The organism is Listeria weihenstephanensis (assembly GCF_003534205.1).
In the GTDB taxonomy this organism is placed as follows: Bacteria; Bacillota; Bacilli; order Lactobacillales; family Listeriaceae; genus Listeria_A; species Listeria_A weihenstephanensis.
This window is the reverse complement of the sequence record NZ_CP011102.1, coordinates 57,672-288,357: the sequence shown is the minus strand read 5'-3', so window position 1 is coordinate 288,357 and position 230,686 is coordinate 57,672. Positions and strand designations below refer to the sequence as shown.

The following is a 230,686-nucleotide window of genomic DNA, read 5'->3' as shown; positions in this document are numbered from 1 at the left end:
CGACGCAACTTCTTGGACAACCGGAAACGCCCATTTTAAATTTATGCGGTGTATCGACAAATTCGAATTGGCGTTCTAAGGCTTCGCCAAGTGCGAGTGCGTCTTGGGTTCCAAAACGGCAGAATTTCGAGCCGACGCAGGATTTAACGGTACGCAATGTTTTTCCGTATGCAAAACCGGAGCGCATGTCGAGTTCTTCCCAGATTTTCGGGAGGTCTTCTTTTTTGACGCCGTATAGGCCGATGCGTTGTCCGCCTGTTAATTTTAGCAGTGGAACGTTATATTTTTCGGCAACTTTGGCGATTTTGATGAGTTGTTGTGGGTCTGTTTGGCCTGCGTACATGCGCGGAATGACCGAATAGGTGCCGTCATTTTGGATGTTAGCATGTAGTCTTTCGTTGACGTAGCGGCTTTCTGGTTCGTCGGCGTGTGTTTGCGGCCAGATCATATTGAGATAGTAATTGAGTGCTGGGCGGCATTTCGAGCAGCCTTCTGGGTTGCGGAACGCTAGGACGTGACGGACTTCTTTTGCGGTTTGTAGTTGTTTCGCGCGGATTTGGATGATGAGTTGATCGCGCGTTAGGTCGGTACATCCGCAAATTCCTGCTGGTGCAGCGCTTACGAAGTCATCGCCAAGTGTGTGTTCAAGAATATCCCCGATAATTGGTTTACATTTCCCACAAGATCCGCCGGCTTTGGTGTGCGCAGTAACTTCGCCGATTGTGGTCAGACCTTTGTCAGTGATGGCGCGCGTGATATCGCCTTTTGTGACGCCATTACAGCCACATACGGATTCGTCGTCTGGCATTTCTGCGACGCTCACGTTTTCTGATTCGCCTGATTTATGGAGCAGTGAAACGAGCGTGAAGTCGGTTAGTTCTTCTTCTTTTTTGAGTAGATTATAAAGACGGTTGCCTTCTGTTGTATCACCGTAAAGCACGACGCCGACTAGTTTTTCATCGCGCATAAAGATTTTTTTATATTTGTTTTCGATGCTATTGAAAATGGTGACGCCTTTGATGTCTGCTGTTTCTTTGATATCGCCAGCTGAGAAAAGGTCGCAACCAGAAACTTTAAGTTGGGTGAACATTTTACTGCCACGGTAGCCTTTGTTTTCAATGCCGCAAAGATGATCGGCGAGTACTTTTCCTTGTTCGTAAAGTGGGGCTACAAGACCATACGCGATACCATTATGTTCCGCGCATTCTCCAACGGCAAAAATATCTGGATCGGCGGTGTTCAGGAAGTCGTCAACTACGATGCCGCGCCCTGTCGGTAGATTGGCATGTTGGGCTAGTTCAATTTCTGGTTTGATACCAATTGCCATGACTACGAGGTCCGTCTCGATTTGTGTGCCATCTTTAAATGCCAAACCTGTGACGCGCGATTTCCCAATGATTTTCGCGGTCGCTTTTTGCATGAGAAATTTCATGCCTTGTTTTTCTAGATCTGCTTTTAAAAGTTCACCTGCTTTGGCGTCGAGTTGGGTTTCCATCAGCCAGTCTGCGAGATGGATAACGGTGACATCCATACCTTGATCAAGAAGGCCACGTGCTGCTTCTAAGCCAAGTAGACCACCGCCAATGACGGTAGCTCGTTCATATTTTTTAGAGGTTTCTATCATTTTTTCAGTGTCGGCGATTGTTCGGAATCCGAGAACACCTTCTAAATCGGCGCCTGGAATTGGGAGGATAAATGCTCTTGATCCAGTCGCTAAAATAAGTTTATCGTAGCTAATATTTCGTTTTGTTGTGGTGACTGTATTTGTGTGGCGATCGATTAATATCGCTTTTTCGTCTGTATGTAGCGTGATGTTATTGGATGCGTACCATGTTTCGTCGTTCAGGATAATTTCGGATGGCGTCATTTTGTTCTGTAGAATATTAGATAGCATGATGCGATTGTAGTTTGGATGTGGCTCGTCGCCGATGATTGTAATGTCGTATTTTTCTGGGTCGCGGTCTAGTATTTCTTCGATCGTTCGTACGCCAGCCATTCCGTTGCCGATCATGAGTAGTTTTTGTTTGGGCATGTTTTTTCCTCCTGTTTTTTGTGAATTAATGCACAAATGATTGCGAATTTAGATGTCTTAATTATACAGGAGTTCGGTAAGATACCATATTAGGGAAAACACTGAAAAAGCGCTTAAAAATCAGCGCTCCGTTCGATTATTCTGCGGATTTCCTTGGATCTAGTTGGGTTACTGCCGTGTGTGGAAATCGCGATCAGATGGTCTTCTTTTTGGACGGTTGCCATGTTGAAAAAGTCGGATCTGGATTTATCTGTGCAATCGTTGACTAGTTGGTGTGGTAATGCGTCATGCGTGATCTGCGCGTTTACTTTTGGATCGTTTGTGCAGCAGAAAATGAGGAGCGCGTCTTTTATGTGCGATGCTTCGTAATTTCCAGTGATTCGCTGGACGGGCATTTGTTGTAGTTCTTCGGTAAACGTTGGTGCTATAACTGTTATCGTAGCGCCAGTTGGAAGCAAATTATGTGCTTTTTTGGTTGCGATTTTGCCGCCGCCGATGATCGCGACTTTTTTGTTTGTGAGTTGGAGGAGGACTGGATAGCCAACGTTTGTCATGGACTCACTTCCTCGATTTTGCGGAGGACTGCGTTTGCGAGCTCTGGATCTAGATTGAGACAGTCTGTTTCGCGCCACGCCTCGCTTACTTCGGTGATTCCTGCGCGGATTTTATCGACGAGCTGGCCCTTGAAAAGGAAATATGGCATCCAGTAAATGTTTTGGTTTGTAGCGGCCAGTTCCGTGGCGACTTGTTTGTAATTCGGCTCGCCGTGAAGCATGCCTAGCGAAACATTATTGCCGAGTTGCGCGACAACCGATTCCATCTGCTTTCGTGGTTCAGCGTAGGAGGCACTTCCATGAGCGATAACGAGGATTTTCGCGTCTGGGCCTGGATCGGCGGCGCGGATTCGTGATGCTGCGACGGCGATTGTTTCTGGTTCAGCACCAAATGTGTCGGCGATTCGGAAAGCCACGTCTGGATGCTTTGCGCGCAGATTTGCAACGTGTTCTGGAATGTCTTTTGTAGCGTGCATCGCTGGGAATAGGAGCATTGGCACGACTGTAATCTCCGTTGCTCCTGCTCTGATCATCGCTCCCCCAACGAGCACCATGGTTTCGTCTTCTTTTTCTAGAAAAGCGATTTTTTGGCATGATTCTAGTCTTTTCTGCATGATTTTTTCTACAAAAACTCGGAATTCGCGGTTTTTTTCGGGTAGGCGGCTTCCGTGAGCAACGTACATGATGGCTTTCATTGGTTTTCCTCCTCAAAATGTGAAAAAAGAGCTTGAAACCATCGTGCGTCTCAAACTCGATTCCCTATTTATTCTTCGTCTTTGCGTTCTTCTTTTAAAATCGTGTACATTTCTGTCGCGACTTCTTTGCGTGCGTTTTCTTCTAAGCGATCAATTTGAGCAGTGACTGTTTTTTGTCCAAATTTGATGACAAGTTCGTCGCCTGCTTTGACGTTCGTTCCTGGTTTTGCAACGGTGCCATTAACGGAAATGCGGCCTTTTTCGGCAACTTCTTTCGCTACGGTACGCCGTTTAATTAATCGTGATACTTTTAAAAACTTATCTAAACGCATTGAATCTGCCATAAGTGCATCCATCCTTTGTCAGTGAAATTTATCTTTATCTTCGCATGATTGGTAAGGAATTGCAACTATCTTTTATGAATTTTGTTGGCGAGCCATAGCAGTTTCGAGCCAAATGGCATGAATACTAGATCGCGTGTTGTGAGTAACTTGAATTTGATGAGGCAATAGAAAAAGATGACGCCTCCGATGAGCGCTCCGAGTAAGGCTTGGATTGCGCTGCCGATGCGGCTTGTGAATGGCCAGAATGCTTCCCAGAAAACGGGGAGGACGATCATCGCTGCAAAAGCTAGTAATGCCCAGCCGATCATGTTTTTACGGATGAACGGGATTGGGAGTTGGCGCTTTAGCAGTATGTAGCAGATGATAAGTGTCGCGCCGAGCCCAATGACGGTTGACCATGATGCGCCGTATGTGGCAAATCGCGGAACGAGCATGGCGTTTGTTGCGAGTTTGACGGCAAGTCCGACGCAAACGGCGACGGCGGGCCCGGCCATATTTCCGAATCCTTGCAAAATGCTACTCATGGTGACGATTAGCGAGCTTAGAAACAGCGATAAAATGAATACTTGTAAAACGCCAGTTCCAGAGGCTGTTTCAAAGAGCATCTGATTTGTCGGACGCATAATCGCGATTAGGCCGAGTGTGGCGGCACCTGAAAGCAGGATTGTTAGCTTGATGATTAAGAGTACGGAACGGCGTAATTCTTTCGTTTCGCCACGCGCTTTTGCCGCTGTGATCATTGGTACGATTGCTAATGCGAGCCCCATACATAATACTAAACCTAGTTGTAGCAACGGCTGACCGCGATCGTAAATTCCTTTTAGTGACTTCGCTGTTGCTGCGTCGATTCCAGATGAACGCATAAGACGGTAAACTTGGAAGGAATCGAGGAGCTGAAATAAGATTAACATCGCACTAGTCGTACAAACCGCGATACTCTGTGCCAGAAATTGCTTCACAAACGCAGGACTGGCCCATTTTTTAGTAAACTTAATTTTCTCAGGTTTGTTACGTACGTAGAAATATAGCAAAGTTCCGAACGCGCCTAAGCCACCAACCACTGCTCCGCTCATCGCTACGGCACCAGTCATGTAGAGGTTCCATCCAAGTGCTACGGCTCCTGTCGCGCCACCGATAATAATAACAACGCGCACGAGCTGCTCAATTGTCTGGGATATCGCGGTTGGCATCATTTGTTCATGCCCTTGGAAAAAGCCGCGTAAACTTGCTAAAAACGGCATGAGTAGAAAGGCAAAGCTAATGACGCGAATCAATACGCTCAGATGAACGTCTCCCATGACGCGGGCAATAAACTCGGCACCGAAGAAAATCGCGATAAAAAACACGAGTCCAACACCAATCATAACTTGTAACGCTGATTGAAAAATTGTTTCTCGTTTTTCGGGATCATTTTCTTCCGCTATCATCCGCGAGACAATAATCGGAAACCCAGCAAGCGCCAGCGTCATCGCAATCCCATAAATCGGATACACTTGTTGAAAAATATAAAAACCGATATCCCCAACCATGTTCTGGAAAGGGATTCGGTAAACAGCGCTTAGTATTTTAGAAAGCAGTGACGCAAGTGTTAACCAAACAGCGCCCTTCATTAAGTTCTGCATTGTTTTTTGAGCCATTTGTACGTCACCGCCTCTATCAATAAATTTCGTATCACATTACTCTGTTTTTAATTCTGCTATTTCTTTTTTCGCTTCCGACAGTTTATCCGTCAACGTTTTTAGCTCGAATAGCCATTCTTGAAGTGGTTTCGCGCCCACATTAACCGTGATTCTCAGCTGCTGACCGTCCATACCCACGCCAATCTGACGACCATATTCACCGATGACTTGCATCACCATATCACCGCGCATATTTTGCGTGCCCTCTTCTGAGAATTGAATCGTAACTTTCGTCGCCTCTTGCTTGATCGACTCAATCCCAACCCGCATCGCATATACTTTCAGCTCGGTAATCGTGAATAGATATTCGACTTGCTCGGGATATTCGCCGAAGCGATCCGTCATATCTGAACGCAATTCTTCTAGATCCTCCATATCAAGAACCGTTCGGAAACGCTTGTACATCTCAATTTTTTGGCGACCATCTTGAATATAATGCTCTGGAATATAGGCATCCACCGTAATATCGATTTCAACAGGAACAATTTTCTCATGTTCATCCTTAGGTTGACGCGCTGCAATAGCTTCTTGCAACATTTGCGAGTATAAATCAAAACCAACCGAGTCAATAAAGCCATGCTGTTGAGATCCTAAAATGTTACCTGCTCCACGAATCGACAAATCGCGCATCGCAATTTTGAATCCGGAACCAAGCTCCGTAAATTCTTTAATGGCCTGCAACCTTTTCTCAGCCTCTTCCCGCAAAATTTTATCCTTCTGGTACATGAAATACGCATAGGCAATCCGGTTCCAACGACCGACACGACCACGTAATTGATACAGTTGGGAAAGTCCCATATGATCTGCGTTTTGAACAAATAATGTATTTACATTCGGGATATCCACACCCGTTTCGATGATCGTCGTTGTGACCAATACATCATATTCGCCCTCAAGGAAACTCAAAATGACAGACTCAAGCTCCGTTTCCGACATCTGACCATGCGCTACAGCAACACGTGCATCGGGAACCAACATCTTGATCTCATCTGCTTTTTGAAGAATCGAATCCACACGATTATGCAGGAAGAAAACTTGACCGTCACGCGCGAGCTCTCGTTCAATCGCCTCACGTATCAGCACATTATTCTGCTCCACAACGTATGTCTGAACTGGGAATCTGTTGGCCGGCGGTGTCTCAATAACAGACAAATCACGAACACCGAGCATCGACATGTGTAGCGTCCGCGGAATTGGCGTCGCAGTAAGCGTCAACACATCTACTTTCGTCTTTATATGCTTGATTTTTTCCTTATGCGTCACGCCGAATCGCTGTTCTTCATCAATAACTAGGAACCCTAAATCATGATATTCCACGTCTTTTGAAAGCAGGCGATGCGTTCCAACTACTATATCCACGTGTCCAGACTTCAAACCTTTTAGCGTCTCATTTTGTTGTTTGCGCGTTCGGAATCGGCTTAGCAACCCAACCTCGATGGGGAAACCTTGGAATCGTTCTTTCATTGTTTCATAATGTTGCTGCGCCAGAATCGTTGTCGGCACTAAGAATGCCACTTGCTTCCCGTCCATCATCGCCTTAAACGCCGCACGTAGCGCGACTTCCGTTTTCCCGTAACCAACGTCCCCGACAAGCAAGCGATCCATCGGCCGTTCGCGTTCCATATCTTTCTTAATTTCCATGATCGAACGCAGCTGATCCTCCGTCGCTTGATATGGAAAAGCATCCTCAAATTCACGCATCATTTCGCCGTCAGGACTATAGCCATAACCGCGCTCCGCCTCACGTTCCGCGTACAACTTAATCAAATCATCCGCAATATCTTGCACAGAAGCCTGAACCCGCGTTTTCACACGTTTCCACTCCGCGCCACCAAGCTTATTCAACTTCGGCGCCTTACCTTCCGAACCAACATATTTTTGCACGAGCTCCAGCTGCTCTACAGGGATAAATAATTTGTCCTCACCTTGATACATAAGCAGCAAATAATCTTTATGCACGCCTTTAATATCGAGCGTCTCCATCCCTACATAGCGCGCAATCCCGTGATTCACGTGAACGACATAATCGCCAACCTTCAGCTCCGAATAACTCTGAATACGCTCCGCATTCGACAACTTTTGGCGTTTCTTCGGCTTCTGCTGTTTCTTATTAAAAAGCTCTGTCTCACTGATAAAAACAACTTTTGCAAGCGGTAATTCGAATCCATTCTGAAGACTTCCCAACACAAATTGCGTCTGGCCAAACTTCGGAACCTCTGACTCATCTTTTAAAATAACGCTTTCCATCTCGTAATCTTCAAGTGTTTGCTTCATTTTCTTCGCACGTTCCATCGACGGCGCCAAAATTACGACTGCATAGTTATTTTTCGCCCAGCTATCCATCTCTGTCTTCAAAACACTCATCTGACCATGGAATTGTTGCATTTGTTTATAAACAATATTCGTCATCTTCGCAATCCGCACACTGTTCGGCGTTTTTTGGAATAACGATAAATAAACACGCGACAACCGATCCGTCTCCAAAAGCGCTCGGAAATTATGACTCATCTTCGTATCACGAACCGTCTCCAAACGTTCTAGCGTCTCCGTTTGCCACTCTGCTTCTTCTTTTTCTAGTCGCTCATCCGTTTCTTGAATCCGCGCAAACTCATCAAATAACAAAATCGAATTTTGCGGGACATAATCAAGCAATGAGGCTGGATCAGGATAGCATAATCCGATGTACTTGAAAAACATGTCTGGTTTTTGCCCGTCACGAAGCAATTCCAAATCCTCTTCCAAGTTCTCCACGAGTTGTTGTTTTTCCTTCTCGCCCGCCATCTGCTTCAGCGTCGCCGCCAATTTCTTCTCCACCCGCTTCACCAAATCAGGGAAAAATGCCGGTTCCAGCAAAATCTCCGTCGCAGGAACCAATCTAAACTCTTCCACCGACTGGATCGAACGCTGCGAATCCACATCAAAAAAGCGTAACGATTCCACTTCCGTATCAAATAATTCCATCCGAATCGGGTGTTCCTCCGTAATCGGATAAATATCGATGATCCCACCACGCACACTGAATTCACCGGGCGTATTAACCATGTCACTTCTCGAATATCCCATCGTTACAAGCTGGCTCTGCAACGCTTCTGGATCAATTTCCGAGCCTTGAACAAGCGAAATATTATACTTTTCCCAAATCGAAACCGGCGGCAAAATTTTGCGCATCCCAGACACTGGCACAATCACGATTCCCGGTTTTCTAGACAGCAAAAATTGTAGTACCTCCACACGTTGCCCCCGAAGTTCTGGGCTTGAGATACTAAGTTCCGACGAAATCAACTCATCGGCTGGATATAAGTAAAGACGATCCGCGTCAACAAGTGTCGATAAATCATCATATAATTTCTGAGCATGATATAAATTATGTGTCACAAAAATAACTGGCCGCTGCGTCCCGCCCTCAATAACACTGGCAAATAACGCTCGACTCGAACCCGAAAGCCCCGTTACTAATTGTGATTTCCCCTTCTCTTCTAATTCCTTAATAACGCCACGAATATCTTTTTGTTCATAGACAAGCTGTTGCAATCCTTTCACACTAAAAGGCCTCCTTTTTTCTGAATTTTCCATCTAAATTACACGCCGAAAAAGTCCGGCGATTATCTCCTAATTAAATTGGTTCATAACCTCAGTAAAACTCTTATTTGACCAAGCTTCGACGGCATCCGCACTCTTCTGAATTGCCTCGATAATATCTGCCTGTTCCGATTTCGGAAAATCGCCGAGCACATAATTAATAATATCCCCGTTCACAGGACGATCCACGCCTACACGAATCCGATTAAATTCCTGCGTTTTCAGGTGTTGAATCAATGACTTCATCCCATTATGCCCACCAGCGCTGCCTTTTTGTCTCAATCTAATTTTCCCAGTTGGCAAGTCCAGATCATCATAAACAATCAGCACATCCTCCACAGGAATATCGTAGTAATCCATCAACGGACGCACACATTCCCCCGAAAGATTCATAAAAGTTAACGGTTTCACGAGCAACATTTTCTCACCATTCACAACAATACTACTCGTCATGCCATTAAATTTCGACTTCTTCCAAGGCGTTTGGTATCTAAAACTAAGCTCATCAACGACCATAAAACCGACATTGTGCCTAGTGCGATCATATTTTTTACCCGGATTTCCGAGTCCAACAATCATTTTCATAACGTCTCTCCTCAACCAATTAAACCACTTCACTAATGAAATGGTTGTTTACGACTATGCGTTTCGTTTGATTATACCATGATTTGACGTTGTAAGAAAGTGATGTCTGCTGTTAAAAAAGACAATTTTTAGAGAATCGTATAAAAAATGATCGGAAAATTTGGCAGATATACAAAAAGCTCCCTTTCACACTAGGAGCTCTAAGATTTCTTTCTATCAACCATCAGAATACTGTATAAATATCCCCATGTCGAATATTTCTGCGCATTCATCCACACTCAAAAGTTTCTTCGACTTAATGATCTCTCCGTCTTTGAGCGTAATAGGTAAAGCCTTCGTACCGTCCTTCTTCAATAAGCCTATGACCGCCTCATTTTCGAGGAATGGTTCTAGCGAGTCTTCTAAATAAAACACGTCCAAAACGATTTGTTCCTCCATTACGAAATGGTAACTCTCTAGAAATTCCTTATCAAAAAGGGAGTGGAAGATCTCTAGCTCTATTTCATCCGACTGCTTTAAACTTTCCCGCGAATCCAAAAGAAAAGTAAACTCTATCATTCTACCGCCATTGAAGCCATCTCCACTTCCCACTCCTTCAAATTCTTAACCCGAGGAACCAATTCAACCGCTTGATTCAATTGCTTCACCGAGACCTCATCCGTTTCAAAAATTCCATAAGTCGCATGTTCACCATTTGGCGCAACGTAAAACATTTGAATTTCAGCTTTCCCCAGCATTTCAATATCCGCTAAATGCAACTCCGTATTCATAAAAGCAAGCGAACTCTTATCTCCAAAATCCGCAAATAATATCGGCAACTTCACCGCTCTCAATTGCGCCTTCAAGCTTTCCTGATCTGCGTCATTGATATAATCTTTCGTAACCAAAATCGCATCAAAATTTCTAGAAGACAGGCCATTCTCCTCAATTCTATGCATCTCAAAAAGCTTTGGATCCAGCGCATACGAACCAAGAACGCCAATATTTAGTTTTGTCGTTTCATCATCCGCTTTTGTCCTATCAGAAAAAAGAACTAAGCACCCCACAAAAATAATACCTACAACAGCGGTAATCCATTTTTTCATATGACATTCTCCCTCTTAAAACAAGAAAAATCGTTTTTGCGATGGCATCGAGTAATCTTCCGCTACAATCAAATCATTTTTAAGTACATTGGCGCCATTTCCTTTTAAGTATTCCACATATTCCGAGCCAATCTTCCTCACCAATCGCTCCTCAATTCCCTGATGCAACAACGGCCGCCTAACCGTATCATGCGCATCCGTTGCCAAAAAATGAACCAGCTGATTTTCAAGCAGTATCTCACTCGATTTTTTCGATTTTTTCCCGAACTTGCCGTCCAAACTCCCCCATGTCAACTGCGCCAAAGCACCGTGCGACACAAAATCATACAAACGCTCAGGATTATCCATAATCTCAAAATTTCGCTCAGGATGGGCAATCACCGGCACATATCCAGCCATCTGCAAATCATAAAATAATTGCTCCGTAAAAACAGGAATGCTCTGCGTTGGAAACTCAATCAGCACGTAACGACTCCCCGCAAGCGAGGCTAAATCGCCATTTTTCAAACCTTCAATAATTTCGCCGTGCAGTCTCACTTCCTGCCCAACATGCACCGTCAGCTCCATACCATTGTCTTTAATGGCTTCATTCAACTCCGCCACATGCTCCGCCACAGAAGGGCGTAGATTAAAATAATCACCTTTCAAATGATGCGGTGTTGCAATGATATCCGTGAAACCCTCTGCTATTGCTTGTTGTGCCATGGCAAGACTGCCCGTTTCTGTTTTCGGTCCGTCATCCAACTGATTCAAGATGTGGCAATGTATATCGATCATACGTCTCATTCCTTCTATTAGGTTATTTTTGTAGGCTCGAACTGTCGATTTCCGCGTATTGCCCGAAGAAATCTTGCAACATCACCTTCATTTTTTCCACTCCGCCCACGTCATCACTCTCTAAGTTTACTGGCATTACCGGCTCATGTAAACTCATACGTAACAAGAACCAGCCATTTCCCAGCGCGCCACTCGTGTTCACCCTTACGCCTTCCTTGTTTACAGGCTCCAATTCCAAATCGTCCGTTTTAGCAACAAACGCCTTAAAATCTTCTAAAACTTCCAGCCCATACCCCTTAAAATTGCTTGCCAAAATCGATAAACGGACCTCATCATTATCCGCAGGAACCTTCAAATCTCGCGTCAAATCCGCCAAATCTTTCCCGTCTTTACGCAGTTTCGCATAACGCATCAGGATTTTCGCGATTAAATAAGCGCCATCATCCAAGAAATAGTTCTCCTTCAAAGCCGCATGACCACTAACCTCGATCGCAATCTCACTAGGTGTTCCCGCTTCATTCAAGCGAATCGCCTCATTAATCACGTTTCGATAACCACGCTTAAATCGGTGCTGTTTTCCGCCAAGCCCTTCGATGAATTTTTCCAGATGCGTCGAAGTTGTTGAGTCCGTCACGATCGTCGTTCCTGGATATTCCTCCAAAACAATCGCCGAAATCACTGCAATCAGCGGATTTCGATTCAGACTCTCCCCGTCACGATCTACAATCGCAGCCCGATCCACATCCGTATCAAAAATAACACCCAAATCAGCCTTATTTGACATCACAGCGCCCCGCAAACTTGCCATTGCTTCATTGTTATCCGGATTCGGAATATGATTCGGAAATCTGCCATCAGGATCCAAGAACTGGCTTCCCGTAATGTCCGCGCCCAACTTCGCCAAAACTTCCGTCGCAAAAAATCCACCCGCGCCATTTCCCGCGTCCACAACAATATGACTCCCAGCAAGCGGTTTCTCAAAATCCGCCCGATCATCAATTCCATTTCGAATTTTGCTAACTAAATCTGCCGCATACACTTCCAATAACGGCTTATTTATGACCTTCCCAGTCGCACTCGCAACGTGAACCTTATCCACATTTGCCATTATAAAATCAATATCCTCGTGCTCCGCGCCACCATCACGCGTGAACAATTTCAATCCATTGTAGAAATAAGGAAGATGGCTCGCCGTAATCATAATCGCCGCATCACATTGGTAATCCTCATATTGCGTCGCCATAAACATCGCCGGCGTCGTTGCCAAACCAACATCAACAACATCGATCCCAGCTTCCGTCAAACCCGCCGTAAGCGCCGTCTTAATACGCGTCGCAGACAACCTGCTATCATGTCCAATCGCCACACTCGCATGCTCTTTCGCGCCCTTCACATCACGCAACCAAGCCGCGAAACCAATCGCAATTTTGCCAACCCGTTCATCCGTCAAGGTCACTTCCTGTTTATCCGTTTCAATCGCGATTCCTCTAATATCCGAGCCATTCTGCAAATCCTTCAAAGCCATAATCCCATTCCTCCAATTTCTATGTATATTCTTTCGTTCATTGTACCAAAAAACAAGCCCGATAGCGACGCATGTTCCTCCCCATTTTTGTTTTACAATTGTAGTTGCCGTTCAAGCCTCCGCTTCACTTCCCCAACAACACTCGCCGGTTCCAGCACCTGCATCATCGGACCAAATGACAAAATTTGAATCACAAGTTCCGTCAAATCCCCTCGCGTACAATAAATCACGAGCTCAAACACATTCTCGCGCTCCGTCCGAAACGCCTTTTTCTTATAATCCGCAAAATGAATCAGCGCCCGATCGACCGCATTCCGGTGGTCCACAACCAAACATGTCACCATCACCAGCTCCGCCTTATGCTCTGGCAATACCACATCCATCCGCGTCCCAACCCGCACGTCCACAACCTTCGCCAAATTCAGCGTAAACGGCTTCAAATCTCCCTTTCGAAAACAAAGCAACCGAAACTTATCATTCTTCTGCGAAAACTCCAATCGAAACGGCAAAAAAGTCCCCGTCATCCGTTCTCCGTCCCTCACCTGATACTCCAATTCCAGCTCCCGCTTCTCCTCCAATCCCTGCAAAACAAGTCCAAATCGCGCCCTGTATCCCGGTTCCAAATAAGCATCCCCATCCCGAAACTGGTCAAAACACCAAATCGTATCCACATCAAATAACACATCATATGCGCCCAGATCCCGCTCGAACCCTGCGATCTCATCATCCGTCAAAAACAACCCCATCCGCGGATCACGCAATACCGTCTTCAACCACCGCTTCTCCAAAATCCCCTGCACCGGCATCCAATCCCGTTTCAGAATCCCCGCATAAACTCCTGCATCCTGCTCCACCATCAAATGCCACTGATCCATCAACTGCGGTAACAAATGAAGCCCACTCTCATCGAACCCCCGCTCCCGCACAATCTCCGTCATTTCCTGCCGCGTCAATCCCCGTTTCTGCGCCAAAATCTCCTGAACAACGCGGTAATACGTTCCGTAAATCTCATTAAATATCTCCAACCGTCGTCCCCTCCTCAAAATAAAGCCGATACATATCCGCAATCTCCGCATAAAACTGCCGTTCCCAAGCCGGATCTCCCGAATCCAAACTCTCAATCCGCCCCACAAGCGTCCGTAAAAATGGTTTCATCCCATTCAAATCATACGTCGCAATCTCAAATACAAACCGCTTCGAAGTCAAACGCACCAACGTCCCATGTCGCCCTTCCATCCGAATCCGATCCAACATATACGCCTCGCGAATCTCATCAATCACAAGCGTCACGCGCAACTGATGCACCACTCGCCGATCAAATCCCGCGCTCCACATAAATTTTCGAACCTCATCAAAATGCTCCTTTTCCATCACGAAATCCGTCGCAACCTCCGCCATCTCCACCCGCTCAATCTGATCCAGCCGATGAAACGCAAAAAACTGTCCCGCCTTCGATTTTCCAACAACATAACGCCGTCCCGATTGCCCGCTCACGAGCACCTTCACCGGCATAAATCGCATCGCCCGCTCTCGCCCGAACCGCGTCAACATCACCCAGCGCTCCTCCCTCATCGCCAGCAATAAATCCAAGCACACCTGCTCCTCCAACGTATGCATCACAAAATAGTGCTTGTAACTAAACACCGCATCCATCGCGTCCTCCTGCTGCAACAAATAATGCCCCAACACACCAAGCGGCGCCATCTCCTTAAAAAATTGCACCGCTCGCAACGCCCGGCCCGACAACCTCACACTCGCCACCCGCGAAAAATAAATCTCCCGTCCACGCGTTTCCCGTCGCAACACAGCAAGCTCCACATACTCCGCCAATTTTTTCCGTAACGTCAGCGCCTCCACCATAAATCCGTCCTGAAAATACACCAAATAATCCGCATCAATCCGCGCCAGCACCTGGTTCACCGAATACGCCTCGCCTTCCTTGAAAATATCCATCAACACAAAATGCAGAAAAATATCATTCTTCGTAAAACTCTTCGCCTGCCAGACCGCAAACATCGGATTCTCCGTCACCTCATTCGGATCAATAAACAACCGCAACGCCTTCCCATTCCTCTGCTGCTCAACCTCCACATACTCCCGCAAATAACTCTCAATCCGGCGCCGCTCATTATCATAACTCCGACCACTTTTCGCCGTGAAATCCTCCCGTTGCTTAAACCCATACACATAAAATTCCCGCACATAATTCCTAATCACTGCGAAATTTTTAATCAACTCATTAAACGATTTTGCCATTTTGTCCCCCGTTCGCACCTTTTTTTATAAGATAAACCCGCGCAAATTCTCTATACTAAAACCATAAACCAGAAATGAGGAAATGACAATGTTTACTTACTACGAAAAAAATGAAACCAAGAAACCAATCAAAATATGGCTGTCAGACCAATCGGCAATCGAGGATGGATGCTTCGAGCAAGCAAAGCAAATCGCGAACCTTCCATTCGTCTACAAATGGCTCGCCCTCATGCCTGACACCCATCTCGGCGCAGGTATGCCAATCGGCGGTGTTCTGGCCACAGAAAACACGATCGTTCCGTACGCAGTTGGCATGGATATCGGATGCGGCATGTGTTACGTCCAAACCGATATCCACGAAAGCGAACTCACCAAGAATTTCATCCAAAGCGTCGTGAACGAAACACTATTCACCATTCCAGTAGGCAAAGCACGTCACCGCGAAGCCCAAAAATCCGCCGTCATCGACATGGCATTCGCACAAAAAGACCATTACGAACTCCTGCCAAACGCAGCGGAACTACTCGAAAACGCCTACTATCAAGTTGGCACACTCGGCGGCGGAAACCATTTCATCGAATTCCAAAAAGACGAAAACGGCTATCTCGGCATCATGCTCCACTCTGGAAGCCGCCATCTCGGCGCCCAAATTTGCCAACACTTTCAAAAACTCGCCGTAAAACTTAACAACCAATGGCTCAGCGAAACACCTGAAGGAAGCCGACTTGCCTTCCTACCAACCGATTCACAAGAAGGAAAGGCCTACATCGAATGGATGAATCTCGCGCTTGACTACGCATTCGAAAACCGCGAAGCCATGCTCCAAGCGACAATGGAAATTTTCACAAAACAGGCCAAGAAAAAGCTCAAAAAAACACCTGCGTTTACCGATAAAATCAACTGCCATCATAACTACGCCTCTCTCGAAAACCATTACGGCAAAAACGTCTGGGTTCATCGCAAAGGCGCAACACGAGCAAGAATTGGTGAACTCGGCATCATTCCAGGCGCGATGGGCGCAACAAGCTATCTTGTTCGTGGCCTTGGCAACCCAGAAAGCTTCCACTCCTCCTCGCACGGTGCTGGACGAAATTTCTCCAGAACCCGCGCTAAAAGCAATTTCCCGATGGAAGACGTGTTGCAAGATCTAAACGATCAAAACATCGCAATCGGCAAGAAAAATCTCCTAGACGTCGCCGAAGAAAGCCGTTTTGCCTATAAAAATATCGATGAAGTCATGCAAAACCAGACTGATCTCGTCGAAATAACCAAAACTCTACAAACACTCGGCGTCGTAAAAGGCTAAAGAAGAGGTTCATAGCATCAACGCCATGAACCTCTTTCACTTTTTAACTCACAATCCATAATTTTTCACTTCCAGATATTGCTTTTATCATGTGATACTGTATACTTACATATAAAGGGAGGAATACAAAAATGATAGAATTAGCTTTAATTTTCGTTTTTATTGGCTTGCTAACACTTTTCACTAAGAAGAAAAGCTTCAAAAAAGGGATGTCACTATTTTTAGCCGTTGGTATGGTCGCCATTATTTTAGCTGGATGTGGAACCAGTGACGAGCTCACCAAAGAGGAGCCAGCCAAGCAACAAGAGAAAACGCCTACATTAAAAGTCACTACCGCGGACACGTTTGAATCCGATGAAAATGGGACCGTTACGATCTCTGGGAAAACAGAACCTGACGCTGAATTAACACTCACAGTAGACGGCCAATCAGACCAAACGGCAACATCCGATGCAGACGGTAAGTTCTCATTCGCGATTAACGAAGTACCCGCCGATGGTAGCGCCGTACTTACAACGACCTGGAAAGGCCAAGACAAATCTCAAAACATTACATACCAAGCCAATCCCACTTATAAAACAAAACTAGCTAAAATCGAGCAGGACAAAAAAGACGCAGAAGCAAAAGTCGCTGCCGAACAGAAAAAAGAACAAGAACGACTCGCCGCAGTTGCAGCGGAGGAACAACGGGTGGAAGCTGCTCGTGTCGCGGAAGAAGCCCGCAAAGTAGAGGAAAAACGTGTAGCTGACGCAAAAGCGGCAGAAGATGCGAAAAATCGTGCCAACGCTCGCGCTGCTGCTGAAGCAAAAGAAGCCGAGCAAAAACGCCAAGCTTCCGAACAACAACCTCAAGGCGAAATGGTTTACATCACAGCAACTGGCAAACGATATCACTACACTCAAAGCTGTCGTGGCCTCAACAATTCCAATGGTGAAACACAAGTCACTTTATCAGATGCACAATCACGCGGACTCACCAAATGTAAATTCGAATAAAAAATAAACGCTAGTTCGGCAATTTTCGCGAACTAGCGTTTTTATTATACATTCAACTTCTCTTTCAAACTCTCTTGCAACGTCTGTGAAAAATTAATATTCTCTTTCTCAGCTAAACTGTTCAACCAAGATGGAATCGTTAGCGTCTTTTTAACCGCCTGACTTCCATTTTTAACTTTATACGCCAAATAATCAAAATCAATCAGCGCAATAAACGCGCCTTCTTCCTCTACAGAAACATATCCTGGGTTTGACACCGTTGGAAGAGACTCCCCATTCTCCTCCAGATCATACAAATAAATACCTAACGCGTCCTCCGCCATTTCTGTTGCTGTAGCAATATCCTTGCCCCCAGATAGTACTTCTGGAATATCAGGAAACGAGACCCAGTAACCGCCATCTTCTTCAGGATGATAAATCGCTGGATAATATACCTTTTTCGGGAATTCCATCATACACTCCTCCTCTCAAATTGGATATTACTTCAAACCAGCTTGCTGTAAAATTGCTTGTTCTAATCCTCTACCTAATGTTTTGCTATGGTATGGTATGGTATGGTATGGTATGGTATGGTATGGTATGGTATGGTATGGTACCGTAGTCGCCCTGTTTGTTACTGGATTCTTGAAGAACATATGGGAACCTTGTGTCCTAACGTGCTGGAACCCATTCTTCTTCAATAACCTCGCCATTTTTCTAGGAGTTATCGGCATACTCATACCTCCATTTCTCTATACCATTATATTAGCACGTATTAACACGTATGCAAAGTGTTAAAAAAACAGATCGCCCAAAGCAATCTGTTTTCCCTCTATATTAACCTGCATAATGATTAAACTGCGGGTCCTTTAACTCGAACTCATAAGTGAAGCCATCCACGATCCCAAGCACTTTCTCACTATCATAGAGATCCAGCAAAAACCCTGCCATCTCTTTAGCCGTATGGAATTTTGCGACTCTACCCTCATATTCGAATTCATTTTCATCACGCGCACGCTTCGCAAATTCGGTTTCTGTCGCAGCTGGTGCTAAAACTTTAGCTTTCATTTTAGCATTGTTCGCTTTTAATTCATGTGACAACCCCTCCGTAAATGCACTAACATAAAATTTAGTAGCGCAATAAGTAACGGCATTAGGAACAATCGTATAACCGCCGCCAGATGATATATTAATCAACTGCGTACCTGCAATTTCCGCATAATCTCGAACAAAAAGAGAAGAAAGAATTGTTAACGCCTCAATATTGAGCTGTAACATCGATTCAATTTTAGAAAGTCTTTGTTCGCCAACTGTATCAAAATTACCGAATCCAGCGTTATTTATCCACGTTTCTAGCTCTAAATCTTTCAAACTTTCATATAATCCATACACATTTTCTGCTATCGTTAAATCAGAAACTCGCAATTGAACATCCACATCTGCATTTATTTTCGCAACTTCCGCTCTTAATTTCTCCAACTCTTCTTCACGGCGCGCCACAATGACAAGATTTTTTCCTCTCGTTGCAAATGCCAATGCAGTTTCATAACCAATTCCTGAACTTGCTCCCGTAATCACCGTATATTTCATGTTCATTCCTCCAATGGCTTTCGCCGTATTTTTATGGTATAGTCGCAGTATAAGCCTTATAGTAAACTCTAAGTCAAGCGTCAGGAGGAATTATATGTATTCCATTGGAGAAACCGCAAAAATGGTCGGTCTAAGCGCCTATACATTGCGTTATTATGAAAAAGAGAAGATTATCTCACCATCACGAAATGCAAACGGAGAGCGGGCTTTTGATGACCAGCATATTAAGTGGCTTCAATTCGTCATTCGATTGAAAGCTACACAAATGCCTATCGCTCAAATCAGAGAATATACCGAATTATTTTTAGAAGGCGAGCATACCGCGCGGCAAAGACTCGAACTCTTGCAAGCTCACCAGCTATTTATTCAAGAACAGCTCCAAAACCTGACTAGCGTCGAAAGCGAATTACAATACAAAATTGAAAACTACGAGCGCATCATTGCTTCTCCGATGAAATAAAAAAAGAGTCTGGGACATAACCCAGATAAATCGGCGACAAGCGCTCGCATTCAGGGAGTTTGGCGGACTTCCGGTACTCATGTACAGTCGTACACTCCGCTTCCGGCTTCCACCAAACTCCCTGAATACAAACGCTTTCACTCGATTTGTGTAAAGCAAAATCTTTCGTCCTACCCGAAGTAAATGAATAGGCGATTTTGCTTTATCTAGAGTTTTGTCCCAATCTCTTTTTATTATTTTCCTAATGGATCTGCGCCAAAACGGTTCGTGCCTTTGTCTCCCGCTGTACAATAGAAGACAAGCATGATGATCCAACCAACTAGCGGAATAAGTGCCATTAAAATGAACCACCCACTCTTGTTTGTATCATGTAAACGACGAACCCCAAGGCTGATCATTGGGAGAAACACGATTAACGCTAATATCCCATCCACATAATAAATAAATTCACTAACATAACTAAGAATACCAAGAACAAAGAATATCAACCAAATCGCAAGCCATGCAAACCAGTACTCAGAACGGCTAGCTCTTCCGCTAAAATTCACATAGTTCCCCCAAAAAGCTTTAAATGCTTCTGAAAATCCCATTTTTAAAACAGCTCCCTTTAATATATTAAGTATTAATTTTACCATAGATTAACTCATTTTTGGGACTATTTTTATATTCCTTATAAAATTTAATCCAACTACATCAAGTTCGTTTTTGATATTTCGATATGAGCATCGCACAAAGCCAGATAACCAGGAAAGAAATCATCAGCGTAATCCCAAAACCATTAAAATCAATTCCCTCGATAAAATGGCTCACCGTCGTATTCAGTTTTGTATAACTAAGTAAGAATTGCAGCAGGATCGTACTACCAACAATCACTGCTGAAACAACGGAAATCACTGTCACAATAACATTATAGCGATACCGCCGTTTATGATTATCGTAAGCCCAGCCGTATGTTTGACTCATAATAATGCTATCCAACGTATCAAATAAACACATACCTGCTAAAAATGATAGTGGTAAACATAACAAACCCAGCGCCGAAACCGTCGTACTCGATTGCACACTAATCGTAATCAGCCCGATTTCCGTAGCGGTATCAAAGCCCAAACCAAATAAAAAACCGATTGGGTAAATATGCCAGCTTTTTGTAACGAACTTATTTAGCGGTTCTACAAGGCGTACAATAAAGCCGCGCGATGCCAAAGCCTCGTCCATCCCAACTCCAGCCCGTTCCGCTCGTATCAATTTTCGCAACGAAATAATATTCGAAATCGCAATTAAAATTAGAAACGTTCCCGCTACAATCGTGCCAATTGCAGGACCATAATCCGTAATAAATGCCCATTTACCAGATAATTTCCCAGTAACCCAAATGAGGACAAAAATCATTAAAATAACTACCGTCGAATGCCCCATTGAGAAGAAAAATCCAACGCCGTTTCCATCTGTTTTCTTACTTACTAACTTGCGAACCGTGTTGTCTATCGCAACGATATGATCCGCATCAAAGGCATGTCTAGCCCCATAAGTATACGCAAGAATGGCACTTGCAAGTAAAGCCGGTGTTGTTCTCACATAGATCAATAATAGTGTAATCGCAACTATGTGAATCATAACAATAAGTAACGCATAAAGTGGAATTGAAGCTGTTTTTCGCATCCCGTGTTCGCTTCCTTTCATTGGAGAAATTCATGATTGTTAAGCGTCCAGCAAATATATACATTGGTAACATTTGCTCCATCTTAAGCTATCATCATATCACCAATTTTCGAAAGCGTCACACCATAACCTATTTTTTGGCTAAAAAACTTACTTCAAGTCATCCAGTTCTCTGTAAGCTTCCATGTATTTCCCACTATCAGCCACCTCTGCGTGATATAGAGCCTTCAGCGCATAACCTTTCTCCAAATCATGTTCTTCCATCAGTTGCTTCAACTTTTGTTGCAATCTCGCATCTTCTCTAACTAACTGTTTCATTTGTGATTTTATATATCTCATTCTTCTCCACCTCCACTCTAAAAAAACGCCCGCCATAAAATAAGCAAGCGCCTCTCCCATTTTGCAAATTAAAGCTTCTTAACAAACTCTGACTTTAATTTCATTGGTCCAAAACCATCAATTTTGCAGTCGATATCGTGATCGCCGTCTACTAAACGAATGTTTTTTACTTTAGTTCCGATTTTGACCACGGATGAACTTCCTTTTACTTTCAAGTCCTTAATCACCGTGATAGAATCGCCATCTGTTAAAACATTACCATTAGAATCGCGGACAACCTTCACGTCATCACTTGCTTCGGCCGCATCGAGAGACCATTCATGACCACACTCTGGACAAATAAATAGACCTCTATCTTCGTACGTATATTCTGAATTACATTCTGGGCATTTTGGCAAATCAGCCATATTTTAGTTCCTCCATTTCGATTTTATACTTCTATTATAGTACATTATCGCGTGGAACTCCATGCCGCGGCGATTTCTTTCTTCAACTCGTTCAAAGCCATCTGGAAAACAACATCGTCTTCTCGCTTGGCAATCGTTAAAATCGTGATAATAATTGTGCCATTGTCGATCGTGTAAATCAGGCGCAAACCGTCCGCGCGAAACTTTAGTTCCCGGCATCCTGCAAGCTCTCCGCCTAGTGGTTTACCAATCGTATCTCCACGCTCAGCCAATCGTTTGATACCTTTTAAAAGCATTTGTTTCACCGAGCCATCCATTTTCTTAAGTTGTTTCGCCGCCAAGTTGGTTAATTCGATGTCGTAACTCATTCAAAAAGCTCCGCATCGGGCGTTCCATCATCCTCTATTCCAGATAAATCTAAAGCAACTGTGGCACTTGTCCCACTCTGAATCGCACGCAATTCGGCTTCCGCTTGCTTGTAGTATTCCATCTCTTGTGCCTCCAATGCTAGATTATACATTGCTAGGTAATCATCATAACTTAAGATAACCGTATCGATCTGGTTCTTATTCGATACAAAAATTGGATTATTTCGCGCTTGCTTCTTAATCTTGCTAAATTCCTTGTTGACTTCACTTGTACTCACAAGCTGGCTTGGTTTTAATGACGGTTCTGTAAACATCATTTTAATCACACCCCTTATATAGATAGTATACCACGACCGAGTTTAAAATCATAGTTACATCCTATTTTAAAATCAATCAATACATCGATTCTTAAATATACAAATAAAATGCGCCCACTATGATCGTGAGACGCATTCTCAAATTATTTTCTGTGTAACCTGAACCATCCTGCAAGCAATACCGCGCCCATCATAACAAACAATACAGGCTCTGTTTGACTATCTCCGGTTGCTGGTAATTTGTCGCTTTTCAGTGGTTTTACCGAGCTTACTTCGGATTTATCTTGTGGTTTATTCGGTTTTGGCTTATGCTCTTGGACTACCAAACCTTTATCCGGCTTCGGTTGCTTATCTACCGGAACTATTTTTGTAGGTATTCTGTTATTCGTAAATTGTAACTGGACAGCTTCTGGTTTATCCTTTGCCTTTGCACCAATTTGGAATGGAATCGGCGTTTCATCTTTTTCGTAACCAGCTGGTGCTTCTACTTCTATAAAATGATATTTCCCTGGTACGAGTTGTTCGACTCTCACTTCCCCATTTTCATCTGACACTAGATTCTCCGCTACGATTTTGCCCTGATCATCCATCAAGTTGAATACGGCGCCTGCCAACACGTTTTCCATACTATCGATTTTTGTTAAAATGGCAGATCCTTGATAGTTTACAAAATCCGCTAATTCAATCACTTCTGGTGCTCCAAATATTTCATTTTTGACTGTAAATTTCAGCGGGGTTGTATTTAAAATATAATCTTGCGGTGCCTTGGTTTCCATAATTTCATACTCGCCAGGCTGTAAACCTGTAAGCGTCACAGTGCCATCTTCGCCAGACATAATATCATTTTGCAATACTTGTCCCGTTTGTTGGTTTACGAGCTGGAATGTAGCACCCGCTAAGCCATGATGCATCTCATCCGTTTTCTTAAATGTCACTTTCGCTTGGTAATTAATAATGCGGCCAACGTCAACCGAATCAAGCTTGCCCGAATATTTATCTAAAATAGTAAAATACATCGGATTCGTGTTGATAATATAACCATTTGGCGCTTTCGTTTCAACGATTTTGTAATAACCTGGAGCTAAATTACCATAATCAATACGGCCATTTGACGCGGCTATCGTTGTGTCGACCACTTTTCCATCGGTATCATAAATGGTAAATTCAGCGCCCTCGAGTGCGTCACCGCTCTCGCCTTCTTTCACCAACGCCACTTTCCCTTTAAAATTGGTGAACTCTCCTAAATCGACAGTTTCTGGTACGCCTGGTGCTGATTCAGGAATGTTGAGTTCTAATGGATAGCTATTTAAAACATATCCCGTTGGCGCCTTCACTTCCACGACCGTATATTTCCCTGGCGCGATGTTTGATGCCTCCACACGTCCGTCGTTTCCTGATGTGATCGTCTTTATAACATTTCCATCCACATCTCGAAGTTCAAATACAGCTCCAGCCAATGGTTCATGCTCCGTATTTTCTTTTTGCAATTTAAAACTTCCTTGGTGATCTGTGAACGTCGTCTGAACTTCTGCTGGTTTGCCCTCTGATTTATCTGTAATTGTGAATTCTACCGGCGTCTCGTTGATTAAATAACCTTGCGGCGCGGCAACCTCAACAAAACGATACGTTCCTGGTGCCAATCCTGTTACATCGACTTTGCCAGCTTCGTTTGTCTGTAAATCAGTTCGAACCGTGGTACCATCTTGATCCACAATTTTGAAAGTAGCTCCCGACAAAAGGTCACCGTTCTCGTTATTTTTCACAAGCGAAACGCTACCTTTATAGTTGATAAAATTGTCTAGTTTTTGCACATTAGGTTTGCCATCAACCTCCGCAGCAATTGTAAAATGGAGTTGCTTCGTATTAATCGCGAATCCCACTGGCGCCTTGGTTTCCGTGATAGTGTACGAGCCTGGCGCCAAATTTTTAGCACTTACTTTTCCAGTTTCGTCTGTCGTTAGCGTTCTGATCACAGTATCATCCTGATCTTGAAGAGCAAATTCGGCGTTTGTTAATGGATTTCCAGCCTCGTCTTGCTTCATGAACTCGATGCTACCTTGATAATTGGTGAATGGGCCTACTGACACATCAGGAATTTTTCCGTTCTCATCTTGCGTCACCACAAAAGGAATAGCCTTTGGATTAACGATAAACCCTTGTGGGGCAGTTGTTTCAATCAAACGATAATTGGCTGGTAATAAACCTTCAATCACGAGCCTGCCATCCGCGTTTGTCTTAAATACCTCATCCACGCGAATGTCTAACCAATCCGCTCCAACTTGCCACTGTAACTTAAATACGGCTCCTGCCAACGCCTGATTTTCCTCATCCTGTTTCGTAAGCGTCACTTTATTTTGTGTATTCACGATCTTTTCTATATTTTTAGCATCACTACTCGACTTCGAAATGGTGAACTGCTTGCCACGAATTAACTCGTCCGACACCGTATAACCTTCTGGTGCCTTCACTTCTTTCAAAATATAGTTACCGTACGGCAAACTTCCAAAAGTGATTTTCCCGTTTTGATCCATCGTGCCTTCACGCACAGCAACACGATTCGTTTTATCCCATAATTGGAATTTAGCACCTTGTAGCGCCTCGTCATTCGCGTTCACTTTTTGGAAAGAAATACTGCCTTTTATGCCAACTGCCGTCCCACCACCGCTTGAAACAACGACATCCAGTTCAGTAGTTTCTCCACCAGTTACTTTTTCTTCATGGTTACCGTTGATTTTGACATTGTTAAAAACTTTATCCGTGTTGCCAGTCATCATCACCATCGTGCGATATTCGATAACATAGGCCTCATTTAATTCGTTTTTAAAAGCAATTTTCAACTCTTGTTGGCCCGTTGCATTATCTGTCGTCAAATTGAGCGTGTAGTCTTCACCTAGAATCAGCTTAGTGCTTCGATTGACCGAAAGCGAACCATCTTCACTGACAACCGTCCCATAAATCACGAGTGAATCCATGTCTATCGATTGATTTGGAGATGGGCGATCCGTCACAACAACGTCCTCTATTTGCGAGAGGCTCGGATTGACCGTAACCGACCAGTTCACAAAACCATCATCGTCCTGCATCCCCGATTTAAGCGCAAATCTATCGCCATATTTCACAGATACATCCGCACTGAGCGTCTGATCTGGATACGTATCATTTTTGAAAACAGCATGATTTTGATAATTTGCGGACACGATTTGCCCCTTCACACTTGTATCAAATTCCACGAGGTACATCGAGGCTTTACCGTCTGGAAATTCGACTGTTAACGTATTCTTGTTCTTTTCCGAAGGCTCCGTAATGGTAAATTTCGAATAATCAGCGGCCTCCGCACCTTTTTGAATAGATCCATTCGCATTTACAGCATAACTATAGATTTTTACAGATTTCGGCACAAACTGCTGATTTCCAAGAATCGGATCCACTAGTTTGGCATTTCCAAGATCGGTACCATCATAGTTAACACCTGTCGCCCAAGTGATGTGGCCCGTTTTAGCGTTATAACTTCCTTGTTTAAAACCGTTATTTTTCGCAGCATGATTTGGATCGAAAACTGCCTCAGAACTACTTCCAAACGGTTTTCCATTCGCATCTAACCAAGTGGACGACGCACTATTTTTGAAATTCCGATCATCCGTATCCCAAACTTGGCTCATATCAAACGCCGTCTTATAAGAAATCTTAAATTGACGCTCCGTTTCCGCTTTATAATCATTTAAAAATTCAATAGTAAAAACGTTCGTTTGCAGATCATAGACAAGTTCATAGTCCTTGCCTTTCTTTAAGTTAGATTTGCCGTTCACATCGTAAACTTGAACCGAATCAGTATCTAGCGTCAAACCTTTACTTAGTGTGTCGGTTAGCTTCCAATTCTTCATCACGTAATGGTTTTTATTCACATCGATCGTCCACGCTACTGTCTTTTTTTTATAATCCACAGCGCCTAATTTCTTCACTAAGTTTTGCTGATATATCGTCCCAGAACCGCTGCCTCTTTGTCCTGAATCAACGCTCACCTCATTGGACACACCAATATTCCCGTCCACCGTTCCAGTGATCCCAGTCTTATATTGCATAACAACCGCGCCACTTATATCATGTAAAAAGTGAGTATCAAAACCAGTCGCAGTTTTCACGATTTCATAGTCTGTACCAGCTACGAGCGGCGCACCGAGTATTTCCTTGCCACTTGAATCAAAAGTAACATTATACAATTCCATGGAACCATCTACTAAAGTCATCCGATCTGAACCAAATGTATCTTTGATAATAGCATTCACTTGATCGATATGTTTCTCGCCGTAGTTGTATTTTACAGTCCAATCATAGGTTTGTTTAGCCGAATCATAGCCTGTTGCAGCTTTCGCAAGTATTTTACCATATGTAGCATTCACGGTAGCCGATGTACTTATTCCTTTTGTATCGTCATCGCTGAATAATTTTGCATTGTTTATAAACTTAATCTCACCACCATCTAGCGGCTTTTTATCATTGTTTATCGAGGTATTATACACAAGACGGTAGGCACTATTAATCGGATTCGTAAACGTCACATTCCCATTTTCGTCAACCGTATAACCAGTCGTCACAAGCTTTTCACTACCTGCAACCACATTCCCTTTTAAATCAACATCTATTGTATATAATTTCACAAATTCATACGTCAAACCGCTTGGAATTTCTTCCACGACTCTAGCATTGACTAATTTATCTAGCCCTTTATTAATTTCAACATTCCAAATCACATTATCCGGATTTTGAACCTTATCAAAATGACCGCTTTTATCAATCATCGCGCCACCGATCGGCTTAATCGTAACTTCCATCGTTGGCAATTGAGATTCATTCGGAATTTTTATCGTCGTATCGCCAGGCCCGTCAATGCCATTTCCGTTAAAACCAGCCCCAAAATGAAGTGTCCCATGCACATCTGAACTGCCTTTCACTTCATCCGTAAACGTAAATGTCACCTTGCCACTTGTATTTACCGTCGCCGTTCCATACTCGCCTAAATCAATCGTCATATTTTTCGGAACTTTTATATTATCTGGCAATTCAAACGAATAATAATCCCCAGCATTGATTAGCGCACCCAGTTCATCCGAAATTTGCCAATCAAACGCAAAACGAATCGAATCTTCCACAGTCGGTTCTGTCACTACTTGACCGTCTTTATCCGTATACGTTACAGACATATCTGACAAAACCGACTGCTTTTTTGAGTAACCCAGTAACATCATAATGTCCTTTATGTCTCGCGGTCCTTCACTCGCAGCGTTTGGGCCCGGCGCAGCCAATGCTTTCTCGTCCGGCTGTTCTGCTTGCTTCGTATCTGCTTTTGCAGCCTCTTTTTTCCCAACATCTTTTGAAATCATCCCAACACCATCAGAAAAAGTCACCGTATCCTGCGCAAGATCTCCGTTGTACTCACCAGCAACTAGAAAATGAAAATCCGTATCTGTTCCACTAGGAATTAAGAATTGAATAGTATTATTTTTTACATCAAAATCACCCAAAATATTCTGTTCTGCATCTAAAATATGTTTTTCATTGAGCAATTTCATTCGCACATTATCGGAAACCTTTATTTCTGCTTCCTTTGCTTCGTTTGAATGATTAACCATATGCCCACTGAGCCTATAATTATCTGTACTATCTGCGCCCTTTTCCATAACAATATCTAACAATGTAACGCCCTCAACATCTTTTGTATCTGTAGTTGTTTGTGCTGTAACCAATTGCGGTAAAATCATTTGTAGTACCAAAAGAAGAGCCGCCAAAAGACTAAAAAACCTTTTCACTATTGTTCTCCTCCAATTGAACAAGGATCCCCTTCCAAACACGAACACGCAGAAATACTGTCATAAAGCCCGTATAGAGAGAAATCATTGCCTATTTGTTATTCATACTAAGATCATTTTACACATATTTTCATTTTAAACTAGAGCTAATTTACAAAATGATAATTTAGTAACATTTTTTACATAAAAATTACTAAATGGGTTTTTCGTCACATTTTAGACACATTCCAGCCGTAATACGACCTTTTTTCTATCCATAAGTGACACTTTTGATTCTTATCGAATTATTCCGCATCCACAAATAAGCATTTATACCTACATTAGATATCACTATTTCTGAAGCGGTAAAATCAGCTTTTACAATTAATTCTGCATCGCACTTAACAAATCCGCCCAATACATTTATAATAGAACAGAGCAAATGAAACTCCTAATCAGAAAGAGAGTGGTAATATGGGCCGTAAATGGGCAAATATTAAAGAAAAGAAAGCATCAAAAGACGCAAATAATAGTCGTATCTACGCAAAATTCGGGGTTGAAATCTATGTAGCCGCAAAACAAGGCGATCCAGATCCCCATTCCAATCAAAAACTGCGCTTCGTTATTGAACGCGCCAAAACATACAACGTTCCTAAACACATCATCGACCGCGCTATCGAAAAAGCAAAAGGTACAGGCGATGATAACTATTCGGAGCTACGTTACGAAGGTTTCGGTCCCAATGGCTCAATGGTGATTGTGGATGCGTTAACAAACAACGTAAACCGCACAGCATCAGACGTTCGCGCTGCTTATAGTAAGAACGGTGGAAACATGGGCGTGAGTGGTTCCGTTGCTTATATGTTTGATAATACCGCGATTTTTGGAATTGCAGATAAAGATGCGGATGAATTGTTGGAGTCATTGATGGAAGCGGATATCGATGTACGTGACGTCGTCGATGAAGATGGTCAAGCGATTGTTTATGCCGAACCAGAAGATTTCCATAGCGTGCAAGAAGCGCTGAAAGCCACTGGAATTGAAGAGTTTACGGTAGCTGAGATCGAAATGATAGCGCAAAATGAAGTAACGCTCGAAGAAGAAGATTTGGTAAAATTCGAGAAGATGCTAGATGCGTTGGAAGATTTAGAAGACGTGCAGAAGGTATATCATAATGTGGATTTGGGAGAGTAATCTCTGAAATTGTAATAAACGCTATGTCTCATATCTGAGACATAGCGTTTATTTATTATAAAAAAACAACTCTTTTCGAGTTGTTTTTGCGCAGGATATAATGTAGAATAGAGTCTAACAAGTAAATGTTATGAGTAGTTGGCTAAATCCTAGTGCGATTGCGGGGTGATGCCTATGATTGTTTGTACCTTCATTCGATTCGAAATGAGTGGAGGTGATAAAGTGGACGTTGGTACGGCAATAGAGTTGATGCTATTTTTTGTTGGGGCTGTTCGAATTGTAAATGAGTTACAGCTCCAATATAAGCGCGAACAAAGTGAGCTGTTAGTCCTTCGTGTACAGCCTTGTTAACCTACATGAAAAATGATCGAAAAAAATAAACTACTCACATGCTTAGGAGGCTATTGAATAGTTTATTATGACAAAAATGGCCAATCATTCTTAATATGACCTTGTTAGGAGAGTTATGTTAGTCGCATAGCTCTCTTTTCAATATTATTATACCAATTCATCATTCTTTTTGCAACACTAAAACATATTCCATTCAAATTGAATCTCTCTATCCCTCCTGCAATTCCAACCCCTTACGATCTATCTGAATCCAATACTCCACAATCTTCCCATTCTCTACTAAATAAACCGCGCTGGCAATCTCGATAATCTCTTTTCCCTTCTGATTCTCTCCAATTTGCCGCCACCTCACATACACCTTCGCCCCATCAGCCAGCACCTCTTGAATCTCCAACGAAAAATCACCGTACTCATCCAACATTTCCTGCACATGATCCGAGTAATCTTGCGGTGAACGCGTCACACTATATTCCTTTTCAGCCTGAACTTGGTGTGCAATGACCCTATCTACCATAAACTCCGATGCACGCTCAATTTCTTTCCCAGATCGCACAATCTTGAAAAATTCGCTTACAATCTCTTTTTCACTTTTTATCATGTCGAAATTCCTCTCTCAGATTGGATTTTGTATCGATTATAGCATATACTTTCGAATAGGCGTTTAGGATTTGGCTTGGGGGAAATAGACTAATTAAACGAGGGGGTTCGAAAATGGAGAAAACAGATAGACGAAGAATGTTGGCACTGGTTTCTATCATGCTGGGTGCTTTTATATCATTACTCGATACAACGATTGTCAATGTTGCGCTACCAGACATCACAACCGCGCTTCATGCAACAAGTGAATCGATTGAGTGGATTATTTCAGGATATGCATTGGCGTTTGGGGTTGTCCTTATTTTAGCGGGACGGCTAGGCGATCGCTTCGGTCGGAAAAATATTTATATCTTTGGGATTTTGCTATTTTTAATTATGAGTATCACGGCTGGTTTCGCGCAAACTGAGGAAAGCTTAATTATTTCCCGGGTAATACAGGGGCTTGCGGCGGGATTATTCTTCCCACAAATCAATGCTGTTATTATGGATATGTACCACGGTAAACAGCTCGGAAAAATCTTCGGAATACTTGGCTCGGTAATAGGTGTCGCAACGGCGATTGGGCCACTTGCAGGCGGATTGTTGATTGAGTTATTTGGGCCTGATAACGGTTGGCGCGCAGTGTTTTTCGTCAATGTACCGATTGTTTTGGTGACGCTAGTTCTGGCGATGCTTTACTTGCCGAAACATCAAGCGCCGAAAGAGAAGGTGCGATTCGATATTCCTGGTGTGCTGGGATTGACGCTTGCTTTGATGTTACTGCTGTATCCTGTTATTTCACGAGGCTCCAACGGGTTCCGATTCGTCGATTATATGTGGATGGCGTCCTCGATACCATTCTTCCTGTTATTGTATTGGTGGAGTGTACGGCAGGCAAAACGCGGAAATCAGCCTTTAATTTCACCTAACTTGCTTAAAAATCAACCATTTGTATCAGGAATGCTACTTTCGCTAGTTTATTTTGCGGCATTTACGAGTATTTTCTTCATTTTGTCGGTTACATGGCAAACTGGTTTTGGGCAGTCGGCGATTTCGTCTGGGCTTGCTATTACGCCATTTGCAATTGGGAGCGTAGTTGCAGCAGCGAACAGTAATCGGTTTATTATGAAGATTGGACGGAAGCTTCTGCATATTGGGGTGGCTTTGGTGATAATCGGATTATCTGCGGTTTCTGTGGTTTTTCAGATGCATGATGGTGTTTTTTCGGCATGGTGGATTGCGTTACCGTTGTTGATCGCAGGACTTGGAAGTGGTTTGATTATTGCACCGCTGAATAGTTTTACGCTTTCGACGGTGGTTGGGCCTGAGCGCGGTGGTGCAAGCGGGATGTTTAATACGGCGCAACGTGTTGGTTCCTCTTTCGGGATTGCGGTTGTTGGTTCGGTATTTTTCAGGACGCTTGGGGACGCTACCGGGGGTTCACAAGCACAGGCATTTTCGGACGGCTTGCAGACGAGTATGTATGTGAATATCGCGCTGTTGCTGGTTTGTTTTGTGTTGGTGTTTAGATTGCCGAAGAAGATATGAACAAAAAAAACGGCTCATTCCATGATGCGAATGAGCCGTTTTATTTTATAACTCTGTGTACTTTTTACTACTTCCCTTACTGCTTGCTATGGGGTATTTCAAACTGTTCTTATGCAGCTTTTCCTCAATTATCTCACTGACGTCCATGTTCAAATCTGACGCAAGCATCAACGAGTATATCAAAACATCCGCAATCTCTTCTTTCACATTCTCCATATCCCCATTTAGGACTTCTTCACTTGTTTTCCATTGAAAATTTTCTAGTAATTCCGCTGCTTCCAATGAAATCGAAATAGATAAGTCTTTCGGATTATGAAATTGCCGCCAATCACGTTCTTCTCTGAAACCATTTATTTTAGCCAGTATATCGTCCACCTCAAGTACCTCCTAAAAATTAATTGGTTAATGACTCTAGTTTCAGACGCAGTTTTGAATCCGAGGCATAAATATATAAGCCATGAATTCCTCGTTTCATCAGGACATTGATAGAATTTAAAATAATCTGTGTCTTTACTTCTTCTACTCGATCTGCAGGAATATCCTCCCTCGCCTTGAATGCCTCTGAATCCTTATAATTGGTAGTTATAATCTCCAGTTCGTCTTTTTCAAAATTGTAGGATACAGACGGTCCCAGAATGATTCCCACGTAATTCAAATCAAACCCTTGAATCGTATAAATAGAGCCGACTTCATTAATCGTTTCGTCAACCTCTGCCCATGTTGTTTTATAGTCGGTACGGTTCCATGGTAGTTTAAAATTGGGTTCCTCTATAAAGTAGTCTTTCTTGTCTTTTTTGTGCAGATAATCAAACGTGGATACTAATCTGGACAGACCGTACTTCTTATTCTTCTGCTGAATTTTCTTGTACATTTCACCTGCATCTGAAAAAATTTCAAGTTCAAAGCTATCTTTTCTCGCGTTCGTGACCGATTTTGGTAGCGGTAGGACCTTTTTATTTGTAAATGCGTCCATCCAATTTAGAATTTCTTCTTCTGCTCGAATCCTAAATTGATTTGTTAGCATAAGTACCTCACTATGAATACCGCGTTTGACATGATTAATTAGATTGTCATCCCAATAACTCTTGAACTTTAGTACCTGCTTTCGATCGTATACGACAATTGTAATCTTGCTCTGCTTGATGATTTCCTCCAAATGATTGTCTTGATTGAAATTATTATAACTATCTTTTTTGGAAAGTAGTAAATGTGCCTCGTCGACAAATACTATATCAGCTACTGCCTTCTCTGGCCTTGTTTTTCTATTGATAAAACTGGTTGGCTTCATGAAATTCTTTTTCTTTAGATTTGGTAATGTTTCTGAAATTTCTTTGTAAGTTTTCAGCATTTCCTGATGGTTTACAAGTAAATAATTTTCCGTATCGTATAATTTCGAGGCTTTATCCTGTGAAAGATCTTGTATGGTATTGAAAGTCGAACTTAGAACCACACTTTTCCCCGTACCAGCGTCACCCTCAATGAAGAATATACTGTGCTTGTCATCGTCAATATGCCTTTTACAATAATCGATAATGTGATGCTTCAAATCCATCTGTTCTGCGGATAATTCTTTATATGGTGACAATTTGAAAACGTCTTTATTCCTCAGATCGTCGAGAGTCTCCCTGACAATATTCTGCTCGCGAAGTTCATCCCAGATAGAATCGAAAAACGTCTGATCGTAATACTCTTTGTTGTAATAATCATGTATTTTATTATCCAAAGTTTGGCTGACATTTTGAAGCTTATATCTTTTCTCGGCAATAAAAAAGTTGATCAGATTCGTTTCTACATTGTAGGTGGCCGACTGATTGAATTTTTCGTTACCAATGAATAGAGCGGTTTTTAATGATTTCCGTTTTGTATCGCTTAGATGTTGTTTCATTCGTCGTTGCAAATGAACAGTTTGCCCAATGTATGCAGCCGGTCTTTTGGTATCGTTGTAGAGAATGTAGACGATTGGGTAGTTATTGAAGTACGCTGAATCGATTTCTTGGATTGGTTCTTTTTCGAATTTTTTAATCTGGATTAGTTTTGAATTCATGTTCATTTCCCCTTTAGCATCGAACAGATCATTATGATATTCTCCTATTATACCAAACAAAGAAATATTATCCTCCTATTATTATCGATTTCTACTAAATTTCTCCTAACACTTTGTAAACTCCCTCACAATAATGCTATAATAACCCCATCACAACCAAAAAAGGAGTTGACCACCCATCCATGTTTAACAAATACAAACCACTAAACCTCTATACCAATTTCGCGGAAGCTGCGGAGCGTTTTCCAGGCCAGGCGATTTACTTCGACGAGCCGCTGACTGCTTTTCCTGAACTTCAATTGCAAACTACATACGCGGATTCAAAAAATGCCCTCATCACGAAGGCGACGCAATTGTACAAAATCGGTGTCAAAAAGGGCGAGAAGGTCATCGTTTATAAATCAGCCAAATTCGACACGTACCTTTTAGCTGTTGCGGTCTCTTATCTCGGTGCGGTGCCAATCATGATTTCGGCGCATCTTCCTGCTGAAACGATGGACATTCTGGTCGCGAGGCTGGACGATCCTTGGATGATTTTTGACGGGGATACGGCGGCAAAAGCGCAAAGTCTGAAAAACCTGCCTGCCTCGAAATTAATCGCGGTTGAGGAAATTCTCGCAACGACTTTTGGCAAGCTTTGTGAGCAGGATTTCCTTACGCCTGACACGATTTCCTACATGACTCATACTTCTGGTACGACTGGGGTTCCGAAGCTCATCGCGCATTCGGCGAACTCAATGGGATGGCGGACGAAATGGCAAAAGAATATTTTGAGTCTCATCCGCAAGCGTGGTTTGGTCGCTTTTCATATTTCGCCGGTGCATTCGCGTTTTAATATCGGGATTTCGTCGCTTATGGCGAAGGGATTCCCGCTACTTCCAATTGCGAATCCGAGTCGCGCCAACATTACGCGCGTTTTGACGGATTATGCGCCGATGGTTTTGGAAACGCATCCGAATCATTTTGTGCAGTGGGCGTCGCTTGCTCGGGAGGAGCCTGACGTTTTTCAGAGTGTGAAGTATTATCATTCCACGTTTGACGCGATTAACAAGGAGACGATGGCGACTTTTTTGCGGTGCTCGGAGTATCGCTTGCCGGTGTTTTTGCAGGTGTATGGGCAGAGTGAATGTGGTCCGATGATTATGCGGTTCCATACGAAGTCTACGCTTAAACGGACGAATGCGCGTGCGATGGGTATTGGAATGCCTGGTTTGACGAAGGCGCGGATTGTAAATCAAGACGGGAAACCGGTTGCTGCTGGCGTAAGCGGGAATATCCAGATGTTCTCGAAAGGTCGGGCGCTGACGTACTACAAAGAGACGCCGCGCTTTGAGGAAAATGTTTATGGAGCTTGGTGGGACAGTGGCGATTACGGTGTCAAAAGTCGACTCGGAGGTCTTTCCTTGCTTGACCGCCAAGTCGATCTTGTTGATAAAATTGATAGTACGCTCGCGATTGAGGATGCCCTGCTTGATGAACTGACTTTTCTGGATGAGGTCGTGATTATTCGGGGGAAAAATGGGAGTCCGCAGCCGATTGTTGCGGTGAATGAGAGCGCGGAAATGAATTGGGATTTGTGGTGGAAAAAAGTATCTGACTTGCCGCATCTCAACGAACCGATTCTCATGAAATATGATGAAATGCCAAGGACGGCGACAATGAAAATTCAGCGTTTGGAATTGGAACGTTCGCTTCAAAATAGCGAAAATTAGACGCAAAAAAGGATAACCACCGCCTCACTGGGATGGTTATCCTTTTTCACTATTCAGTTTTCCGTTTGTAAATCTGCATCGAGGCTACCATCGCGACAATGAAAATCCCTCCGCACCAAGCGATTGCCGTCCAAACTTCGCCGGTGTTTACGTTGCCCACGAGAAGTGATCGCACACTCTCGATAATCGGCGTCATTGGTTGATTTTCTGCAAATGCCCGAACGATTTTTGTCATCGAATCTGTCGGTGTGAACGCGGAGCTGACGAATAGTAGCAGTAGGATGAGGTAGCTGAACGAGCCTGAACCTTCTGCGCTTTTTGCGAGCAATCCGGATATCACCGCAATCCATGTCATCGCTAGCGTGAACAATAGTAAAATCAAAATAACGACGAGCCAGCCAATGAATCCTGCTTCTGGCCTGAATCCCAATAGGAATGCTACCAAGACAACGACCAGCGTCGAAATTAAATTGAATACGACCGAAGTCACCACATGCCCTGTCAAAATGGATGATTTGGCGATTGGCATCGAGTGGAAACGGTCAATAATCCCCGTCGTCACATCATGATTTAGCCTTACTGCCGTATACGTTGACCCCATCGCGATACATAAAAACATGATCCCTGGAACAACATAATTAATATAATTTTCTGAACCTGTATCAATCGAACCTCCAAAAACATAAACAAACATCAACATAATCATCAGTGGCATCGCAATGGTTGTGATAATCGTATCCGCACTTCGAAAGGCATGCTTCATGTTGCGTCCAACCATTACTTGCATATCATTCCAATTATTCCGCATCATGCTCACCCTTTCTATCAATAATTGTGAGGAATACGTCCTCCAGCGTCGGCGATTTTTGCGAGAATTCCAGTACCGCTATATTCGCCGCTTCCAGTTTCCCAAGAATCGCCATTAACTGCGCTGTACTGCCATCAATTGTCACCACTACCAACTGCTCTTCCGCATTCAAAACTGGCTCAAATTCTGCGAGCGCCGCGTTTGCCGCTGCAACCTCATGTTCCTCCGCAAATCGCAATTCCAAATGTCCGTTCGGCAACATCCGCTTCAACTCAGCGACCGTGCCATTCGCGACAATTTTACCATCATTCAAAATCGCAATCTGGTTCGCCAACTGTTCCGCTTCCTCCAAATATTGCGTTGTCAAAAATACCGTCGTGCCGTTGCTTGCGAGCTCCCGAATAATTTTCCACATTGCCAAACGACTCTGTGGATCAAGCCCTGTCGTAGGCTCATCCAAAAAGATAACTTTCGGATTCCCGACCAAGCTCATCGCGAGATCAAGTCTGCGTCTCATCCCGCCAGAATACGTCGAAAGCGCCCGATCTGCCGCATCCGTCAAGCCAAACCGTGCCAGCAATTCATCCGCAATCCCCGCTGCATCTGGCAAATGCCGTAATTTCGCAATCAATCGCAAATTCTCGCGCCCCGTCAAAATTTCATCAACCGCTGCATTTTGCCCAGTTAAACTAATGGCCGCGCGCACCAAATTTCCCTGCTTCACAACGTCCGCATCACAAATCTGCGCATCGCCACCATCTGGCTTCAACAGTGTCGCTAGAATCCGAATTGTGGTTGTTTTTCCAGCACCATTTGACCCTAATAACGCGAATACTGTGCCTTTTTCAACGGTGAAACTGATTTTTTTCAACACTTCTACATTTTTATAAGACTTCTCCAAATTATGGACCGAAATCGTATTTTGTACCATTTTACACGCTTCCTTTACATTAGAATTATACCGCTAAGATCCGCTTTCCGATTCGTTTTCAAGCTTTCATAAGACGCCATATCCATTACTGCACCAGTGAAATCCGCCCGTTTTACATAACTTCCCTTGAAAGAAACATTCTCAAAAGTCGCATCTCGGAAAGTCGCGCCAACAAGCCCCGTGCTTCTGAAAATAGTACCTTTAAACGTTTCGCCATCAAAGTTCATTTTTGATAAATCAGAATAGCTGAAATCCGTTTGGTCAAATATCGCATTGTCAAATTTCGACTTGCTTATACTGGACTGTTTCAATTCAGCAAACGTCAAATCCGCGCCTTCAAATGAGGTGTAAGAGAGCTCGGAAGCATTAAATTTCGAGTTGGCCAAATTCGCATAGCTAAAATCTGCGCCTTTTAACATCGCAACCGAAACGTTAACACCTTGCATAAAAGCACCTCTAAAGCTCGGCGATCCCTCACCTTTTTTAGCGTACACACCTTTTAAAGAACCGATATGAAATTCCGCCTGTTCAAAAGAAGCGCCCGTTAGATTCACGTAATCCAGCCTAGCATCTATAAACACCCGATGATCGAAATTAACCCCGGATAAGTTGGAATGCTTAAAATTCACGCCGCGAAATTCGCCCTCATCAAAGCGGCTGTGTCTCAAGTCAGAGTTACTGAAATTAAAGCCTTCTGTCACTTTTCTTCTGATTGTTCCGTCATTATTCGCCGCACGCGCTTTCGCTTCTTCAATTTCCTGCCAAGCTGGGTTATCTTCCAGCGACATTTTCCGTTTCACACCAATGCTTTCAATGACCTCAGAAATATCGCCTAGTGAATGAATCGTCAGCTCGTATGCTTCTTCGGTATCATAACCTTGCGCTTCTAGCTCACCGTATTTCTCCTGTAAATCATGTACCAGCTCTTCTTTTAGCTCGCTAATTTCCGCCGTATCCTCGTATGCGCTGAACTGCCCATCAATGTACCCAATTAATTTCTCATTCATTTTTCCTAACCTCTTTCCTCATAATAGTTGTTCGAGAATGCGTTTTGCTGATTCCCACTGCCGTTTATTTTCTGCGTATAGCTCCTCGCCTTTTTCGGTCAATGTATAATATTTTCGCCGTCCGCCCTTGGTAGCATCGTCGCCCCAGTAAGAAGCAATACACTCCTCTTTCTCCAAACGCTTCAAACTGGAATACATCGTGGCTTCTTTCAGTTCATATTCCCCGTCTGAATTCAAATGAATCAACTTCAAAATGTCATATCCATATTTATCGCCGCTCATCAGTAACTTCAAAATAATCGTATCCGTGTGTCCTCTCAGTAAATCAGAGGAAAGTTTCTTATCAGCCATGTGATCGCCTCCATGAGTATAATATACACCATATTACTATGACAGTCAAGGTAATAGATTCAACAAGTTACTGTTACACATCAAAAAACGCATACCAATCAAGGTATACGCTCAAAAACATTAAATTTCTTTCCACAAAGCCACCATCTCATAAGCAATATCTCGAAGTAAATACGTCGTCATGAACTGATCTTCGGCATGTATGAACAACATCGACATCGGGATTTTCTGACCTTCTGCTTCTTTTTGGATAAGGCTTACGTGATTTTTATGACCTTCGCTTAAATAATGGTTCGCTTCATCGATTTTTCGGTATGCTTCTGTGAATTTTCGCTGTCTCGCGAGTTGTAAAGCCTCTGTTATCTTGCTTCGCGCACCGCCGACAGCCCCGATAATTTGAAAAGAAGCCAATTCCATTCCTTCCATTTACCTCACCCCGTTTGTTATCTCGATCACTGTCTCAAGCGCCGTTACGGAACTTCCACCTACAAAAATTCGCACGGTACCTGTTTCTAATTCCCATCGATTTTGATTCGACCAGATTTGTAGTTCGGCAAGCCCGATTTCGAGCGTCACTTCTACCGTTTCACTAGCTCCAATTTCGACTTTTCGGAAAGCTTTTAGTTCTTTTTTGCGTCGCGTAATGCTCGCTTCTTGGTCGTGGATGTAGAGTTGCACGACTTCGGAACCTGTACGATTGGCGCGGTTTTGAATGGTTACTTTGAATTGGAACTTACCCCCCGCTTCTAACTCGGCAACGGACCTGCTTTGATGGATCGCGTGGATTTCTTGATACGCGAAGTCGCTGTAGCTCAAGCCATGCCCGAATGGATATAGCGCTGCGCCTCGTTCGTCAAAGTAATCTTCTTTGTATTCGCCCGCCTTTTGGTTGTAGTAAACCGGAAGTTGACCGGATGAGCGCGGGATGCTGACTGGCAGTTTTCCTGATGGATTCACGATTCCGAACAACGTTTCTGCGACCGCGATTCCGCCTTGTGCACCGGGATACCACGCCGTGAGTAGCGCATCGGCCTGTTCGCTTATCTCTGGAATCGCATTCGGACGCCCTTGCACGAGTACAACCACGACTGGCTTCCCTTGTTTTTTCAACGCTCGGAAAAGTTCCAACTGAACGGCTGGCAGTGCTAAATCCGCCAAGTCCACGTTCTCCCCAGCATCCATGTTCGGCCCCTTAGAGCTCACCGCCCCATTATTCAAAAATTCCATATCAAAATTCCGCGCGCTCGAGCCGCCTAAAACAAGGATGACAGTATCGGCTGATTTCGCGAGTTCTGATGCACGTTCGATGCCACCTGCTATTTTTTCACGGATATCGCAGCCTTTTTCATAGCTGATTCGCGTATTTTCAGGCGCGATTTGCTTGATTCCTTGTAAAATAGTAACGCCATCCGCCAAATTTTGCGGGGCTGTGTAGTCGCCGAGTTGATTGTATAAAGCATCCGCATTTGGCCCAATAACCGCGATACGTTGCGCATTTTCAAGCGGTAGAATTTCACGGCGATTTTCCAGTAGACAGATCGATTCGCGTGCGGCTTTTAGATTCAAGGCACGCCACGATTCTGCGCGTTCTGGCACGTTTTCCGGCGCGTATGGATTTTCGAATAAGCCGAGTTGGAATTTCAATCGTAATATCCGACTCGTTGCGACATCCAATACGGCCTCATCCAGATCGCCTGAAACAACTGCCGACGCCAAATTTGGGAATACTTCGTCCCATAAACTCAAGTCAACGCCCGCCGCGAGCGCCATGGCACCCACTTTTCGCACGTCTGGATTCATCGCCAGCAAACGATCGAGTGCGCAACCATCCGCCATCACAATGCCATCAAATCCCAACTCTTCTCGCAAAATTCCTGTCAACAACGCCCCATTCGAGTGGCACGGTATGCCGTCGATTTCATTGTACGCTGCCATCACGCCAAGCGCGCCCGCCTCAGCCGCTGCAACCATCGGCGGTAAGAAAATTTCGCGTAGTTCGCGCATCCCGATAGAAACCGGACCTGAATTATGTCCACCAACTGGTTCACCTTGCGCGGCAAAATGCTTCAAAATCACCGCAACCTGGCCACTCGCTTGGAAACCCGTCGTGATTGCCTTCGTGAATTCCGCTGCTAAAAACGGATCCTCACTAAAACACTCCTCTGCGCGGCCCCATCTCGGATCTCGCAAAATATCAAGCGCAGAGGCCAACGCAAGATGTACTCCTTTATCGCTGATTTCCGCGGCAATCGCCTCCGCAATTTCCTGTTGCAACGCCGTATTGAACGATGCACCGCGAGCCAAGTTCACCGGATACGATTCACTATCTAGCGCCTGATGTCCATGTGGAACCTCCTCCGAAAACAGCATCGGAATACCGAGTCGCGAGTTTTCAATCACGTATTTTTGCAACTGATTCGCAACCCGAGCCGAATTCGCCCGACTAATCCCATTTTCCTGATTCATTCCTGACCAAGGATCGGCCCGAAAAAGACCGTACAACGCGCCGATCCCGCCAAATTTTGCGACTTCCTCTTGGAATTTCGGCGTCACTTCAAACGATTCGCCAACACGCTCAAACGTTTGCCAGCCGTAGAGTCGCTGATTCAACTGTCCGCATTTTTCCTCCAACGTCATCTGTGCCAAAAGGTCCGCCACACGTTCCTCAGTGTCCAATTTATAGTCTAAATATCGCGACATCTTAATCCTCCTCCAACAACGCTAAGCCTTGCGCTAAAACTTTTTCGCCATCCATCCGACCGTAATCCACAATCGCAATCACGCCCACTGGAATCGCACCGCCGACCGCCTCGCTCACCTTGCCCTCCATATAGCTCACCTGTGGCCCCAGCAAAATCGCATCCGCCATGCGCCAATTCTTCTCAAAATCGATCTCGGAAATCGCCCAAATATCAATCGCAATTCCCTTCTCATTCGCTATATTTTGCATTTTTCGAACGAGTACGCTTGTAGACATGCCAGCATTACACATCAACATTAGTTTTTTCATTTCAAACGCTCCTTATACTTTGATTCGGTCATTTACTTTCAAGAATGGTAGGTATAGCAAGACGCAAACGCCCACTAAGAAAATTTGGAAAACTGCTGCTCGCCAATCTCCACCTGTCGCCAGGAACCCTGACGCAACAACAGGTGTCGTCCACGGAACCATCACGACAACCTCAGAAATCATGTTTATTTTTGTCGCAATATAAGCAAGCAATAAACAAAGCGGCGTCGAAATAATAAACGGAATCATCAAGCTCAAATTATACACAATCGGCAATCCAAAAACGACCGGCTCATTGATGTTGAAAAGTCCTGGTGCAGAAGAAAGCGCCGCGATTTCGCGATAATCTTTCCGCTTACTCCAAATGAAAATTGCAATCAGTAACGCAATCGTATTTCCGCCTCCACCCATAACACCAAAAATATCACGGAAAGTCGTATTAATAATGTGCGGAATCGCCGCATGACTTGCATAAGCTGTCATATTATCTTGCATATTCGCGAGCAAAACTGGATCCATAATCGGCCCCAAAATCCCACTTCCTGCGATACCAATCGAATAAAGCATTTGTGAAATCGTCATTAGCGCTAGGAACCCTGGAACACTCGTCACCAAAAACGTCAACGGTTTTTGAATAATCGCGCCAATCAGTGCATAAATATTAAGCGTAAATAATTGCGTCAACAAGAAGGATACAAAGGCAAACACAAGCACCGTCAACATTGTTGGAATCAATACGTTAAACGATTTAATAACAGCAGGCGGTACACTTTCGCCCGAAATCTTGATTTTCAACTTCTCGCTCTTCGAAAAATAAATAAATAGTTCTGTCGACAAAAGCGCCGTCACAATTCCCACGAACATCCCCGCTGAGCCAGTTAACGCCGTCGGAATAACGCCCGCGACCTCCACAGTTTTCGTCGCGCCAAGCGGAATCACTTCCGTCGCCAAAGGAATAAAAATAATAATCAGCGCAATCGTTTGCAAAGCTGGCGCAAAAGGATTCTCAAATCTCCGGTTTTGCGCTAAAAAATAAGAAACCGATGCCCCAATCAAAATCGTAATAATTCCCAGCGTCCCATTCACAATACTATTCCCCAACTCCTGCCACGTAGTCAACGTCTCCGAACTAATGACATTCGACATAAAGCCATCCGGTTTAATAATGACGTTATTGATCAACACCATAAAACCAGCGAGCATAATAAACGGTAAAATCGTGGCAAACGCGTCACGCATCGATTTCAGGTGAATTTGATTTCCTAGCTTTTGCGAAATCCAGCCTAATTTTTCAACAAATTTTTTCATGTTGCAAACCTCCTCTTAATTATAGCTTAAGTGTAGCGCTTTCTTTTGTTGAAATAAAGCCAGTCTTTTTCCGCAAGATTCGCTTCACAAAGGAAATCCACAAAAAAGGGCTGGGACATAACCCGGATAAATCGGCGGCAAGCGTTCGCATTCAGAGAGTTTGGCGGACTTCCGGTTCTCACATACACCAGTATGCTCCGCTTCCGGCTTCCACCAAACTCTCTGAATACAAACGCTTTCGCTCGATTTGTGTAAAGCAAAATTTTTTGTCCTACCCGAAGTAAAGAGAAGGCGTTTTTGCTTTATCTCGCGTTTTGTCCCAGACTCTTCAAAATCTCCATAAATCCGTCAAAATCCCGAATTGCCTTCAATTGGCGCATCACTTTCGGATTTTCAACGATGTCGCTAATTAACTCATACGTATCCGTAAGTTGCGACTGTTCTTTGTTTTTCACGGCCAGCATGAATACGACTTGCGCGTAATCTTCCTCGTTCCACAACACCGAAGTCTCACAAATGCAGACCGCAATCGCCGTCCGTGCTACATCAGCTTGAATCGGATGTGGCGTCGCCAATCCGTTTCCCAAAAACGTCGGAACAACCAATTCCCGCTCAAAAATCGACGGCAAATAATCTTCCCCAACGCAACCTTGTTTCTCTAAAAGCCCCGCTAACGTCCGCAAAACCCGCTCCTTATCCCAACCTTTTTCCGAGATAACGAACAGCGATTCTGAAAATACGCTTTCCACCTGAAACAGAGGACTATTTCCCAACATCGCTTCAATCGCCCGCATATCAGCTTTCATCAGAAACGGCGAAACCTGCACGTACGGATGCCTTTGATGGCGCAATGGCACCGTCGCGATGACGAAATCACAAGCTATCGGCCGACTCTCGTATTCATGAAACGAGTACACGCCGATAATCTCCAATTCCTCAGCAAATGCCTTCCTCACCTTCGACTGCAAAAGTTGCGATGTACCCAATCCCGATGCACACACAATCAAAACCCGTTTTTTGACGCTTTCTTGCGCTTTATCCATCGCATACAGCAAATGAATCGCTAAATACCCAGCCTCCGCCTCATTCACCTTCGTTCCCAGTTCTTCCTCCAGCACATCTTTCGCCGTCAAACCTAACTCAAACGCCAGCGGATGATTCTGCTTCAAATTTGGCAAATACGGATTTTGGATATTCATTTGAAATTTTATGCGGTTAATCGCAGGTTTTAAATGTAATATCAAATTAGAAACGAGCGCCTGATCACCAAGTAGCGCATAACCATAACGCTTTTGAATCTGCTCAAGCATTTTATTCACTAGCATAAATTCCCGGTAATCGTCGTAATCCGTCGCGATATGCTTCGCGCTGATGTGTAACAACAAATAAGATAGCTCGGTTTCCGGAAACACGACCTCTTCCTGCGCCTCAATTTCCCGAATCATCGTCTGAGATGCACGTAACTCCTGCATGTTAAATTCAATATTTAGTAGCTCATCCGCCGCAACATAACAATCATCACGAATCCTACAAATCGCGATGGCAATATGAATAATCAGGTTTTTAAGCGCGATATCCGTCATATGAATCTCATATTTAGACACCGTTTTCGCGACAATACGCTGAATTCCCTCCAAGTCGACCTCTTTGAAAAAGCCCTGTTCTGCTTCACTTATAAGTAAACTCCGAGATTTCGTCAACAAATAATGCGAAAAGCAAAAACGAACATGAAGCTCTGTTCCGAGTATTTTAACCCCATATCCAGCCTTTTTGCTCAGCTTTAAATCAAATTCCGCTAGTTTTCGTTTTACTTCAGGAATACCAGCATTGATAGTTGACTTACTGACATAAAGCTCATCCGCGATATCATCCAATTTCACGTATTCATTTTTCAGAAGGAGGTAGCGAATGATGTAGTCCGTACGATCTTCGGCGAGCATCGGAGTGATGTGGAGATTAGAACGTTCGCTAGTGTCGACGAGAAGTAAGTTTCGCAGTGCCGTTTCGTCCTCTACAACCAACTTATAGCCAACGCCGCGGACAGAAGTTATCTCATTTTTAGACGATGCTAAAATATCGTGAAGCGCTTTTATATCATTTCGAATCGTGCGCGGATCAACATGCAGTTCTTCACCAAGCTCTTTTCCGCTGACAAAATCCATTTTTACGTACAATAGCTGGAGTAAATCGCGCCATCTCGGCACAGAAATCTTTGGTTCGCTCATCAGTACCTCCTCCTTTCTATCCTTATTCGGTTATTTCAAGGCCAAAATAGTAAGTCACATAATATCCGTCATCATCGTAGCTTTCTTTAAGAATATACATGTATTTACCTACATCTGCTGGGACATTATACTGCCACGTTCCAGATTCTAATTCTTTTACGTCGATTGGTAGAAAATCTTCGCCAGATTTAGGTACCATTTCTAGTGTGATTGCCATCAAATGTGTGGTGTTTATTATGCCAGTTCTCACTTTCGGCTGAATCGTGATCTGTACTTTATCAGTGTTATTCGTCTGAACTAGCTTTTTGCCATTCAAAAAACCCTGTGGGGCGGGAAAATAGGCCTTTGTTTGCGCCCCATTCCAGCTAAAATCTGTTCTTGAAGGCTTGATTTTTGTGCTCGGTGATGATTTTAATGTAATTTTTGGCGTTGTTTGTTCGATTTGATTTTCGACACTCGACATCGAGCCACATCCCGTAAGTAGAAATACACTCAGAATGATTATTGCTATTTTTTTCATTTCTTAAATCCTCGTTTCCAACTACTAAACACGAGTAATCGATATTCTTTTCTACACATTATTAGGATAAAAAGTCCGATATTGCCGATTAATGCGATAATCGTAAGTAACGGCACAAAAATAACGGCTGTGACGGAAATCCAGATTCCCCAAATGATCATCGTAATTATTAGCACAATGGAGAACTTTTTTTGTTTTAGAATCAGAATAGCCGTGATAATCCGGATAATGCTGAACAGTAGGAATATTTCCGTTGTGAACACGAATGAGTCGAGAATCAGGTTAATTGTCCACGAGCTCGCGAATTTGGACACTTGCTCATGGAAGGCGAAATCGATGTAGTTGGTCGCGAGCTGGTCAATGAATCCGCTTAAATATTTACCTGCAATTTTGCTCAAAATGAAGAATATGAGGTAAATGATGATCTCGATAATGGAGTAAACGATGAGTAGCCAACTGCTTACTTTGATGATAGGATCTTTAGTTTTGGTTGGTTGCATTGGATTTTCTCCTTTTCTTGATTATACGTTTAACTTTACTTCATCTTGTATTTCATTCCATTTCTTCATAAACGCCTTCTGTCGCGGATAACTTAAAAGGCTCGATATTCCACGTGATCACGATTTCTTTTGCCAGCCTAATTTCAACTTTTTCAACAAAGTGCGGAATAGATGTGATGCTTGCCGATTGATCCGTCAAATCAATTAAAAGTGGTGCTGGATCGCCGTATTCCTTAACATCCAGAAAAATTGCGAGATTGCTATCTTGCTCTTGATATATGCGCACCCGATTATCAGAGTACACCTGCCAACCTTGGCCCACCGTTATTTTTATCATATTGTCCTCCTTTTTTTAGCGCTTACGAAACTCATCTTGCCGTTCATGAAAAAAGCGCTCTAACAATCGTACATTCTCAAGTTCCGTCCAATCGCATGTTTGTAGCCCCTCCCGATCTAGATTATAAACCGTTCCAGCCAATGCACCCAATAAAAATGGGGAATGCGTTGCGATCACAAACTGACAATCTAAAAATCGCGCTGCCTGATTGATAATTTCAGCTAACTTCCATTGGTTTTCTGGCGATAACGAACTTTCTGGTTCATCCAATAAATAAAACCCGTCCGGCAAAATATAATCCTCAAAAATCTGCATCGCCGTTTCGCCGTTAGAATACTTCTCCTGCGCAAACTGAAGGCGCTTAATTTCTTTCTTCATCGCGTAGGAACCTTGATGCTCGGCGATCTCCTCTTTTGTTTGTCCCAGTCGACCACGCTCATATATGTAACCCTCACGCAAAATCGCCTCTTGCTGGATTTTCTTCACTTCATATAAAATATCTTCACTCTTAATATACCGACTATTCTCTGGGATAGCAAGATCATAAGTGCCACTTTCAGCCGTCCCATAACTCACTTTACTTTCAGACACATATTTAGAAAAATAGTCTTTGATGCCCCACGTTTTATTTTGCTCAGCGCCTTTTACATCCAATTTTGTCGCCAAAATATTGAGCAAAGTAGATTTTCCAGACCCATTATTTCCGTATAAAATGGTGATCGTATCAAAAATAAATACTTCGCCAGATTTCCCTTGCAAAACATTGTATGGATAAATATTCGGATTGTTAACAGAGCGGTTAGATAGCTCAAAACATCTGACATATTGCATAGCGGGCACTCCTTTTTCAGCTTTATATTCATTATATCATTTCGCGGAGCGCGCACGCCAAAAAACCACCCAACTATCGAGTGGCTTATTTTATCTATTCGTGATGGCATTTAACTAAATTTGCAACAATTCAAAGACTCGATCTAGTTGTTCGGCAGGAATTTCTGCCACCGCATCTCCAACTGACAGCTCAAATCCACACGTGTCGCTAGGTTTGGACTGTAAATATCCAGAACAGCCAACACCCGTTTCCGCATGAATTTTTGTCAAAATCGGTTCCACAGCTTCGGCTGGCTTCTCAAAGTGCACATGAAACATATTGGAAACAGGTACTTCCGGCACAGTTTTCACACCTTCACACGCATTAAATCGACGCGCTAAGTCCTTCGCCGCCTCATAATACTGCTCCATTTTGCCGATTCGCTTATCAAAATAGTAATTCGCCGATATGATATATGGATACAAGCTGATCAAATCCCCGCCATAACGACGTTTCCAGAGCTTCGCCTCGTCCGTAAAATTAGCATCGCCTGCCAAAATAGCGCCAGCGATCCCGCCAATTCCTTTATAGAAAGAAACATATACACTATCAAAAAGTGCGCTGATTTCTTTTTCCGATTTCTTATAGTAAGGGGTTATTTCCCACAAACGCGCACCATCTAGATGCAATTGAATCCCATTTTCACGACAATACTGTGAAATTTCCTCCAGCTCCGCAAAAGTTGGCAATTGTCCGCCGATTTCGCGTTGCGGTAATTCTAGTAAAACACATGAAACCGACTCGTCCAGATTGCGAATGTCCTCGATTGTTGGTACTCTTTCGGCAGTCCCCAAAAGCAGCAGCTCGATTTGTTGCAATTCCTTTAGCCCGTCTTGCTCATGGATTTCTAGATGTGATAGTGGATGATACGCGATTTTATTGTTGTTTTTGCGATCGGCCCAGATTCGTAGCGCGATTTGTTGTGCCATTGTGCCACTTGGGAAGAATACCGCTTTTTCTTTGCCGAGGAACTTAGCAATTTTGCTTTCAAAGTCCTCGATGATTTTGCCGCTGCCATAGATATCGCTTTCCAGATTCGGGTCAACAGATTGCAGCGCTTCTTGTAAAACAGCGACGTTGCGCGGGCCATTTTGTGACAATCTGTAGGTTGTTTTTTGAAATGAATCTTTTAGTTGATTGGAATTACTCATTTTACCGTTCCTTCTTTCTGTTTTTAATTTGGCTTAAAGCAAAGACAACTATCGGTAAATAATTGAAGAAGAAACTGATCCGCTGACAGAAACCAATTTTGTTTAAAATCGGCCAATCATTGATCGCGGGAATTCTCGCTAAGCCGTAAATAGCCGCCGAAAGTAAGCTGATGATTAAGAGTACCAAATAAATTTTACTCTGCGTGGGTTGTCCTTGTTTCCGATAAAGTAAAATCAGAAATAGCGGGAATAGTAAGAACCCTGTATAGCCTAGGCCAGAGCCAATATTGTGAACCCAAGTGGAGAATGTCCAAGTCGCCTGCTCCGTGTCGATGCTGAATAATCCCGTGAAAATACAATCCCCAATGCCGTATAAACCGATCGCCGAAGCTAGTAAAATCGCCAATGTGCGAGAGGTTTTAGCAAATGTTTGGTATATTGCTGGTAAAGCTAGGACAAATAGTACACCAGATACGACAGACCAGACTAGGAATGCGCCGCGGACTGGGCTTTCCACATCGCCGAACACGCTCATTACCATCGTCATTTGGTTCAGATCTGGGTAGAAAATGCCTAGAATGTACGGTGTTAAAAAATCACTTAATACGGCTAATAATAAGAAATAAAATCCGTATTTCTTAAGGAAGTTCATGTTTTGTCCTCCTCTACTTATTTTCTTCTCTTTTGTATTTCCTATCATGTGTGGGTGATATTTTTAAATTCACTTATATAATAGCCTCTTTATTATACAACAAAAGCCGCTTATCTGTTTAGGAAGCCGTACTATTAACATTTTTTATTATTCGGAAATGGTTCACAATCTAGATATTAAAAAGAGACAACACGATGGCTGCCCCTTTAATCTTATGATGACACTTCTTCAACTTTATCGATCTCGGGATAGTAATAATAATGCGCTAATGCTGCTCCTGGTCTGAATCCATCGCTACCATCAGAACGCACCCAAATCTCATAGCTAGTCCCATTTGTAAGTTCATTCAGTACTGCCTCTACAGAATAGGTGACACCTTCCGTACTTTCACCATTATAGGCCTGTACTTTAGCTACGATATCTGCATCACTTAGTGCCTCCCCAGCATCTGCATCTGCTCCATCCATCGGTCCTCCTTCTTCAATCACCTTTTGATCCGCTTCTTGTTCTTCCTTTGCAATTTGCGCTTCTTCTTGTTGTTTTGCCAGCGCTTTCTTTTCAGTAGTTATCTTCGTTTGAGCATCTTCCGCTTGTTTTTTCAACTCTGGAAAATCAGATAAATTCTCTTTCAAAAAAGCCGCGACTTTAGTAGATGCATTATCATAGTCTTTTTCTTGGATCGCTTGCTCAATTGCTGTCCACTTCGTTTCTAAAGTTTTCTGTTGCTTTTCCAGTGTACTTATTTTTGTTTGTAAGGCCTTTGCTTTTTGCACAAGCGCGTCGGATCCTTGTTTCTCTTGAATAACTTTTTTGGCTTCTTGCGCGCTTACCTTGTAATCCTTTTTAGCATAAGCATCTGTAGCCACTTGCATCGCTTTTGTTTGTATTAGGTAAGCTTTGGCTTTTTCATCATCTTTTTTATCTTCCAGCGCCAATTCAAAAGCTGCTTCTGCTTTCGCGTAGTTCTCACCAGCAATTGCATCTAGCCCTTTTTGTAAAGCATTATTGTATGCGTCATCTGTGTCAGATTGTCCGCACCCAGCCAGTATTAATAGTAAACTCAAAATTACTGCTACATATTTTTTCATTATATTCGCTCCCCTGTCTCTATTTTCATACTAGTTCTAATATTACTTAGACAACGACTCCTCCTTTTTACTTTCCTTGATGACTTTTTGTACCCATCGTGAACTATAACCATATTCCCGTGACAGTTCATGCACGTTTTTCTCATGATATTCTTGACTGATTTTCATGCTGACTTTTTCTTTAGCATACAAGCGCACAGGAAAATTGATTTGTTGCCCACGCAAAATCGGAAACAATTTTAGCGTGCTCTCAATTCCCACAGCTTCCACCATCTCCTTATAAACCTCTGCTAAACAATCTTGTTGAATGTGTTGTTGTGAATACATCTGTTGCTCATTCCTCCTTTTTTCACCTACTTCCTTAGCTTACCAATTTACGCGAAATATTCCCAAGTTATAGTACACGAAATTTGCGTGCCTTGTGACAGTAAAAGAATTATGTGGCACCTGAATTCATTATTTTATCGCTTCCTCTATAATCACCTAATCTTCCCCAGTCAATGAGTCCCCTAAAATTTTCTACATAAAAATAGAGCCCACGCCTGTGTTAGACATTGACTCTTGAATATACTATTTATATTTGGCTTTATTTCATATTTACTTATTGAATTGGCCCTGCTAAAGCTGAGATTAGCAGAATATGCTCTTTTAGCTTCACTTTTTGCAAGTTCTCCATTTTTTCTGAGCCACCTAAAGCTAAAAGTGGAACGTAACCAAAGCATTCGTCATAAGCAGGTGTTCCCAGTTTTTTAACTGCTTCTTGGTATGGTTTCCACATAAGGTCTTCTATCCTAAACTCCTCGTCCGCAGTGTCTTCGAAAAAGAACTCAAAAGAAAAAAAATAGTTTTTACTATACCATATCGGTAATTAATCATTCGTACATAGCCGTCCGACCATATTATTAAGTCTCCCATACCAGTCGTGAACAGGACAATACCATCTGTATATCTTTCACTCGTGCTCACTAGAATTTCTTTATATTCTAGTGGATTTACTGATTTAAAATAACCTTCCATAAAAGTTCCAAATCCATACTCTTTCCAAAATTGAACAACTTCCTCTGGTACCTTATCCTGATATTCTTGTAACACATTTGCTGGCACTTTTTCAATTAATTGAAAATCTTGTAGCACGCTCATATACTCCCCTAGCCTCTCAAGGTCGAAGTTTACTCATATAAGTTAGTTAAGAACTCATCAAAATTAGCAGCAATATAGAATAAATTCTCTAATTCATCTTCATTACCTAATTCATGTTCCCAAAAATAAATGGCTCCATAATTCTCTTTATTTATACTTATGCATATTTGATTTCCCCCTGGATCATCTGCTATTGGAACAAATCCAACATCTACAAGCTCATCAAAAATATCAAAGTTTTTTTCTAAATTATCATACATCTCGCCGATACCATACAATACGTTCAATATACTTTCATACTCTCCGTCTTCCCCTTTAATTTTGAATGTTGATTTATCTGGATATCCTCCATTATAATTCAGTAAAAATTTTCTATACTCAGTTGAAAACCTGATATCATGTTCCTTTTCAAAAACTTCTAATCTATCTAGAGATAGTTTTTCATTTTTTGATGTTATTTTTACCATTGCAAATCGCTCCTTTATTTTCCTTTTCCATTTACGATTGATTGACCACCCATATGTTTAAATTCATTATGAATATCTTTTTCGACTAACATCATAGTCTTACCATCTTCCATGTGGTGCCATGTGTAGCCTTCGGGAGGCTTTTTAATATCGTTTACTGGCGGTTTAGAAATCTTGCTCAATCCAGCTCCTTTATTCGCAGCTTCATAATCTTTTGGATAATTTTTAGGTTGTGCTATTTCTATTGGAACATTATCTACATTAGGATGCTTATATGGTATAAAATCTGGGAAGCCATTTTTATATACCACTGATATATCGTTCTTATTGGTATACTTCCAATTTCCCAGTGCATCAATTTCAATTGTACCACCTTTATTTATCCATTTTTCAGGAGCACGGGAATTCATTGGTTTAGTTTTCATAATCTCATCCGTAAAATCAGCAATATTCATTTTCTTAAATGTATTGGCTTTCCTTATATTATCCACATTTTCAAATAAAAACTTAAATTCATCCGTTCGCGTCGATGCTTTGATGGCTTTTGCCACTTTTCCTAGTTTCCCGAATGGAACGAAAGTCAATGCCGTGAATGCTGCCGCCTCGTTTTGCTCAAAGGGACTCAGCTTCTCTTGCGTTATTGGATCAAGCCCTGTTTTCCAGCGATAGATATCAAAAATTGGCGCTACCATGTCAATCAGGAAAATCGCGTTTTTCATCCCTGCCAACACATGCGCTTGTTGCCATTTCGCATTGTCATAAGTCGCTTGCCCATCTAGCTTCCCGTCTTTCGTGACAAATCCAGCCACATTGCCGTCTGGTATCACGGGTAGTGGACCATTTTCTGCCGCTTTGATAAGTCTTGCGGTCTCATTATCTTTTGCTAATTTCGCTATCGCTTCTTCTCGTGCCGTCCATTGCTTCTGCAACGCCGAACGCCACGCCATATTCAAGCCCATCATATTAAAAGTTCCAGTTTTGGGTTGGAAGGCTTTATCACTATCGATTTCCGCCAATCCGCGAACAATATTCGCCGTCAAATCCATCGCACGATCAAACGAGGTCGCCGTCTCCGCATCAAATCGATACAAAGCCTCTAACTTCTCCTGCAATTTCCGCTTCAAATCCACAAAGATTGGCGTGATTAGCGCCATGCCAACCACATTATTGCTCAACTTCTCGATATCCTGAATCTGCCCATCCAATTGCCGAATCTGATTCCGAATTTCATCCTCAATCACATCTGTCGTCGCCACATCGGCTTGGAACTGCCTAGGAAACGCTTGATTTTGCCGTATCAATTCCTCACACAAACAAATCATGCCCTGCGCTAATGGTCGATACGTAGCCGCAAAGTACTGTTTTGCACTATCATACGTCTTGCCCTGCAATTCTCTGTCAAACGCAAATTCATTCACCGCCCGCATCAAGCCTTCCATTGCCTCTATCATATCATGATACGACGCCACCATGCTCTCCGATTGCGCTTCGATTTCACCCAAAAAGACATTCAAACTCAAGCCTGCTCACCGCCAAACTCCACTTTTCGACGAGCCGCATAATAGTCCGATTCCTTGTCCATCAACGCACGCTTTTCACGTTCCATTCTCGTTTGTTCTTCCTCCATGCCATCCACCACATGAAAATGTTGTCGCTGATATTCATATCGCTGCGTATCCAAAAATACCGCCATTTCTCGGTCTCGATGCCATGTACTACCAAGCTCATGAAACAACCGATTGTTCCGATTATGTACATAGTCCACTTCATCCAACAATTGCTTCTGCCTACGAATCTCCCGTTCCTTCGCATACTGGTCATCCGCGACATTCCGCAACCGCTGATTCCAACTATCTATTTCTCTATCTCTGTCATTCATCTGCCATCCCTCATTTCCCGATACGTGGGGCTGTTCCCGAAAAATCAAGCCCGTTCCCAACTTCGCGATCCACCCGCTCAAATTCCTGCGCGACCGAACGAATATGCGCCACATCCCGCCCAAAACTCTTGCCCAATTGCATCATCAATTGCTTGACTTTATCCGAGCTCTGTTTGGCGTCATGACTCACCTTCACACTCGTCCGATTCGCCAATTGCACTTGCTTCGAACCCGATTGCCGCATCGCATCCGTCGCGTGTCCCATCGAAGTCGCCACCTGATTTGCCCGACCAAGATTACTTTTTATTTGACTCATGTAAACCCTCCCATATCTGTATTCTTCTATTATATGAAATATTTAACCAACTGTACAGCCTCTTTTAATCCGAAACACAAAAACAGGATATGCCAAAGCAAGCGCATAATTTCTATAACGAGACATGGACACTATTATTATTCATGGCTTAAAGCGTTAAGATATTTCTCCATATACACATCCTTGTGCTTTGCGTTGTATTGTGTAATAAATCGTGGATGCTCTAACGGTATAATCATATCAAAAAAATGATGTTCTTTATTTATTCTGGATAAAAAATCATAATTCTCCCCGCTTCCAATGCAATAGCATATCGACGTATCTATTCCAAAACCTATCTGACTACGTATTGCACTAATAATAAAAGGAGCCAGGATTTCTTGTAACTTTTTGCTTTCGTAGTAATTACAATTAACTTCATTACCCTTTGAATTGATCCTGACGAGCCCTAGAGGACAAACAAAATTCATGTAAAAATCAGTATAAAACTTCTTACAACCTCCGTATTCTCTAATAACATCATATAAAAAGCCCGATGAAGATTGATTTATACAGAACTTGTCAATAAAAATTCCCGTTTCGCTTTGGAGGTGCTTGGCATCTTCAAAAGGAACTCCTGTTACAGCTGAGCCTCGACGTGCAGGAGAACTTCCCAATACCATACGGCGAGGTTTAGTATCGTTATAGTATTTTTGATAAAATGAAGTCGTTATGTTTCTGACTATCTCTTTTTGATCCCCTTCATATGGATTAATCGCGCGAAATCCATCTGGTAAAGCAAGCGATTTAAGAGAAAGCTTTTTATTAAATTGTAATATATGGTCAGCAAAAGTCATTTGTTCAATCATCTGGCACAATCCTTCCCGTTTTGTTTCTTATTCCATAAAGTATTTTATTAATCCTATGCATGGTATATCTAGAAATCAAGCCTATTCATAGCTGTATAGCCTCTCTTAATCGGAAATTAAAAAATGAGGCGTACCAACACTTTCCGATACAGCCTCACTTAACCTCGAAAAAATGAATCTAAATACCTACTTCCACAAACCGCTATACAAAGCCATTCCCATCAAAAAAATATCATCATTTATGATACGGTTCCCCGCGATTAATCCGGAAAGCTCGATAAACTTGCTCCACTAACACCAATCTCATCAACTGGTGTGGCAACGTTAACTTTCCAAACGATAATTTCTCGTCGCTCCGTTTCAAAACAGCATCACTTAATCCCAGCGAGCCGCCAATCACAAATGCCACCTTACTCTTTCCATATGTAGCTAGCTTATCCAGTCCATCCGCAAATTCTTCGCTGCTTTTCTGCTTTCCATCGATTGCTAAGGCAATAACATGTACGTCATCTGCTATTTTTGCTAAAATTCGCTCGCCTTCTTTGTTCTTCACCTGCACCATTTCGGCGTCACTTAGAACTTCTGGTGCTTTTTCATCTGGCACCTCTGTAATTGCAACCTTCGCATATGGGCCTAAACGTTTTGTATATTCTGCTATGCCTTGAATTAAATATTTTTCCTTCAATTTCCCTACCGTTAAAATTTGGATATTCATCTCTTATCCACCCTTTACTCACATTTTATCCACAGAAATTATCCACATATCCACAATCAGTTTCTATATTTTGTGTCTGAACATTCGTTCCCTACCATATATATCGCTTTATTTTCACAGTATCCACAGGTTATCCACAGATTTTCAGAGTTATCCACTAGCTCTAATTCTGGAAAGGTTTCAACCCCATAAACCCAGTCATCTAGCGCTTCATCGATATGTTCTTCACAACTATAAATCGGTTTTTTCAATGTTATTCCTTCTTTCCTGTTACACAAACTGTGGATAAACACACTGAACGTATGAATTTATTCACTAATGCACTTACTATAATAAGTTTATTATCAGGCATCGTCAACTATTCCATTAACTTCAAATTGGATTTTTCTAAGTTATTTGTCTATTTTGACGCTAATTTCTCTTTTTTTATAGCTTTTTCTTCTGATTTTTAAGGATTACATGTATGCTTTTCTAGTTTTGGACTTATCCCCAGTTTTATCTATTCTTACACACAAGTTATCCCCAAGTTAAATATATATATCCACAGGTAATTCTATATTTCGTGTCCGAATATACGTTCTCTACGATATATTGATATGGTAGTATATTGTTATCCACAAGTTATGCACAGGTTTAATTATTATGTTTACTTGAGATTAAAAGCATGATATCCCTTCTTAGGCAATGTCTTAGGAGTTTTAATATTATTTCGTTTTTCACTTTTATTCACAATGCTGTATTTTTTTGTGGATAACTTTCTCAATTACCCAGCTTTACTCAGCGTCATTAATAATATCAATCAGATCCTCCAGATCTAGCCCGATTTGATTTGGTTCATGATTTTCTTTTAACCCAATGTCTAAGAAAAGCGATAGTAGAATATCCAGTATGTCTTCCACTGCTTCAGGATCCAACGCATCTTCCCCTTGTGTTTCAATGATCTCAATATAATGTGCTCGCCTGTGACTGCCTAGCACATAGTACAACAAGTGTTTTTCCATGGCTTTCATTTTTTTCACCTCGCTCTACAGGAATTAGAACTTCATTTCGGAAATCGTAACGTATAAACCTGCTTCAAATCCTGCATTAAGAAATTGGAATTGAATTGGGTACGAGCCGTTAGTTAGTTCTGGATCTGCTTGATTTTGTCGAAATATATTTGGAATATCTAGTTCTTCAATTGGCTTTTCATCGCCGAATACGAAGGTGTCGGGGTCATCGTTTAGTCTCTCAAAAATATGGGACGCGATGTTTGTTGTGAACTCGATAACACCATAAAACGTCGTGGTTTCTCCTGATTGATCCATATATTCCTTGGATAAAACGCTGTCAGTTAGCGGTAGGTTATCCGCGCAAGCCTTCCATAGCTTCTTGTAATAATCAATTCGTGTTGGAAATTCTACTTCGTTAGTTATAAGTGCATAATAATGAAGTTCTGGCGGTAGATATTTGGTTAATTCGTCGACGCAATAGCGCAGATATTCTGTATTCCCATTTTCTAAGTAAATGCCAAAAATCGCGATTTTTTTGTAATTTGTATTTATTTCTTGTATTTCTGTCCAATTTTTCTTCATAAGAACTCACTCCTTAGCTTGTAAACAATTCGATAACAGCATAATATGCGTAGCTGCCAAATGAAAATAGCACGAGCAATAAGCCAACTGTTACGAATAGCTTTTTATTTTTGGTTTTCTTTGCTCTTTTTCCAAGGAGCGTTAGGCAGATTAGTATGATTATGTTGATTGCCAGTAAAATAAGTAGCATTTGAGAATCGTCTCCTTAGAATAATAAAATCGATATAATAATTGTCGCGAAACCTAATATCATTCCCATTATGCGGAAAATATTATGCCAAATTCGCTTGAAATTGAAGCCTTCTGTGATTTCAGCAAATATCGACACATTGTATAATACGATAATGAAAAGGCAACTTTTGAGAATCGTCCCTGTTATAAAATCTTGGAAGATATATTGCATAACAATTATTACTAGGACAACACCTATTAATACAACTCCCCACTGATCTAGTTTCGCCTGGATACTTCTTATTTTTTTATTTTTAGTGGCCACTCTCATACCACCTTTTAAGCCATTCTTCGGGTAACCTTACTTTTTGATACTCAAGGCTCTGTAATTCTTCTATTGTATATGTATTTTCCAAGTATAGATCCCATTGTGCGGACATATCTTCTAGCAACGTTCGGTTTCTATCTGATAAATCAGCATTAATCGATTGCTGCGTGTTATCCGTAAACAATAATTCCTCTGCGATATCGATTAATTTTTCATGGGTTATCTCGTTTTTTAGCGCTGATTGGATTGCTGTTTTTATTTCTTGCAAGTTAAATCTCCTCCTTGTACTGTCTATTCTAAAATCTTAACACAGAATCCCTCTTGAATTAACTATATTTTCATTTTTCCTAAACCGTAAACAACCAGAAATGCATCCATCGCATCCCTGGTCGTGTCCTACATATTATTTAAAACAAATACAACGGTACTTTCTTCGTCACTGCCGTCTTCCCGATCTTGCTCGTGATCCAAAGTAACTTCGGTTTGGCGCTGTAGGTTGGTTTTAGTGTGAAGTTAGCAAGGGCTCCTTTTTTGAGCGTGATGGGTTTCGTCAGTGCTTTTCCAGCGCTGTCTTTCAATTGTATCGTCTTGGTCGATTGATCTGTGAAGGACCACATAACGCCGCCTGTGATTACTCCTTTTTTATAGCTTGGCAATTGGATGACGCTGTCGAGGTAGCCTCCGATATTTTGAAACGGCTTTGTGTTTAGTGTGTTTTGGCCAAGGTATAATGTGTTCACCACTGGTAGTTTCCGGATTGGGGTTCCTGCGACCAACTGCTTCACGTTTTTACTGTTGATTTTGTTGCCTGTGACGGTTAGGAGTGATGTGCCGAAATAGGTCAGTTTGCCGCCGATCGTTTCGGTTTTTTCGCGGACGTCAATCAAGGTTTTGTAGTAGGTTGGGATGTCGCCATTGATTGTGAAGGTGTTTTTGCGAATCGTGATTCCGGATGCTAATGTGTTTTCGCTCGCACCTCCGAAAATTCGGATTGGAAAACTTATTTTTTGTGAGGTGAATTTGTTATTTTCAACTAAAATGTATTTGGGTGCTGTATATGTGTTGCGGAGTCGCAGGTTGAAGGTCATGAAGGATATGGCGTCTGGACTGTTTATGGTTACGATGTTGTTTTGATAGGTGGCGTGTGCAATTCCGCTGCCTCTTATGCCGGTATAACCAACGTACTGTGCGTTTTTCACGCCCCACTTCTGTTCGATTTTTTGATTGTCGGTGTTGCGTTTATTGTTGTTATTTTGAAGGGATACGTTATTTCCGGTGACGGAGACGTAATTGTTGGCTGGGCCGTAGCTGTCAATTCCGCCGTCAAGCATCATGTCGGGTGCGACTTTGTTCGCCTTGGCCGCGTTATAATGATAGCCGCCGTAGCGTTCCATCCAATCGATAACTTTGTTGTTGCGAATATAAATTGGTGACTTGGCTGAGCCGTTTCCTTGGTACAGGCTGATTCCGGAGCGACCTGAGTTCTTCACGGTATTTCCGTCAATTTGTAATCCATCTGTGTAGCTTGCGGTAATTCCACCTTGTAGTCCTGAATTAAGTATTTGATTATTGGCAATTTTCACGTTTGTCGCCTTTGCTACGCTTAATACGGATGATCCTACTTGATTGGCGTTTAAAATCATGTTTTGGACCGTGATATTGCTTTTTGTTATTTTTTTGTATGTGGCGTGATAGTTTGCGGTCGATTCTGCTTTTGGAACGGAGCCGATTTCGAGTAGATTGTTTTGGTACACGTTTGTATTGTGTTTCGTGAAATCGTATTTGGGCATCGTTGGATTGTACTGTAGCGTGAAGTTTCGCAGATTCAGGTTGTTCACCGTGGTTATGCCTTTGCCTGTTTCTGTTGTCATCGGCCCATTGTTCAGCGTGATTTTGGAGTCGGCAGGGTTCGTGCTTACTCCGAGTATTGTCACGTTTGATTTCAAGATAATACTTCCTGTCACTTCAAAATTCCCTTTTGGGATCGTAATGGCTGTTTTGGATTGGTTGATTGCATTTTGGAGCACTTGTGTATTGTATATTCTGATTTCTGGTGTGGCTCCGGGTTTTAGATTTAATACGGCTGCTTTTGCTTGATTGCTTTGAAGGAATAGTCCCCCGATTAAGACCATCGCAAAGCCCAGAAGCAGTAGAATCTTATTTTTCATGTTCACTACCTCCTAATTCCTAACACTTTTATGTCTTGCTTCAATCTGTTTGCCCGTTCTTAATTCTATGTAAACCTTCGTGTAATTGTGAACACTTTGTGACGAAAAATTGGACAAAATAAAAAAACGAGCAACAGCGCCAAATTTCTAGCGTTATTACTCGTTTTTAGTATTATTTTTTACTTTTGAAATTTATTTATCTGCATTGCCTTCTGAACCGTGGATTGCTTCTGGTTCTGTCACTGCACTGCTTGTTGTTTCTGGCTCATCAGCAGAACGTGGTGCTGAAACTGTCGCGATAACTTCTTCGCCATCAGTAATCACTGTGTAGTCAGCGTTTTTAGCTAGGTCTGCTACTGTGATTGCATCGCCAATGTCAAGGTTTGTAATATCTACTTCTACTACTTCTGGTAATTTGTCTGGTGTTGTAGCAACAGTTAGATCGTATAATACTTGTTGCAAGACTCCACTAAGCTTAACGCCTTTGGACTCGCCTACCAAGCTGATATTTACAGTCGCTTCAACTTCTTCGGACATATCTACCGCAAGTAAATCGATATGCTCAATGTCACCTTTTAATGCATCTGTTTGGTAATCATGTAGTAATACGTTTAATTTCGCTCCGTCGATTGTTACTGAAAATACGGAATTACGGCCATTATCTCGAACTGCTTTAATGAACGTTAAAGCGTCAACGGATACTGGAACGTTTTCTGCTTTGTAACCATATATAACACCTGGAATTCTACCTGCATTACGGATAGCTGTTATGTTCGAATGCGGTTTTGTTTCTCTTTTTTGGACTTCTAATGTTGTTGCCATGAAAAATCACTCCACTCATTTTATATTGTACACTTCCATCATATACCCTTTTGCCTCAAAAATGAAACGATAAGGGTCTTTCTGACTAATAATTCGACATTTCCCTGTAAAGCAAGGTTTATAACTTCATATATTAAGGTAAAGAGAGGAGAAACCTATTTACTTTGTGTGAACGGGCTTTCATCACCCAAAATCTGTATCATAGCGCTTACACATTTTCTATATAACACTTTTTCGAAACTTAGTCGTTCAAGGTTTCACAAATGAAAATATCATGTTATACTGTACTAGTAGATTGTATTTTTTGAAGGAGGAATTTAAAAATGAAAGATCATCAAAAAATCATTTTAGTCGGGGATGGAGCTGTCGGTTCTAGTTACGCCTTTGCTTGTGTGAATTTAAACATTGGGCAAGAATTCGGGATTATTGATATAGATAAGGATAGAACGATTGGGGACGCGATGGATTTAAGTCACGCGGTACCTTTTTCAGCGCCTAAGAAAATTTACTCAGCGAATTATAGTGATTGTCACGATGCGGATATCGTTGTTGTTACAGCTGGTACGGCGCAAAAACCTGGTGAAACTAGACTGGATCTTGTGAGCCGTAATATACGTATTATGAAATCGATTGTGGACGAAGTTATGGCGAGCGGATTTGACGGTATTTTCTTGGTAGCGTCGAACCCAGTGGATATTCTTACTTATGCGACTTGGAAATTCTCTGGTCTTCCAAAAGAGCGCGTGATTGGTTCTGGTACGAGTCTTGATACGGCGCGTTTCCGGATGTCGATTGCGGATTTCTTGAAAGTCGATGCGCGTAATGTCCATGGCTATATTTTGGGTGAGCATGGCGATACGGAATTCCCGGCTTGGAGCCACACAACGGTTGGTGGTCTGCCAATTACGGAATGGATCGATGATAGTGAGCAAGGCGCGATGGATACGATTTTCGTGAGTGTTCGTGACGCGGCTTATGAAATCATCAACAAAAAAGGCGCAACGTTCTACGGGATTGCAGCAGCACTTGCCCGGATTACAAAAGCGATTCTGAATAACGAAAACGCGATTTTACCATTGTCTGTATATATGGATGGACATTACGGCTTGAACGACGTGTACATTGGTGCGCCAGCTGTCGTGAACCGCAAAGGTGTTCGCCACGTTGTTGAGATGAAGTTGAATGATCAAGAAAAAGAACAAATGGCAAACTCCTCGGCTACTTTGAAAAAAGTGCTGGATGATGCGATGAAAGATTATTAATAAAATGCTTCGAGCGCTGAATTAGGATTCAGCGCTTTTTTTGTGTTTTCTGGCGGAGTATGCTATTTTAATGTCATAACATCATAAAAATTAGGAGGTAATGGAACATGATTTCAACAACAACGCCGAGTGTAGATGGCAAGCAGATTGTGGAATATAAGCAGATCGTTTTTGGAGAGGTAATTACTGGGGTTAACTTTATGAAGGATATTGGCGCAGGATTGCGTAATTTCTTCGGTGGACGCTCGGAGGGTTATGAGCAAGAACTAGTAGCGGCTCGTGAGGAAGCGATTCGCGAAATGGAAGAGCGTGCGGCGAAACTGGGCGCGAATGCCGTAGTTGGCGTGGACATCGATTATGAGGTACTTGGTGCTGATAATGGGATGTTGATGGTGACGGCTTCTGGGACTGCGGTTGTCGTAGCGTAAAACGAAATCTATAACGAAAAATCGCGTCTTGTCTGGGAAATTAACTCCTAAACAAAACGCGATTTTTATTTGACGGTCCCGACGGGATTTGAACCCGCGATCTCCTGCGTGACAGGCAGGCATGTTAACCCCTACACCACGGAACCTTTCTTGCTGCACCATTTTTGGCACTTCCTTATTAAAACATGTTTCAGCCTTGAGGTCAAGCGTTTTCGGGAGTTTTATCAAAAAAAGAGAGCTAATCGCTAAATTCAGCTCTCTCAGACGGTATAAAAGCCGCTTTTTGTAACTTAGTGGGTAAAGCCGTGTGTTTTTTTCGGATGCTTGTCCGCACTCGGTAGGATATGTGATTTCTCTAGTTTTTCGATCGTTGCTTTTAGATCGCGAACGAATAGTAGCGCGGAATCGTAGCTGAAATCGCCTTTGATAACGACGCGTAAAACAACCATTTCTTCTAGATCTGCGGGCATTGGATACGCCGGAACTTGCCAGCCGCGCATCCGCAAGAAATCAGACAAGTCATAGAGATCCCATTTCACATCTGCGTCTTCTTTTAAAGTCCATGCGACAACTGGTAATTGCTCCGCTCCGTTCACAATTTCGAACATGCCTAGTTTTTCGAGTTCTTTTGTGATGTATAGGGCGGCTTTTTGCGTGCGGGAATGGACTTGGCGGAAGCCTTCGAAACCGAGTCGCAGGAATAAGTAATATTGGGCAACGATAAGGCTCGCGGGACGTGAAAAATTGATAGCCATGGTTGGCATGTCGCCGCCTAGATAGCTGACGTTGAAAATAAGTTCTTTTGGTAGCCATTCTTTGTCTTTCCACACGACCCAACCGACGCCAGGGTATACCAGACCATATTTGTGCCCGGATGTATTGATGGATTTGACGTTATCGAGGCGGAAATCCCATTCTAAATTGGGTTCCATGAATGGGGTGTATAAGCCTCCTGACGCTGCATCCACGTGAATATACACTTTCACCTTACTTGTTTCGTTATAGGTCGTGATCGCCTCGTCCAGAGCTTTGATGTCATCGTAACGGCCTGTGTAGGTTAATCCCATGATGCCGACGACGCAAATGGTGTAGTCATCGATGAGGTCGATCGCTTTATCTGGATCAAGCGCGAGGCATTCTTTTGTAACCGGGACTTCGCGCAATTCAACATCCCAGTAGACGCCAAATTTCTCCCAAACGACTTGGTATGCGGAGGAAATGATCATGTTTGGACGTTTACTCATGTCGAGGCCGAGTTCGCGCGCTTGTTTTTTCCAGCGAAAAAGTGCTGCCATTCCGCCGAGCATGCAGGCTTCGGATGAGCCAACCGTCGACGTACCAATGAACTCATCTCGTTCATCTGCATTCCACAGGTTTGCGATAATGTTGACGCAACGCTCTTCAATTTCTGCTGTTTGTGGGTATTCTGATTTGTCGACCGCATTTTTATCAAGCGTGTTCATGATTAGTTGCTGCGCTTCTGGCTCCATCCACGTCTGTACAAATGTCGCTAAGTTCTGGCGAGCGCTTCCCTCATCGCGCAATTCATCCATGATAAAATCGTACGCAGCACCTGCTGGCATTGTATCTGCTGGAATTTCATAGCGCGGTAGTGGTTGTTCGGATAGCCCTTCCCCATAAAATAACCGTATTTCATCGTGCTTCGAGTCTTTTTTATTTCCTCCAAGTAACGCCATTTTCTGGTCATCTCCTTTTTAATGTCATCATAGTTACCATAGTCTCTTTCGTCTCGTGGCAAACCTCAACGGAAAATTCCGCGCAAAAAGAGGAGAAAGCAAGTCTATGCTTCTCCTCTTTTAAAGTCAATGTATTAACTCGGCCAAAATACTGGTGATGATGACCGAAGTTATTGTTACTGTTGAAAAACCTGCGATGATCATCTTCGGTAAAATTTGACCTTCAATTGCCGCGATTTCTTGTTCGTTTTCACCAACACTTCTCGCGGCTTCCTGACTCAAAATCATTGTTCCTGGGAACCCATATAGTGTCGTGAGCCCAATCGCGATGGACATTGAAAGACTGTACCCGAGGATTTTCCCCATGACGGCGGAGAATGCGACGCTTCCTGTTACACCTATGGCGAACGCGATGCAAAGTGGACCGATAAGTGCGATTAGATCGTCGACGGAGGATGTCGCTAGCGGGCCGAAAATAATGATTAAAATAGCGAGCATCATAAGGCCGTAAGCATCGATTCCGCTTAGAATGTTCGGTTTGAAAACGCCAAATGCGCGTAATAGGATACCAAGTAGTAAGGCAACGACGAATTTGTTGAGAACGCCGTCCGTGATGTTGTTGACGTAAGCTGCGAGTACTACTACGACGCCGACTACGAACAGGGTTCCAGCTGTTGTTTGTAACGCTTTTGGCAAGATCGTTTTGCCTTCTTCGTGATGCTCTTCAGCTTTTACAACTTGAAGTGTCCCTGCGCGATATTCCCCTTTTAAACGGTTCGCTTCTTTTCGCAAAATGAGGGATGTCAACGGGAAACCAATCAAGCCCTGGAACGCTGCAATTAAAACTGGGAAAACAGCGACAAGCATAAGACCTGAAGCGAGCGCGGCATCTTGCACGATGATGACTGAGATTGTTCCCCCGCTGATCGCGCCGATTGCTGCAATGACAAAATTTTGATCTAAGAAAAAAGAACCGATTAAGAATAGGAAGGCAACGATACCAAGTACCGCCGCGACTCCGATTACAACTGTTTTCCATTGTTTTTTTAGTTCGTCGAGGCTGATCATGGTTCCGATGTGGACAATGATGAAGCCAACAACCGTCTGTCCAAGCGCGAGTAGGGATGAACTTGTTAGCAGATCTTCTGGGAATATATTTGTTTTAAATCCTACCAGGAAAATGATCGAAGCGACGAGTAGTGAGGAAATGAGTGATTTTGTTTTTTTAGAAACGTAGTCACTGATAACCCAAATAAGCATGATAATCGTAAAAGCTGTCACTGGATTCATGATTAATTCCCCCTTTTTGTTGTGTTTTTAGTTTTTATTCAATTGTATGATAACTGAAACCGAGGCCGTGTACTTCAGACACCGTATAGGCGATGACAAAGGAATGTTTGTCGTAGGAGTTAATCATTTTGAGAACCGCTGGATATTCCCGACTTTCAAGAATGACCATCAGCATTGTTTTATCGCTCCCCGTGTATCCCCCTGATACAGAGAAAACTGTGACGCCACGCCCGACTTCTTCGAGCAAACCAGCTTTGATGTCTTCCATTTTTTTCTCGCTCATAATCATTACGGCTTTACGTTTTTTGAGGCCTGTCTCCAAGAAATTCATAATTAGTGCAACTAAAATCAATGAGAGAATCGCGAATAAAAATTCTTCTACTCCGAATACGAAAATATTGAAAATAACGATAATCGAATCGACTAAAAATAAGCCTAGCGATGTGTTCAAATTGAAATATTTTTTAAAAATAAGTGGCGGTATCGTCGTCCCGCCGCTAGAAGCCTCAATACGATAGAGAATCGCGACTCCAATTGCAAAAATCATGCTGCCGAATATGACCGAAAGTAAGCGATCTTGTGCCAACATGACTTCTGGGATTACTGCGAGCGACAATGGTAATAGTAAACTTCCTAGGAAAGATCTAATAAATACGGCCCTGCCTAGAAAAATGAATGCTAAAATAAGCATGACTACGTTCAAAACTAGTACTGTTATCGCAATATTAATGCCAAATGCTTGCTCCACTAGGATTCCGATACCACTTACGCCACCTGCTGCAACATGATGTGGCGCTAGAAATAGGTTGATACTGGCACCAATAAGCCCGATAGAAATCGCTACTAGGAAAAATTGTTTTATGATATGTTTCATTCAAACACCTTCTATTCTGATTTAGTTTTCTCATCTTCCAGCTTACGAAGGTTCCTGTTATACCGCTTGTTTACTTCGTTGCTACCTGCTTTATAATTTCGTACGCTAACGCTGCCGCCTTTTCTAATTCGCGAATTGGAATATATTCGTGAATGGTGTGAATTTTTTCATAGCCGATCGATAAGTTGGTCGTTTCTTTTCCGTGTTCGTTTAAAACATTAGCATCGCTACCGCCACCACTGATTTCATGTTTCGCTTCCATGCCTAGGTTTTCCATTGCTTCTGTGGCGATTTTGACAACCTTTGTTTCGGCATCAAAGTGGAACCCGCTGTAGCTTTTTTCAACGTTTATTGTAATAGCTCCGCCCATTTCTGTCGTTGCCTTTTCGAATAAATCTTTCATATGCTGTATTTGTTTCTCGTAGGATTCCATCTGGATCGAGCGAACTTCTGCAACGAGGCGTACCTGCTCCATCACAACATTAGTCGCCGTTCCGCCTTCGATGGTACCAATATTCGCCGTTGTTTCGGAATCAATGCGTCCTAGTTTCATTTGGGACATAGCGGAAACTGCGATAGCGAGTGCCGAAACACCTTTTTCAGGCTCAACTCCTGCGTGTGCCGCAATCCCGTCAATGACAATTTCAAGCCTCGCTTTGGTCGATGTGCCTATTGTAATGCTGCCGACTGGACCGCCTGTATCTAAAACAAAACCATAATCCGCTTCGAGCAGGCTCATGTCAAACGCTTTAATTCCGATAAGGCCGCTTTCTTCTCCAATTGAAATCACGAATTCCAGCGTCCCGTGCGGCGTGTTATTTTCCGCAATCAGTTGAATCGTTTCGATCATTGCCGCGATGCCAGCTTTATCATCCGCGCCCAAAATCGTGCTCCCATCTGAATAAATGATATCATCTTTAATCTGCGGCTTTATCCCGACACCTGGAGTAACCGTATCCATGTGGCAAGAAAAGAACATCGCATCTGCATCCGTCGTTGCAGGTAAGCGGCATAGTAAATTATTGGCGCCAAAACCTGTTTCTGTCATCGAATTATCCTCTATTACTTCCAAACCTAGCGCCTGAAATCGTTCTTTTAAGTACGCTTGAAATTTCCCTTCGTGCCCTGTTTCCGAATCGATCTGTACTAATTCTATAAATGTGTCCACTAATCGCTTGCTATTGACCATTGTTGATTCCTCCCTTAACGGTGAACATGATAGTATATTTTAAAATTTCCCGCTATTTATTCACCTTAAACTAAATTTGACATATATTAAATCATTTGTAAAGTATTTATTGTAGAATATAAAAAGTTAGCGCATCACACGGAGCGCTAACTTTTGATTCCTTATAATTTATATTTTCTGCGCCATAAAAGTGCGGTTCCAAATATCAAGAAGCTGATACCTAAAACAACGAGCGCCCACATCGTATCTGTATCTCCTGTTGTTGGTAAATTGTCATCGTTATCCTCCGAAGACGGTGTTTCCGCGCTAGTTACCAACGTTTCTGGCGTTGTTGCACCATCTTGATCCGGAAGTGGCTGAACCGCGTCTGGCGTCGTTTGTGTATCTGGATTTGCCGGAACTTCAGGCGCGACTGGCGTTTCTGGCGTTGTCGGTGTTTCAGGCTGCGTTGGTACCTCTGGAGTTACTGGTGGCACTGGATCTGTCGGCGTTTCTGGATCTGGTGTTTCTGGCGGTGTCATTTCCTCTTTCAGTTTATCCAAATCAGCCAATTTCGCAGTTAATACCGCCGAATTCGTCACGTATTTTTGCAACGTCCCATCCAGGTTATCAAAAGATGCCTTCGCCGCTAAAATGACCGCCTCATCCGCGAGCGCCACTTTGCTTGGTAGGGCTTCAATTTCAGATGTAACTGCTTTGGCCCGGTCCGTTTTCAAAATGCCATACGAGTCAAAAAGATTCGCGTCCGCCGTTGCCCTTGCTGTACTCGCGGCTTTGGCGTCATACGTATAGGCTTTATACGTGAAACGATCCTCCGTAAAACTTACACCTGCAAACATTTGCAACATCGGTTGGGCGTATTTGGCAGGATACACGCCTGAAGCGGCCATCTTACTTTCCGATTGTGGCTGATAAAACTTGTAACCACTCGTATTTATCACGTAATAACTTTGTCCACCTGGATCAACATCGAGCGAAACACCGTCTTCCTGCTCTTTTCCAATCGTGTCCGTCGCAATCGGCGTTTTACCATCCATTTGCTGCGAACGGAAATAGCTATGATCGTGTCCTTGCAAAACGACATCAATCCCCAACTCATCGAAAACTGGCGCTAATTGATCACGCAGCGTCACGATTTCCGTATCGGTCATATGACTTGCCACCGTATAAATCCCTTTATGGAACGCGACAACTAACCATTTCGCACCGTCCGCACGCGCTTTTTTAGCATCTTCTTTTAGCCATGCAAGTTGCGTCGGATCAAGTGCTCGCGAATCCTGATCGTTCGTATTCAACATCATGAAATGCGCGGGGCCATAATCAAACGAGTAGTAAACGCCTTTATTCAAATTGTTCGCGTTCGCTGGATGGTCATAGTAAAAATGTTGGCGGAACGAATTGTTGAACGCATCATGGTTCCCTGTCGCAGCCGCTATCGTCGTGTTGCTAAGCAGATTCTGCGAAGTCCCAAACAGCCAGCCCCATTCCGCGGGACTAGAAGACGTGTTCACCAAATCACCCGTCTGCAAAATGAACTCCGACTTTGGATACATCGAAAAACCTTTGTTCAGCGTCGCGTCCGTCCAGCTATATTCTTCCTCACTACTTCCTTGCGAATCCGTCACATACAGAAAATCAAAAGCTTTCGTATCACGTTTTTGCGTCATAAACTTAGCTGGCTCACTCCATTTATCCCGCGTCTTATCACCAACACGGTACCAATACGCGCTCCCCGAATCCAAGTATTTCGCTGCGACCTGATGCGAGTATCCGCCTATCGCAGCGTCATTCGCCTCACTTTTCCCCGTTACCGTCTGTGCACCAGTAAAGTTTGGCGTTGCGCCCGCCACTTTCACATATTGCAAATCCGATCCCGCATCCGACTTCGTATGCCACGTGAAGCCTTTTTGCGTTTGCGTATTACCAAAGAACGTCACCGCGATCTTTGACGGCGTATAATTCTCATCCGGCACAACCACGTCTGGCGTCACGAATCCCGTCAATTCCGCATCAAACGTCACGTCCGAACTCGATCCCTTCTGCTGAAAAACCGCTACAGCAATCGTGTTGGCGCCTTCCTTAAGCGGTACCGCGCCAAGTTTTATGCCCTCGTATTCGACAGCGTCCGCGCTCTGTTGCCCCGAGTAATCCGCGAAATTAATCATCCCATCCACGAGTCGCACACGCTTCACTTCTTTCCCATTCACATAAACAACCGCGCTGTCATCCGCTTTAAGCGCCAAGTTCGTCCGCAAATATTTAGCCGCATCCTTCACATCAAAGGTTTTCCGAAAAAAGTAAACCGGATACTTCTTATCCGCGTCTGCGCCGTAAGAAATCGTTGTATTTATTTTGATCTCCGCATTTTTCGGATTATAACCAAGCGCCCCTTTTCCAGACTTCCATGCCTTATCGTCAAACGCCGCGTCTTTCCAAGTCTCACCAGGATACGTTCCTTGGTCCCAATACTTCCAATCCGATTCCTTGGCGACGAGCGTATCTCCCGCCACATCCTCTGCTTTTACCACATTTTGAAACGGTGCATATGTAACCCCTATCTGAACTAAAATAACCGCTACCAACAAACAAATAAACCCTGATTTCCACTTTTTCACGTGTACAATCCCCCTCAAATTCACTTACCACACAAGTGTATCCCACCAATGTTAAGCGTTGTTTGAGAAATTGTATCGTTGCTGTTGACTGCTTGTAAATTTTCAAACCTTACGGGAATTATGATAAAACTGTAAGATAAACTTATCGAATTGTTATGTAGATCGCGGGAAAATCCAATGTTCGCAGTCTATAATGGAACTAAGAAAGGAGCTGTTCATTATGAAAAAAGTATGGCGAATCATCACGGCTATCGGCGAAACATTCATTGATCCAGCAAAAATGGCAAAGGAAGTTAACCGTGCTAGCTAAACACCATTACCGAAAACCCCGATTATAGCGCCCCCAAACAGTTCACAGGGCTTATAATCGGGGTTTAAGTATGTTATTTATAAATAGGATTCATAACCACAACAACACTGGCTTCAAGCGTCGCATTAGCTTTACTTTCAATTAAATCATCAATATATTTCGCAATTTCCTTCGAGATGGAGTGCGATGCCGTTCGAAAAAGCAGGCTCGGCGTATGATCCACCGCATAATGGAGAACACCGTCGACAACATAGGTTGGATTATCAATCGTCGTTGGAATCGTCGTCTCAATCGCACCACCACGATCACAACTCACATCAATAATGATCGCATTTTTCTTCATCCGCTGCAAATCTTCTCGATACATAATATGATCCGTCCGCGCCAAATCCCAAAGAATCGCATTTATAATCACATCATAGCCCGGCAATTCTTTTTTGAAAAGTTCTTCTTGATTCCGATTATAAATATGAACCTCCGCACCAAGATTCTGTAATATTTTTTGTGCACCGTGCGATACGTTACCGCGTCCCAATATTGCTACTTTTGTGTTGTAAGGCATTTCGCCAATCAGCTGGTACGCATGCATAATCGCACCTTCTCCGGCCAATTCGTTATTCACCCAGAAACAATGGCGATTCATGTAGTCCATATTTTCCCACGCGTAGGCTTTTACTTCCGATTGGGCTAACTTCTCCACGATATCTTTATTCTGCTCGGCGTGAACCCAGCCAAATATCGTTTGTCCTTTTTTCAAATGGCTCAAGAAGTCAGAATCGCCAATCTTCGGTTCGCAGATGATATCTTGACGCAATACCTCTTCTCTCGATTGGATCGTACAACCTAGCGCCGTATATTCCGCATCTGGTATGCCAAGTGTATCGCCATATCCTTTTTCAAAAAAAAGCTGATCCTTGTTTGTAATTGTTGCTATGTGTTCCGGAAGTAAAGCAATTCTCTTTTCATTTTCCTTATGACTATTCACAAAACCCATCGTCTTTTTCTTCATTTCTAACATTTTTTTGACCTCCATTATATTTGTGGTATAGGCGTTTAGTCTAGTATTTTTTGTTTATACCGACTTTTCCGACTAATAATCCGTTTGAGATATTGCATGGTATCTGGAAACTCGGCCATCTGCGAGTTGTATATACTGCAAATAGCGATTAGATGGATCAACCCGAACAACTTCCAAAAATGAAGGGCGTACAGATTTTCCTCTATCAATCATTCCTTTCCTATGCGTAACATAAAACAAAACATAATGAAGCTCGCGTAAATCAGCAACCACTTGCTATCTTAATAGTAACACATAAAAACGATACGATGCTAATTTATGTGAAATTTTTACATCACGGATTGGGTATTACACTGAAGCAAAAACCCCGATTATAGCCTCCATTCTGTTTCAATAGGCTTGCAAACGGGGTTTATACGTTTATTTATTAGATTTTAGATTTTTTAATACCGAATGGACTTTTACTCCATCTTGAAGGGTGGTAAGTTTTGTAACTTTCTACGTCCATATCCTTAATAGCCTCTTCAACCTCTTCCTTTAGATTTGATGTACACGCATTAATTATCAGCTTGGTTTCACGTATCTGATCCCACAATTCCTTAAATTCATTTTTACAACTAGCCCCCCATAACTTCTTCCAAACTTTATCCCGCAATTTCCCATCGATTTGTCCAGCTGGCTTTAAACTTCTAAGTGAAGTTTGAAATGGCACTGGATTAATAATATACAACCTGTATTTTCCTTCGTCTAAAACATCAATACCACTCAGTACTTTTCCAAGGTACTCTTTAATATTACTCCCTGTTTTTCCTTGAGCTGGAGCGATTGGTTTTAATTCCCCATTACAAATATTGTATTCATCTACATGCGGAGACTCTAGTAAGAGTATAACATTGGGATAAGCTTTTCCACTCAACGCTTCATCCAGCTTCATCCCATTGAATTTCCCCAATTCCCCACTCTCTATCTCATGAATAGTAATTTTCTTATTAGCTTCAACTTTAATATCATATCGATATTCATTTGGCACCCTCATTGGTTCAGAAAAAAAGGCTTGCTTTATGACGAAATCACCATCTTTTTCTTCATAATATTTTTTAGTATCCAGTATTTCAAACTCTGATCCTAAATCTACCTTTTCATCACCGATCTGCAAAAAAATTTTACTTTTCATTTTCATACCCCCACAAATATTATTCACCTCAATTTATTATACAAAATAACATCAGTATACTTCAAAGATGCCCTCACATCAATAATTCGCTGGTTGCTCGAACCTTTAAATGCCAAATTTGGATCAAATAAATCCTGCTCGAAACGCCCATCAACAAGGACATCAACATAAGAAAGCAACTCCAATTTATCCGGAGTTTCCTGCATCAATTCTTCCCACGTATAGCCCGTCCACGACCAAATATCCTTCGAATCGTCAAACAGCGCACGAACTCTTTTTACAAGCGGCAAACACACACCTGTATTCAAAAATGGTTCCCCGCCAAGCAGCGTCAATCCTTGCACACTTTCATGCCACAAATCCGCAATAATCCGATCCTCCAGCTCATCTGAATACGGCGTTCCATATCGAAATGACTGCGCCGCCTTATTATAACAGCCCTCACAATGAAAAGGACAACCCGAAACATACAGGCTACACCGCACGCCCTCACCATCGACAAAATTAAACGGTTTGTAGTCGGCGATATAATTAGCAGAAAGCTTATCAGCACGCCATTCTTGCGGTTTCGGATTATTCATTTGGCGACTCCAGATGTTTCACACGCTGCGTAATCTCTTCATGTCTGCCGTGTACCATTGGACGCTTCATCGGATTTCCCAAATAACCACACGTTCGCTTCACAACATCCGCCGTTTCTGGGTCCGTATTCCCACATTGTGGACATTTAAAGCCCTCTGCGGTTGGCGCAAATTCACCCTCAAAATCACATTCATAACAGCGATCAATCGGTGTATTTGTTCCAAGATAAGCCACGCGATCATACGAATAATCCCAAACAGCTTCCAAAGCCTTCAAATTATGCGTCAACTTCGGATATTCACAATAATGAATAAAACCACCCGAACAATATTCGGGATATTCCATCTCAAAATCGAGCTTCTCAAACGGCGTCACTTTTTTGCGGACATCGTAATGGAACGAGTTTTGATAGTATTCCTTGTCGGTAATATCTTTAATATCGCCGTATTTCTCGCGGTCCAGGCGATTAAACCGGTCCGTCAAACTCTCGCTCGGCGTCGAATACACACTGAACCAATAGCCGTACTCCGCCTTCCAATCATCCGCGTAGCCTTTTAGCTCCTTCAAAATCTCGATCGTAAAGGCTTTCGCTTCCGGATTCGTCTCCCATTCGCCACCATAAAACATCGTCGCCGCTTCATACAAGCCGATATAGCCAATCGAAATCGTCGACCGTTCTTTGTTGAAAAGTTGATCCACGTCCTGCCCATCATCGAGGCGTTTTCCAAATGCTCCATACTTATATAAAATCGGCGCGTTCTCTGGCTTAGCCTCACGCACCCGTTCCAATCTGAAAAGTAGCGCGTCCTTCACCGTCTGCATCCGTTCCGTGAAAATTTCCCAGAATCGTTCTTTGTCGCCACCACTTTGAATCGCAATCCGCGGTACATTCAGCGTCACAACGCCCAAATTATTCCGTCCCGCATTCACAAAATTACCGTTTTCATCTTGCCAAGCCGGTAAAAACGAACGACATCCCATCGGCACTTTGAAATCACCCGCCAAACGCACAAGCGAATCGTAATTCAGCACATCTGGGTACATCCGTTTCGCCGAACATTCCAACGCCAACTGTTTAATATCATAATTCGGATCACTTTCCGCCAAATTCGTTCCCCGCTTAATCGAAAATACCAGTTTCGGAAAAATCGCCGTCTGTTTATCTTTACCAATCCCGCCAAGCCGAACCTTCAAAATCGCCATTTGAATCTCACGCGCAAACCAATCCTCGCCCAGCCCGAAGCCCAACGTCACGAACGGCGTCTGCCCATTACTCGTGTACAGCGTATTAATCTCATACTCCAAACTTTGCATCGCATCATAAATGTCTTTTCGCGTCCGTTCCTGCGCAAATTCCACCCGCTTCTCCGCCAAAACCCATTTTTCCGCTTCGCTCTGGTGCTTCGAGTAATTCAATTTCGCATACGTCGCCAAAACTTCATCAATCCGATCCACCGAACAACCACCGTACTGCGAACTCGCCACATTCGCGATAATTTGCGCAATTTGAGCCGTCGCAGTCTGAATCGATTTCGGGCTTTCCACATTCGCGTTTCCAATCGTAAATCCGTTCGCAAGCATGCCTTCAATATCAATCAAACAACAATTCGTCATCGCGTGATACGGACTATAATCAAGGTCGTGGAAATGAATGTCACCTTTCAAATGAGCGTTGGCCACGTGTTTGGGTAGCATATATTTCAGCGCATAGCTCTTCGCCACCGCGCCCGCCGTCAAGTCCCGCTGCGTATTAAAAACCGTCGCGTCCTTATTCGCGTTCTCGTTCACCACCGTTTTATCCTTATCGAGCAACTTCTGCACGCTCGTCGTCAAGTCTGTCATACTCGCCCGATGCGAATCCCGATCATGCCGATATTCAATGTAAGCCCGTGCCACATCCGGATATGTAGATTTCATCAGCTGATTCTCGACCACATGCTGAATCTCATCGATCGTCACCGCCGCATCGTTTGGTAAGCTTTTCACAATATCAACTAAAACTTCTTCCAAATAAGCCGCATCATCGACATCACAACTCACCATCGAAGCCTGCACCGCATTACGGATCTTGATGAGGTCAAACCCGACCTTCCGACCATCCCTTTTGATAACTAATTGTTCAGTTTCCTTCTCCACGTACATGTACTCCGCTTCCCTTCAAACACTATATATTGTATCTCCTTTTACATTATGACACAATATAAGCTTTTTTTCTAACGAAAATCCGAAGCACTTCAAAAATAGGCTATTCGAACGAACTTTCAAAAAAAGCTTGCCAAGAGAGAATGTGATTAAACCAGCAATCGTGATTCCGCCAGATAATAATAACTACATAGTGAAGAGGCTAATGGCTTATTTTTGCGAAAAAGCCTCTAAAACCAAAACGCGATTTCAGAGGTCTATTTCTTATATTAAACGGTATAATTATACTTTTTCCGTAACCAGTATGCGTCCGCTTTCCGATTCTCAATCTCATGTCGATAATAAAGCACCGCAGATCCTTTTTTGATCTTGTTGATTTTACCACGGGACACTAAGGAAAAGAAGCATTGGCGCGATATATCTAGGTACTCGATTGCCTCTCTCGTTGATAAGAAATACTCATCTAATAGTTCTAATAATTCTCTATTTTCCATGATGCCCTCCTTATTTCGCAACTTCTAAATCTGCTCTTAGCCGGGTTAAACCTTCATGTAAAGCGACTTCGCTCTTCCAGCCTAGTAAATTTTCTGCGCGCCCGGCGTCTAAAACCGAACGTCTAACATCGCCAGCTCGCGGTGCTTCCATGAAGATCGCCACATCTTTCTCAAAAACCGCTAAAATTTCTTTATAAATATCCAAAATCGCTATTTCTTCGCCCGTTCCGACATTTACAACCGTGTTTGTTGGTTTTTCGCTGGCTAATTTATTGATTTCAACAACGTCTGCTACATACACATAATCACGCGTACAGCCGTTTGGCATGTCTGGATACGTCATCAATACAGATGGTTTGTCCGCCAAGATGTTGTTTAAGAAAATCGGGATAACACCACATTCGCCGTCTGGCACTTGTCTTGGCCCATAAATATTGGCATAACGGACAACCGTGAAGTCGTAACCATATTGCGCGGCATACATTTCGATATATTTTTCACCTGTAAATTTCGTTAATGCGTATGGGGAAATGAGTTGTGGTGTGTCTGTTTCTGCCGATTTCTCATCGCCTTCAATTTTCTTACTTAGCGCGCCACCAGATGATACGTAGATGAAAATTTCGATTGGATAAGCTTTCACGCAGTCTAAAATGGTCATCAGGCCAACAAGATTCACGTCTAGATCGTAACTCGGATTTTCAACAGAATAGGCAACGGATTTTTGGGCAGCGTGGTGGTTGATCTGATTCGGTCTGTGTGTTTTGAATAGTTGCATCATCAATTCAGCGTCGCGGATATCACCTTGTACAAACGTGAAGGATGGATGCTTGCTAATGTCGGCTAGATTATTCATATTTCCGGATACTAAGTTATCGATACAGACAACATTGTAACCTTCCGCAAGATACATTTCACAAAGATGAGATCCGATGAAACCTGCGCCACCTGTGACTAAAATTGTTTTTTCCATTGTTTTTGCCTCCTGAATTTCTATTTTTGTGCTGCGGGGTTTTCGTCTTGTTTTTGACTGCGGTATTCATTATTTAAAGCAACCATGTAGATTGTTGCGAGTACGAGGAAAATACTTGTGTTGGATACTAAAACGGTGTCAATTGGGCTTGTTAGTAGGGCGTATACGAGCGGTAGGAAAATCAGAAACTTAATTTGGTACGTGCTGCCGATGATTTCTTTGTATAGCAGCCAGAAAATGTAGCCGATAATGACGATGATGAAAAACATACCGAGATAGCCAAGTTCTCCGATAATCATGGCCCAGTAAGAGTCGGTGACAAAGTTCGGGTTTTCTTGCGTCAATCCCCAGACACGAGAAATGCCATATTGTTCGTAAAGTGGGGAGTAGTTCAGGCGTGAGGCGTTAGAGCCGAACATTCCGAGGCCTGCGCCGAACGGGGCGTGCTCGCTTGCAATCGTGAAACTTGTGTCGAGCAATACGCCACGCGCTTCTCCGTCTGTCCCTAAGAATTGATTGCTGATACGGTCGCTTCCGAGCCAGTAGAAAACACCGCCGATTAACGCGTATACATAGATTGGAATTCGCTTGATGTATGGAAAAATGAGAATCAGTAGGATCAAGCAAAGGTAGAAGCCGATCGATGTTGTTCTTCCTGCTAAGAAAATGAGAATGAAGTTCGCGAAAATGATGTAGTATGGCATTTTTCCTTTTTCAGACCAGATGATGAAAATGTGGATGATCGTGATGACAATGATCGTTGCCGCGAATTGAGCTGGGTGGCGGAAACCAAAGGATACGGTCTCGATGCCAAAACGAATGTCAAATGGTTCTAAGAAGTGTAGTGCGACGTTGAGAATACCGACCATCAGGAAAACTGTGGTGAGGATGGTAGACATTCTTCTGAAAAACAGCGTACTTGTCTGGAATTTTGTGTTACGGAATAGGAACAGGCCACTCCAAAAAACGATGACGAATTTCAAAATCGAGAACATCGAGTAAATTTGGAGAAACATCGTGTTGCTTGGTTGGTGGAACGCGTTCGGGATGAAACAGTAGATGATGAAAATGATGCTGATGGCGAATAGTCCGATATCGCTTGGGCGAAGTGTGAAACGTTGCTTTGTTTCGAGGTAAGTCAGTTTCGCAATCGCACTAACCGCGAAGATCACAGCAATAATTTTATCAATAGAATCAACTTGTGGGATAACTTGTTGGATAAGGCTTGCGAATAGAGATAGTAGTAAAGCGATTAAAAAAGCAACCATGTTTCACACTCCTTCCTTCGTTTCAGATTGATTGATATAGCTGTTCCCACTTCGTATTACAAGCATCCATTGAAAATTGGGACTGGACGGCTTGGTGGGCTCTCGTACTCATTTCTTGGCGAGTTTCTTGGTTATCAAGTAGGTCTGCGATGGCGTCGTGTAGCTTATGGACATCTCCGGGTTCGATGAGAAGACCGTTTTGCTGGTTGTTGATGATTTGTGGGATGCCACCGACGTTGGTGCTGATATTCGGGATGCCGTGTGCCATTGTTTCGAGAATCGCCATTGGGAGCGCTTCGTGGTAGGACGGTAACACGTGTAGTAGTGCGCCTTCTAGGATGGTTTGTTTTTGCTCGCTTTCAACCCAGCCTCCTAGCGTGACGTTGGTCAGTTGATTTTGTTTGATTTGCTCTTCTGCACTTGAAATGTCGCCAATGCCGTAAAAGATGAATTCGTATTCTTGATAATTGGCACCGAGTGATTGAATCGCGCGAAGTAGGTCGTAGCTGCCTTTTTCTTGACTGATGTTTCCGAATGTGACAATCGTTTTGCTCGTGTTGTTATATGGATTGTTAAATGGAACTTCCACCGCGTTTTCCATGACGGTAACGGGGGTGTCGCACAGATTTTCGTAGTAGGTTTTCCATGCCTCACTTAGAACAATGATATAATCGAGGCGGTTTAGATGGTTCACGATGATTTTTTGTAGGAATTTGGGTTGTTTGTCGTAGAAAATGCCGAACCTTGAGCCGTGCATATGAAGCATGACCTTTGCTCTGAAAAGTTTGGCGATGTTGATGAAGATCATTTTGCGGTAGAGACTGCCTTTTTGAGAGGTGTGGATGTGCACGATGTTGATGTTTTGTGTGATCGCCAAGTAGCAGAGTTTCATGATGGCTTGCAGGAACATCCAGACTTTGAATAGCGGACTGCCTTCTTTCCAACTCGCAATGTAGTGGATTTTGACTTTTTCGCTGGTGAATGTTTTTTCGAAGTTGGCGATGACTGTGGCGATTCCGCCTTTCGATACGGATGCTGGGCCGATCATGATTACATTTTTCATTTGGCGTTTCTTCCTCTCTTCTTTATTCTGGTGTGATGCTTGTTTGTTTGCGTTTGATGATGCTTTTGACGCGGCGGATAATGGCTTGGCACTCGGCTTTTCGATAGAAAATCGCGAAGTAAATGACGTTTAGCAAGATGAAAAGTGTTCCTGCGCCGAGGATGAGTGTGAGCCATGTGCCTTGGTAAATCCAGTTCATGACTGGAATTGATGCGGCAAAAGCGATGGCTGTGATGACCGCATAACCGAGATACATTTTGAAATAGCTGCCGACTTTCTTTTTGAAGCTAAAACGGTAGACGAGGTACGGGTCGATGATGGTTGTCGTTGTGAGTCTTGAGATGATGGTTGCGACGATGACACCGATTAAGCCGAAATGTGTGGCGAAGATGATGGACAAGATGATGTTTAGAATGGCCATTGCGATTGGAACGTAGCGACCTTGGCGGAAAAGCCCCATCGTGGTGCGGTACGTGTAGCCTGGGAACTGCATGCCGTTGATGTAGAAGCTAGCGACGATGGCGAGCACAGTACCTGTTCCAAGCACGAAGCTTTCGCCGATCCACAGGGTGATGAACGGGTTAATGACGTTGAATAAGATGATGGAAAGCAAGAAGTAAATCCACGCGACGATGAAAAATAACTGCTTGAAAACTTGTTCTTTCTTCACGTCATTGTCTGCGTTGTTGAGATGCCCGATGCTGCCTGTAATCGAGTTCAGTGCGCGAGATAGGACTGTTACGACTGCGGCGATGATGAGCAAGTAGTTGGAGTAGATGCCAACGACGCTGAGTCCAAGAAAAGCGGCGATGATGATGCTGTCCGTGCCGTTCATGATGATGGAACCGAATTTATACATCGCGAGCGCTTTGACGTTTTGGAAAATCGTTTTGACTTCTGCTTTTTCGAGCTTCTCTGTGGTTTTTCCTTTGAGAAAGCTGTATTTCTTATTCGCGTGGATAGCTAGGAAAACGTTGAGGCCGAACGTGCAGACGACTTGGATGACAATGAAGCCGATATAGTCTCTTATGATATATAGGTACGTGAGTTGCACGAGGGACTGGACGAGGAAGAAGATTTGCTGGCTCACGTTGATGACATATTCTTTTTGATCCGCGGAGAAAATCGCTTTTTTGTAGGAAAACATATAGGAAATCGCCGTGTTTAGCAGGAATAAAAAGTAGATAATATAGATGTTTTCTGGGATGTTTGGAGGGTTTTTAATAAATAGATCTAAAAATGGCATTAAGAGTAATCCGACGATGAAAACGGTGAGCCCGATGATGCGATAAGCTTTGGCGTAGAGTGCCATGATGCCTTTGATTCGGGCTTTATTTTTGTCTACCATGCTTTTGTAAAGGCTGAAGATGATGGCATTCCCGATGCCCAGTTCGGCGAAAGATAGTACCATCAGGATGTTGGTGAACAAGGCGTCGAGTCCGAGATATTCTTTTCCTAAGAAGTAGATGAATACGGTTCGGTTGATAAAGCTTAAGATTAAGAAAATGACTTGTGTCCCGCTGCCAATGAGGAGGTTTTTAGCAACGAATGCTGTTTTTGTTTTTTCCAATCGGGTCACACTTCCTTTCTTTTAGTTGTTACCTTAAGTTTATCAGGAAAAGCCTTGAAAACAGGGATTTTCCAAGTATTTGATGCGTTTTGTCAAAAGTTTAAACAGTTAGATGCCAACGACTAAGCTGGTTTCTTGTTGGATTGTTTCGACAAGTTTTGTAGAGGATACGCCTGCTGTGTAATCGAAATAAACTACTTCAACGGCACGCCGCTTGAATTCTGCTTCTAGTTTGTTGAATGTTGGGCTGCCTTTCCAGTCGCTACCGTGGAACATCACGTCGATATTGTGATTATCAATCATGTTTAGTTTGCTTTCGTGGCTCGTTTGCGGCACAACTAGATCAACATATTGCAATGCTTCGACAATCGCTTTACGGTCGGCAAATGGGATAACTGGCGTTTTGTTTTTGTACGCTTGAACGAATTCGTCTGTACTTACGCCAACGATTAGGACGTCACATTGTGCTTTGGCGTTTTTTAAGATGTTTAAATGGCCGATATGGAATAAGTCAAACACGCCTGTAGTAAGGCCTACGCTATATTTTTTCATGAAATAATCTCCTCTTTCAATTGGATTCGTTTCGGTTTGTGGGTAATGCGTTTTTCGATTGGTGGTAATTCCATGTAATTGTCGCCGTAAATTCGTTCTAACCATTGGCGTGTTTCAGCGGGAATCCAGAACGTATACCCTTCAAATTTAGCTGTTGCAGTCGGGTTGTATATCGTTTTTGGCATCGTTTGTTTTTTATAGCCATATTGGCTGCCGTAATTGACGTAAAATGGGGTGCTCTCATCGTGATCGCTTTGCATGAGGTTTGTTAGAATATCGAATAACGTGCTTGATGGTAGCGATTTTGTCATTCTGAGAACGGCTTTTTTCCATGGTGCTACTTTGTGAATCGTTGTTTTTTCGTTCATTTTTAAAAATAGAAAGCTTCTTAATTGCTTTAAAACCCACCCCTTTGTGTGAAAAAGGAATCCAGTATTCTTTTTGGCGTTATCTAGTGGGAAAATATCAATGAAAACACCTTGGTGCTTTACGTTTGGTGAAGCGCTTTGTTCTTCAAAAATAGTACCGTTTTTCTTAATTTTTATGATTGGTAGGTAATATTCTGGATCGGTCGTCCCATAATGTAAAAACAAGGATTCGGGTAGTTCATATTTCGCAATTTGCTGAAATGCTTCGAAATCTTTACGCGGCATCGCAATATCAATGTCGTCATCCCAAGGGATAAAACCTTCATGTCGAATCGCGCCGAGTAATGTGCCACCAATCAGATAGTATGTCAGATCGTGTTTATCGCAAAGCATTGTCACATCGAGTAAAATGCTTAATTCGACCTGTTTTATGCCTTCGAGTAGAGCTGTTGTTAAATGGTCGCTTTTATTCGGCATAGTAGTAACCCTCCATTTTCATTTTTTGGTTGTTGAAGATACTGCCAATCACGTGGGCACTCGCGGTTTGTAGTTTTTGCAAGGCTTTTTTGCTATTTTCTTTGGAGGAGTGATCGCTTCGAACGAGTAGAATCGAGCCATCCACTAGGGAGCAGAGCAGTTGAGCATCCACGACGAGTTGGATTGGTGGTGTATCAAAGATGATTTGGTCAAATTGTTCGTAAAGGTCGGCGTATACCTGCTTCATTCGTTCAGAACCTAATAACTCTGATGGATTCGGCGGGACAATTCCTGCTGGTAATACGTATAAGTTTTCCGTATCTGTTTCACAAATTGCTTCGTCTATTGTGATTTTATTAGTTAAAATTCCTGTCAGTCCGTGGGAAATGGCTTCTGGGAATATTTTTTTCACGGTTGGTTTGCGTAAATCGCCATCGATGAGTAATGTTTTCTTGCCTTGTTGGGCGAATACGACGGCTAAATTAGCACAGATTAGAGATTTACCGGAATCCGGCTCGGAGGATGTGATCAGGATGGATTTCATAACCTTGTCGACACTTGAAAATTCAATGTTCGTACGAATGGAACGGAAAAGCTCTGAATGGGGAGATTTCGGGCTTAGTTTGGCTACGAGTTTTTGTGGTTCGCTTGTTTTTTGACGTCTGTGGCGTAATTCAGCATCCTTCTTCTTTTTTGATGATCTCATTTAGTTCATCCTTCCTCATGTTCTGGGATTTTAGCGATATTTCCGAGCAGTGGAATTCCTAGCTCATCGATCACATCTGATTCTTCTTTGAACTTGGTATTGAAGATGACGCGAATAATCATGATGACAAAGCCGATGAAGGTTCCAGCAACGGCTCCACCTGCGATAAGGATGGTGGCGCTTGGGCTCACTGGTTTGGGATTGGCCGCAACGGTTGCTTTGGCTAGTACGTCGATATTATTAACGTTCATCACATCTGGCGTAATTTTTATGAAGGAATCGGTGACTGCATTGGCGATTATCGCGGCTTGGGCGGGATCTTCGTCTTGCACGCTGACATTGATGACTTGGGAATTATGCTGACTGCCGACTGTGATTTTACCCATCAGATTTCCAGCGGTGTAGCCATTACCTAATTTCGTTGCTACATCATCGAGTATTCGTGGGCTTGTGAGTAAGGCTGTGTATGTGTTAACCAGCTGGATATTGGCTTGCACTTCGGAGGTTTGGAGATTGTTCACACCTGCAGCCTGCGCGGATTGTGTGACTAGAATCTGTGTTTTTGCTTCGTACATTGGTGTGATAAAAAATAGGAGTGCGACGCCTGCACTGAGCATGCCTATGATCGCGCTGCTTAAAAGTAAGAGGACGTGGCGTTTGATAATGCTGAAAATAGTTTTGATACTAATCGTTTCTGTCATTGTTTCTCCTTTCTAAGATAATGATCGGATTTCCAGAGTTTTACTTTTTCATTTTTAATGTGATTTAAAAATTGTAGATTACCTAGAAAATAGCGGCGAAACATGCGGCGTGGTTCTTGGATGAAGCGGTAAAACCATTCTAGGCCTGCTTTTTGCATCCATTGTGGGGCGCGTGTTGTTTTTCCAGCGATGACGTCGAAGCTGCCTCCAACGCCCATCACGAATGGGACGTTTAATCGTTCTAAGTGTTCGCTTGCCCAGTATTCTTTTTGTGGACTGGAGAAAGCTAGGAATAATACGTCGGCGCGGCTTTCACGGATCTGATTAGCGATGTTTACGGATTCCTCGGCTTGGAAATAACCATTTCGGAAACCAGCGAAGGACATCTTGGGATATTTTTGTTTGTAGTGTGATTCGATTTTTTCGATAACTTCTTGGGTGGCTCCGAGAAAATAGGGACGGTACTGTTTTTCGTTACAAATCTCAAGGAGTTGCTCGAATAAGTCGATGCCTGTGACGCGTTCTGGGATGTCGTGCCCGAGAATTTTTCCAGCTAGTACTATGGAAGAGCCGTCCGCATTGATGAGTGGCGATGCGTTGACGATATCTCTTAGTTTTGCGTCTTCGTACATGAGATTGATTTTATTTGCGTTGATGACGACGTGTTGTGTTGGTATTCTTTTTTTGATTATTTTTTCAATTTCCGTCAAGGTTTCTGATAGTGTGAGACAATCTAAGTGACTGCCAAGCAAATGCGTTCTCAATGGCGTTCTTCCTTTCTTGTTCTTTCTTATACTCTAAGTTTATCAGCAAAAGTCCTCAAAACTGGATTATTCCAGGTAATTGATGGCTTTTGTCAATTGTATAGAAAATCTAATTACATACCGTTTCCTTTTCCTGTGAATTCCTTAAATGTCCGTAGTAAAATCTTAATATTGAAGACAATCGAGCGTTTTTCGATATATTTTAAATCTAATTCGACCATTTCGTGGAAGCTTACGTTATTTCGGCCACTGACTTGCCATAAACCAGTACATCCTGGTGTGACAAGCAGGCGCTTCTTTTCGTAGTTAGTATAGTTTTCGTATTCAGTAGTTAGCGGTGGGCGTGGTCCGACGAAGGACATGTCGCCTTTTAGAATATTGATAAATTGCGGAAACTCGTCTAAGCTAGTTTGGCGAATCCACTTGCCTACCTTCGTAATTCGCGGATCGTCTTTTATTTTAAACATGTGGCCGCCCATTTCGTTCTGTGCTTGAAGTTGAGCTAACTGAGCCTCGGCATCGACATACATGGAGCGGAATTTATACATATAAAAAATTTTTCCATCCTTACCTACGCGCTTTTGTTTAAATAATATCGGGGCTTTCCAATTTTCGATTTTGATGCTTGTGGCGATAAAAAGGAGGACTGGGACTGAGATAACGAGCGCAAAGATCGCTGCAATGAAGTCGAATGCGCGCCATACTTTATCGTGTATTGGCTTTTCAGATGATTTACGTTGGTTTTGTGCATATTGTGATGCTGGTTGGGCTATTTTGAAATCGATTTTTTCCACCTGCGTTCACGTCCTTTATTTTAAATTGTTACTGCTTGTTGCTGTTTTTTTGCTTGATGCAGGTTACCATAGTTGTAATACGTCACATCTTCACCTACTGTTTGAACGGTATTTTTTGTGTCAAAAATCACTTGAGTACGCATTTTATCTGTGTAATTGGTTGGAATCTCACAGAACTCGCTGTGGTCGCTTAGTACGACGATCAACGAACTGTCTTCACATGCTTCTTCGCCTGTTAATGTAGCTGAGATCACGTGCGGATCGAAAGCTTTGACGTTAAATCCTGACTCTGTTAACAATTCTTTGATTTCCATTGCTGGGCTTTCGCGGATGTCATCGATATTTCCTTTATAGGTTAGGCCAAATAGCGTCACTGTGTTGCCATCTTGTTCTGCCATCATCGCCTTCACTTGCGCCACCACATGGGCTGGCATACTATTGTTGACTTCGCGCGCGGTTTGCATTAACGGTGATTGTTCTGGAGCTACTGCGATAACGAAGTACGGATCTACTGCTAGACAGTGTCCTCCAACGCCTGGTCCTGGTTGGTGCAAGTTCACACGCGGATGTTTGTTGGCCATCTCGATTACTCGTAAGGCATCGATTCCAAGGTGGTAACTAATTTTGGCAAGCTCGTTTGCAAGCGCGATATTGACATCGCGGAACGTATTTTCCATCAATTTGCTGAGTTCTGCTTCGCCTGCTTGAGCTTTGATAATTTCGCCTTCCACAAACGCACCATATACTGCAGTGGCTTTTTCGGTACATTTTTCGGTGATACCTCCGATGATTCGCGGGTTATGCACTAATTCATGCATGATATTTCCTGGCAAAACTCGCTCGGGACAATGCGCTAGGTAGATATCTTCGCCTACCGTGAAGCCTTCATTTTCGATAAGCGGTTGAACCACATCTACCATCGTTCGTGGTGCAATGGTTGATTCGACGATGATCGTGTCGTGTTTCTTCAAAGATGAGAGGAAGCTAGTTAGCGCGGATTCTATATATGCTGTGTCGCATGATTTATACAGATCGTCTTTGTTTGGCGTAGGAACAGCGATAATATAGGCGTCAGCGCTGACTGGAGTCGTACTTGCCTGAAAATTTCCAAGTGCGAGTGCTTCATTCAAATCTTTGGTCAAACCTGGTTCTTCAATATGAATCAAGCCGGCATTCAGATTCGCCGTCATCACTGGTGACAAGTCAACACCTGTTACCTTATTGCCATATTTCGCAAAAAGAATCGCCGTTGGTAATCCAATATAGCCAAGACCTACAACTGTAATCTTCATTTAAAATTCCGCCTTTCTTATTTTGGTTATTCGAGGATAATTATTTAGAGGGAACTGTAATCATCCATGCAATTTTGTCCATGGATTCTTCCGTGTTTGGCTCGTAAAGGACTGTGAATTGTTTTTGTTTCGTGGGGATTTCGTAGTACCCTGAACCTTTTAGCATCTTATCTTCTGCAATCTCATCGCCAAAGTTATTGGCATTTAGTCCGTAAACTTGATGTTTTTTCCCGTCCTCTGTTTGGATTACAAAGTCACCAGCTCCAGCGCCTGATACTTCTTTACCGATGTTTTTAACAGAAAAATCAATCTTTGCCATTTGCTTGTTATCATTGTTACTATCTTTCATCTCTACATTGCTGAGCGTTATTTCGAGATCGTTTGCCGTCCTTGTTTTACCGATATCATTGCTTGTCGTTTTTCCACAGCCAATCATGATAGCTACTAAGGTTAGACTTAGCGCAAGTAATGTCATCCAACTTTTCTTTTTCATAAAATGGGGTTCTTCCTTTCTTGTTTTGAGGTTAGTTGTTCTTGATCTACTACTAGCTTATCATCCAATTCCTCTAAAACCGCTCGATTCTAGATAATTGATTTTCATTGTCAATTTTAAAAAATGAGTGGCGATAAATTATTGATTTTTCGCCACTCATTTCAGCATTTTATTTAGGCTCTACTGTTACTGTTTGGCTATCTAGAAGTTTTCCTGCTTTGTCATAGGCTGAAATAGTTACGACTGTATCGCTATTTTTCACTTTGTCTTGTGCGTAGAATTTAAATGTGCCATCTGCGTTTAATGTGCCTCCACCGTATGTGTCTGTACCTACAGTTACTTTCAGTGATTTCACATCGCCAGTCATTTTTCCTGTAATGTTACTTGTTCCTAATTTAAACGTATCTGGTGTGATTGTTCCTGTTGTTGGTGCGTTTGTTTTGATTTTAACGGTTTTTGTATCCAGTAATTTACCAACGTTATCGTATGCTTTGACAACAACGACATCGGTTGCTTTTGTTACTTTATCGCTAGAGTAGAATTTGAATGCTCCGTCTGCTACTGTACCGCCTTTGTATGTCTTTGTTTCTTTCGCTGCATTTGTTACGGTTACTTCAATTTTAGACACATCGCCTGTATATGTTCCTGTAATGTTGTTGTCGCCTGGAATTGTCATCTCAACTGGTGTAATTTTACCTTCCGTCGCTACAATGAATTTCACTTGTTCGCGGGATAATTCTTTGCCATTTTTATCGTAAGCTACCATGATGATTTCGTGCGTCTTATTGATTTTTTTATCCACCGCGTAAAAGTTGAATTCGCCATTTTTAAGGGACGCGCCTTTATATTCCGTGCCATCTTGGATAAGGGAAATGCGTGCTACATCGCCTGTATAGCTTCCTGTGACATATTTATCTGTACCAATCGTGAAGTCATTACTTGTAATCGTACCTGTCGTTGCAGACTGGTTAGCGAGTAATTCTTTTGCTTTATCTAAGTTCGTTTGTAATCCTGCTTTTTTATCTGCATCTGTTACTGCATCGATTGCTTTTTGTGCTTCGTCAATTGCTTTTTGATCGGTTGTTTCTTTAATTGCGCCTGTTTCTGGGTTATTTTCGGTAAATAACTCTGCTACTGCTTTTGTTGCCGCTTCATCTTTGATCGCTTGTTCCGCTGCATTTTTTTCATTTAAAAGTACTTGCGCACGGTCTAGGTCTTTTTGTAGCGCTGCTTTTGCTGTCGCATCTTGGATAAGATCAATTTGTACTTGGGCTTCGTCAATTTTATCTTGGTTTGTTGTTGTTTTGATTTTATCTGTTGCTGGTTTGTTGTCTTGGAATAACTGATTGACTAGGAATTGGCCTAAAATTTGATTGTCTTTGTCTGTTGCTAAAGCTTCATTACGGTCATTTAATAGTTGTTGCGCTAGATTTAAATCACTTTGTAGCGTTGCTTTTACATCGGTATCTTTGATCGCGTCGATTTGCTCTTGAAGCGCGTCAATTTTTGCTTGATTTGTTGATTCTTTAATTGCTTCACTTGATGTCGTATCATTCACGAATAATTCATTGACTGCTTTTTTTATCGCATCTGTTTCTACTGCTGTTTCACGAGCATCTAATAAGTCTTGCGCTCTTTTTAAATCAGCTTCTAGCGCTGTTTTAGTCGTTAGATCCGTGACTTTATCGACCAAAATTCGTGCGTCATCAATAGCCGCTTGATCTGTTGTATCTTTCACTGTGTCTGCTTTTGGATCGTTGTTGTTGTATAATGCGTTGACTGCGTTACGTGCTGCTGTATCCGTAGCTGCGCTTTCATTTAGTAATGCTTGTGCCGCATTTAAAAGGTTCGTCAATCTTGTTTTTTCTGCAGAGGTTAAGGCACCAGAAGCTAGGTTTTTCGCTGTATTAATATCTGCTTGTGTGATTCCTGCACCTAATTGATTAAAGGCTGTGTCACTATAGAGGTTATATACGGCTTGACCATATAATGCTAATCCAGCATTTCCTGTCTGAACTAAGTTAAGATTACTGGAAGTAGCACGCTCATATGTGCCATCCGGTTTTAATGTTTTGAATGTGAGAGTCCCACTGTTTACTACTGTTTTAAGACTCATTGAAAATTCTTGCGGTGCATTAGTTGCAGCCGTTTTATACGAACGTTTGATGACTCCATCTTGCGAAATAACTTCAATTCCATATCCTTTATAAATTTTTGTCATATTCACATAAAGCACGTCGTCTTTAATCCTCACATCATTAAAGTAAGGGTTACCGCCTGCCGTTAGGTCTCCACTAAAGTCCTTGTACATGTTGGTGCTTCCTACTGGATAAACGGGTGCTACTTTTGTTTGAATTCCTTCTGCTGCTTTCGCGTTTGTTCCTGCTGCTTGTTTTGGAAATAAACTCATAGATGTTGGAAGTATTTGCGATGTTACGATGGCTGTTGTTAAGATACCTACTGCGATTTTTTTACCTGTATTTTTCATATTTATTTCTCCTCTATAATTCGTATTTTTTGAATAAAATTAATATTCCGTCTTTATTCCGATGTTTAATTGCATGAAATCCAGTTATTCATGTAAACTTTATTACCTCTACCGTTAATTTTAACAGTACTTGTGTTTTGTGTTTTCTAGTTAAATAGAATTAAACTTGCTTTTTGTTACTACTTTTCGAACACTGTTACACTTTTTTAATTTCGTCCCTGTGCTGGTAGATACTCTGTAAGAATGCCTCACCTCCCTTTCTAATACTAGCTTATCATCTAAATCCTTAAAAACTTGTTGTTTCCTAATAATTGATGTTTTTCATCATTTTATTAAGTACCTTATGAATACTATTATGTTATAAAAGACCTTTTAATTTTTCTTCAAGTTTATACGCGTCTATGTAGATGGCGCGTCTGACTGGGTAAATAATTTCTTCTTCTTGGAGTTTTTGTAGTACGTTGGTAATCGTGTTGGGGTTGAGGTTCGTGTATTGGGCGATCATGCCTTTACTGATTGGCTTTGGAAAACAGATCATATCTTGGTCGCTCGTTTCTTCACCAAACTTATTCCCGAGGCTAAGTAAGGCCAGGCTAATTCGCTGTTCAGAGGGGAGTCTGAGTAGATCTTCTTTTTCCATCATCCGGCCTACTTGATTTTGCATGTGCACGTAGTGATAAAAGTAGCCTTCTTGTGTGTTGATTACCTTCTCGATGATGTCTTCTTTCTCATATTTCGTAACGACTAGTTCACTTGAGATGACCTGGTAGGAATATTCAGCCGCGCTTCCAAGTAGTAAGTTTGTTAAGCCGAGTATATCTTTACCTGCAAAGAAGTCAATTGCTTTTTCGCCATCTTTCGTAGCGATAATATGTCCTGATTCGATAAAATAAATTTCGTTGATTTCTTCGTTTTCACCGATGATGATCTCGCTTTTCCGGTATTTCTTTTTAACACCTTGTAGCGGAAAAATCTTATCTTCTTGTAAAAAGCTTCGGAATTTTTCTTTACTAAATTGACTTTCGATATTTTCTTGGTTATATAAAAACTGCATTTCTTCTACCTTATTCCTCATCTATGTTTGCCTCCTTCAAAATTATTGTTTGCTTTCCTCTGCCTACTTATACTTTAACAGCTGATGTATTAAAAATCGGATTTTTCTAATAACTTGATTTTATTTTTCATTTCTTTAGAAAAACTAGACAAGTAGCTGCTGGTTTGAAATAGTTTATGACCTTTTATTACATCGTCTGGTACAAACTCTAATCGAGATAAAAATCGCCTTACCCATTAATTTGAGTAAGACGAAAATCAAGCTTTACACAAAATGAGCGAAAGTGTCTGTATTCAGGAGATTTGATGGAAGCTGGAGAACTGCGCATACTGTGGGCGATTTATTTGGGCTATATCCCAAACTCTCAGCCTTTGTTTATTTTACTCGGATTATTACTATTGATATTTCTAGATGTTTACCTGCTTTATCATATGCTATAAGCTTACTGTGGCTGTTGTTGTTTTGATTTTTCTTAGGGTGTAGAATTTTTGAATGTGCTAACCTTCATTGTTGCACCTGTATATGTTGTGTCATTTTGGAGAAGGAACATCTTCAGTCCAGTTTTCAGGACACTCTAATTCTATCAAGCTTTGAAATTCTCATGTTCTGCATTTCTAGAGTACTTCATTCCGTTTGTTACTATTTTGCGAACTTTGATTTCTTTTCTGATTATCCGTGTCATTTAGTAACAAAGACTCCCTTTTAGCTCCTTCAAATCCCAGTTATATCCTTTGTCTGTTTATGCTTTAACAAGGACAACACTAGAGAATAAACGAATCAATTCAATACATCTCCGAGCTTCTCCTCTAGCCTCAAAAGATCTATATGCATTGATCTATGCATGGACTCCACAATTTTCTCTGCTTGCAATTTTTGAAATACGGCCGTGATTGTATTTGGGTTCAAGTTCGTATATTTAGCGATCATGCCTTTATTAATAGGTTTCGGAAAGATCGTCTTATTGGTTTTTAAAATTCTCTTGCCATATTTTTGGGATAATCTGAATAAAGCCAAACTAATGCGTTGTTCTGATGGCAGTCGTAATAATTGTTCTCGTTTCATCATTTGAAGGACGTAGTTTTGCATGTGTACATAATGATAGAAATAACCTTCTTGCGCGTTTAACATTTTTTCGATGATATCTCCTTTATCATACCTAATCACTGAAACTTCATCTGAAATTGCTTCAAAAGAATAGTGGGACTGACTGTTTAGCATCAAATCTTCAAGCCCGATAACGTCTTCTTCCGTATAGAAACCAACAACGCGCTTATTGCCTTTGGTAGCCATGATATAACCAGATACAATAAAGAAAGTTTCCTCCACTGCCTCTGATTCCAAAATAATCTGTTCGTATTTTTTGTATTGCTTGACGCTCCCTTTAATAGGATATATCTGATCATTTTGTAAAAATTGAAGTAGTTTTTCTTTGCTAAAATCTTCTTTTACTACATCTGCCCTATACAGAAAATCCATTTCAACTGCTTGCTGTTTCATATTTTTCGTCTCTCTTTCCATTATTATCTTTGTATGCTTAATACAATATCGATACTATCATGGATAGATGCCTCTCTTTTTCTAGATAAATGGATTTTTTTAGTGTATTTATTACTATTTCGCGAAGTTTTTGATTTTTGTATAATTTTTTACTATCGCAATATTTGCGATTTTATTCTAAAGCCTTTACTATTAAAGTATCTTTACAAGATTAGAAGGGAGAATTCTAATGAAAAATATTATTACTGCATCCGAATATCGAAGGTTAACATTGCTTAATCTCTTGTTCTTCACGGAAAAATCGTTGAGTAAAAATAAGCTTAGTGAGCAGGTTCAGTGTTCTCTTAATACATTAAATGCAGATGTAAAGCTATTAAATTCTATCCTCCCTGTAGAACTCGCACATATATTTGAAGAAGACAAGCGTCTATTTTTAAAAGTCGCCCCCAAAGTTAATTTTGACTATTTGACTGCCTATATGATTACGGAGAGCGATTTATTTGAACTTTCCTTATCTGTCTTTAATGATGAAAAGCTGACAATTGCCAATTGGACGGAAAAACATTATATTAGCCTTGCTTCTTTTTATTTAAAACTAAAAGAAGTAGATACTTTTTTAGCTCGCAGTAGGCTAATCTTAAACAATGCCCCTTTGCAAATCGAGGGCAATGAAATTAATATTCGTTTTTTCTTTTTTCACCTTTTTAGCAAAAGCTATCCTTATTCTGGCTGGATTAACGAAGATAATGATTATGAAAGTATCAACCACTTTATTCAGAAATTTGAAAAACATATGGGTGTCTTTTTTTCACTTAGTACTCGGATGGAGTATGCTATTGCAATCAGTATTTGTTTAACTCGTATAACACAGGGGCATGCTGCTGAACTGAGCAATGAAGAGAAAGAAGCGATTGATGATATTTATAATTTTTACAATACCGATCAGTTAGATTTTAGTGACCTTGAACAGTTTCTGGGTGCTCCTATCGAGTTAATCGAGCGCTATGTCATTCTAAATATCAGTTTTTTATGCACTTTTACAGATTTGACACTGGAACATACAAAAAAACGAATTAAATATCACCAACAATTTCGTAAACATCGGGTACACCTCACAGAAAACCTCATTTCATTGCTCGATAGTCGGATGCTTAATACCGAAATTGTCGAACTTGCAGTACTTGATTATTTAACTCGCTTTAATTTTGTGAAAAAAACAAATCTTATTCTAGATATAGATTATTTCTCGAAAAAATTGTTACCCGATATCATTACCATCCCTGAAATTAAAAATGTTCTTCAAAAGTATGAACGTATACCAGAGTATTTTTTTATTAGAGATAATAAGGATGTTATTGCGACCTATATTCATAACTTATTTAATATTAGTTTATTAAACGAAACGCTTACTAATCGGTTACGCGTAAAAATTATTTCGAAAAGCGGTTTTATTTGGGAAGAATATTTAAAAGGACAAATTCGACAGTTTTACTCTGAAGAATCTATTATATTTTGCGAAGAATTAGAGCCTAAGGAACATTGGCCACAATATGATTTAATTATTAGTGATTTCCCAGTGGAAGTACCTGGTGAAGTGGAAGTATTGGTCTGGCATGTTCCACCAGCCGATCGTGATTTCAAACAATTAGCGGATATTATTAAAGATAGGTATCAGGAAACTATTGAATAAATCAGTGAACCAAAAAACGACACAAAATCCGATTTAGATTTTGTGTCGTTTTTTTTATAAGAAAATTGTCGCTGCTTTTTTTAAGATACTATCCGTACTTTTAGTGATATCCCTATACACTTCTTGATTTATTCTTCTATATAATACCCGATTTCCTTCCTGAACTTCAAATTGATCGCGTATTCGTGCCATTTTTTTCACTGCTACCTCATAACTTGGATAAACGCCGAGCGCTACGGCAACGCAAATTGCTGCACCAATGCTGGCAGAACCGTTGACCTCATTTCGCATTGCTGGAATACCAAATACATCAGCGAAAATTTGCATTAATAACGCGCTATTTGAGCCACCACCAGATATGATAATTTTATCAAGGGTGATTCCTAACTCGGCGGACATCTCTTCCACGCGATTTTTCATGGTTAGGGCGATTGCTTCTAAAATGGAACGATACATGTGAGCACGCGTATGCCTTGCGTCAAAGCCAATCATCATGCCTTTTCGGTACGGTGCATCATCGGGTGCTAGCCAATCGAGTACTGTCATCAAACCATCAGACCCCGCAGGAACTTGCTGCGCTTCCCGATTCAAATACTCTTCCACAGAATGTCCATCTTGATGCGCTTTTAACATAATATCATCACCTAAAAGTTCCTTAAACCAGCTCACCGTCCACATCCCGCGCCTAATCCCGTTACTTTCATAAAGATATTGATGCGGCGTGGACGCAAAATTCGTCCAAAACGCCGTCGTGCCTTTCGGATTATCATGCCCCGGAATCATCGCCGCAATATACGTTCCAAGCGAAATCAGCGCCGTATTCTCAGCCAACAATCCCGCTCCAAGTGCCTCCACCGCTTTATCGTTCGCCGTCGCAACAACCGGAATCCCCTCAGGAATCCCCATCGCGTGCGCCGCCTCCTTCGTAACTTGTCCTAAAATCGAGCCCGGCATCTGCAACTCGAATAACATCTCGCGAGGAATCCCAAACTGCTGAATCACCGTCTCATCCTCACTCCAAGCCCAAGTATCCGTATCAATCGGCCACTGTCCCTGATAATTCGCCGCCGTATCCACAAACTCCCCCGTCAAACGCTGCGTCACGTACCCAGAAGTCGTCGTCACATACGCCACATCCGCGTCTTCATGCACGTAAGGCTTCGAAACCCGCGCATCCATCCAGCTCATCACAGGCGACGCCAAACTCCCATCCTTTTTCAACAACGCCCGACAAAACCGAATCGTACACAGTCCAAGTCCAATAATATCCGCTTTATTTCCCGGGAAATTATCCATCGCGGCCTTGCTTGCCACAATAAGAGAATCCCACAAGTCATCGTCTGGATGCTCCACCACGCCGTTCTCCGCCAAATGCATCGGCTGTAAGTCACACTTTCCCTCACTTACAATCGTACCCTCCAAATCAAAAATAACGACCTTCGAGCTCTGCGAACCCCCATCAATCCCAATAATATATTTCTTCGTCATCTGCATCGAAACCTTCTTTTCCGTCAAATTCGCCTTAGCGTACCAAATAACCACCGTCCACAACGAGTAAATGTCCATTCACATAATCCGAAGCACGGCTCGCAAGGAACACCGTCGTTCCCATCAAATCCTGCGTCTCGCCCCAACGGTTCGCCGGAATATGATCCAATACCCGCTGATTCGTTTCCGGATTGCTCCTTGTCGCCGTTGTGATTTCCGTCGCGTAATACCCCGGCGCGATCCCGTTCACCTGAATATTATACTGCGCCAACTCATCACAATACGCCTTCGTCAAGCCCGCAATCCCGTGCTTCGTCGCCGCATACGCCGGTGACCACTGCCCACCAAGAAACGAAAACAGCGAACAAATATTAATAATTTTCCCGCTCCGTTGCGGAATCATCCGTTTCGAAGCCTCATAACTAAGTTCAAAAGCCGCCGTCAAATTCAGCTGAATCATCGGATCCCACTGCTCCCGCCCGAAATCCTGCACCTCCGCAAGCTTACAAATCCCAGCCGAATTCACCAAAATATCCACCGAACCAAGCGCCTCCACACACCCGTCAATGACCTGCTTCGGCACGCCCTCCTTCGTAATATCCGCTTGCATAAACACCATTTTCCCGCCAGCCTCATTAATCAACCGCTCCGTCGTACCATCATCCGCAACAATACTCGGAATAAAAAGATTCGCTCCAGCCTTCGCAAGCGCCAACGCAAAAGCCTGTCCAAGCCCCGAATTCCCACCAGTCACAATCGCATTTTTACCTTTTAACGAAAAGAAATCCATTTCAAAATCTTGTATATTCATCTTATTTTCCTCCCTCAAATTGTCTCTATTGAAGCCATCACAGCTTGTTTTCGCTGTTTAATATCACGCATTAGTAACGCACAAAATAGCAATGCCATTCCCGTTGCAACAAGCCCAAGAATCCACATATTCCGATACGCATGCGTCGCCACGAGCGTGTCCTGCCAATGCCCAATCAGTGGGTAAATAAACACATCCGGCAAAAAGCCAATTAAAGACGCCACACCAATCGTCGTTCCCATCGTCGCGCTCGGCGTCCCAGCCTCACCAATCGTCGCAAAATACATCCCGCGCGATACATAGTTGAAGAATGCCAGCAATAATACTAGTCCAATCATCACAAAAATAATGCTCGCACTCGCTGGAATCACAATAATACAAATCAGCCCAATAAACGTCACGATACTGCCAATAAAGATAATCTTCGTCGGCGATTTCAACCGCGTTTTTGCCGAAACTAGTGCACCAACTGGCCCCGCGATCGTTCGGAAAACCTGATTCCGAATCATCCCGATAAACGTTGCCATCACAACTGGCATCGCAAAAATATCAATCAAATAACTGGTCGTATAACTAAGCACCGCAAAAATCGTATACACACCCATGATAATCAAGCTACAATACCACGTCGTCCGTTTTCTCAAAACAAGTAGAATATCCCTTGCTGTCGTTTTTTCTGATTTTGGAATCGCGGCTCGCATTTTTTTCGACTCCTCAGGCACCACAAACCAGCACAAAACCCCAAATACAATATAGAAAATTCCGTACGTGACCATCACGGCCTTCAAACTATTCGGATTCGAGTCAGCGCCGAAAAGCTGGAACATCCACAACGTCAAAAATGCCGTCACAAGCGCACCAAATCCACGCATCCCTTCCGCAAATCCGAGTAAACTTCCTTGCTCCTCCGCTGTTCCTAGAATCGCAACCGCCTTCACCGTCGCCGACCACATAAATAATACCGTCGTGATCGCCAGTAACACCTGAATCACAAGCAACATCCAATATGGCGGATAGAGCGCCATCACAAACGCTAGTCCACCAGTAATCAGCATCGAAAACGTAATCAATTTCTTATGTGAAAATTTGTCCGCGATCACCCCACTCGGTGCATAGAGTATCATCGCCGCCGTACCATAAATACTCATAATAAAACCTACCTGCGTTGCGCTCAGCCCCATTAAAGACTCCATCGGCACTTGATAATTATATTTTAAATATGGTAACTCGAAGCTCATGCCACCCGTCATACCAATGATTGCGATAATAAACCAACGACTATATTTTGCCTTCTTCATAGTTTGCCCCCTTAGTCGATCGAAAACGCTTACATTATTTGGATAAAACACCATTTTCCGATCTACTTCTTTTTAAAAATCAGATATCATCCCATACTTCCGGACTCGTCGAAGAAATCGCAACGGCCCCAGCGCGTAACGCCGTCAACACATCTTCCTTATCACAAACCAGCCCACTCGCAATCACCGGCTGACTAATCGCATCCTGCACCCAACCAAGCACCTTTGGCATACATCCTGGCAAAATTTCCACACAATCCGTTTTTGAAGCCGCCACCTGTTTCGGCAAATTATGATACGACATCGAATCAATCAAGAAAAAGCGGTGAATCGTGTAAAATCCTTTCATTTTAGCTGCCCGCACAATCGCTGGCTTCGAACTAATAATCCCGTCAGCCTCCGTATTTTTCCGCATGAAATCAACAACAATTTCACGATTTGACGTTCCTTCAACTAAATCAATATCCACAAAAGCTATCTTCCCAGCCGCCTTTATTTCCGCTACAATTTGACCGATACTACAAATATTCCCATACAAAATAAATACGAGATGACAGTTTGATTGCACCACTTTTTCAAGCCCAGCATCATCTTTAATTGCAGCAATAATCGGATTATCCGCTAGCAAATCTAACATATTCTCTCTCATCTAAAATCCCCTACTTTCACTAATGTCCCAGTCCCACCACTTCGTAGAGAGACCGAAACATCATCTTACACTAGCTTAATCCAAAAATTCAAGCGGAATAATATTGCCCGCGTTCATCACGTTATTCGGATCAAATGCCTGCTTCAACGTCTTCAAAATATAGAACGAAGAACCGTATTCATCTTTAATCCACGGCGCACGAGCCTTACCTACACCATGATGATGCACCATCGTACCACCACGTTTTAGCGACTCCTCGACGATAATTTTGTTAATCGGGTTGTGGTATTTATGAATCTCCTCCGTAGGCTCACATTTCAAATTGTAATAATACACGAAATACAGATTCGTCCCGTTCATATAACTATGCGAAGAATGCCCGCCAACCCATGTAATATCAGGAACTTCAACCTTCACACGCTTGCAAGCCGCTTCATAGATCGCATTAATTTGACCCCAATTCGCAGCAATTTCTGTCGTGAAGCCCATATTTTTCGTAGCAACAATCTCCTCACGCTCCTCCGCGACCTGCTCTGGGAACCAATTCAAGTTATCAAACCAATCCGAAATAAGTTGGCTTTCCACCTGTTCACATTGTTTATATTTTGCAACAATCTCCTCAATCCCAGCACCCGTTGCCGCCGTAATCCCCACAGGCCCTTCCGCCATAAAAATCAACACACATTTATCCGTTTGGAAATTCGAAAAATGTCCCGCCGCGTCTGCCACATCATAAAGTCTTGCGATCGAAGGTTTATACCCTGCAACCATCACCTCTCGCAAAATTTCAAATCCGACTTTCATATCATCCAATGTATAACCATAGAAACGATGATTCTCCGGCATAAACTTGAATATTTTCACCGTAACTTCCGTGATATAACAAAGCGCGCCTTCATTTCCAACGACAACATGACGAATATCAGGCCCCGCCGCACGTCTCGGTACATTTTTAATCCGAGTCACTTCACCATTTGGAAAAACCGCCTCAAGCCCAACGATCATATCCTCAATCCCACCATACAATGTGGAGAATTGCCCCGTACTGCGCGTTGCAACCAGCCCACCCATCTGAGCAAGCGGTTTTGATTGCGGCGAATGCCCCGTCGTCAAACCCTTCGCACGCAGCTGATTCTCAATATCTTCAAGTACCACACCAGCCTCACACGTCACTTGCATATTATATTCATCAATCTCAATCACCCGATCAAGCCCCGAGCCATCCAGCACAATATGATTCGGCTTCACAGATTCGAGCATACTCTCAAGCGCCGAATTTCCCGTCCTCGGAATACAGTTAACCCCATTTTCATTACAAAACTTCAACACATTCGCGATATCATCCGTACTTCGCGCCTTCACAATTGCCGCTGGAATCGGTTGCGTAAACACCCCCGAAATATCCTCATACTTCCGATAACGGTCAATACTACTATGTTTTAACTCCTCTTCCTCCGTCACCAAATTCTCCGCCCCGACCAATTTCGCCATTGCTTCCCTAACTTCCTCACATGATAAAACCATCTCTAGATTACCCCTTTCAATCTGTAAAATTTTATAAATTGGTAAATTTTTCTGTATTTAGAGCACAAAAAAAAGCGCACTCCTACAAATTAGGAGTCGCTTATCTCAATTCTCTAGCAACTAACTACAGTATATAGAACGCTTACATAGAAGTCAAGGTTGAAAAGCTGAAAGAGCCCGTTTAGGCCCGAAAAAAATTGTTAGGGGGCGCAGTAAAAGTCCTCCTTTGACTTTTATGGAGGCCACGAAATTTTCGAGGGACTGGCTCTTGAAGCTGGATCTGAAAACGATGATACGTCGAGTACCGGAGCGTTCCCGCATACACGATTGCCATACTTTGAGCTACTTCCATACTATTCTCAACCACTATCTCTCCCAGCTCCGAAAAAACTGGAGCGGCCGCAGTAAAAAGCCGTTCTTGCTTTTTATGGAGGGCTTAAAGTTTTCGAGGAGCTAGCCCGTGAAGCTAGATCGGGAAGCGATGATACGTCAAATCCCAGAGCATTCCCATAGAATATGATTGTCACGCGTTGAACTATCGCCAAATTATTCTTAATCCGCTGTTAGGCCCGAAAAAAATTGTTAAGGGGCGCAGTAAAAGCCCTCTTTGACTTTTATGGAGGCCACGAAAATTTCGAGGGGCTGGCTTCCGAAGCTGGATCTAGCGAAAAGCTGAAACGGCCCGTTAGCTCCGAAAAAAACTGGAGCGGCCGCATTAAAAAGCCGCCCTTGCTTTTTATGCGGGCGTGAAGTTTTCGAGTAGCTGGCCGTTGAAGCTAGAAACGAATAAAACTCCAAACTCCTTCTTACAACTTCCTCGCCGGCACCCCAACATAAGTCCCAAACTCATCCGTATCCCTTGTCACGACAGCGCCCGCTCCAATAACAGAAAACTCACCCAGCACAACCCCTGGATTTACAACCGCAGCAGCCCCAACATGAGCCCCACGACCAATCCTCACACCACCAGTTACAGTTGCTCTAGGTGAAACATGAGCCGCTTCCGAAATAATCACATCATGCTCAATAATCGCCCCAGTATTAATAATCACGTGCTTGCCAATAACACAATCTGGTTGAATAACCGTCACAGGCATAACCACACTCCCAGGCTCAATCACAGCCGTTTTCGAAACAATCGCTGTTGGATGAATAACCGTTGCGTACGGGACATTTCCCATTTTCGCGGCAACCTCCGCACGAACTTTATTATCTCCAATAGCGATAAACCAAAGCGTTCCGTCCTCTTGAAACTTCTCAAAATCATCAAATGGAGCCATAAATCGTCCATCCATTTCTTCATAACTTGTATATTTATTATCTAAAATACCGATGATCGCGTACTCACCTTGTTGCTCTATACACTCTCTAATAACTTTACTATGCCCGCCGTCTCCAACTATAATTACATTTTTCATCAAGACTCTCCTTTGCATATGCTCTTCATTCAAGTATACCACGAGAAAACCCAACTTCTGTAATTATTTTCGCTCTTTCACACAAAAAATACCCCGCTAACATTCCTAGCGAGGCATCCATCTTTCTATTCAAAAATTATTATTGAGGTGTATCAGAAAGTGTCCATGTTAACGTTGTTGCATAATCAGAATCGGCATATTTCGCTGATTTACCTGGAACTGTTAGTGTTACAGCATCTGCTGCTGCAGTGTTATCTGCTCCAAATTTGTCTACCCATTGACCCATACCTTGATTGGCTGTTGCATTCATAACCATTGATGCTGTACCATTCGGGTTCAATTTGATTTGTTGATTCACAGTTGGTGCTGTTACGCCTGCGCCAGTTTTTGTTATCGCAGTTCCTTTTGTAATCGCGATTTCTGCGCCTTCAAGGTCACGTGCTGAGCCGTCTTTTAATTGGCCATTTTGCGCTACTGTTAAGTTCCAACCAGCGTTATTCCCACGGTTATCGGTTACTTGCACGTTGTTTGGTGCGTCTACATATTCACCGCCAACTTTAACTTTGTCTAGTTTCGCATTGTATGTTTTCGTTTCCCCAGAAATTTCTTGGGTACCAAAATCAAATTCGGATACGTAGCCAATGCTTAATGGGCCGCCTGTTCCTGGGTTTACGCCTGCATCCGGATCAAGTGGTTGGTCCGGATCAAGTGGATTGACTGGAGGAATAATCGTTTCTTCTGCTTGTTTCGTGAAGCTTACTTTGCTGTCTGTTGTTAACGATCCAACTTCTGCTGCGGATGCTTGGTGACCCATACCGAAAGTTGCTGCTACTGCTGAGATTGTTACTAAACCGATTACTGCATATTTTTTGATTGTCATGTGAAAAGTTCTCCTTTGAAGTGCCAGGATTTGATGAAGCTACCCCGAGATCACTTGGTCTTACTTGTATTCTGCCATGTTAAGAAATATCCTGCGATTCTCTTAGCATCACATCCTTTATCGTTATTTTTATTAAGGTGTATCGTTCAATGTCCAGGTGATACTTGTTTGATAATCTTCATCTGCTTTGACGCCGGTTGTGTTGACTTTCATGCGCAAACCTTGATCTTTTTCCCATTGAATATTTTTATTCGTTTCTGTATCGGATTTGCCTTCATAGATGGTAAAAGCTTGATTGTCTATGATTCGCGTTTCTGTTGTGCCTTTTGTGAAAGTGAAGGCGTTCGTTAGTTTTTTAGCTGTCGGATCTGTCATATTCTCAAAAGGTCCGTTCACTGTCGCTGTTACAGCCCATTGGTCGCCGTTATTTCTCGCATCTGTCACGCCAACATTCCAATCTGTTTTTTCGCGATCGATTGTCGTTTCACTTGATTTAATTTCTGTCGTATTAAATCCGAGTGCTGACGGTGTTTCTGTGAAGCCAAAAGTTGTATTATCTTTGATTTCAACGTGTGAAGTCGCTGTCGCTGTTCCTAATTTGTAAGTCAACGTGTATGTTCCTGATGTGGTCGGTACTGGTGATTCTAATGTGACTTGGTTCGTCAAATCGGCTCCTGATGTCATATCCCAACCTTGCACTTTTGCTTGTTGGCGTAGAAGGGTTGCTACTTGTTCGGACGTCTTGCCTTCGAGATCACTCGTGTTTAACTGCGCATCGCCACTATGCAGCATATAGTTATCTTGTATCTTGGTGTTCTCATCTTTAACGCTGTACGTTACATTTTTTATCGTTTTATTTCCAGCTTTATCTTGGATAGCGATTTGAGCCGTTCTCACGCCGATTGTGGCCGTTGTTGGTGGTGTGACGTAGCTTATCGAAATATTATCGGCTACATCCGCGTCTGCATTATCGTGTACGTTTGTCAGGAAAGTACTTGCAGCCGGAATAGCTGCGCCTTTATCGAGCGTTTGTGTTATCGTATCTGCTGTTGGAGCAATTGTATCTTTCACGGTTATCGTGCTTGTAAAGGTACGTTTGAGGTATTTGCCCGAATTCAATTGTTCATCTACCTCGACCTCTACTGTGCTCGTGCCAACTTTTGAAACGTTCGGTGCTTGGATAAATGTATCCGCTACGCTCAAATTACTTCCAGCTGGCAATGTCACAAAATCGCTTGCTTGGACTGTTTCACCAGTATTGATTGTCTTGCTTTTCGTTGTGATATTGTTCTTCAACACTTGTTTATAGCCATCTGGCGTTATTTCATAGTAAGTTGTGCCGCTTCCTGTCGTGTTTGTAGCATCGAAGTGTTCTGCTTCGCCAGCTTTTTCAATCCAGGCCTTACCTTCTGCATGATAAAATTCTAGGACATCACCATATTCGACTTCTGGTGTACCGTAATTATTTACAAAACTGTCGACAGTATCTGTACCATTAGCTGATTTTGCAAAGTATGGTGTGCCTAATATATGATCGTCTGTTACTTTAGATACTTTTGTACCCACATATGTCGAAGGGAAATAACTGTGTATTCTTATATAACTATAGTACTCATATCTAGCAACTGTATTGGTTAAATAAGGATTAGCACCGTGATGAATGGTTATCGCAGAGACTCCTCGACGTGAAGAGCCAGATGTTTCAATTCCTGATGCGAAAATAGTATCCCCATACTCGATCGTTGTTGGAACAAGGATGGTTTGCGTCACTTGTGTGGTATTATCCGTTACTTTCACTTCCGTATTGGCTGTTCCAACAGTACCGGTTGATGCTTTATTTCCAAAAGCAATAGTCATATTAGTACCATCGTTTTTGATATCTTGAAGAAACGTTTTTGGGTCCATTTTCGAAATATCCGTACCTAGTATCATCGTTTGGGGTTTAGCTACGGCGAATACTTCCTCTTTCACCGTAACTTTTATCACGTCACTTATATTTCCAGAAGCATCTTGGGCTGTAATTTCAAGAACTGTATCTTTCGGTTGAACTGGGATGGTAACGATGTAATCGCCTGATCCGTTTGCTGTCGTTGTTCCAATTTCTGTACCGTTTACTTTGACGGATATTTTCGCACCAGCTTCTGTTTTACCTGTTACTGTGTTCGATGTTGGATAAACCTTCGATGCGGTAGGCGCTTCTGGTGGTGTTTGGTCCGCGTCAACTAGTTGCAGATTTTTATATTGCGTTACTAATTGTTGTCCTGCATCTGTTGAGTTTGGAAATTGGCCGAAAGCAATGAGTTGTGTTGTGGCAGTAGCTGTAAATGTTTTCGAATAGTGTTTCCAAGTCGTGTCATCATTTGCAATCGTTACGCTGGTATTTTCAAGCGATTTATCGGTTTTAAGGCCATCACCAGTTAATTTACCTACGGAAAAATATAATTCATTTTTGCCATCCGTTATGTTACTGGATGCTACACGATAGTCAGCGGAAACCGTGTATGATTTTCCGACAACAAGACCGCTCATTTGCTGTCCAAAACTGCTGTTCACCTTGCCTGTATTATCTGTGACATCTCTTATTTGAATCGCTGCTTCATTTTCAATTTGTAGTGGTTTTACATACACTTGATAGTCAATCGGATTGGTAACTTTATACTCGTCTCCGGTTGCCACCATATTTCTGCTTAGAGCTAGGCTATTATCGAATAAACCTGCTTGTGAATATAGCCACCCTTGATTACCTTGGTTCCCAAATAATGTAAAACTTGCATCTTTAAATAAATTCTTTGTTTGAATCGTGGCACCCAACATCGCACCTGTTTTTAAAGTTTGACTTACTTTCATGGGCTCCTTTATGACTTCTGCTTGAGCAACTCCTGCGAACATCGGTGCTGGCATCATGATTGTGAGCGCAATGGCTACTATTTTCTTTTTCATGACATCACCTTCTCATCTATTTTGTGGTGCGTATTGTTTGTCTGTTTCTTAAGTACGTGATTATTATACCGCTCTCTGCTAAAACTGTTTTTTGATCCGTACTATTTACAAAAGGTGCTACATGAATATCTGCAGTATATATATTCTTCTAGTAGATAATATACGTTATATTCATACTATTCATTGGCTTCCCTGTCTTTATATGTGCCATAATGATGAACATTTGAAAAATCTATATCAGTATTACTCTATTCTACTAAGACTCTTTTTCCTATTTACTTATTCTTCTAGGACAACATCAAAAAAGCCTCATTTTCAGGTTCAAACCAAAGAAAGAGAGCGTTCTATTTAAAAGCCAGAATCATTAGCTCTCAAATTGAAAATTATCCAAAACCTCATTAAAAGCAGATAATAATCACTTAACACTCTCCATAAAAATCAAAGAAACTTAGACTTCATCCCATTTCTACCAATTTGAGAACCATTTTATCGAAACGTTTATTATAATCGCTACACTGCTATTTACACTCCTGGTTCGAAACCTTCACTAAACAACAAAAAACCCCTACAGAGTAGCGATTTCTCATCAGCTACTCGTATAGAGGCTTCTATTTAATCTATAGACTCTTAATCCGTAATAACTACAGATTTCTCATCCATAACTAGACCATTTTTATCTAATAACGCTATTTTTACAACATCCGATTTCGATGTTACTTTACTTTTCAGTCCAACATAGTAGTTAAAGTTGCCGTCTGCTACCGTTCCGCCTAAAGCAAGCGCCGTGCCGTTAACTGTAACTCTTAATGTTTTCGCTGCACCAGTGTAAGTTCCTTTAATTGCACTTGTACTTATTGAGAAAGTAGCTGGTGTAATTGTACCGATTTCTGCTGTTGCCCCCACGATATTAACTGTTTTTGTATCTAATACAGTACCTTTTTCGTCTAAACCTTTGATTGTTACTACATCTGTTGCTTTCGAGATTTTATCGCCAATCCAGAAACTGATTTTACCATCGGCTACTGTTCCGCCTTGATATTCTGTTCCATTGATTGTTACGATAACAGATTTGACTGCTCCTGTGTACGTACCTGTTAATGTTTTATCCCCTGGAGTCGTGTATTTATCTGGTGTTACAGTTCCTGTTGTTACTGGTACTGTTTGTTGCAACGGTACTACTTTACTTTGTAATACGCGTCCGTAAGCATCGTATCCTTCAATAACAACTGTATCTGTAACAGAGCTGATTTTAGTTCCGATGTAGAAACTTACTTGGCCACCAGAAACGGTTCCGCCTGTATATTTTGTACCGTTAATTGTAACTGATACTGTTTTCACATCACCTGTATAGCTCGCTGTTAACGTTCTGTCCGTTGCGATCGTATACATGTTTGGTGTAATTGTCCCTGAAGTTGCTGGTAAATTTTTCGCTACAGATACTTCTGATGTTGCGATTTTGTTACCGTTGCGGTCATAACCATCCACAAAAACAATTTGATTCGTGTTGGTAATCTTGTCTTTTGCATAGAAAATGAATTGGCCGGAAGCAAGGGATCCACCGCTGTATGTTGTGTTATCTACGCGAACTTTTATCGATGTTACGTCGCCTGTGAATGTTCCTGTAATATTAGTGTCTGACCCTACATTGAAGTCATTCGCTTTAACTGTTCCTGTACCGACTCCTGATCCGCTATCCTTTGCATCTGTTAACGCAATTGCGCTTGTTGCGATTTTATTGCCATTAGCGTCATAACCATCGATGCGTGCTGCTTTTGTTTTATCCTTAATCTTATCTAATGCGTAATAGCTGAACGTGCCATTTGATACGCTGCCGCCTGTATATGTTACGCCGTCATAAACTAATCTGATTGACACAACGTCTCCTGTTAACGTTCCTGTTACATTCTTATCTTTGTTGATGACAAAACCGTTTGCTGTTACTGTTCCTGTCCCAACTCCTGATCCGCTATCATTTGCATCTGTTAGCGCAATCTGGCTTGTCGCAATCTTATTCCCTTTAGCGTCATAGCCTTCGATGCTCGCTGCTTTGGTTTTATCTGTAATTTTATCGAGTCCGTAAAAGCTGAAAGTACCATTTGATACGGTTCCACCACTGTATGTGACACCATTGTATACTAATTTTACAGAAACAACGTCGCCAGTTACTTTACCTGTTACGTTCTTATCTTGGTGAATAACAAAACCATTGGCTGTTACTGTCCCAGTGCCTGGCGTGTTATCGCTGTTTGCCTTCACAATATTAGCAGTTTTCGTGCTTAAAACATTTCCGTATTGATCTAAACCTTCTATTTTGAAAGTACCGGCTGCTGTCGCTTTATCTAGTGCGTAGAAAGTGTACGTTCCTTTCGCGCTGTCGATAGAACCGCCAGTGTAGACGTTCGAACCGATTGTAATGCGGAAACTCTTCACATCACCTGTAAAAGTACCAACGATGTATTTGTCTTTACCGATGGTGAAATCGTTTGTTGTGATTGTTCCTGTTTGTGTTGTTTGCGTAACTATTACTTCTGATTTTGGACTTACGTTACCATTTGGTGCTGTTTCTGTTACTTCTAGTTTAGCGCCTGCTTCTTGTGCTGGGATAGTCACGGACCAGTTGCCATCATCGCCAACTGTTGCCGTGTATTCTGCGCCATCTGGTGTTTTCACAGTGATTGTATCACCTTTTGTGCCTGTACCAGTTGCTTTTGTGTCAGAATCTTTCACAGGGTTTACGATTGGTTTGGCAGGTGTACGATTATCTTTTACGATTGTGTTTGCAGTAGATGTTTTACCATTTAGTGTTGCTGTTGCTGTTACAACTGTTCCTCCTGGTTGTTTTGCAATCGTCAAACTGTAAATACCATCTGATCCTACGCGACCAGTTGCTAATTGTTTGCCATCTTGGTCTTTGATAACCACTGTTGCGTTTGGTTCTGCTGTTCCTGTTGCTACTGTGGAATCTGTTGTTAATGGCGCAATCGTTGTCGCTTCAATACCATCACGTTTTACCGTTGTATTGGCGCTCGATGTTTTACCATTAGAAGTAGCTGTTGCTGTCACAACTGTTCCTTCTGGTTGTTTTGCGATCGTCAAGCTGTAAATACCGTCTGATCCTACGCGACCGGTTGCTAGTTGTTTGCCGTCTTGGTCTTTAATAACCACTGTTGCGTTTGGTTCTGCTGTTCCTGTTGCTGATGTTGAATCTGTGGTTAGAGGATTAATCGTTGTTTGATCAATACCATCACGTTCTACAATGGTAGATGCATCCGATGTGAATCCTGCTAGTGTCGCTGTTGCTGTCACAACTGTTCCTTCTGGTTGTTTTGCAATCGTCAAACTGTAAATACCATCTGATCCTACGCGACCGGTTGCTAATTGTTTGCCGTCTTGGTCATTAATTACCATAGTTGCATTTGGTTCTGCTGTTCCTGATGCAGTTGTGGACTCTGTTGTCACTTTGTTAATCGTTGTTGTATCAATTTCACCGCGAACAACGGTTGTTTGCGCCGTCGATGTTTTACCATTTGACGTCGCAGTAGCAGTCACGACTGTTCCGGCTGCTTGTTTAGGAATAGTAATGCTATATTTGCCATCAGATCCTACTTTTCCAGATCCAAGTACATCACCAGCACTATTTTTGATCTGAATCGCAGCGTTTGCTTGTGCTGTTCCTTCTGCTTGTGTTGATTTTGTTGTTAGCGCTGAAATGGTCGTTTGATCCAAGTCGCCTTGTGTTACAGTAGTTGTTGCAGATGAAGCCGCTTCGCCAACTGTCGCTGTTGCTGTGACTCTTGTGCCTACATCTTGTTGTGAGATAGTAATACTGTAGCTGCCGTCTGATCCTGCTTTTCCAGAACCGATGACTTCCCCATTTGCTTTGATTTCAATCGCTGCGTTTGGTTCCGCTGTTCCTGTTGCTGTTGTCGAATCTGTTGTTAGAGAAGCAATCGTTGTTTGTGCAATCGCTGCTTGTTTCACTGTTGTTGTTGCAGAAGAAGTAATACCGTTAGCTGTTGCTGTTGCTGTTACTTTTGTACCCGCAGCTTGTTTAGGAATAGCAATACTGTAGTACCCATCTGATCCTACTTTTCCAGTTCCAAGTGTATTTCCTGCCGCATCCTTAATAACGATGTTTGCGTTTGGTTCTGCTACACCAGTTGCTTTTGTTGAATCTGTTGTAAGCTCATCAATAGTCGTTTGAGCAATATTCGTCATGGCATAACTACCACCGAAAAGTTTCGCTGTTGTTTTACTTACAAATTGTGATTTGAATTGCGCGCTGTTTGACGTTAGATTCTTTTGGCTGATGTTTCCTTTATCCCAACCAGACAAATCAAGTGTTGCGGTTGTAAAATCATTGTAGTTATGTGTCGGTAATGCATCGTTGATTCGGCCTGAATCCCAAGTGGATAGACCCTTATCCGAATTAATGTTAATATTTGTTGAACTTCCTGCATAGTTAGCAAAAACAGATCCAACAGTATTCGTATTGGTAATCGCAAAATTCGAACCGTTCTCAAATACTAATTTACCACCTGTTTGGACAGTCCCTTGTTTACCTGGTGAAGTAGCTACGAAATCAGCGCCAGTTTGAACTGTCAAATTACCACTTGTAATCGAGATACCTTCTTCAGTCAAGTCACCAGCAGCTGCTTTGAATTTAGCTCCTGTTTTAACAATCATGTTTCCGCCTGAACCTGCTGTATAAATTGCTTGCTCCGTGGTAGATGTTAAGTCCATGTTTCCTGCAACAGAGATTTGTGTATTGCTGTTATGACCGTAGATCGCATAATCTTTTGCATTTACTTTCAAATCAGAGTTGGCTTCTTGCGTCAAGCTTCCATATAAACGAATTGCAGGGCATCCAGATGTAGAAGTGAAATCAACTTTTGCTCCCCCTGCAATCGTAAGTGTTGTTCCTTGATACACTTCTTCATGGTTCGCGCTTGCTACGATGTTCCCTTCTAAAATAGTTGTACCCTTAGAGTTATATACGAATTGTTGACCGCTAGAAGTTACATCCTTATACGTGACTTTTACACCTGTATATTCTGACCAGAATAACGGATATATGTTTTGATTTGTGATTGTTAGATCTTCCACGCGATTGACTGAACTGGCTTTTGCGATTCCAATTCTGTTAAAACTCATATCAATCGAATGACCATTACCGTATAGACTTTTTTGCGTTGTGAAATTAAAACTTGTTGTTACTTTAATATCTGCTGTTAATTTAATATCTGTTATACTTGTATTTAATAATGCTGCTTTCAGTTCAGCAAACGTTGCTACTTCTGTGGCATTAGCAGGTGCTGCTGCCAATACTGCGTTTTTCAGTGCAGTCTCACTCGCGAAGACGTTGACTGGTAATGTGTTCAATAATGAGCTCCCAACCAATACGGTTGCTAAGGCTATTGTGCTAGTTTTTTTGATGATATTTTTTTTCGTTGACATTAATAAATGCCCTCCTTATTTTAATTGCTATATTTTATATTTTGTAACTATTTCCGAGATGGCGTCCAGAACGCTTAACCTCATATCCATCTACTTCGTCTCCTCATTAACCACCACCTTTTCTAATTCTAAAACGAAATGTCACTGGTCATCCTTGGTTTACCGATGCCTCATTTTTTAACGTATTTCCTCTTCTGTTACTTCCCTAGACAAGCCCATCATGTACATAACGGCAAGCATGATACTAATAATGCTACCGGAGGCCAGCAGTGTATCTACCGGGCTCGTTAGTAATGCATAAATATACGGAAAAACAACGATGAGTTTCAGTTTGAAATCCCCAGATATAGATCGGACAATTGCGATTAACGTGACGATAAATAAAGCAATCAAGCAAATCGCGCCAAGAAGTCCCGTTTCCCCAATAATCATCGCCCAGTATGAATCTGTAATAAACGCTGGATTTCCGCTTGATAAACCCCATACACGGGACAAATTGTAATCATAATACAGTGGGGAATAGTGAAGTCGAGATGCATGGGAACCGAACATTCCAAGTCCCGCTCCAAATGGGGCATGATCTTGTGCGATTTGGACAGATGTACGCAACAATACCCCGCGAGCCTCTGTATTCTCACTGCCGAATTGATTCATAATCCGATCCCAGCTAAACCATGCTAGAAACGCACCGAGCAATACATACATGTAAACTGGAAGACGTTTAATATATGGGAAAATAAGCAGTAAAAGGAAAAAACATAGATAAATCCCAATCGCTGTACTTCTTCCTGCCGTGAAAATCAACCCTAAATTCAGCACTAAATAAAGATATGGTAGTGATTTTTTTTGTAGTAAAGAGAAAAATACGAGTAATACTGTGAAAATAATGACAACCATACTAAATGGCGCTGGGTGACCGAATCCGTAATCATATGTTGGCATGCCAAAACGTGTATCAAAAGGTTGCATAATCGGGAATACTAGATTCAAAGCGTATATTCCGTAACACGTAAATGTAAACAACCAGGCTAGGCGCTTCATCCAAGGAATTGTCGCTGTTAGGTCCATACCTTTCACCAAAATCCGACCACTGTAAAACAATAATAGGAATTTTGTCATCCCAAAAAATGTGTATGCTTGCATCAAAATCGTACTATGCGCACCCGTGAAGAGATTTGGCAAAAAGGCAATGAGGAAAAAAACACTGCATAACACGAGCGATAATAAAATCCAACCGTCTAGCGCCTTCTTCTCCGCCTTCTCCAAAAAGAACACTTTAACTAGCGCTACAGCCGCAAAACCGACTACTATTAACTCATTCACGTATCCTAACGCCGGAACCAATGCTTCCAAACAGCTAGAAAAAATCGCTAATACGAACAAAATCATAAACAATACCATACTCTAATTCACCACTAATTCCTCTATTATTTCACTACACTTCGACGCCACTTTTGACGAGCAGCTTTCCTAATAATCGAAAATTGACAAGCTACCAAGCCGACTGCAAAAATCGCTTGAACAAACACATTTGGCATATCGATAAACGCCACGTAGCTACTTTGCAAAAATAATAATGTCATACTCAGCCAAAAAGCCTTTTTAAACTCCAAAGCTCCGAAAAAATTGGTCTGTCTCATCCGAATCAACCACGTGATTAAAAATCCGACAAGCGTCGCGATGGAAGCTCCCATAATACCGATAAATGGTATCAACATAAAGGACAATGTCACGTTCACGACACCACCTTTTAACGAAGTCATCAGTAATTGCTTTGTTTTCTTTTCCGCCATGTAGGACACTTCCAAAAAGCTTGAAAAACTAGACAGCAACACCGCGATTAGTAAAAACGGGACATAGCGCCACACCTCTTGATAAGCGCTGGAAAAGAGCGCCCCCGCAAAAGGTTGGACAATCAGCAAAATACCTTCCGTCGCAACAAAAAACAAGCAGGAAAACATCGTAAACACCGTCGCAAAAAACGTATCGCTTTTCCTAATGCCATCGCCAATCGCTGAAATACTCCACGCTTGGAAAAAGACAGTATTAATCATGGAAAGCAAGCTAGGAATTTTGGCAGCAACCGTATATAATCCAGTAGCGCCAACACCTAAGAAAAACGTTAAAATATAACGATCCGATACTTGCATTACCCACCACAAAATCGCGTTAGGAATCAGCGGCAACGAGTACAGTAACATTGTCCGTAGCAACGGCTTATTAATAGCACGAAACGAAAATAACCGATATAATCCAGCGCCGAAAAATAAACATAACGCGTTGAATCCAAAGGCAATTAAATTCGCATACAAGAAACCCGCTACGCCTAAATGAAGATATTTTAGAAAAATCAAGTTTGCTACAAATAGTAAGACCGACATCGTTAATCCAGCGATCGAGTACAGAATCAATTTGCCATTTGCTCGTACTTGCTGTTGGAATAAGGCACTTACTGCTTGCACGACCAATATCGCGACAAAAATCAAATAATAATCCTGAATCAACGGAACCCACTGAAGAACTGGAGTCAGCATGGCCAACACAACTACCATCAATAGTATGATCACGATCGCCGAACTAAATACCGTTTTGGCATCAATTTTATCCATCGTGTACCTGAAAACACCGTCAGCAATACTCAATGTCAACATCGGAACCAGAATGGAAATACTCATCATTAGTAAGTCTGCCTGTCCATATTCTGCTGGTGTTAAGTAGAATGTGTAGAATGGGACTAGTAAAAAAATCATAAATTTACTGCCCATACTACCCAATCCGATAACCAACGTATTCCATCCTAATTTTTTATAACGATTCATGTAGCCAAACCTTCTTTATCTCATAGAATTTCCCCGCGTCCCCCTTATTCTCCATAGTAGTAATCTTTCATTTTCATATTGGTATTGTTGAAAATCGTTCCAATCACTTTGACCCCAGTTGAATCAAGTTTTTGTAACGCTTTTTTAGCATTCTCTTGTTTCGTATAATTATTTCGCACGACTAATATCGAACCGTCCACCCATGAAGAAATTGTTTGGGCATCTGCCACTGACATGACTGGTGGCGTATCAATGATAATACAATCAAACTCTTGATATAGCCGCGTATATAGTTGTTTCATTTTTGCTGAATTTAGTAAGGCCGCCGGGTCCGCTGGTGTGATTCCAACTGGTAAAACGAACAAGTTTGGAACATCTGATGGAACGATGGCTTCTTCTATTTCTAAAATATTTTTTAATAATCCAGTAACACCATATGAAGAATGACACTCTGGAAAAATTTTGTGTATCGTTGGTTTTCTAAGATCTAAATCGATAATTAGCGTGCGTTTGTCTAATGCTGCATAAGTGATAGCTAAATTAGCCGAGATAAGGGATTTACCGGAGTCAGGGTCTGGAGAAGTAATCATAATCGATTTATATTCGTTATCTATACCTGAAAAATCGATATTGGAGCGGATATAACGAAATGATTCAGCATACGGAGATTGCGTATCATTCTTTGCTACTAGTTTATTTTTACCAGATGTCTTGTCACGAAATTTCTTATTTCTCATTTACGGCTCCGTCCTTCCTTGGTCTCGCCAAAATTACGTTCTGGCAACTTCCCAATCGATCCTAATAATGGCACGCCTAAAATATCTAGGTCTTTTTCTTCTTTAAATTTATTGCTTAGTAGATTGCGCATGAAAGCAATGACAACGCCCATTAATGCTCCACCAAAAAGTCCTAGCGCCATAATAAGTAGCGGTTTGGGTGATATTGGCCCAGTCTCTCCTGTTGACTTTGCTTCTGAGAGAACATTTACATTATCGACTTGCATCACTTTAGGCGTTATTTTCTTAAAAGCAATTGCTGCTTGATTGGAAATTTCGGCAGCTACCTTTGGATTTTCGTCTTTCGCAGTAATATTAATAACTTGTGAATCTTGCTCCGTACTAACCGTTATTTTCTTCGTTAAATCTGATACAGAATACACGTTATCCATTTTATTAGCGACTTCACTTAACACACGAGGACTTGTTATTAGTACACGATATGTGTTCACGAGTTGAAGGTTAGCTTGCACTTCCGCATTTTGGGAAATCGCACTCTGATCCACACCAATTTGTGACACAATAACCTGCGAGTTCATCTCAAAGATTGGGGTCATAATAACATAAGCAAGCGATGCAGCAATCAGTAACCCACTCACCGCAAAACTCAAAATCCATAACCAACTTTTCTTTAAAATTTCAAAAATATCTTTCATACTAAATAAGGTATCCATCTTATTCTCCTCACTCATTGTAATTACTTCCATTTTTACCAATAAAAGTCCCCGTTATTTCTCCATGTTTTCGTATAATTGCTCCCATTTTTTCTGGTAAGCTTCGATAGCAAAACGATTCTTTATTGTTTCTCGTGCCGCATTGGAGAGTTTTTCGCGTTGTGATTCATTCGCTAAAAAGCCGATTATCTTGGATTCTAGTTGTTCTGTATCGCCAGCCTCTATTAATAAACCATTTTCATTATCTTTAATGACTTGCGGGATACCTCCAACATTTGTGCTTATATTTGGTATCCCATATGACATCGTTTCTAAGATCGCCATTGGTAATCCTTCATGATAAGAAGGCAATGCGTGTAGCACAGCGTCTTGCATAATCTTTTCTTTCTGGGCGTCCTTCACCCAACCACCTAAAACTACATTTCCAATTGTTTTTTCTTTGATTTGCGCGGCTATCTCAGCTGTATCTCCATCACCATATAAACAAAAGCGTACATTCGGAAATTTATTTTCTATATTTTTTGCAATTTTCAAAATATCATAACTGCCTTTGCGCTCTCCTAAACGACCGAAAGCTACAATATTTTTCGCTTGGCTATTATAACTACTATTGACAGGCATTTTGACAGCATTCTCAATGACAGTTACTGGGACTTTTGTGAGTTGTTTATAAAAGGTCGCCCATTCTTCACTGAGCGCAACAACCTGATTAGGCTTGTTCAGAATCCAACGAATATAGCGCTGGGCCAGAAAGGAGTTTTTTGAATAGAAGGTATCAAATTGAGAGGCATGGATGTGCAGTACAACGCGACAATTCTTTTTTACTAACAATAGTAGTACTGACTTGCGATAAAAGCTGCCTTGTTGTGCCATGTGGATGTGTGCGATATCGATTTTTTCTTCGCGGATTTTCTTCTTAATTTGAACAAAAGCTCGTGTTGTTGCTTGTAGTCTTTTGAAAAAACTGCCTTCTTGCCATGTTGTAAAATATTGAATCGAGTGCTCATCTGATGCGAAATACGCTTTGAAATTCGCAATAACAGTTGCTATTCCACCTTTTGCTGATGTATCTGGTCCAATCATTAAGACTCTCATAAAAGGTTCCTACTTTCTATTTTGCTTTTAGCACATGTCCCAAAAACACTAGGTTGCCGAGAATATAGCGTCTAAACATGCGTACTGGTTCTTGCACAAAACGATAGAGCCATTCGCAACCTAAGCGTTGCATCCAAACAGGGGCACGTCTTGTTTTTCCTGCAATCACATCAAAACTTCCACCAACACCCATGACAAATGGCACGTTCATTCGTTCTAAATGCTCGTGAATCCAATATTCTTTCATTGGACTTGAGAATGCGACAAATGCGATATCTGCTTGGCTTGATCGGATTTCATGTGCAATATTCACTGACATCTCTTCTGTGAAATATCCATTTTCATGCCCTACTATTTGAATTTTTGGGTACTTTTTGCTAACTGTCATAACTACTTTACGCACAATTTCCTCTGTCGCACCAAAGAAAAAAATTCGATATGCTTTCTCGTTCGCTAACTTTAATAATTCTTCCATTAAATCGATGCCAGTTACGCGCTCAGGTACTTTCTTTCCTAGTAGCTTAGCCGCTAGTACGATTGAAGCTCCATCAGCGTTTATTAATGGCGAACTGTTTACAATTTCTTGGAGTTTTTTATCTTTTTGCATAAGATTAATTTTATTAGCATTAATAACAACGTGCTGTACTGGTTTTCCAGCCTGTATTATTTTATCTGCTGCCTCAACCGTTTCTTGCATCGTCAGACAATCGAGTTTACTTCCTAATAATTGAATTCGCATTTTTTACATTCCTTTTCCAGTGAATTCTTTAAATGTTAAACAAAGTATCTTGATATTCAACCATATGCTTCTAGTCCGAATATATTGCAAATCGAGTTCAACCATTTCTTCAAACGTTAACTTGTTACGACCACTTACTTGCCATAGCCCTGTGCAACCTGGCATAATTTCAAGTCGCCCTAGTTGGTATTCACTATACTCGGCAACTTCGCGTTCCAATGGTGGTCTCGGTCCAACAAAACTCATGTCGCCTTTTAAAATATTTAAAAATTGAGGAAACTCATCTAAGCTTGTTTTTCGAATGAATTTTCCTATTTTTGTAATTCGCGGATCATTTTTCATTTTGAACATGTGCCCTTCCATCTCATTCTCGGCTAGTAACATATCCAATCGCGCCTCTGCATCTACATGCATCGACCTGAACTTATACATAAAAAATGGTGATCCATTCTTACCAATACGCTTTTGCTTGAAGAAAATAGGTGCCTTTGGTTCTTCCAGCTTAATCAATAAAGCTATGATAATAGTAACCGGCGCAGATATGAGGATAGCAATAAGCGCTCCAATAAGATCAAAACTGCGAATAAAAATATCTATTATTTTTACATCCTGTTTATGTTTTACTTTTTGTTTTTTACCTAACTGGTCGTAATACATGGATTGATCGGCACCTTTCTAGACTTCTTGAACTATTTTATTTAGACTTTGATGCATATTTCCTAAATTTAGTAGCTTGACATTGTCTCCACAATTTTTCACAATCATCTTTGTATCCAAAATATGAGCTCTAGACATTCTATCAGTTGCTGTTTCTGGAATCGTTGTAAATTCGCTATGATCTGTTAATACGAGCAGTAACGAGCTATCTTCACAAGCTTGTTCTATCATTATTTCATTTTTATTTGCGTGTGGATCATATTCTGTTACATCAAAACCAGCGTGCTGAAGCATTAAGGAAATTTCCTTTGCTGGACTTTCTCTTGTATCATCAATATTTCCTTTATATGTTAATCCAAAAACTGTAATTTTCTTATTTGGAGCAGAAGCCATTAACCGTTCTACACTATTGACCACAAAAGCAGGCATAGAAGTGTTAATCTTTCTTGCTGTTTGAATTAGAGGCGATAAATGAGGAGAAGCAGCGGCAACAAAATATGGATCTACCGCTAGACAATGTCCACCAACCCCTGGACCAGGTGCATGTAAGTTTACACGTGGATGGCGATTGGCCATTTCAATTACTTTTAACGCGTTGATATTTAAGTCTGTTCCGATTTTCGCCAGTTCATTGGCAAGTGCAATATTAACATCGCGAAACGTATTTTCCATTAGTTTACTGAGTTCTGCTTCACTAGCCGAGGATTCGATGAGCTCGCCTTTTACTAAAGTAAGGTATAGCTCTTTTACTGCTTTTGTACATGCTTCCGTTACGCCACCAATGATACGTGGGTTGTGGACCAGTTCATAAGCTATATTACCTGGCAACACCCGCTCTGGGCAATGCGCCAAATAAATATCTTCACCAATTGTAAAACCAGTTGCTTCAATCATTGGACTGATAACATCTTCTGTCGTTCTTGGTGCGATAGTTGATTCGATAATAACTAAGTTTCCAGCTTGTAAATATGGTAGGATACTTCTAACGGCCGATTTGACATAGCTTAAATCACATGACTTTTGCGCGTCATCATTATTTGGAGTTGGTACGGCAATGATAAAAGCATCGGAATAATCTGGAGTCAAACTTGCTTTGAAATTCTGTGCTTTCAGTGCATTGTTGTAAAGTTTTTGTAAACCTTCTTCTTCAATATGAATATAACCATTATTTAATGTGTCAATAACATTTGCATTCGCATCCACTCCTAGAACTTGATGGTTACTTGTAGCAAACATTATAGAAGTTGGTAATCCGATGTATCCTAAACCTATTGTTGTGATTTTCATTGCATTCACCTTTCTTATTCATTTCATTCGAGACTGAATAATTTTATTTAGCTGGTACGTTTAAATGCCATTCTGCTTGTCTTTTACCTGCGGGTTCGTAGTAAAAAGTAACTGCTTTTGTATCTTTTGGAATTTCGTAATAGCCTTTTCCTGTTAGCGTCTTACCTGCTGCGATAACATCACCGAAATTTTTAGCTTCTAGTCCGTAGACTTTGTATGTTTTACCGTTGTCTGCTTTGACTACGAAGTCTGCTGCCCCGGCGCCACTTTCTTGTTTTGATGTGTTTTTGATGTTCATTTCAACGATCAACATCTGTTTCTGTTTATCGCTGGATTCAGCATAACCGCTTTTTACGGATACTACTTGGAGGTCTAATTCTGGTGTCTCAACTGTTTTCTTAATATCATTTTGTAGTTTTGTAGCTGTTTCTGTTTTTGGTGTATCTTCTGTATTTCCGCAAGCTGTCAATCCAATTGCTAGAAAACATGCTGATATAATCATAATTAATTTCTTTTTCATATGTGGACTATTCCTTTCATATTTCAATTTTAGAGCTGGGCGAATGTGCTTGTTCGCCCAGCTCCATAACTTGAGTTGTTTACTCTACAATTGTTACTGTTTTTTCTTCCATCACAAGACCATTTTTATCCAGTAATGCTATTTTTACGACATCTGTTGTTGCTGTAATTTTGTTGCGAATGCCTACATAGTAACTTAGGTTCCCGCCTGATACTGTACCACCTACCGCTAAAGCTGTTCCATTTACTGTGACACGTAAGGTTCTGCCTTCTCCTGTATATGTCCCTGTAATCGAGCTTGTTTTCAGAGAGAAGGATGCTGGTACAATCGTTCCTACTTCTGGTTTGGCTGCTACGAGTGTTACTGTTTTTGTATCAATAATATTTTTGTTAGCATCTAGCGCTTTGACTGTAACTACGTCTGTGGCAGAAGTAATCTTGTCACCAATATAGAAATTCAGTGTGTTATTTTCTAAAGTACCACCACTATATTCCACGCCATTAATTGTCACAATAACTGACTTAACGGTACCAGTATATGTTCCAGTCAAATATTTATCGCCTGGTACTGTGAATGGGGCTGGTGTTACGGTTCCTGTTCCAACGGCTGGTTTGCTGACAGATACTGTTTTCGTATCTACTAATACGCCCTTACTGTCATAACCATAAAGAGTTACTACATCCGTTGTAGCTGTAATTTTGTTTCCAACATAGAAACTGATAGCCCCACCTGATACGGTTCCACCTGAATACGTGTCATTATTGATTTTTACTTGGACTGTCTTTATATCGCCTGTATACGTACCTGTCAATGTAGAATTACCAATCGTATATGGCGCTGGTGTTACTTCTCCTGTGGCAACTTGTGGACCGTTAATCGTCACGTTTTTGCGTTGTAGGATATTTCCACTTGCATCATATGCTTCAATCGCCACAACATCACTTGTCGAGCTGATTTTGTTACCAATATAGAAGTTGACTTGATTGTTTGCAACCGTTCCACCACTATTTTTAACGCCATTGATAAAGACTGCTACCGATTTTACATCGCCTGTGTAGCTTGCTGTTAGATATTTATCTGTTGGAATCGTGAACGTATTTGGTGTGATTGTTCCTACTGTTACAGGTACATTTTTAGCTACATTTACGACAGATGTCGCTATTTTGTTGCCATTTTTATCATAGCCATCAACGAAAACAACTTGTCCTACTGTGGCAATTTTATCGACTGCGTAGAAACTAAAAGTGCCGTCTGGATTTAATGTACCACCGCTATACACAACACCATCTACGCTTACTTTGATCGATTTCACATCTCCTGTGAACGTTCCTGTGATGTTTTTATCAGTGCCAAGTGCGAAGGAATCTGTTTTAATTGTTCCGCTTCCTACACCTGAGCCAGCGTCATTCGCATTTGTTAATGAAATCGCGCTTGTCGCTATTTTGTTGCCTTTTGCGTCGTAGCCATCGATACGTGCTGATTTAGTTTTATCTAAGATTGTGTTCAGGGCGTAGAAACTGAATGTGCCGTCTGCGTTAATTGTTCCGCCTGAATAAGTCACACCATCATAAACTAGTTTGATAGACTTCACATCGCCTGTTAATTTACCAGTAACTTGTTTGTCTTTATTAATCACATAGCCGTTCGCTGTTACAGATCCTGTTCCTGGTGTGTTATCTGAAGATTTATTTACGATTTTGGCTGTTTTCGTATCAAGTACGTTGCCATATTTGTCTAGACCTTCAACTTTGAATGTGCCTACAGCCGTTGCTTTATCAAGTCCGTAGAACGTGTAGGTGCCTTTCGCCGCGTCAATTGAGCCACCAGTGTAAACATTAGAGCCGATTGTCACACGGAAAGATTTCACATCTCCTGTAAAATTACCAACGAAATACTTGTCTTGGCCAATGGTAAAGTCATTCGCCGTAATCGTTCCAGATTGTGGTGTTGTTACTACAGTTACCTGTTTCGTAGGGCTCGTTTTACCACTTGGAGCAATCGCGATAACATCGATTTTAGCGCCTGCTGCTTGTGCTGGTACTGGAATCGACCATTTACCGTCGTCGCCTACGATACCTGTATACGTTTTACCATCTGGTGTTGTTACTTTGATTGTGTCACCTTTTGTTGCGCCATCGCCTGTTACTTTTGTGTCAGAATCTTTGATCGGGTTGACGTTTGGTGTTGCTGGCGTGCGGTCATCTTGCACGATGACTGAAGCTGGTGTACTTGTTTTGCCATTTGGTGCTGGTGCGATAGCAATAACATCCAGTTTTGCGTCTGCCGCTTGTGGTGGAATGGCTACAGACCATTTACCATCATCACCAACGATACCTGTATACGTTTTACCGTCTGGTGTTGTTACCTTGATTGTGTCACCTTTTGTCCCATTATCACCAGTAACCACTGCATCGGTTGTTTTGACTGGGTTTACGTTTGGTTTAGCTGGGGTGTGATTGTCTAGTACGGTTACCGTTTCTGGAGTACTTGTCTTGCCATTTGGTGCTGGTGCTTCTGCAATAACATCCAGTTTTGTGCCTGCTGCTTGTTCTGGAATGACAACTGACCATTTACCATCATCGCCTACCACACCTGTATACGTTTTGCCATCTGGTGTCGTTACTTTAATTGTGTCACCTTTCGTTCCGCCATCACCTGTTACAGCTGTATCCGAGTCTTTCACTGGGTTTACGTTTGGCTTACTTGGTGTATGATCGTCCACTACCGTTGTATTCACAGAACCACTTGTTTTACCATCTTTCGCTTGTTCTGCCGTTACCAAAGTTCCTGCTGCTTGTTTTGGAATCGCAATGGAATATTTACCACTTGTATCAACAACGCCTGTGTAAGAAACACCATTTGCTTTCACAGTAACTGTAGCGCCCGCAATACCTGTTCCTGTTGCTTTTGTATCTTGATTTGTAACACGGTCAATCGTTGGATTCGCAATAACACTCGTTTGAACAGTAATAGATGTCGGTTTGCTTTCGTTTCCTGCATCATCTGTTAAGGTCACTTGTATCACTTTACCCGCTTGTTGTTTTGGAATCGTTACTTCAAAATTACCGTCGCTATCTGTTCTGCCATTCACGATGCCACCTGATGGTAATTTCACGTTGACATCACAGTTTGGCTCGCCTTTTCCTTTTACTTTCGTATCTGTGTCTTGGATGCCTTGTACTTGCGGTGCATCTGGTGCGGTGACATCTTTAACAATTGTGCTTGCTTTAGGGCTTAGTGCGCCTGAATCATCTTTCGCAATCGCTTCTACTTTTGCGCCTGCATTTGGTTTGTCCACTGGAATCGAATAGTCACCGAAGTCATCTACTTTCCCTGTGTACGAAATACTTGAACCATTATCTGTGATTTTGATTGTGATGGTGTCGCCTGGTTCACCTGTTCCGTTCACGCTTGTCGATTTATCTGTCACATCATTTAGGGTTGGAGCGCTTGGTCCTTGGTGTACAACAATCGTTGAACCTGTTGCACTTACGTTCCCTGCGGCATCTGTTAACGTTGCGCTTATTGTCGTATCTTTGACTTGTTTTGGAATAATAATGTCGAAACGACCATTTCCGTCGACGATTCCTGATATTTTCGAATTATTTGGTAGTGTAATTGTTACGGTTGTATTTGCTTCACCAGTACCTTTAATGTGGGTATCTTTATCTGTCACCGTTTGTAAAATTGGTGCATCTGGTGCGGTGACATCAATAACTGTTGTTGCTGCTTTCGCACTCGTGATATCGTTTAATACGGATGTCGCTTCTACAGCTGTTCCTGCCATTGGTTTTGGAATAACAGTAGACCAATTTCCGTTGCTATCTACTGGGACAGCATACGTGATTCCAGCAATTTTCAGGCTTAGTGCAGAGTTTGGTTCTGCTGTTCCTGATGCAGTTGTTGATTTATCTGTAATAGTATTGATTGTCGGTGTCGCAATCGCTGCTGCGGTTACTGTGATTTCTGTCTTACTACTCGTGTTTCCTGCGGCATCTGTTGCTGTTGCAGAAATTTTCGTTCCTGCTGCATATGGACCTGCGGCAAGTGTATAATTACCATTTTGATCCGCCTTCGTATTACCGATAAGTGTATTGTTCGCATATAGTTGCACTGTTGCATTCGCTTCCGCTGTTCCTTTGATAGCTGTTGCTTTATCTGTCATCGCATCAATCTTAGGAGCATCTGGTGCTGTAATATCCAGTACTGTCGTCGTTGCTTTTGCACTCGTTATACCATCTTTCACAGATGTTGCTTCGGCAATAATACCCGCTTTTGGTTTAGCGATATTGGTCGACCAATTTCCATTACCATCCACTGTAGCTGTATAGATTAAGTTATCGATTTTAAGAGATAAAGTCGAATTGGGTTCCCCAGTTCCGGATGCTGTTATTGATTGATCTGTGATTGTGTTAATAACTGGTGTTTTGATTGTTGCTGCCGTCACCGTGATGTCTGTTTTAACACTGACATTTCCAGCTGCATCGGTTGCTGTTGCAGAAATTTTTGTTCCTGCTGTGTAAGGTCCTGCTGCCAGGCTGTAATTGCCGGATGCATTCGTCGTAACTTCACCCAAATACACGTCGTTTGCGTATAATTTGACTTTCGAATTGGCTTCTGCGGTTCCTTTGATTGTTGTCGCTTGGCTGTTCATCGCATTGATGACTGGCGCGTCTGGTGCCGTTACATCTACAACTGTCGTCGATGCTTTCGGACTAACAACACTATTTTTAACGGATGTTGCATCTACATTTGTTCCAGCTACTTGCTTCGGAATTGACATAGACCAGTTACCTGCTCCATCTACCATCGTTGTATAGTTTCCTGTTGCTGTTACAAGTGTTAAACTAGAGTTCGGCTCACCTGTTCCTGATGCCGTTGTTGATTGGTCAGTAATAGTATTTATTGTTGGAATTTTAATTGTAGCTGCGGTAACCGTAATGTCTGTTTTACCACTCACATTTCCAGCTGCATCGGTTGCTGTTGCAGAAATTTTTGTTCCTGCTGTGTAAGGTCCTGCTTCCAGGCTATAATTCCCAGATGCATTCGCTGTCACTGCGCCAATGTAAACATCATTTGCATATAATTTCACTGTCGAATTAGCTTCCGCTAATCCTTTGATTGTGCTAGCTTGGCTATCCATCGCGCTAATAGTTGGTGCATCTGGTGCAGTTACGTCTAGAACTACTGTCGATGCTTTTGGACTAGTGATACCATTTTTAACAGATGTTGCATCTACATTCGTGCCAGCTACTTGTTTTGGAATGGTGACAGACCAATTACCATAACCGTCTACCATTGTTGTGTAGTTTCCAGTTGCTGTGCTTAATGTTAGTGTAGAATTCGGTTCGCCTGTCCCTGATGCTGATGTTGCTTTATCATTGACTGTATTGATTGTTGGCTTAACAATAGCGCCTTGTGTTACTGTTTGAGTCGCGCTTGATGTCATACTTTTAGCAGATACCGTGGCTTCTACAACCGTTCCCGCCGCTTGTTTTGGAATTATAACTGAGTAATTACCACTTCCGTCTACCGTTCCTCTGCCAATTTCAGTACCGCCATTTTTAATAACGACTGTTCCACCTGGTTCGCCTGTTCCAGTGGCAGTTGTACTGTTTGTGTTTAGTGGAGTTAATGTTGTATCTTGAATAGCATCTGTATCATTCAATGATAAATCAGCTAGTCTAATTGTTCCTGTAGCTGTATATGATGTCGAAATTACGTTCATCCAAATTGATGACTGTGTAGATGTCGCTGTAAATTCAACTGTCTCCAAGCTCCCAGTAATAACGTTCCAAAGATTTCCTGCTGGTGATATAAGGGTGCTTTCATAAGTAGAACCATTTCTTACAGCTACACTCATTTGAGAAATAGCTATATTAGTTGCCTTATAGGTAAACTTATATTTATGCCCTGGAATTGTAGTAATTAATTTCTTGTATGATCCTGCTACATTATACTTCCCCCCCACCAACTTGGGTTTGATCCTTGAATCATACGAACCGTCACCATTTGATTTTACAGATAAGATATCATTTCCATAATCACTAAGAGCAGTATTCCATCCATTAGCATCAGGTGCTGCATACTGTAACCCTAAATTTATATTGGTATACGGACTTATAAATATACTGGGTGTCCAAGTAAGCAAATTACTAATTTCTGTACTTTCCGTTAAGCTTTTACTCGCTGTTAATCCAGCTCCCAGCAATTTCTGTTCTGCTGCCGATCCCTGATTCTCCGCTGCCATACCCATTCCTGGCATTGCCGTAATCATCGTACTTGCTACTACGTTGAAAGCGACCATAGAAACTACTAATTTCTTCATATTCTTATTCATTAATTAAATTCCTCCATGTATTGATATTTTCCCCATTAAAACCAGAGCTTTGATACTTCACAAGACTCCTCGTGCATTTATGATGTATTGCACGCGATCATTCAATCACCCCTCTCTCATTCATTACTTAATAGTAATTGTTTAGAGTCATATACTAGAAAACCCTCTTCAATTAATACCTTCATAATTCTTGCTAATGATTTAACTGACAAATTTGTATAGCTAGCTATTATTTTCCGAGTGAAGATTTTAGGGATATATATATAGTCACCTTTTGAAATACCATAGTTTTCAGCTAGTTCGTTCAGCGCATCTCTCAGGCGTTCTTCGCCGTTTTGTCGCATTAATACGTATCTGCGGTTCATAATTTTTTCATTTTCCTGATTATTTAGGTATATATACAACCAACCTTCTTGCATACTCATCAATGTTTGTAATACTTCTTTTTTCGAAAAGATGTAGGCGGTAACTTTGCTAATCGCAGTGGCAGTATAAAAACTTTCATCCACAAGTGCATCGCCATTCAAACCAATAATTTGTTTCGAACCGACAATTCGGACAACGTTTCTATTACTATTAAGTAAGATAACACCATCTTCCACAAAGTAGACATCCTTATTTGGTTCATTTTCAATTAATAAAATTTGGTGATTTGGAATTTCCTGCTTCACAAAAGGAACTCCACTTGCTAATAAAATCTTTAAAAATTCACTATAGCTGAAATTCTTTTTCACAGTTTCTTTTCCATAAAGATCCATAAATGGCGATTCCATATTTTTCAATCCTCCACTAATATTCGTTTCTCAATTAATTGCTGTCGGATGTAAAGTTATTAATCCCTCTTGTTGAAGCTTTTTGAGTAGCATATTAGTATATTCTCTAGAAATATTCGAAATTTTCGAAATTGTATCTTGAGTAATATACTTTGGTAGCTTGGTTTCTTCTGAAGAATGGATACACCACTTTAAAACTTCATATAATCTCTGATCTGCTGGGAGCGATAACCATTTCACTTTATTTTGTAACATTTTTATTCCTACTTGGTTAATATGATTTTGAAATAATTGTTTATCCAATGGAAACCCACTTTCAAGTAATACATGTATATAAAATTTCTCGATGAACATGATATAGCAAGGAGTAAGTGTCTGTAAGCTTTTTTTAGAATTCTCTTCTATAAAATATTTTTCAATATCGTAGATTTCGTTTTTAAAAAGCAATATACTATTCAGGCTTGGTTTTCCAAAACTTGAACTTCTATGAATTCGCTCCTCCAAACAGGCAGCACCTTCTAAAAAACATATATAATATTTTTCACTATCAACGTAATGCCAAATATCTGTTGCTTTTTTCACTTTCAATAGCTCGATATGTTTATTTGCAAATGGATCATTTTTATAACGGTTCAATAAGTGTTCTTGTATGTTACCTATCAACTCTAAACTTTCCATAGCTCGTCATCCTTTCGTTATCTACATATGTGAGTATACCTGCTTTTGACTTACTAAAAAACCCCTCATTGTTCTCATACGTCTTCTTTTTGCACACTAATTATGAATTTTTAGTCATATCTTTTGCAGTTATCTAGTCTCAACTTGCTTTCCTACGTGTCTTTCGATTGTTTTCTTATCTGTTGCAATTTGCTCTTTTCTACAAAGATTAGTATACTCCAATTTTGATTTTCGGTTTTCAGTAGCATTTTTTATTACTGTTCTGAAATTTTTCCATACTTTCTTAAAATATATCGCTGGATGAACAGAAAATAGCAATGTATACTACCAGTGTCATTCGCATTTCGCATTTTATGTGTTATTTATCATTTTTTAAAAAAAATTTTTTTAAACCATTTGCAATTATTTCAGTTTATATTTATATTTTATAAACCGAAATCAGTTCTTTAATGTTCGTATGAATGGATTTAAACTAAACTTAGTGGGGAAAATACCAGTATACTGCTAATAAAAATTGGAGGGGTAATTATGTATTCAAAAGACACGTTAGAAATTTTTAGTTCCAATAAAAACATTATCAAGATGCTCAAAAAAGAAATTAAGTTTAATTCATATACACACCAAGAACGAATTAAGAAAGGAGATCGCGTTGAGTTACGTAGTTCGTATAATGAGTACGTCTATTTAGTAACATCTGGCTACATGAAGTATAACCACGATTTAAATTACACGGATCAATACCAATTCCTAATAAGCCCTGGTGACATAGCCACACTAAGGCTCTACGACGAAATGTCAACAAACAGACCAGCCTGTATCGCGCTTACCGATGTCGTCTGGTGGAAAATAGATTTTAACTTCTTCAAAAATGTTATGCTGGCCGAAGATCCAAAAAACATTATTCTAACTTATCATATGGAAGTTAGTCGAGATAAACTGTACACAAATTATTTACAAAACTTATTGAACTCAAAGCAACGTGTCCTACTTTGCATTCTGATGTTTTTGGATAAAGGTTTCCACAAAAGCGATAACATTATCGAGCTTCCTAATTTCATAAGTTACCCACTTTTAGCTGAATTTTCTTCTACCTCTAAAACCTACACTTCTGACATTTTAAGCGATTTACGAAAATCAGAAATACTAGTTTCTACCAGTAAACCATGGATTATAACGGATGTGAAAAAATTTATGAATATTATAGAAGATGAAGGCGTACCAAAATTATATTGACTACTATTGAAGAAAATAATTGATTTGCTCCAAACAACAGACACTCTCTTTATGCAACCTGCCCAACAAAAATTTTCATTCTTTGTGCAACCTGACATATCTCCATAAAGCGTTTTCATATACAATGAACTCAACGCTAAAAACAATTTGATGGGGGAGTAAATAAACATGGCACAACTATCACTCGAGCACATTTATAAAATATACGATAACAAAGTAACAGCAGTAGAGGATTTCAACTTGGAGATCGCGGACAAGGAGTTCATCGTTTTCGTTGGACCATCTGGTTGCGGTAAATCAACGACACTCCGCATGATCGCAGGGCTTGAAGAAATTTCAAAAGGCGAACTAAGCATTGACGGCAAAGTCATGAACAACGTCGCACCGAAAGACCGCGACATCGCAATGGTTTTCCAAAACTACGCGTTATATCCACATATGACAGTATACGATAACATGGCATTCGGTCTAAAACTCCGCAAAATGCCAAAAGCCGAAATCCAAACACGCGTAGAGCACGCTGCCAATATCTTAGGCTTAACCGAGTACTTAAAACGTAAACCAAGCGCACTATCTGGTGGACAACGCCAACGCGTAGCTTTAGGCCGTGCCATCGTTCGTGACGCAAAAGTCTTCTTAATGGATGAGCCGTTATCGAATCTAGACGCGAAACTACGTGTACAAATGCGTGCCGAAATCACGAAACTACATTTACAATTAAACACAACAATGATCTATGTAACCCATGACCAAACCGAAGCGATGACAATGGCGACACGTATCGTTATTATGAAAGACGGCGTTATCCAACAAGTCGGTTCACCAAAACAAGTATACGATCACCCAGTAAACATGTTCGTTGCCGGTTTCATCGGAAGCCCAGCAATGAACTTCTTTAAAGGTAAACTAAACGGAACACAATTTGTCGGCGATGACTTCACAATTGAAGTTCCGGAAGGTAAGCTGAAAGTGTTGAATGACAAAGGCTATGCTGGCAAAGATATCGTTTTTGGTATTCGTCCAGAAGATATTCACGATGAGCCGCTTGTTATCGAAGCAAGCCCAGGTTCTACTTTTGACGCTGAAATTATCGTTGCCGAGCTTACAGGCGCTGAGTTCATGCTCCACTCTAAAGTTGGTACACATGAATTTGTTGCACGTGTTGACTCGCGCTCGAACCACGAACCATTCGAGAAAATTAAATACGCGTTTGAGATGTCTAAATCGCATTTCTTCGATGTAGATAGTGAACTTTCGATTGTGGAAGATGGTCGTGACTGAGCATTGCGATCAGAGATACCAGTACTATTTTCATCTTAAACGTGTATAAACACTAGTTCTTCAAGACATATTAATATTTTAACGCTGAAAATGGAAATCCGTATTTTCGAGTACTCCATGAACTTACGAATTTTTCACCGTATATGCAATGAAAAAACATGGACCTTAACCCTCCATGTTTTTTCATATCTGCATCTATTAGCTAGCTAAACATCACTTCATAAAAAGCACTACTCCTAGAATAGAGATTCCTATAAAAATTCCAGTTCTCCGGCCTTTGCATCACTATTTTATGTTTCTAACTGCTGTATAAATCTCAGTATTTTTGCTTCCTCCACTCCCCAATTATAGTCATTCACATGTGCTTTCAGACCATTTTTCGCTAACTGTTTTCGGTAAGGCACTTCATTTATCAACTTTACCACATCATAATATACCTCGTTTATATTCATTGGATTAACTGTAATCCCTGCATCTGTATTCATCAAAAGTTCTTTCCATAATGGAAAATCGGAGGCTACACTCACAATTCCGTAACTCATATATTCATATAATTTAGAAGCTAACGATTTTACATAATTCGGTGTCTCATGAAGCAAAGCTAGGCCAATATCGGCTTTTTGATATTCCAGCTCCAACAGGGCAAAATCCATATAAGGGCAAATCGAGACATATTCCCTCAAGCCATGTTTATTTATATATTCCTGTCCCTGCTCTATCAACCTATTCGATCCTGGGCCAATAATTTTAAGCGAGAATGGGTGATTACCCTCTTTCAACAGCCTAGCAAGTTCTAGCATCTCAAAAAACCCTCGCACCTCATGTAATGCCCCTGCATAAATAAGTTTAACTACATCTGAATCCACTTTCAGATTATTTGTCTCCTTACAAAGTACCGGATAATTCAGCACATCGATTCCCTGAACACACACATCCCCATAGATATCCTTATAATAAGCTTCCGCAAAAAAAAGGCCATCAAAAACAGGCAATATTCGCTGCTCTATTTTTTTTAAAAAACAAACTACCCATCTTGGTAACTTATATTTCCCAACCTTCTTATATAAAAGGGAGGCTGGAAATTCTTCGTGCATATCAAAAATTATTTTTTTATTTGTAAATTTCTTTAGAAAATAAGCTATGATATATAACTCTGGATCATGGAAAATAATTATTTTAGCTGGCGAAATTCTAGCGATATGATAAAATCGATACCAAACTTTATATCGTTTGCCAAGTGGTATTTTCTGGATTGTTTCTACATTTAATCTACAATGCTTTCCTGTATAAGCTGTGTCTGTCTCTACTGCTATTACTTTCACTTTGTACCCATTTTCAGCCAAACTGTTAGCCTCTCTATGAAACATTCTCACATCATTCCAACAATGCACCGAACTCATAATCAAAATTTCATCCATGCCGAACACCTCCTTATTCTTGTTGCTACTAACAGGCCACACACGTATATTATCATTCCTAACACCAACAATATCAGTACATTTATATATACGTTGAAGGAAAGTTCTGACTTGATTAAATATAAGATCCACCCCATCATAAATGCTTGGATCACCATTATCCCATGTTGTTTTAAAAGCTTATGTGACACATCTATTTTACCTATCAATCCTTGCAGTTTTTTATATGCCCAGATGCTCGAACAATAGGTTGTAATGACAGGAATACTTAGGAGCAAGTAAACATTTTGAAGCGGTAAAAGAACTAACAGCATTACTATTACGCCTACAATAGCACTTAACGAAATAAAAGATGGGTTTTTTGTATTTCCCAATGCGTAAAAGGCGCGATATAAAAAATCCCTAATTACCAGACCTGGAAGCGCAAGAACAGTGACTATCAAAAAGGCGTAAACCATCTGGGTATTAGCAGTGGTGAATGCTCCGTGTTGAAACAACATTTCTATAATCTTATCTCCAATTGCAATAAATATAGCTACTACCCAGATTACTATCATGTTTGTCCAACTCATGTAATGAAGTAACGCTTCTTTTGCAGCCTTTGTATCCGTTGAAAACAGCCATGATATCTTTGGAAAGAGGACGGTCAATATATTTAGCAGCAATAGAGCTTGGACAATGCTAACAAGGATATTAACATAGTTCATTGCTGGTAAATAAGCTACACTCAACCATCCCATAATTGAACTTGTTAATAATACGCTAAGCTGAAAAGCGCCTTCTGTGACCATGAGCGGTGCAGATTGACGAACTAATTTTTGAAAAGCAGGCTCTCGCCACTCCCACTTCAAAGCACAGTGATAAGACCTATTCTTTAATTTCAGTATGACATATTCTGCACCATATGATCCACTTAACACTAATGCAATACCACTAATTGTTGGTGAAGAAGCTAAGAGTAAATAACTTACATTAATAATCGCCATAACAAGTAACGCTATTTTAGATGTAATGAAATCTTTTTTAAAATTGCGTAATGCCCCTAAGAATGCAGAGCCTGTTCTAAAAAATGGAATAATCATAAGTAGTAGCATCAGCCTAATAGCCAAATTCGCATTTTCGCTAATCAAAGGAAAGATAAAGTAACCTATAATCCCTATTCCTAAACATAGAAAAGCAGTAAATAAACACATAGTTGCCATGTAGGTTTGAAGTGTATCTTCTCTCCCCCCATTTTCCCCCTCTTGTATCAAGTAAGGGATAATCACAACTGCAATTGCCGATACTGTGATATTGCTCACTAAATTAGTGTAGGTATTGGCTAGAAGAAACGCATTCATCACACCACCTATGCCAAATTCCTTTGCTAGCAAAATATTTCTTACTAAGCCCAATAACTGTGCAAAGATGGATAGCAAAAATGTACTCCCAATTATTTTAGTTATCTGTGTTGTCTTTATATGCACAAAATATCTCTCCCTTACTAAGCTATCATTATTCGCATCATAAGATATCTTGCCATTTACCTAAAATTTCTCTTGGTAGATAATCTTTACTTCGCTGTAATGATTTCTCCTGCCAAACACGCCTTGTCTCAATAGATAACATCATTTTTTTTAATTCTACAACGTATTGTTCTATATCATTTTGGGGTATCAAAATACCATATTTTCCAGTTAATATTTCTTCTGAACCTGTGGTGTTGAAGCTGATAACCGGGAGCCCAAATGCCATTGCTTCTATAATTACAAGACCAAACCCTTCATATCTAGATGTGTGAAGAAAAATCGAGCATGTACTATAGTATTGATGTAACTCTCTATGTGAAACTGCTTCAATATGCTTTATAGTATCTATTTTTTTCAATGCTTTTTTTAATTTTTTTAAATCTTTCCCTGTGCCTACAAGAACGAGTTCCCAACCTATCTCTGAAACGCTTTCGAATATCGTTAATAGTCTATCAATCCCTTTATGTTGATAATCTATCCTTCCGCAAAATAACAATTTTTTTTGCGTTAAATCAGATATTCGATTTCCCTCAGGAGCTAACGTGAGCATATTTGGAATAAAAAGAACTTTATTTGTATATTCTATCCATGCAATTTTGTCATGTTCGGTAATAACTATTATTTGACTGGCTTTCTTTACTCCTCGATAGAAGATGTCTTTGTAACCAACAATTTCTTTCTCTAATTGCTCTGCTGGCGAGTGTACCCAAATAATTGCTTTGGTTTTCTCTAAATTTAAATACGGCACTAACGCTGCAACCATTGGATGTGAAATAATAAGGCTCTCCATATTTTTTTGCTCTATCAATGCATTCAAATGAGCGATTTGTATCGCAAATAGACGCTGCCAGTTTATTGGTATAATGCCTCTTATTGCGAGCGAAATAAGAATCCTTTTCCACTTATTGATTTTAGGAAAAAATATGCTATGCACGTCTTCATTTGGTGTCATGTACGTACCTTCCCCTGTGAAATTCACCAAATACACTTGATATTTCATGGCTAGTGCCTCTGTTATCTCTTTATTTACCGCTTCAATACCGCCCATATGAAAACTCCCAATCACAAATCCTATATTTCTCATGAAATGCTTCCTTTCTTCTCTGTATCTTCTCAATTATAACTTAATTGAAAGGTGATTTTATAACATTTGGGATGTAATGGAGCGCGTTTATGGTAAATTTATTGACAGTTTCGACACATTTCCACTATTTTTCTATACAAAAGAACCATGAAGCTCTTTACTCTCCATGGTTCGTGCAGATATAAAATTTTATAAAATCATTGATTCAAAACATTGTCTTCCAAAAAATCCGAACGATCACCATACACGCGTTCAATATGCGAATCACCCCAATTACATAAGGCAGTCAAAATGCTTTCCAATGATTTTCCGTACTCGCTCAATTCATATTCCACTTTTGGCGGTACTTGATTGTACACAATTCGATTGATAATTCCGTCATGCTCCAACTCTCGCAACTGCTGCGTGAGCATTTTTTGCGTGATCGATGGAATAAGGCGTTTCAACTCACTTGTCCGTTTTTTCCCGTGCGTTAAATGGCATAGAATCACACATTTCCACTTACCGCCGAGTACCTCAAGCGTCGCCTCAACAGAGATATTATATTTTTTCTGCATGTTCCGCTCCTTTCTATAGGTACTAAAAAGTGCCTACGTTACAAAAAAGTACGTACTTGTTTTAATTGCCTGTTAGTATCATAATAACATTTGTCATCAAAAAAGCAAGCAGAACTTAGGAGGGCTTAACTTTGAAAGGGAATCGAAATATTTTTGCATTATTAGCTTTGGCAGTTAGTGCTTTTGCGATTGGAACGACCGAATTTATCAGTGTCGGGTTGTTACCGCTCATCGCCGAAGACTTAGCAATACCAGTGAGTACCGCGGGGCTTACGGTCTCGCTTTATGCAGTTGGCGTCATGTTCGGCGCACCAATCTTGACCGCACTCACATCACGCATGAATCGCAAAACCTTGCTGCTCGCCATCATGATCGTATTCATACTCGGAAATTTAGCCGCGGCGTTCTCCACAACAATCGCGCTGCTACTCATCGCCCGCGTCATATCCGCCTTCGCGCACGGCGTCTTCATGTCCATCGGGTCCACCATCGCGGCTGACCTTGTCCCGCCAAACAAGCGGGCAAGCGCCATCTCCATCATGTTCACCGGCCTAACCATCGCAACCGTAACCGGTGTCCCAATCGGCACACTCGTCGGGCAACAATTCGGCTGGCGCGTCGCGTTCTTCGGTATCGCAGCAATCGGCATCATCGCCCTTATCGCGAATCTCATCCTGATCCCGAAAAACCTGCGTCCCGGCACCAAAATGACGCTCGGCGATCAAGTCAAAGTACTCACAAATGGCCCGCTACTACTCGTGTTCGCCATCACAGCACTAGGCTACGGCGGAACCTTCGTCGTGTTCACCTATCTAACACCGCTTCTCGAACAAGTCACCGGCTTCCAAACGAGCTCCATCGCGATTCTCCTTTTCATCTACGGGATCGCCATCGCAGTCGGCAACATGATCGGCGGTAAAGTCGCGAACAAACGGCCAATCCAAGCCCTATTCTACATGTTCATCGCGCAAGCCGTTGTGCTCGGATTGCTCTACTTCACTGCCCCATCCAAAGTTTTCGGGCTCGCAACGATCCTGCTCATGGGCGTGTTTGCCTTCATGAACGTGCCCGGTTTACAAGTCTACGTCGTGATTCTAGCCGAGAAATTCGTCCCAAAAGGCGTCGACATCGCGTCCGCCCTTAACATTGCAGCCTTCAACGCCGGGATCGCGCTCGGCTCCTATCTCGGCAGCCTCGTCATCACCCACATGCGAATCATCGACACCACCTGGATCGGCATGATCATGGTCCTAATCGCCGTCACCCTTACCGCATGGAGTAAAAAATTAGAAACAAAACAGGAGGAATTTTAAAAATGAAAACAGTCAAATTAGCAAATGGAATCGACATGCCCGTCCTCGGACTCGGCGTATTTAAAGTAGAAGAAGGCGCAGAACTCGTGTCCGCCGTCAAAGAAGCCATCCAACTCGGCTACCGCAACATCGACACAGCAGCAATTTACGGCAACGAAGCAAGCACCGCTCAAGGAATCCGCGAATCCGGCGTCCCGCGCAGCGACCTCTTCATCACATCCAAAGTCTGGAACGCCGATCTCGGCTACGAAGAAACACTCGCCGCATTCGATGAAACCCTGCGCAAAATGGAGCTTGACTATCTCGACCTCTATCTCATTCACTGGCCAGTGGAAGGCAAATACATCGACGCCTGGCGCGCCCTTGAAAAACTGCACAAAGACGGCCGCATCCGTGCAATCGGCGTCAGCAACTTCCAGATTCACCACCTAGAAACGCTTAAAAAACACGCCACCATCATGCCCGTCATCAACCAAATCGAGCTCCATCCACAACTCACACAAAAAGAGCTCATCGCGTATTGCGCCGAAAACAACATTCGCGTCGAAGCCTGGTCCCCACTCATGCAAGGCGGCCTTTTCGACAATGTCACTCTTCAAGAAATCGCGACCCGTCACGGCAAAACCGTCGCGCAAGTCATCCTGCGTTGGGACCTACAAAACGACATCATCGTCATCCCAAAATCAACAAAAGCGCACCGCATCGCCGAAAACATGGACATTTTTGACTTCGAATTAACACCTGAAGAACTCACAAAAATCGATGCCCTCAATCAAAACCTCCGCGTCGGCCCAGACCCAGATAACATCGATTTCTAGACACACAAAAAAAAGCTAAGGTACGCCTTAGCTTTTTTATATCAAACATATTTCAAAATATCACTCGGCTTTTCCAAAACAACATTCGCGTCCGCAAAGCCATCCACCTTCTTCGCGCCCCACAACGCCAGCCCAAAATCGGCGCCAGCCGCATGCGCACACGCCATATCATATGTAGCGTCCCCAACATAAAGCGTCGTCGCAGGATCAGCGCCAAGCAATTCCATACATCGCAAAAGTGGATCAGGATGCGGTTTATGATTCTCCGTATCGCTCGCACAAACGATCGCGTCAAAATACTTCGCCAAATCAAACGGATAAAATCCCGTCTCCATCTCGCCCGCATTTTTCGAAGTCACCACACCGATTCCCGCTAATTTCACCAAAACTTCCTCGATCCCGTCAAAAATATCGACCTCATCATTCAGCTTCGCCTCAAGCGCAAACCATTCCTCCATCACCGCGTCCTTATCCTTCACATCCAGTTGCGCCAATGCCTTCTCGCCCGTAATCCCAAGCACAAATCGCAAATCATCCTGCTCATAATGCAACCCAACATTCCCCAATGCCACGCGTAACGCATGTAAAACCACACGTTCCGTATCCAAAAGCGTCCCATCCACATCAAAAATTACCGTTTTATACATCCAATTCCGCCTCTCTGGCATCACTCTGCAAAATGATGCTGGTGATGCGTCGTATATTGTCGTCTATTCTCATATTTAAAATGCTTCGCTTCCCGTTTCCCAGTTTTCGCACCATGCCTCGCCGTCCTTAATTCTTGCGCAAACCCTTTCAAATCCCCGTCCAAAGCCGAGTCCAATTCAAAAACAGTCGGACCACACGCAAACGTCACATACAGCCGCCCATTCTCCGGAACAACCTTAATATTTTGCAATTTCGCAATCGGAAACGTCTGCCGTTTTTTCATGCCAAAGCTATAATTCCGATCAAAAACAAGATAATCCCGTTCCAAATAAAATTCCCCGTATTGAAACTCCATCCCAAAATTCGCCGTCACCTTACACATACCCTCAACGCGCATCACGATCGCCTCCTTCAATTACTACATTGAATATAAACGATGAAATGCGTTTCATGTCAAGCCTTAAATCGAATTTCGCCTAATTATTTCATGTTGCACCTGTTTCTTCTCCACTTTCTCCTCCAGTAAAATGTCCACCGCAACACGCCCAATATCCCGCAGATTCTTATCCAGCGTCGTAATATCCAGCACCTCCGCAATCGGCAAATTTTCCTCACCCAAAATCGCAATATCAGTAGGTACCCGCAAGCCGTGATGCGTCATATAATAATGCATACCAGCCGCCACCTCATCCCCATTCGCATAAAGCGCAGTCGGCGGATTTTCCAATCCTAGAAACATCTCTGCCGCCAATTTTCCGTCCGCGACATTATAACAATCCAACATAAACAGCGCCTGATCAAGCTCTCCAAAAACCGCCTCATACGCGGCTATTTTGAGCTTCGTGCTATTACTCCACTTCTCCTCACGCCCCACCGTAAAAGCAACACGCGCATGCCCCGAATCCTTCAACATCTGAAATCCATCCGTGTATGCCTGCAACTGATCCACATACGCACACGAAATGAGTGGGTGATCAATATACTCACAAGCAACAATCGGTCCATAATTCGCATACGGCGCAATCGTCTCCCAATTATTCGCACGCGACGCAATCACAAGTCCGTCAATTCGCTTCGTTTTCAGCATTCGCAAATAGCGCTCTTCCTCTTTTTGATCATATCCAGTTGGACAAATGACCACCGAATAACACCTAGCAAAAGCCGCCTCTAGCACACCATTCATCACCTTATCAAACCACGGATGATCATTGTACGGCAACACAAAACCAATCGTGTTCGTCCGCCCCCGACTGAGATCCACCGCATTACGATTCGGACTATAATCAAGCTCCTCCATCACCTCTTGAACGCGCTTACGTTTTTCCTCCGCCACATACGGATGATCATTCAAAACACGCGAAACCGTCGTAACCGAAACCCCCGCCAGTTTTGCAATATCCTTAATATTCGACAAGCCCACGCACCCCCGTTTCCATCTACCTCTATCATACCGATAAACCTAACACATCTCAAGTCTCAAAAATGTACATGAAAAAAAGCATTCGTAGCAAAGTAGCCTTTAGTTGCTATCTCCAGCTCATATCTTTCAACCCACGCCTTCACCAAATTCAAAAATGCGTATCCAGAATTTCTCTAGGATACGCATCTCTATACTTATTATTCTTCCGGCACTACTTCCACCGTCTCATCTTTTATCTCCACTCGTATTGTGACAACACGTGAATCCTTAATCTCCGTCACAACAAAAGTTAAATTCTCATATTCCAAAACAACCTCTTCACCATCATCAGGAATCGTCTTCAACTGCGTCAATACAAAGCCCGCAACCGTATCTATCCCCTTATCAGGAAGTTCCACGTGAAACAATTCATTGAAATCATCGATCGGCATACGACCTTCCACGATAAATGTATGTTCATCCAACTTCTTCACACCATCAGATAACACATCATATTCATCATCAATCTCGCCCACAATCTCTTCCAATAAATCCTCCACCGTCACAATACCCGCAACGCCGCCATACTCATCCATCAAGATTGCCATTTGGTTATGCGATTTTTGCATTGCCTTCAATAAATCATCCACAAAAATCGTTTCTGGCACGAAGAAAGCTTCTTTTACTAATTTTTTCACGTCGATATTATCAAAACCTTGTTTCCTCGCCGCCAAAAATAAATCTTTCATATGCAGAATACCATACACTGAATCCATATCGTCTATATAAACTGGAATTCTAGAATAATTTTTCTCCAAAAGTTTATCAACCAATATGCCAGAATCCTCATTCGCATCGATCATGAAGCTATCCGTCCGCGGCACCATCACTTCTTTCGCATAAATCGTGTCCATTTCAAAAACGCCACGAAGCATGTCGAGTTCGGCTTTTTCAATGGCACCATCACGTCTACCCGTCTCAATAATCAACTGCATTTCCTCACGCGTCATTTTTTCCGTGTTCTCATTTTTGTCCATGCGCGTTATTTTCACAAGAACATTCGTTGAGAACGACAAAAATTTAACGAAAGGCGCTAAAACAGTGCTGATAATCATGATTGGTCGCACCGAAAAACGAGATATCGTTTCCGCTTTCTGCAAGGCAAGGCGCTTCGGATAAAGCTCACCAAAAACAAGCGTGATATAAGATAAAATAATCGTCACAACGACTACAGCCATCTCATTTGCAAAAGCCGTTCCACCAAATCGCGTTCCTAGAACTGAGGCAATACTCGTCGCTGCCGCCGCACTGGAAAAGAAACCAGCAAGCGTAATACCAACTTGAATTGTCGCGATAAATCGGCTCGGATCATCTATCATTTTCACAAGCAACTGGGCCTTCTTATCCCCTTGCTCCGCCTGTGATCTGACGCGGTTTTTGTTAAGCGATACCAAAGCCATTTCTGCCGAAGCAAAGAACGCATTTAGCAACGTTAACACCAAAATAAGAATTAATTGTACAATAATCTGCTGACTCTCGGGGTCAGGGTTCATCCAACCATCCACTCCTTTTCTTAATGCGGCGCATACTCGAAGTAAATCGGCGGCAAGCGTTCGCAATCGAACAGTTTGGTGGACTTCCGGTTCTGCTACACAAGAGCAGTTTCGCTTAACTTCTTACATGGTCGGGGAAACTACCCCCTCCTTGTTTTCAGTCATCATGTACACAAGTACACTCCGCTTCCGGCTTCCACCAAACTGTTCGATTACAAACGCTTTCGCTCGATTTGTGTAAAGCACAGTCTTCTCTCTACCCACAAAGATAAAGAAAATAATCTAGGCTTCATTCGAAGTTTGTCCGTACTTTTAAAATTTTACCATGTTTCGCTAGGGTTCTGCAAGAAATCATAATTCTTTAAAAATACTGACAGCGTCATCTTGGATCATTGTGTATTGGAATGGCAGCCGTAGCAACTCTTGATTTACTGCGAACACCGTGCTTCCGCTTTTGCGATAGTCGGTTAGGTTGCAGAAGGGACTCACTTTGAATGAGGTTCCTACGATGATTATCAAATCGGCTTTTGTGATTGCTGCTAGTGCACCGTTTATCGCGTCTTCGGGCAAGTTTTCTTCGTATAATACGACTTCTGGGCGAATGATGCCGCCGCAGTTTTTGTGTTTATCTGATTCCAAATATTGCTCGGAGCACACCGTCATACCACACTTTTGGCAGTGGCAGCGGTACAAACTTCCGTGGAATTCCACCACGTTGCGCGATCCAGCTTTTGCATGGAGACCGTCAATATTTTGCGTCACAATCGTCACTTGTTTTCCCGCACGACGCTCGATTTCCGCCATTTTTTCATGAATCGCATTCGGCTCGGCGGCTGGATAGTACATATTATCCCGCACAAATGTATAAAACTTATCTGGCTCGTTCCGCAAGCATGTCGCACTCAGCAAGTACTCTGGATTTTCCCGCCCCGTATAAAGTCCATTTTTCGAGCGATAATCTGGAATTCCCGATGGTACCGAAACACCTGCACCCGTCAAGAACACAATTCGTTCGCTGCTCGCCAAGCTTTCTGCTAAGGTTCCCATCATTCCACCTCCCCAGGATACACGCGATCCTTCCAATTCCACCACTTCAAAAGCGCCGGCTCAGGATTTTCCGTCTCCACAAAATAAACCGCACATCGAAACGTGTACAGTACACAAGGATCAACCCGCTCACCCTCAAATTCACACATCAATTCATACAAATGCAGTGGGTTCTTCCCTCTCAAATCCGCTATTTTAGAAACACCAATATTATGCAGCGCCTCACTCAAACGCTTGCCAATCCCAGGTATTTGCAACAATTCATCTTTCATCCTGACCGCCTCCGTTCCTTGCTTCTATTCTACCACGCATGCTATACTAACTTCCAAACATTTAAAGGAGCGTAACCCCATGAAAACTAGTATCCAACTAAAAATGATCCAAACCATCGCAAAAGTAGGCAAAATAAACAAACTCTGGTATCTCCAAGGCCCCGCACTCAAGACCGCAATCGCCAAAAAACAAAGCAAAATAGCCCTCCCATCAAAAAAATTGCGCGAATCCTGTGTGGTGACTTCCCATCAAGTAGAAAGCTTCGATGTATACGAAATCTCTCCAAAATCAGGTACAACAAATCTCATTATTTATCTTGCAGGCGGTGGCTTCGTACTCCCCATCAGCTCTTTACATTGGGACTTCATCCAATTACTAGTCGAAGAAACGGACAGTAAAACCATCGTTCCACTTTATCCGTTAGCACCTGCGCACAATGTCGATACTGTCATGCGCTACCTCACAACTATCTATAAGAATGCTCTAAAAGACCAGCACCCCAACACAATCACCATCATGGGCGACTCAGCAGGTGGCAATATTGCGCTAACATTCAGCGAACATTTACAAACATTAGATCTGCCACAACCAAAACAAATTATCGCGATTTCACCCGTTGTCGACCTCACTCTCACAAATCCCGACATTGCTCCGATTGAGGAAAAAGACTACATCGTTGGCACGCCAGCTCTAAAAGAAATTGGGGAATGGTACCGCGGCACGCATACATTGCAAAGCCCCATTATCAGTCCACTTTTCGGTAATTTCACACACACGGCACCATGTATCATTTTTAGCAGTACAGGTGATTTAACGAATCCAGATACGCGCCTTTTTGCCGAGAAAAACAAGGAAAACACCACTTACCACGAGTATCCCGACTATCCCCACATCTTCCCGCTGTACCCTATTCCAGAAGGTGAAGATGCCCGTCGCAAAATTATTTCCCATCTCAAAACGAAGAACAAGCCATCCTAATCCATGGCTTGTTCTTCGTTTTTAATTCAGTTTTTCAAGCGGTAACCAGCCTGCATTACCATCTTCGTCGATACACCAAGCCCAGCCGTTTAGCTCGCGATTACTCTCGACCCTATCGCCAGCTTTCACTGCCAATTCACGTGCTGAATAATCTTCCGTTGCTGTTCCTGATTTAGAATCTGCGCTGGCACGCGATAAAATCTGCTCAGGAACAAGGCCAGTTTTTCCAGACATTTTTGTCGTGCAAGAAATCCAGCCGGTGTTCCCGTCGCGCTCGCCGATCCACAAATCCTCGTTTTTATTCACAAACAAAGGACTCGTGTTCGCAGGTTTATGCGCTATTTTGACCACATATTGTTTATTCATGCTTTCTGCGATTCCTCCCAATCCGCCAAGAATTTCTCAATCCCCGAATCAGTCAGTGGATGCTTCAACATTTGCTCATATACTTTAAACGGTATCGTCGCAATGTCCGCACCAGCACGCTCGCCGAAATAATCTCCGTATCAATATCATGCACCTCAAAAATTTCCGCAATGTCCCGAATCAAAATCAAGCCATCCGAGCCAATATCGTCTAAGCGTCCCAAAAACGGCGAAACGTATGTAGCACCCGCCCGTGCCGCAAGTAAAGCCTGCGCTGCCGAGAAAACTAGCGTCACATTCGTCTTAATACCCTCCTTATTCAGCACCGCAACCGCAGCCAATCCTTCACCCGTCATTGGAATCTTAACAACCATATTCGGATGGATTTTCGCAATTACGCGACCTTCTTCAATCATTTTTTCCGCTTCCAAACTCACGACTTCGCCACTGATTGGACCGTCCACAATCGACGTAATTTCCTCAATCACCTGGTTGAAATCCCGACCTTCCTTTGCTATCAATGACGGGTTCGTCGTTACCCCCGCAATGAATCCCATTCGGTTAGCCTTACGGATTTCCTCTACATTTGCAGTATCAATAAAAAATTTCATGTTCATCCTCCTCATACGCGTTAAACGCTTTCATAACTTCCACACCATTGTATACCTTTTTTTACCGAATGTCTCCCGAACCGCTCGGACAAAAAAATCCAGACATACCATCATGGCACATCCGGATTCCAATTTTATAATCTTTTTCGATCTAAAATAAGTAGTGGCTTTGGGCGATTACGAATAATTTCATCTTCAATCAATTTCATCACGGTGTGGGCTACGTACTCGCGTGATGTATTTGTGTACCTCGCGATCACTTCTTGTGTGATTTGACGCGGCAAAATAATCCCTTGATCGGATAGCGTCCCGAATTCAAGACCACATTTAAGTAACGCTTTTCTGATTCGTTCTTCTTTCTTCAAAAAGCTGAGTTTGGAGAAATATTGAGCTTCCCGTAGCTCATCTGCCAAATATTGAATCATGAAGAAACCATTCTCTTCTTCTTGATCCAGAATCGAAAATAAGAAAGTACTTTCTACTTCCATAACCTCGCCATGTCCTAAGCTTTGTAACAAAATATTGGGCTCCCATGCATCGTAATACAAGTGGTATAAACCGAAACTATCATGCTTTCCAAGGAAACGCGTAATCCCGCCTTTTGGTTTTTCATCTTCTATAACGGAACCATAGATACCACTCAAAATAAAATAAATCTTGAAATCATTGCCCTCTTTGCATCTTAATATGTCGCCCTTTTTCTGGCGGGTAACTGAGCAGTAATCATTAAATTTTGGGTGATCAAAGCAGCGTTCAATTAATTTTGCAACAGTGATATTCGACTTTCCTTCTTTTAGAAATAGCATAGGCTCTCCTTCTCTCTTACAATCGATGTATTTATGAATTATAACATATGATAACTAAATATGACTACTATAATAGCGGGAATTTATGCTAATTAATTCATAAATTGTGCCTAAAAATGAATTTAAAATATTTAATGTAAATTATTTTATATAATATCTCCTTTTTTCAGTAAAAAAAGAAACATTTACATACCCTTTAACGAAAGTGTTTTACATAACTTTTAAATCCGTTCATATTCCATTCATAAACTTGCTTTATATTAGAGTGGCTGGAGGGAAACCTCACTAGATAATCGAAACTTGGAAGGGACGTAATAAAACATGAAAAAGAAAAAAGAGAAATCATCTTATAGTTGGCGCAAATTTTTCCAACTACTTATCTCCACTAGACCTTCAAAAGCTGTCATCATCGGTGGCTTTTTAGCAAGTTTAGTCACAACCGGAGCAGGATTGCTGATTCCACTATTCACGAAGAACCTGATCGACGGATTCTCGCCTTCCTCACTCAGCTGGCAGTTAATCGTAACGATCGTCGCCGTCTTTATTCTTCAAGCCGTGACAAATGGTTTTGCGATTTTCTTACTTAATTTGATGGGCCAAAAAATGGTCGCTTCGATGCGTGAGAAGCTATGGAAAAAGACGCTGAATTTGCCTGTTTCTTATTTTGATAATACGAAATCTGGTGAAATGGTCAGTCGGATGGTCAATGATACGATCGTTATTAAAGAACTAATCGCTGACAGCTTGCCGCAATTTGTAACTGGTATTATTTCCGTTATCGGCTCGCTCATCATTCTGTTCATAATGGACTGGAAAATGACGTTGCTACTACTCATCGCTGTTCCGGTTACAGCTTTAATCATTGCTCCACTGGGTCAAAAAATGTTTAAAATATCTCGTGGTATGCAAAAAGAAACAGCTAATTTCACTGGCTCTATTAGCCAAACGTTGTCTGAAGTTCGTCTTGTGAAATCATCAAATGCCGAAACAAAAGAAATTACGGACGGTACATCTGGCATTAATCGTTTGTTTAAATTCGGTGTTCGTGAGGCAAAAATCACTGCCATCATCGGACCTTTGATGCTATTCGTTGTTATGGGGGTTATCGTTGGAATCATTGGCTACGGCGGAATTCGTGTCGCTGCTGGTACACTTTCCACTGGGACACTGATCGCTTTCTTGCTTTACTTATTCCAAATCATTGTTCCTGTAACTTCGTTCGTCACTTTCTTCACACAACTCCAAAAATCAAAAGGTGCAACAGAACGTATCTCAGAAATTTTGGATCACGAGGAAGAAAACATTTACGAAGGCGCGAATGTTGATGTTAGTGGTAAGAAAATCACTGCAAAAAATCTCTTTTTCTCCTATAATGAAGATGAGCCAATTTTGCAAGATATTTCTTTTGAAACAAGACCTGGTGAGGTAATCGCCTTCGCTGGACCGAGTGGTGGCGGTAAATCGACCTTGTTCGCCATTCTAGAGCGTTACTATAAATCGAATTCTGGTGAGATTTTGATTGATGACCAGCCGCTTGATGATATTTCGATTCATTCTTGGCGCAGTCAGATCGGCTATGTATCTCAGGAAAGCGCGATGCTATCTGGTACAATCCGCGAGAATTTATGTTATGGTTTAGATGCCGAGTTCAGTGATGATGAGCTTTGGGCGGTGACTAAACTTGCTTATGCCGATACTTTTATTGCAAAATTACCAAACCAACTGGATACTGAGGTTGGCGAACGTGGCGTGAAACTTTCCGGCGGTCAACGTCAACGGATCGCGATTGCCCGTGCTTTCCTTCGTAATCCTAAAATTCTGATGCTGGATGAGGCTACTGCTAGTTTAGATAGCCAATCTGAGCGTATTGTACAACAAGCGTTGGCGAACTTGATGGAAGGTCGGACAACATTCGTGATTGCCCATCGCCTTTCTACGATTGTGAACGCGAATCAAATTCTATTTATTGAACACGGCGAAATCACTGGTCGTGGAACACATAGCGAACTTGTGGCGAGCCACCCACTTTACGCAACGTTCGCAGAGCAACAATTGACTTAAAAAGGACTGCTGCATTATCGATATTTCCCGGGAAATATCGATAACGTTACATAAAATATGGAGGTGAACAGGATGAATCGTATTTTGATGGTAGATGATGATAGTCATATTCGCGAACTCGTGACGATATTTTTGGAGCAAGAAGGCTTCACTGTTTTTAACGCGGAGGACGGGATCGACGCGCTAACCATACTAGAAAAAACAACCGTGGATTTGGCGATTGTTGATATCATGATGCCGAATATGGATGGTTGGGAACTTTGTAGCGCGATTAAAAATTTTCAAGAGATTCCCGTCATTTTCCTTACTGCCCGCGGGGAAATCGAGCAAAAAATTAAAGGTTTCAGCCTTGGTGCTGATGACTATGTGGTTAAACCATTCGCACCCGAAGAGCTTGTCGCCAGGATTCGCGTTCTTCTAAAACGCTATCAAATACTTGCAACACAGGAAATTCGGATTGGTAACATCGCACTTAACGAAAAAGAAATGCTCGTCATGATCCAAAACCGTTCCGTCACATTACCATTAAAAGAATTCCAACTCCTATTTCGACTTGCCGGTTATCCCGATAAAACTTTTTCCCGAGAACAGCTTATCGAAGAAATCTGGGGCTACGATTATGAAGGCGACGAACGGACCGTAGATGTTCATATTAAACGCCTCCGAGAAAAATTCCCCACTGAGATATCCGGTTTTTCGATACGTACTATTCGTGGTCTCGGCTATCGCTTGGAGGAAGCATAAATGGTCAAAAAACTAAAAGCAATTGGCAGCAGTTGCATGGTTGGTGTCTTTTTCATCCTATCAAATTTAGCTTCATATACCACCTTCACTTGGCTAAAAGGGGTATATAACTTCTCCTGGCCAACCATTTGGGAACAAGCAACGATTGCAGCTGGCGGTCTCACATTAATGGTGCTGATCGGATTTATCCTTAGTCGCTTCTTTTTCCGACATGAAAGAGCCTATTTCAAAATATTCGGCGCTGTCCTAGAAGAAATTGGACGCGGAAATTTCCAGATCAGTGAACAACTGCGCCCGTTACAACGAATGGATGACGGTAATATTCGCGACACCGTTTTACAAGTCGAGAAAATGGCCGAGCAGCTTGGGGAAATGGAGACCATGCGGCAGGACTTCATCGCCAACGTTTCCCACGAGATCCAATCGCCACTTACATCGATTTCTGGCTTCACCAAATTGCTCCAAGACAACAGTTTAACCGCCGAAAAACGGACACATTACCTCGAAATAATCCAAGCAGAAACGAGCAGACTCTCCAAAATCAGCGAGAACCTACTCAAATTAACTGCTTTAGAAAAAAATGATTATCAACTAAACCCCACCGAATTCAGGCTTGATTACCAGATTCGCGATATGATTCTTACCGCCGAGCCACAATGGCAAACCAAGAATCTTGACGTTATCGTTGACCTCGCGCCCACTAAATTTTATGGTGATGAATCCTTGCTTTATCAAGTATGGCAAAACCTTTTTCATAACGCGATCAAGTTCACACCAGAAAACGGGACGATTCATGTGACACTCAGCCAAAATAAAGAGGGGCAAAACGAAGTCACTTTTCAAGATAGCGGTATTGGGATATCAGAAGAAGATCAATTACGCATTTTTGAACGTTTTTACAAAGCCGACCTCTCACGCCAAGCGAAAATCGGCGGCAGTGGGCTCGGGCTCTCGATCGTGAAAAGGATTGCGGATCTGCATGAAATGACAATAAAAGTGAGCAGTAGAGAAGGCCAAGGAAGTAAAATCATGTTACAATTGCCGAATAAATAGTACGCAAAAAGAGTTTGGGACATAACCCAGATAAATCGGCGACAAGCGTTCGCATTCAGGGGATTTGGCGGACTTCCGGTTCTCATGTACAGTCGTACACTCCGCTTCCGGCTTCCACCAAATCCCCTGAATACAAACGCTTTCGCTCGATTTGTTTAAAGCAGAATTTTTCGTCCTACCCGAAGAAATGGGAGGGCGTTTTTGCTTTGTCTTGAGTTTTGTCTCAGACTCTTTCTATTTTCTCACGGTGCATCTTCTAATGTCCAATTAATCGTTGTGCTGTATTCTTGATTCGCACGCGCTGTACCTGGGCGAACGTTCAACACTAATTCCGAACTATCCGCCTCATTTAGATTCACTTCCGTCACGCCATCCAAACCTGTTGTATTCGTGAAAACTTCGCTTGCTACGCTGTTCAATGGTGTTAAAATTGCATTCCCATCTTCAAACTTGCGAACAAACAAGCTGTTGACCAATTCTTTCCCGTCAGCCGTTGCAAAAGGTGTCTCAAGTTCAGCCATCAACTTCCAATTCGTACCTGCCGAACGCCTATCTTCCACAGTCAATTTCACCTCATCTTTTGGCTTCAAAAACTGCTCACGCGAACTAATCGCAGCCGTTCCAAACGAAATTTCAGGTGTCGCCGATTTGAATTGTAACGTTCCCGCAAGCACTGTCACAGTAATATCGCGCTCTAACGAATCCAATTTCAGCTTCACATTATACTTGCCAGTCTTTGGTGTAATCCCTTCCAAGCCAGTGATTTCAACAGAATCCATCGCGTTTGCTCCCGTTGAAATTAGATATGCCTGAACGTTTGCCATCTCTAAAACCATATCCTTGATTCCAGCTTGTGTTGTTGGCACATCCGCCGTTGCTACCGTGAAATCACTTGCATGTAAAAAGAAATTCTCATTTTTAACAGAATCATTATCTTGTACAAAAACCGGAATCACAAACTCTGCGGCATTTCCAGCCTTGTCCGTCAACATTACCGTCGCCGTCGTGTACCCAATTTTAGAAACATCCGGTACTTCTGTAATAGCATAACTAATATTATCATCGCCGTTTCCAGCATTATCAGCTACATTTTCAAGTAAGTTCTTCGGATTCGTCGTGAAGTTATCGCCCAGCGTTACAAACTGGCGAATCACATCCGCCGTTGGAGCCGTCGTGTCCGCAACCGTAATCTGGTTTGAAGCCACACTCGCATTTCCAATTGTATCTTTTGCCATTGCATAATATATCTTATTCGGAATCAGCGGGCGCTTATCAGCAGGAATTGTGATCTTAAAATCCCCATTTCCATCGGTCACACCACTCAAAAATTCACTATCATCCGCCGCATCATAAATCGTAACCGTTGTTCCAGTTTCAGCTTCACCACTAATTACCATACTCTTATCAGCAATCGCCTCTAAAATTGGCGCATCAGGAGCCGTACCATCTTGGACGACCGTCTGCACCGAAGCATCCTTCCCGTTCAAGAAAGCATACGTTTTAACCGTGTTTCCCGCTGTCAAAAATTTACCCGCAGGCAACTCATAGCGGTAGTTTCCATCCTGATCAGCAATCACATGAAACTTCGTCGTCTTATCTTCCTCGTTCGGCGAAGCAATCGTCCCAGCAGGAATCCCAGGATCACCAGAAAGTTGCACAACCGCTCCTGCATTGGCTTTACCCGTAATCACATGACTATTTTCACGCTCCTCATTATCACTCAAATTCCCGATCGTTACTTCCACATCCGGAATTCCTTCAAACAGGATACGTTTAAAATTTTGCGATCTAAAATTGGTTACAAAACTATTCCTAGTAAATATACTAACCGATTGGCCCGTTACCGCCGTCACGTTTGCAGCACTATACGTGACCTTTACATTAAACATCGGGTTCCAATTAAAATCAGAATTATCATCCAAACCGTCCGTCCAAGTCTTCCCGTTCCATCCGAGCTAACATCAAACACGCCATCTTTACCAATCAAAATCGTACCAGTTCCCGTACTGAAAACATCCTGCGTAGACGTCCCAGTATCCGTTGCCTCCAACTTAAACACCGCGTCATCACTAACATTCAGAACTCCAGCACCATATACATAAAACGGACTACCATAATACATCGCACCACGCGCTTTAATATCTACCGTCGCATTATTCGACACATTAAACTCACCAGCGTTCATCCAAATCCCGCCAATAGCCGTCTTACCCGCCGCTGGAACCGCATTATCCATCTTCAGCGTCGCGCCATTCCGAACATTAATATTCCCATAACTAAAAATTCCTGAGAGCGTACTATCCGATACCGTAGAATTCGTTCCAGACGTATAAATATCCAAAACCGAGTTCTCCGCAATATCTACCGTTCCACCAGTGAAAATATACATCGCACCACTAGACTCATTCGTTACCTTCACGTCCGCGCCTTCCAATATATTCATATCACCCACCGCGAATGTCGTCTGATTCGCAAGCGTCGTATAACTCACACCATCAAAAGGACTGACATAACTATTCGTCTGCGCAAAAGAAGATTTCCCAGAAATTTGCGTCGTCGTTGCTGGGGCATGAATCGCTTGAGAACCACGATAGTTCACATTATTATACACAATTTTATTCGTGGCACTCGTTCCACCCGCAGAATTATCCGTGTAAAATCCATAATAATTGGTTCCATATGTGTTTAAGTCATTAAATGTCACTACTTTTGGCAAAGAATAATTGTCGTACGGCGCATAAGACTGGTTTCTAAAATCAATCGTATGCCCATTCCCGTTCACCGTAAGCGGACGCTCTGGCATCCTTTGATAAGAAGCACTCGTATTGGTCGGACTCGCATCCGCCGCAGAAAATGCCGCATAATTTATATCCGCTAAAACGTTAATCGTCGAAATATCTTTATTCATCATCGCATTATGAAAATCCGTCAACGTGCTCACATCAACAGTACCAATATCCGCACGTCCAACTGGAGTTTCAGCAACTTTTGCTTTCGGAGTCACTGGAACAACTTGCTGCTCTTTTTCTACCTCAGGTTCTGGCGCTACTTCCTCCTGAACAGGATCAACCGTTATCACCATAGTATTGGACTTCACTTCTGTCCCATTCACATCAGATGTCACAGCTTGAAGCTCATAAACTTGCGCTTTTTCCGCCGTCAACATCAGCTCATAAACACGTTCAGTCGCCTCACTATTCCAAGTCACACGAGCAACACCCGTCTCCTTATCATACGTCAAAGTCCCAGCATCCGTTCCCGCATCACGCATTTGCGTCGCTTCCACATCTAAAACCATACCAACAGGAATCGCGATCTCAACAAAATCCGCAACATCCGAATCCTCACTTGGCGGGTCATCAGAAGAACTAATCGCCGTCTCATCCGTCAATTTCAACCCAAACTGGCGCTTCTCCTCTTGCTTCGGCTTATCCACAACAAGCGTCAATCCCGTTCCAGCAGACACCCCCGTTGCAAACCAATTTCCAAGTCCCGCACTATTTATAGGTCCAACCATTGTTATCGTAAATATCAAAAGAACAACAAACGAAATCTTCATTCTCTTCTTCATCATTAAAAACTCCTTTCCTATCTAATAAAAGCATATTCTCAGGCACGTCTCATCTCGCTATACCTCTATACTACACGCTAACACTGCAAAAAACGGTATATTATCAAAAGTTTCTACCTATCAGAAATAAATGATTCCACAAAAAAACGATGCAATCTCCATCCAGAAATCGCATCGTATCCCTCTATTTCACCAAGTACATCACGAGCATAAACAAAAGTACCAAAACCGCCACACCCTCCAACGCCAAAATCCCATTACTCGTCGTCGTTAAGTATCCAAAAAGCGAATTTCGCCGATGTTTATCCCCAATCTTCGTAAACTGCGCCTTCGGAATCTGTCCCATAATCCGCTGAACCTTCTGCGCCTCCTTCGCGCTAACCGACTCGATAAAGATATTTCCCTTCGTCGTCTGAAAATCCAGCGTATACGTACTTCCTTGAGATTTCACAAACTTCTTCTGATCCACATCAAAATACCGGAACCGCTCCACCTTCTCATGCAGCGTCATCGTCGGCAACTCCTCATACCAATACGACTGATACCGCTTCTCCCCCAAAAACTCAATCACGAAAAACAAAATAATCCGATCCGTCGTAAAAATAAGTACCCGATTTCCCCGCACATCATGGAAATCCTTCACATAATTTTTCGTAGCATCCGTTGTCGCCGCGTACATCCCACCAAGAAGTCCCGATGTAAACACCATCGAATTTTCCCCATTCGTGAATGGCATATAATCCACAATCTCCTCATCTGCGCGTAACTCATCCTTCATCGTTTCAAAAATATCTTGCATCAAAATATGCATCTTCGCCCGCTGAAACATTGACTTTTTCTCCGTCCCATTCAACTCACGCGGAGCCTCCCAAGTCACACCATCACCAACTGTTTCAACCACACGCTTAAATTGATTTTTCATGCTCTCCCTCCTCCTTATATAACGCTCTCAATTTCTTTTTCCCACGCGAAACCCGCGCATACACAACGTCCCGCGAAATCCCCAAGTCCTCCGCAATTTCCTCACCAGAATCCTCATAAAAGAACTTTTTCAAGAAAATCAACTGATCCAAATCATCCAACCCAGCCACCAAATCCAAAAATACTTCCTCCGTAAAATACCGATCCTCCGCAAACCCCTCATCCAAAACGAGCGGCCTCTTCAACTCCCGAATCACACGTCGCTTCCGGTCTAGCGCCTTATTCCGCGCAATCTGAATCAACCACGTTTTAAACGACGCCAACTCCGCGTCAAACTGTCCAATTTTCTCCCAAATCGCCAAGAAAACATCATTCTCCACTTCCGTGACATACTCATACTCCGCAGAATGATTCAATATTTTGCGAATCTGCCAAAAAATCGTCGTCCCATACACATCAATCAATTTCTCCAGCCCCTCAAAACTCTTCGCCCGCAGCAAATCAACAATTTCAGCATCCGACATATGTATCCCCTCCCTTTTTTAAACCTCTTATACTATATTATACGCGCACCAAACCGATAATCTGACAAAAAAATAAAACTCATCCCGTAAACGCTAATTTACAAGATAAGCTTTATATAAATCTATTCCACGCTTCTATAACACCGAACCCAAAAACATCCCCGCAACGACCAGAGCCAATCCCGCCGAATACGTCACCACTTGGTACAAAATCACCTTTTTCCACTTTCGCTCGGCATGTAACTGCACACTTTCCAATTTAAACGTCGAAAAAGTCGTAAACGCCCCTAAAAATCCCGTCGTCAAAAGCAAATTCCAATCAAACGACAGCTGCAACTGCACGACAAAGCCCAACACAAATGCTCCCGCCGAATTAATAATCAACGTCGCCATCGGAAAATCCCATTTTACACGGCTTTTTATCCAAGTTGACAGCCAGTATCGCGCATTTGCCCCAAAGAAAGCACCAATCGCAATGGAAATCACGTCCATCCACATCACAAATCGCCCTCCTTGACCGCTTCTCTTTTGCGCACGAATCGCCGTTCACCGAGCGTGAAACCAAGCCAAGCCAACAAGTTCCCGCCAAGAAAACTAAGTCCTAAATATGTAACCGCCAATATCGCATCTCCCGACTCAAAAAGCCGCACCGTTTCCAAACTAAATGTCGAAAAAGTCGTATACGCGCCCAAAAATCCCGTTCCAATCGCAATTACCAAATCCGTATTCAAAATCGTCAATCGAAACAAATATGTCGTGAAAAATCCAAGCACAAAACACCCACTCAAATTCACAATCAACGTTCCCAGCGGAAAATCAGCTCCCCCAAAAACACCGATCCCCATTCCAACAAAATAGCGACACAAAGCCCCCGCCATTCCCGCAACACCAATCATCAAAAACCGCTTCATCCGCCGAAATCACCCAATTTCAAGTCCCCAAAATGAACCCGCTCGAGTCCATTCGCATCGAACCAATCACGAACCCGCGGGTCACAAAGCGTCGCAAGTTCCCGACATCTCGGCGTCGTCATAGACGAATTATCAAGCACAAACTGATCCAAAAATCCCGCATCGAAATGCATCTCAATCACTTTTTCCGAATCCTGCCTAAGCAACCCAAAATCATCCCGCAAAAAATTCTCCACCAGCGTCCCATTCTCAATAAAAGGCAACCCATTTACCTCCAAGAGCAATCCCATCTCCACGTATCCTGGCAACGAAGGCCAAACCTTATCCCCGCTATATTTCAACGTCGTATGTATCCCATATTCCAGCGCAATATCATAAAACGCCTGATCCACGATCTCGTCACCAACCGCATGACAATCAATATGTTCTGGAAAATGACCAAGCAACTCCTTAAACCGCTCCATCTGCGCAATCGTTTCCAGGCGCACCTCATCATAAACAAAATGCCCTTTTCCGCTCCGATAATACACCGAACGATGAAAATCTCCATTTTTATCAACCATCGAAGGAATTTTAGCAGGATCAGAACACGGTTTCCCAAGCAAAAAATTCGTATGTTGCCCGATAAATAAATCAGGACACGCCACTTTCGCCAACTTCACCGCATGTTCCGCAGCCTCCAAATTCGGCATCAACAGCGTCGAACTAACAACCCCATTCAAATACGCCTCCATCACGCCATAATTAATCCCTTTTGACATCCCGAAATCATCCGCATTAATAATTATTTTCTGCATAAAACATCGTCTCCTTCCAACATTGAAATAAGTTACACGGCGCTACTACGCTATTTCTGATATACTAACCCTGTAGAGAAGTGGAAAGATGGTGGCCGATCTAATCGAGAGGTGGTGGTGCTTATGCAAATAGGTACTAAAATCTGCAGAAAGGAAACGCCTGATTAATGTCTGTTGCTGAGGCACTGACACTTATGCTCGGGTTTGGTACATTTACTGTATCACTCCTTGGCTTTGTCGTCGTGCTCATCAAATCAGTAAAAAAAGACAAAAAATAACCATCTAACTCACTTTTTAGCGAAGAGATTAGATGGCAGATCCAAAAAATATGAAGCCATCGTCTTTTCAACGGCTCTACATTTGGAAGTCATGTTGGACGCATGGCTTCCTTTTCTATTTCATTCTAACACACCACCAAAATATTTTCAATCTCAGCATCCAGGTGTATCTACAATTCCCCTGCGACAACATTTCCCCTAAAAATCGTCGCCATCCGGGCTGAGCGCCTCGCCACCATCTCCGCCGTACAGCTCGCATCCACCAACACAAGGTTCGCATCATCACCAACCATCGGCCAAACTTGCTCCCCTGCCTTATCAAGCGGCATCACCCCATTTGTAATCAAGCCTAGCGACTGTCCCAATGCCTGTTCCGTCACGCGCCCCGTCAATTCACCAAGTCTCCCAACACGTTCCAGCAAATCCGCGTTCCCATACGGCGACCAACAATCATACACATTATCACATCCAACATGCACCGTCACACCCGCAGCCTCCAAATCATTAATCGGCGGAATCTGACCACCAATCGGCACACTTGTCACAATCGCAATCCGCTCCGCCGCAAGCGCTCCAAACAGCTCTATTTTCTCATTACCATCAAAATCCCCCAGAGCAAAAGCATGGCTCGCAGCTACCCGTCCTTGCCACTTCGCCTCACGCGTCAACTCGAGTAACTTCCAAAATGTCGCCTTTCCAATCTCGCCACGATCATGCACATGAATATCCACACCAGCGTCATGTGCCACTGCTAAATCAAACATCGTTTCAAGCGAGCGCTCCACGTCACCATCCACATTTCCCGGATCAACCCCACCAATTAGCGTCGCGCCACTTTGCAAAGCCTCACGAACCAACGCCACACTATCCGATCGCAATAAGCCATGTTGAGGAAACGCCACCAGTTCCGCGTCCAATTTTCCAGCATACTCTTGCAACACGCTTTGAACAGTCTCCAAATATTCCAATCCCGCTCGCGGATGCACATCAATATGCGACCGAAACGCCGTCGTCCCATTCCGCAACTCCGTATCAAGTAACACCCGCGTCCGATCCGCCATCTTCACCGGCAAAGCCCGCAACTCATCCGTCTCAAGCGAAAACCGCTCCACAATCGAATTCACCGGCGTCACCGCACTCCAAGGCGCGCCCAATTTTGTTTTATCCAAATGAATATGTTTCTCCACAAACGACGGCACAACTAGAAATCCCTTCGCGTTTTTCGTCGCGATCCCCGTCTTGTCCACCGTCCCCGCCAGCTTCACATCCACAATTTTCCCACCATCAATCAACATATCAAACAATCCCGTCTCCGTTGCCACCACACGCGCACCATCACGCACAACCCCAGTTTCCAACCGCGCATTCCCCAACCAATACTTCATCCCAAATCGCCCTCCAATTCCTGAAATTTTATCCTATGTATGCAAAAAAGCCTCTCCATGAATGTATCACAAAGAGGCTTTTATCGCTGTGTTAACGCACTTGTTTACGAATCCCGTTGAATAATAACAAACACGCGATCCCTTGGAAAATAAAGAACGCGCCAAGTATCAAAGCCACCGTTACGGCAACAATCGCCGAGCTAAATAGCGAGATAATCGCGATCAAAGCACCGATAATACCGATGATCAGAATAAATATCCAACCTTTCGATCCTTTTACCGAGAATGCCATAACAATGTTCAAAATCGCCGAAGCAAGTACCCAGATAACAAAAATAAGCACGATGAATTTCTCACCAATATTGTTGTTAATCAAGATAATAAGACCAGCTATGAACGATAACGCCCCGTCCAAGAGTATCCAGTTTGAGATTTTCAAAACCTTCCGTCCCTTGAAATAAGAAATAATCTCGTTCAGACCATTTAATAACAACACAATTCCAATAACAATTGTGAAAGCCGCAAGTGACGTACTTGGATTAAATACAAACCAAAGCCCCAGCCCAATCATTACAAGTCCCATTACTAAAATAAAATACAAATAAAATTTACGCATGATTCCACTCCTCCCTTTGATAGTAAATATTCCTATTTAACTATACCCCAAAGAGATAGCTTAAATCTACTATTAAGCCAAACATATTTTTCTAGAAAACAGAAAAAAGCCAAGTAATCACGAGACTACTCGGCTTGATTTCGTTTATTTCGTACCTAAGAATGGACCATATGTGTTTGCAAACGCATTATTATAAGAAACCCCGGCGCTACTCTTACCAGCGTCCCAGTTCGCTGACCAAGTCATGATACCTTTAAGCGGAGTTCCCGCATTTTTCAACATATTGAAAGCATCAAAAACGTTTTGCGGATGAACCACATACCCAGTTGCCGCCGCATCATTATTCGTCGGTAAACCAATAACTAGCTTGTCAGCCGGAATTTGTAGATAACCACGCGTACCGTGAATTAACGAATCCGCCATGTAATAAATGAATTCTTTTTTCAGCGTATCGTTGTTTTGCGCAATCCATTGGCTCGTTTCGTCAACCCAGACACCATCGCCACCTTGGTTATAAAATTGAGGCGCGATATAGTCATAGTAACCAGTTAGCGACGTAATGTAGCTTTGATACGCAGCACCCGGTTTCAAATATGGAAATTCCGGAGCCATCGTAATCAGGAAGTTCTTACCTTCCGCAGCATAATGATTTTTCACAATTTTAAGCGCCGCAGGAATCACCGTTTGGTTGTTCCCAGCCGTAATCGCCGTTTGCTCCAAATCAATATCTAAACCGTCAAAACCATACGTCTCAACTTGGCGAATAATTTCATTGGCGAACGCTTGCTCATCCCCAGTTTGTAGTTGAACATGTCCATCCGCACCACCAAGCGCAAGAAGTACGCTACGTCCTTGTTTATTTAAAGCCCCAACTTGTGCGCGGAACTCACTATCCGTTAACCCAACCGGCTTGAACGTTGGAATCCGATTCACGCCATCGCCCTTCATGAAGGAGACCGGAACCACATTATACGCCGCGTTTACATCTTTTAGCGCAATATCAGCCGAAGTACCTTGCTTATAACCATCTCTGCCCGTGGATTTCCAACTATGCCAATAACCGACTAGAACCTGTTTCCCTTGAATGCTAGGCATTGGTGTTGCATCATCGACCGCCGCATGCGCCTGTGTTCCTCCCGTTAAAGAAACCCCAACTGCAACCGCCGCTGTCAAAACTCCGCCTGCTACCCATTTCTTCGTGTTCTTCCAATCTACCATTAGTAAATCCCCCTCATTGTTTACGCTTTCAATAAGCGTTTTTGCATTTTTGTCATAATCCCTGACACTAAGCAAGTACCCGTGCTCTTTAGGAGTAAACCTCGGAAATAATTGGTTCAAACTATAAGGGGTCTATACCAATTGGGTAGATTTGATTGTCTTGTCAACGCTTTCACGACTGCCCTCTTTGTTTAAATTCTAACAAAAATAAAATTGGGCTATTTATTGAGATTTGGTTTTTAGGCAAATAAAAAAGAAGCCGGACGCATCCAACTTCCTCAAGTGCAAACCGAAGTAATACACCGCAATTCATACTTTGATTATAACCGATATTCTCCAATTAGTAAAGTTCAATATAGTTTTCCAAATCCAAAGTCTTCTTTCGTATATCACTCCCTAATATTTCAAAATATGGCTCACCTGGGATGTTTTTATACAATTTTTCTTTCAGCCTGTTAAAAGCCTTTATGGTCTTCCTAAGTTCCACCTTAGATATACCAATATTTTTTTCTAAATACATCAACAGAATAAAAAAATCAATAGCACTTTCGAATTTAATACCTGAAATACCCGTTTGCGCCTCTAAATAAGTCTTAATCTGTTTAGAATAATTTTGATTATTAAACCTGCAATCAAATATGACCGAATTATGCATTGTTGCATTACGCAAAGCATTTATAGCGAACACGATATTCTATAAAACTCTTCCGTTCTGATTCAGTCCAGAATGATTAATACCAATATCACGCAAGATACCAATTCTATCATCGCATGTTAAACAATTAATAAAATTCCCGAATTCCCCCAATGTGATAACTTCAAAATAAGCCCATATCGGAACAGGTTTATTATTATGAAAAAAATGTTGAATACTAGGATTCCCGTTGCCGTAATAGTACGCAATTGTCCCATCCATTTTCGCTCTGAAATTCAATTTCTTTTTGACTTTTTCTTTGTACTTCCCTGTTCCTGGCTTTTTAGCACTGAAATCGTTGAGCATGTCATTATAAATAACCTCAATCTCTATACTATTATCGCTTACTATATAATCTAAAACACGATTTTTAAGCGCCGTTTCCATCCGAATTAACGTTGGAAAAAAAAGTGTTTTGAGTCCTAAATCAAAATCATATACAGCTTTTACCTGACTAAATTCCGTTATTTCCAGCCTGTTCTCTTTACCTCTGACAAACCGATAAGCCTTATATCCATGATAATAACCCATATTCAATAAATCCCGTCTACTCGAATCGCCACTAATCTTTATGTTATGACGCTCCCGCATATGCTCCATTAACCCATCTGTACTCTTTCCCTTTGCCATCACTAGCCCTCCGAAGCCTGAATTTTTGAGTAAAATAAACCGATATAATTTTGCTATATCCTTGTATTATAGATCATATAATTTATAATACAAGCTTATTTCACAAAATAGTATTTTGACCTATCAAAATCGTTTTTTCAACAAAAAAAAGCCTATCCAGCGCACCAGTTTTGGTACACGCATGAATAGGCTTTTATGATTTAAATTACAACTCTTTTCCGTTCGTCTTAATCACTTTCTTATACCAATAAAAACTATCTTTTGGAATCCGCGTCATTGGTGCATCATCAGAAATATCACGATCCACATATACGAAACCATAACGTTTTTGATAGCCATTCAGCCAGCTCAGAAGATCCGTGAACGACCATGTGCAATAACCAAGCATGTCAACACCATCATCGATTGCCGACTGAATAGCGCCAACATGCGAGCTTAGGTAATCAATACGATACGCATCATGAACCTCGCCATCCTCCAACTTATCAAACGCACCCAAACCATTTTCCGTAATCAAAATCGGTAATTGGTAACGGCTATTAATCCGACGAAGCGCGATATGAAGCCCGTCAGGATCAATCGTCCAATCCCAGTCCGTTGTTTTCACGTAAGGATTCTTCACTTTCTTATACAAACCAGGAATCCCAGTTTCCTCCGCCGTTCCTTTTTTACCAGTCGTGTTAAACGTATTGCTTTGACCGACACCATCTAACGGGTTATGAGCCGCCGTTGCTGATTGATAGTAGTTCAAGCCCATGAAGTCTGGTTTCGCAGACGCAAGCAATTCCATATCACCAGGCTCAATCGTCGGTGCCAAATCGTTCTCTTCCAAGTAGCGCCAAACCGCCTTCGGATACACGCCCCACGCATACATATCCATCCAGAAATAGCCGTTCAAATCTTCCGCATTTTCCGCAGCAAGCACGTTTTTCGGATTCGTATCAACCGGATAATACGGCGTATACGCAAAACTTGGCCCAATTTTGCCATCCTTCACGATCTCATGGAACGCATTGATAACACTAGCATTCGCCAAGTTCGCAATATGATTCACCTGATACATCCGCTTATCGTCCGTCACTTTCGGCGGATGAAGCGCCATCGAATAACCAAGCGACACAAAAATATTCTGCTCGTTCAGGGAAACCCAATACTTCACACGATCCCCATAACGCTTAAACAACGCCACCGAATAATTCGTGAAATCCTCCACCACTTGGCGCGATTCCCAGCCACCATACTCATCCATCAACGCCTGCGGAATATCCCAATGATAAAGCGTCACGAGCGGCTCAATATCGTACTTCAACAACTCATCGATAAGATCATCGTAGAACTTCAATCCAGCCTCGTTCACTTCACCCTTACCAGTTGGGAAAATACGACTCCAAGCAATCGAAAAACGGTACGCCTTCAAGCCAGCATCCGCCATCAACTTCACATCTTCCTTATAACGATGATAATGATCCACCGCTACATCCCCATTTGTGCCCTCATATGTCGTACCAGGAATCTTCACAAAATTGTCCCAAACAGAAGGCCCTTTGCCATCCGCGTCCCACGCACCCTCAATTTGATACGCCGCCGAGGCAGAACCCCATAAAAAATCTTTCGGAAAATCGGTATGCTTTTTGTGCTCCATTATTAAAACCTCCATTTAGGTAAAATCTACTCTTCTTCATTTTAAAGTATATTCTTTTAAATTGGTAGTGAAAGGTCAATATTTCCCGGGAAATAATGAAAACCCGCGCAGATTTGCAAACGGGTTTCCTCTCATTATGCTTTCACATCATCATATTTCTCAGGTTTACGCTCAAACTCAGCTTTTGCAAATGGACAAGTCGGCGTAATTTTCTTACCTTCCGCACGCATCGTCTCTGCAACTTTCTCCACTAATTCTGATGCAATCCCTTGACCACGAAGACTCTCATCAACAAACGTATGATCCAAAATAACAAGCGAATCCCCACTCGGAACCCACGTCACCTCCGCGATTAATTTACCATCTGCATCTTCTTTGAAAAAACGATTTTCACCTTTAACAAATTCCATCATCATAACCTCCTATTTCAATTGATACTTAAGAGCACCACTTGGACAGCGATGTATGACTTCTTGAACCTTCTCTGGTGTCGCATTATCAGGCACTATCCAAGGTTTACGACTCGTATCGAACACAGCGGGGTCACCCTTCACACATTCCGCTGCATGTTCACAAATTGCCGTATTAAAATAAACATCAATTTTCTCACCACGGTACTCACGATAACCCTTCTCTATCCAATTACTCATCATTTCACCTATTCCTCTAAAACAAATTTATTGATCGCATGCGCAACGCCGCTCTCTTCATTGGAAAGTGTGATAAAATCAGCCATATCTTTAATTTTATCAATCGCATTTTCCATCGCAACGCCAACACCTGCGTACTCAATCATCGTCGAATCATTCTCCTGATCACCGATACACATGACTTCACTCTGCTTAATTCCAAGTTTCTGCGCCAAGCCATGTACCGCATTTCCCTTGCTCGCCTCAGGATTTAAAACCTCCAAGAAGAACGGTGAGCTACGAACCAAGTTATACTTTTCGCCAAAGCTCGCTGGGATTTTTGCGATTGCAGGGGCTAAAATTTCTTCCTCGTCAATAAACATCGCTTTGGAAACCATAATATCCTCAGGAACCTCATCCATCTCCGTATAAAATAATGGCGTATTTGTTAAATAAGCCTCATAAACCGTGTACTTACCAACATCACGATTCGGCGTATATAAATTATTCATATCATTAAAATGCATATGAAGGCCCAATTCGCGACTCATTTTATAAATATCCATAATGTTCGCATGAGTAAGCGTCAAATGCGAAATAACCTCTTTCGTGAACGTATCTTGCACCATTGCGCCGTTAAACGTTATCACATAATCGCCTTCACGCTTCAGTTCCAAATCCGTCAAATATTGCTGCACACCAGTAATCGGGCGGCCAGTACACAAGACAATTTTGACACCTTTTGCTTTGGCTTTATGAATTGCTTCGTGAACCTCAGGCGTAATCTCATGTTTATCGTTGAGTAACGTCCCATCGATATCGATTGCTACTAATTTTATCATTCGTCTAAACTCCTTCAACTATGCCCTCAAGATGAGAGGTATCATTTGCCTTAACTACGCGGAATTCACCATTTTCATACTCTACAACGGTGACACTCGTGTTTAAAATATGCGGCGTTTCCGTACGGTGCGTCTGTAATTCTGCCTCTTGCAAAGCCACAAAAATCAAAACTCGCAAAGCCATTCCGTGAGAAACCACTAAAATATTGCCCTCCGGTTGCTCCTCTAAAATCTGCTCTACCGCCATTTTTGTGCGTTCTTTCACTTGATGATATGTTTCACCTTTACTTACCTCAGCCTTATAATATTCTGGGTTATCCAACATCATCGCGTACTCATCACCAAAATTTTCAGTGATATCAACAAAAAGCTCGCCTTCCCAAATACCAAAACTCATTTCGCGAAGACCATCAAGCGTTCTTATATCTATGTCTCGATCACCAATAATATAACCAGTAGTATCCACCGTGCGCTTGCTTGGGCTAGAATATACAGCCGTAAAGTCCACGTCTTTGAGCGCTTCTCCAGTTGCAATTGCACCATTAATACCTTCTTCAATCAAAGGAGAATCGCCCCAACCTTGCATTCTTCTAGCCAAGTTCCATTCCGTTTTACCATGACGTACAAAATAAAAAGTGCGTTTACCCAAAATATTGCCTCCTCATAATTAACTATCCTCTAAAATTGTACCACTGTTCTCCGGAAAATTAAATGAAGTTTCGCACTTTTAACCAATTTTCACATAGTTGCGGCCATATTTTTGCCTCTTGATTATCTTGCGCCATCCCAAGTCCATGCCTACCCTGCTCAAACGTATGAATCGAATGTGGAACTTGGTGCCTTTGAAGCGCAGCCGCAAAAATAAAACTATTGTCCACTGGTACCGACTGATCCTCTTCCGTATGCCACAAAAAAGTGGGAGGTGTATGATTCGACACATGAATCTCATTAGAAAGCTCCATAATCTGCTGCTTCGTTGGCGTTTCACCTAACAAATTATGCAAACTTCCCTGGTGTGTCTGCGCTCGCATCGTGATAACTGGATACGCCAAAACCAACACATCTGGTCGCGTGCTATATTGATGCATCGGATCCTTTGCGTCTGGTTGGCCATCCTCCACATGTGTTGCCAGCGTGGAAGCCAAATGCCCACCTGCCGAAAAGCCAATGGCACCAACACGATCAGGATCAATACCCCACTCCTCCGCACGATGTCGCACCATTCGAATTGCCCATTTTGCATCCTCCAAAGGAATTGGATGTTTATACGGCGCTACTCGGTAATTCACTATAAAAGCAGCAATCCCAATACTATTTAGCCACTTTGCAACAGGTTCACCCTCTCGCTCCGTGCGCCTTCCATATCCGCCACCTTGAAAAATCAACATCGCCGGGACTTCATGCTTACTAGAAATCAAAAATCGCTCTAAACTAGGACAGCCGTCATTATTAACATCTTCTTGAATCTCAGTCATATTGTTTCACCGCCTATTATTATGTTACCTCTATCATAATAGAAACTGCTGTACATTACTATTATTTGTCGCTATCAAGCTCTGTTAAATGCGCCTCAATATCCGCACGCCGCTCTTCCAGTGCAGGCGGAAGCTCAACATACGTGCCATGCTCTTTTGCAAAATCCGTATTAAAGCCAGGCCCATCCGTTGCAAGCTCGATCAGAATACCATTTTCCTCCCTAAAATAAAACGAATGGAAATAATGGCGGTCAACAAAACCAGAATTCGGATAACCAAGATCTTGAATATACTCAATCCATTCCCGCAACTCCGTATCATTTGCTACCCGAAACGCCACATGATGCACGCTACCGATCCCCTCAACAGCATGCGGATCCTTAAAATTAGCCTCTAACTGAACCTCCGCGCCAGATCCACCTTCCCCAACTTGAAAAACCGTAACTAAACGCTCGTCATCTTCATACGCGCCAATCCGATCGAAACCTAGAACCTTTGTCAAAACACGATCTGTCTTCTCTTTTTTCAACGTCGAAAACAAAACAGGACCAAGCCCCACAATCGCGAATTCTACTGGAACCGGGCTTTCTTTCCACGGATTCCCGCCAGCAACACCTTTATTTTTGCGATCCGAAATAAGCTGAATAGACAATCCATCCACATCTTCAAAGTCTAAAACCTTACGATCAAATTGCTCATAAACGCCCTCATGTTTCACGTGAAACATTGTTAAACGCTCTTCCCAGTAAGCTAGCGCCTCATCATTCGGGACACGCAAGCCCATTCTGGCGATCGAATTATAACCCTTACTTCCCCGATTAGCCTGCGGAATTTCAAAAAATGTAACTGTCGTACCAGGATTCCCAATCTCATCCGCATAATATAAATGATACGTGTACGGGTCATCTTGATTCACCGTCTTTTTCACCAAACGTAAACCTAAAACCTTCGTATAAAAATCAAAATTAGCTCGTGCATTCTTCGTAATAATCGAGATATGATGTATTCCTCTTAATTCCATTGTGCCACTACTCCTCACTAATCATCTAATTTTTTTAATAAAGCAAGTAACTGTTTCTGCTCATCACGCGTCAACTTATCAAATTGCTCTTGCTGAAAAGCCTCTTGCGTCGGAACATTTTCTAAATAACAGGCTTTTCCCTGCTCCGTTAACGCGATATATTTTTCCTTTCCTTGCTTACGTCTACATATCAAACCTTGCGACTCTAGCTTCACTAACAGTTGCGTTATATTACCTTTTGTCACAACAAGCCTATCAGCTAGCGACTTCTGCGTGCTTTCACCTTCCAAGCCGATTTGAGCAATAACATCAAATTGCGCCATCGAGAGATTTGCCTTTTTGAGATTTTGATTGGTTAATTTAATATTGCGATTGTAAAATCTACTGAGCCTAAACCAAAGTAATACACCTAATCGTTGCTCTTTTTTCACCAAGGGAATCCCCTCCTCACATATAGTTTAGTTCTAAACTATATAAAAAGCAACTAATTACTCTTGTTCCATGATTTTTTCCAAATACGTAATGACAGCCTTCGCACGTTCCGTATCCCAAACACCACACATCGCCCCATACCACATACCGTCGAGCGTGATACTAATTAAATCCGCGCGTACCTGCCCAATCTCGGGTGTCATTTTTTCCAATTCCTGCTCGTAGACATCCCGCCAAACAGCCGTTGCTTCTTTGTTGGAGACAAGGACTTCCATAGCACCAGCATGAACCTTAATGAGTTCTGGATCATCTAGTTGACGAAGATTTCCTTGTAAAAAAGCGTGAACATAACGTAGAGCATCATTTTCAGGAAGTTTATCATATTCTTCCGCGACAATTTGTTTATATTTTTCAATTGTGAAATGAGTCAAGCCCATCATTAGATCTTGTTTATTTTTGAAATGATAGAAGATAGCCGGTTTAGTGATTCCGACCTTTTCCGCGATTTTAGCCAAGGTTAGCTGGTGGACGCCCTCTTCTTGAATTATTTGAATTGTCGCGTTTATTAGTTCTTGTTTTTTCATTTTTTTGATACCTGCCTTTGTTGTTGTGGGTCTTATGAAGCGCCCTTTGCTGAATTAGAGCCTCAATATGCATGAGAACGAAGTGAGCATGTAATCCATTAGTGGGTCTTGAGAGGCCAACTTAGGATTGTTGTAAAAATAAATATTCCGATTCACAGCTTGATGCACAGTACGAGTTGGTTTCACATATATTAAGACTACTTAAAACAGAATAAAAACCAGTATGTATTTCATTGATGTAGAGAACAACGATGCGAGGGAGCATGTTAAGTGAGTGTTCAGGGTTTTTGGGTGAAGTTTGGAGGTCACGTCTTGTGGAATCTCTTGAATTTTGTGGTTGTCGGGCTCCGCGCCTTCGGATCTAGCTTCACGCGCTAACTCCTCGAAAACTTCACGCCCTCCATAAAAATCAAAAGCAGATTTTTACTGCGGCCGCTCCAGTTTTTTTCGGAGCTGAACGAGCGCGTTCAGCTTTTCTAGTGTTTCCACTTTTCTTCTTTACTCTACCCCATTCCCCCTCTCTTATCAACTCAAAAAGGATCAACCCGTCAAACTGGTCGATCCTTTCTTGTTCTTCTACTATTTCAAATCTTCACCATTCGTCTCGATAACTTTCTTATACCAGAAAAATGAATCTTTTCGTGATCTTGCAAGTGTCCCGTTTCCTTCGTCATCTTGATCCACATAAATGAAGCCGTAACGTTTGGACATCTCACTTGTCGACGCACTAATCAAATCAATTGGGCCCCAACTCGTGTAACCAATTAGATCAACGCCATCTGCAATCGCTTCTTTCATCTGCTCAATATGTTTACGCAAATAATCAATGCGATAAGGATCGTGAATCGCGCCGTCAGACTCAACCGTATCATACGCACCCAAACCATTTTCCACAATGAAAAGCGGTACTCTATAACGATCGTATAAGCCGTTCAACGTCACACGCAAACCGATCGGATCAATTTGCCAACCCCAGTCAGAGCTTTCCAAGTATTCATTTTTAACGCCGCCCATGAAGTTTCCGCCTGTCACATCTTGATTTGGATCCGCCGAAACAGATAATGTCATGTAGTAACTGAATGACAAATAATCAACCGGATAATCTTTCAAAAGCTCCAAATCGCCGTCTTCCATTTTGATATTAATATTATTTTCCGCAAAATAGCGTTTAATAAAACCAGGATAATAACCACCCACTTGAACATCAGTGAAAAATAGATTCATCTGATTTTGGTGCTGAGCAAGCAAGATATCAGCTGGATTATTCGTCGCCGGGTACGTTTCCATACGCGCTAACATACAGCCAATTTCGAAGTCTGGATTAATCTCATGACCCAATTTTACAACCTTCGAACTCGCAACAAATTGATGATGCGCTGCTTGATAAGAAACTTCTAGCGGGTTTTCTACACGATCAACAACCACGCCACCACCAGTGTACGGGCTAATCGCGATAATATTAATCTCATTGAAAGTCAGCCAATACTTCACTTTATCCTTGTAACGCGTCATCACCGTCTCCGCATAACGCACATAATGATCGATAACCTCGCGACTCGCCCAACCATTATATTTCTGCGTCAAACCAAGCGGCGTCTCATAATGCGACAACGTCACGAGCGGCTCAATACCATACTTCACCAACTCATCAATCACATTATCGTAAAATTTCAAACCAGCCTCGTTCGGCGTTAAATCATCACCATTCGGGAAAATCCGCGCCCAGTTAAACGACAAACGAAACGTCTTGAATCCCATTTCCGCAAACAACGCAATATCCTCTTTATAGCGATGGTAAAAATCAACACCATCACGCTTCGGAAAACGAGCTTTCGATTTCCCCGCCAAAATTTCCTCGATCTCAGCCGAACTCACGTCCAGCGCGTGCCCATTACCGCGCTCCTCTTTCGGAACAAACTTCACCATATCAGCCGTTGAAAGACCTTTACCATCTAGGTCAAAGCCACCTTCAACTTGGTTCGCAGCCGTTGCGCCACCCCATAAAAATCCATCTGGAAATTGCTTTTTGATTTCTGTCATTTGTTTATTCGCTCCTCTCAATCTTGTTTACATTTTGAGTATACTTCATGTAATGCATTACAGAGCAAGCGAAATGTGGAGATAATTTTTATTTTTTCTCATGAAATACTTGTTGCACTTCCTTAAACATGAGATATCCATCCGTCTCCAAGTAAGGAATTGGAAGTATCGAGCTTATACCGATAAAAGTACTAAATACTTTTATAAATATAAAATCATAGCCTACAAACATGCCCATTATAATATTGACCGCTGCTGGCATCATTAGAATAAGGCTTTTTTTGAATAAATTCCAATTCTTATCCTCTTCGAATGAGACCGAACAATTGATTATAATCGGTGAGATAGCAAGCTTCTTTACATTAATATGAAAAAAATTGCCGATCACAACTCTATCTATTTTCCCTCTAAAAAGGACAACAAAAAATATATGAACGCATTCGTGCAATACAAGAACGATTACCCAACTTTTATAAATTTCTAGAATCATTCTTTTTATCCCTATAGTTCATCAAAAATAACGTCACGATAAACATGACTAAGGATATCCCCATCGTCGGAAGCATCATAATAAATCCAGCTGTGCTACCGATAATAAGCTGATTCCACGCCAAACATATAGGCACACTTATCATATAATCTATCATCATAATGAAGTAAAGTAACCTCTTGTTCTTTCTTGGCTTAAAGTTCAAATTAGCCATATCATTTAAGAATCCACTAACCAAATTAAAAGATCTTTGCCCAAAAGCTAAAATTAAGGCTGATATTATGACTGATAAAATCACTGATATTGGAATTATCGATGTTAATTTTTCTTTGTAGAATGATAATTGAATGGCCTGATCAACATAATTAGATGCATATTGATAACTTGGACCATGTACTTCTAAATAATCTAGCAGTTCTAGTGATTTTTTCGTATTTGTTTCTATAAATATTTTTGCGAAATATGGATCTTCATATCCTTGTTCTTTCAGAGTAGCCAACATTTTAGTTAATTGCGCTACATTTTTATCTGCTACTTCGGCTACTCCATAGCGCTGCATTTGATTTGAATAAGAAATTGCGGCTACAGGCGAACTAACAATCCCAACAATCTCATGCAGAACACCGTTTATTTCTACCTGTTCGCCTATAACGGATTCTTCATTAGAATCGTAGTCGAAGAACTTCTCTAATTGCGCAAATGATAAAGCGATTTCCTTTTCATTATCCTCAGGGAAACGTCCTTTAATTAACATCTTTTTGGAGACGGGAAATGAGGTTTCGTAATTAGGGGAACTCGTTATTATTTCTGGAAGTGCTAGTAAATCGAGTTTCGAGTTATCCAAAGTCAGTTCGTTTATATAAGCTTGATCTACCACATAAATTTGATTGATATATTCTTTGTTGTTTAACTCCCTTAACTCATCTATTGAAAGATAATTTAGATTTTGAAACTTCTCTTCTGCTTCACTACTTGTCATTACCGTATCAAAGTATCTAGAATAATTTTCTCCAATATCCAACATTTCAAAATAATAATCACTTTCCAGCTCTGCGTCCATCGGAACGGTATACAAAATAGTGTTGGAAACGATAATTGTCAACAGACTCGTCAGCACAAGAATAAACGACAGCATCAGTATGTTGAATTTTGATTTAAGTAAGTACGAAAAAAATTTCCGGTTCAATACAAATTTCTTTGTTAGCATCTCCAACCGAGTTTCTTCTAATTCAATCGCCGACGAGACTTCTATCTGTCCATTTTCAATCAAAATTGTTTTCTCAGAAAAATGTTCTAATCGTTTGTCATGACTAACTAAAAAAATGATCTTCGTCTTGGATAACTCACTTAGCACATTAGACAAAATCTCTGTCGAACCATTATCTAGGTTATTCGTTGGCTCATCTAATATAATCATGGCAGTGTCTAGTGATAAAGTACGGACTAATTCTACCTTAACAAACTCACCGCCACTTAAAGCTCGAATATCTTTGTCCAAATAGTGTGCATCAATAGAAAAAAGCTCACAGTATTGCTTTACTAAATGCGGATTTATCTCAGGAAACGCTAAAAATTGTCGTACCGTTGTTTTGTATTTCCAATTTTTTTGAGCAAAATAAGCAATATCTTTTTGTCGGGATTGCTTATTTTTTAATTCCCTTTCAATGAATGTAGTTTTACCTCCACCGTTACTCCCAGTAATCATATAGATTCCTGGTTTTTTTATTAAAAAAATGCTAAATGCTTTTGTATTATTCATAAATTCACCTTTCTGATGCTATATTTTACAGTTTTAGGAATTATAATAGAGGCAATTATATTAAAAATTGTTGGCACAACGATAATGCTAGCGATAAGGAAAGAATGTGTTAAAACCCACATACCTAATATTACGATTGCTACAACAATGATAGAAAACAGTTTAAATTCAGCAATCATATATGCTTTTTTCCTGAAGTTCACTAATTCTTTTTCATCGTATCCATAAAAAGCTAGGGTACTATAGCTATTTTTATAATTAGCCTCATACATATACAACAAAATGAATAACACGACTAATAGCAAGCCTATAAAGAGCAGTACTTTTTTGATTAATTCAAGGGAGCTACTGTATTTATTGACTTCTGCGTTTAATATTTCCGGTTCATAGCCTTTAATCAGTATTTTTTTTGCATACAACTTATTTGCTGCTAAAAAATCATAGAATGAATCATCTTTCTTTAACTCCACCTGAGCCTCTGTTAGTAAAACATCATTCTGCTTAACTTCAGATAGAACTTTCGAATATAATATCGGGCTAAATTCCATCTCTATTTGATTCTTTACTAGCGCTTTATTATACTTAATCCGATATCCCAATTGTTCTGCTTTAGCTAGAAAGTCCTCTGTCAATATGGAATTATCCGCTACATATAGTGATGGATTTTTATTGTTTTTAAAATAAGTTCCATCATCTACAATTACTTCCGTATCCTCACTAAGTTTCAAATAACGCCGTAAATCATCGACCATTATCGCCTTAGTATCTATAAATTCCTTAGAACTTGGGTTATATAACTCCAAATAAAATAAGTTTTTATACGTATCCTTCTTCAATTTTATCGACTGTTCTATATACTCATCTTCATTGATACGCTTTTCGTCATTAAAAAATTTACTCTTATTGAATTTAGTTGCCGACTGCACAAGTAACGTATTAATAGACTCCTTATCAATGTATAAAGACGAATTACTACTATACAATGCCGCTAGCTGATACGTTCCCTTCTTGCTCGTTGGCTTTTCATCCTCATTATTTATCACTAACAGGATTATCAAGCAAACAGCAAATAAAATCGTACATAACAGATAAAACACGTGCAGAAAGTAAGTTTTTCTTGGTTTTAATTTGATTTCTCGCTTTATCTCATTCTTTTTATCGAAGTGAATTTTCCCAGTAACAAGCTGCCCTGTTTCGTCGTAAATCTCTCCATTTTCAATAGTTAGCCTTTTTTGGTATTCTGTAAATCGGTCATCGTGTGTTATTAAAAGTATCTTTTTCCTTTGTGATACTTGATAAATAATTTGCTTTACTTTTTCAAAAACAACTATATCTAAATCGTTGGATGGTTCATCAAGAATGAGAACTTCTTGCTCTGATAAAATCACTCTCAATAAATTCACTAATCTTTTTTCGCCACCACTTAAATATTTACTTTTTTTAGTTAACAGGTAGTCCAACTTATGATTTTTCAAAAAACTGATAACCATTTCTTCTGATAACACATTCATTGTAATGTTAGTTAAAACTGTTTCTTGTTCTAAGATTTGATTATCATCTTGTTTCATCATGCAGCATATACTTCTGTTACCTGCTAATATATCCTTTGCTAACGTAGTTTTCCCTGCTCCATTTTTACCACTTAATATGTATATACCATTTCGAATTATATGCAATTTTATTATCCCTCTTTTTTCAATTGAACCAATTTCATAAGTCGCTTTTTATTCGAAATTAGACGAATCCAATTTTATGATTTTTCATTTTTAAACGTTCAGGAGTTGTTTTGTTGTCAGGCGTTCCACAGCAAATTTGACGGCATTATAGGTTAACTGGATCAAGCTTACATGCGTGGCCGTGGCTTTGCCACCATTAAAACGGACATTGGATAGCTGATAATTATTTTTTAAATAGCCATTTACTCGTTCCACAGCGCTTCGGAGGCTGTAAAGCTTTTCCCAAGCTTGAGTTCCACGCGCAGGTACCGCATATTTCCGAAGATTAGTTGTTTGCTTTATTTTGATCACCTTTTGGCACATACCTTCATCTCTCAGTGGACAGGTTTGGCATTTGTCCTGCGGACTAGTAAACTTCAGCGCTTGATAACGTTTGTCTACACTATCATATTTGTAGGGATATTCTAAAAAACATGTAGGATGAAAGTGTTCATTCACTTCTCCACTCGTGATTTCTCGACGCCGATTAAAATCAATGATTGGTTCTATCTTTAACTGATGGCCCGCGTGGTAGATTGCCGTCACATCGTAACCTTTGTCCATCATCATATAACTTGGTTTACTGCCAATAGCTGTTACCTGCCTTAAAAGAGGGATTGCAACAGATGAATCCGAGACAAAGGCTGCAGAAAGTAAACTGCCCACGATATATTGGATAGTCGTTGAAACAGCTAAATGCAACTTGTAGCCAAACCAAAACATATTTTTCCCCTTGCTGTTCTTTTTGATGCTCCATGTTGGGTTAGTTGGGATTGTTCGCATCAAATTTTCTGATGACATTGTTAATTGTTCTGCTACCGATGGTAGCTTTGGGTTATCTGTTTTATGCGCTTTATCATGTGCGGAGAAATGCGTCGCATCTATCGCTAATTGCTCTGAAAATAAGCCATTTATGGCATCGATTTGTTCCAGTAACACATGATTTACTGTTTGAAGGACATCTACATGTTGCGATAACACATGTGTGAAACGAGAAAAAGAAGCTTCTGATGGTACACGCTCCGAGTATAGAAATCCAAGATTCATCTTAAACAAAAGATCTTCATTTAAACGCTTTACAAACGCTTTGATTGTTGGAATGCCTTCTACATAACGAATCACAAGCGCTTTGAACGTCGCTTCATAGTTGAGGCTCAAAGGTCTTCCCATGCGAGTAGGTTTATCAAATAACCGTACGATCTTTACGAGCGGTAATGGGGAGAAAATTTCACTGTATCGTTTCATTGGTTCTAGTGTTAATAAAGTTTCCATGTCAAATAACGTTGGTTGGTGTATAATAGCCATGAGGGATCACTCCTTTTTGATTTTGTTTGGCTCGCACCTAACATTATATCAAAAATGGGGAGGTTCCTCTTTTTTATTGCTTTAAATCTCTTGAGCCGCAAGGCTTAGGAGTTATGAAATTAGTTCAATTAGATGAATGAAAAGCTCTGCTGATGCTCTTAAAGTACGAATAAATCTATGAGCATTTGAGATTTCACATTTTTATTAGTATTTTTCATTAATTTGTATGAATATTTGTCTTTTCCATTTGTAGAGTGTGCGAAAAACTCTCCATAGTAAGTATTGTTTTTCGAAGTATATCCATTATCATATTCGAGTATATATTTACCGTTATTTTTCTTATAATATATACTGTACTTTGTTTTTACCGTTCCAGATTTTTGATTCACCCCATAGTATACTTTACCACTGGTCCAATGTTTTTTAGTTTCAATGGCTGAGGCACTCTGGTTCACTTGATACGTATTACTCCACTGGTAGCTAGCGTCTACTCCCCGAACAGTATACCTAGCTTGTACAGTCGAAACTGCCAAAGATGCTACTGCAACACTCAAGCTAGCAACTGCAAGTATTACTATCCATGTTACTTTTGTTTTTTTCAAATTAACTCCCCCTTATTCTCGCTCTCCATCCATCTGTGAAAATGATAACATGGTAAATTGGTTAATGCAACATAATTTTGGATAATACTTCTTTTCTACATGTATCAACTATATTTCACACAAAAAAGCACTCCATCTAAGACAGAGCGCTCCTCTTCAAACATTATTATACTAAATCACTACCATTACTCTCAATCACTTTCTTATACCAATCAAATGACTTCTTCTTAGAACGATTCAGCGTACCTTTACCTTCATTATCGCGGTCAACATAGATGAAACCGTAACGCTTCTTCATCTCGCCAGAACCAGCGCTGACAAGGTCGATACAACCCCAAGGCGTATAGCCAATCAAATCCACGCCGTCCTCGATTGCCTCGCCCATTTCGCGCACATGTTCACGCATGTAATCAATCCGGTAATCATCATTAATCGAGCCATCAGCCTCAACGGTGTCCACTGCGCCCAGACCATTTTCCACAACGAAAAGTGGTTTTTGATAACGGTCATAAATTGCGTTCATTGTAATACGCAGACCAAGTGGATCGATTTGCCAGCCCCATTCGCTCGCTTCCAAATTCGGATTACGCAATGTCGCAAAAACGTTACCTTCCGTCTCCTTCATCACTTCCGGATCTGCACTTGTTAGGCGAGAAGAATAATAACTAAACGCCACATAGTCTACCGTATGATTTTTCAGAACGTCTAAATCGCCATCTTCTATCACTAAGTTAATATTGTTTTCCTTGAAGAAACGCTTGCTGTAACTTGGGTAGTAACCACGCGCTTGCACATCAATGAAGAAATAGCCTTCACGATCCGCTTGCATCGCTTTCCACACATCTTTCGGGTCACACGAGAACGCATACGTCGCGCCAGCCGCCAACATACAACCAACTTGGTTTTCCGGATCAATCTCATGCGCCAATTTCGTCGCCATCGCAGAAGCCACCAGCTGGTGATGCGCCGCTTGATACTTCGCCTCTTCCGGGTTCGCTTCCCCGTTCACATCCATACCTCCACCGAAAAATGGTAGATGCAAAATCATGTTAATCTCGTTAAAAGTCATCCAATATTTCACTTGTCCTTTATAACGATTAAAAATAACCTCACAGAAATTCATATAAAAATCGATACATTTGCGATTCTTCCAACCACCGTATTTTTTGAAAAGTTCCACCGGCGTATCAAAATGGTTAATCGTCACGACAGGCTCAATCCCGTATTTCGCACACTCTGCAAAAACACGATCATAAAACTCTAAACCAGCTTCATTCGGCGTTGCATCATCGCCATTCGGGAAAATACGCGGCCAGCTAATCGATAAACGGAACGACTTGAATCCCATTTCCGCAAACAACGCAATATCCTCTTTATAACGATGGTAGAAATCAATTGACTCGTGACTTGGATAATAATCATATTTCGTTTCAAGCGCTTTCGTCGGATTCATAACCGCATCCCAACGCCCTCCTTCAACAGACGGTAAAACATCGACAGGAGATAATCCCTTGCCATCCTCTAAATACGCGCCCTCACATTGATTGGCAGCAACCGCGCCGCCCCATAAAAATCCTTCTGGAAATGGTGATTTTGTCATAATAATTTTCTCTCCTTTTATAATTGAAATGGATTACATGTTCACTTTGTTCTCATGCATATTGAGGCTCTAAGAAAGCCCAATACACTTTCCAAGGGCCTCAACAATGCTGAAAGAGCCCGTTAGGCCCGAAAAAAACTGGAGCGGCCGCAGGAAAAACCCGTCCTCGGTTTTTGTGGAGGGCGTGAAGTTTTCGAGGGCCTGGCTCTTGAAGCTGAATCCGAAGGCGCCAAACAAGACGCCCCACTATACTATCTATAAGTTTGGCAGCAATGACGCTGCTTCTTTATCCAAAATAACTGTAATCGATGGATGCAATTGTAAAATGGAAGATGGCACAGCGTTCGTTACTTCACCAAAAAAGGCTTTTTTCACGATTTCCGCTTTGTGCTTCCCATTTGCAAACATAATAATATTTTTCGCCTGCATCACGGCTTTTGGCCCCATTGTCACATAAAAATCTGGAACCCTCGACGCATCTCCGCCAACCTCACCAAGCAAAATCTCCTTCATTTCAGGCGTCGTCGGAACCGCAACCGTCTCATCATGAACATCCGTCGTATCCGGCAAATTCCCACAAAAATGACCATCCGCGCCGATACCAAGCAACATCACATCAAGTCCGCCATCCACTTTCAACCTCGCGTCATGCGTCTCATAATTCGTTTCGTCCAACACGTGAATCTGCTCTGTCGGAATCCCGGCTGGCGTAAAAAACGACGCTGCCAAATTACTAATTGTCACACCTGGCTCATCAGTTCCTTTCAATGGAATCTCATCGAAATTATAATAATGAACATTATCAAAATAAGATTTCCCCTTCACCTGTGGAACAAGCTGCTCATACATCCGAAGTGGCGTATTCCCAGCCGTGATCGACATGTTAACACGGCGATCTTGGTACATATAACCGAGTAAATGTTGTCCTGCAATCGTACTCATTTCTTCATACGAACCTGTGATAATAAACTTCAAAAAATCAACTCCCATCTATATTTTATATCCTAAATCAAGTGTAACCTGTGTAATGCATTACAGGTCAAGCATATAGCTGCGCAAAAATTCATTCCACACCATTATATTTCGTCTTTTCAAATATCAATATCCGATTATTCCAACTCTTATTCATTGTTTAACCTATAAGAACTTTTTGAGGAACGAATGCTCGCTTCGCTCCCACTCATATTGAGGCTCTAATTCAGCAAAAAACACTTCATAAGAGCCACAACAACAATCCATTATTAATCACTGTACTATTCAAATTGTCCGATTCCGCTCCGTCACCCGATGAATATGAAGTGTCAAATACACCCGTTCATCCTTCGTAAGCGTTGCGTGATGCGCCTTTTGCAGATACGCATCAATTTTTCCCGTACATTCAAAACTCTCCGGATATTTCACCTGCACCTGATCAAAAAGAAAATCATCGCCAGAATCGACAATCTCATTCCGCAAAAGCCGCTGCGCAAAATACTGTAAATGCGTCACAAAACGCGTATAATTCAGCGACGACTCATCCAGCACCACATTAAAATGATACGTCACAATGTTCAGTACATCCTGCACAACCTGCGTCATATCAACCGTCGTCTTCATCGCCTGACCGTCCGTCCGCGCATTCACAATATGTAGCGCAATAAACCCAGCCTCGTCCTCACCAAGCTGAACCCCAAGCCGCTCCTTAATAATCTCCAGCGCCTTCAGACCAATCTTAAACTCATCCTTATAAAACTTCTTGATTTCCCACAACATCACATTACGAATTAGCATCCCTTTTTCATGCCGCGCGATCGCAAAACTGATATGATCCGTGAGCGTTAAATACACATTATCACTGATTTTCGCATCAAAAGTTTCCTTCGCATAATTCACAATCTCATCCGCAATTTCCAGATGTATTGCTGGAATCTCGCCAAGTAAATCCATCAATTTCTCAGACAATTCGTCCGTTTCCAAAACAAAAACCTTCTCAATCACCGCATCATCAATAATATCATCCAACTTCTTCTGGAATCCAACACCTTTGCCCATTATCACGAGCTCATGTCCCTGCTCATTCACCGCCAGAGCAACATTATTATTAATCGCTTTAATAATCTTCATAGAAGCCTCCTCGCTTTCATGGACGAAAAAAATACCAATATCTCACGCAGCTACACGTACTCAAATACGTGCTTCCCCGTCGATGTTGGTAATGCCTGATCGAATCAGTAACAATCCTTTTCCTAAAACTAAGTATATCACCTTATCGAAAGCGCTGTCAACAACATTCTTCCTCCTATTTTATAGCTCTTCCGTTTTGCTATACAAGTAAGAAAGTTCCATCATCGTTTCCCTTACAATCTCTTCCATAGCAACACATTGCACAGCTTCCTCTTTTGGAATAACCCGCCCAATTCGTAGCCATTTTTTCGAGTTTTCCAAGAGCTCCCGAAACCCTTCCCGAACCTCCAGATTTTCCAAATAATCCTGCAATCCCACGAAATTATCCGGCTCATCCTCATACGAAGTCCATACCTGATAATCCGCCACATCAATCCCCAATCCCCGAACCCACTCCGGCAAAAATTCCACCCACCGAATATGCTCCTCATAACTCGTCACCGAATCCGAGCTCCTGTACGCATGCCACTCCAAATAAATCCGAAAACTATCTTTTTTGAGCAAAATCGCAATCATACTCGCCGAATCCTGCCGTGACAATCCCTTATAATATGCCCAAAAATGCGACCGAACCTGCCAACCATTCGTCCAACTCTCCACTTTCGGCTTCCCAAAACCCACCGTTTCCCGCTGGCACAACAACGCAAACTCCTTCCAAACATCCCATCTAGCCTTATATTCCGCCTTCACACTCTCCACCAGCGTTGGCGTAAACTCCTTCATCTGCCGAAACTGAAAATAATCCCGATCAAAAAGCGCAAAATCCGCATCGCTAAACTGCATTATGTATCACTCCTTTTTGCAAACATCTACTATTAAGTAAGTATACACTATTTCACCACGGAAATGACAGACTAAAAAGGCTTGCGACAAGGAAACAAGCCCCACTAGTCCTGCGTATCAGCACGCTGAAGTTTGGAGAATTATCAGAGGAAACCCGACAAATCAGTCCTATTTAAAAATCCCCAAAACAAACCGAACCGTCTCTTCCATCACATCTTCCGCTTGTGGCGCATCACCAATCTGATCCATAAACGCATGAATCATTCCGTTATATTGAATATACTCCGTTGCCACGCCATTTTCACGTAATTGCGCTACCAAAACCTCATTTTGCAGCCGTAACGGATCAAACTCACCGACAGCAACTAGCGTTGGCGGAAGTTCCCCTAACCGCTCCGAATAAATTGGCGACACAAGTGAATTTTTCGTATTCTCTTGATTCTCCAAATACATCTCATCCACCTTAAAATCCAAGCTACCAAATCCAGCAACATATCCTGCTATGAGCTCCGCGTCAGCCTTTGCACCTAGACGGGATGCGTCCCAAAGCTCGCCCTTCCCATCAATTCCTCTCGCGACCGTCGGGTAAAGCAGCACCTGCGCACCAATATAATTCGTTCCAAATGTCCGATCAAGCAAGCTCACCGTGATACTCAAATTTCCACCCGCCGAGTCACCTGCAACCGCAATTTTTTCCTTCAAAATTCCCAATTTATCCGCATTCCGATATACCCATTTCACCGCGCGATATGAATCAAGCAATCCATCCGGATACGGTTTTTCAGGTGCCAGCGAATAGTCCACCGAAACCACCACGACATCCCCTTTATCCGCAAGTGTCCGACACGGATGCTCCACATTATCAAGCGAACCACCAAAAAATCCACCACCATGGAAAAAGACAATGACAGGTACGGGCTTACCCAGCGCTTCTTTCCGATAAATTCGCACAGGAATATTGCCATCCGCGACATCATTTTCTATAATAAGCGCGTTCACCGATATATCCCTACTCGGCCAACCCATGCTCGCGCGCAACGCTTCAACCGTCATCACTTGATTCGGATCTTGCTCAGCAGGCGCATCCTTTGGCATTAACTCCTGTTTCGTCGCCTCCGCAAGATAGCCCGATTCCTCCAAGCCAGGTACATATTTCACCCATTTTTCCGCATTCCCAGCCTTCGTTTTCAATAATTCCTTCGCTTCTTGATAATTCATCTTACTTCTCCTCCTTCATCAATTTTCTCGCCTCAAGTTCCCTCGTCATCGTGTCGCTCGTTTTGTCCAAGTTGTAGAACATCATAACCCCTGCCGCCAAAATGACACCAATAATTGGAACCCAAATATAGCTCCATTCAATCGCCATCAACGCCGACGCACTCTGAGTCTGATTTGGCACATAGCCACCAGCCGACAGCAGCCAGCCAGAGATTGCACCCCCAACACCCATCCCGATTTTAACGCCCATCGTCGGTGCCGAAGATAAGAAACCTTGCGCTCGAATCCCTGTTTTCCACTCGCCATAATCCACCGTATCCGCAGCCATTGTGAACAGAACCGGTTGAATCAGTCCAAGTCCCAACACCCCAACAATTGCCCCGATAAATAGCAAACTTACCGAATCATTCCCGCTCGAAATCCACACAATGAGTTGTCCTAATCCGAAAATCGCCAAACCCACCAACATCGTCGTCCGTTTCGTAAAAATTGAGGTTAACTTCGGAATACAGATCGTCGCCACAATACTCAGCGTCGAAACCCCCAGTATCCCAGCTGCTAAATCAGGCCGCCCAAAATTGTACGTCATATAATACATCGTCGACTGCATTTTGATCGTAAATACCAAGAAGTAAATAAAAGCAAAGATCACCATCACAACCCAAGGCCGATTTTTCCGCATCACGAGTAATAAATCCTTGAATTCAATTTTCTCCTTATCCGAAATTGGCTCCACTTTTTCACGAACATTTTTAAAAGCTATGAAAAAGAAAATAACCGCGAAAACAGCTAAAATAACCACCGTCCAAAAGAAGCCTTTCTGCTTATCGCCTTGACCAAGCAAATCAACCATCGGCAGCACACAAATACTCACAACCGCACTACCAAGCGCCGCAAAAATCATCCGAACTGTCACGATAACCGTCCGCTCTTTCGGACTGCTCGACAAACTCGGTAAGATTGCCGTCACTGGAACATTGATCGCCGAGTACATGATGCTAAGCGTCATATACGTGATGTAAGCGTATACTGTTTTACCCGTCAAACTCAGATCTGGCGTCGTAAACGTCATGACGAAAACAACAGCAAGCGGTATCGCGAGCCAGAGAAAGTATGGCCTTGATTTGCCCCACCTCGTGTTCGTCCTGTCAATCAAGATTCCAAAAACAGGTCCATCAAAAGCATCAATACAACGCGTCACTAGAAAAAGCGTCCCCACCGTCGCCGCACCAATACCAAAAACATCCGTGTAAAAATAAATCAAATACGTACTAATCATTGCAAAAACAAAATTTGATGCCGTATCGCTCAAACCATAGCTGATTCTTTCCTTCCAAGACGTTTGTTTATCAAACATGTTGTCTCCTCCTAAATTCAAAATGAAAGCGCATTCTTCACTTCTTATTCTAGAGGATAAACTAAGCAGTCACCCGTCCTTTTTTAGGCATTATACCGTCAAATTATGATTTTTCCCTTGAAGTCGATATTTATTAGGCGTTATTTTATACACTTTTTTGAAAACCCGCGTAAAAGATTTTTCGTTTGGAAACCCACAAGAATGCGCGATATAACTAATCGTTTTATCCGTATTCATCAACAACTGATGCGCCTTCCCAAGCCTGATTAACTCCAAATATTCCAGCACCGTACTATCCATATAACGCTTGAAAAACCGCGAAAAATACTCAGGTGTTAAGTTGAAATGCGCCGCCAAATCCGAAACTGATAGCTCCTCTGCATAATTATCCTTCATGTATGCAATCATTTTCGTCAACCTAGCCAAATGCTTCTCCGTCGTGATCAACGTCGTATTCCGCTTTTGCACCGAGTAATTTTTTATCAAAAGATACAGTACATCATACATGATCGCTGTGAGTCGCAACGAAGATAAGCCACGTTTCCCCGTCTCCGCTTCCACAATAAAATCAGCTAGCAAACCCTGCAACCGTGCTAATGATCCATCTGAAACTTCCTTCAAAAAACAGCAAAACTCAATTTCCGAAATATTCGGCACATGCTCTTGCAAAAAAGAGTAGGGAAAAAAGATTGATAACGCCTTCCGGTTCTCCTCAAAAAGAGGCAATATCGAGTGAATCGCATTCGAATTGATCACTAGAATATCACCAGGTTTGGTCGTATAATTTTGCCCATCAATGTAGAAGTTCTGCACTGAACCGATCGCCGTATAACTGATTTCCATCGCCTCATGCCAGTGCCTCGGCACAGAAACTGGGTCAGACGCCGTATGAATAATGTATTTCACAGGAATATTAGCATCCGCCTCAATCAATTCATGTGTGAACCCCATCTTCTGCTCTCCTCCTCACTCAAACTGCAAGAAAAAATTATACAAAGCCCCGTATAAATTGGCATCATTTTTAAAATGACACGTCACGATTTGAGGACTTGCCGCATGGAAAGGAGTCACCTTTTTAATCTCTTCTACTGCTAAATTAAGGCGTTCTGTCACGATTTCTTGCGCGCTAATCCCGCCACCAATCGCAATAATTTCAGGGTCAATCATGTATTGAATACTCATAATATGCGATGCCAATGCATAAATATACTCATCGAAAATCGCCACAGCTTCCGCGTCACCATCATGAATAAGCTGAAAACAAGTTTTTCCATCTGTTTTGTCTGCCAATCCTTTCGCCGTTGCAATCTTTGAAATCAGTTGCACCGCCGAACCCGTCATTCCAAAGACATTCCCCTGTAACGTTTTCGAGTTAAAATCCATCAGCATATAACTTACCTCACCGGCCATCAAATTAAAGCCATTACGCAGCTTTCCATCAATGATAATAGCACCGCCGACACCCGTTCCTAGGGTTAGAACAACCGCGCTTTCCACATCTTTCACTACGCCCAACCACAGTTCCGCAAGCGCCGCACTTTTCGCATCATTTTGAATCACCGCAGGAACTCCGCAAGCTTCCGTCAACATCGCCGCCAAATTTTTCTCATGCATAAACGGGAACGATCCACCTTTATAAATGATGCCCGTTTTCGTATCTACAATACCAGGACAACTGACCGCGATTCCCTTGACGTCCTCTTTATAAGGCAGGAATTTATCCACCAGTTGTGCGACCAGATCCTCCGCATTCTTCACATTCGTCGGGAATTTATCCTTCATAACCACCGTTCCCGCCCGATCCATCAAAGCATATTTAATAAAAGTCCCACCAATATCGTATACAAAATACATAAACCACGCCTCTTTCTCTAATCTATATCCTCCATTATAAGCCGTCACCTTTATTTTTGCCCACTAATTCGTGATTACTTTAGCGTCAAATATTGACCAGTTTAGAAAAAACGAAAAAACGCGCTTACTCCGATTCGGAAGTAAACGCGTCTCTGATAACTATTTATTTTTCGCAGCCGTGATAACTTCCACGCCACCCATATAATTTTGCAATACTTTCGGAACCGCGACAGAACCATCTGCCAACTGATAATTTTCCAAAATAGCCGCAACCGTACGGCCAATCGCAAGTCCAGAACCGTTCAGCGTGTGCACAAATTCAGGCTTCGCATTAGGCTCGCGACGGAAACGAATATTCGCACGACGCGCTTGGAACGCCTCAAAATTACTACAAGAAGAAATCTCGCGGTAGCAATCTCCACTCGGAATCCAAACCTCGATATCATATTTTTTCGCAGCCGTGAAACCTAGATCCGCAGTACACATGCTCAGCACGCGATATGGCAATTCCAAGAGACGCAACACTTCTTCCGCGTTATCCGTCAAAGCCTCAAGCGCCGCATAAGAATCCTCAGGTTTCACAAACTGAACCATTTCCACCTTATTAAACTGATGTTGACGAATCAATCCACGCGTATCACGACCGGCAGATCCCGCCTCAGAACGGAAACACGCGCTGTAAGCCGTATATTTTTGTGGCAAATCATCCACATTCATAATTTGATCACGATGATAGTTCGTCACCGGAACCTCCGCCGTCGGAATCAAGAAATAATCCTCTTTTTCAATCAAGAACGCATCCTCTTCAAACTTTGGCAATTGCCCAGTCCCCGTCATACTATCGCGATTCACCATGTATGGCGGCAACATTTCATCATACCCGTGCTCCGTCGCATGCAAGTCCATCATAAAATTAATCAACGCCCGCTCAAGTCTAGCGCCCAGTTTCTTATAAAAAACAAACCGGCTTCCCGCAACTTTCGCCGCATTCTCAAAATCAAGAATATCTAAATCCGTGCCCAAATCCCAATGTGGTTTTGGCTCAAAATCAAACGCGCGAACCTCGCCCCATTTGCGAACCTCAACATTATCATCCTCCGTGTCACCGATTGGCGTAGATTCATGAGGGATATTCGGAATCGCCATCAAAATGTTGCGCAACTTCTCATCAATCTCGTTTAACTCAATATCAAACGTCTTAATCCGATCCCCAACAACACGCATTTCCTCGATTTTCGCATCCGCATCCTGTTTCTCACGCTTCAACTGCGCAATCTCTTGCGAAACCTCATTACGTTGACTTTTAAGCGTCTCCACTTCCATAATCAACGTCCGACGCCGCGCATCAAGCGCACCAAACTTCTCAAATTCCCCAAGATCTTCCCCACGATGCGATAACTTCGCCTTCACACCTTCAAAATCCTCACGTAATAACTTAACATCTAACATCTCTTTTCCTCCTCACAAAATGATATTCTCAACTCTTACTTGGTTTGAGATTCGGTCCAGCCACGTTTCGCGTAAAGAAAACTAAAGGATTAACACTACGCTTCGCTCCGTCTTATATTTGGACTCTAAGAAAGCACAATACGCTTTCTAAAAGTCCAAACAAAAAAGACCCCCAAATCTCTCCCCAAATAAATACATGGAAAGGGACGGAAGTACCGCGTTGCCACCCTAATTGAGTCCGAGAACACATCCCAAACTCCAGCTCAATTGATATAACGGTTCCCACCGAAGCAGATTACTCACATTTCCTCTGCTCACTCCAAGACGGATTCATAAAAGCGTTCCTACTGATTTTCACCAACCATCAGCTCTCTAAAAAGCCCAACTTCTACTACTATCTCTTGTCAACGTTTTAATTCATTATTTAAGAACATTCTAACCCATAACACCATAATTAGCAAGCCCGAACAGAAAACTTATCACCACTCAAAATTTGTAATATCCTTATAAAAAGTCCATTAAATAATCATCAATAAAATCCCGAAAACCCGTGCTATAATAGGCTTACAAACAAGTTTATCAAGTCGATGGCAGCCTAGAAAGTAGGTGATGCCATGTTGTTCGTGGTTTCTTCCAGAAAGGAAAGAGCATGACTGTATTCGAAACAGGATTGAGATGGACTACAAACTCATTTCATTCCTTTGCGTATTGAGGTTCTAATTCGTTCCACTTCAAAGAACCATAACAATCGCATTTGCAGGCCGTATCGTTATGGTAATGAACAATAAAAATGACAAAAAATAAAGCCACTTTATACGCCCGACAGCTAAGTGGCTCTTGAAATATTCAGGCTGTCACCATCTAAATGGTGTTTGTAATTGGAAGTTGTGTTTGCCGCACAATTTTCTTTTCTCATTCATTATAACAATTCTCCTCCTTTGCAATACTCCCATTCATTCCAAAAATACAGTTTCAGAAAGTTTGTGAAATCACAAGTCTGCTTATTGGACAAACTGCCACTATTTTGCTATAAATAGGGTGGACGTATATCCATTAAAAATCCATTTAGGAGTGATATCGTGATCCTGTTAATTGACAATTACGACTCATTTACATACAATCTATATCAATATTTATTAGAACTCGGCAAAGAAGTTCAAGTTGTGAAAAATGATCAAATCACTCTCGACGAAGTTTGTGAAATAAATCCCGAATCGATTGTCATTTCACCAGGTCCTGGCACCCCAGATGATGCTGGAATCAGCTTAGCGCTTATTCATGAGTTTAGCGGCAGGATTCCTATTCTCGGTATTTGCTTAGGCCACCAAGCGATCGTTCAAGCATTTGGTGGTGAAATCATTCGCGCCCCAGAACCCGTTCACGGCAAAACCTCAACGATTACAAATGACCAAGAAGGTGTATTTACAAGCTTAAGCGCGCGTTTTTCAGTTACTAGATACCACTCGCTTATCGCTGCAGAATCACATCTACCCACAGAACTTATTATCACCGCAAAAACCGATGATGACCTCATTATGGCCGTCCGTCATCGCGAATTTTTAGTAGAAGGCGTGCAGTTTCATCCCGAAGCTATTCTTTCCGAGCATGGTCACGAAATATTAGCCAATTTTGTAAAACTAACAGAATGGAGCTACGAAAATGAAAATGCAATTCGATTTTAACGGAAAAACACAGCTTTTTTCCGCTCCAGAAGCTATTATTCAAACAGATAATATCGGTGATGTCATGGATCGGATGCAACAAGTGGAACAAGCGGTCGACCTTGGCTATTACGTTGCTGGGTATGTAGGCTATGAAGCTGCCGCCGCCTTCAATAAAGATCTCACAACCCGCCCAGCTGGAAAAATGCCACTACTTTGGTTCGGAGTTTTTCGTGAAATGCGCGAGGTAGAACAAGCCGATATAACGCTCTCACAACCACCCAAATTAGACTGGCAACCGACCACAGATTATGCATCTTATGCAAGTGGAATTCGCTTTATTCGCGACCAAATTGCAGCTGGAAATACATATCAAACCAATTATACGATCAGGCTACAAAGCAAGTTTGCCGAAGAGGATGAGAACTTTTATGAGCAGCTAAAAATTGCGCAAAAAGCGGATTACTCAGCGTATATCTCAACAGGCAGGTTCCACATTTTATCCGCCTCACCTGAACTTTTCTTCCATTGGAAAAACGGCACGATCAAAACAAAACCAATGAAAGGTACCGCCAGACGTGGAATGACGCTTACCGAAGACCTCAAAGCGCGGGATTGGCTCGTCGCATCGGCAAAGAATCAAGCAGAAAACGTGATGATTGTCGACTTACTCCGCAACGATCTTGGTCAAATTGCCAAACCAGGCTCTGTTAAAGTTCCGAACCTTTTTGATGTTGAGCGCTATCCAACCGTGTGGCAAATGACATCCACAGTTGTAGCCGAAACGTTGCCAGAAGTGCACTTAACCTCGATTTTCAAAGCCCTGTTTCCCTGTGGTTCCATTACCGGAGCCCCGAAAGTCAAGACAATGCAGCTCATCACCGAAGCAGAAACCTCTCCGCGCAACGTCTACTGCGGCACAATTGGCTATGTAACTCCCGACAAAGAGGCCATTTTCAGCGTGCCAATCCGCACTGTAGTAGTAGATACAGAAGAACAAACGGCTGAATACGGTGTTGGCGGCGGTATCGTTTGGGACTCACGGAGCGGCGCCGAATATGAAGAAGTTCAAGCAAAAGCATCGCTCCTCACAACTTACATACCAAAATTCGAGCTGTTAGAAAGCTTGCGATTAGAAGATGGCGCCTATTACCGTACTGATCTTCATCTAAAACGTATCGAAAAAAGCGCTGATTATTTTGGTTTCACGTGGAACATTGACGCTGCAAATGAGGCCCTACAATCGTTTGCAACCGATCACCCGAATGACATTTGGAAAGTTCGCTTGCTTTCAAATAAGAAAGGCGAGATTTCCATTGAGGGGACACTTATCATTTCCGATCCGATCACATGGACTGCCCATTTCGCCGATAAATCCGTCAATAGCACCAACCCATTCCTTTACCACAAAACAACGAATCGAGCGATGTACGAAAAACGCCGTCGAATCGACTATGACGAAACACTTCTATGGAATGAGCGAGGCGAGATTACCGAATTTATCAATGGCAACCTAGTCGTAGAAATCGATGGTCAACTAGTCACCCCAAAACTATCATCCGGCTTACTCGGAGGAACAATGCGTGAAACCCTTCTTGCCGAAAAAACAATTACCGAAAGAATTCTGCATCGTAATGACCTCCTAAAAGCCACTAAAACATGGCTAATCAACAGCGTCCGAGGCTGGGTCAACATCGATCTACACTGAAATGAAAAAAGCCTTACCAAACATTCATCAAATTCTCATTTTACTCACAGCAAGTTCTCCATCCCGACCGTTATTATATAAATATAAGCTAACAACAACAAACGAACTTTCATTCTTTCCCCCTTTTTGGATGAAAGCTCGTAAAACTCCCTTTTTGACCACCGTGGTTACTCCCTTTTCCACGGTGGTTTTTTTGTTGTGTTTAAAATCTTTCTAATCACGAGGGACCCGCCTAACCTCAGCGGAGCGACAAATGCTCAGATCCTAGGCAAAAGCGCGCACCGACGCGGAACGTATATGTATACGTGAGCATCGGAGCACAGCTTTTAACGACGGAAATGAGCGTTTGTCGCTTCGCTGAACGTAAAACTCCCTTTTTGAGCACCTTGGTTCTCCCTTTTCCACGGTGGTTTTTTTTGTTGTGTTTAAAATCTTTCTAATCACGAGGAACCCGCCTAACCTCAGCGGAGCGACAAATACTCAGATCCTAGGCAAAAGCTACTTAAAGGACGGCAATCTCACTTCGCTGAACGTATAAAAAAGCCTTGAAAAATTTCTTGCAATTTTTCAAGGCTTCTCTTTATTTTTAAAAATTAACTACACGACCATATCCCGCGATGTACTTTTTCCAGTAGCCGCTTGATACGTTGTCATATTTCACACCGTTGTTCTGAGCATTGATCATCTTACCGCTACCAATATAGATACCAACATGAGCAATCCCGCTGCCGTAATTGAAGAATACAAGATCGCCTTCTTTTAGTTGGTTTGCTTTAATTTTTGTAGAAGCGTTATATTGAGCTTTTGCCGTTCTCGGAATAGTTTTATTAATCGATTGTTTGAATACGTAGCTTGTGTAGCCGGAGCAATCAAATGATGTTGGACCAGTTGCGCCCCATTTATATTTTTTACCTAAATGTTTTTTTGCTTCTGTGTTTAACGCTGTAAATGACTGTGCTTTATATGGTGCTAAGCATTTCCCCGATACATAGCCCACTTTGCCTTTGTATGTAATACGGTACCAGTTATTTTTTGTTTTAGCGTTGAATGTTACAGTCGTTCCTGCTTTGTAATAACCTATGACCGGATGCTTCACACTATCCCCAGTGCGAATATTGCTTTCCACAGTTGTTGTCATCTTGTATGTCGTTGCCGCTTCCCCAGACTTCGGTAATATGAAAACACTTACTGCCAGAACCAATACGAGCAATAACGCCATACTTTTCTTCATAGATTTCACAGTCAAAACATGCACTCCCTTTTCCCCATTTGAGACATATCATACCAGATAGACATTACAGACAAAATACAATCTCGCGTCAATCCCTTTAAATTCAAAAACTATTTTTCATCAAATTCTAATCTAACTCACAGCTAATTTTTTTCTCACAGCTGTATTATATGTTTATAAGCTAACAACAAGCAAACAAATTTTCATACTTTCCCTTAAGAATGAAAATCCCAAACTCCCTTTTTGACCACCGTGGTTACTCCCTTTTCCACGGTGGTTTTTTGTTGTGTTTTAAAATCTTTCTAATCACGAGGGACCCGCCAAACCTCAGCGGAGCGACAAATGATTAGTTCCTAGGCAAAAGCTACTTAAAGGATGGCAGTCTCACTTCGCTCCACTGCATATTGAGGCTCTAATTCACTTTGCTTCAAAGTGCCTCAACAACGCGGAACGTATATGTATACGTGAGCATCGGAGCACAGCTTTTAACGACGGAAATGAGCGTTTGTCGCTTCGCTGAACGCAAAACTCGCTTTTTGAGCGCCTTGGTTCTCCCTTTTCCACGGTGGTTTTTTGTTGTGTTTTAAAATCTTTCTAATCACGAGGGAACCTCCAAACCTCAGCGGAGCGACAAATGATTAGTTCCTAGGCAAGAGTAAGGATGTTTTCTCACATTCCAAATTTATCAAAAAATAACTTGTAATCGTTTACAAAAGATGTTATATTGAATTTAACGAAAATTTGTTGTACCACTCAATACAATTTAAAAGGATTGTTACCGTTCATTCGGGCATAACCTAAGTAGATTTAGAGTCGCGTTATTTTGACGTCTGCTCGAATCTATTTGGGTTTATTTTTTTGCCAAATTCCTATAGTCACACATCGTTTTCAACAGTTTAGTCGACTGTCGAGATAAATTTTAAACAAAAAAGGAGCAAAAAAGATGAAAAAACAGATGTTAAAAATTTTATTGGTAGTTTGTAGTGTGTTCTTAGTTATAGGTTCAAGCGGAGTAATTGCAAATTCATGCAAAAAACCTACGCCAGCCAAAAATGTAACTATTACTTTCTATGTAGTGAGACACGGGAAAACAATGTTGAATACCACGGACCGCGTACAGGGATGGTCTGACGCCGTTCTAACGCCTGCTGGTGAAAAGGTAGTCAAAGATGCTGGTAAAGGACTTAAAAACGTTCAATTTGGCGCAGCGTACAGTAGCGACAGTGGACGCGCAGTTCAAACTGCCAATCTTATCTTAAAGGAAAGCAAAAAATCATCATCTCTTAAATTAAATACAGATCAACGCTTCCGTGAGTTCAATTTTGGCTCATATGAAGGAGATTTAAATCATAATATGTGGACTGATATCGCTAAGAGCCAAGGTAAAACACTTGATCAGTGGCTAAGCGAAGGTATCGTACCGAAAGATTTCGCAAATAGTGTTGCCGCACTTGATAAAACACGTATTAAAGACGATGGCACAAACTGGCCAGCTGAAGATTATGCAACGATCACAACTCGCTTAACAGACGGAATTAATGATGTTGCAATCAAAGAAAGCAAAAAAGGCGATCACAATGTTCTACTTGTATCCCACGGCCTCAGCATCGGTGCCTTACTTGACACCATTTCCCCTGGATTCAAATTACCAGACGGTGGACTAAAAAATGCAAGTGTTTCTAAAATCCAATACAAAAATGGTAAATTCACGATTCTAAGTGTCAATGATATGAGTTACGTAGAAAATGGCGCGAAGATAAAATAAGTAACAAAAGCTTAGCATGAAGCCTCTTTGGAGCAACATTGCTAAGCTTTTTATAACTTCAAAAACTTTATTATCAAATTCTAATCAAGATCACAGCCAAATCTCTCTGACAAACGTTATTATAAACCTATAAGTTAACAAAATAAATTTTCATTCTTCCCCTGAGAACGAAAATCCCATAACTCCCTTTTTTGACCACCGTGGTTACTCCCTTTTCCACGGTGGTTTTTTTGTTGTGTTTTAAAATCTTTCTAATCCCGATGGAACCGCCAAACCTCAGCGGAGCAACACACCATTACTTAGCTCTATTTCTGAAAACACAAGTATCTCTTTCACTCTACTCTCATATGTTGCGTCCATTTTGATAACTTTATCATAGCCTTTTTGAGCAATTTTAGATCTCATATCCTCATTACGAGTGTAAAATGCCACTTTTTCTACCAATTCTTCCTTGCTACTGAAGAAATCCGCCTCCACTCCTTGTTTGAAAATGTCCATATGTTCTGCTGTCCTCGTTCCCAAGAAAAATCCTCCACACGCTGGGATTTCGAACGTTCGCGCGGTGTGTTGCTCTGTCGATAATGTCGTTAGGAATCCCACCGAAACCTTCGCACCTTGGAAAACTTTCGCCATTTCTTCACAAAAAATGGGGCGTCCTTCACAAAATCGGTTTAATTTATAGCTTTTAGGAATCTTATCCCACTTTGTTCCCCAAACTTTTAAATCATAGTTTGCTTCAGCGATTTCATTCAGTGCATCAGCTCTTGGCAGCTCCATTCGGCCGACGAACGCAACATCTGTTTTGAAAATCGGGATTTCTTGGTTAGTCAACTTTATGGGATGATGGATATCGGGATCGTACGCATACTTCATAAAATGAACATACTGACAGCCAAACTGCTTGTATTTCTCTACTTCTGTCGTTTTGGCAGTCACCACAATATCGTATGCGAGAATAGCTTTATCTAGAATTTGGGACGTGTGGTAGCGATCGTCAAAAAGAAAATCAGGATGAAAATGTATTGTCGTAATACCTTTGGATTTCGCGTACTGAATGATTTCTTCGGTCACCCACAGACCTTTGACCACGAATAAGATATCAGGTTGGTAAGAATCAATCGTACGTTCAATTGTTTTATTGAACTTTTGGAATTTGGCCTTGAATGGTAATTTACGAACCTTCATATAGAGTCTTTCTGGGATCGTATAATTGTAAAAATAGCCGTCTGTTTCGATAACCCGAATATCACAGCCTAATTTCGTAAAACCACTGAACAAGGACCTGCTATTCGAGCCACGCCAACCAGCTCCAATTGCTAAAACTTTAAGTTGCTTTTTCATGTTGTTCCTCCTAATTCTAAATTTTTCTCTAACAAACAAATAATCGTCAGTGCTAGCCCCATCCCAAGCCAAACGACGCGCATTTCAAAAATACTACTGCTTCCAATTGATATCGCGAAAAAGGCAACCAAAATACAGATCGGAATCGTAGCCAATAGGTGTTTACTCGTGACGTATAGTTTCAAAGCGTGTGCAACGAGCCAAAAAAATAGCACAACAAATGGGAAGAAGCCAATGACACCAACGTCTGATAAATTAGAAAGCCATAGATTATGCGCACTCATCGTTTGTTGCATATCGACTGGTATATTCGATGTTCCATATAACGCGGTAAAAACGTATTTTGGAGTCACGCCAATGCCAACACCTAAAAAATAGTGTTCTTTGCATAATCGGTAAATCGTTTCGTACATGAACATACGTTGATCGGTGGAATTTACTTTTCCAGTAAAATATGTGGTAAGTTGCTCCCCATGTTTGGCTATCAGGATAATTGCACCAACTAAAGAGCCCATAACGAGCCCAAAAAAGAAGATAATTTTTTGCTTGACCATTTTGTATAGCATCAATATCACGACAATCGAAAAAGCGAGCAAGCCAGAGCGCGATTCTGTTTCAAAAATGAGGAATACGAGCACGCCGAGCGCCCCTATACCAATGAGCGTTTTAAAGAATGTTTTTTTGTGAAATAAGGCTAAGAACAAGGCTGGTACGTAAAAAGCAAGATAAGAACTATAGTCGTTTGTGTTGACAAGCAGTCCAGTTGGGCGTGTATCTCCGTATGACAAAATATTTCCCGCCGAATATATCAGATGGTTCCCCGTTAGAGCTTCCCATAGACCGATAAAAATGGTTAACACATAAATAATTAAGATCCAAGTCAGGATTTGCTTTAATTTTGCGAAGCTATCCATGTAATAAACAAAGGCGAATACGAGGTAAAACGACTCAATTTGGTAGTATATTGCAGGTAAGCTGAGTGATGCTGATCCAGTCCATAGTAAGCTGAAAATAGAATATAAAATCCAGACAATAAATAGGATGAGCGGGATTTTCACTGGTTCTAGTTTCTTAAAGTCCTTTTTTTCGAACAAAAATAAGACCATATGTAGAATGATCAAAATCCGAAACAGGAAAAAGCTTGGAAACGCAGGAAGCGCTAAATACGGACCAAGAAAACCGCTGATCACAACGCCGATAAAAAGATAATAATTGCATTTATGAAGTGGGATATCTTTTATCATATAAAGTAAAATCGCGATAAGAAGAATCCCTAAAACTGCTGGTACGAAAGGAGTTATCACACTTAATATCATAAATAAGATAATGATGCTCCGATTTTTGTTATTCCAAGTTTCATTCCATCTGTTCATGAGCGGTTCCTTTCAAATTAGTAGCCAGTCCTTACTTTCGACAACACGAGCGAGTTTTTTTTATCTGCTACAATTATTTATTCTGTCTCCGTAAAAGTTCCCCCTCTAAATAGGTTGCATCTAGTTTTTGGCATTGAGATGGCTTTGCTGATCTGTTTTGTCCCACCATGCGCTTTTTACAAGGTTTTCAATTGTATTTTCTTCAAATCTTTTTCTGAGAATCCTTGCTGGTACACCGCCGACAATAGCGTATGGCGGAACATCTTTTGTCACCACAGCTCCAGCAGCTAATATCGCACCATCGCCTATTTTTACACCTTGCATGACCAGAACATTTCCACCTATCCAAACATCATTCCCGATGATCGGCGGATTCTGAAAATTATCCCAATTCTTGCTATCATAAGTGAATGGAGATGTGGACACTTTATCAATGGGATGCTCGTCTAAACCGATTTGGCAGTAGGCCGCAATTGAGCAGTATTTCCCGATGATCCCTGACGCAATAATAGCTCCTTTATTAACATACGAATAATCACCAATGCTCACATTATTTCCAATAATAACATCTCGATTAATCCAGCAATCCTTTCCCAGCGCCACATTCACGCCAATTTGACTCGAATGGATTGTGTTTTTTGGAAATCTTTTTCTGCATTTAATCAAATTCATATAAGCTCTTAACTCTAAAGGCATATATTTTTTTATATTCATATTGCTGTACTCCCATCGTTTTCTACACGTTATAATCTCTCTAAGCTTATAAATAGTATATAGGAGACTTCTGTTATTTTCAACTCCGTATGAATCGATTATATCTAAATATTCACCATTTGAGTGTTTAATTAATGAAAGTATGTTATCATACATGAGGATTTTTCGTATAGAGTCTGGATTAGCCCATCAAGTTCAGCTCGAATTGAGTGGCTTACTAACAAACTATGACTATTCGGTGAACGAAAATTAATATTCTTTACATGATTCTATAAAAAAAACTGAGCCCTCTTTTATAAGGAACTCAGTACATCTTCTATTTAGTTAAACCAACCTTTGACTCCATCGGCTACGTAATCCCAAATACTAGTGAAAAATCCACCAATACTGGATAGCATCAGCATGAACCAGTTAGCCTTTTCGACATCGTCTTTCGTCACAACATTGATTGTATCTGTTTTCTTGCCATCTACATATCCAAGTGTGTCGCCGTCTTTAAGCTGAACTGACATTGTTCCAACTTTTGTATCCTTCTTCACTGGAGCATCTAGAGTCTTCTTATCTAACGTTACTTTTTCATCTAGTTTTGGTTCGGTTGTTGTTTTTGGAACGACTATTTTTACAGCTTCCTTCGTCATTAGGCTCACATTATCTTCTTTGCCTTTATCAACGGGAATTGTTTCTTTCACTGCTGCATCTGCCTTACGAACTTCCATCAATTTAAAATTGTTAAACGCATAATCCAGCATTTTATTTGTTTCACTGAAACGTGTTTTATCATGGTCACTTGTACCACCATTGGCATGCATAAGTACCGTGATAACCCGCATTCCGTCTTGCACTGCGGTCGCCGTTAAACATTGACCAGCGTAATCTGTCGTCCCTGTTTTAAGGCCATCCACACCTTCACGCGCGTATATCAAGCCAGGTAATAGCCAATTCCAGTTGGTCATATCGATCTGGTCGCTTGTACCTTCACGGAATTTTTTCTTCGCAATACTCGATGTTTTAAGCACATCTGGATAATCTTTAACGATATGTTGCGCAAGTTTTGCAACACCACGTGCCGTCATTTTATTCTCATCTGTCGCTGATCCAACTTGAGATTTACCTTTTAGATCTGCGTTGTTTAGGCCCGTAGAATTCACAAAATGATGTTCTCCAAGTTTTAATTCATCTGCTTTTTTGTTCATCATATCAACGAACTTCGCTTCACTGCCTGCTATTTTTTCAGCGATTGCAATTGCTGCACCGTTTGCTGAATAAATCGCCATCGCTTGATAAAGCTCTTCTACGGAGTATTCTTCACCGCGTCTTAGCGGCACGTTGGAAAGCGAACGATCCTGTGACACCTCATATGCATAATCGGAAATTGTGACTTTATCGTCCCATTTCAGCTTGCCTTTTGCTACTGCTTCTGAAATTAAGTACTCATCCATCATTTTTGTCATCGATGCAATGCCCATTAGTTTGTCAATGTCTTTACCGTACAAAATTTTACCTGTTCCTTCTTCAATTGTAATTGCCGCATTCGCGTTAATTGTTGGTGGTGCTACAGCTGCATCCACCGCTATTGGTCCATGTACTAAACTACTCATTGCGAGTGTCGCTGCTAAAAAGACAACACCTAATTTCGAAAAAATTTTCACCTTACCGCTCCTTCATGCTCTATGTTTTTATTTTTTAACATCCAAGATCAAGCTCCCTTAGCCTCTTGGAAGATACTTTAAAATTGAGAGATACCTAACTATTCTACCATGAATTAAATAGCTAGCATAGGAACTTTAGTCATAAAATTATTTTATTATTGGGAGCAAAATATGAGATGGGTGTTCCGCGTCATGAAAAATTGTTTGATTGGCGATAACACTCTCTGTTGTATTGATAAAACTAGCGCCAGTATTTGGGTTAGCATCAAAGCGCGGGAAGTTACTCGATGATATCTCCACACGAATCGAATGTCCCGGTAAAAATACATTACTTGTGGCCCACAAATTAATAGTGTAGCGTTGAATTTCATTTTGAACGGTATCTCCGTGTTGTTTGGAGGCACGGATGATACCTTCTGTAAGATTAAAAGCAGTCCCATCTGGCATGACATCCATGATTTTAGCTGTAAAATCCGTATTAACAGCATCTGTTTTTGCCCATAAAGTTACCTCAATTGGACCAGTTACTTCTAGTTCTTCAGTAAGAGGCGCCGTTGTGTAGCATAAAATATCTTCGCGTAATTCTAGTTCGCGTTGATCGCGCGGTCCATCTGCCTGAATCGCTTTATGGAGAGTTCCACCGCCATGAGATGGTACAGGATTTTCTGGATCATATACGAATTTGTCGCTATTTCCGGTGGCTTTTGGTCGATTAAAACTAGCTGTGCCATCACCAATCCGCGTATTAGCCTTCCCATCACTATGAAAATACAGCGGTGTAAAATTCGTGTTTTCAAGTGGCCAGTTTTTCGCACCCTGCCATTTATTAATTCCCATCGTGAATATTTGAATTGGCGCGGTCTGTGGTAACAGCTCGCCTTTTAGCCAATGATTGAACCACTCGATATGGCGCTCATGCATAGCCGCCTCCCCCCATGATCCTGCTGCTGTTCCAAAATCACGATCACCAATCATCGATATGAAATTACCGTGTGTCCATGGTCCGATTACAAGTTTGTCCCCTAGACCTTGGCGATGACCACCGAGAAAATTAGCAATCGTTTTATCCAAGAAGCAGTCATACCAACCACCAATGTGAAGTCCTGGCGTTTTTACTTTATCATAATTATTTTTTACACTCGTATTTTTCCAATGTGGGTGGTCGAGCGGATAGTCTAGTATCTCAGTGAAATAAGGCATTGCACCAGTATTTTTGATTGGTGGCCAGGCATTGATCGGCTTGAATTTATACCATTCCTCTAGGTTATCCATATCTTTTGTCCACTTTTCAAATGCTAGTTCCTGCTCTTCTGGATCGGTAATATTTCGTACAATTAGATCTGGTAAAATCGATTCAATGCTCCACGACGCCCAAGCCCCAAGTTCCAGCGCACCATCGTGATCATTAAATACGTCCGTCATATTATTTTGCGACATCGTTGGTACGATAACTTTCAAGCTCGGCGGTTCAGCCATAGCGGCCAATAACTGTGTGTAGCCGTAATATGACAAGCCAAACATGCCGACTTTTCCATTTGCTTGCGGCAATCTTGCAGCCCATTCTACCGTATCGTAACCATCGTTCGCCTCATTTATGTATGGAATGAATTCTCCCTCTGATGCAAAGCGACCTCGCACATCTTGCACGACAACAATATAACCGTTCTCCGCCAATACATCTGGGCGTAAAAAATGTAATCCAAAAATCTTACTGTATGGAAGTCTTGTTAGTAAAACTGGGAATTCTCCCTCCGCATCTGGGCGGTAGACATCGGCGTATAATGTTACGCCATCTCGCATTTTCGCTGGGACATCTTTCTCAATCTTAATTTTACAATGTTTCACGTGAAACAACCTCCTTTTATACCTTTTATTGTTTCGTATTCTGGCGCTAGAGTCAAGAAAAGCGCCCAACAAAAAAACTAGAGTTCCCTCTGAATTTATACTCAGAAAGACTCTAGTTCGGAAATTTACTCAAGTTCATGTAAAATTAAATCGAGCGGAACTGGTCCAGCAATGCCAATAAATACGAAATCTTTGGTTCCGGTATTCTTCATACCGTGTTTCTCGCCTGGCCTAGCGACACATACCATCCCTTTGGAAATTTCAACAGATTCGCCAAATTCTGGATAATATGTTCCTGAATCCCCATCAATACAAATCCAAATATCATCTGCCTGTTTATGTGAATGAAAATAAAGCTCTTGCCCCGGCTTCAAACACCAAACTGCACCAACTGTTTGTCCTGTTTCATAAAAAATATTTTTCTTGGCTTGATTATCATCGAAAGACTTGATTTCATTTACATCAAAAATACGGTTTTGGTAGTCTTGTACTTTTTTCGCAAACATCGCTCTTTGCAACCCCTCTCGAATTTGTGATTATATTCACAAATAATATTCTACACCTGATCAGCCAAGAAATCTTTGTTCTTTTGAGCTAGTTTTATAAGCAATTTTTATCCAAATCGGATAAATCTTCTAACCTTTATGTCCACCGACCATAGTCGCACGTTTGCGCCCTGTTGCACCATTAGCTAAACTGCTTGCATGCATCAATGATTGAAATCCATACCGATCGCGAATTTTGTCTATCGTTCGCTCTAATTGCTCTTGATTCACGGTTTGGACCGCATTTTCAAAAAGATTCAGCTGTGTTCCTGTCTTATAACTGATTTTCCCAAGTTGAACAGATATGCTACGAATTGGTTCATGGACAACGTGTTTTCGAAATAAATGGAGTACGTAGACAGCGATTTTCTTACTGCTATCTGTTGGATGAATCTTCATTTGGTGACTAAAACCTTTACGTGTACTGTAACGGCTATAGCCTATCGCTAAATGGACAACTGCTGATTCTGCATGTTCACGCCGTAAACGCATAGCGATATCCTCCACCATTTCGCGAATCACAATCTCGACTTCACGGTGATTTGGATAATCACGCTCTAATATTTGATTCTTACTGTAACTCTTTGATAGTGGTACGTACTTCTCAGCTAAATCTGTATAATCGACGCCATTTGCATGATAATAAAGCTCTTCACCAACTAGCCCCATCGCATGACGCAGAATGCTCGGCTCGGTATGCGCTAAATCATATATCGTATAAATTCCTAAGCGATTTAGCGCCACTTCTGTTCTCCTGCCAATCCCCCACATCTCAGTCATCGGCTTCACTCGCCATAACTTGCTTGGAACATCCGCGTAACGCCATTCTGCAATACCATCTTCTTGATGTTTCGCCTCCACATCTAATGCTACTTTCGCCAGTAAAGGGTTGTCGCCAATTCCAATCGTGACGTACAAACGCAATTCATCTAAAATATCTTTCTGGATTCTTTTCGCTATTGTCATGGTGTCACCAAATAGGCTATGTGAATGTGATACATCCAGAATAGCCTCGTCGATAGAGTAAATTAGTAAGTGTTCAGGTGCTACATAACGTTTAAAAATCTCGACGATCAGTTCATTAACTTGCAAATAGAGCTTCATTCTCGGTTCTGCCACAACAATTCGTGTGTCCTCAGGAATTTCATAGCGTCTTGATCCCGTTTTGATATGAAAGACATCTTTCATTTTCGGTGTCGCAGCAAGAACTAGACCACCCTGACTTTCCTGATTACTCATCACGACTAAATAGGCTTCTAACGGGTTTAATCTCCTTTTGACACACTCAACGGATGCGAAAAAAGCTTTTTACATCGATGCATAGAATATCACGTTTAGGTGCATGTTCATAATTGATTAACTGTACCATTTCTCCAGCCGCCTCTCTTCTATATGACGGATATTGGACAGTTCGATTGCTTTGATTCCGCTGCTTGTTCGAATATAAATACTATCGCCTTCAATCCCGATCAATTGCCCAAGAATATCTGCTTTTGCTTCGATACCGATGGCTTGGTGTTCCTGAATCGCTAGCATCACGCGGTGAGACAGAGCATGCTCTAAAACATCTTGAATACTCGCCTCATCCATCGCTTCTTTCCATTGCGGGGCTTGATTTGCTTGCTCAATATGCGCCGTATGTTCACTCAATATGAAGCCGCCCCACTTCTTCATTCCCCGGTCTTTGTAGGTCATGATAAACCGCCTCCTGTTTCTTGGCTAGATGAATAATTCGCTACTTTTCCTCCACCACTATATATATCAGTATACAAACATACGTTCGCTTTTGCAAGTTGATACTCAAAATATTAAAAAATCGCATCTATTTAGCTAGTAAACTTCCAATTTAAAACACTGCATAAAAAAATACACACCCAAGTTTAAATTTGGATGTGTATCCACATTTTATTTAAGTTTCAATTTCGCCAAAGCTTCTGCCATCGGGTTATTGAATGGCTCTTCTTCTTTCTTAGTTTGCTTCTTCATATAGTTCGCAACTTCGCTTTTCGAGACATTTTTATTTTTCTCGTTACCTCGGCGAGCGTTGAAAGCAGAGAGTTTTTCGCGATGCCCACAAGAACACGTGAAGATTTGTTTATCGCCTTCTCCGCGCAATTCCATACGTTTATGACAGTTTGGACAGCGGGCGTTTGTCGTTCTCGCAACGGATTCACGATGTCCGCATTCACGATCTTGACATACAAGCATTGTTCCTCTTTTACCCTTCACTTTGAGCATCAATTTGCCGCAATCTGGGCATTTTGTGGAGGTAACGTTATCATGTTTGAACTTCTTGTCATTTTGCTTAATTTCATTCACAGCTTTTTTCGCATAATCGCGCATTTCGTTCGTAAATGTGGTCTTATCTAGCTGACCTTTTGCTATTTTGGATAGTTTTTGCTCCCAGATAGCAGTCAACTCAGGCGATTTCAAGTCAGTTGGAACGAGGTCTAGCAATTGACGACCTTTTGACGTGATCATGATATCTTTTCCTTGCTTCTCGAGAGAAAAACTATTGAAAAGTTTCTCGATGATATCGGCGCGCGTTGCTACAGTTCCGAGTCCGCCAGTTTCACCAAGTGTTTTCACAAGATCTTTTTTACCGCTAGAAAGGCTTGGGTTTTCCATCGCTGAAAGTAGTGTCGCCTCGTTGAATCTAGCTGGTGGCTTTGTTTTACCGGTAGTCAGCTGAATATCGCGAACCTTCAATTGCTCGCCTTTTTTCAGTTTGGTCACGGTGTCAATATCGTTATCTTCGTTGTAAACGGCCTTCCAACCGAGTGATTTCACGACTTTGCCTTTAAGACCGAATGTTTCGTTGCCGATTTTGGCTTGCACGGCTGTTTCTTCATACACAAATGGTGCGGAAAGTATGGCTAAAAAGCGCTTGACAACGAGGTCATAAATCTTGCGTTCGCGATCGTTTAAATCAGACAAACTCGGCGTTTCTTCCGTCGGGATAATCGCGTGGTGATCGCTTACTTTGCTATTATCGACGAAAGACTTACTCGCTTTGATTGGCTTAGATGCTATGGCACGTGCAGGTTTCGCATATGGACCGATCCCACACGCTTCGACGCGTTCTTTCAATGTCGGTACGATATCATCAGAAATGAAGCGCGAATCCGTACGTGGATATGTTAGAATTTTATGGCGTTCATATAAGGCTTGCATAATATTTAGCGTTTCTTTTGCAGAAAAATCGAAGCGTTTATTGGCATCACGTTGCAGTTCCGTCAAATCATACAGACCTGGTGCATGGGTTTTCTTCTCCTTCACAGCAACATCGGTAATCAGCGCTTCCTTGCCGTTCAAGCTCCGCGCGATTTTCTCCGCTTCAGCCTCATCGAAAGTCTGGCCCTTACTCCACGCAAAACTGCCCTGTTCCGTGACCGCAGTCAACTGGTAAAATTCTTTAGGCTTAAATTGGCGAATCTCTTCTTCACGCCCAGCGATCATCGCAAGTGTCGGCGTTTGAACGCGTCCACAAGAAAGTTGCGCATTATATTTGGTTGTTAGCGCGCGCGTGGCATTAATTCCAACCACCCAATCAGCTTCTGAGCGGGCTTCTGCTGAACGATACAAGTTTTCATAAGCTTTCCCTGGTTGCAGGCGATTGAACCCTTCACGGATCGCTTTGTCGGTTACAGATGAGATCCAAAGACGCTTAATCGGCTTCTTCACTTTGGCGTATTCAATGATCCAACGCGCCACAAGTTCGCCCTCACGCCCTGCGTCCGTCGCGATTACAATTTCAGTAACATCTTTACGCGTCATCAGACTTTTCACGGTCTCGTATTGTTTACGCGTTTGTTTAATCGGTACAAGTTTCATTTTTTGCGGAAGCATCGGTAAATCTTCCATGTTCCACGATTTATATTTGGCATCATAATTTTCAGGGTCGGCAAGTGTGATTAAATGCCCCAGCGCCCACGTTACAATGTATTTCGAACCTTCAAGGTAACCATTTTTGCCCTGCTTGCAACCAAGCACGCGCGCAATATCTTTCCCGACAGAAGGCTTTTCTGCTAAAACTACAGTTTTTGTCATATTAAAATTCCTTTCTGGACTCTTGGATACCTCCATTTTACCATAAAAAATCCTTCTATACTTACTTCCTTTTGTGTATCTAGGGTTTTGTTAGATCATAGGTGTCTTCATAGTCTTAACCTCTGGCGGATTACATGCTCGCTTTGCTCTCATGCATATTGTGGTTCTAAATCGGCATTGCCTCATAAGATCCTCTGGTGGATTACATGCTCGCTTTGCTCTCATGCATATTGTGGTTCTAAATCGGCATTGCCTCATAAGAACCACAACAAAAAGCCTGAGCAAAAGCATCGTACACTGCTCTCACTCAGGTCTCTTAGTTATTCTTTTTTGTCTTCGTCTTCGTCTTTATCTTTTTTCGAACGTTTTCCTAACCAGAATGCTAGGAGTACAAGCAAGATCAGCACGAGCGCGCCGCCTGCAATGTACCACCATGTGTAGTCTTTTTCAAGATCTACGGCGGTGTCGTTCAGTTTCTTCGCGTCGTCACCCTTTATGGTGAATTCTTCATCCCATTTCCATGTTTTATCTCCAGATGTTGCCACCATTTTCAAACGATATTTCCCGGCTTTCAGTGGCTGGTTTTCCCAATCAATAGCATAGTTAAAATTGGAATTTGGCGCCATTCTTAAGTTATCGCGTTTGGCTTGGTGCAACACTTGGTCGTCCCCTGATTTGTAAACTTTCGCATCAATCATCAATGGTTTAATCATTGTTGCTTCAGGGTTTTGTAAGTTCGCTGTTACCACGTTGCGGTAGTTGATTTGTTGTGGTTTGATCGCATGAAGTTTCATGTCCGGTTTCACAACAGTATCGTTTTCCGATAGCATCACGCCCACTACATACGCATAGCGATTCTTGATTTGTACGCCTTTACCACTTTCTTTTTTCGCGTTGGCATCTTCTTTTTCAATGAATTGTAATCCGCCTAAAATAATGCCGTCAAAGGACGCGGCGGGCATTGTTACCGTCACCTTAATTGTTTTACTGCTGTTCGCAGGAAGCACGGCCTCATCGTCAGTTTTCGCAATTTCGGAAAATGGTGTTTTCAGCGATTTGTCCAGTTTCGGATCGGTTTGGCTGTAGTCCACAATTCCATTATCGTTGGTAACCGCCGTGTTTGCGTTTGTTTCAATCGTGATTTCCTTATCTGTATCGTTTTTAAGTACAACCTCTAAATCCTGTTTTTGACCCGGTTTCATGCGTAAGTCGAAGTACGTTTTGGATTTATCGATTTGGTTATCTGGAATAACCGCCGTTACCGAGAAATTCGCGGCCGCCTCAGGGCTTAACGGATGAAATAACACCCCTATCAACATAATGGGCAATACTAAAATTAACATGAACTTCTTCACAAAATCCCAACTCCTTTCAATTCTCTCTTTTAAAAAATGGTTTATATGCCTCCATTACCAATACCCGTTGATTCGGTTTTAAAAACTAAAAAATTTTTTCAAGTTTCCTTAGAAAAAGGCTTGTTTTGGTGAACGTTTTGTGAATATCGTCTTTTTTAGCAATAAAAAAAGATAGCATCCCTATTTGAACTAACTTATGCTCGTAACAGAACAGTATAGAAAGTGTGTAAATAGTGAAAAAAATACAAATCTATTCTTGGATGACATGCTTAATTTTTGTGATTTTACCATGTTGACAAAAGCAAAAGTGCGAAGGGCGATATCATCACATATGGAATGGGGATGGGAATGATCCGTATATTCGCACGACTCAGTACACGCACAGTCTTGCTTCTAATCCAAATGTCGTGATTATTCAACTCGGAACGAACGATTCGAAGCCTCTGAATTTTGCGAAAATCGATTCGTTTGTTGGCGATTACGTGAAGCTGGTTAACAAATATAAGAGTTTAGCAACGAAAGCAGTATTTGTGTGGAATAATATTCCTAAATACTGCTCTTTCATTATCTGTAATTCATAAAAAAAGCGTATACTTCGTGAAGAATTGGTTAACTCTGCTTTTTTGACCTGTTTTTTAGCTTGAAAAAGGTGGGATACATACTTGAGCTTTGCTATGATTGGAATTAATCTATAATTTGGAAAGGATGGAACGCACAAAAATGATGAAAAAACTAATGACCTATTCACTGACGGCTAGCATCTTAGTCGCCATTTTCATACTGGTACCTTTATCGGCAAAAGTCATGGCGCAAAGCTTCATCCCAACGGTTAATATTGTGACGACCGCTGGAAACACAGTAGCATTACCAAGCGAGGTCGATCAGGCTGATAGCGCATACAAGTTAACGAAAACGAAGGTCACATGGGACAATGTAGATCCTACTATTTTCAACCAAGTCGGGAAACATAAAGTCCACGGTAAAACGGTTATGACCGGTGAGCCTGTCCAAGGCGCGATCCATGTTTTTGGCACGAATAAGCCTGTCAATGTGGCGGCAATCGGCGATAGTATCACGTATGGTATGAATGTGGAAAATGTCACTGAAAATGCCTACCCTAAACAGCTCAACAACAGACTCGGAGTGAACTATAATGTAACAAATTTCGGAAATAGCGGAAAGACCTTGCTCGAAAACGGGGATGCCCCTTTCATCCGAACAACGCAATACACGCAGAGTTTGGCGTCTAATCCAGATGTTGTCATCGTGCAACTCGGAACGAACGACTCGAAACCGGCTAATTTTCAGAGAATCAGTGCTTTCGTCGACGATTATGTGAAATTGATTAATAAATATACAATGCTAGCCTCGAAACCTGTTGTCTACGTGTCATTACCACCCATCGTCTTCAAGCCAGCTTACGCAATTACGCAAGAAAAGATGGAGCTAATTTTGCCAAAAATCGTGGAAGCCGCTGAAAAAGCGGATTTAGACGTTTCTATCATTGATAACCAAACTGCCACGATTGGCGCGGGTGCATTCGTACCAGATGGCGTTCACCCAAATGGAAAGGGAGCTGCCATTTTAGCAAATAATGTATACCATACCATTACCGGCGCGCAACCGGAACTAACCGGAGAAGTGCTAGCTAATGCTTATAATACAAGCTATGGCGCCATTAATGCGGTCCCAACAACTGCGGATAAAACGTTATTTCTATCCAATATCGCCACAGAAAATTGGGTTTCTTATAGCAATGTGAAGTTCCACAAATCGCTTGAAAACCTAGAGATGTATGCCGCGATACCGTACGATGCAACAACAGTGGAAGTAAAGCTTGATAGCCCAACTGGGACAACGATTGGTACTAAAATTTTGAATAAAACTGGGAGTGCTACTAGCTGGTCTTGGCATACGATTCCAGTTGCAGAAACAACTGGGAATCACGATGTTTACTTCATTTTTAGCCGACCAACAACCACAGCTGGGACAGAAATTGCGCGTCTCGGAAAGATTGATTTTTCTTATGAAGCAGTAATATCACCTGAGATTACTTCGGCGCAGGATTTGGAAGATGCTCTTACAAGCGGACTTACCGACCTGAAACTAATGAATGATATCGTCCTCACCAAAAATCTACTGCTCCATGAAGATACAAAACTTGATTTAAATGGGCATGTATTGAATACCACTGACTTTTATCTAAGTAAAGATGAGGCAGCTGGGAAACGCATTCAATTTGATATTTTTGACGGTCAAGTTACTGGTTTGAATGCCAATGGTAGTATTTATAACCCTGATTCTGAGAACGACAGCAATGGCATGCATATCAACGCCAAAGATATTATGTTTCACGGAACACTTTTCATTCGCAGCAACGTGAATGGTACGGTTGTTACTTTTGATGGTCATAATGTGATTCAATCGACGACTGGCAGCAATGTTTATGCCCGCAATATCACCATCAAAACTGGCGCGTATTATTTCGGTTCTACAGAAGGCGGTGGTTCCTCCAACGAGAGCGGTTCCACTGTTATCACGATGGGAACTAGCAATACGGACAAGCATTTCATCGTCGAGCCCCATGCAAAAGTAGAGCTGTCTCCTGGAAGTATTGGGATAGATTACAGGCAAAACGCGATTTACGGCTTCTCTAAAATCAAGATTGGAGAAAACGCCAGCTTTATAGCAATTGGTGCAAGACCAATGTTGCGGACGGATTACACTGCTGAAAATGCACGTGTGGAAGTAGCTCCAAATGCCAGATTCGACGTTCGCACAACGGAAGCGCTGGAAGGGTTCTCCTACACGCACGGCATCGACTATGTATTTGATCATGTCGCGTATCTAAACATAGAAAGCCCGAACAAGACCAGCTTTATGACGGCCAATCAAAATAGTTCCATCCATATCTACAGTGGTACTATCAGCGTTTGGACGGCCACGAACACCACCCAAAGTTGGGCTCCTGTTGAATCCTTCCAGCTGAGTGGTGAAAATATGAAAAGCTTGACAACCAGCTCCGAGGAACTCCAAAACACATTCGGCAGCCTTGCAAATTATGTAAGACTCACGAATCAAAATTAAACGAAATACAGCAGCATCTGGACTCGATAACCGTCCAAATACTGCTGTTTTTTATGCTTGTTTCTGTAATACTTCCAAAAATTCCGCGCCATATTTCTCAAGCTTGTTCATACCGACACCTTTGATCTCCAAAAATGCCTCTTCATCTTTCGGCAAGTACTCACACATTTGCCGTAACGTTTCGTCGGAGAAAATAATATACGGCGGAACTTTGTGTTTCGATGCCAGCTCCCGACGAACCTCGCGCAATTCGCCGAACAATCCTTCATCTACGGCAATCGATACCTTCGTAACTTTCCGAGCCGTTTTCCGCGTCACTTTTTCCTTACCAAGCAGCACCTTAACCGCCTCGTTCGTCAGTTTCAACGACGGAAATTGGCTGTCCGTATACGCTAAATACTTCTCCGCCGCCAAATAATCGATCAATTGTAGCACATCTTTTTGTGAGCGGTCCTTCATCAAGCCATGCGTCGATAACTCCTCCAAGCGCCACTGCTGGATTTTCTGATCCTTCGAGCCCGTCAACACTTTGGCAACCATCACTTTTCCGAACCGTTCTTGCATCCTTTTAATACATGAAAAGACTTGCTGTGCCTCAATCGTGATGTCCTGTGCTTCGCGCGTATCGAGGCAGTTACCACATCGTCCGCAGTTCTCGCCTTCCTCGCCAAAATACTGCACAATATATTTCTGCAAACAAATCTCCGTATAGCCATAACCCGCCATCTGACGCAGTTTTGCATACTCATTCTGCTTGCGTTCCTCGTCCATTTCCGACTGATCAATCAAAAAATGCTGAATATGCGTGTCTTGCGGTCCGAACAGCAAAATACAGTCACTCGCAACGCCGTCACGCCCAGCACGCCCAGCTTCCTGATAATACGCCTCGACATTCCGCGGCAAATTATAATGAATCACGTACCGCACATTCGATTTGTTGATTCCCATACCAAACGCATTCGTCGCCACCATCACGCGCACATCGTCGTACAGAAATTTCTCCTGCCAACCATTGCGCTCCTTGTCCGACATCCCACCATGATATTTCCCCGTCGGAATGCCCTTCTTGTTCAACATCTCGTACAGCCGTTCCACCTCTTTACGCGTCGCCGCATACACGATTCCCGACTGCTCACTATTCGTTTTCACATAGTCGAGCAGATACTTATCACGATCCTGCCCCTTCACGACCTGAAAAGCCAAGTTTTCCCGTGCAAATCCCGTCTGAACAATACTATCTGGGCCAATATCAAGCAACTTCATAATATCATCCGAAACCGTTGGCGTTGCCGTCGCCGTCAGCGCAATAATAAGCGGGCGCGGATGAATCCGATCCAGCGTATCACAAAGCGTCAAATAACTCGGACGAAAATCATGTCCCCAATGCGAAATACAATGCGCCTCATCAATCGCAAAAAGTGCAATATCCGTCGTGTCCACCAACCGCTGAAAACTCGCCGTCTCCAACCGCTCAGGCGCGATATAAAGCAGCTTTACCGCCCCGTTTTCCGCATCCCACAACCGGTTATCAATCTCATTTCCCGTCAAGGAACTATTCACAAACGTCGCCGGAATCCCCTGCTCATTCAGCGCATCCACCTGATCCTTCATCAATGAAATCAGCGGCGAAACAACAATCGTCAAGCCGTCCAAAACCAGCGCTGGAATCTGGTAACAAAGCGATTTCCCGCCTCCAGTAGGCATTATCGCTAACGTATCCTTACGCGCATAAAGGTTTCGCAATACATCCTCTTGCCCATCGCGAAACGACGAATAACCAAAGCTCTCCTGCAAAACCTGCTGCGATCTACCCCAATATTGTTCTATCATTTTCCACTAGCACCTACCTTTATCTCCCGTGCAAACTTTTCTATCTATCTAGTATACCGTTTTTCACCAAACAAAAGAAGGACTTTCACGAAATCCGTTTTTTCACAGATCTCAAGCCCTTCAAAATTGATTTTTACCCCTGATTTAGTAGCTAATCGCGCGTTTTTTCAAAGCACTCCACGTACTATTGAACGCTGCTTTCGAGATTCGGACGTTCTTTTTCACTGTCCATGGATCGTTGTAGTAATAATAACTGCCATCATATCCCGTTAGAGTCACCGCATGAACACTAAAACCGTGCATCCGCGTCCAAGCAACGACAGGCCGGCCTGATTTTAACTTTTTCTCCAAAGTCGCATTCGCAGCCCCTGTCAAATTCACCGCTGAACCCGCATATTTCTTCGTTAATTTCATCAAAGCAGGCGGGTAAATCGTGTATCCTGAGCGATTAAACGGATTCCCAACATAACCTAAATTCGGATTACTCGCATGTTTTGGCATCTCGCGCGCCAACCTCACCTTGTCCACATTCGCACCCTTATACTTCAGCATCATTGTCACCGCCACAATCTCGCACCCCGTCGGCAACTGCGGTCGTTGCGCAATTAGCGGCACATTGAGCAGCACTTTTGCAGTAGGTTTTGGCGGTGGCACAGGCTTCACAACCCGCGTCGTCAAATAATTCCCCGACACATACGCCTTTTTCCCTTTAAAAATAAATTGGTGCCATTTCCCAGTCTTCGCCAAACTGCTCACTTTCGCGCCCTTTGTTAGCCAACCAACCGCCTTATAATTCGTCCCAGCCCCAGCGCGTACCGTCAAGTTCGCCGTTGTATAATACGTTGTTGCCGCCGAAACCGTTGATAAACTGATCAAACTCAATAAAACGACTAGGACTAGTCCCACCAAACATTTCCGGTAATTCCCCATTTTCAAATCCCCCTAAAATTTCACAGCTATCCTTTCGATTATGTTATTTTTATATACCTCCCTGATTTAATAGTAAACAAATTAACATAAATATGATCCTGTTTCTTATTTAAACAGCATTAATAGGAGTTTTCAGTTGTTTCTAGAGTAAAAAATAGTATATTTTAAAACCACGCAAAAAAAGCGATAAAAAACCTAATTTCAGATTTTTTACCGCTTCTTTTAATTTTCACATCAGGAAATACTATAGTTCGGTGCTTCTTTCGTAATTTGGATATCATGTGGATGCGACTCACGTAAGCCCGCACCAGTCATACGAATGAATTGCGACTCTTCACGTAAATGGCGCAAATCAGGCGAACCACAATAACCCATACCAGAACGAATCCCTCCAATAAGTTGGAACAGCACGTCCGCAAGAGAACCCTTATAAGGCACACGACCTTCAATACCCTCTGGAACCAGCTTCTTCGCATCCGCTTGGAAATAACGATCCTTAGAGCCCTTCTCCATTGCAGCAAGGCTTCCCATACCACGATACGTTTTAAAACGACGACCTTGGAAAATTTCCGTTTCGCCAGGGCTTTCGTCAGTTCCAGCAAACATACTACCGATCATAACCGCATGTCCACCAGACGCAAGAGCCTTCACGATATCGCCAGAATACTTGATTCCACCATCCGCAATAATCGTTTTGCCATACTCCCGTGCAACCGTCGCGCAATCATAAATCGCCGTAATCTGAGGCACACCAACACCTGCAACCACACGCGTCGTACAAATCGAACCAGGTCCGATACCCACTTTCACGATATCCACCCCAACATCAAAAAGTTCACGCGTTGCCTCAGCCGTTGCCACGTTACCAGCAACAATATTTACGTTTGGAAATGCCGCACGGATCTCAGCAATTTTATTCAAAACACCTTGTGAGTGACCATGCGCCGTATCAATCACGATCGCGTCCGCCCCAGCTTTCACTAGTTTCTCCGCACGACTAAGCGTATCATGTGTCACGCCGACTGCCGCTGCAACAAGCAAACGACCATGTGAATCCTTCGCCGAATTCGGGAACTCAATCACTTTTTCAATATCTTTTATCGTAATAAGACCTCTCAAAACACCATTATCGTCCACAAGTGGCAATTTCTCAATACGGTGTTTCTGTAGGATATTTTCAGCTTGCTTCAAAGTCGTGCCAACTGGTGCTGTAACTAGGTTTTCCTTCGTCATCACATCAGAAATCACGATCGAATAGTCTGTAATGAAACGCAGATCACGGTTGGTCAAAATCCCAACAAGAATGCGATCTTCTTCATTATTAACAATCGGTACACCCGAAATACGATATTTCGCCATCAAATGCTCCGCGTCAAATACTTTATGATCAGGCGTCAAGTAGAACGGATCAATGATAACTCCACTCTCCGAACGCTTCACTTTCTCAATTTCACCAGCCTGTTCATCCGCGCTCATGTTCTTATGAATAACCCCGATGCCACCTTGACGAGCCATTGCAATCGCCATTTTAGCCTCCGTTATCGTATCCATACCCGCACTGAAAACTGGTACATTAAGCTTAAGTGTTCGCGTCATTTCTACTTTCAAACTCACTTCATTCGGCAGTACATCCGATTTCGCCGGTACCAACAATACATCATCAAAAGTAAGACCTTCTTTTGCAAACTTAGTCTCCCACATGGGTCGCAACACTCCTTCAAATTTGGTTGGCTTCACAGTTCCAAATTCCGAACATTTCTATAGTAGAAAAATCGCTCGTAACCCTTCCCTTTTTCGCCGATAGATTTTGCTAATTAGATAAATGCTACAAGAAATAGTCGCGTATGTCAAGAGGCTTGCAATTATCAGTTTTTTCTGAACTAGTTTGACTTTCAGACCATTAGCGAACTATTTTGATATGAAAGGAGTTGCAGCCGTTTTCCACGTTCCTCCGTCATAGGTATATAGTCTCTATGTTTCACGTGAAACAATCGCTTTTCGTCTCTGAGCCGCATACGAATAATTTCCCCCATACGAAAAAATTTGCCCCTGCTCCAACCAAACCGTCCTATCGAAAATCTGATCCATGAAGAAACGGTCATGCGAAATCGCGATAATCGTCCCTTCAAAATTCCGCAACGCTTCCTCCAGCACTTCCCGTGAAGCAATATCCAAATGGTTCGTCGGCTCATCCAAGAGTAGCGTATTCACCGGCTGATTCATAAACTGCGCCAAACTAAGCCGCATTCGCTCGCCACCACTCAGATTCGCCACTTTTCGAAACACCATTTCGCCGTAAAATAGGAACGTTGCTAACATATGTCTCGCGTCCCCTTCCACGACCGCCACTTTATCACGAAACGCCTCGATGACCGTCTGATTTTCATCCCCAACATCCACGTGCTGCGATAAATAAGCAATATCAACGCTCGGCCCCACATGCACCGTCCCGATATCAGGCTCCAGCTCACCAAGAATCAGCTTCAAAATAGTCGATTTCCCAGCCCCATTCTCGCCAACAATCGCAATCCGTTCCTTCTGCCTTACATGCCAATCCAGACTCTCAAACAAAATCTGCGTCCCGAATTCCAACCCAACCTGATCGAAAATCACCACATCTTTCCCACTACGTTTTGACTCCTCGAATTCCAGTCGCATGTTTTTCTGCTCCAAAGCTGGTTTTTTCAGGACCTCAATTCGATTCAGCGCCTTCTCCATATTTTTCGCTCGACGGAACAGCGCAGCATTCGGCGGATTAGCTTCCATCGCCCACTGCCGTAAACGTTTGATAGCCTGTTTCATTTTCTTAATTTTCTTCTGCTGATCCTTATAATCCTTGAATTCCTTGAGCAGCCGCTCCTCACGCTCCACTAAATACCCCGAGAAATTCGTGTAATACGTGATCAATTCCTTATTTTCGAGCTCCACAATCTTCTGGACAACCTCATCCAAGAAATACCGGTCATGCGAAACAACCAACACCGTCCCCCGATATACCCTCAAAAATTGCGTCAACCACTCCACCGCCTTTAAATCCAGATGGTTCGTCGGCTCATCCAGCAATAGCAAATCCGGTTCCTCAAGCAACATCTTGGCAAGCGACACCTTCGTCCGCTCCCCACCACTCAACTGTTCCCAAGCCTTATTCGCCAAATGTGGGATCCCCAGCCCATGCAAAATTTTATCCATATCCGTATCCAAATTATAGCCGCCCAGCTCGATAAAACGCGCCTGTTTCTCGCCGTAATTTTGCAGCAACTTCTCGCTCGTATCCTGCATCATTCGGCTCTCCATCGCTTCCAGTTCCGCCTGTAAAGCCAACACATGCCCAAACGCCGTCCTCAGAAAATCACGCACAACCATTGTTCCCGTCACGTTCGGCATCTGATCCAGCAAGCCCACCGTCGCGCCCTTCCGAACCGAAACAATTCCTTCATCAGGGATCTCGATTCGCGCGATAATCTTTAGGATCGTACTTTTCCCCTCACCATTTCGACCGATGAGCCCGATTCGTTCCCCCTGCTCCACCTGTAAACTAATCTTTTCTAAAATCAAATCCCCAGTAAAGCGTTTTGTTATATTATTTAAAGCTACTATTGTCATAATTCCTACTCCTCATCATTGTGCGAGAAGCATTTCATCCTGTGGCTCCATTTTTTTTCAAAGCTGAACAAGCCATTTCAGCACTTCATTCAGATCCGGCGTCAATGGCTAGCTCCTCGAAAACTTCTCGCCCTCCGCAAAAACCAACACCAGGTTTTCACTGCGGCCGCTCCAGTTTTTTTCGGAGCTGAACAAGCCATTTCAGCACTTCATTGTTTCACGTGAAACAATCATTATTTGGTATAACAAAAAAACTCAAGCAAATCCCTAAGAGCCCGACACAAAGTCAGATTCAGCATTCGAAAGGATGTACACTCCGTCTCGAATTGGGATTAGTCCTGAGTTTTTCAGTTTAGATCTAGCTTCAATGGCTAACTCCTCGATAACTTCGCATCTTTCGCAAAAACCAAGACCGGGTTTTCACTACAGATGTTCCAGTTCTTTTCGGAGTTGAACGAGCCATTTTAGCTTTTCAGTTTAGATCTAGCTTCAACGGCTTACTCCTCGATAACTTCACATCTTTCGCAAAAACCAATAACAGGTTTTCACTGCAGATCTTCCAGCTTTTTTCGGAGCTAAACGAGCCATTTTAGCTTTTCAGTTAGGAATCCATGCTTCTCTTATTTTTCCGATATTCAGTTACGCAAATTGGACAGACTTGTGTCCTGTAACTGAAAAGATGGAAAAAATGGCACGGATGATACTGCATAAATTGGCAACTAACTTCAAACGTGCTATCGAGAATTTCATGGATTCCTCACCTCTTTCCGTTTCTAAAATATGCTTTTAGAATACTAGGTTCCGCTTGAATTGTCAAACCTTATTTTTACGCTTTCTCTTTTTTCCTATAAAGAAGTGTCACGGAAGTCAAAATTGCTAACAGACCAACGAGGACTAGCCAGTTGCTCGATGATTCGTCGCCCGTTTCTGGAAGCTCTCCAACTTTTTCTGGACTTTTCACAGTTGCAGTTTCTTCCACTTTCGCGTCTTGCCCATTATCCACGTTAGGTGCTGGTTTCGGGGCTGGCGCATCATTTGCATAAATATAAACGACCTCTTGTGCCGTTTCTGAAAACGTGCCGCTAGAATCGCCTTTCATCTCTTGCAGTGTATAATCTGTGATATCTTTCTCCGCAAAGTCATAACTCTCACCAAATTTCCCAGTGAGCTGCACGTTATCCGCAATTTTTTCACCCTTCGTATCTTGATAAATCGCCGTCACTGGCTGTGGAATCGCTGCAATACGGTTCGTGAGACTTGCGACAGCTGCATTGACCTCCGCCTCCGTATATTTCTTCCCGCCAATCAAGTTTGTTAAGTCGTTTTTTGCCGTTTTTAAAGCCTCTACATTCGCTGTGTTACGCTCAACTTTAGACAAGATGAAATCAGCTTCGTCAATCGCCGCAAACGCTGGTGTAAGGTCAATAATCGTTAACTCTTTCTCCAAAATAGGATCGTAACTTGGGCTAATCGCCATTTCAAAGTTCGCACCTAGAATCGCAACATTCGCTTCGTAAAGATTGCTCGCCTTGTTAATAAGGTTTTCAAGCTCGGACACTTTGGCGCTGGCGATACCTTTACTATACTGAATCCGCTGCAAATGATGTTTCGCCAACTCTTTCGCGCTTTCTACAGAATAACCATTAACCTCTAAAATCGCCGTTTTCGTCCACAACAGATTCGACGGTGAAACACTGCTTATGTCGGGCTCATTATACGTTTTCCCATCGCGATCGAAGGCATACAAGAACATTCCCGACAAATCGTTCTCCCGCACATATTTCGCCAGCTGATACATGTTCGAATCCTCATATGGAAGTTTCGTGTCATACCAACGATTCCGATCCTGCTCCTCTGGGAAAGTGAGGCCTGGCAAGAACTTATCCTTCGAAATGTACGGCGCATAAGCATTCGACGACATCGCAGTTCTATCCGTGCCACTGCCATACTGCTGGTACGCCAACATATCAAAACTATCACTCACATTCTCGAACGGAGCCATCGTTTCGGCATTGGTATCGTATAAAAAGAGCGTCCCGTTATTCGCTTTCGGACCAATATATTTCGATAGCGCCTTGATAACACCATCCGAAATTTTCACATCGGCTGCACTTGGATGCGTTTCCATATCAATATCTAGCCCATCCAAACCCCACGGTGTCATCAATTCCTCCAACAAAGCCTTAGCATAATCGTCAAACTCTTTCTCAGTTGGAAAACTGCCTGCGTGTGGCACGGTCAATAATTTAGAATAGTCAAAACCACGAATCAACTTGACTCCACGCGCGTGCAATTCCGGTCCATATTCCGTTTTTAGCTTATCAAAAAACGGTTTTGCAAGCTCCTCCTGACCCGGCGGCACGTAACTAAAAACGTTGACAACATTGATCCCATAAGGAATATCACTCATACTAATCCAGTTTTCATCCGGTAAACTCGTATTAACCCCCTTCATCTCAACATCCCGCCAAGCCCGATAATAAACCATGAAATTCTTATTCGTGATCTGCTCCTCGGCCTTCACACTTCGCGATGGTAGCGAAAACATCGGAATCAAGCTAACACATAACACAAAAACAATCGAAAAAATCAAGCTCTTCTTACTCATGAAAAAACCCCTTTTCAATTTTGTCTTCTAATCTCCTCAAGGCACGCTGAATAAAACTAAAATTTCAAAAAAACGCTTACATAACAATTTTAGCATAGCTATATCTGGATTATATAGACAAATTAAAGGTGTTAGTGGACAAAGTATTGTTTTTACTTGTAGACAAAGTAGGATTTGTCTTCTTCGATAATCACTAATTCTTGATAGCCACCTATTATATCATTCATTCCCGACATATCAAGCGCAGTATAGTTCACCGGTTCCATTTTGCTATTAAACTCCATAATTCCCTTCCCATCAAAGCCATAACAGCGGTTATCGTAATAATAAGAACCCTCATAATAAGTCGGAATCGTGTAATATTCACCTTGATTTGTAGCCAAATTATACTTCAAACAAAAATTCCCATAACCCTCACCCATTTCGCCGTAATAGAAAACATACAAATTCGCTTTACCGTCGTAGCAAAATGAATTAGCGTCGTCAATAGGAAGAAACTCGTCAGGCAACACACGCACCATTTCATTTTGAATAGGCTCCCATTTTAATAACGCGTACATACTATACCCGTTTAACTGGCTGTCTGAATGTGTATGATATACCCCCTCCTCATGGTACAGCAAATAAGCTAGCCCACCGATTACCAAAAAACCTGTCAAACCTTCGCCTACTAGCGCATAACTACTAGCACTATCACTGAAACTCAAAATATACAGGCCCTCATCATCTAGCCAATCGCTGACAATAAGAAATACTTCCCCGCCCTCCGTCAAAATAGCCTTACATATTGTAAAAGTTGGCTGACTATACGTATACGGAAATTCCAAAAGCAGATCACCATGTAAAATTTCTATCGTACCATTCTTAATCGTATATGTAGCTGGTCCTCCTCCGTTTTCAGAATACAGATAGAACTCATTCTCCAGTAATACGTTTTCAGTGATTTTCATTTTGGATTTTGCCCTCCTTAAAATTTTGATTTCCCATCATATTCTTCTTGTATTCGTACAATTCTTCTTTTTGAACTGGATTTTCCTCTATCGCAATCTGCTGATCTAATGCATTTCGAAATTCTCTCCAAGCTGATTTACGCTTCGCAAGTTAGGCTAATCTGTTCGCTCCCCTCGTCTGGGCTGTTACATACGTAGAGAAAATCGTTTATAAGGCCATTCATCGAAACATGCCCTCCCCAAAACATCGAGAAGAGCACGTCCCAAAACTACTTCCGCACAACCGGTATCCAAATCTCACTTTTATAATCTGGCTTACTTGTATCAGGACTCTCATTCCACAAGATTTCCGGTCCCGGAACAACTTCATAACCCGACGTTGGGAGCCATTCTGAGTAAATCCTTGCCCAAACATCCTGCAATGCTTTAGGAAATTCTCCACACGCCGTGAACACTACCCAAGTTGAAGGTTCCACCACTAAAGCTTCCCATTTTTCCGGAACAGCCATCGTCGTAGCAACACCAATGTATTGATCTAACTCAGCGCCTTCCTCTCTACCCTCACCAAAGTTCGTTGAAGCACAAATGATTCCCGACGGCTGAATATTCGATAGTTTTTTCAACGCCACAAAGTCTTCTGGTTTTAGGCTTGCCCACATAGAATCCATCTGCGGATTTACGCCCTCATACACTAGTTTAATGCGCTTGCTAATCCCGACAATTTTAAAAGCATCTTTTGTTTCAATCCGATAATCCATTATATTTCCCCCTTGTATTTTCAATTGGAAGGTCATCGGCAGAAAAGTTTTTAAGTGCGTGTTCTCTTTTTTAGCCTGCGTAGGCGTGACGTGGTGCATCGACTGAAACGCTCGGGTAAAAGCATCAGGCGACTCATAGCCAAAACGCATCGCAATATCGATAATTTTTTCATCACTATCTTTTATCAAAATGGCTGCTACGGCTAATTTTCTTAATCGAATATACTCGCTAAGCGGCATTCCTGCAAGGTATGAAAAGACCCGTCTGAAATGATACTCCGAACAACACGCGATTTTCGAAAGCTCTTTGTAATCCATTTCGTCCATCAAATGAGCTTCAATATACTGCATAGCTAGATTCATTTGCTTAATTGTATCCATTCCTATGACCTCCTTAAAGCGATTTTATCAAAAATATAACAAGTGCTCCCGTCATTATCGTTGCATATAGTGACGATTATGTAGAGTATCACCAAAATTAGATCTCACCACATTTCAGTGATTATTCAGTGTTCTCACTTAAAATTTTTCTTGAAATAGCCAGATACTCTTTTTTGGTAAATTGAATTATAGAATCGTCAAATGCATCTATAAAAACTTTCTCAATCTTATCGGCGAGTTCAAAATCTGTAATCTCACGTCTATTTAAAAAGTAAACAATTTGATTTATTTCTGAGTCATACTCATCTGAAGGAGCAAATGGAAGCACTTCAATCGGATCCCATTCATCAATGACATCCTTTACTTTATTTCTCATATTTCGATTCTCCTTTGACTTAAATTCGATACAGCTCATTCTTTCTACATCCTCTATTACATGATAAAATCCACGCTTATCTTGTGTTCTCTAGGCAATCACTCATAATCAAATTGAAAAATCTCCGCCAAATCAAGATCATACCCTCTTACAATAGCTTTATTAACAACCAGCGTCTTCTCCTTAGAACCAAACCTATCCTGCCAGTATAGCGCCATTGGCTGATTTTCTGGAAATTTATTAATACGTTCTAAAAATTTTTCATACATCTCTAAATTATCAGGAATCGCAGTTTTCTTATTCCTTGTCATACAATCCAACCGCGCCAAATTTTCTGCTGTCATTCCGCCCTTTATTGTTTTTATAACACCGATAGCGCTTGGTTTTCTGTCATCACTCAGTGCTACAAAATAGGATGTACCTCTTCTTGGCTTGAATAGTTTTTTGGCAGAATCACCTTTTTGAGGAAGAAACAGAATATCACCTTGGTTTGCATAGCTATGGAGTTCGGGTGAATATATGCTAACCAGAATTTTATCGTATCGAATCATTATGTACCTCCTGAATTTGTACTGTGCTTTAACTCAAATTCTCAAATTTAGAACCAGCTATCTCAATCTCATCAGCCTCAATCAGCAATAAACCTTCCATGAACTCTAATGTGAAATTAAATTTAGCGTCAAACCCATCGTAGAAGCGGTCTCTAGCTTTGATTAATAAGCTTTGATGCTCCGAATCACCATAAACTATGGACAACAATTCCCGCTTTTCGCCATACTCATAATCACTCGTAGCATAACGACTGTCCTCATATCCATTTACAAAATAAAACACGCTGACTTTCCTAAAAATAACATTCACCTTCTCACCATTATCAGGATATACGAGATTCAGTTTGATTCTATTTAGCAGAATATCGACGCTATGTCTTTCAATCAAAGCTTCTTCTATACCGTTCAATGCTTTAAGCAGCTGCATGTTACACCTCCGAATACTCTCATTTTTCTGTTTTGCTTTTTCCACTCTGTATAATAATCAAACCCAAGCAAGTATCTTAGGCACCGCATATACCACAGTTGCAATAAAAAACAGGCACACAACGAGCAACGCAGCTATTTTCCTTCGTGTTTTATAAATTTTCGTCTTATAAATAACAAGCATAACAACTACTATTATAAAATTGCCTATTAACGCCATCAAACTCGCTTCTTGATACATTTTTGCCACTCCCTTCAACTACAAAAATATCACTACACTCACAGTAATCAGCAACCAAAACGTGAATAATACGCCCCAAAAACTTTTCCATTTCTCGTTTTTAAAATTCACTAACATGAGACATGCACTTACAATAAATATGTAGAGAAAATCGTTTATAAGCTCAATCATGATTCACCTCTCCTTTGGCGCACAGTCACCTTCATCCACCAAACACCGCCTTACCACTCTCCCATGCATTTTTTAATAGCACAGACCCTAGACCTAGAAAAAACACCACGCCTATCATTTTTTTAATAATGGAAGTTTTGCTATCAAGTACAATAATCCCGACAACAGAACTAATAATCCCACCAACCAAATATAAAATAAATCCCCACATGCTTCATAACTCCTTTGCGTCACTCATAATAAATAAAAGTATCCACCACATACTTGGCATAAACCCCAACAATCAACAAAAATACACAAATCGAGCTGAGGGTTAGCCACTTAGTATGTCCGTAGGCTTTCATTGCAAAATAAAGTACCACAGTGACCAAAAACAGAAGCAAAAACACCGCAAAATAAACAAAACGATATATATTTGAAAACTCCATTTCCCACCTACCTCGACGTTATATTGTTACATAAAAACCTAGACCAACGATTAGTAGCCATACACCCAACATGATATACGAAACTCCTCTATCAAGAGCACCCCATTTAAATTTCTTAATACCTATTAAAACTAGTATCATAATCATCAATAACAAATGTATAGATATATTTAATAATGAATCCACAAAGACCCCACCGCCTATATGTATGTTATTTCTTCATAAATCAGCCTACTTCAACAATTATCTTACATACAGCCCTTCCACATTACATATACCCTCTAAAAATTCTTTGGCTTGCTTCTCCTCAGCCAAACAGGATACATACAAATCAGTTATAAATAAAATCAACTTTAAATCACAAAGATAAATCGTAACTTCTGTTTTATCCCTTAGAGCTTTCTTTAAAATTGCCGGTAAATCCATTTGCTGATCTAGCTTTTTTCCTTTGCGTCCTATATTTATTGAGAATGCCTTTGCTAAACTATTTCTATTTTTCGCTAAATATACATTTCCCATCTCTTCTGCTGGAATCTTCGCGAAGCTTTCTCCGTGACCCTTTCGCAATTCTTCACTTTCAATATACAGGTCATGACTATAGCCCATAATGGTAAGAATCACTTTCAGAAAACGCATTTCGTACTTCTTGTGCTCTCTTACATTATTACGACTGCCGTTCCTATAATAAATATTGAAATAACTGTCATAAATATACGTATTCATCATCGGTTTTGGAAGAAAATCTACACCAAATGTTAATTCTTCATTTTCTTCAAATATCTCCATTAGTGGTATATCTTCACCTATTTGATCAATACCTTTAATATTGAACTTGCTAATAACTGCATTTTCTTTCTTTAACAAGTTAATCCCTCTTTCTTCTCAAAATACAAGCCCCCCTCAAAACTCGAGAAGAGCCTGTTCCCATCTTACCTCGCTTGCTTCCGAAGTTTCTGCATCATATCTTGCTCAACGCTACCACCAAATCGAACCGCAATAATGTCTTCTTTTTTAATCCAGCAAGTGCCATCTGGGCGTCCTTCATCGGTGACTAGACTGACTTCCAAGCCTTCATAATCACTCCCAACGATAATCCCCGCAACCTGAGCCTCGTCTCCTAGGATTTCGATACCCGCAATTTTCTCGTTTTGATACACATGATCCACCGCAATTTCGAATTCGGGTTTATATCTTTTGCTATGTTGCCAATATAGTAATCAAGTCAGCACATCTTCAAATAAAACTCATTTCTTTATTTTACTCTGCTAACAATAAGTGAGCGTATTTCATAGCTATGTTTTTTTTGTATGCTTAAGGTAGGAAAGATATTGGGTAGAAATCTCGTGAATACTTTGAATATAATCAGGCATTTCAATCAATTCATCATATTCCTGAATGTAGGTAATGTATTCTATTGCAAGCGACGCAATGATTGCTGATTGTAAACGTATGTTTTTTATTTGAATATTTTGGACTTCTGCATACCTGACATATTCTTCTTGTAAAATATTTTTTATGCTTGTTTCAATGTCCATACCCTCAATATGTAGTTTCTTTAAAGTTTTTATATCTACGATAATTGTAGATATCGATTCGCGAAGTGAACTCCACAATACATCATAATCTTCGTTATTCTGGATTCCTTCGAGACGTTCTGCCACTCCGGCTTGGAACTTGCTTAAATGTTGATGAACAACTTTCTCAGCTAGGTCATACTTATCAAGATAATGGCTATAAAAAGTCCCTTTACTAATTAATGCCTTTTCAATAATTAGCCTAACTGTTACTTTTTCAAAAGGCATCGTCTTTAAAAGCTCAAAGAAAGTATATTCAATATTTTTTTTCGTTTTAATTACTCTTAAGTCTTCTTTTTTAGGCATTTTTATTCCTTTCGTACAATATTATATTTTTATGAACTACATGTATAGTTATTATATCACATAGTATGATACTGTCCATTGTAATAATTCAAAAATCTTTATAATATAGAGATATTAAAAAAATTATATTTTATAAATGAGGAGGAAGAAACATGGAAGCTAACAAAATTAAAGGTGAAAGTAAATCAGTTGTACTGGATAATGGTGCTGAACTCACATATTGTGAATATGGCAAAGAGAATAAAGAGGTGCTGATTGCAGGTGCTTTTTATTTTCACACTCTAATGCCAGTAATTGAAGGACTTGCTAAAAGATATCATGTATATGGTGTTGTTATGCGTTTTGATGGTATTACCGATGAATTGAATCCAGATGGTACAACACACTGGGGTAGGCAATGGGGAAAAGATATTTACGACTTCTCTCAAAAATTAGGTATTACAAAATTTCATTATAATGGAAAATGTCATGGTACAGTGCCAGGCTGGTATCTTGTAAAAGAACATCCAGAAGTACTAGAAACCTTTTCTAGCTTCTATTTGGCACCTCATCTTCGCAAGCAAAACAGTAGAAAATGGTTTGATTTACTTGATGGAGAGGATCCTACTAAGATGATGGCTGTAGCAATGAGAAAACCTGAAGGTCTGAAAGCTAAAATGGAAGAAATGGCTGCACTCGGTGGCGGTGCTCCGAATCCGGCAATAGAAGAGTATGCCACATCACCTGAAAAAATATGGGCAACTCAGGAAGCGTGCAAAGAGGCACTTGAGAACATGTCCATTCCAGTAGGATATATGTTTGGTACAATCGATCCCCTATTTGAAGATTATTTCGATAGTAATATGTACGCAATGAGGAATACAAAAGGTAGTAGAGCAGTAATCTTAGGTGGTGAATGCCATCTGATGGAACTTGACTGCCCAGATAGGGTTGTAAATGAAGTGTTCATGTTTATTGATGAAAGTAAAAAAAGCTATTAGTATTCCACATAATTTGTAAAATGATGGTGTTGCAAAACTAAAAATTTGCAACACCGGGAGTGTAAAATAAACTGTGTAAATAATGAATCCTAGGTTCATTGTTTATGCAGTTTTTCTTTTTTGGTACAATGAATAAAAAACTTGAAAGGATGAGAACACGATGCCAAAGAAAAAGCCTGATCCTAAAACCGTTGCCCTTGCGAAAGCCATTGTGGAAGAATACCAGCCGGAGTCTGTGGAAGAGATGCAAAGTGCCCTGAAAGACGTATTTGGACCGCTCTTTGAGCAGTTATTACAAGGAGAAATGGAACATCATCTTGGGTATAGCGCGCATTCTCGTGAAGATAAGGAAGATGATAATCGACGTAATGGTTATGGGACTAAAACGGTGAGAACAAGCTATGGCGAAGTTCCTATTGATGTGCCACGAGATCGTTCTGGTACCTTTGAACCGCAACTTATTCCGAAGCGTCAGAAAGATGTCTCCGCGATTGAAAATAAGGTGTTAGCTATGTATGCGCGTGGCATGTCACAACGAGATATAGCCAAGACAATCGAAGATATTTATGGTTTTCAAATTTCCCATGAAATGATTTCAAACATCACAGATACAGTCCTATCAGAATTAGAAACGTGGCAGAGTCGCCCATTGTCTAAGTGCTATGCCTTTTTATTCGTAGACTGCATGTACGTAACGATTCGAGATGGTTATGAAGCCAAAGGCTACGCCGTCTATACCATTCTAGGCTATACGCTGCAGGGAGACAAAGAAATACTCGGCCTTTGGCTCAATGAGAGTGAAAGCAAAAATAGATGGATGCAAATTTTTGATGAATTAAAAGCGCGTGGTGTAGAGGATGTTTTCTTCCTTTCGATGGATGGTGTATCTGGTTTAGAAGAAGGCGCTAAAGCTATTTTCCCAACAGTGGTTGTCCAACGTTGCATCGTCCATCTCGTTCGGAATTCCCTTCGTTACGTCCCATCCAAAGATTATAAAGCCTTTACGGCTTCGCTTAAGAAATTGTATGGTGCGCCTTCACTAAAAGCGTGCCAAAGCCAATTAGAGACCTTTCGACAACAGTGGAGTCAGTATCCAGGTGCCATCGATGTTTGGGTACGGAATTTCAAGCATGTGGAACAATTATTTGATTATGGCAGCGCCATCCGTAAAATCATGTATACCACGAATGCCGTGGAGAGTGTCCACGCCAGTTTTCGAAAAGTCACAAAGAAAGGCGCCTTCCCACAGGAAAACGCCTTACTCAAAGTCCTTTATTTACGCGTGAAAGAACTACATTCGAAATGGTCAGAGGGACACATTCAAAACTGGTCGCTTGTCATGAACCAGCTCCTTCTTTTGGATTCCCTTGAGAATCGTGTGTCGCATTATATCTCTATTTCTTAATTACACACTTTTCTTGACAAACCCGCAACACCACTTTTATTTCTAAAGAATTTTTTTGTTCATAACCATGGAATAGACTTTTTTGCTAAATATAGTATTTACTTTGTAAGCTTATTCTTAAGATCCCCATTTAAGATTCTTTCTCTAAGTTGCTTTACTCGTTCTTCTATTAAATCACGCGTAATACGGAAGTCTTCAATCGGACCACCACTTGGATCATCTAAACCCCAATCCTCTCGGTAAATGGCTGGCACATACGGACATTCGACTCCGCATCCCATAGTAATCAAAATATCAAGCTTTGGAGGAATATCTTTTAATAGTTTTGGATACTGATCTGATGTGTCAATCCCAACTTCACTCATAACTGCTACTGCTAACGGCTTTACTTCGGGATACTCTTCCGTACCCGCAGAGTAAATTTCGCTGATATCACTTAATAATTTATTACCCCATGCTTCCGCCATCTGTGACCGACACGAATTATGAATACAAATAAACGCAATTTTCATTATTTCAGCACCTCTTCATTATTTTAAATAGTAGGTGAACAATTATATACCTAGCATATTTATTTTTGTCTTCCACTAGATTAAAACTTAATTCACCCCTTGGTAATTCCTATTAGTGGCTCTATACCTTATTGTATACCTAATAAATCTTCTTTTACAACGATACGATTGGACTCGATTTTTTGAAGAAGCGCACTGTCATTATTTCGTAGAAAGTTTTGTAGTGACTGATTTAAAGTATGCACTTGTTTCGGTAGCTTGCAATTCATTATCCTTGTATATACTAGAAATAGCGCTGGTTCTCTCTCTTCATATACTATTGCTAAGCCTATAGGGAACTGTCACCACTTAGCATTTGCACATTCTGAGCGCACTATAAAAACAAGCTCTCCTCCAAATCCTGAGAAGAGCCCGCTCCCATCTTACCTCGCTTGCTTCCGAAGTTTCTGCATCATATCTTGCTCGACGCTACCGCCAAAACGAACCGCAATAATGTCTTCTTTTTTAATCCAACAAGTGCCATCTGGGCGTCCTTCATCGGTGACTAGACTGACTTCCAAGCCTTCATAATCACTCCCAACGATAATCCCTGCAACCTGAGCCTCGTCTCCTAGGATTTCGATAACTGCGATTTCCTCATTTTGATACACATGATCCACCGCAATTTCGAATAGCGAATGCTTTTTGTTTGGTGCTTTGTCAAAGAACGCCGGACTTCTCGGTTGGCCTAGCTGTTTCGCCAGTAATTCTGCGGTTTTCAGAAAAGCCGTGTCGATTTCGATGCGATACACCATTTCCAGTGGTAGCACAACAAACCCTTCCTCATAGCCATCCGCGCGCCTTGCACGGAACATGACGTCGCTTGCAGTGAGCGCTTCGATGTACCCCGCCTCGAAATAATCTGCTTCGCGAACCGTGTAGATAGCCACGAGTTTCTGCTCCTGTTGGCATTTTAGTAAACGTTCATACATGAATTTTGTGGACATTTTTGTTCCTCCTTGAACATATTTGATACTATTTTTATCAAAACCTAATTAACTCTTACATGCCTCAACAAAACTCCTTATTTCATCAAACAGCAAAAATATTCCTTGATCTGTTTGTTCATAGACACAATGATTCCCACTGGACAAATCTACCCAAAGCCCATCTTCTTCAATGCAACCTATCATCCAAAAGAAGTCTGGCACTACAGTTCCATCTCCCACTATTCCAAACCTATTATCATGAATACTGAAGATAAAAACCTTTTTCCCATCGATTGTCCAATTTTCATTCTCTATTTCTTTCAGTTCAACTTTCAATCTTTCCGTATCTATTTCAACATTCCCTTCTATATTTGATGAAAAAGGAATAGAAAGAAAAACATAAAGACATATTTCAAATCCAGAATCCATCATCTGAAAATAAATTGGATAATCACGTTGTGTAAAAGTATCATCACTATTCACTTTTATAAACTCATCTTGAAATATAGCTGGTATATCTAAATTTTCCAATTTTGTCATTTCACCAAAGACTATAGCATCTGGGATTCCATTAATTATGCTCATTATATTTTTGGATATATTATCCTTAATTTCAACAACTCCATAAAAGAAAGTTACCCCATCTATTTCCTCTGCATATTCTTGAGATAAGCTACACTCCGTACTGTTAATAACATCTTTATTTTTGCTCCAAACCTTTTTATAATGATCTACACGTGTGGGGAATTCTATCTCTTCAACTATCAGAGCGAAGTAATTCATATCAGAGTTTCCAGGTAAGATATCACTTAGTATTTCTATACAATACCTCTGATAGTTTTGTTGACCAATTTCCATTTCAATACCATTTATCGCCACACAATTCAGCTCTGGATTTAGTCCATTTTTCTTAAATTCAGTCCATACTTTACTCATAATTACCATGCCAACCTTCCAAAATAGTCATAATGACGACCATTCTTACCGTTAAAATGAGGCCCTCTATTTTGCGAAGGATCATCTTTATACCTATGTCCGCCAGAATGGTCTCTAATAACTCTCTTTCTCTTACCTTTTCCAAATGTATAGTCTCGTCCCGGTATTCCTTTACCCTGCCTGTTTTTTGCAGGTTTAACGCTAGTTGGATGTTGCGACATAGGTATTCCAAATTTCCTTTTAGCGGCTCTGAAAGCGCCTCTTCTTCCCGCGCCTTTTGGTGTATAATTTTTTGGTTTGGCAAACCGGTATAATTTTTTAGCTCCTCTAAGAGCTTTTTTTGCTAGTTTAAATTTACCCCCACCAAGAGCTCCTTTTGCTGCTGCTATTCCAGCTTTTTTCCAACTCTTTGTCTTCTTATAAGCTTTATAGCCATCATATGCTGCAAATCCCGCATTAATCGCCAGCCATACCCAATGCCCGTCTGGATCAATATGCATCACTGCGTTGTTGTTGGCATAATTGTAGCTATTCATAGTCAGCGGATCATCTTCATCACCTGGGTCTGGATCGACACTGATAAAGATGCCTTGTTCTGGTTCGTAGTAACGAGCTATCAAGTAGTACATACCTATCTCTTTGTCATACGTATAGCCGGCATAACCAAATGGGTTTTGTTTCGCTTCGTTCGTTGTTTCCGTAGCTTGTAATACATTACCCCATGCATCATAGCTGTATTCCGCTACTATGTCTCCTGTCTCATTGGTTAACGCAACCACATCACCATGCGCGTTGTAGTGATAAAAGACTGTTTTCGCGCCAATTTTCATGGCCATTCGAACGTTGCTATCGGAATAGACATATTGGCGTTGCACCGTTCCTGCACCATCTGTTTCATACAGAACGTCAATACTATCGCCATCGTAGTAATACTTGGTTGTCTGTCCATTGACTGTTTTTTCAATGCGACGGTTATCGTCATCGTATTTGTAGGTTGCGAATGGGGTTGACTCGCCTTTTTTCGTGATGGCTGTTAGTTGGTCTGCGGTGTCCCATGTGTACGTGTATTTACCATCGCTTAGACGGTTGCCATTCGTGTCGTAGGTTAGCTTGTCGCCATTCCATGTGGTTAACTGGTTACCATCATTATAACTTGCTTCGATGGCTTTTGTCTTGCTAGAATCGGTTACTTTTGTGCGGTTACCAAAACCATCATAGGTATAAGCTTTAACTGTGCCATCTGGAAGTGTCTCTTTGGTAAGTTGGTTAATGGCGTCGTATTCGTAACTTGTTTTACCAACCTTCTTATTATCGATGGTTGTTCGGTTACTTGCTGCATCATACGTGTAGCTTTCTTCAAATAAACTATCACCAAGCTTATTTCCAATGTTGATGTCGCGTACTTTTTGTGTCGCGTCGTAATTGAAGTTTGTACCTACGCCATTTCCATTGATATACTGACTCACGTTCCCAAATTCATCGTAATCTAGATAATAGTTACGAGAACCATCGTTGAATTTTGTATTTTGGTCTAAGGCGTTATAGTCATACGTTGCTTTATAATTGTGCGCACCATGTGATACAACAACTTCATTGATTTTGTCGGTCTTCCCTTTGTTGTCTTTACTTGGTTTATCTTTATATGTCCAGGAAACACTGCCGCCGCGTTCTGTTTGTTTCGTGATACGGTCGGCGTCATCGTAGGCTTTATCGCGGACCATGCCAGATAGTGCGTCGGTCACTTTCGTTTCATTACCATTCGGGTCAAATTGGAAACTGAAAGCGGTTTGGCCGTTCCATTTCACGCCTGTGGCACGGTCGGCGGAATCATAGATGCTTTCAATGGTGTCGCCGTTTGGTTTTGTGACTTTTGTTTGGTTCGCATTCGCATCGTATTCATAGCTGATTTTGCGGCCTAAGGCGTCTGTGAATTGGGTGACTTTGTTATCGCTATCGTATGCATAGCTATTTTGCTGTTCTTTGCCGTCTGCGGTTATGAATTTCTCAGTCGTGTTCCCATTATCGTCATACTTATAGGCAACGGCTGTTCCATTGGCTAACGTTGTTTTCATTAACTGATTATCCAAGTTATACTCTAATTTCTTCGTGTTGCCTTTTTCGTCGATTTCGGTGAGTTTGTTGCCATACACATCATATGTGAAGCTAGTTTTGCGATTTTCTTCATCGTATGAAGCCACAACGTAATTGCCGTTTGCGTCATACGTGTTTTCTGTCATCACTTCGCCGTCTAAAATACGTACGTCGTCAAACCATGCTTTTCCTGTCGCACTGTTTTGGAACATCGTGGACAACATCACCGTTTGAATCGGTTTCTTCGCTTTCACCACCACCGCGCTTCGATTCCAATCGTTGGTGCCTAGTGGGAATTTCGCACGGACATATTCGTTGGTGCCATCGGTGTACCTTACATCGGCCCATAGCGCGTAGTCATCGCTTAACTTGCTGGTACCAATTGCTTTGGCGTTCTCCGATTTCGACATGCCGGTAATCGTCACGGCTTTGGCTGTCGTTTGGTTCAGTGTCACCGTTTGTCTCAAAAAGACATTGGCTTCTGCGCTCGTTTTGCGCTCATGAAGCACCGAACTATCGCCGCTGAATCCTTCTTCGTCCGTGATTCGCATCGCAGTCAGTGCGCTATTTCCTGCGCGTACCCAACCTTCCGCTGTCTGCTCCGTGCTTTTCTCCACGCTGTTGTTTACTAGTGGATTGTAACTGGATGCGATGCTGCCTTTTTCCAATTGTACATTGTCATACCAAATCGTGCCTTTTCCTTTACTGCCAACCGTTTGTTCACTATCCAAGTACACTAAGATCTTATTCGTTTCTTTTGTTGTCGTGAAGGTTAATTGGCGCTTCAACCAACCACGATTCCCTTGAATGGAAGCCGCTCGATTGGAATTCCAAACCGCGCCATCCGAGATATCTTTGCTTGCTGCGGTTTGCGAACGAGCAATCAGAATCGCATCGGCATTTGTCATATTCGCCGTTTTGATGTAGGCACTCAGCGTGTACGTCGTTTCTGGCTCGACATCCACATATTGCGTCGCGGCAGTATACCCTTTTTCCGTATTGTTTCCTTCACTCGTAATCTTAACCGCACCACTACCACCTAGGGCTCCAGGTGCTTTTTCGGCACTATCAAAACTCAAGCCACCTGTCGCATTGCTCTGAATCATTTTCCAATTCGTGAGCGCGGTGCCACTTTCAAAACCACTGTTCAGTAGTAAATTCCCAGCCACGGACAAATCGCCACTTCCGCTGATTGGGTTTCCGTAAGCATCGTATTGCGTCACCGAAGACATGTTGGCTTCCGTTTGGATTGTCTCGGATACCGCATCCGCACCACTGTATGCCGTCGTTGTTTCGCGATTCTCCGTGTCTGTTGCGGAAATCACGTCATTATTCTCATTATACGTATAATTCTCCGTCCCATAAGGATCAGTCACCGACGTCACATTCCCGTCCGCGTCATACGTATACGTCTCTTCTTGCCCTTTCGGACTCACTTCTTTGATCAGGTTATTCGCCTCGTAGCTCGTCGTCGTGCTCAACTTCAAACCATCCGCGTCCACAACCACTTTCTCGGGATTTCCCGCCTGATTGTAGGTATAAACCGTCTTCTTACCTTTCGCGTTCACCAGCGTCGCCTCACGCTTCTCAGGCGCATAGCTCAGCGTCGTCGCTTTACCAACCGGATCCGTCACCTTCACCAGTTTCTTATCCGTGTATGCGTACGTTGTTTGGTATGGCGTCGCTTCCGTATGTTTCGGATCATAAATCGCCGTCAACAAGCCATCCGTGTAGCCATAACGATACGCCTTCCCACGCGGTGTCGTCGATGCCGTCAATTGTTTCTGCGCATCATACGTAAACGTCACATCGCGATTCTCCGGTCCGCTAATCTTCGAAATCTGCGCACCGTTGTAAGTCACGCTCACCTTCCGACCAGACGCATCCGTGATCCCCGTCAACTTTCCACTCGCGTAGGTATACGTCAACACATTCCCATTCGGATCCTTCTCCGTCAAAAGTTGCCCCGCCGCATTAAACGCCACTTCCGATTTATCCTGCTCCACCATCAAAAAGCCCGTCGCCGTTTTCGTCAGTTCGCTATACACACCAGCAGGCGCCTCATACGTCGTGCCTGTTTTCATAAACAATTGCGTTTTATTATCAGATTCATACAACATCACATCGCCATTCGCTTGTTCTACGACGCGCGTTTCCAGTGTACTCGTCCAACCTTTTCCGAACAAACCAACTTGGTCATTCTGGCTGTTAAACGTTCGGCCAATATTAATGCTCGGCCCACGTCCTTCCAACTCAAAATCCGTCTCGCTGAACAAGAAATTCCCGTTTGTCGCATTGACTTCGCCGCCAATAACCGGAATCGATGTCCAATAATCCACCATGCCTTGCTGCGAACCAACAAGCGGAATCGTCGGCTTGTAAATTCCAGAAATGGCGCTGATCGCTTGTTTGCCAGTCTTTGTGTAGGCCTTCACTCGGAAAGCGTAGGTTTTCAAATGACCTAATGTCCCGCCAGAATTGGTATACACAGGTGACGGATCTTGCGCTAAT

207 protein-coding genes, 1 tRNA gene, 2 pseudogenes and 1 other annotated feature (2 of these 211 only partly in view) are annotated in these 230,686 nt (G+C 41.9%); of the genes and pseudogenes, 25 read left to right on the top strand and 185 right to left on the bottom strand.

The genetic code is table 11. The annotated features are described in order from the left end of the window. From nirB to UE46_RS01245, 13 genes are all read right to left on the bottom strand, one after another. Window positions 1-2,032, bottom strand: the 5' portion of a protein-coding gene (gene nirB, locus UE46_RS01305) for a nitrite reductase large subunit NirB (protein ID WP_118907350.1). 368 nt of this gene lie to the left of the window's left edge; the window shows 2,032 of its 2,400 coding nt (coding positions 1-2,032); the start codon lies at window positions 2,030-2,032; its stop codon lies beyond the left edge, outside the window. Between the two features lie 113 nt (window positions 2,033-2,145). Next, window positions 2,146-2,586 (bottom strand): precorrin-2 dehydrogenase/sirohydrochlorin ferrochelatase family protein, encoded by a 441-nt coding sequence (locus tag UE46_RS01300; protein ID WP_036059839.1) that lies wholly within the window; start codon window positions 2,584-2,586, stop codon window positions 2,146-2,148. Next, entirely contained in the window at window positions 2,583-3,281 is a 699-nt protein-coding gene (locus UE46_RS01295) for a sirohydrochlorin chelatase (RefSeq protein ID WP_036059840.1), read from the bottom strand. Before UE46_RS01295 ends, UE46_RS01300 begins: the two co-directional genes overlap by 4 nt. A 68-nt stretch (window positions 3,282-3,349) precedes the next feature. Beyond that, window positions 3,350-3,613 carry an RNA-binding S4 domain-containing protein gene (locus tag UE46_RS01290; RefSeq protein WP_324604073.1) on the bottom strand — a complete coding sequence of 88 codons (264 nt, stop codon included), beginning with the start codon at window positions 3,611-3,613 and terminating at the stop codon, window positions 3,350-3,352. 77 nt (window positions 3,614-3,690) lie between these two features. Beyond that, window positions 3,691-5,262, bottom strand: coding sequence for a putative polysaccharide biosynthesis protein (locus UE46_RS01285; RefSeq protein ID WP_036059842.1), 1,572 nt, complete (start codon window positions 5,260-5,262; stop codon window positions 3,691-3,693). Between the two features lie 39 nt (window positions 5,263-5,301). Next, on the bottom strand, window positions 5,302-8,844 hold the full coding sequence (gene mfd / locus UE46_RS01280; protein ID WP_036059843.1) for a transcription-repair coupling factor: 3,543 nt from the start codon (window positions 8,842-8,844) through the stop codon (window positions 5,302-5,304). 69 nt (window positions 8,845-8,913) lie between these two features. Further along, a complete protein-coding gene (gene pth / locus UE46_RS01275; RefSeq protein ID WP_036059844.1) occupies window positions 8,914-9,468 on the bottom strand; it encodes an aminoacyl-tRNA hydrolase in 555 nt (184 codons plus the stop codon). A 216-nt stretch (window positions 9,469-9,684) separates the two neighbouring features. Further along, a complete protein-coding gene (locus UE46_RS01270) occupies window positions 9,685-10,026 on the bottom strand; it encodes an arsenic metallochaperone ArsD family protein (protein WP_036059845.1) in 342 nt (113 codons plus the stop codon). Then, on the bottom strand, window positions 10,023-10,553 hold the full coding sequence (locus tag UE46_RS01265) for a hypothetical protein (RefSeq protein WP_036059846.1): 531 nt from the start codon (window positions 10,551-10,553) through the stop codon (window positions 10,023-10,025). The genes UE46_RS01270 and UE46_RS01265 overlap by 4 nt, the downstream gene beginning before the upstream one ends. Window positions 10,554-10,568: 15 nt before the next feature. After that, window positions 10,569-11,339: a tyrosine-protein phosphatase gene (locus UE46_RS01260; RefSeq protein WP_149024145.1), complete on the bottom strand. Its 771-nt coding sequence runs from the start codon at window positions 11,337-11,339 to the stop codon at window positions 10,569-10,571. 13 nt (window positions 11,340-11,352) lie between these two features. Beyond that, window positions 11,353-12,855 carry a phosphohexomutase domain-containing protein gene (locus tag UE46_RS01255; protein WP_118907349.1) on the bottom strand — a complete coding sequence of 501 codons (1,503 nt, stop codon included), beginning with the start codon at window positions 12,853-12,855 and terminating at the stop codon, window positions 11,353-11,355. 92 nt (window positions 12,856-12,947) lie between these two features. Continuing rightward, entirely contained in the window at window positions 12,948-13,880 is a 933-nt protein-coding gene (locus tag UE46_RS01250) for a WCX domain-containing protein (protein ID WP_233230962.1), read from the bottom strand. Continuing rightward, window positions 13,867-15,111 carry a WYL domain-containing protein gene (locus UE46_RS01245; RefSeq protein ID WP_036063519.1) on the bottom strand — a complete coding sequence of 415 codons (1,245 nt, stop codon included), beginning with the start codon at window positions 15,109-15,111 and terminating at the stop codon, window positions 13,867-13,869. The genes UE46_RS01250 and UE46_RS01245 overlap by 14 nt, the downstream gene beginning before the upstream one ends. 88 nt (window positions 15,112-15,199) lie before the next feature. On the opposite strand from UE46_RS01245, the gene UE46_RS01240 reads away from it, so the two are divergent. Beyond that, window positions 15,200-16,417, top strand: coding sequence for an RtcB family protein (locus UE46_RS01240; RefSeq protein WP_036063521.1), 1,218 nt, complete (start codon window positions 15,200-15,202; stop codon window positions 16,415-16,417). A gap of 131 nt (window positions 16,418-16,548) precedes the next feature. After that, window positions 16,549-17,412, top strand: coding sequence for a hypothetical protein (locus UE46_RS01235; RefSeq protein ID WP_118907347.1), 864 nt, complete (start codon window positions 16,549-16,551; stop codon window positions 17,410-17,412). A 44-nt stretch (window positions 17,413-17,456) separates the two neighbouring features. Here the strand turns inward: UE46_RS01235 and UE46_RS01230 are convergent, their stop codons facing one another. The 3 genes from UE46_RS01230 to UE46_RS01220 all read right to left on the bottom strand — a co-directional run bounded on the left by UE46_RS01230 (window position 17,457) and on the right by UE46_RS01220 (window position 18,981). Next, entirely contained in the window at window positions 17,457-17,867 is a 411-nt protein-coding gene (locus UE46_RS01230) for a type II toxin-antitoxin system HicB family antitoxin (protein WP_199897195.1), read from the bottom strand. Between the two features lie 24 nt (window positions 17,868-17,891). Continuing rightward, on the bottom strand, window positions 17,892-18,104 hold the full coding sequence (locus UE46_RS01225; protein WP_233231009.1) for a type II toxin-antitoxin system HicA family toxin: 213 nt from the start codon (window positions 18,102-18,104) through the stop codon (window positions 17,892-17,894). Window positions 18,105-18,228: 124 nt separating this feature from the next. Then, entirely contained in the window at window positions 18,229-18,981 is a 753-nt protein-coding gene (locus tag UE46_RS01220; RefSeq protein ID WP_036063526.1) for an SDR family NAD(P)-dependent oxidoreductase, read from the bottom strand. A 94-nt stretch (window positions 18,982-19,075) separates the two neighbouring features. Here UE46_RS01220 and UE46_RS01215 point away from each other — a divergent pair, with 94 nt between their 5' ends. Next, window positions 19,076-19,441: a MerR family transcriptional regulator gene (locus tag UE46_RS01215; RefSeq protein WP_036063527.1), complete on the top strand. Its 366-nt coding sequence runs from the start codon at window positions 19,076-19,078 to the stop codon at window positions 19,439-19,441. Window positions 19,442-19,674: 233 nt separating this feature from the next. Here UE46_RS01215 and UE46_RS01210 read toward each other — a convergent pair whose 3' ends face one another. The 7 genes from UE46_RS01210 to UE46_RS01180 form a co-directional block, all read right to left on the bottom strand. After that, window positions 19,675-20,031 carry a DUF805 domain-containing protein gene (locus UE46_RS01210; RefSeq protein WP_036063528.1) on the bottom strand — a complete coding sequence of 119 codons (357 nt, stop codon included), beginning with the start codon at window positions 20,029-20,031 and terminating at the stop codon, window positions 19,675-19,677. Window positions 20,032-20,134: 103 nt separating this feature from the next. After that, window positions 20,135-21,100 carry a HoxN/HupN/NixA family nickel/cobalt transporter gene (locus UE46_RS01205; RefSeq protein WP_036063529.1) on the bottom strand — a complete coding sequence of 322 codons (966 nt, stop codon included), beginning with the start codon at window positions 21,098-21,100 and terminating at the stop codon, window positions 20,135-20,137. A 150-nt stretch (window positions 21,101-21,250) separates the two neighbouring features. Then, on the bottom strand, window positions 21,251-21,439 hold the full coding sequence (locus UE46_RS01200) for a hypothetical protein (RefSeq protein ID WP_036063533.1): 189 nt from the start codon (window positions 21,437-21,439) through the stop codon (window positions 21,251-21,253). Between the two features lie 68 nt (window positions 21,440-21,507). Then, window positions 21,508-21,846 carry a zinc ribbon domain-containing protein YjdM gene (locus UE46_RS01195; protein ID WP_036059091.1) on the bottom strand — a complete coding sequence of 113 codons (339 nt, stop codon included), beginning with the start codon at window positions 21,844-21,846 and terminating at the stop codon, window positions 21,508-21,510. A 44-nt stretch (window positions 21,847-21,890) separates the two neighbouring features. After that, on the bottom strand, window positions 21,891-22,214 hold the full coding sequence (locus UE46_RS01190; protein WP_036059090.1) for a type II toxin-antitoxin system RelE family toxin: 324 nt from the start codon (window positions 22,212-22,214) through the stop codon (window positions 21,891-21,893). Beyond that, complete coding sequence (locus tag UE46_RS01185; RefSeq protein ID WP_036059089.1) at window positions 22,211-22,531, bottom strand: hypothetical protein; 321 nt, start codon at window positions 22,529-22,531, stop codon at window positions 22,211-22,213. Before UE46_RS01185 ends, UE46_RS01190 begins: the two co-directional genes overlap by 4 nt. A 143-nt stretch (window positions 22,532-22,674) precedes the next feature. Beyond that, window positions 22,675-28,335 (bottom strand): SpaA isopeptide-forming pilin-related protein, encoded by a 5,661-nt coding sequence (locus UE46_RS01180; protein WP_051492787.1) that lies wholly within the window; start codon window positions 28,333-28,335, stop codon window positions 22,675-22,677. Window positions 28,336-28,788: 453 nt separating this feature from the next. Between UE46_RS01180 and UE46_RS01175 the strand changes: the two genes are divergently transcribed. Together UE46_RS01175 and UE46_RS16190 are read left to right on the top strand one after the other, a co-directional pair. Beyond that, complete coding sequence (locus UE46_RS01175) at window positions 28,789-29,508, top strand: YebC/PmpR family DNA-binding transcriptional regulator (protein WP_036059088.1); 720 nt, start codon at window positions 28,789-28,791, stop codon at window positions 29,506-29,508. A gap of 204 nt (window positions 29,509-29,712) precedes the next feature. Then, a complete protein-coding gene (locus UE46_RS16190) occupies window positions 29,713-29,859 on the top strand; it encodes a hypothetical protein (protein ID WP_233230961.1) in 147 nt (48 codons plus the stop codon). A gap of 208 nt (window positions 29,860-30,067) precedes the next feature. On the opposite strand, the gene UE46_RS01170 is transcribed toward UE46_RS16190, so the two are convergent. Then, window positions 30,068-30,457, bottom strand: coding sequence for an ester cyclase (locus UE46_RS01170; RefSeq protein WP_036059087.1), 390 nt, complete (start codon window positions 30,455-30,457; stop codon window positions 30,068-30,070). A 113-nt stretch (window positions 30,458-30,570) separates the two neighbouring features. On the opposite strand from UE46_RS01170, the gene UE46_RS01165 reads away from it, so the two are divergent. After that, a complete protein-coding gene (locus UE46_RS01165; protein ID WP_036059085.1) occupies window positions 30,571-31,983 on the top strand; it encodes an MFS transporter in 1,413 nt (470 codons plus the stop codon). A 45-nt stretch (window positions 31,984-32,028) separates the two neighbouring features. Here UE46_RS01165 and UE46_RS01160 read toward each other — a convergent pair whose 3' ends face one another. Both UE46_RS01160 and UE46_RS01155 read right to left on the bottom strand, forming a co-directional pair. Further along, the gene (locus UE46_RS01160; protein ID WP_036059083.1) at window positions 32,029-32,358 is read right to left on the bottom strand and encodes a nucleotide pyrophosphohydrolase; all 330 of its coding nucleotides are present in this window, start codon (window positions 32,356-32,358) and stop codon (window positions 32,029-32,031) included. Between the two features lie 19 nt (window positions 32,359-32,377). After that, complete coding sequence (locus UE46_RS01155; protein WP_036059115.1) at window positions 32,378-34,027, bottom strand: DUF2075 domain-containing protein; 1,650 nt, start codon at window positions 34,025-34,027, stop codon at window positions 32,378-32,380. 182 nt (window positions 34,028-34,209) lie between these two features. Here UE46_RS01155 and UE46_RS01150 point away from each other — a divergent pair, with 182 nt between their 5' ends. Further along, a complete protein-coding gene (locus tag UE46_RS01150; protein WP_036059082.1) occupies window positions 34,210-35,739 on the top strand; it encodes an AMP-binding protein in 1,530 nt (509 codons plus the stop codon). A 49-nt stretch (window positions 35,740-35,788) separates the two neighbouring features. Here the strand turns inward: UE46_RS01150 and UE46_RS01145 are convergent, their stop codons facing one another. From UE46_RS01145 to UE46_RS00995, 33 genes are all read right to left on the bottom strand, one after another. After that, on the bottom strand, window positions 35,789-36,550 hold the full coding sequence (locus UE46_RS01145) for an ABC transporter permease (RefSeq protein ID WP_036059081.1): 762 nt from the start codon (window positions 36,548-36,550) through the stop codon (window positions 35,789-35,791). Further along, a complete protein-coding gene (locus UE46_RS01140) occupies window positions 36,537-37,478 on the bottom strand; it encodes a daunorubicin resistance protein DrrA family ABC transporter ATP-binding protein (RefSeq protein WP_036059080.1) in 942 nt (313 codons plus the stop codon). Before UE46_RS01140 ends, UE46_RS01145 begins: the two co-directional genes overlap by 14 nt. 14 nt (window positions 37,479-37,492) lie before the next feature. After that, window positions 37,493-38,485 (bottom strand): pentapeptide repeat-containing protein, encoded by a 993-nt coding sequence (locus tag UE46_RS01135; RefSeq protein WP_036059079.1) that lies wholly within the window; start codon window positions 38,483-38,485, stop codon window positions 37,493-37,495. An 18-nt stretch (window positions 38,486-38,503) separates the two neighbouring features. Next, window positions 38,504-38,836: a PadR family transcriptional regulator gene (locus UE46_RS01130; RefSeq protein ID WP_036059077.1), complete on the bottom strand. Its 333-nt coding sequence runs from the start codon at window positions 38,834-38,836 to the stop codon at window positions 38,504-38,506. Between the two features lie 120 nt (window positions 38,837-38,956). After that, window positions 38,957-39,262: a PTS sugar transporter subunit IIA gene (locus tag UE46_RS01125; protein ID WP_036059074.1), complete on the bottom strand. Its 306-nt coding sequence runs from the start codon at window positions 39,260-39,262 to the stop codon at window positions 38,957-38,959. Next, window positions 39,263-41,536, bottom strand: coding sequence for a glycoside hydrolase family 3 N-terminal domain-containing protein (locus UE46_RS01120; protein ID WP_036059072.1), 2,274 nt, complete (start codon window positions 41,534-41,536; stop codon window positions 39,263-39,265). A gap of 1 nt (window position 41,537) precedes the next feature. Continuing rightward, complete coding sequence (locus tag UE46_RS01115; RefSeq protein ID WP_036059071.1) at window positions 41,538-41,846, bottom strand: PTS sugar transporter subunit IIB; 309 nt, start codon at window positions 41,844-41,846, stop codon at window positions 41,538-41,540. Between the two features lie 12 nt (window positions 41,847-41,858). Then, complete coding sequence (locus tag UE46_RS01110) at window positions 41,859-43,154, bottom strand: PTS sugar transporter subunit IIC (protein ID WP_036059069.1); 1,296 nt, start codon at window positions 43,152-43,154, stop codon at window positions 41,859-41,861. A 302-nt stretch (window positions 43,155-43,456) separates the two neighbouring features. After that, entirely contained in the window at window positions 43,457-45,379 is a 1,923-nt protein-coding gene (locus tag UE46_RS01105) for a BglG family transcription antiterminator (protein WP_036059068.1), read from the bottom strand. A 22-nt stretch (window positions 45,380-45,401) separates the two neighbouring features. Continuing rightward, complete coding sequence (locus tag UE46_RS01100) at window positions 45,402-45,899, bottom strand: putative periplasmic lipoprotein (protein ID WP_118907346.1); 498 nt, start codon at window positions 45,897-45,899, stop codon at window positions 45,402-45,404. Further along, window positions 45,896-46,399 carry a hypothetical protein gene (locus tag UE46_RS01095; RefSeq protein ID WP_118907345.1) on the bottom strand — a complete coding sequence of 168 codons (504 nt, stop codon included), beginning with the start codon at window positions 46,397-46,399 and terminating at the stop codon, window positions 45,896-45,898. Before UE46_RS01095 ends, UE46_RS01100 begins: the two co-directional genes overlap by 4 nt. Before the next feature lie 52 nt (window positions 46,400-46,451). Continuing rightward, window positions 46,452-46,736: a hypothetical protein gene (locus tag UE46_RS01090; protein WP_036059065.1), complete on the bottom strand. Its 285-nt coding sequence runs from the start codon at window positions 46,734-46,736 to the stop codon at window positions 46,452-46,454. A gap of 15 nt (window positions 46,737-46,751) precedes the next feature. Further along, window positions 46,752-47,567 (bottom strand): AAA family ATPase, encoded by an 816-nt coding sequence (locus UE46_RS01085; RefSeq protein ID WP_036059064.1) that lies wholly within the window; start codon window positions 47,565-47,567, stop codon window positions 46,752-46,754. A gap of 114 nt (window positions 47,568-47,681) precedes the next feature. Then, window positions 47,682-48,758 carry a threonine aldolase family protein gene (locus UE46_RS01080; protein ID WP_036059063.1) on the bottom strand — a complete coding sequence of 359 codons (1,077 nt, stop codon included), beginning with the start codon at window positions 48,756-48,758 and terminating at the stop codon, window positions 47,682-47,684. A gap of 1 nt (window position 48,759) precedes the next feature. After that, window positions 48,760-49,410: a DUF998 domain-containing protein gene (locus tag UE46_RS01075; protein ID WP_036059061.1), complete on the bottom strand. Its 651-nt coding sequence runs from the start codon at window positions 49,408-49,410 to the stop codon at window positions 48,760-48,762. Window positions 49,411-49,622: 212 nt separating this feature from the next. Next, the gene (locus UE46_RS01070) at window positions 49,623-50,498 is read right to left on the bottom strand and encodes a hypothetical protein (protein WP_036059059.1); all 876 of its coding nucleotides are present in this window, start codon (window positions 50,496-50,498) and stop codon (window positions 49,623-49,625) included. Between the two features lie 42 nt (window positions 50,499-50,540). Continuing rightward, window positions 50,541-50,825 carry a Mor transcription activator family protein gene (locus UE46_RS01065; protein WP_036059058.1) on the bottom strand — a complete coding sequence of 95 codons (285 nt, stop codon included), beginning with the start codon at window positions 50,823-50,825 and terminating at the stop codon, window positions 50,541-50,543. Between the two features lie 274 nt (window positions 50,826-51,099). Further along, window positions 51,100-51,276: a T6SS immunity protein Tdi1 domain-containing protein gene (locus UE46_RS16425; RefSeq protein ID WP_324604070.1), complete on the bottom strand. Its 177-nt coding sequence runs from the start codon at window positions 51,274-51,276 to the stop codon at window positions 51,100-51,102. Window positions 51,277-51,284: 8 nt separating this feature from the next. After that, a complete protein-coding gene (locus UE46_RS16420) occupies window positions 51,285-51,632 on the bottom strand; it encodes a GAD-like domain-containing protein (protein ID WP_324604069.1) in 348 nt (115 codons plus the stop codon). Window positions 51,633-51,667: 35 nt separating this feature from the next. Further along, window positions 51,668-52,105, bottom strand: a complete 438-nt coding sequence (locus tag UE46_RS01055) for an SMI1/KNR4 family protein (protein ID WP_036059056.1) — start codon at window positions 52,103-52,105, stop codon at window positions 51,668-51,670. 14 nt (window positions 52,106-52,119) lie between these two features. After that, window positions 52,120-53,619: an HNH endonuclease gene (locus UE46_RS01050; RefSeq protein ID WP_118907344.1), complete on the bottom strand. Its 1,500-nt coding sequence runs from the start codon at window positions 53,617-53,619 to the stop codon at window positions 52,120-52,122. 2 nt (window positions 53,620-53,621) lie between these two features. Continuing rightward, entirely contained in the window at window positions 53,622-53,984 is a 363-nt protein-coding gene (locus tag UE46_RS01045) for a DUF3958 family protein (protein ID WP_036059054.1), read from the bottom strand. A 10-nt stretch (window positions 53,985-53,994) separates the two neighbouring features. Continuing rightward, a complete protein-coding gene (locus tag UE46_RS01040; RefSeq protein ID WP_051492785.1) occupies window positions 53,995-54,300 on the bottom strand; it encodes a TIGR04197 family type VII secretion effector in 306 nt (101 codons plus the stop codon). 137 nt (window positions 54,301-54,437) lie between these two features. Continuing rightward, window positions 54,438-55,148, bottom strand: coding sequence for an SMUG2 DNA glycosylase family protein (locus UE46_RS01035; protein ID WP_118907343.1), 711 nt, complete (start codon window positions 55,146-55,148; stop codon window positions 54,438-54,440). Window positions 55,149-55,383: 235 nt separating this feature from the next. After that, window positions 55,384-55,863: a 23S rRNA (pseudouridine(1915)-N(3))-methyltransferase RlmH gene (gene rlmH, locus UE46_RS01030; RefSeq protein WP_036059053.1), complete on the bottom strand. Its 480-nt coding sequence runs from the start codon at window positions 55,861-55,863 to the stop codon at window positions 55,384-55,386. A gap of 56 nt (window positions 55,864-55,919) precedes the next feature. Beyond that, the gene (locus UE46_RS01025) at window positions 55,920-56,114 is read right to left on the bottom strand and encodes a CxxH/CxxC protein (RefSeq protein ID WP_185423828.1); all 195 of its coding nucleotides are present in this window, start codon (window positions 56,112-56,114) and stop codon (window positions 55,920-55,922) included. A gap of 522 nt (window positions 56,115-56,636) precedes the next feature. Further along, complete coding sequence (locus UE46_RS01020; RefSeq protein WP_036059052.1) at window positions 56,637-56,873, bottom strand: hypothetical protein; 237 nt, start codon at window positions 56,871-56,873, stop codon at window positions 56,637-56,639. Window positions 56,874-56,897: 24 nt separating this feature from the next. Next, window positions 56,898-57,437 carry a hypothetical protein gene (locus UE46_RS01015; RefSeq protein ID WP_036059051.1) on the bottom strand — a complete coding sequence of 180 codons (540 nt, stop codon included), beginning with the start codon at window positions 57,435-57,437 and terminating at the stop codon, window positions 56,898-56,900. Between the two features lie 13 nt (window positions 57,438-57,450). Then, on the bottom strand, window positions 57,451-57,627 hold the full coding sequence (locus tag UE46_RS16185) for a hypothetical protein (RefSeq protein ID WP_233230960.1): 177 nt from the start codon (window positions 57,625-57,627) through the stop codon (window positions 57,451-57,453). Between the two features lie 15 nt (window positions 57,628-57,642). Next, window positions 57,643-57,933 carry a hypothetical protein gene (locus tag UE46_RS01010; protein ID WP_036059050.1) on the bottom strand — a complete coding sequence of 97 codons (291 nt, stop codon included), beginning with the start codon at window positions 57,931-57,933 and terminating at the stop codon, window positions 57,643-57,645. Continuing rightward, window positions 57,923-58,204 carry a hypothetical protein gene (locus UE46_RS01005; RefSeq protein ID WP_051492784.1) on the bottom strand — a complete coding sequence of 94 codons (282 nt, stop codon included), beginning with the start codon at window positions 58,202-58,204 and terminating at the stop codon, window positions 57,923-57,925. The genes UE46_RS01010 and UE46_RS01005 overlap by 11 nt, the downstream gene beginning before the upstream one ends. A gap of 139 nt (window positions 58,205-58,343) precedes the next feature. Next, a complete protein-coding gene (locus tag UE46_RS01000; protein ID WP_036059049.1) occupies window positions 58,344-60,104 on the bottom strand; it encodes a right-handed parallel beta-helix repeat-containing protein in 1,761 nt (586 codons plus the stop codon). 192 nt (window positions 60,105-60,296) lie between these two features. Beyond that, on the bottom strand, window positions 60,297-60,926 hold the full coding sequence (locus UE46_RS00995; protein WP_036059047.1) for a 50S ribosomal protein L25/general stress protein Ctc: 630 nt from the start codon (window positions 60,924-60,926) through the stop codon (window positions 60,297-60,299). Between the two features lie 323 nt (window positions 60,927-61,249). On the opposite strand from UE46_RS00995, the gene UE46_RS00990 reads away from it, so the two are divergent. Together UE46_RS00990 and UE46_RS00985 are read left to right on the top strand one after the other, a co-directional pair. Then, window positions 61,250-62,188, top strand: coding sequence for an L-lactate dehydrogenase (locus tag UE46_RS00990; RefSeq protein ID WP_036059046.1), 939 nt, complete (start codon window positions 61,250-61,252; stop codon window positions 62,186-62,188). A gap of 107 nt (window positions 62,189-62,295) precedes the next feature. Beyond that, window positions 62,296-62,616 (top strand): putative heavy metal-binding protein, encoded by a 321-nt coding sequence (locus tag UE46_RS00985; RefSeq protein ID WP_036059045.1) that lies wholly within the window; start codon window positions 62,296-62,298, stop codon window positions 62,614-62,616. A gap of 73 nt (window positions 62,617-62,689) precedes the next feature. On the opposite strand, the gene UE46_RS00980 is transcribed toward UE46_RS00985, so the two are convergent. From UE46_RS00980 to UE46_RS00855, 26 genes are all read right to left on the bottom strand, one after another. Continuing rightward, a tRNA-Asp gene (locus UE46_RS00980) sits at window positions 62,690-62,762 on the bottom strand. A 144-nt stretch (window positions 62,763-62,906) separates the two neighbouring features. Then, window positions 62,907-64,313 carry a glutamate decarboxylase gene (locus UE46_RS00975; protein ID WP_036059044.1) on the bottom strand — a complete coding sequence of 469 codons (1,407 nt, stop codon included), beginning with the start codon at window positions 64,311-64,313 and terminating at the stop codon, window positions 62,907-62,909. 126 nt (window positions 64,314-64,439) lie between these two features. Continuing rightward, window positions 64,440-65,603, bottom strand: coding sequence for a hypothetical protein (locus UE46_RS00970; protein ID WP_036059043.1), 1,164 nt, complete (start codon window positions 65,601-65,603; stop codon window positions 64,440-64,442). A gap of 34 nt (window positions 65,604-65,637) precedes the next feature. Beyond that, the gene (locus UE46_RS00965) at window positions 65,638-66,477 is read right to left on the bottom strand and encodes a YitT family protein (protein WP_036059041.1); all 840 of its coding nucleotides are present in this window, start codon (window positions 66,475-66,477) and stop codon (window positions 65,638-65,640) included. Window positions 66,478-66,547: 70 nt separating this feature from the next. After that, window positions 66,548-67,666, bottom strand: a complete 1,119-nt coding sequence (locus UE46_RS00960; RefSeq protein ID WP_036059039.1) for a M20/M25/M40 family metallo-hydrolase — start codon at window positions 67,664-67,666, stop codon at window positions 66,548-66,550. A 161-nt stretch (window positions 67,667-67,827) separates the two neighbouring features. Beyond that, entirely contained in the window at window positions 67,828-70,281 is a 2,454-nt protein-coding gene (locus UE46_RS00955) for a metallophosphoesterase (protein ID WP_051492783.1), read from the bottom strand. A gap of 383 nt (window positions 70,282-70,664) precedes the next feature. Then, window positions 70,665-71,609 carry a N(5)-(carboxyethyl)ornithine synthase gene (locus UE46_RS00950; protein ID WP_036059037.1) on the bottom strand — a complete coding sequence of 315 codons (945 nt, stop codon included), beginning with the start codon at window positions 71,607-71,609 and terminating at the stop codon, window positions 70,665-70,667. Window positions 71,610-72,036: 427 nt separating this feature from the next. After that, the gene (locus UE46_RS00945) at window positions 72,037-72,783 is read right to left on the bottom strand and encodes a hypothetical protein (protein WP_118907342.1); all 747 of its coding nucleotides are present in this window, start codon (window positions 72,781-72,783) and stop codon (window positions 72,037-72,039) included. A gap of 23 nt (window positions 72,784-72,806) precedes the next feature. Next, window positions 72,807-73,364 carry an anaerobic ribonucleoside-triphosphate reductase activating protein gene (gene nrdG / locus UE46_RS00940; RefSeq protein WP_036059033.1) on the bottom strand — a complete coding sequence of 186 codons (558 nt, stop codon included), beginning with the start codon at window positions 73,362-73,364 and terminating at the stop codon, window positions 72,807-72,809. Beyond that, on the bottom strand, window positions 73,357-75,507 hold the full coding sequence (gene nrdD / locus UE46_RS00935) for an anaerobic ribonucleoside-triphosphate reductase (RefSeq protein ID WP_036059032.1): 2,151 nt from the start codon (window positions 75,505-75,507) through the stop codon (window positions 73,357-73,359). Before nrdD ends, nrdG begins: the two co-directional genes overlap by 8 nt. A gap of 269 nt (window positions 75,508-75,776) precedes the next feature. Further along, window positions 75,777-76,001 carry a helix-turn-helix domain-containing protein gene (locus tag UE46_RS00930; RefSeq protein WP_036059031.1) on the bottom strand — a complete coding sequence of 75 codons (225 nt, stop codon included), beginning with the start codon at window positions 75,999-76,001 and terminating at the stop codon, window positions 75,777-75,779. Window positions 76,002-76,011: 10 nt separating this feature from the next. Beyond that, the gene (locus tag UE46_RS00925) at window positions 76,012-76,971 is read right to left on the bottom strand and encodes an SDR family NAD(P)-dependent oxidoreductase (RefSeq protein WP_036059030.1); all 960 of its coding nucleotides are present in this window, start codon (window positions 76,969-76,971) and stop codon (window positions 76,012-76,014) included. Window positions 76,972-76,991: 20 nt separating this feature from the next. Beyond that, a complete protein-coding gene (locus UE46_RS00920; RefSeq protein ID WP_036059029.1) occupies window positions 76,992-78,239 on the bottom strand; it encodes a hypothetical protein in 1,248 nt (415 codons plus the stop codon). 22 nt (window positions 78,240-78,261) lie between these two features. Beyond that, window positions 78,262-79,302 carry a glycosyltransferase family 4 protein gene (locus UE46_RS00915; RefSeq protein ID WP_036059027.1) on the bottom strand — a complete coding sequence of 347 codons (1,041 nt, stop codon included), beginning with the start codon at window positions 79,300-79,302 and terminating at the stop codon, window positions 78,262-78,264. Window positions 79,303-79,324: 22 nt separating this feature from the next. Further along, a complete protein-coding gene (locus UE46_RS00910; RefSeq protein ID WP_036059026.1) occupies window positions 79,325-80,872 on the bottom strand; it encodes a lipopolysaccharide biosynthesis protein in 1,548 nt (515 codons plus the stop codon). A 108-nt stretch (window positions 80,873-80,980) separates the two neighbouring features. After that, entirely contained in the window at window positions 80,981-81,424 is a 444-nt protein-coding gene (locus tag UE46_RS00905; protein WP_036059025.1) for an FAD synthase family protein, read from the bottom strand. Further along, entirely contained in the window at window positions 81,421-82,269 is an 849-nt protein-coding gene (locus tag UE46_RS00900; RefSeq protein ID WP_036059024.1) for a LicD family protein, read from the bottom strand. The genes UE46_RS00905 and UE46_RS00900 overlap by 4 nt, the downstream gene beginning before the upstream one ends. Beyond that, window positions 82,259-82,975 carry a CpsD/CapB family tyrosine-protein kinase gene (locus UE46_RS00895; protein ID WP_036059023.1) on the bottom strand — a complete coding sequence of 239 codons (717 nt, stop codon included), beginning with the start codon at window positions 82,973-82,975 and terminating at the stop codon, window positions 82,259-82,261. The genes UE46_RS00900 and UE46_RS00895 overlap by 11 nt, the downstream gene beginning before the upstream one ends. 5 nt (window positions 82,976-82,980) lie before the next feature. After that, window positions 82,981-83,676: a YveK family protein gene (locus tag UE46_RS00890; RefSeq protein ID WP_036059022.1), complete on the bottom strand. Its 696-nt coding sequence runs from the start codon at window positions 83,674-83,676 to the stop codon at window positions 82,981-82,983. Further along, complete coding sequence (locus UE46_RS00885) at window positions 83,673-84,440, bottom strand: WecB/TagA/CpsF family glycosyltransferase (RefSeq protein WP_036059021.1); 768 nt, start codon at window positions 84,438-84,440, stop codon at window positions 83,673-83,675. Before UE46_RS00885 ends, UE46_RS00890 begins: the two co-directional genes overlap by 4 nt. A 113-nt stretch (window positions 84,441-84,553) precedes the next feature. Beyond that, entirely contained in the window at window positions 84,554-85,156 is a 603-nt protein-coding gene (locus tag UE46_RS00880) for a sugar transferase (protein WP_233231008.1), read from the bottom strand. Between the two features lie 98 nt (window positions 85,157-85,254). Continuing rightward, window positions 85,255-86,526 (bottom strand): nucleotide sugar dehydrogenase, encoded by a 1,272-nt coding sequence (locus UE46_RS00875; RefSeq protein WP_036059020.1) that lies wholly within the window; start codon window positions 86,524-86,526, stop codon window positions 85,255-85,257. Window positions 86,527-86,566: 40 nt separating this feature from the next. Next, window positions 86,567-87,019 (bottom strand): DUF4352 domain-containing protein, encoded by a 453-nt coding sequence (locus UE46_RS00870; protein ID WP_036059018.1) that lies wholly within the window; start codon window positions 87,017-87,019, stop codon window positions 86,567-86,569. Window positions 87,020-87,188: 169 nt separating this feature from the next. Then, complete coding sequence (locus UE46_RS00865) at window positions 87,189-89,507, bottom strand: immunoglobulin-like domain-containing protein (protein WP_118907341.1); 2,319 nt, start codon at window positions 89,505-89,507, stop codon at window positions 87,189-87,191. A 358-nt stretch (window positions 89,508-89,865) separates the two neighbouring features. Further along, on the bottom strand, window positions 89,866-90,582 hold the full coding sequence (locus UE46_RS00860) for a Crp/Fnr family transcriptional regulator (RefSeq protein WP_036059016.1): 717 nt from the start codon (window positions 90,580-90,582) through the stop codon (window positions 89,866-89,868). Between the two features lie 756 nt (window positions 90,583-91,338). Then, window positions 91,339-92,058, bottom strand: coding sequence for a Crp/Fnr family transcriptional regulator (locus UE46_RS00855; protein WP_036059015.1), 720 nt, complete (start codon window positions 92,056-92,058; stop codon window positions 91,339-91,341). A 229-nt stretch (window positions 92,059-92,287) separates the two neighbouring features. Here UE46_RS00855 and UE46_RS00850 point away from each other — a divergent pair, with 229 nt between their 5' ends. After that, on the top strand, window positions 92,288-93,748 hold the full coding sequence (locus UE46_RS00850; protein WP_036059013.1) for a helix-turn-helix domain-containing protein: 1,461 nt from the start codon (window positions 92,288-92,290) through the stop codon (window positions 93,746-93,748). A 54-nt stretch (window positions 93,749-93,802) separates the two neighbouring features. On the opposite strand, the gene UE46_RS00845 is transcribed toward UE46_RS00850, so the two are convergent. The 21 genes from UE46_RS00845 to UE46_RS00745 form a co-directional block, all read right to left on the bottom strand. Further along, on the bottom strand, window positions 93,803-95,314 hold the full coding sequence (locus UE46_RS00845; RefSeq protein WP_233230959.1) for an FGGY-family carbohydrate kinase: 1,512 nt from the start codon (window positions 95,312-95,314) through the stop codon (window positions 93,803-93,805). Next, window positions 95,271-96,047: an SDR family oxidoreductase gene (locus tag UE46_RS00840; protein WP_036059011.1), complete on the bottom strand. Its 777-nt coding sequence runs from the start codon at window positions 96,045-96,047 to the stop codon at window positions 95,271-95,273. Before UE46_RS00840 ends, UE46_RS00845 begins: the two co-directional genes overlap by 44 nt. A 14-nt stretch (window positions 96,048-96,061) precedes the next feature. After that, window positions 96,062-97,345 (bottom strand): MFS transporter, encoded by a 1,284-nt coding sequence (locus tag UE46_RS00835; RefSeq protein ID WP_036059010.1) that lies wholly within the window; start codon window positions 97,343-97,345, stop codon window positions 96,062-96,064. 79 nt (window positions 97,346-97,424) lie between these two features. Continuing rightward, window positions 97,425-97,994, bottom strand: coding sequence for a glycerol-3-phosphate responsive antiterminator (locus tag UE46_RS00830; protein WP_036059009.1), 570 nt, complete (start codon window positions 97,992-97,994; stop codon window positions 97,425-97,427). Between the two features lie 75 nt (window positions 97,995-98,069). Further along, window positions 98,070-99,518, bottom strand: coding sequence for an FAD-binding oxidoreductase (locus UE46_RS00825; protein WP_036059007.1), 1,449 nt, complete (start codon window positions 99,516-99,518; stop codon window positions 98,070-98,072). 806 nt (window positions 99,519-100,324) lie between these two features. Then, window positions 100,325-100,936, bottom strand: coding sequence for an acetyltransferase (locus UE46_RS00820; RefSeq protein ID WP_036059006.1), 612 nt, complete (start codon window positions 100,934-100,936; stop codon window positions 100,325-100,327). A gap of 139 nt (window positions 100,937-101,075) precedes the next feature. After that, on the bottom strand, window positions 101,076-101,816 hold the full coding sequence (locus tag UE46_RS00815) for a WxL domain-containing protein (RefSeq protein WP_036059005.1): 741 nt from the start codon (window positions 101,814-101,816) through the stop codon (window positions 101,076-101,078). A 132-nt stretch (window positions 101,817-101,948) separates the two neighbouring features. After that, window positions 101,949-104,756 carry an Ig-like domain-containing protein gene (locus UE46_RS00810; RefSeq protein WP_118907339.1) on the bottom strand — a complete coding sequence of 936 codons (2,808 nt, stop codon included), beginning with the start codon at window positions 104,754-104,756 and terminating at the stop codon, window positions 101,949-101,951. Window positions 104,757-105,383: 627 nt separating this feature from the next. Continuing rightward, window positions 105,384-110,213: an immunoglobulin-like domain-containing protein gene (locus tag UE46_RS00805; protein WP_118907338.1), complete on the bottom strand. Its 4,830-nt coding sequence runs from the start codon at window positions 110,211-110,213 to the stop codon at window positions 105,384-105,386. Window positions 110,214-110,390: 177 nt separating this feature from the next. Then, window positions 110,391-111,602 (bottom strand): hypothetical protein, encoded by a 1,212-nt coding sequence (locus UE46_RS00800; protein ID WP_143812859.1) that lies wholly within the window; start codon window positions 111,600-111,602, stop codon window positions 110,391-110,393. Window positions 111,603-111,640: 38 nt separating this feature from the next. Beyond that, window positions 111,641-113,032 carry an oligosaccharide flippase family protein gene (locus tag UE46_RS00795; RefSeq protein WP_118907337.1) on the bottom strand — a complete coding sequence of 464 codons (1,392 nt, stop codon included), beginning with the start codon at window positions 113,030-113,032 and terminating at the stop codon, window positions 111,641-111,643. 44 nt (window positions 113,033-113,076) lie between these two features. After that, window positions 113,077-113,769 (bottom strand): CpsD/CapB family tyrosine-protein kinase, encoded by a 693-nt coding sequence (locus UE46_RS00790; RefSeq protein WP_036059002.1) that lies wholly within the window; start codon window positions 113,767-113,769, stop codon window positions 113,077-113,079. Next, the gene (locus UE46_RS00785; protein WP_233230958.1) at window positions 113,766-114,482 is read right to left on the bottom strand and encodes a YveK family protein; all 717 of its coding nucleotides are present in this window, start codon (window positions 114,480-114,482) and stop codon (window positions 113,766-113,768) included. The genes UE46_RS00790 and UE46_RS00785 overlap by 4 nt, the downstream gene beginning before the upstream one ends. Before the next feature lie 54 nt (window positions 114,483-114,536). Then, complete coding sequence (locus UE46_RS00780) at window positions 114,537-115,577, bottom strand: glycosyltransferase family 4 protein (RefSeq protein WP_036059000.1); 1,041 nt, start codon at window positions 115,575-115,577, stop codon at window positions 114,537-114,539. A 16-nt stretch (window positions 115,578-115,593) separates the two neighbouring features. After that, the gene (locus tag UE46_RS00775) at window positions 115,594-116,316 is read right to left on the bottom strand and encodes a WecB/TagA/CpsF family glycosyltransferase (RefSeq protein ID WP_036058999.1); all 723 of its coding nucleotides are present in this window, start codon (window positions 116,314-116,316) and stop codon (window positions 115,594-115,596) included. Between the two features lie 3 nt (window positions 116,317-116,319). After that, window positions 116,320-116,973: a sugar transferase gene (locus UE46_RS00770; RefSeq protein ID WP_036058997.1), complete on the bottom strand. Its 654-nt coding sequence runs from the start codon at window positions 116,971-116,973 to the stop codon at window positions 116,320-116,322. A gap of 18 nt (window positions 116,974-116,991) precedes the next feature. Further along, complete coding sequence (locus UE46_RS00765; RefSeq protein WP_036058996.1) at window positions 116,992-118,260, bottom strand: nucleotide sugar dehydrogenase; 1,269 nt, start codon at window positions 118,258-118,260, stop codon at window positions 116,992-116,994. 43 nt (window positions 118,261-118,303) lie between these two features. After that, entirely contained in the window at window positions 118,304-118,780 is a 477-nt protein-coding gene (locus UE46_RS00760; RefSeq protein ID WP_036058994.1) for a DUF4352 domain-containing protein, read from the bottom strand. A 79-nt stretch (window positions 118,781-118,859) separates the two neighbouring features. Next, window positions 118,860-125,120, bottom strand: a complete 6,261-nt coding sequence (locus UE46_RS00755; RefSeq protein WP_036058993.1) for an Ig-like domain-containing protein — start codon at window positions 125,118-125,120, stop codon at window positions 118,860-118,862. 116 nt (window positions 125,121-125,236) lie between these two features. After that, window positions 125,237-125,893 carry a Crp/Fnr family transcriptional regulator gene (locus UE46_RS00750; RefSeq protein ID WP_036058992.1) on the bottom strand — a complete coding sequence of 219 codons (657 nt, stop codon included), beginning with the start codon at window positions 125,891-125,893 and terminating at the stop codon, window positions 125,237-125,239. 30 nt (window positions 125,894-125,923) lie between these two features. Then, window positions 125,924-126,571, bottom strand: a complete 648-nt coding sequence (locus tag UE46_RS00745) for a cyclic nucleotide-binding domain-containing protein (RefSeq protein WP_036058991.1) — start codon at window positions 126,569-126,571, stop codon at window positions 125,924-125,926. 528 nt (window positions 126,572-127,099) lie between these two features. Between UE46_RS00745 and UE46_RS00740 the strand changes: the two genes are divergently transcribed. After that, window positions 127,100-127,804 carry a cyclic nucleotide-binding domain-containing protein gene (locus UE46_RS00740; RefSeq protein WP_036058989.1) on the top strand — a complete coding sequence of 235 codons (705 nt, stop codon included), beginning with the start codon at window positions 127,100-127,102 and terminating at the stop codon, window positions 127,802-127,804. 168 nt (window positions 127,805-127,972) lie between these two features. Beyond that, entirely contained in the window at window positions 127,973-129,085 is a 1,113-nt protein-coding gene (locus tag UE46_RS00735) for an ABC transporter ATP-binding protein (RefSeq protein ID WP_036058988.1), read from the top strand. Between the two features lie 290 nt (window positions 129,086-129,375). On the opposite strand, the gene UE46_RS00730 is transcribed toward UE46_RS00735, so the two are convergent. The 4 genes from UE46_RS00730 to UE46_RS00715 form a co-directional block, all read right to left on the bottom strand. After that, window positions 129,376-130,503, bottom strand: coding sequence for a glycosyltransferase (locus UE46_RS00730; protein WP_118907336.1), 1,128 nt, complete (start codon window positions 130,501-130,503; stop codon window positions 129,376-129,378). Further along, window positions 130,488-131,969 (bottom strand): murein biosynthesis integral membrane protein MurJ, encoded by a 1,482-nt coding sequence (murJ, locus tag UE46_RS00725; protein WP_118907335.1) that lies wholly within the window; start codon window positions 131,967-131,969, stop codon window positions 130,488-130,490. Before murJ ends, UE46_RS00730 begins: the two co-directional genes overlap by 16 nt. A 37-nt stretch (window positions 131,970-132,006) precedes the next feature. Continuing rightward, window positions 132,007-133,095, bottom strand: coding sequence for a glycosyltransferase (locus tag UE46_RS00720; RefSeq protein WP_118907334.1), 1,089 nt, complete (start codon window positions 133,093-133,095; stop codon window positions 132,007-132,009). A 197-nt stretch (window positions 133,096-133,292) separates the two neighbouring features. Next, a complete protein-coding gene (locus tag UE46_RS00715) occupies window positions 133,293-133,652 on the bottom strand; it encodes a winged helix-turn-helix transcriptional regulator (RefSeq protein WP_036058980.1) in 360 nt (119 codons plus the stop codon). Between the two features lie 131 nt (window positions 133,653-133,783). On the opposite strand from UE46_RS00715, the gene UE46_RS00710 reads away from it, so the two are divergent. Then, the gene (locus UE46_RS00710) at window positions 133,784-134,965 is read left to right on the top strand and encodes an MFS transporter (protein WP_036058978.1); all 1,182 of its coding nucleotides are present in this window, start codon (window positions 133,784-133,786) and stop codon (window positions 134,963-134,965) included. Between the two features lie 2 nt (window positions 134,966-134,967). Further along, window positions 134,968-135,783, top strand: coding sequence for an aldo/keto reductase (locus tag UE46_RS00705; protein ID WP_036058977.1), 816 nt, complete (start codon window positions 134,968-134,970; stop codon window positions 135,781-135,783). 41 nt (window positions 135,784-135,824) lie between these two features. On the opposite strand, the gene UE46_RS00700 is transcribed toward UE46_RS00705, so the two are convergent. From UE46_RS00700 to UE46_RS00675, 6 genes are all read right to left on the bottom strand, one after another. After that, window positions 135,825-136,430, bottom strand: coding sequence for an HAD family hydrolase (locus UE46_RS00700; RefSeq protein WP_036058976.1), 606 nt, complete (start codon window positions 136,428-136,430; stop codon window positions 135,825-135,827). A 20-nt stretch (window positions 136,431-136,450) separates the two neighbouring features. Next, on the bottom strand, window positions 136,451-136,828 hold the full coding sequence (locus tag UE46_RS00695) for a hypothetical protein (RefSeq protein ID WP_036058975.1): 378 nt from the start codon (window positions 136,826-136,828) through the stop codon (window positions 136,451-136,453). 63 nt (window positions 136,829-136,891) lie between these two features. Then, window positions 136,892-137,845 carry a LacI family DNA-binding transcriptional regulator gene (locus UE46_RS00690; protein WP_036058974.1) on the bottom strand — a complete coding sequence of 318 codons (954 nt, stop codon included), beginning with the start codon at window positions 137,843-137,845 and terminating at the stop codon, window positions 136,892-136,894. 203 nt (window positions 137,846-138,048) lie between these two features. After that, window positions 138,049-139,383, bottom strand: a complete 1,335-nt coding sequence (locus tag UE46_RS00685) for a hemolysin family protein (protein WP_036058973.1) — start codon at window positions 139,381-139,383, stop codon at window positions 138,049-138,051. 351 nt (window positions 139,384-139,734) lie between these two features. Then, window positions 139,735-140,430, bottom strand: coding sequence for an NAD-dependent protein deacylase (locus UE46_RS00680; RefSeq protein ID WP_036058972.1), 696 nt, complete (start codon window positions 140,428-140,430; stop codon window positions 139,735-139,737). After that, the gene (locus tag UE46_RS00675; RefSeq protein ID WP_036058971.1) at window positions 140,430-140,702 is read right to left on the bottom strand and encodes a helix-hairpin-helix domain-containing protein; all 273 of its coding nucleotides are present in this window, start codon (window positions 140,700-140,702) and stop codon (window positions 140,430-140,432) included. Before UE46_RS00675 ends, UE46_RS00680 begins: the two co-directional genes overlap by 1 nt. Before the next feature lie 79 nt (window positions 140,703-140,781). On the opposite strand from UE46_RS00675, the gene UE46_RS00670 reads away from it, so the two are divergent. After that, the gene (locus UE46_RS00670) at window positions 140,782-141,681 is read left to right on the top strand and encodes an alpha/beta hydrolase fold domain-containing protein (RefSeq protein ID WP_036058970.1); all 900 of its coding nucleotides are present in this window, start codon (window positions 140,782-140,784) and stop codon (window positions 141,679-141,681) included. A 21-nt stretch (window positions 141,682-141,702) separates the two neighbouring features. On the opposite strand, the gene UE46_RS00665 is transcribed toward UE46_RS00670, so the two are convergent. From UE46_RS00665 to UE46_RS00655, 3 genes and pseudogenes are all read right to left on the bottom strand, one after another. Next, on the bottom strand, window positions 141,703-142,047 hold the full coding sequence (locus UE46_RS00665; protein WP_036058968.1) for an SH3 domain-containing protein: 345 nt from the start codon (window positions 142,045-142,047) through the stop codon (window positions 141,703-141,705). Beyond that, window positions 142,044-142,657: pseudogene (fsa, locus tag UE46_RS00660) on the bottom strand (fructose-6-phosphate aldolase). Before fsa ends, UE46_RS00665 begins: the two are co-directional and overlap by 4 nt. Before the next feature lie 134 nt (window positions 142,658-142,791). Next, window positions 142,792-143,463, bottom strand: a complete 672-nt coding sequence (locus UE46_RS00655; RefSeq protein ID WP_036058967.1) for a Crp/Fnr family transcriptional regulator — start codon at window positions 143,461-143,463, stop codon at window positions 142,792-142,794. 321 nt (window positions 143,464-143,784) lie between these two features. Here UE46_RS00655 and UE46_RS00650 point away from each other — a divergent pair, with 321 nt between their 5' ends. The 3 genes from UE46_RS00650 (at window position 143,785) to UE46_RS00640 (ending at window position 147,321) form a co-directional block, all read left to right on the top strand. Further along, the gene (locus tag UE46_RS00650; RefSeq protein WP_036058966.1) at window positions 143,785-145,524 is read left to right on the top strand and encodes an ABC transporter ATP-binding protein; all 1,740 of its coding nucleotides are present in this window, start codon (window positions 143,785-143,787) and stop codon (window positions 145,522-145,524) included. A gap of 72 nt (window positions 145,525-145,596) precedes the next feature. Further along, window positions 145,597-146,268, top strand: coding sequence for a response regulator transcription factor (locus tag UE46_RS00645; protein ID WP_036058965.1), 672 nt, complete (start codon window positions 145,597-145,599; stop codon window positions 146,266-146,268). Then, the gene (locus tag UE46_RS00640; RefSeq protein ID WP_036058964.1) at window positions 146,269-147,321 is read left to right on the top strand and encodes a sensor histidine kinase; all 1,053 of its coding nucleotides are present in this window, start codon (window positions 146,269-146,271) and stop codon (window positions 147,319-147,321) included. Window positions 147,322-147,563: 242 nt separating this feature from the next. On the opposite strand, the gene UE46_RS00635 is transcribed toward UE46_RS00640, so the two are convergent. The 7 genes from UE46_RS00635 to UE46_RS00605 all read right to left on the bottom strand — a co-directional run bounded on the left by UE46_RS00635 (window position 147,564) and on the right by UE46_RS00605 (window position 154,045). Further along, on the bottom strand, window positions 147,564-149,210 hold the full coding sequence (locus UE46_RS00635) for an Ig-like domain-containing protein (protein ID WP_233230957.1): 1,647 nt from the start codon (window positions 149,208-149,210) through the stop codon (window positions 147,564-147,566). Beyond that, a complete protein-coding gene (locus tag UE46_RS00630; protein ID WP_143812858.1) occupies window positions 149,198-150,895 on the bottom strand; it encodes a pectate lyase-like adhesive domain-containing protein in 1,698 nt (565 codons plus the stop codon). Before UE46_RS00630 ends, UE46_RS00635 begins: the two co-directional genes overlap by 13 nt. Window positions 150,896-151,076: 181 nt before the next feature. Further along, window positions 151,077-151,814, bottom strand: coding sequence for a hypothetical protein (locus tag UE46_RS00625; RefSeq protein WP_036058961.1), 738 nt, complete (start codon window positions 151,812-151,814; stop codon window positions 151,077-151,079). Next, window positions 151,798-152,337: a sigma-70 family RNA polymerase sigma factor gene (locus UE46_RS00620; RefSeq protein ID WP_036058959.1), complete on the bottom strand. Its 540-nt coding sequence runs from the start codon at window positions 152,335-152,337 to the stop codon at window positions 151,798-151,800. The genes UE46_RS00625 and UE46_RS00620 overlap by 17 nt, the downstream gene beginning before the upstream one ends. Before the next feature lie 135 nt (window positions 152,338-152,472). Continuing rightward, a complete protein-coding gene (gene crcB, locus UE46_RS00615; RefSeq protein ID WP_036058958.1) occupies window positions 152,473-152,835 on the bottom strand; it encodes a fluoride efflux transporter CrcB in 363 nt (120 codons plus the stop codon). After that, the gene (crcB, locus tag UE46_RS00610; RefSeq protein WP_036058957.1) at window positions 152,835-153,248 is read right to left on the bottom strand and encodes a fluoride efflux transporter CrcB; all 414 of its coding nucleotides are present in this window, start codon (window positions 153,246-153,248) and stop codon (window positions 152,835-152,837) included. Before crcB (UE46_RS00610) ends, crcB (UE46_RS00615) begins: the two co-directional genes overlap by 1 nt. Further along, the gene (locus UE46_RS00605; protein WP_036058956.1) at window positions 153,245-154,045 is read right to left on the bottom strand and encodes a ChbG/HpnK family deacetylase; all 801 of its coding nucleotides are present in this window, start codon (window positions 154,043-154,045) and stop codon (window positions 153,245-153,247) included. Before UE46_RS00605 ends, crcB (UE46_RS00610) begins: the two co-directional genes overlap by 4 nt. Before the next feature lie 167 nt (window positions 154,046-154,212). Between UE46_RS00605 and UE46_RS16405 the strand changes: the two genes are divergently transcribed. Beyond that, the gene (locus UE46_RS16405; RefSeq protein ID WP_077912434.1) at window positions 154,213-154,323 is read left to right on the top strand and encodes a putative holin-like toxin; all 111 of its coding nucleotides are present in this window, start codon (window positions 154,213-154,215) and stop codon (window positions 154,321-154,323) included. 170 nt (window positions 154,324-154,493) lie between these two features. Here the strand turns inward: UE46_RS16405 and UE46_RS00595 are convergent, their stop codons facing one another. The 29 genes from UE46_RS00595 to serS form a co-directional block, all read right to left on the bottom strand. Next, window positions 154,494-155,708 carry an amidohydrolase gene (locus UE46_RS00595; RefSeq protein WP_036058955.1) on the bottom strand — a complete coding sequence of 405 codons (1,215 nt, stop codon included), beginning with the start codon at window positions 155,706-155,708 and terminating at the stop codon, window positions 154,494-154,496. Window positions 155,709-155,799: 91 nt separating this feature from the next. Then, window positions 155,800-156,324: an HdeD family acid-resistance protein gene (locus UE46_RS00590; RefSeq protein WP_036058954.1), complete on the bottom strand. Its 525-nt coding sequence runs from the start codon at window positions 156,322-156,324 to the stop codon at window positions 155,800-155,802. A gap of 144 nt (window positions 156,325-156,468) precedes the next feature. Then, entirely contained in the window at window positions 156,469-157,542 is a 1,074-nt protein-coding gene (locus tag UE46_RS00585; RefSeq protein ID WP_118907333.1) for a chitinase, read from the bottom strand. A gap of 340 nt (window positions 157,543-157,882) precedes the next feature. Continuing rightward, window positions 157,883-158,230, bottom strand: a complete 348-nt coding sequence (locus tag UE46_RS00580; RefSeq protein ID WP_051492778.1) for a hypothetical protein — start codon at window positions 158,228-158,230, stop codon at window positions 157,883-157,885. A gap of 6 nt (window positions 158,231-158,236) precedes the next feature. Continuing rightward, a complete protein-coding gene (locus UE46_RS00575) occupies window positions 158,237-158,866 on the bottom strand; it encodes an Abi family protein (RefSeq protein WP_051492777.1) in 630 nt (209 codons plus the stop codon). 205 nt (window positions 158,867-159,071) lie between these two features. After that, window positions 159,072-160,508 (bottom strand): glycoside hydrolase family 1 protein, encoded by a 1,437-nt coding sequence (locus tag UE46_RS00570; protein WP_036058952.1) that lies wholly within the window; start codon window positions 160,506-160,508, stop codon window positions 159,072-159,074. Between the two features lie 134 nt (window positions 160,509-160,642). Continuing rightward, entirely contained in the window at window positions 160,643-160,918 is a 276-nt protein-coding gene (locus tag UE46_RS00565; protein WP_036058951.1) for a GNAT family N-acetyltransferase, read from the bottom strand. Window positions 160,919-160,930: 12 nt separating this feature from the next. Continuing rightward, window positions 160,931-161,161, bottom strand: coding sequence for a (4Fe-4S)-binding protein (locus UE46_RS00560; protein WP_036058950.1), 231 nt, complete (start codon window positions 161,159-161,161; stop codon window positions 160,931-160,933). A gap of 5 nt (window positions 161,162-161,166) precedes the next feature. Then, window positions 161,167-161,979, bottom strand: a complete 813-nt coding sequence (yidA, locus tag UE46_RS00555; protein WP_036058949.1) for a sugar-phosphatase — start codon at window positions 161,977-161,979, stop codon at window positions 161,167-161,169. A 4-nt stretch (window positions 161,980-161,983) separates the two neighbouring features. Continuing rightward, entirely contained in the window at window positions 161,984-162,628 is a 645-nt protein-coding gene (locus UE46_RS00550) for a histidine phosphatase family protein (RefSeq protein WP_221638512.1), read from the bottom strand. A gap of 58 nt (window positions 162,629-162,686) precedes the next feature. Next, the gene (locus UE46_RS00545) at window positions 162,687-163,454 is read right to left on the bottom strand and encodes an alpha/beta hydrolase (RefSeq protein WP_051492776.1); all 768 of its coding nucleotides are present in this window, start codon (window positions 163,452-163,454) and stop codon (window positions 162,687-162,689) included. A gap of 61 nt (window positions 163,455-163,515) precedes the next feature. Further along, window positions 163,516-164,475 carry a ring-cleaving dioxygenase gene (locus UE46_RS00540; RefSeq protein ID WP_036058947.1) on the bottom strand — a complete coding sequence of 320 codons (960 nt, stop codon included), beginning with the start codon at window positions 164,473-164,475 and terminating at the stop codon, window positions 163,516-163,518. Between the two features lie 17 nt (window positions 164,476-164,492). Next, window positions 164,493-164,909, bottom strand: a complete 417-nt coding sequence (locus UE46_RS00535; RefSeq protein WP_077912433.1) for a MarR family winged helix-turn-helix transcriptional regulator — start codon at window positions 164,907-164,909, stop codon at window positions 164,493-164,495. A 54-nt stretch (window positions 164,910-164,963) separates the two neighbouring features. Next, window positions 164,964-165,491, bottom strand: coding sequence for a TetR/AcrR family transcriptional regulator (locus tag UE46_RS00530; RefSeq protein ID WP_051492775.1), 528 nt, complete (start codon window positions 165,489-165,491; stop codon window positions 164,964-164,966). A 579-nt stretch (window positions 165,492-166,070) separates the two neighbouring features. Then, entirely contained in the window at window positions 166,071-167,531 is a 1,461-nt protein-coding gene (locus UE46_RS00525; protein WP_036058946.1) for a glycoside hydrolase family 1 protein, read from the bottom strand. Between the two features lie 88 nt (window positions 167,532-167,619). Continuing rightward, window positions 167,620-167,796 (bottom strand): hypothetical protein, encoded by a 177-nt coding sequence (locus tag UE46_RS16180; protein WP_233230956.1) that lies wholly within the window; start codon window positions 167,794-167,796, stop codon window positions 167,620-167,622. Between the two features lie 205 nt (window positions 167,797-168,001). After that, window positions 168,002-169,780 (bottom strand): ATP-binding cassette domain-containing protein, encoded by a 1,779-nt coding sequence (locus UE46_RS00515; RefSeq protein WP_036058941.1) that lies wholly within the window; start codon window positions 169,778-169,780, stop codon window positions 168,002-168,004. Beyond that, window positions 169,777-171,456 carry an ATP-binding cassette domain-containing protein gene (locus UE46_RS00510; protein ID WP_118907332.1) on the bottom strand — a complete coding sequence of 560 codons (1,680 nt, stop codon included), beginning with the start codon at window positions 171,454-171,456 and terminating at the stop codon, window positions 169,777-169,779. Before UE46_RS00510 ends, UE46_RS00515 begins: the two co-directional genes overlap by 4 nt. Window positions 171,457-171,546: 90 nt before the next feature. Continuing rightward, window positions 171,547-172,800 carry a transposase gene (locus UE46_RS00505; protein ID WP_118907331.1) on the bottom strand — a complete coding sequence of 418 codons (1,254 nt, stop codon included), beginning with the start codon at window positions 172,798-172,800 and terminating at the stop codon, window positions 171,547-171,549. A 158-nt stretch (window positions 172,801-172,958) separates the two neighbouring features. After that, window positions 172,959-173,402: a hypothetical protein gene (locus UE46_RS00500; RefSeq protein ID WP_036060605.1), complete on the bottom strand. Its 444-nt coding sequence runs from the start codon at window positions 173,400-173,402 to the stop codon at window positions 172,959-172,961. 166 nt (window positions 173,403-173,568) lie between these two features. Continuing rightward, on the bottom strand, window positions 173,569-175,002 hold the full coding sequence (locus UE46_RS00495; protein WP_036060604.1) for a 6-phospho-beta-glucosidase: 1,434 nt from the start codon (window positions 175,000-175,002) through the stop codon (window positions 173,569-173,571). 255 nt (window positions 175,003-175,257) lie between these two features. Further along, window positions 175,258-175,977, bottom strand: a complete 720-nt coding sequence (locus UE46_RS00490) for a glucosamine-6-phosphate deaminase (RefSeq protein ID WP_036060617.1) — start codon at window positions 175,975-175,977, stop codon at window positions 175,258-175,260. Window positions 175,978-176,259: 282 nt separating this feature from the next. Next, on the bottom strand, window positions 176,260-177,105 hold the full coding sequence (gene licT / locus UE46_RS00485; RefSeq protein ID WP_036060602.1) for a BglG family transcription antiterminator LicT: 846 nt from the start codon (window positions 177,103-177,105) through the stop codon (window positions 176,260-176,262). Between the two features lie 180 nt (window positions 177,106-177,285). After that, window positions 177,286-177,948: an HI_0552 family protein gene (locus UE46_RS00480; protein ID WP_118907329.1), complete on the bottom strand. Its 663-nt coding sequence runs from the start codon at window positions 177,946-177,948 to the stop codon at window positions 177,286-177,288. Window positions 177,949-178,116: 168 nt separating this feature from the next. Continuing rightward, window positions 178,117-179,166, bottom strand: coding sequence for an alpha/beta hydrolase (locus UE46_RS00475; protein ID WP_036060599.1), 1,050 nt, complete (start codon window positions 179,164-179,166; stop codon window positions 178,117-178,119). 1 nt (window position 179,167) lies between these two features. Then, complete coding sequence (locus tag UE46_RS00470; protein WP_036060596.1) at window positions 179,168-180,523, bottom strand: glycoside-pentoside-hexuronide (GPH):cation symporter; 1,356 nt, start codon at window positions 180,521-180,523, stop codon at window positions 179,168-179,170. Window positions 180,524-180,613: 90 nt separating this feature from the next. Then, complete coding sequence (locus UE46_RS00465) at window positions 180,614-181,474, bottom strand: helix-turn-helix domain-containing protein (protein ID WP_036060593.1); 861 nt, start codon at window positions 181,472-181,474, stop codon at window positions 180,614-180,616. Between the two features lie 15 nt (window positions 181,475-181,489). After that, on the bottom strand, window positions 181,490-182,377 hold the full coding sequence (locus tag UE46_RS00460; RefSeq protein ID WP_036060591.1) for an ROK family protein: 888 nt from the start codon (window positions 182,375-182,377) through the stop codon (window positions 181,490-181,492). 159 nt (window positions 182,378-182,536) lie between these two features. Then, on the bottom strand, window positions 182,537-183,826 hold the full coding sequence (gene serS, locus UE46_RS00455; RefSeq protein ID WP_036060589.1) for a serine--tRNA ligase: 1,290 nt from the start codon (window positions 183,824-183,826) through the stop codon (window positions 182,537-182,539). Window positions 183,827-184,025: 199 nt separating this feature from the next. Next, window positions 184,026-184,243 (bottom strand) — a binding site (T-box leader). Between the two features lie 662 nt (window positions 184,244-184,905). Here serS and UE46_RS00450 point away from each other — a divergent pair. Together UE46_RS00450 and pabB are read left to right on the top strand one after the other, a co-directional pair. Continuing rightward, window positions 184,906-185,508, top strand: a complete 603-nt coding sequence (locus UE46_RS00450; RefSeq protein ID WP_036060587.1) for an anthranilate synthase component II — start codon at window positions 184,906-184,908, stop codon at window positions 185,506-185,508. After that, the gene (gene pabB, locus UE46_RS00445) at window positions 185,486-187,195 is read left to right on the top strand and encodes an aminodeoxychorismate synthase component I (RefSeq protein WP_118907328.1); all 1,710 of its coding nucleotides are present in this window, start codon (window positions 185,486-185,488) and stop codon (window positions 187,193-187,195) included. The genes UE46_RS00450 and pabB overlap by 23 nt, the downstream gene beginning before the upstream one ends. Before the next feature lie 586 nt (window positions 187,196-187,781). Here the strand turns inward: pabB and UE46_RS00440 are convergent. Next, the gene (locus UE46_RS00440) at window positions 187,782-188,426 is read right to left on the bottom strand and encodes an NlpC/P60 family protein (RefSeq protein ID WP_036060615.1); all 645 of its coding nucleotides are present in this window, start codon (window positions 188,424-188,426) and stop codon (window positions 187,782-187,784) included. Between the two features lie 943 nt (window positions 188,427-189,369). Here UE46_RS00440 and UE46_RS00435 point away from each other — a divergent pair. Next, the gene (locus tag UE46_RS00435) at window positions 189,370-190,191 is read left to right on the top strand and encodes a histidine phosphatase family protein (protein ID WP_036060585.1); all 822 of its coding nucleotides are present in this window, start codon (window positions 189,370-189,372) and stop codon (window positions 190,189-190,191) included. A gap of 276 nt (window positions 190,192-190,467) precedes the next feature. Here the strand turns inward: UE46_RS00435 and UE46_RS00430 are convergent, their stop codons facing one another. From UE46_RS00430 to UE46_RS00385, 10 genes and pseudogenes are all read right to left on the bottom strand, one after another. Beyond that, complete coding sequence (locus tag UE46_RS00430; protein WP_051492898.1) at window positions 190,468-191,532, bottom strand: CgeB family protein; 1,065 nt, start codon at window positions 191,530-191,532, stop codon at window positions 190,468-190,470. Next, window positions 191,529-192,905 (bottom strand): O-antigen ligase family protein, encoded by a 1,377-nt coding sequence (locus UE46_RS00425; RefSeq protein WP_036060582.1) that lies wholly within the window; start codon window positions 192,903-192,905, stop codon window positions 191,529-191,531. The genes UE46_RS00430 and UE46_RS00425 overlap by 4 nt, the downstream gene beginning before the upstream one ends. A 120-nt stretch (window positions 192,906-193,025) precedes the next feature. After that, a complete protein-coding gene (locus tag UE46_RS00420) occupies window positions 193,026-193,619 on the bottom strand; it encodes a CatB-related O-acetyltransferase (protein ID WP_118907327.1) in 594 nt (197 codons plus the stop codon). A 320-nt stretch (window positions 193,620-193,939) separates the two neighbouring features. After that, a complete protein-coding gene (gene pbpD1 / locus UE46_RS00415) occupies window positions 193,940-195,217 on the bottom strand; it encodes a D-alanyl-D-alanine carboxypeptidase PBPD1 (protein WP_051492902.1) in 1,278 nt (425 codons plus the stop codon). Window positions 195,218-195,415: 198 nt separating this feature from the next. Beyond that, on the bottom strand, window positions 195,416-197,113 hold the full coding sequence (locus tag UE46_RS00410) for a CocE/NonD family hydrolase (protein ID WP_036060579.1): 1,698 nt from the start codon (window positions 197,111-197,113) through the stop codon (window positions 195,416-195,418). A 125-nt stretch (window positions 197,114-197,238) separates the two neighbouring features. Continuing rightward, a complete protein-coding gene (locus tag UE46_RS00405; protein ID WP_036060576.1) occupies window positions 197,239-197,619 on the bottom strand; it encodes a cupin domain-containing protein in 381 nt (126 codons plus the stop codon). Between the two features lie 129 nt (window positions 197,620-197,748). After that, window positions 197,749-199,002: pseudogene (locus UE46_RS00400) on the bottom strand (Y-family DNA polymerase). Window positions 199,003-199,014: 12 nt separating this feature from the next. Continuing rightward, entirely contained in the window at window positions 199,015-199,353 is a 339-nt protein-coding gene (locus UE46_RS00395) for a hypothetical protein (protein ID WP_036060572.1), read from the bottom strand. A gap of 210 nt (window positions 199,354-199,563) precedes the next feature. Beyond that, window positions 199,564-201,708, bottom strand: coding sequence for a DNA topoisomerase III (locus UE46_RS00390; protein ID WP_036060571.1), 2,145 nt, complete (start codon window positions 201,706-201,708; stop codon window positions 199,564-199,566). Window positions 201,709-202,028: 320 nt separating this feature from the next. Further along, window positions 202,029-203,051, bottom strand: coding sequence for a WxLIP family cell surface protein (locus tag UE46_RS00385; protein WP_118907788.1), 1,023 nt, complete (start codon window positions 203,049-203,051; stop codon window positions 202,029-202,031). A gap of 732 nt (window positions 203,052-203,783) precedes the next feature. Here UE46_RS00385 and UE46_RS00380 point away from each other — a divergent pair. Then, the gene (locus UE46_RS00380; protein WP_159103093.1) at window positions 203,784-206,150 is read left to right on the top strand and encodes a GDSL-type esterase/lipase family protein; all 2,367 of its coding nucleotides are present in this window, start codon (window positions 203,784-203,786) and stop codon (window positions 206,148-206,150) included. Window positions 206,151-206,201: 51 nt separating this feature from the next. On the opposite strand, the gene recQ is transcribed toward UE46_RS00380, so the two are convergent. The 15 genes from recQ to UE46_RS00305 all read right to left on the bottom strand — a co-directional run bounded on the left by recQ (window position 206,202) and on the right by UE46_RS00305 (window position 221,283). Further along, on the bottom strand, window positions 206,202-207,980 hold the full coding sequence (gene recQ / locus UE46_RS00375; protein ID WP_036060568.1) for a DNA helicase RecQ: 1,779 nt from the start codon (window positions 207,978-207,980) through the stop codon (window positions 206,202-206,204). A gap of 144 nt (window positions 207,981-208,124) precedes the next feature. Next, on the bottom strand, window positions 208,125-208,910 hold the full coding sequence (locus tag UE46_RS00370) for a C39 family peptidase (RefSeq protein ID WP_118907326.1): 786 nt from the start codon (window positions 208,908-208,910) through the stop codon (window positions 208,125-208,127). 234 nt (window positions 208,911-209,144) lie between these two features. Continuing rightward, window positions 209,145-210,611 (bottom strand): IMP dehydrogenase, encoded by a 1,467-nt coding sequence (guaB, locus tag UE46_RS00365; protein WP_036060565.1) that lies wholly within the window; start codon window positions 210,609-210,611, stop codon window positions 209,145-209,147. A 270-nt stretch (window positions 210,612-210,881) separates the two neighbouring features. Continuing rightward, window positions 210,882-212,513: a ribosomal protection-like ABC-F family protein gene (gene abc-f, locus UE46_RS00360; protein ID WP_036060562.1), complete on the bottom strand. Its 1,632-nt coding sequence runs from the start codon at window positions 212,511-212,513 to the stop codon at window positions 210,882-210,884. 826 nt (window positions 212,514-213,339) lie between these two features. Continuing rightward, a complete protein-coding gene (locus tag UE46_RS00355; protein ID WP_118907325.1) occupies window positions 213,340-215,121 on the bottom strand; it encodes an EndoS/ChiA family endoglycosidase in 1,782 nt (593 codons plus the stop codon). Window positions 215,122-215,273: 152 nt separating this feature from the next. Beyond that, the gene (locus UE46_RS00350; RefSeq protein ID WP_036060559.1) at window positions 215,274-216,071 is read right to left on the bottom strand and encodes a hypothetical protein; all 798 of its coding nucleotides are present in this window, start codon (window positions 216,069-216,071) and stop codon (window positions 215,274-215,276) included. A gap of 269 nt (window positions 216,072-216,340) precedes the next feature. Beyond that, window positions 216,341-217,210 carry an AraC family transcriptional regulator gene (locus UE46_RS00345; RefSeq protein WP_036060558.1) on the bottom strand — a complete coding sequence of 290 codons (870 nt, stop codon included), beginning with the start codon at window positions 217,208-217,210 and terminating at the stop codon, window positions 216,341-216,343. A gap of 121 nt (window positions 217,211-217,331) precedes the next feature. Then, the gene (locus tag UE46_RS00340; protein WP_036060557.1) at window positions 217,332-217,586 is read right to left on the bottom strand and encodes a DUF1871 family protein; all 255 of its coding nucleotides are present in this window, start codon (window positions 217,584-217,586) and stop codon (window positions 217,332-217,334) included. Window positions 217,587-217,684: 98 nt separating this feature from the next. Further along, window positions 217,685-218,137, bottom strand: a complete 453-nt coding sequence (locus UE46_RS00335; RefSeq protein WP_036060555.1) for a hypothetical protein — start codon at window positions 218,135-218,137, stop codon at window positions 217,685-217,687. A gap of 28 nt (window positions 218,138-218,165) precedes the next feature. After that, the gene (locus UE46_RS00330) at window positions 218,166-218,564 is read right to left on the bottom strand and encodes a YxiG family protein (RefSeq protein WP_036060554.1); all 399 of its coding nucleotides are present in this window, start codon (window positions 218,562-218,564) and stop codon (window positions 218,166-218,168) included. 57 nt (window positions 218,565-218,621) lie between these two features. Then, on the bottom strand, window positions 218,622-218,804 hold the full coding sequence (locus UE46_RS00325; RefSeq protein ID WP_036060552.1) for a hypothetical protein: 183 nt from the start codon (window positions 218,802-218,804) through the stop codon (window positions 218,622-218,624). Between the two features lie 202 nt (window positions 218,805-219,006). Then, entirely contained in the window at window positions 219,007-219,186 is a 180-nt protein-coding gene (locus tag UE46_RS00320) for a hypothetical protein (protein ID WP_036060551.1), read from the bottom strand. A gap of 460 nt (window positions 219,187-219,646) precedes the next feature. Continuing rightward, window positions 219,647-220,267 (bottom strand): hypothetical protein, encoded by a 621-nt coding sequence (locus tag UE46_RS00315; RefSeq protein WP_036060549.1) that lies wholly within the window; start codon window positions 220,265-220,267, stop codon window positions 219,647-219,649. Window positions 220,268-220,332: 65 nt separating this feature from the next. Further along, entirely contained in the window at window positions 220,333-220,569 is a 237-nt protein-coding gene (locus UE46_RS00310) for a hypothetical protein (protein WP_143812857.1), read from the bottom strand. Between the two features lie 126 nt (window positions 220,570-220,695). Further along, window positions 220,696-221,283, bottom strand: coding sequence for a TetR/AcrR family transcriptional regulator (locus UE46_RS00305; RefSeq protein WP_118907324.1), 588 nt, complete (start codon window positions 221,281-221,283; stop codon window positions 220,696-220,698). A gap of 152 nt (window positions 221,284-221,435) precedes the next feature. On the opposite strand from UE46_RS00305, the gene UE46_RS00300 reads away from it, so the two are divergent. Together UE46_RS00300 and UE46_RS00295 are read left to right on the top strand one after the other, a co-directional pair. Next, a complete protein-coding gene (locus UE46_RS00300; protein ID WP_036060544.1) occupies window positions 221,436-222,263 on the top strand; it encodes an alpha/beta fold hydrolase in 828 nt (275 codons plus the stop codon). Window positions 222,264-222,423: 160 nt separating this feature from the next. Beyond that, window positions 222,424-223,668, top strand: a complete 1,245-nt coding sequence (locus UE46_RS00295) for an IS256 family transposase (RefSeq protein ID WP_036060542.1) — start codon at window positions 222,424-222,426, stop codon at window positions 223,666-223,668. Window positions 223,669-223,766: 98 nt separating this feature from the next. Here UE46_RS00295 and UE46_RS00290 read toward each other — a convergent pair whose 3' ends face one another. The 4 genes from UE46_RS00290 to UE46_RS00275 form a co-directional block, all read right to left on the bottom strand. Continuing rightward, window positions 223,767-224,180, bottom strand: a complete 414-nt coding sequence (locus UE46_RS00290; protein WP_036060540.1) for an arsenate reductase ArsC — start codon at window positions 224,178-224,180, stop codon at window positions 223,767-223,769. Between the two features lie 422 nt (window positions 224,181-224,602). Next, the gene (locus UE46_RS00285) at window positions 224,603-225,166 is read right to left on the bottom strand and encodes a hypothetical protein (protein ID WP_036060539.1); all 564 of its coding nucleotides are present in this window, start codon (window positions 225,164-225,166) and stop codon (window positions 224,603-224,605) included. A gap of 48 nt (window positions 225,167-225,214) precedes the next feature. Continuing rightward, window positions 225,215-226,084, bottom strand: coding sequence for a hypothetical protein (locus UE46_RS00280; RefSeq protein ID WP_143812856.1), 870 nt, complete (start codon window positions 226,082-226,084; stop codon window positions 225,215-225,217). Window positions 226,085-226,086: 2 nt separating this feature from the next. Next, a protein-coding gene (locus UE46_RS00275) for a DNRLRE domain-containing protein (protein ID WP_118907323.1) crosses the window boundary here: on the bottom strand, window positions 226,087-230,686 show its 3' portion. Its footprint extends 2,039 nt past the window's final position; 4,600 of the gene's 6,639 nt are visible here — the last part of the coding sequence; its start codon lies off the right edge, out of view; it ends in the stop codon at window positions 226,087-226,089.

Bases quoted from the DNA above. Each gene is read 5' to 3' on its own strand.
- UE46_RS00655 (WP_036058967.1), bottom strand. From the start codon at position 143,463: ATGCTATTTCTAAAAGAAGGAAAGTCGAATATCACTGTTGCAAAATTA.
- UE46_RS01195 (WP_036059091.1), bottom strand. From the start codon at position 21,846: ATGGCTGATTTGCCAAAATGCCCAGAATGTAATTCAGAATATACGTAC.
- UE46_RS00740 (WP_036058989.1), top strand. From the start codon at position 127,100: ATGTATTCAAAAGACACGTTAGAAATTTTTAGTTCCAATAAAAACATT.
- UE46_RS00925 (WP_036059030.1), bottom strand. From the start codon at position 76,971: ATGGAAAAAACAATTTTAGTCACAGGTGGCGCAGGTTTCATCGGATCT.
- UE46_RS01080 (WP_036059063.1), bottom strand. From the start codon at position 48,758: ATGAGTAATTCCAATCAACTAAAAGATTCATTTCAAAAAACAACCTAC.
- UE46_RS00480 (WP_118907329.1), bottom strand. From the start codon at position 177,948: ATGCAGTTTAGCGATGCGGATTTTGCGCTTTTTGATCGGGATTATTTT.
- UE46_RS01120 (WP_036059072.1), bottom strand. From the start codon at position 41,536: ATGTCGCGATATTTAGACTATAAATTGGACACTGAGGAACGTGTGGCG.
- UE46_RS01070 (WP_036059059.1), bottom strand. From the start codon at position 50,498: ATGAAAAAATATGTAGCAGTAATTTTGAGTTTACTATTAATACTGGCT.
- UE46_RS00790 (WP_036059002.1), bottom strand. From the start codon at position 113,769: ATGAGAAATAAGAAATTTCGTGACAAGACATCTGGTAAAAATAAACTA.
- UE46_RS00860 (WP_036059016.1), bottom strand. From the start codon at position 90,582: ATGAGGAATAAGGTAGAAGAAATGCAGTTTTTATATAACCAAGAAAAT.
- UE46_RS00805 (WP_118907338.1), bottom strand. From the start codon at position 110,213: ATGTCAACGAAAAAAAATATCATCAAAAAAACTAGCACAATAGCCTTA.
- UE46_RS00425 (WP_036060582.1), bottom strand. From the start codon at position 192,905: ATGAACAGATGGAATGAAACTTGGAATAACAAAAATCGGAGCATCATT.
- UE46_RS01085 (WP_036059064.1), bottom strand. From the start codon at position 47,567: ATGCAATATGTCAGATGTTTTGAGCTATCTAACCGCTCTGTTAACAAT.
- UE46_RS01190 (WP_036059090.1), bottom strand. From the start codon at position 22,214: ATGAGTTACGACATCGAATTAACCAACTTGGCGGCGAAACAACTTAAG.
- UE46_RS01055 (WP_036059056.1), bottom strand. From the start codon at position 52,105: ATGGTAAAAATAACATCAAAAAATGAAAAACTATCTCTAGATAGATTA.
- UE46_RS01075 (WP_036059061.1), bottom strand. From the start codon at position 49,410: ATGAACTTCCTTAAGAAATACGGATTTTATTTCTTATTATTAGCCGTA.
- UE46_RS00300 (WP_036060544.1), top strand. From the start codon at position 221,436: ATGGAAGCTAACAAAATTAAAGGTGAAAGTAAATCAGTTGTACTGGAT.
- UE46_RS00405 (WP_036060576.1), bottom strand. From the start codon at position 197,619: ATGTTTGCGAAAAAAGTACAAGACTACCAAAACCGTATTTTTGATGTA.
- UE46_RS16190 (WP_233230961.1), top strand. From the start codon at position 29,713: ATGAGTGGAGGTGATAAAGTGGACGTTGGTACGGCAATAGAGTTGATG.
- UE46_RS00340 (WP_036060557.1), bottom strand. From the start codon at position 217,586: ATGAGAAATAAAGTAAAGGATGTCATTGATGAATGGGATCCGATTGAA.
- UE46_RS00595 (WP_036058955.1), bottom strand. From the start codon at position 155,708: ATGAAGTATTGGTTGGGGAATGCGCGGTTGGAAACTGGGGTTGTGCGT.
- UE46_RS00290 (WP_036060540.1), bottom strand. From the start codon at position 224,180: ATGAAAATTGCGTTTATTTGTATTCATAATTCGTGTCGGTCACAGATG.
- UE46_RS00665 (WP_036058968.1), bottom strand. From the start codon at position 142,047: ATGAATAAACAATATGTGGTCAAAATAGCGCATAAACCTGCGAACACG.
- UE46_RS00745 (WP_036058991.1), bottom strand. From the start codon at position 126,571: ATGGAAAGTTTAGAGTTGATAGGTAACATACAAGAACACTTATTGAAC.
- serS (WP_036060589.1), bottom strand. From the start codon at position 183,826: ATGTTAGATGTTAAGTTATTACGTGAGGATTTTGAAGGTGTGAAGGCG.
- UE46_RS00685 (WP_036058973.1), bottom strand. From the start codon at position 139,383: ATGAACCCTGACCCCGAGAGTCAGCAGATTATTGTACAATTAATTCTT.
- UE46_RS00850 (WP_036059013.1), top strand. From the start codon at position 92,288: ATGAAAAATATTATTACTGCATCCGAATATCGAAGGTTAACATTGCTT.
- UE46_RS00950 (WP_036059037.1), bottom strand. From the start codon at position 71,609: ATGTTAGAAATGAAGAAAAAGACGATGGGTTTTGTGAATAGTCATAAG.
- UE46_RS01270 (WP_036059845.1), bottom strand. From the start codon at position 10,026: ATGATAGAGTTTACTTTTCTTTTGGATTCGCGGGAAAGTTTAAAGCAG.
- crcB (WP_036058957.1), bottom strand. From the start codon at position 153,248: ATGAAGCGGTTTTTGATGATTGGTGTTGCGGGAATGGCGGGGGCTTTG.
- UE46_RS00995 (WP_036059047.1), bottom strand. From the start codon at position 60,926: ATGGCAACAACATTAGAAGTCCAAAAAAGAGAAACAAAACCGCATTCG.
- UE46_RS00960 (WP_036059039.1), bottom strand. From the start codon at position 67,666: ATGGTCAATAGCAAGCGATTAGTGGACACATTTATAGAATTAGTACAG.
- UE46_RS00785 (WP_233230958.1), bottom strand. From the start codon at position 114,482: ATGGATACCTTATTTAGTATGAAAGATATTTTTGAAATTTTAAAGAAA.
- nrdD (WP_036059032.1), bottom strand. From the start codon at position 75,507: ATGTACGTGGAGAAGGAAACTGAACAATTAGTTATCAAAAGGGATGGT.
- UE46_RS00895 (WP_036059023.1), bottom strand. From the start codon at position 82,975: ATGAGATCATCAAAAAAGAAGAAGGATGCTGAATTACGCCACAGACGT.
- UE46_RS00370 (WP_118907326.1), bottom strand. From the start codon at position 208,910: ATGGGGAATTACCGGAAATGTTTGGTGGGACTAGTCCTAGTCGTTTTA.
- UE46_RS00865 (WP_118907341.1), bottom strand. From the start codon at position 89,507: ATGAAAAATACAGGTAAAAAAATCGCAGTAGGTATCTTAACAACAGCC.
- UE46_RS00675 (WP_036058971.1), bottom strand. From the start codon at position 140,702: ATGAAAGATGAATTGTTGCAAATACCTGGGATTGGCAAGCGTTTGAGT.
- crcB (WP_036058958.1), bottom strand. From the start codon at position 152,835: ATGTGGATGGACGTGATTTCCATTGCGATTGGTGCTTTCTTTGGGGCA.
- UE46_RS00985 (WP_036059045.1), top strand. From the start codon at position 62,296: ATGATTTCAACAACAACGCCGAGTGTAGATGGCAAGCAGATTGTGGAA.
- UE46_RS00755 (WP_036058993.1), bottom strand. From the start codon at position 125,120: ATGAATAAGAATATGAAGAAATTAGTAGTTTCTATGGTCGCTTTCAAC.
- UE46_RS16405 (WP_077912434.1), top strand. From the start codon at position 154,213: ATGTCTGTTGCTGAGGCACTGACACTTATGCTCGGGTTTGGTACATTT.
- recQ (WP_036060568.1), bottom strand. From the start codon at position 207,980: ATGATAGAACAATATTGGGGTAGATCGCAGCAGGTTTTGCAGGAGAGC.
- UE46_RS00855 (WP_036059015.1), bottom strand. From the start codon at position 92,058: ATGAAACAGCAAGCAGTTGAAATGGATTTTCTGTATAGGGCAGATGTA.
- UE46_RS01000 (WP_036059049.1), bottom strand. From the start codon at position 60,104: ATGAAAAATAAGATTCTACTGCTTCTGGGCTTTGCGATGGTCTTAATC.
- UE46_RS00820 (WP_036059006.1), bottom strand. From the start codon at position 100,936: ATGAAAAATGTAATTATAGTTGGAGACGGCGGGCATAGTAAAGTTATT.
- UE46_RS01300 (WP_036059839.1), bottom strand. From the start codon at position 2,586: ATGACAAACGTTGGCTATCCAGTCCTCCTCCAACTCACAAACAAAAAA.
- UE46_RS00540 (WP_036058947.1), bottom strand. From the start codon at position 164,475: ATGGAATTAAGAGGAATACATCATATCTCGATTATTACGAAGAATGCA.
- UE46_RS00625 (WP_036058961.1), bottom strand. From the start codon at position 151,814: ATGAAAAATCAATTTAAGCGTGTGGTTGAAACAGTTGGTGATGGTGTG.
- UE46_RS00825 (WP_036059007.1), bottom strand. From the start codon at position 99,518: ATGGTTTTATCATGTGAGGAAGTTAGGGAAGCAATGGCGAAATTGGTC.
- UE46_RS01205 (WP_036063529.1), bottom strand. From the start codon at position 21,100: ATGCGAAAAACAGCTTCAATTCCACTTTATGCGTTACTTATTGTTATG.
- UE46_RS00695 (WP_036058975.1), bottom strand. From the start codon at position 136,828: ATGCGCGTTGAGGGTATGTGTAAGGTGACGGCGAATTTTGGGATGGAG.
- UE46_RS01225 (WP_233231009.1), bottom strand. From the start codon at position 18,104: ATGGCGAGGTTATTGAAGAAGAATGGGTTCCAGCACGTTAGGACACAA.
- UE46_RS00285 (WP_036060539.1), bottom strand. From the start codon at position 225,166: ATGTCCACAAAATTCATGTATGAACGTTTACTAAAATGCCAACAGGAG.
- UE46_RS01135 (WP_036059079.1), bottom strand. From the start codon at position 38,485: ATGAATGAGAAATTAATTGGGTACATTGATGGGCAGTTCAGCGCATAC.
- UE46_RS00590 (WP_036058954.1), bottom strand. From the start codon at position 156,324: ATGCGTAAATTTTATTTGTATTTTATTTTAGTAATGGGACTTGTAATG.
- UE46_RS00650 (WP_036058966.1), top strand. From the start codon at position 143,785: ATGAAAAAGAAAAAAGAGAAATCATCTTATAGTTGGCGCAAATTTTTC.
- UE46_RS00770 (WP_036058997.1), bottom strand. From the start codon at position 116,973: ATGTATTACGACCAGTTAGGTAAAAAACAAAAAGTAAAACATAAACAG.
- pth (WP_036059844.1), bottom strand. From the start codon at position 9,468: ATGAAAATGATTGTTGGACTCGGAAATCCGGGTAAAAAATATGATCGC.
- UE46_RS01095 (WP_118907345.1), bottom strand. From the start codon at position 46,399: ATGCAACCAACCAAAACTAAAGATCCTATCATCAAAGTAAGCAGTTGG.
- UE46_RS01260 (WP_149024145.1), bottom strand. From the start codon at position 11,339: ATGAGACGTATGATCGATATACATTGCCACATCTTGAATCAGTTGGAT.
- UE46_RS00565 (WP_036058951.1), bottom strand. From the start codon at position 160,918: ATGGAATTTGTTAAAGGTGAAAATCGTTTTTTCAAAGAAGATGCAGAT.
- UE46_RS00720 (WP_118907334.1), bottom strand. From the start codon at position 133,095: ATGAGAAATATAGGATTTGTGATTGGGAGTTTTCATATGGGCGGTATT.
- UE46_RS00705 (WP_036058977.1), top strand. From the start codon at position 134,968: ATGAAAACAGTCAAATTAGCAAATGGAATCGACATGCCCGTCCTCGGA.
- UE46_RS00335 (WP_036060555.1), bottom strand. From the start codon at position 218,137: ATGATTCGATACGATAAAATTCTGGTTAGCATATATTCACCCGAACTC.
- UE46_RS01140 (WP_036059080.1), bottom strand. From the start codon at position 37,478: ATGGTACAAAATACGATTTCGGTCCATAATTTGGAGAAGTCTTATAAA.
- UE46_RS01115 (WP_036059071.1), bottom strand. From the start codon at position 41,846: ATGAAAAAACTAATGTTGATGTGTAATGCTGGCATGTCTACAAGCGTA.
- UE46_RS01040 (WP_051492785.1), bottom strand. From the start codon at position 54,300: ATGAGTCAAATAAAAAGTAATCTTGGTCGGGCAAATCAGGTGGCGACT.
- UE46_RS00965 (WP_036059041.1), bottom strand. From the start codon at position 66,477: ATGAAACATATCATAAAACAATTTTTCCTAGTAGCGATTTCTATCGGG.
- UE46_RS00420 (WP_118907327.1), bottom strand. From the start codon at position 193,619: ATGAATATAAAAAAATATATGCCTTTAGAGTTAAGAGCTTATATGAAT.
- UE46_RS00385 (WP_118907788.1), bottom strand. From the start codon at position 203,051: ATGTTAATTTTAGTATTGCCCATTATGTTGATAGGGGTGTTATTTCAT.
- UE46_RS00570 (WP_036058952.1), bottom strand. From the start codon at position 160,508: ATGGAGCACAAAAAGCATACCGATTTTCCGAAAGATTTTTTATGGGGT.
- UE46_RS00875 (WP_036059020.1), bottom strand. From the start codon at position 86,526: ATGAAGATTACAGTTGTAGGTCTTGGCTATATTGGATTACCAACGGCG.
- UE46_RS01065 (WP_036059058.1), bottom strand. From the start codon at position 50,825: ATGTATTCACAACAACACATTCAACAAGATTGTTTAGCAGAGGTTTAT.
- UE46_RS01210 (WP_036063528.1), bottom strand. From the start codon at position 20,031: ATGGGATTTTCAGAAGCATTTAAAGCTTTTTGGGGGAACTATGTGAAT.
- UE46_RS01285 (WP_036059842.1), bottom strand. From the start codon at position 5,262: ATGGCTCAAAAAACAATGCAGAACTTAATGAAGGGCGCTGTTTGGTTA.
- UE46_RS00640 (WP_036058964.1), top strand. From the start codon at position 146,269: ATGGTCAAAAAACTAAAAGCAATTGGCAGCAGTTGCATGGTTGGTGTC.
- UE46_RS00680 (WP_036058972.1), bottom strand. From the start codon at position 140,430: ATGGGAACCTTAGCAGAAAGCTTGGCGAGCAGCGAACGAATTGTGTTC.
- pbpD1 (WP_051492902.1), bottom strand. From the start codon at position 195,217: ATGAGTAGTTTAGTACATGGACCAATAGCGGTGGATGCAGCTGTAGCA.
- UE46_RS00630 (WP_143812858.1), bottom strand. From the start codon at position 150,895: ATGATGAAGAAGAGAATGAAGATTTCGTTTGTTGTTCTTTTGATATTT.
- UE46_RS00475 (WP_036060599.1), bottom strand. From the start codon at position 179,166: ATGAATTATCAAGAAGCGAAGGAATTATTGAAAACGAAGGCTGGGAAT.
- UE46_RS01045 (WP_036059054.1), bottom strand. From the start codon at position 53,984: ATGAATGACAGAGATAGAGAAATAGATAGTTGGAATCAGCGGTTGCGG.
- UE46_RS01100 (WP_118907346.1), bottom strand. From the start codon at position 45,899: ATGAAAAAAATAGCAATAATCATTCTGAGTGTATTTCTACTTACGGGA.
- UE46_RS00915 (WP_036059027.1), bottom strand. From the start codon at position 79,302: ATGAAAAATGTAATCATGATCGGCCCAGCATCCGTATCGAAAGGCGGA.
- UE46_RS00345 (WP_036060558.1), bottom strand. From the start codon at position 217,210: ATGGATACAATTAAGCAAATGAATCTAGCTATGCAGTATATTGAAGCT.
- UE46_RS00815 (WP_036059005.1), bottom strand. From the start codon at position 101,816: ATGACAATCAAAAAATATGCAGTAATCGGTTTAGTAACAATCTCAGCA.
- UE46_RS16185 (WP_233230960.1), bottom strand. From the start codon at position 57,627: ATGCTACTTATTTTACTGGCAATCAACATAATCATACTAATCTGCCTA.
- UE46_RS00435 (WP_036060585.1), top strand. From the start codon at position 189,370: ATGAAAAAACAGATGTTAAAAATTTTATTGGTAGTTTGTAGTGTGTTC.
- UE46_RS01185 (WP_036059089.1), bottom strand. From the start codon at position 22,531: ATGATGTTTACAGAACCGTCATTAAAACCAAGCCAGCTTGTGAGTACA.
- UE46_RS00620 (WP_036058959.1), bottom strand. From the start codon at position 152,337: ATGTCGGATGCTGAAATTGTTGATTTGCTGCGGGCGAAGAGTTTTGAG.
- UE46_RS00575 (WP_051492777.1), bottom strand. From the start codon at position 158,866: ATGGCAAAGGGAAAGAGTACAGATGGGTTAATGGAGCATATGCGGGAG.
- UE46_RS00835 (WP_036059010.1), bottom strand. From the start codon at position 97,345: ATGAAGAAGGCAAAATATAGTCGTTGGTTTATTATCGCAATCATTGGT.
- UE46_RS01145 (WP_036059081.1), bottom strand. From the start codon at position 36,550: ATGATGCGGAATAATTGGAATGATATGCAAGTAATGGTTGGACGCAAC.
- UE46_RS01125 (WP_036059074.1), bottom strand. From the start codon at position 39,262: ATGGAAGGAATGGAATTGGCTTCTTTTCAAATTATCGGGGCTGTCGGC.
- UE46_RS00585 (WP_118907333.1), bottom strand. From the start codon at position 157,542: ATGGTAGATTGGAAGAACACGAAGAAATGGGTAGCAGGCGGAGTTTTG.
- UE46_RS00380 (WP_159103093.1), top strand. From the start codon at position 203,784: ATGATGAAAAAACTAATGACCTATTCACTGACGGCTAGCATCTTAGTC.
- UE46_RS00645 (WP_036058965.1), top strand. From the start codon at position 145,597: ATGAATCGTATTTTGATGGTAGATGATGATAGTCATATTCGCGAACTC.
- UE46_RS00990 (WP_036059046.1), top strand. From the start codon at position 61,250: ATGAAAGATCATCAAAAAATCATTTTAGTCGGGGATGGAGCTGTCGGT.
- UE46_RS00890 (WP_036059022.1), bottom strand. From the start codon at position 83,676: ATGACAGAAACGATTAGTATCAAAACTATTTTCAGCATTATCAAACGC.
- UE46_RS01220 (WP_036063526.1), bottom strand. From the start codon at position 18,981: ATGAAATATACGGTGATTACGGGAGCAAGTTCAGGAATTGGTTATGAA.
- guaB (WP_036060565.1), bottom strand. From the start codon at position 210,611: ATGTGGGAGACTAAGTTTGCAAAAGAAGGTCTTACTTTTGATGATGTA.
- UE46_RS01170 (WP_036059087.1), bottom strand. From the start codon at position 30,457: ATGATAAAAAGTGAAAAAGAGATTGTAAGCGAATTTTTCAAGATTGTG.
- UE46_RS00760 (WP_036058994.1), bottom strand. From the start codon at position 118,780: ATGAAAAAGAAATTAATTATGATTATATCAGCATGTTTTCTAGCAATT.
- UE46_RS16180 (WP_233230956.1), bottom strand. From the start codon at position 167,796: ATGATGCCAGCAGCGGTCAATATTATAATGGGCATGTTTGTAGGCTAT.
- UE46_RS00280 (WP_143812856.1), bottom strand. From the start codon at position 226,084: ATGAGTAAAGTATGGACTGAATTTAAGAAAAATGGACTAAATCCAGAG.
- UE46_RS00930 (WP_036059031.1), bottom strand. From the start codon at position 76,001: ATGGAAAATAGAGAATTATTAGAACTATTAGATGAGTATTTCTTATCA.
- UE46_RS00750 (WP_036058992.1), bottom strand. From the start codon at position 125,893: ATGGAATCGCCATTTATGGATCTTTATGGAAAAGAAACTGTGAAAAAG.
- UE46_RS00670 (WP_036058970.1), top strand. From the start codon at position 140,782: ATGAAAACTAGTATCCAACTAAAAATGATCCAAACCATCGCAAAAGTA.
- UE46_RS00440 (WP_036060615.1), bottom strand. From the start codon at position 188,426: ATGAAGAAAAGTATGGCGTTATTGCTCGTATTGGTTCTGGCAGTAAGT.
- UE46_RS01155 (WP_036059115.1), bottom strand. From the start codon at position 34,027: ATGAATTCAAAACTAATCCAGATTAAAAAATTCGAAAAAGAACCAATC.
- UE46_RS01090 (WP_036059065.1), bottom strand. From the start codon at position 46,736: ATGATAAAAATAACGGTGGGCCAAGGTTGGCAGGTGTACTCTGATAAT.
- UE46_RS00800 (WP_143812859.1), bottom strand. From the start codon at position 111,602: ATGATTTTGTTCGTATTAGCGATTTTTTCTAGCTGTTTGGAAGCATTG.
- UE46_RS00320 (WP_036060551.1), bottom strand. From the start codon at position 219,186: ATGTGGGGATTTATTTTATATTTGGTTGGTGGGATTATTAGTTCTGTT.
- UE46_RS01295 (WP_036059840.1), bottom strand. From the start codon at position 3,281: ATGAAAGCCATCATGTACGTTGCTCACGGAAGCCGCCTACCCGAAAAA.
- UE46_RS00735 (WP_036058988.1), top strand. From the start codon at position 127,973: ATGGCACAACTATCACTCGAGCACATTTATAAAATATACGATAACAAA.
- UE46_RS00460 (WP_036060591.1), bottom strand. From the start codon at position 182,377: ATGTATTTTGTATACGATATTGGTGGGACTTTTATTAAATATGCTTTG.
- rlmH (WP_036059053.1), bottom strand. From the start codon at position 55,863: ATGAATATCCAAATTTTAACGGTAGGGAAATTGAAGGAAAAATATTTA.
- UE46_RS00305 (WP_118907324.1), bottom strand. From the start codon at position 221,283: ATGCCTAAAAAAGAAGACTTAAGAGTAATTAAAACGAAAAAAAATATT.
- UE46_RS01105 (WP_036059068.1), bottom strand. From the start codon at position 45,379: ATGAGCGAACCAAAGATTTCTGTGCCGAGATGGCGCGATTTACTCCAG.
- UE46_RS01240 (WP_036063521.1), top strand. From the start codon at position 15,200: ATGTTTACTTACTACGAAAAAAATGAAACCAAGAAACCAATCAAAATA.
- UE46_RS16425 (WP_324604070.1), bottom strand. From the start codon at position 51,276: ATGTGGAAACCATACCAAGAAGCAGTTAAAAAACTGGGAACACCTGCT.
- UE46_RS01265 (WP_036059846.1), bottom strand. From the start codon at position 10,553: ATGAAAAAATGGATTACCGCTGTTGTAGGTATTATTTTTGTGGGGTGC.
- UE46_RS00905 (WP_036059025.1), bottom strand. From the start codon at position 81,424: ATGAAAAAATATAGCGTAGGCCTTACTACAGGCGTGTTTGACTTATTC.
- UE46_RS01175 (WP_036059088.1), top strand. From the start codon at position 28,789: ATGGGCCGTAAATGGGCAAATATTAAAGAAAAGAAAGCATCAAAAGAC.
- UE46_RS01165 (WP_036059085.1), top strand. From the start codon at position 30,571: ATGGAGAAAACAGATAGACGAAGAATGTTGGCACTGGTTTCTATCATG.
- UE46_RS00780 (WP_036059000.1), bottom strand. From the start codon at position 115,577: ATGAGAGTCTTAATGATTGGACCAGATACATCAGCAAAAGGTGGAATA.
- UE46_RS00295 (WP_036060542.1), top strand. From the start codon at position 222,424: ATGCCAAAGAAAAAGCCTGATCCTAAAACCGTTGCCCTTGCGAAAGCC.
- UE46_RS00810 (WP_118907339.1), bottom strand. From the start codon at position 104,756: ATGAAAAAGAAAATAGTAGCCATTGCGCTCACAATCATGATGCCAGCA.
- UE46_RS01130 (WP_036059077.1), bottom strand. From the start codon at position 38,836: ATGGCTGATAAGAAACTTTCCTCTGATTTACTGAGAGGACACACGGAT.
- UE46_RS00560 (WP_036058950.1), bottom strand. From the start codon at position 161,161: ATGATGAGTAATTGGATAGAGAAGGGTTATCGTGAGTACCGTGGTGAG.
- UE46_RS01290 (WP_324604073.1), bottom strand. From the start codon at position 3,613: ATGCGTTTAGATAAGTTTTTAAAAGTATCACGATTAATTAAACGGCGT.
- UE46_RS00470 (WP_036060596.1), bottom strand. From the start codon at position 180,523: ATGTTTGATAAACAAACGTCTTGGAAGGAAAGAATCAGCTATGGTTTG.
- UE46_RS00945 (WP_118907342.1), bottom strand. From the start codon at position 72,783: ATGAAAAGTAAAATTTTTTTGCAGATCGGTGATGAAAAGGTAGATTTA.
- UE46_RS01020 (WP_036059052.1), bottom strand. From the start codon at position 56,873: ATGAAAGCCATGGAAAAACACTTGTTGTACTATGTGCTAGGCAGTCAC.
- UE46_RS00350 (WP_036060559.1), bottom strand. From the start codon at position 216,071: ATGAAAATCACTGAAAACGTATTACTGGAGAATGAGTTCTATCTGTAT.
- UE46_RS01150 (WP_036059082.1), top strand. From the start codon at position 34,210: ATGTTTAACAAATACAAACCACTAAACCTCTATACCAATTTCGCGGAA.
- licT (WP_036060602.1), bottom strand. From the start codon at position 177,105: ATGAAGATTATTAAAGCGATTAATAATAATGTTGCTCTGGCGGTGAAT.
- pabB (WP_118907328.1), top strand. From the start codon at position 185,486: ATGAAAATGCAATTCGATTTTAACGGAAAAACACAGCTTTTTTCCGCT.
- UE46_RS00505 (WP_118907331.1), bottom strand. From the start codon at position 172,800: ATGGCTATTATACACCAACCAACGTTATTTGACATGGAAACTTTATTA.
- UE46_RS00795 (WP_118907337.1), bottom strand. From the start codon at position 113,032: ATGAATCGTTATAAAAAATTAGGATGGAATACGTTGGTTATCGGATTG.
- UE46_RS00545 (WP_051492776.1), bottom strand. From the start codon at position 163,454: ATGACTGAGATTCAAGAAGATGTTAATAATGACGGCTGTCCTAGTTTA.
- UE46_RS00395 (WP_036060572.1), bottom strand. From the start codon at position 199,353: ATGACCTACAAAGACCGGGGAATGAAGAAGTGGGGCGGCTTCATATTG.
- UE46_RS00845 (WP_233230959.1), bottom strand. From the start codon at position 95,314: ATGGACATTTACTCGTTGTGGACGGTGGTTATTTGGTACGCTAAGGCG.
- UE46_RS01110 (WP_036059069.1), bottom strand. From the start codon at position 43,154: ATGAAAAAATTTGTTGAAAAATTAGGCTGGATTTCGCAAAAGCTAGGA.
- UE46_RS00870 (WP_036059018.1), bottom strand. From the start codon at position 87,019: ATGAAAAAGAAAAGTTGGATGACATTACTTGCGCTAAGTCTAACCTTA.
- UE46_RS00390 (WP_036060571.1), bottom strand. From the start codon at position 201,708: ATGACAAAAACTGTAGTTTTAGCAGAAAAGCCTTCTGTCGGGAAAGAT.
- UE46_RS00715 (WP_036058980.1), bottom strand. From the start codon at position 133,652: ATGCAGAAAAAATATAATATCTCTGTTGAGGCGACGCTTGAGGTACTC.
- UE46_RS00530 (WP_051492775.1), bottom strand. From the start codon at position 165,491: ATGAAAAAACAAGAACTAATAAACGCGACAATTCAAATAATTCAAGAA.
- UE46_RS00830 (WP_036059009.1), bottom strand. From the start codon at position 97,994: ATGAGAGAGAATATGTTAGATTTGCTAGCGGATAATCCGATTATTGCT.
- UE46_RS01230 (WP_199897195.1), bottom strand. From the start codon at position 17,867: ATGATGGAATTCCCGAAAAAGGTATATTATCCAGCGATTTATCATCCT.
- UE46_RS00605 (WP_036058956.1), bottom strand. From the start codon at position 154,045: ATGCAGAAAATAATTATTAATGCGGATGATTTCGGGATGTCAAAAGGG.
- UE46_RS00465 (WP_036060593.1), bottom strand. From the start codon at position 181,474: ATGGGGTTCACACATGAATTGATTGAGGCGGATGCTAATATTCCTGTG.
- UE46_RS00515 (WP_036058941.1), bottom strand. From the start codon at position 169,780: ATGAATAATACAAAAGCATTTAGCATTTTTTTAATAAAAAAACCAGGA.
- yidA (WP_036058949.1), bottom strand. From the start codon at position 161,979: ATGATAAAATTAGTAGCAATCGATATCGATGGGACGTTACTCAACGAT.
- UE46_RS01235 (WP_118907347.1), top strand. From the start codon at position 16,549: ATGATAGAATTAGCTTTAATTTTCGTTTTTATTGGCTTGCTAACACTT.
- UE46_RS00975 (WP_036059044.1), bottom strand. From the start codon at position 64,313: ATGGCGTTACTTGGAGGAAATAAAAAAGACTCGAAGCACGATGAAATA.
- UE46_RS01035 (WP_118907343.1), bottom strand. From the start codon at position 55,148: ATGATTGAACAAATGACTTTTGCTGACCATATATTACAATTTAATAAA.
- UE46_RS00700 (WP_036058976.1), bottom strand. From the start codon at position 136,430: ATGTATAAAACGGTAATTTTTGATGTGGATGGGACGCTTTTGGATACG.
- UE46_RS00765 (WP_036058996.1), bottom strand. From the start codon at position 118,260: ATGAAAATCACAACAATAGGTTTAGGATACATCGGATTACCAACTTCT.
- UE46_RS00495 (WP_036060604.1), bottom strand. From the start codon at position 175,002: ATGACAAAATCACCATTTCCAGAAGGATTTTTATGGGGCGGCGCGGTT.
- UE46_RS00430 (WP_051492898.1), bottom strand. From the start codon at position 191,532: ATGAAAAAGCAACTTAAAGTTTTAGCAATTGGAGCTGGTTGGCGTGGC.
- UE46_RS01200 (WP_036063533.1), bottom strand. From the start codon at position 21,439: ATGAGATATATAAAATCACAAATGAAACAGTTAGTTAGAGAAGATGCG.
- UE46_RS00840 (WP_036059011.1), bottom strand. From the start codon at position 96,047: ATGAATATACAAGATTTTGAAATGGATTTCTTTTCGTTAAAAGGTAAA.
- UE46_RS01245 (WP_036063519.1), bottom strand. From the start codon at position 15,111: ATGGCAAAATCGTTTAATGAGTTGATTAAAAATTTCGCAGTGATTAGG.
- UE46_RS01015 (WP_036059051.1), bottom strand. From the start codon at position 57,437: ATGAAGAAAAATTGGACAGAAATACAAGAAATAAATACAAATTACAAA.
- abc-f (WP_036060562.1), bottom strand. From the start codon at position 212,513: ATGACAATAGTAGCTTTAAATAATATAACAAAACGCTTTACTGGGGAT.
- UE46_RS00330 (WP_036060554.1), bottom strand. From the start codon at position 218,564: ATGCAGCTGCTTAAAGCATTGAACGGTATAGAAGAAGCTTTGATTGAA.
- UE46_RS00525 (WP_036058946.1), bottom strand. From the start codon at position 167,531: ATGACAGAAATCAAAAAGCAATTTCCAGATGGATTTTTATGGGGTGGC.
- UE46_RS00730 (WP_118907336.1), bottom strand. From the start codon at position 130,503: ATGGATGAAATTTTGATTATGAGTTCGGTGCATTGTTGGAATGATGTG.
- UE46_RS00920 (WP_036059029.1), bottom strand. From the start codon at position 78,239: ATGGTTGCTTTTTTAATCGCTTTACTACTATCTCTATTCGCAAGCCTT.
- nrdG (WP_036059033.1), bottom strand. From the start codon at position 73,364: ATGAATAATCCGAAACCGCAAGAATGGCGTGCTGATAAGCTTTCTGCT.
- UE46_RS01215 (WP_036063527.1), top strand. From the start codon at position 19,076: ATGTATTCCATTGGAGAAACCGCAAAAATGGTCGGTCTAAGCGCCTAT.
- UE46_RS00775 (WP_036058999.1), bottom strand. From the start codon at position 116,316: ATGCGAATTCAATTATTAGGAAGTAAACTCGATTGTCTGACGATGCAA.
- UE46_RS00325 (WP_036060552.1), bottom strand. From the start codon at position 218,804: ATGTATCAAGAAGCGAGTTTGATGGCGTTAATAGGCAATTTTATAATA.
- UE46_RS00970 (WP_036059043.1), bottom strand. From the start codon at position 65,603: ATGAATCCAGTGACAGCTTTTACGATTATCATGCTTATTTGGGTTATC.
- UE46_RS01255 (WP_118907349.1), bottom strand. From the start codon at position 12,855: ATGGCTTTGAAGGATTTGCAGAATGGCTCGGATATTAGAGGAATCGCG.
- UE46_RS00635 (WP_233230957.1), bottom strand. From the start codon at position 149,210: ATGTTTAATGTAAAGGTCACGTATAGTGCTGCAAACGTGACGGCGGTA.
- UE46_RS00355 (WP_118907325.1), bottom strand. From the start codon at position 215,121: ATGAGTAAGAAGAGCTTGATTTTTTCGATTGTTTTTGTGTTATGTGTT.
- UE46_RS00900 (WP_036059024.1), bottom strand. From the start codon at position 82,269: ATGCCGAATAAAAGCGACCATTTAACAACAGCTCTACTCGAAGGCATA.